The 215,008-nt window shown below is 65.7% G+C and carries 182 protein-coding genes, 8 tRNA genes, 1 other RNA gene and 6 pseudogenes (1 of these 197 running past the window's edge); 48 read left to right on the forward strand and 149 right to left on the reverse strand.

Features of this window, described 5'->3' with window-relative positions:
* The 3 genes from glnL to A9975_RS23995 all read right to left on the reverse strand — a co-directional run.
* On the reverse strand, positions 1–906 hold the 5' portion of the coding sequence (gene glnL, locus A9975_RS23985) for a nitrogen regulation protein NR(II) (RefSeq protein ID WP_006157794.1). It extends 246 nt beyond the left edge of the window; only the first 906 of its 1,152 coding nucleotides appear in the window; the start codon lies at positions 904–906; the stop codon falls past the left edge of the window.
* A 4-nt stretch (positions 907–910) separates the two neighbouring features.
* Positions 911–1,474, reverse strand: coding sequence for a DUF4124 domain-containing protein (locus tag A9975_RS23990; protein ID WP_370565373.1), 564 nt, complete (start codon positions 1,472–1,474; stop codon positions 911–913).
* Between the two features lie 133 nt (positions 1,475–1,607).
* On the reverse strand, positions 1,608–3,023 hold the full coding sequence (locus A9975_RS23995) for a 3-hydroxylaminophenol mutase (protein ID WP_043347388.1): 1,416 nt from the start codon (positions 3,021–3,023) through the stop codon (positions 1,608–1,610).
* A 602-nt stretch (positions 3,024–3,625) separates the two neighbouring features.
* On the opposite strand from A9975_RS23995, the gene A9975_RS24000 reads away from it, so the two are divergent.
* The gene (locus A9975_RS24000; protein WP_150990968.1) at positions 3,626–4,090 is read left to right on the forward strand and encodes a rhodanese-like domain-containing protein; all 465 of its coding nucleotides are present in this window, start codon (positions 3,626–3,628) and stop codon (positions 4,088–4,090) included.
* Between the two features lie 97 nt (positions 4,091–4,187).
* Here A9975_RS24000 and A9975_RS24005 read toward each other — a convergent pair whose 3' ends face one another.
* From A9975_RS24005 to hrpA, 6 genes are all read right to left on the reverse strand, one after another.
* A complete protein-coding gene (locus A9975_RS24005) occupies positions 4,188–5,021 on the reverse strand; it encodes a molybdopterin-binding protein (RefSeq protein WP_174423283.1) in 834 nt (277 codons plus the stop codon).
* Between the two features lie 12 nt (positions 5,022–5,033).
* The gene (locus A9975_RS24010) at positions 5,034–5,909 is read right to left on the reverse strand and encodes an EI24 domain-containing protein (protein ID WP_183034992.1); all 876 of its coding nucleotides are present in this window, start codon (positions 5,907–5,909) and stop codon (positions 5,034–5,036) included.
* Positions 5,910–6,076: 167 nt separating this feature from the next.
* Positions 6,077–7,051 (reverse strand): sterol desaturase family protein, encoded by a 975-nt coding sequence (locus A9975_RS24015; RefSeq protein ID WP_183034993.1) that lies wholly within the window; start codon positions 7,049–7,051, stop codon positions 6,077–6,079.
* Positions 7,051–7,932 carry a polysaccharide deacetylase family protein gene (locus A9975_RS24020; protein WP_183034994.1) on the reverse strand — a complete coding sequence of 294 codons (882 nt, stop codon included), beginning with the start codon at positions 7,930–7,932 and terminating at the stop codon, positions 7,051–7,053. Before A9975_RS24020 ends, A9975_RS24015 begins: the two co-directional genes overlap by 1 nt.
* 98 nt (positions 7,933–8,030) lie before the next feature.
* Positions 8,031–8,957, reverse strand: a complete 927-nt coding sequence (locus tag A9975_RS24025) for a cytochrome D1 domain-containing protein (RefSeq protein WP_370565440.1) — start codon at positions 8,955–8,957, stop codon at positions 8,031–8,033.
* A gap of 196 nt (positions 8,958–9,153) precedes the next feature.
* Positions 9,154–13,236 (reverse strand): ATP-dependent RNA helicase HrpA, encoded by a 4,083-nt coding sequence (gene hrpA, locus A9975_RS24030; protein ID WP_183034996.1) that lies wholly within the window; start codon positions 13,234–13,236, stop codon positions 9,154–9,156.
* Between the two features lie 23 nt (positions 13,237–13,259).
* Here hrpA and argA point away from each other — a divergent pair, with 23 nt between their 5' ends.
* Together argA and A9975_RS24040 are read left to right on the forward strand one after the other, a co-directional pair.
* Positions 13,260–14,696 carry an amino-acid N-acetyltransferase gene (gene argA / locus A9975_RS24035; RefSeq protein WP_174423289.1) on the forward strand — a complete coding sequence of 479 codons (1,437 nt, stop codon included), beginning with the start codon at positions 13,260–13,262 and terminating at the stop codon, positions 14,694–14,696.
* A gap of 110 nt (positions 14,697–14,806) precedes the next feature.
* On the forward strand, positions 14,807–15,082 hold the full coding sequence (locus tag A9975_RS24040; RefSeq protein ID WP_043347409.1) for an oxidative damage protection protein: 276 nt from the start codon (positions 14,807–14,809) through the stop codon (positions 15,080–15,082).
* Positions 15,083–15,182: 100 nt separating this feature from the next.
* On the opposite strand, the gene rpiA is transcribed toward A9975_RS24040, so the two are convergent.
* Positions 15,183–15,869 carry a ribose-5-phosphate isomerase RpiA gene (rpiA, locus tag A9975_RS24045; RefSeq protein WP_043347413.1) on the reverse strand — a complete coding sequence of 229 codons (687 nt, stop codon included), beginning with the start codon at positions 15,867–15,869 and terminating at the stop codon, positions 15,183–15,185.
* A 174-nt stretch (positions 15,870–16,043) separates the two neighbouring features.
* Between rpiA and tal the strand changes: the two genes are divergently transcribed.
* Complete coding sequence (gene tal / locus A9975_RS24050; protein WP_183034997.1) at positions 16,044–16,982, forward strand: transaldolase; 939 nt, start codon at positions 16,044–16,046, stop codon at positions 16,980–16,982.
* 61 nt (positions 16,983–17,043) lie between these two features.
* Here tal and A9975_RS24055 read toward each other — a convergent pair whose 3' ends face one another.
* From A9975_RS24055 to rnr, 3 genes are all read right to left on the reverse strand, one after another.
* Positions 17,044–17,802: an NAD-dependent deacylase gene (locus tag A9975_RS24055; protein WP_183034998.1), complete on the reverse strand. Its 759-nt coding sequence runs from the start codon at positions 17,800–17,802 to the stop codon at positions 17,044–17,046.
* Positions 17,803–17,819: 17 nt separating this feature from the next.
* Positions 17,820–18,563, reverse strand: coding sequence for a 23S rRNA (guanosine(2251)-2'-O)-methyltransferase RlmB (gene rlmB, locus A9975_RS24060; protein WP_043352050.1), 744 nt, complete (start codon positions 18,561–18,563; stop codon positions 17,820–17,822).
* 88 nt (positions 18,564–18,651) lie between these two features.
* Entirely contained in the window at positions 18,652–21,243 is a 2,592-nt protein-coding gene (rnr, locus tag A9975_RS24065) for a ribonuclease R (RefSeq protein ID WP_183034999.1), read from the reverse strand.
* A 69-nt stretch (positions 21,244–21,312) separates the two neighbouring features.
* Between rnr and A9975_RS24070 the strand changes: the two genes are divergently transcribed.
* The 3 genes from A9975_RS24070 to A9975_RS24080 all read left to right on the forward strand — a co-directional run bounded on the left by A9975_RS24070 (position 21,313) and on the right by A9975_RS24080 (position 22,982).
* A tRNA-Leu gene (locus tag A9975_RS24070) sits at positions 21,313–21,399 on the forward strand.
* Between the two features lie 466 nt (positions 21,400–21,865).
* Positions 21,866–22,300 (forward strand): Rrf2 family transcriptional regulator, encoded by a 435-nt coding sequence (locus tag A9975_RS24075; RefSeq protein ID WP_043347423.1) that lies wholly within the window; start codon positions 21,866–21,868, stop codon positions 22,298–22,300.
* A gap of 70 nt (positions 22,301–22,370) precedes the next feature.
* Positions 22,371–22,982: an NAD(P)-dependent oxidoreductase gene (locus A9975_RS24080; RefSeq protein WP_183035000.1), complete on the forward strand. Its 612-nt coding sequence runs from the start codon at positions 22,371–22,373 to the stop codon at positions 22,980–22,982.
* A gap of 66 nt (positions 22,983–23,048) precedes the next feature.
* Here A9975_RS24080 and oxlT read toward each other — a convergent pair whose 3' ends face one another.
* The 19 genes from oxlT to ndk form a co-directional block, all read right to left on the reverse strand.
* The gene (oxlT, locus tag A9975_RS24085) at positions 23,049–24,338 is read right to left on the reverse strand and encodes an oxalate/formate MFS antiporter (protein WP_370565381.1); all 1,290 of its coding nucleotides are present in this window, start codon (positions 24,336–24,338) and stop codon (positions 23,049–23,051) included.
* A gap of 158 nt (positions 24,339–24,496) precedes the next feature.
* Positions 24,497–26,062, reverse strand: coding sequence for a gamma-glutamyltransferase family protein (locus A9975_RS24090; RefSeq protein WP_183035099.1), 1,566 nt, complete (start codon positions 26,060–26,062; stop codon positions 24,497–24,499).
* A gap of 197 nt (positions 26,063–26,259) precedes the next feature.
* The gene (locus tag A9975_RS24095; protein WP_183035001.1) at positions 26,260–27,027 is read right to left on the reverse strand and encodes a GntR family transcriptional regulator; all 768 of its coding nucleotides are present in this window, start codon (positions 27,025–27,027) and stop codon (positions 26,260–26,262) included.
* Positions 27,028–27,046: 19 nt separating this feature from the next.
* Entirely contained in the window at positions 27,047–27,607 is a 561-nt protein-coding gene (locus tag A9975_RS24100) for a phosphoribosyltransferase (RefSeq protein ID WP_043347431.1), read from the reverse strand.
* A gap of 153 nt (positions 27,608–27,760) precedes the next feature.
* The gene (locus A9975_RS24105) at positions 27,761–29,101 is read right to left on the reverse strand and encodes an adenylosuccinate synthase (RefSeq protein ID WP_174423299.1); all 1,341 of its coding nucleotides are present in this window, start codon (positions 29,099–29,101) and stop codon (positions 27,761–27,763) included.
* Positions 29,102–29,215: 114 nt separating this feature from the next.
* Complete coding sequence (locus tag A9975_RS24110) at positions 29,216–30,379, reverse strand: ATP phosphoribosyltransferase regulatory subunit (RefSeq protein WP_183035002.1); 1,164 nt, start codon at positions 30,377–30,379, stop codon at positions 29,216–29,218.
* A 235-nt stretch (positions 30,380–30,614) separates the two neighbouring features.
* A complete protein-coding gene (gene hflC / locus A9975_RS24115; RefSeq protein WP_150992386.1) occupies positions 30,615–31,523 on the reverse strand; it encodes a protease modulator HflC in 909 nt (302 codons plus the stop codon).
* 11 nt (positions 31,524–31,534) lie between these two features.
* Positions 31,535–32,941 carry an FtsH protease activity modulator HflK gene (gene hflK / locus A9975_RS24120; RefSeq protein ID WP_174423301.1) on the reverse strand — a complete coding sequence of 469 codons (1,407 nt, stop codon included), beginning with the start codon at positions 32,939–32,941 and terminating at the stop codon, positions 31,535–31,537.
* A 104-nt stretch (positions 32,942–33,045) separates the two neighbouring features.
* Positions 33,046–34,293: a GTPase HflX gene (gene hflX / locus A9975_RS24125; protein ID WP_183035003.1), complete on the reverse strand. Its 1,248-nt coding sequence runs from the start codon at positions 34,291–34,293 to the stop codon at positions 33,046–33,048.
* A 295-nt stretch (positions 34,294–34,588) separates the two neighbouring features.
* The gene (hfq, locus tag A9975_RS24130) at positions 34,589–34,828 is read right to left on the reverse strand and encodes an RNA chaperone Hfq (protein WP_006157757.1); all 240 of its coding nucleotides are present in this window, start codon (positions 34,826–34,828) and stop codon (positions 34,589–34,591) included.
* Between the two features lie 207 nt (positions 34,829–35,035).
* Entirely contained in the window at positions 35,036–36,379 is a 1,344-nt protein-coding gene (gene der, locus A9975_RS24135) for a ribosome biogenesis GTPase Der (RefSeq protein WP_043347450.1), read from the reverse strand.
* A gap of 225 nt (positions 36,380–36,604) precedes the next feature.
* Complete coding sequence (gene bamB, locus A9975_RS24140) at positions 36,605–37,792, reverse strand: outer membrane protein assembly factor BamB (protein ID WP_183035004.1); 1,188 nt, start codon at positions 37,790–37,792, stop codon at positions 36,605–36,607.
* 104 nt (positions 37,793–37,896) lie between these two features.
* Positions 37,897–38,529 (reverse strand): tetratricopeptide repeat protein, encoded by a 633-nt coding sequence (locus A9975_RS24145; protein ID WP_183035005.1) that lies wholly within the window; start codon positions 38,527–38,529, stop codon positions 37,897–37,899.
* 85 nt (positions 38,530–38,614) lie between these two features.
* Positions 38,615–39,895 (reverse strand): histidine--tRNA ligase, encoded by a 1,281-nt coding sequence (hisS, locus tag A9975_RS24150; protein WP_255503424.1) that lies wholly within the window; start codon positions 39,893–39,895, stop codon positions 38,615–38,617.
* A 147-nt stretch (positions 39,896–40,042) separates the two neighbouring features.
* On the reverse strand, positions 40,043–41,335 hold the full coding sequence (ispG, locus tag A9975_RS24155) for a flavodoxin-dependent (E)-4-hydroxy-3-methylbut-2-enyl-diphosphate synthase (protein WP_183035007.1): 1,293 nt from the start codon (positions 41,333–41,335) through the stop codon (positions 40,043–40,045).
* A 50-nt stretch (positions 41,336–41,385) separates the two neighbouring features.
* Positions 41,386–42,390, reverse strand: coding sequence for a RodZ domain-containing protein (locus A9975_RS24160; protein WP_183035008.1), 1,005 nt, complete (start codon positions 42,388–42,390; stop codon positions 41,386–41,388).
* Positions 42,383–43,162 (reverse strand): type IV pilus biogenesis/stability protein PilW, encoded by a 780-nt coding sequence (gene pilW / locus A9975_RS24165; protein ID WP_183035009.1) that lies wholly within the window; start codon positions 43,160–43,162, stop codon positions 42,383–42,385. The genes A9975_RS24160 and pilW overlap by 8 nt, the downstream gene beginning before the upstream one ends.
* Complete coding sequence (gene rlmN, locus A9975_RS24170; protein ID WP_183035010.1) at positions 43,159–44,313, reverse strand: 23S rRNA (adenine(2503)-C(2))-methyltransferase RlmN; 1,155 nt, start codon at positions 44,311–44,313, stop codon at positions 43,159–43,161. Before rlmN ends, pilW begins: the two co-directional genes overlap by 4 nt.
* Positions 44,314–44,366: 53 nt before the next feature.
* Positions 44,367–44,792: a nucleoside-diphosphate kinase gene (gene ndk, locus A9975_RS24175; protein ID WP_006157747.1), complete on the reverse strand. Its 426-nt coding sequence runs from the start codon at positions 44,790–44,792 to the stop codon at positions 44,367–44,369.
* Between the two features lie 338 nt (positions 44,793–45,130).
* On the opposite strand from ndk, the gene A9975_RS24180 reads away from it, so the two are divergent.
* Positions 45,131–45,832, forward strand: a complete 702-nt coding sequence (locus tag A9975_RS24180; protein ID WP_006157746.1) for a Bax inhibitor-1/YccA family protein — start codon at positions 45,131–45,133, stop codon at positions 45,830–45,832.
* A 98-nt stretch (positions 45,833–45,930) separates the two neighbouring features.
* Here A9975_RS24180 and rlmD read toward each other — a convergent pair whose 3' ends face one another.
* The gene (rlmD, locus tag A9975_RS24185; protein ID WP_370565442.1) at positions 45,931–47,235 is read right to left on the reverse strand and encodes a 23S rRNA (uracil(1939)-C(5))-methyltransferase RlmD; all 1,305 of its coding nucleotides are present in this window, start codon (positions 47,233–47,235) and stop codon (positions 45,931–45,933) included.
* 329 nt (positions 47,236–47,564) lie between these two features.
* Between rlmD and A9975_RS24190 the strand changes: the two genes are divergently transcribed.
* A complete protein-coding gene (locus A9975_RS24190) occupies positions 47,565–48,434 on the forward strand; it encodes an endonuclease/exonuclease/phosphatase family protein (RefSeq protein ID WP_183035011.1) in 870 nt (289 codons plus the stop codon).
* Positions 48,435–48,455: 21 nt separating this feature from the next.
* Here the strand turns inward: A9975_RS24190 and A9975_RS24195 are convergent, their stop codons facing one another.
* The 5 genes from A9975_RS24195 to surE are packed head-to-tail and all read right to left on the reverse strand — an operon-like array spanning position 48,456 to position 53,026.
* Complete coding sequence (locus tag A9975_RS24195) at positions 48,456–49,304, reverse strand: 3'-5' exonuclease (RefSeq protein WP_174423309.1); 849 nt, start codon at positions 49,302–49,304, stop codon at positions 48,456–48,458.
* Positions 49,301–50,479: an RNA polymerase sigma factor RpoS gene (gene rpoS, locus A9975_RS24200; protein WP_150992413.1), complete on the reverse strand. Its 1,179-nt coding sequence runs from the start codon at positions 50,477–50,479 to the stop codon at positions 49,301–49,303. The genes A9975_RS24195 and rpoS overlap by 4 nt, the downstream gene beginning before the upstream one ends.
* Before the next feature lie 6 nt (positions 50,480–50,485).
* Positions 50,486–51,340: a peptidoglycan DD-metalloendopeptidase family protein gene (locus A9975_RS24205; protein ID WP_183035012.1), complete on the reverse strand. Its 855-nt coding sequence runs from the start codon at positions 51,338–51,340 to the stop codon at positions 50,486–50,488.
* An 8-nt stretch (positions 51,341–51,348) separates the two neighbouring features.
* On the reverse strand, positions 51,349–52,245 hold the full coding sequence (locus A9975_RS24210; RefSeq protein WP_183035013.1) for a protein-L-isoaspartate(D-aspartate) O-methyltransferase: 897 nt from the start codon (positions 52,243–52,245) through the stop codon (positions 51,349–51,351).
* Between the two features lie 28 nt (positions 52,246–52,273).
* Complete coding sequence (gene surE, locus A9975_RS24215; RefSeq protein WP_183035014.1) at positions 52,274–53,026, reverse strand: 5'/3'-nucleotidase SurE; 753 nt, start codon at positions 53,024–53,026, stop codon at positions 52,274–52,276.
* 232 nt (positions 53,027–53,258) lie between these two features.
* On the opposite strand from surE, the gene A9975_RS24220 reads away from it, so the two are divergent.
* A complete protein-coding gene (locus A9975_RS24220; protein WP_150993125.1) occupies positions 53,259–54,233 on the forward strand; it encodes an NADPH:quinone oxidoreductase family protein in 975 nt (324 codons plus the stop codon).
* Between the two features lie 109 nt (positions 54,234–54,342).
* On the opposite strand, the gene A9975_RS24225 is transcribed toward A9975_RS24220, so the two are convergent.
* Positions 54,343–55,401, reverse strand: coding sequence for a porin (locus A9975_RS24225; protein ID WP_174423312.1), 1,059 nt, complete (start codon positions 55,399–55,401; stop codon positions 54,343–54,345).
* A 263-nt stretch (positions 55,402–55,664) separates the two neighbouring features.
* Here A9975_RS24225 and A9975_RS24230 point away from each other — a divergent pair, with 263 nt between their 5' ends.
* Together A9975_RS24230 and A9975_RS24235 are read left to right on the forward strand one after the other, a co-directional pair.
* Complete coding sequence (locus A9975_RS24230; protein WP_183035015.1) at positions 55,665–56,363, forward strand: response regulator; 699 nt, start codon at positions 55,665–55,667, stop codon at positions 56,361–56,363.
* A complete protein-coding gene (locus A9975_RS24235) occupies positions 56,360–57,811 on the forward strand; it encodes a sensor histidine kinase (protein ID WP_183035016.1) in 1,452 nt (483 codons plus the stop codon). Before A9975_RS24230 ends, A9975_RS24235 begins: the two co-directional genes overlap by 4 nt.
* 7 nt (positions 57,812–57,818) lie before the next feature.
* On the opposite strand, the gene A9975_RS24240 is transcribed toward A9975_RS24235, so the two are convergent.
* The 14 genes from A9975_RS24240 to A9975_RS24305 form a co-directional block, all read right to left on the reverse strand.
* Complete coding sequence (locus A9975_RS24240) at positions 57,819–58,559, reverse strand: hypothetical protein (RefSeq protein WP_183035017.1); 741 nt, start codon at positions 58,557–58,559, stop codon at positions 57,819–57,821.
* A 9-nt stretch (positions 58,560–58,568) separates the two neighbouring features.
* On the reverse strand, positions 58,569–59,129 hold the full coding sequence (locus tag A9975_RS24245; RefSeq protein ID WP_183035018.1) for a DUF2975 domain-containing protein: 561 nt from the start codon (positions 59,127–59,129) through the stop codon (positions 58,569–58,571).
* A gap of 149 nt (positions 59,130–59,278) precedes the next feature.
* On the reverse strand, positions 59,279–60,070 hold the full coding sequence (locus tag A9975_RS24250; protein ID WP_043347500.1) for an ABC transporter permease: 792 nt from the start codon (positions 60,068–60,070) through the stop codon (positions 59,279–59,281).
* Between the two features lie 63 nt (positions 60,071–60,133).
* Positions 60,134–60,946 carry an ABC transporter ATP-binding protein gene (locus tag A9975_RS24255; RefSeq protein WP_150993113.1) on the reverse strand — a complete coding sequence of 271 codons (813 nt, stop codon included), beginning with the start codon at positions 60,944–60,946 and terminating at the stop codon, positions 60,134–60,136.
* Positions 60,947–61,144: 198 nt separating this feature from the next.
* Positions 61,145–62,191 (reverse strand): ABC transporter substrate-binding protein, encoded by a 1,047-nt coding sequence (locus tag A9975_RS24260; protein WP_150993111.1) that lies wholly within the window; start codon positions 62,189–62,191, stop codon positions 61,145–61,147.
* A gap of 231 nt (positions 62,192–62,422) precedes the next feature.
* Positions 62,423–63,460: a tripartite tricarboxylate transporter substrate binding protein gene (locus A9975_RS24265; RefSeq protein WP_183035019.1), complete on the reverse strand. Its 1,038-nt coding sequence runs from the start codon at positions 63,458–63,460 to the stop codon at positions 62,423–62,425.
* A gap of 122 nt (positions 63,461–63,582) precedes the next feature.
* A complete protein-coding gene (locus A9975_RS24270) occupies positions 63,583–64,551 on the reverse strand; it encodes a hydroxymethylglutaryl-CoA lyase (protein WP_183035020.1) in 969 nt (322 codons plus the stop codon).
* Positions 64,548–65,744, reverse strand: a complete 1,197-nt coding sequence (locus A9975_RS24275; RefSeq protein ID WP_183035021.1) for a CaiB/BaiF CoA-transferase family protein — start codon at positions 65,742–65,744, stop codon at positions 64,548–64,550. Before A9975_RS24275 ends, A9975_RS24270 begins: the two co-directional genes overlap by 4 nt.
* 206 nt (positions 65,745–65,950) lie before the next feature.
* Positions 65,951–66,856: a LysR family transcriptional regulator gene (locus tag A9975_RS24280; protein ID WP_183035022.1), complete on the reverse strand. Its 906-nt coding sequence runs from the start codon at positions 66,854–66,856 to the stop codon at positions 65,951–65,953.
* A 52-nt stretch (positions 66,857–66,908) separates the two neighbouring features.
* On the reverse strand, positions 66,909–67,523 hold the full coding sequence (gene recR / locus A9975_RS24285; protein WP_150993105.1) for a recombination mediator RecR: 615 nt from the start codon (positions 67,521–67,523) through the stop codon (positions 66,909–66,911).
* A complete protein-coding gene (locus A9975_RS24290; protein WP_150993103.1) occupies positions 67,520–67,837 on the reverse strand; it encodes an antibiotic biosynthesis monooxygenase in 318 nt (105 codons plus the stop codon). Before A9975_RS24290 ends, recR begins: the two co-directional genes overlap by 4 nt.
* 18 nt (positions 67,838–67,855) lie before the next feature.
* Positions 67,856–68,188, reverse strand: coding sequence for a YbaB/EbfC family nucleoid-associated protein (locus tag A9975_RS24295; RefSeq protein ID WP_006157727.1), 333 nt, complete (start codon positions 68,186–68,188; stop codon positions 67,856–67,858).
* Between the two features lie 82 nt (positions 68,189–68,270).
* On the reverse strand, positions 68,271–70,580 hold the full coding sequence (locus A9975_RS24300; RefSeq protein ID WP_183035023.1) for a DNA polymerase III subunit gamma/tau: 2,310 nt from the start codon (positions 70,578–70,580) through the stop codon (positions 68,271–68,273).
* Between the two features lie 93 nt (positions 70,581–70,673).
* On the reverse strand, positions 70,674–73,193 hold the full coding sequence (locus A9975_RS24305; RefSeq protein WP_183035024.1) for an adenosylcobalamin-dependent ribonucleoside-diphosphate reductase: 2,520 nt from the start codon (positions 73,191–73,193) through the stop codon (positions 70,674–70,676).
* Between the two features lie 116 nt (positions 73,194–73,309).
* Here A9975_RS24305 and ffs point away from each other — a divergent pair.
* Positions 73,310–73,408, forward strand: an RNA gene (gene ffs, locus A9975_RS24310) — signal recognition particle sRNA small type.
* 199 nt (positions 73,409–73,607) lie between these two features.
* Here the strand turns inward: ffs and A9975_RS24315 are convergent.
* The 3 genes from A9975_RS24315 to A9975_RS24325 all read right to left on the reverse strand — a co-directional run bounded on the left by A9975_RS24315 (position 73,608) and on the right by A9975_RS24325 (position 80,536).
* Positions 73,608–77,225, reverse strand: coding sequence for an exodeoxyribonuclease V subunit beta (locus A9975_RS24315; protein ID WP_183035025.1), 3,618 nt, complete (start codon positions 77,223–77,225; stop codon positions 73,608–73,610).
* Positions 77,222–80,152, reverse strand: a complete 2,931-nt coding sequence (locus A9975_RS24320) for a PD-(D/E)XK nuclease family protein (RefSeq protein WP_183035026.1) — start codon at positions 80,150–80,152, stop codon at positions 77,222–77,224. The genes A9975_RS24315 and A9975_RS24320 overlap by 4 nt, the downstream gene beginning before the upstream one ends.
* Positions 80,153–80,269: 117 nt before the next feature.
* Positions 80,270–80,536: a hypothetical protein gene (locus A9975_RS24325; protein ID WP_183035027.1), complete on the reverse strand. Its 267-nt coding sequence runs from the start codon at positions 80,534–80,536 to the stop codon at positions 80,270–80,272.
* Between the two features lie 530 nt (positions 80,537–81,066).
* Here A9975_RS24325 and trxA point away from each other — a divergent pair.
* From trxA to A9975_RS24355, 6 genes are all read left to right on the forward strand, one after another.
* Entirely contained in the window at positions 81,067–81,393 is a 327-nt protein-coding gene (gene trxA / locus A9975_RS24330; protein ID WP_010814265.1) for a thioredoxin TrxA, read from the forward strand.
* A gap of 188 nt (positions 81,394–81,581) precedes the next feature.
* Positions 81,582–82,844: a transcription termination factor Rho gene (gene rho / locus A9975_RS24335; protein ID WP_043347534.1), complete on the forward strand. Its 1,263-nt coding sequence runs from the start codon at positions 81,582–81,584 to the stop codon at positions 82,842–82,844.
* Between the two features lie 104 nt (positions 82,845–82,948).
* Complete coding sequence (locus tag A9975_RS24340) at positions 82,949–83,803, forward strand: M90 family metallopeptidase (protein WP_150983335.1); 855 nt, start codon at positions 82,949–82,951, stop codon at positions 83,801–83,803.
* A gap of 243 nt (positions 83,804–84,046) precedes the next feature.
* A complete protein-coding gene (locus tag A9975_RS24345; protein ID WP_006157720.1) occupies positions 84,047–84,310 on the forward strand; it encodes a type B 50S ribosomal protein L31 in 264 nt (87 codons plus the stop codon).
* A gap of 187 nt (positions 84,311–84,497) precedes the next feature.
* Positions 84,498–86,285, forward strand: a complete 1,788-nt coding sequence (locus A9975_RS24350; protein ID WP_183035028.1) for a glycosyltransferase family 39 protein — start codon at positions 84,498–84,500, stop codon at positions 86,283–86,285.
* Positions 86,286–86,309: 24 nt separating this feature from the next.
* Positions 86,310–87,662, forward strand: coding sequence for an MATE family efflux transporter (locus tag A9975_RS24355; RefSeq protein ID WP_183035029.1), 1,353 nt, complete (start codon positions 86,310–86,312; stop codon positions 87,660–87,662).
* Positions 87,663–87,912: 250 nt separating this feature from the next.
* Here A9975_RS24355 and A9975_RS24360 read toward each other — a convergent pair.
* The 4 genes from A9975_RS24360 to gltX all read right to left on the reverse strand — a co-directional run bounded on the left by A9975_RS24360 (position 87,913) and on the right by gltX (position 90,007).
* Positions 87,913–87,989 (reverse strand) — tRNA-Asp (locus tag A9975_RS24360).
* Positions 87,990–88,057: 68 nt separating this feature from the next.
* Positions 88,058–88,133 (reverse strand) — tRNA-Glu (locus A9975_RS24365).
* Positions 88,134–88,243: 110 nt separating this feature from the next.
* Positions 88,244–88,319, reverse strand: a tRNA-Ala gene (locus A9975_RS24370).
* A 281-nt stretch (positions 88,320–88,600) separates the two neighbouring features.
* Positions 88,601–90,007: a glutamate--tRNA ligase gene (gene gltX / locus A9975_RS24375; RefSeq protein ID WP_183035030.1), complete on the reverse strand. Its 1,407-nt coding sequence runs from the start codon at positions 90,005–90,007 to the stop codon at positions 88,601–88,603.
* 248 nt (positions 90,008–90,255) lie between these two features.
* Between gltX and A9975_RS24380 the strand changes: the two genes are divergently transcribed.
* The gene (locus A9975_RS24380) at positions 90,256–91,206 is read left to right on the forward strand and encodes a patatin-like phospholipase family protein (protein ID WP_183035031.1); all 951 of its coding nucleotides are present in this window, start codon (positions 90,256–90,258) and stop codon (positions 91,204–91,206) included.
* Between the two features lie 79 nt (positions 91,207–91,285).
* On the opposite strand, the gene A9975_RS24385 is transcribed toward A9975_RS24380, so the two are convergent.
* The 5 genes from A9975_RS24385 to A9975_RS24405 all read right to left on the reverse strand — a co-directional run bounded on the left by A9975_RS24385 (position 91,286) and on the right by A9975_RS24405 (position 98,073).
* Positions 91,286–91,972 (reverse strand): C40 family peptidase, encoded by a 687-nt coding sequence (locus A9975_RS24385; protein ID WP_150983330.1) that lies wholly within the window; start codon positions 91,970–91,972, stop codon positions 91,286–91,288.
* Positions 91,973–92,258: 286 nt separating this feature from the next.
* Positions 92,259–93,995: an ABC transporter ATP-binding protein gene (locus A9975_RS24390; protein WP_370565445.1), complete on the reverse strand. Its 1,737-nt coding sequence runs from the start codon at positions 93,993–93,995 to the stop codon at positions 92,259–92,261.
* Between the two features lie 5 nt (positions 93,996–94,000).
* Positions 94,001–95,128, reverse strand: coding sequence for an ABC transporter permease (locus A9975_RS24395; protein ID WP_150983329.1), 1,128 nt, complete (start codon positions 95,126–95,128; stop codon positions 94,001–94,003).
* Positions 95,125–96,174, reverse strand: a complete 1,050-nt coding sequence (locus A9975_RS24400) for a microcin C ABC transporter permease YejB (protein WP_174423331.1) — start codon at positions 96,172–96,174, stop codon at positions 95,125–95,127. The genes A9975_RS24395 and A9975_RS24400 overlap by 4 nt, the downstream gene beginning before the upstream one ends.
* Before the next feature lie 18 nt (positions 96,175–96,192).
* Complete coding sequence (locus A9975_RS24405; protein ID WP_150983327.1) at positions 96,193–98,073, reverse strand: extracellular solute-binding protein; 1,881 nt, start codon at positions 98,071–98,073, stop codon at positions 96,193–96,195.
* 238 nt (positions 98,074–98,311) lie between these two features.
* Here A9975_RS24405 and fabI point away from each other — a divergent pair, with 238 nt between their 5' ends.
* Positions 98,312–99,100: an enoyl-ACP reductase FabI gene (fabI, locus tag A9975_RS24410; protein WP_150983326.1), complete on the forward strand. Its 789-nt coding sequence runs from the start codon at positions 98,312–98,314 to the stop codon at positions 99,098–99,100.
* A gap of 105 nt (positions 99,101–99,205) precedes the next feature.
* Here fabI and A9975_RS24415 read toward each other — a convergent pair whose 3' ends face one another.
* The 3 genes from A9975_RS24415 to A9975_RS24425 form a co-directional block, all read right to left on the reverse strand.
* Positions 99,206–100,093 carry an alpha/beta hydrolase gene (locus tag A9975_RS24415; RefSeq protein WP_183035032.1) on the reverse strand — a complete coding sequence of 296 codons (888 nt, stop codon included), beginning with the start codon at positions 100,091–100,093 and terminating at the stop codon, positions 99,206–99,208.
* A gap of 173 nt (positions 100,094–100,266) precedes the next feature.
* Positions 100,267–100,343 (reverse strand) — tRNA-Arg (locus A9975_RS24420).
* Positions 100,344–100,471: 128 nt separating this feature from the next.
* Entirely contained in the window at positions 100,472–101,689 is a 1,218-nt protein-coding gene (locus tag A9975_RS24425; protein WP_183035033.1) for a GGDEF domain-containing protein, read from the reverse strand.
* A 397-nt stretch (positions 101,690–102,086) separates the two neighbouring features.
* Here A9975_RS24425 and A9975_RS24430 point away from each other — a divergent pair.
* The 4 genes from A9975_RS24430 (at position 102,087) to A9975_RS24445 (ending at position 105,017) form a co-directional block, all read left to right on the forward strand.
* Positions 102,087–102,163: transfer RNA gene (locus tag A9975_RS24430), tRNA-Pro, on the forward strand.
* A gap of 757 nt (positions 102,164–102,920) precedes the next feature.
* Entirely contained in the window at positions 102,921–103,142 is a 222-nt protein-coding gene (infA, locus tag A9975_RS24435) for a translation initiation factor IF-1 (RefSeq protein WP_006157708.1), read from the forward strand.
* A gap of 406 nt (positions 103,143–103,548) precedes the next feature.
* Positions 103,549–104,025 carry a histidine phosphatase family protein gene (locus A9975_RS24440; protein WP_150983323.1) on the forward strand — a complete coding sequence of 159 codons (477 nt, stop codon included), beginning with the start codon at positions 103,549–103,551 and terminating at the stop codon, positions 104,023–104,025.
* Positions 104,026–104,162: 137 nt separating this feature from the next.
* Positions 104,163–105,017, forward strand: coding sequence for a GNAT family N-acetyltransferase (locus A9975_RS24445; RefSeq protein WP_082054896.1), 855 nt, complete (start codon positions 104,163–104,165; stop codon positions 105,015–105,017).
* Positions 105,018–105,100: 83 nt separating this feature from the next.
* On the opposite strand, the gene ppx is transcribed toward A9975_RS24445, so the two are convergent.
* Positions 105,101–106,633 (reverse strand): exopolyphosphatase, encoded by a 1,533-nt coding sequence (gene ppx, locus A9975_RS24450; protein WP_150983322.1) that lies wholly within the window; start codon positions 106,631–106,633, stop codon positions 105,101–105,103.
* Between the two features lie 145 nt (positions 106,634–106,778).
* Here ppx and ppk1 point away from each other — a divergent pair, with 145 nt between their 5' ends.
* Positions 106,779–108,902, forward strand: a complete 2,124-nt coding sequence (gene ppk1 / locus A9975_RS24455) for a polyphosphate kinase 1 (RefSeq protein ID WP_183035034.1) — start codon at positions 106,779–106,781, stop codon at positions 108,900–108,902.
* A 66-nt stretch (positions 108,903–108,968) separates the two neighbouring features.
* On the opposite strand, the gene phoR is transcribed toward ppk1, so the two are convergent.
* From phoR to A9975_RS24510, 11 genes are all read right to left on the reverse strand, one after another.
* On the reverse strand, positions 108,969–110,312 hold the full coding sequence (gene phoR, locus A9975_RS24460; RefSeq protein WP_150983320.1) for a phosphate regulon sensor histidine kinase PhoR: 1,344 nt from the start codon (positions 110,310–110,312) through the stop codon (positions 108,969–108,971).
* A gap of 115 nt (positions 110,313–110,427) precedes the next feature.
* Positions 110,428–111,135 (reverse strand): phosphate regulon transcriptional regulator PhoB, encoded by a 708-nt coding sequence (gene phoB, locus A9975_RS24465; protein WP_043347578.1) that lies wholly within the window; start codon positions 111,133–111,135, stop codon positions 110,428–110,430.
* Between the two features lie 23 nt (positions 111,136–111,158).
* Complete coding sequence (phoU, locus tag A9975_RS24470) at positions 111,159–111,863, reverse strand: phosphate signaling complex protein PhoU (RefSeq protein ID WP_150983319.1); 705 nt, start codon at positions 111,861–111,863, stop codon at positions 111,159–111,161.
* Between the two features lie 55 nt (positions 111,864–111,918).
* On the reverse strand, positions 111,919–112,707 hold the full coding sequence (pstB, locus tag A9975_RS24475) for a phosphate ABC transporter ATP-binding protein PstB (RefSeq protein ID WP_043347586.1): 789 nt from the start codon (positions 112,705–112,707) through the stop codon (positions 111,919–111,921).
* Positions 112,708–112,760: 53 nt separating this feature from the next.
* Positions 112,761–113,648, reverse strand: a complete 888-nt coding sequence (gene pstA, locus A9975_RS24480; protein ID WP_370565407.1) for a phosphate ABC transporter permease PstA — start codon at positions 113,646–113,648, stop codon at positions 112,761–112,763.
* Between the two features lie 11 nt (positions 113,649–113,659).
* Positions 113,660–114,625, reverse strand: a complete 966-nt coding sequence (pstC, locus tag A9975_RS24485; protein ID WP_043347594.1) for a phosphate ABC transporter permease PstC — start codon at positions 114,623–114,625, stop codon at positions 113,660–113,662.
* 223 nt (positions 114,626–114,848) lie between these two features.
* Positions 114,849–115,883 (reverse strand): phosphate ABC transporter substrate-binding protein PstS, encoded by a 1,035-nt coding sequence (gene pstS / locus A9975_RS24490; protein ID WP_183035036.1) that lies wholly within the window; start codon positions 115,881–115,883, stop codon positions 114,849–114,851.
* 284 nt (positions 115,884–116,167) lie between these two features.
* Entirely contained in the window at positions 116,168–117,514 is a 1,347-nt protein-coding gene (gene glmM, locus A9975_RS24495) for a phosphoglucosamine mutase (RefSeq protein ID WP_183035037.1), read from the reverse strand.
* Between the two features lie 88 nt (positions 117,515–117,602).
* A complete protein-coding gene (gene folP / locus A9975_RS24500) occupies positions 117,603–118,400 on the reverse strand; it encodes a dihydropteroate synthase (RefSeq protein ID WP_255503425.1) in 798 nt (265 codons plus the stop codon).
* A 260-nt stretch (positions 118,401–118,660) separates the two neighbouring features.
* The gene (ftsH, locus tag A9975_RS24505) at positions 118,661–120,544 is read right to left on the reverse strand and encodes an ATP-dependent zinc metalloprotease FtsH (protein ID WP_150983315.1); all 1,884 of its coding nucleotides are present in this window, start codon (positions 120,542–120,544) and stop codon (positions 118,661–118,663) included.
* A gap of 104 nt (positions 120,545–120,648) precedes the next feature.
* The gene (locus A9975_RS24510) at positions 120,649–121,314 is read right to left on the reverse strand and encodes an RlmE family RNA methyltransferase (protein WP_043347605.1); all 666 of its coding nucleotides are present in this window, start codon (positions 121,312–121,314) and stop codon (positions 120,649–120,651) included.
* 195 nt (positions 121,315–121,509) lie between these two features.
* Between A9975_RS24510 and A9975_RS24515 the strand changes: the two genes are divergently transcribed.
* A complete protein-coding gene (locus tag A9975_RS24515; protein WP_043347609.1) occupies positions 121,510–122,007 on the forward strand; it encodes a YhbY family RNA-binding protein in 498 nt (165 codons plus the stop codon).
* A gap of 77 nt (positions 122,008–122,084) precedes the next feature.
* On the opposite strand, the gene A9975_RS24520 is transcribed toward A9975_RS24515, so the two are convergent.
* The 15 genes from A9975_RS24520 to gloB form a co-directional block, all read right to left on the reverse strand.
* Positions 122,085–122,588: a DUF4149 domain-containing protein gene (locus tag A9975_RS24520; protein WP_183035038.1), complete on the reverse strand. Its 504-nt coding sequence runs from the start codon at positions 122,586–122,588 to the stop codon at positions 122,085–122,087.
* A gap of 10 nt (positions 122,589–122,598) precedes the next feature.
* Complete coding sequence (gene greA / locus A9975_RS24525; protein ID WP_043352072.1) at positions 122,599–123,072, reverse strand: transcription elongation factor GreA; 474 nt, start codon at positions 123,070–123,072, stop codon at positions 122,599–122,601.
* Positions 123,073–123,296: 224 nt separating this feature from the next.
* The gene (carB, locus tag A9975_RS24530; protein ID WP_183035039.1) at positions 123,297–126,545 is read right to left on the reverse strand and encodes a carbamoyl-phosphate synthase large subunit; all 3,249 of its coding nucleotides are present in this window, start codon (positions 126,543–126,545) and stop codon (positions 123,297–123,299) included.
* 65 nt (positions 126,546–126,610) lie between these two features.
* Complete coding sequence (gene leuE / locus A9975_RS24535; RefSeq protein WP_183035040.1) at positions 126,611–127,291, reverse strand: leucine efflux protein LeuE; 681 nt, start codon at positions 127,289–127,291, stop codon at positions 126,611–126,613.
* Positions 127,292–127,347: 56 nt separating this feature from the next.
* Positions 127,348–128,484 (reverse strand): glutamine-hydrolyzing carbamoyl-phosphate synthase small subunit, encoded by a 1,137-nt coding sequence (carA, locus tag A9975_RS24540; RefSeq protein WP_043347616.1) that lies wholly within the window; start codon positions 128,482–128,484, stop codon positions 127,348–127,350.
* A 357-nt stretch (positions 128,485–128,841) separates the two neighbouring features.
* Complete coding sequence (locus tag A9975_RS24545) at positions 128,842–129,252, reverse strand: RidA family protein (RefSeq protein WP_183035041.1); 411 nt, start codon at positions 129,250–129,252, stop codon at positions 128,842–128,844.
* Positions 129,253–129,328: 76 nt separating this feature from the next.
* On the reverse strand, positions 129,329–129,787 hold the full coding sequence (locus tag A9975_RS24550) for a thioesterase family protein (RefSeq protein ID WP_183035042.1): 459 nt from the start codon (positions 129,785–129,787) through the stop codon (positions 129,329–129,331).
* Positions 129,784–131,457, reverse strand: a complete 1,674-nt coding sequence (locus tag A9975_RS24555; protein WP_183035043.1) for an AMP-binding protein — start codon at positions 131,455–131,457, stop codon at positions 129,784–129,786. Before A9975_RS24555 ends, A9975_RS24550 begins: the two co-directional genes overlap by 4 nt.
* A gap of 63 nt (positions 131,458–131,520) precedes the next feature.
* Positions 131,521–132,684, reverse strand: coding sequence for an acyl-CoA dehydrogenase family protein (locus tag A9975_RS24560; RefSeq protein WP_183035044.1), 1,164 nt, complete (start codon positions 132,682–132,684; stop codon positions 131,521–131,523).
* Between the two features lie 15 nt (positions 132,685–132,699).
* Positions 132,700–133,551, reverse strand: a complete 852-nt coding sequence (locus A9975_RS24565; RefSeq protein WP_183035045.1) for an enoyl-CoA hydratase family protein — start codon at positions 133,549–133,551, stop codon at positions 132,700–132,702.
* Between the two features lie 64 nt (positions 133,552–133,615).
* On the reverse strand, positions 133,616–134,416 hold the full coding sequence (locus tag A9975_RS24570) for an SDR family NAD(P)-dependent oxidoreductase (protein WP_183035046.1): 801 nt from the start codon (positions 134,414–134,416) through the stop codon (positions 133,616–133,618).
* A gap of 2 nt (positions 134,417–134,418) precedes the next feature.
* The gene (locus tag A9975_RS24575; protein ID WP_183035047.1) at positions 134,419–136,818 is read right to left on the reverse strand and encodes a bifunctional salicylyl-CoA 5-hydroxylase/oxidoreductase; all 2,400 of its coding nucleotides are present in this window, start codon (positions 136,816–136,818) and stop codon (positions 134,419–134,421) included.
* Between the two features lie 198 nt (positions 136,819–137,016).
* A complete protein-coding gene (locus tag A9975_RS24580) occupies positions 137,017–138,909 on the reverse strand; it encodes a propionate--CoA ligase (protein WP_183035048.1) in 1,893 nt (630 codons plus the stop codon).
* Positions 138,910–139,143: 234 nt separating this feature from the next.
* Positions 139,144–140,835 carry a transglycosylase SLT domain-containing protein gene (locus A9975_RS24585; protein ID WP_183035049.1) on the reverse strand — a complete coding sequence of 564 codons (1,692 nt, stop codon included), beginning with the start codon at positions 140,833–140,835 and terminating at the stop codon, positions 139,144–139,146.
* A 212-nt stretch (positions 140,836–141,047) separates the two neighbouring features.
* Positions 141,048–141,851, reverse strand: a complete 804-nt coding sequence (gene gloB, locus A9975_RS24590; RefSeq protein ID WP_183035050.1) for a hydroxyacylglutathione hydrolase — start codon at positions 141,849–141,851, stop codon at positions 141,048–141,050.
* A 10-nt stretch (positions 141,852–141,861) separates the two neighbouring features.
* Between gloB and A9975_RS24595 the strand changes: the two genes are divergently transcribed.
* The 4 genes from A9975_RS24595 (at position 141,862) to A9975_RS24610 (ending at position 144,194) form a co-directional block, all read left to right on the forward strand.
* Positions 141,862–142,653 carry a methyltransferase domain-containing protein gene (locus A9975_RS24595; protein ID WP_174423358.1) on the forward strand — a complete coding sequence of 264 codons (792 nt, stop codon included), beginning with the start codon at positions 141,862–141,864 and terminating at the stop codon, positions 142,651–142,653.
* Positions 142,654–142,752: 99 nt separating this feature from the next.
* A complete protein-coding gene (gene rnhA / locus A9975_RS24600; protein WP_150983353.1) occupies positions 142,753–143,190 on the forward strand; it encodes a ribonuclease HI in 438 nt (145 codons plus the stop codon).
* 74 nt (positions 143,191–143,264) lie between these two features.
* The gene (gene dnaQ / locus A9975_RS24605; protein WP_183035051.1) at positions 143,265–143,987 is read left to right on the forward strand and encodes a DNA polymerase III subunit epsilon; all 723 of its coding nucleotides are present in this window, start codon (positions 143,265–143,267) and stop codon (positions 143,985–143,987) included.
* A 132-nt stretch (positions 143,988–144,119) separates the two neighbouring features.
* Positions 144,120–144,194 (forward strand) — tRNA-Val (locus A9975_RS24610).
* Between the two features lie 130 nt (positions 144,195–144,324).
* On the opposite strand, the gene A9975_RS24615 is transcribed toward A9975_RS24610, so the two are convergent.
* The 8 genes from A9975_RS24615 to A9975_RS24650 all read right to left on the reverse strand — a co-directional run bounded on the left by A9975_RS24615 (position 144,325) and on the right by A9975_RS24650 (position 152,161).
* Positions 144,325–144,918, reverse strand: a complete 594-nt coding sequence (locus tag A9975_RS24615) for a ParB-like protein (RefSeq protein ID WP_183035052.1) — start codon at positions 144,916–144,918, stop codon at positions 144,325–144,327.
* 302 nt (positions 144,919–145,220) lie between these two features.
* Positions 145,221–145,484: a hypothetical protein gene (locus A9975_RS24620; protein ID WP_370565418.1), complete on the reverse strand. Its 264-nt coding sequence runs from the start codon at positions 145,482–145,484 to the stop codon at positions 145,221–145,223.
* Positions 145,485–145,696: 212 nt separating this feature from the next.
* The gene (locus tag A9975_RS24625) at positions 145,697–146,518 is read right to left on the reverse strand and encodes an IclR family transcriptional regulator (RefSeq protein WP_183035054.1); all 822 of its coding nucleotides are present in this window, start codon (positions 146,516–146,518) and stop codon (positions 145,697–145,699) included.
* A 184-nt stretch (positions 146,519–146,702) separates the two neighbouring features.
* Complete coding sequence (locus A9975_RS24630; RefSeq protein WP_183035055.1) at positions 146,703–147,479, reverse strand: SRPBCC family protein; 777 nt, start codon at positions 147,477–147,479, stop codon at positions 146,703–146,705.
* On the reverse strand, positions 147,469–147,945 hold the full coding sequence (locus A9975_RS24635) for a (2Fe-2S)-binding protein (RefSeq protein ID WP_174423380.1): 477 nt from the start codon (positions 147,943–147,945) through the stop codon (positions 147,469–147,471). The genes A9975_RS24630 and A9975_RS24635 overlap by 11 nt, the downstream gene beginning before the upstream one ends.
* A gap of 9 nt (positions 147,946–147,954) precedes the next feature.
* The gene (locus A9975_RS24640) at positions 147,955–148,821 is read right to left on the reverse strand and encodes a xanthine dehydrogenase family protein subunit M (protein WP_183035056.1); all 867 of its coding nucleotides are present in this window, start codon (positions 148,819–148,821) and stop codon (positions 147,955–147,957) included.
* Positions 148,814–151,108, reverse strand: coding sequence for a xanthine dehydrogenase family protein molybdopterin-binding subunit (locus tag A9975_RS24645; protein ID WP_183035057.1), 2,295 nt, complete (start codon positions 151,106–151,108; stop codon positions 148,814–148,816). The genes A9975_RS24640 and A9975_RS24645 overlap by 8 nt, the downstream gene beginning before the upstream one ends.
* A 72-nt stretch (positions 151,109–151,180) precedes the next feature.
* A complete protein-coding gene (locus A9975_RS24650; RefSeq protein WP_150983236.1) occupies positions 151,181–152,161 on the reverse strand; it encodes a tripartite tricarboxylate transporter substrate binding protein in 981 nt (326 codons plus the stop codon).
* A gap of 316 nt (positions 152,162–152,477) precedes the next feature.
* Here A9975_RS24650 and A9975_RS24655 point away from each other — a divergent pair, with 316 nt between their 5' ends.
* Positions 152,478–153,050, forward strand: a complete 573-nt coding sequence (locus A9975_RS24655) for a MarR family winged helix-turn-helix transcriptional regulator (RefSeq protein WP_183035058.1) — start codon at positions 152,478–152,480, stop codon at positions 153,048–153,050.
* 70 nt (positions 153,051–153,120) lie between these two features.
* Here the strand turns inward: A9975_RS24655 and A9975_RS24660 are convergent, their stop codons facing one another.
* The 14 genes from A9975_RS24660 to A9975_RS24725 all read right to left on the reverse strand — a co-directional run bounded on the left by A9975_RS24660 (position 153,121) and on the right by A9975_RS24725 (position 166,734).
* Positions 153,121–154,416 (reverse strand): MFS transporter, encoded by a 1,296-nt coding sequence (locus A9975_RS24660; RefSeq protein WP_255503426.1) that lies wholly within the window; start codon positions 154,414–154,416, stop codon positions 153,121–153,123.
* 288 nt (positions 154,417–154,704) lie between these two features.
* Positions 154,705–155,661, reverse strand: coding sequence for a PDR/VanB family oxidoreductase (locus A9975_RS24665; protein ID WP_183035059.1), 957 nt, complete (start codon positions 155,659–155,661; stop codon positions 154,705–154,707).
* 112 nt (positions 155,662–155,773) lie between these two features.
* Positions 155,774–156,763, reverse strand: coding sequence for a VOC family protein (locus tag A9975_RS24670; protein ID WP_183035060.1), 990 nt, complete (start codon positions 156,761–156,763; stop codon positions 155,774–155,776).
* 54 nt (positions 156,764–156,817) lie between these two features.
* On the reverse strand, positions 156,818–158,290 hold the full coding sequence (locus A9975_RS24675; protein ID WP_220810878.1) for an aldehyde dehydrogenase: 1,473 nt from the start codon (positions 158,288–158,290) through the stop codon (positions 156,818–156,820).
* 21 nt (positions 158,291–158,311) lie between these two features.
* Positions 158,312–159,118, reverse strand: a complete 807-nt coding sequence (locus A9975_RS24680) for an aspartate dehydrogenase (protein WP_006157663.1) — start codon at positions 159,116–159,118, stop codon at positions 158,312–158,314.
* 12 nt (positions 159,119–159,130) lie between these two features.
* A complete protein-coding gene (locus tag A9975_RS24685; RefSeq protein ID WP_183035061.1) occupies positions 159,131–160,852 on the reverse strand; it encodes a thiamine pyrophosphate-binding protein in 1,722 nt (573 codons plus the stop codon).
* Positions 160,845–161,648 carry an SDR family oxidoreductase gene (locus A9975_RS24690; protein WP_183035062.1) on the reverse strand — a complete coding sequence of 268 codons (804 nt, stop codon included), beginning with the start codon at positions 161,646–161,648 and terminating at the stop codon, positions 160,845–160,847. The genes A9975_RS24685 and A9975_RS24690 overlap by 8 nt, the downstream gene beginning before the upstream one ends.
* 5 nt (positions 161,649–161,653) lie before the next feature.
* The gene (locus A9975_RS24695; protein WP_183035063.1) at positions 161,654–162,484 is read right to left on the reverse strand and encodes an IclR family transcriptional regulator; all 831 of its coding nucleotides are present in this window, start codon (positions 162,482–162,484) and stop codon (positions 161,654–161,656) included.
* Between the two features lie 59 nt (positions 162,485–162,543).
* Entirely contained in the window at positions 162,544–163,080 is a 537-nt protein-coding gene (locus tag A9975_RS24700) for a cupin domain-containing protein (protein ID WP_006157660.1), read from the reverse strand.
* A gap of 16 nt (positions 163,081–163,096) precedes the next feature.
* The gene (locus tag A9975_RS24705; RefSeq protein ID WP_183035064.1) at positions 163,097–163,867 is read right to left on the reverse strand and encodes an SDR family oxidoreductase; all 771 of its coding nucleotides are present in this window, start codon (positions 163,865–163,867) and stop codon (positions 163,097–163,099) included.
* Positions 163,860–164,915 (reverse strand): aromatic ring-hydroxylating dioxygenase subunit alpha, encoded by a 1,056-nt coding sequence (locus tag A9975_RS24710; RefSeq protein ID WP_183035065.1) that lies wholly within the window; start codon positions 164,913–164,915, stop codon positions 163,860–163,862. The genes A9975_RS24705 and A9975_RS24710 overlap by 8 nt, the downstream gene beginning before the upstream one ends.
* A 110-nt stretch (positions 164,916–165,025) precedes the next feature.
* Positions 165,026–165,331 carry a recombinase-like helix-turn-helix domain-containing protein gene (locus tag A9975_RS24715; protein ID WP_183035066.1) on the reverse strand — a complete coding sequence of 102 codons (306 nt, stop codon included), beginning with the start codon at positions 165,329–165,331 and terminating at the stop codon, positions 165,026–165,028.
* Between the two features lie 246 nt (positions 165,332–165,577).
* Positions 165,578–166,465 carry an alpha/beta fold hydrolase gene (locus A9975_RS24720; protein WP_183035067.1) on the reverse strand — a complete coding sequence of 296 codons (888 nt, stop codon included), beginning with the start codon at positions 166,463–166,465 and terminating at the stop codon, positions 165,578–165,580.
* The gene (locus A9975_RS24725; protein WP_183035068.1) at positions 166,438–166,734 is read right to left on the reverse strand and encodes a hypothetical protein; all 297 of its coding nucleotides are present in this window, start codon (positions 166,732–166,734) and stop codon (positions 166,438–166,440) included. Before A9975_RS24725 ends, A9975_RS24720 begins: the two co-directional genes overlap by 28 nt.
* A gap of 230 nt (positions 166,735–166,964) precedes the next feature.
* Between A9975_RS24725 and A9975_RS24730 the strand changes: the two genes are divergently transcribed.
* Positions 166,965–168,062 (forward strand): porin, encoded by a 1,098-nt coding sequence (locus A9975_RS24730; RefSeq protein ID WP_183035069.1) that lies wholly within the window; start codon positions 166,965–166,967, stop codon positions 168,060–168,062.
* 89 nt (positions 168,063–168,151) lie between these two features.
* Complete coding sequence (locus A9975_RS24735; protein ID WP_183035070.1) at positions 168,152–169,132, forward strand: tripartite tricarboxylate transporter substrate binding protein; 981 nt, start codon at positions 168,152–168,154, stop codon at positions 169,130–169,132.
* A gap of 84 nt (positions 169,133–169,216) precedes the next feature.
* On the opposite strand, the gene A9975_RS24740 is transcribed toward A9975_RS24735, so the two are convergent.
* The 5 genes from A9975_RS24740 to A9975_RS24760 form a co-directional block, all read right to left on the reverse strand.
* The gene (locus tag A9975_RS24740; RefSeq protein ID WP_183035071.1) at positions 169,217–170,338 is read right to left on the reverse strand and encodes an NADH:flavin oxidoreductase/NADH oxidase; all 1,122 of its coding nucleotides are present in this window, start codon (positions 170,336–170,338) and stop codon (positions 169,217–169,219) included.
* 92 nt (positions 170,339–170,430) lie between these two features.
* Positions 170,431–171,657 carry a YbfB/YjiJ family MFS transporter gene (locus A9975_RS24745; protein WP_183035072.1) on the reverse strand — a complete coding sequence of 409 codons (1,227 nt, stop codon included), beginning with the start codon at positions 171,655–171,657 and terminating at the stop codon, positions 170,431–170,433.
* A 58-nt stretch (positions 171,658–171,715) separates the two neighbouring features.
* Positions 171,716–172,330: a TetR/AcrR family transcriptional regulator gene (locus tag A9975_RS24750; protein ID WP_183035073.1), complete on the reverse strand. Its 615-nt coding sequence runs from the start codon at positions 172,328–172,330 to the stop codon at positions 171,716–171,718.
* A gap of 257 nt (positions 172,331–172,587) precedes the next feature.
* Entirely contained in the window at positions 172,588–173,586 is a 999-nt protein-coding gene (gene waaC / locus A9975_RS24755) for a lipopolysaccharide heptosyltransferase I (RefSeq protein ID WP_183035074.1), read from the reverse strand.
* 200 nt (positions 173,587–173,786) lie between these two features.
* Complete coding sequence (locus tag A9975_RS24760; protein WP_183035105.1) at positions 173,787–174,392, reverse strand: cysteine hydrolase family protein; 606 nt, start codon at positions 174,390–174,392, stop codon at positions 173,787–173,789.
* Between the two features lie 139 nt (positions 174,393–174,531).
* Between A9975_RS24760 and A9975_RS24765 the strand changes: the two genes are divergently transcribed.
* Together A9975_RS24765 and A9975_RS24770 are read left to right on the forward strand one after the other, a co-directional pair.
* Complete coding sequence (locus A9975_RS24765) at positions 174,532–175,404, forward strand: LysR family transcriptional regulator (RefSeq protein ID WP_183035075.1); 873 nt, start codon at positions 174,532–174,534, stop codon at positions 175,402–175,404.
* A 128-nt stretch (positions 175,405–175,532) separates the two neighbouring features.
* Positions 175,533–176,927 carry an APC family permease gene (locus A9975_RS24770; protein WP_183035076.1) on the forward strand — a complete coding sequence of 465 codons (1,395 nt, stop codon included), beginning with the start codon at positions 175,533–175,535 and terminating at the stop codon, positions 176,925–176,927.
* A 16-nt stretch (positions 176,928–176,943) separates the two neighbouring features.
* Here the strand turns inward: A9975_RS24770 and A9975_RS24775 are convergent, their stop codons facing one another.
* The 8 genes and pseudogenes from A9975_RS24775 to A9975_RS24810 all read right to left on the reverse strand — a co-directional run bounded on the left by A9975_RS24775 (position 176,944) and on the right by A9975_RS24810 (position 184,696).
* The gene (locus A9975_RS24775) at positions 176,944–177,510 is read right to left on the reverse strand and encodes a TetR/AcrR family transcriptional regulator (RefSeq protein WP_150983217.1); all 567 of its coding nucleotides are present in this window, start codon (positions 177,508–177,510) and stop codon (positions 176,944–176,946) included.
* 136 nt (positions 177,511–177,646) lie between these two features.
* Positions 177,647–178,255 (reverse strand): annotated as a pseudogene (locus A9975_RS24780) (copper resistance protein CopQ).
* Between the two features lie 317 nt (positions 178,256–178,572).
* Entirely contained in the window at positions 178,573–180,303 is a 1,731-nt protein-coding gene (locus A9975_RS24785) for an ABC transporter substrate-binding protein (RefSeq protein ID WP_150983350.1), read from the reverse strand.
* Positions 180,304–180,450: 147 nt separating this feature from the next.
* Positions 180,451–180,759, reverse strand: coding sequence for a DUF2160 domain-containing protein (locus tag A9975_RS24790; protein WP_150983215.1), 309 nt, complete (start codon positions 180,757–180,759; stop codon positions 180,451–180,453).
* 12 nt (positions 180,760–180,771) lie between these two features.
* Positions 180,772–181,605 carry a carbohydrate ABC transporter permease gene (locus A9975_RS24795; RefSeq protein WP_150983214.1) on the reverse strand — a complete coding sequence of 278 codons (834 nt, stop codon included), beginning with the start codon at positions 181,603–181,605 and terminating at the stop codon, positions 180,772–180,774.
* Complete coding sequence (locus A9975_RS24800; RefSeq protein ID WP_043347729.1) at positions 181,598–182,491, reverse strand: carbohydrate ABC transporter permease; 894 nt, start codon at positions 182,489–182,491, stop codon at positions 181,598–181,600. The genes A9975_RS24795 and A9975_RS24800 overlap by 8 nt, the downstream gene beginning before the upstream one ends.
* A complete protein-coding gene (locus A9975_RS24805; RefSeq protein ID WP_183035077.1) occupies positions 182,488–183,594 on the reverse strand; it encodes an ABC transporter ATP-binding protein in 1,107 nt (368 codons plus the stop codon). The genes A9975_RS24800 and A9975_RS24805 overlap by 4 nt, the downstream gene beginning before the upstream one ends.
* A gap of 1 nt (position 183,595) precedes the next feature.
* A complete protein-coding gene (locus A9975_RS24810; protein WP_183035078.1) occupies positions 183,596–184,696 on the reverse strand; it encodes an ABC transporter ATP-binding protein in 1,101 nt (366 codons plus the stop codon).
* A gap of 156 nt (positions 184,697–184,852) precedes the next feature.
* Here A9975_RS24810 and A9975_RS24815 point away from each other — a divergent pair, with 156 nt between their 5' ends.
* The gene (locus A9975_RS24815) at positions 184,853–185,620 is read left to right on the forward strand and encodes a DeoR/GlpR family DNA-binding transcription regulator (protein ID WP_150983211.1); all 768 of its coding nucleotides are present in this window, start codon (positions 184,853–184,855) and stop codon (positions 185,618–185,620) included.
* Positions 185,621–185,747: 127 nt separating this feature from the next.
* Here A9975_RS24815 and purU read toward each other — a convergent pair whose 3' ends face one another.
* Together purU and A9975_RS24825 are read right to left on the reverse strand one after the other, a co-directional pair.
* Positions 185,748–186,614 carry a formyltetrahydrofolate deformylase gene (gene purU / locus A9975_RS24820; RefSeq protein ID WP_043347737.1) on the reverse strand — a complete coding sequence of 289 codons (867 nt, stop codon included), beginning with the start codon at positions 186,612–186,614 and terminating at the stop codon, positions 185,748–185,750.
* A gap of 29 nt (positions 186,615–186,643) precedes the next feature.
* Positions 186,644–187,510 (reverse strand): NUDIX hydrolase family protein, encoded by an 867-nt coding sequence (locus A9975_RS24825; protein ID WP_183035079.1) that lies wholly within the window; start codon positions 187,508–187,510, stop codon positions 186,644–186,646.
* 90 nt (positions 187,511–187,600) lie between these two features.
* Between A9975_RS24825 and glpK the strand changes: the two genes are divergently transcribed.
* The 4 genes from glpK (at position 187,601) to A9975_RS24845 (ending at position 191,856) form a co-directional block, all read left to right on the forward strand.
* The gene (glpK, locus tag A9975_RS24830; protein WP_183035080.1) at positions 187,601–189,163 is read left to right on the forward strand and encodes a glycerol kinase GlpK; all 1,563 of its coding nucleotides are present in this window, start codon (positions 187,601–187,603) and stop codon (positions 189,161–189,163) included.
* A 94-nt stretch (positions 189,164–189,257) separates the two neighbouring features.
* The gene (locus A9975_RS24835) at positions 189,258–190,862 is read left to right on the forward strand and encodes a glycerol-3-phosphate dehydrogenase/oxidase (protein WP_183035081.1); all 1,605 of its coding nucleotides are present in this window, start codon (positions 189,258–189,260) and stop codon (positions 190,860–190,862) included.
* 117 nt (positions 190,863–190,979) lie between these two features.
* Positions 190,980–191,360, forward strand: a complete 381-nt coding sequence (locus tag A9975_RS24840; RefSeq protein ID WP_183035082.1) for an MliC family protein — start codon at positions 190,980–190,982, stop codon at positions 191,358–191,360.
* Between the two features lie 109 nt (positions 191,361–191,469).
* Positions 191,470–191,856, forward strand: a complete 387-nt coding sequence (locus tag A9975_RS24845; protein WP_043347745.1) for a hypothetical protein — start codon at positions 191,470–191,472, stop codon at positions 191,854–191,856.
* 540 nt (positions 191,857–192,396) lie between these two features.
* Here A9975_RS24845 and A9975_RS24850 read toward each other — a convergent pair.
* Positions 192,397–192,681: a hypothetical protein gene (locus tag A9975_RS24850; RefSeq protein WP_043347749.1), complete on the reverse strand. Its 285-nt coding sequence runs from the start codon at positions 192,679–192,681 to the stop codon at positions 192,397–192,399.
* 127 nt (positions 192,682–192,808) lie between these two features.
* A complete protein-coding gene (locus A9975_RS24855; protein WP_150983206.1) occupies positions 192,809–193,036 on the reverse strand; it encodes a hypothetical protein in 228 nt (75 codons plus the stop codon).
* 202 nt (positions 193,037–193,238) lie between these two features.
* On the opposite strand from A9975_RS24855, the gene A9975_RS24860 reads away from it, so the two are divergent.
* Complete coding sequence (locus A9975_RS24860) at positions 193,239–194,510, forward strand: serine hydrolase (protein WP_183035083.1); 1,272 nt, start codon at positions 193,239–193,241, stop codon at positions 194,508–194,510.
* A gap of 102 nt (positions 194,511–194,612) precedes the next feature.
* On the opposite strand, the gene A9975_RS24865 is transcribed toward A9975_RS24860, so the two are convergent.
* From A9975_RS24865 to A9975_RS24890, 7 genes and pseudogenes are all read right to left on the reverse strand, one after another.
* On the reverse strand, positions 194,613–194,897 hold the full coding sequence (locus A9975_RS24865) for a hypothetical protein (RefSeq protein WP_043347757.1): 285 nt from the start codon (positions 194,895–194,897) through the stop codon (positions 194,613–194,615).
* Positions 194,898–195,015: 118 nt separating this feature from the next.
* Positions 195,016–195,237 carry a hypothetical protein gene (locus tag A9975_RS24870; RefSeq protein ID WP_253927639.1) on the reverse strand — a complete coding sequence of 74 codons (222 nt, stop codon included), beginning with the start codon at positions 195,235–195,237 and terminating at the stop codon, positions 195,016–195,018.
* Between the two features lie 89 nt (positions 195,238–195,326).
* A complete protein-coding gene (locus A9975_RS24875) occupies positions 195,327–195,530 on the reverse strand; it encodes a hypothetical protein (protein WP_043347764.1) in 204 nt (67 codons plus the stop codon).
* Positions 195,531–195,612: 82 nt separating this feature from the next.
* Positions 195,613–196,835, reverse strand: a pseudogene (locus A9975_RS24880) (CaiB/BaiF CoA transferase family protein).
* Positions 196,836–196,877: 42 nt separating this feature from the next.
* A pseudogene (locus tag A9975_RS38170) lies at positions 196,878–197,268 on the reverse strand (tripartite tricarboxylate transporter substrate-binding protein); the annotation flags it as partial.
* Positions 197,256–197,450: a hypothetical protein gene (locus A9975_RS38175; protein ID WP_255503417.1), complete on the reverse strand. Its 195-nt coding sequence runs from the start codon at positions 197,448–197,450 to the stop codon at positions 197,256–197,258. The pseudogene A9975_RS38170 and the gene A9975_RS38175, both read right to left, overlap by 13 nt.
* A gap of 81 nt (positions 197,451–197,531) precedes the next feature.
* A pseudogene (locus A9975_RS24890) lies at positions 197,532–198,278 on the reverse strand (acyl-CoA dehydrogenase family protein); the annotation flags it as partial.
* 187 nt (positions 198,279–198,465) lie between these two features.
* Between A9975_RS24890 and A9975_RS38180 the strand changes: the two are divergent.
* Together A9975_RS38180 and A9975_RS38185 are read left to right on the forward strand one after the other, a co-directional pair.
* Positions 198,466–199,218, forward strand: a pseudogene (locus A9975_RS38180) (IclR family transcriptional regulator); the annotation flags it as partial.
* Positions 199,219–199,228: 10 nt separating this feature from the next.
* Positions 199,229–199,615, forward strand: a complete 387-nt coding sequence (locus tag A9975_RS38185; RefSeq protein ID WP_370565434.1) for an IclR family transcriptional regulator C-terminal domain-containing protein — start codon at positions 199,229–199,231, stop codon at positions 199,613–199,615.
* Between the two features lie 27 nt (positions 199,616–199,642).
* Here A9975_RS38185 and A9975_RS24900 read toward each other — a convergent pair whose 3' ends face one another.
* The 4 genes from A9975_RS24900 to acs all read right to left on the reverse strand — a co-directional run bounded on the left by A9975_RS24900 (position 199,643) and on the right by acs (position 204,827).
* On the reverse strand, positions 199,643–200,023 hold the full coding sequence (locus A9975_RS24900) for a DUF5594 family protein (RefSeq protein ID WP_183035085.1): 381 nt from the start codon (positions 200,021–200,023) through the stop codon (positions 199,643–199,645).
* Positions 200,024–200,539: 516 nt separating this feature from the next.
* Positions 200,540–200,629 (reverse strand) — tRNA-Ser (locus A9975_RS24905).
* Positions 200,630–200,691: 62 nt separating this feature from the next.
* Positions 200,692–202,743, reverse strand: coding sequence for a VC_2705 family sodium/solute symporter (locus A9975_RS24910; RefSeq protein ID WP_183035086.1), 2,052 nt, complete (start codon positions 202,741–202,743; stop codon positions 200,692–200,694).
* Positions 202,744–202,844: 101 nt separating this feature from the next.
* The gene (acs, locus tag A9975_RS24915) at positions 202,845–204,827 is read right to left on the reverse strand and encodes an acetate--CoA ligase (RefSeq protein ID WP_183035087.1); all 1,983 of its coding nucleotides are present in this window, start codon (positions 204,825–204,827) and stop codon (positions 202,845–202,847) included.
* Between the two features lie 398 nt (positions 204,828–205,225).
* Between acs and A9975_RS24920 the strand changes: the two genes are divergently transcribed.
* On the forward strand, positions 205,226–206,170 hold the full coding sequence (locus tag A9975_RS24920) for a DMT family transporter (RefSeq protein ID WP_183035088.1): 945 nt from the start codon (positions 205,226–205,228) through the stop codon (positions 206,168–206,170).
* 109 nt (positions 206,171–206,279) lie between these two features.
* Here A9975_RS24920 and A9975_RS24925 read toward each other — a convergent pair whose 3' ends face one another.
* The 3 genes from A9975_RS24925 to A9975_RS24935 all read right to left on the reverse strand — a co-directional run bounded on the left by A9975_RS24925 (position 206,280) and on the right by A9975_RS24935 (position 209,186).
* A complete protein-coding gene (locus A9975_RS24925; protein WP_183035089.1) occupies positions 206,280–207,545 on the reverse strand; it encodes a HAMP domain-containing sensor histidine kinase in 1,266 nt (421 codons plus the stop codon).
* On the reverse strand, positions 207,542–208,294 hold the full coding sequence (locus A9975_RS24930; protein ID WP_183035090.1) for a response regulator: 753 nt from the start codon (positions 208,292–208,294) through the stop codon (positions 207,542–207,544). The genes A9975_RS24925 and A9975_RS24930 overlap by 4 nt, the downstream gene beginning before the upstream one ends.
* An 82-nt stretch (positions 208,295–208,376) precedes the next feature.
* The gene (locus A9975_RS24935) at positions 208,377–209,186 is read right to left on the reverse strand and encodes a hypothetical protein (protein ID WP_183035091.1); all 810 of its coding nucleotides are present in this window, start codon (positions 209,184–209,186) and stop codon (positions 208,377–208,379) included.
* A 285-nt stretch (positions 209,187–209,471) separates the two neighbouring features.
* Here A9975_RS24935 and A9975_RS24940 point away from each other — a divergent pair, with 285 nt between their 5' ends.
* Positions 209,472–210,995, forward strand: a complete 1,524-nt coding sequence (locus A9975_RS24940) for a fumarate hydratase (RefSeq protein WP_183035092.1) — start codon at positions 209,472–209,474, stop codon at positions 210,993–210,995.
* A 96-nt stretch (positions 210,996–211,091) separates the two neighbouring features.
* Complete coding sequence (gene murI / locus A9975_RS24945; RefSeq protein ID WP_183035093.1) at positions 211,092–211,904, forward strand: glutamate racemase; 813 nt, start codon at positions 211,092–211,094, stop codon at positions 211,902–211,904.
* Between the two features lie 28 nt (positions 211,905–211,932).
* On the opposite strand, the gene A9975_RS24950 is transcribed toward murI, so the two are convergent.
* Positions 211,933–214,233 carry an AAA family ATPase gene (locus A9975_RS24950; protein WP_183035094.1) on the reverse strand — a complete coding sequence of 767 codons (2,301 nt, stop codon included), beginning with the start codon at positions 214,231–214,233 and terminating at the stop codon, positions 211,933–211,935.
* A 448-nt stretch (positions 214,234–214,681) separates the two neighbouring features.
* Here A9975_RS24950 and A9975_RS38595 point away from each other — a divergent pair.
* Positions 214,682–214,841, forward strand: a pseudogene (locus A9975_RS38595) (energy transducer TonB); the annotation flags it as partial.
* Positions 214,842–215,008: the final 167 nt, after the last annotated feature.

Raw genomic sequence — 215,008 nt, forward strand, 5'->3', positions numbered from 1 at the left:
GGCCACCCGGGTCCGCAGGATGATCTGCGCATCGCCCCGCGCCACGCGCTCCGCGAGCGCCTGGGCAGCGTTGTGGACGATGTTGAGCACGGCCTGGATCAACTGCTCCATGTCGCCGCGCAGGTCGGGCAGGCTCGCGTCGTAGTCGCGCACGATATCCAGCCCGGAGGGGAATTCGGCCAGTACCACCGAGCGCACGCGCTCCAGCACCTCGTGGATGTTGAGGTCGGACACGATGTGCGGATGGCGGTGCGGCTCCAGCAGGCGGTCCACCAATGTCTGCAGGCGGTCCGACTCCTTGATGATGACCTGGGTGTACTCCCGCAGCGAACGGTCAGGCAACTCGAACTCGAGCAATTGCGCCGCGCCTCGGATGCCGCCCAGCGGGTTCTTGATCTCATGCGCCAGATTGCGGATGAGCTCCTTGTTGGCCGAGGTCAGGTCGAGGATGCGCTCCTCGCGGTCGCTGCGGACCTTTTGCTCGTTGGGAAGCACTTCCACCAGTACCGTGTCGGCCGTGGCATCCAGCGCGCCGATCACCACATGCGCGTGCATCGGCTCCTGCAGGGGCGGATGCAGTACCACATCCTGCCGGCGCGCGTCGAACTGCCGTGAAATCACGGTCTCGATCATGCTGCCGAGCTCTTCCGAAGCACCGAACAGGTCTGCCAGCGACAGCTCCACCATGGCCTTGCGCGACACCGCGAAGCTGGCCTCGGCCGCGGGATTGGCGTAGACGATGCGCAGGCCGGGCTGGCGCACCAGCAATACGGGGTTGGCGACCACGTCCAGCCCCTGGTGGTAGGACACATCGCCCAATGGCAGCACCACGGCTCCACCCTCGGCCGGCGTGCCAGCCCCGGCCGAAGCCACCTTGCGCGAGACGCTGCGAATCAGGCGACGCATAGTGCTAGTCCTTCAAATTGGAGAGTTCGCGCCGCAGCGAAGCGGCATTGGCCTCGCCACGCGCGATGTCGTCGCGCAGCATGGCGGTGCGGTCGAGGTACTTCTGGTAGTTACGTTCATTGCCCTGGCGCTCGGGCTGGCCGTTGTTGAACTCGGCGCGCAGCGCGGCCAGTTTGGCCTCCTCGCTTTGCAGTTCCTGTTCAAGCACCGCGCGGCGCTCGCCATCGCGGCTTTTCTGGGTCGCGCTGTCCACGCGCGGAAACGCGGTGGGCGCCATCGCAGGCCCGGCACCCTTGCCCGCCGAAGGGGCGCTCACGCGCCCGCCCGGCACCGTCGTGACTTCCGGCAGGCTGAGCCGCTTGCAGCCCTTGCCGCCGTTGCCGTTGCGGTATTCAGGCACGCCGTTGGGGCCAGCGCAGACATAGATATCCGACTGCGCCGGGGCCGGCCGGCTCCAGCACAACAGCACAAGCGCCAGGATGGCGCAGGCCGCCGCCGATACGTGCATGGAGGCACTGAACCGGTGCATGGGTCGAAGCGAGGAAAGCGGGAATTCGAGCGCGTCCATTGACATCAGCAGGGATGGTGGGAAAGGAGCCCCATTCTAGCGATCAAACCGGCGAGCAAAACAAAAAGGGACAGCCGAGGCCGCCCCTTCCTGGTGCAACTGTTGCCCGGTCACAACCTGGCAACGCCTCGCCTTACAGCGAGTAGTACATATCGAACTCGATCGGGTGCGTGGTCATGCGGAAGCGGGTCACTTCTTCCATCTTCAGCTCGATGTAGGCATCGATCATGGAGTTGGAGAAAACGCCGCCGCGCGTCAGGAACTCGCGGTCGTTGTCGAGGTATTCCAGGGCCTGGTCGAGGCTGGAGCACACGGTCGGGATCTTTGCATCCTCTTCCGGCGGCAGGTCGTACAGGTTCTTGTCGGCAGCTTCGCCCGGGTGGATCTTGTTCTGCACGCCGTCCAGGCCAGCCATCAGCAGCGCCGAGAAGCCCAGGTACGGGTTCATCAGCGGATCCGGGAAGCGGGTCTCGATACGACGGCCCTTCGGGTTGGCAACGTACGGAATACGGATCGATGCCGAACGGTTGCGAGCCGAGTAAGCCAGCTTGACCGGCGCTTCGAAGCCCGGCACCAGACGCTTGTACGAATTCGTGCCCGGGTTGGTCAGGGCGTTCAGCGCGCGAGCGTGCTTGATGATGCCGCCGATGTAGTACAGCGCGAATTCCGACAGGCCAGCGTAGCCGTTGCCTGCGAACAGGTTTTGGCCATCCTTCCATACGGACTGGTGCACGTGCATGCCCGAACCGTTGTCGCCAACGACCGGCTTCGGCATGAACGTAGCAGTCTTGCCGTAGGTGTGGGCAACGTTCTGGATCACGTACTTTTGCAGCTGCGTCCAGTCGGCGCGCTGCACCAGCGTGCTGAACTTGGTGCCGATTTCGTTCTGGCCCTGGCCAGCCACTTCGTGGTGGTGGACTTCCACGGGGATGCCCAGCGATTCCAGGATCAGGCACATTTCCGAACGGATGTCCTGGAAGGTGTCGATCGGGGCAACCGGGAAGTAGCCGCCCTTCTTGCCCGGACGGTGGCCGCTGTTGCCGTGTTCGAACTCCTTGCCCGACGACCACGGTGCTTCTTCCGAGTGGATCTTGACGGAGCAACCCTGCATGTCAATGTTCCAGGTCACGCCGTCGAAAATGAAGAACTCGGGTTCCGGGCCGAAGAAGGCGGTGTCGCCCAGGCCGGTGCTCTTCAGGTAAGCCTCGGCGCGCTTGGCGATGGAACGCGGGTCGCGGTCGTAGCCCTTGCCATCCGACGGCTCAACCACGTCGCAGGTCAGGATCAGGGTCGGTTCTTCGTAAAACGGATCGACGTTAGCGGTATTCGGATCCGGCATCAGCAGCATGTCCGAAGCCTCGATACCCTTCCAGCCGGCGATCGACGAGCCGTCGAAAGCGTGGCCGCTTTCAAACTTGTCTTCATCGAAGTGCGACACGGGTACCGACACGTGCTGCTCTTTGCCTTTGGTATCGGTGAAACGGAAGTCGACGAACTTGACGTCGTTTTCCTTCACAAGCTTCATCACATCTGCAACGCTGTGGGCCATGCCTATCTCCTGGAAATTCGGCTGAATCTAGAAAAGCCATTCTTGCGTCGATCTCCGCTGTGCAACGCATCAAAGACGTTTGCATCAACACAAAGATCGGCCACGAAAGGGACGAGGAATGTTAGCAGAAAGCATGCCAAGGCAACCCCCTAGTTACCCCTGCGTTCCCGAAAAAAGTGCAGCCAGACGGCGCGATATGGGGGGCCAGGCGCGTTTCGGGTGCCGCATATGGCATACGCATAAATCCGTTCGGCTTGCGCCTCATTCCGGGGACGCCAGCGGGTCTCCCCGGCTCCCGCGAAAATCACCAAAAGCGTGCATCAGCGCGCCTTATAGCCCTATTTTGGGGCAGACGCACCAAAATAGAACATTTTGGTGCAAACCGAGTGCCGTTGCCTGCTTGCGGTGCAAGATCCTAGCTACCAAGGGGTTCGCAGCGCGCAACCGCTCGCAGCGCGCAACCAAGCCGGGCGCAACTTCGGCACAACCGATGCCGCTTGCTGCCGTTCGCATCCAAAGGCCGCCGGCGAGCACGCCCGGCGCGCTAGAATATCCGGCAGCCTCTGCCAGATGCCATTTCACCCACCGATTTTGTCACCCAGATGACCACCCGAGACGATCTACTCCAAGCTGCGCGCGAGCGCCAGCAGCAAAACCAACTGCCATACTTCGGCGCCCTCTCGCCCCAGGAGGCCTTTGCACTACTGCAGGGCGACCCGACCGCCGTGATGGTGGACGTGCGCACGCAGGCTGAGCTCGACTGGATCGGCGGGCCGGACCTGCCGGAAGCCCAATTGGCGCATGTGGAATGGAGCAGTTATCCGGGCGGCACGCAGAACGCCGCCTTTATCGCGCAGCTCAGGGCCCGCGTGCCCGCCGATGTGCCCGTGCTGTTCCTGTGCCGCAGTGCGGCACGCTCCAAGCACGCTGCCCGCGTCGCCACGGAAGCCGGCTATCAGTTCGCCATGGACGTGCTGGAAGGCTTCGAAGGCGCTCGCGACGAGCAGCACCATCGCAAGACGGTCGAAGGCTGGTGCTTCCGCGGCCTGCCCTGGCACGGCGCCTGAAACTAGGGAGCGCGTACATCGCGCAAAAAAAAGCAAGACGGGACAGCGTGGCTGTCCCGTTTTCTCATTGCATCGGCCACGTCGGCGCCGTCACGGCTCAGTCCCCTGCCGGATCTCCCGGGCGCCGCGCCGCAACCTCCACCAGCTCGAAGCCCATTGCCTGCACGCCTTCGCGCAGCATGGCATAGGCCGGCTCGACCTGGTCGGCCAGCCCCTTCACACCCAGGTCGATGTGGCGGCGCGCATAGAGCTCGCCGCGCTTGGCGTCGCCCACCGACGGCAGGCTGAATACGCGGACGCCTTCGAAGGCGGCCTCGACCCGCTCCATCAGCGGCGTCAGGGTGGATTCCGGCGCCTCGAACACCAGGAACGACCGCTCCACTTGCACCGCCTGATGGAACAGGTGGGAATAGTAGGTATCCAGCACCCATTCCATCATCGGCCACGCCATGACCGGGAAGCCAGGCATGAAATGATGGTCGGCCACGGAAAAACCGGGGATGCGGTTGTAGCTGTTCGGGATGATGCGCGCCCCGGCGGGGAATTCGCCCATCTTGAAGCGATGCTGGTTCTCCGGCAGGTTCAGGTCGGCCTTGGCGGGATCGCCCGCCGCGGTCTCCGCGATCCGCAAGGCGATCTGCTCGCGGGCATCCGGATGCAGTTCCAGCGGCACGCCAAGCGCGGCCGCGGCGCACTGCCGGGTGTGGTCATCGGGTGTGGCGCCAATGCCGCCGGTGCAGAACACCACATCGTTGCCCGCGAACGTGCGGCGGAGTGTGGCGGTGATGCGCGCGCGCTCGTCGCCCACGTACTCCGCCCAGTCCAGCGCCAGCCCGCGCGCCGCCAGCAGTTCGATGGCACGGCGCATATGCTTGTCTTCGCGCCGCCCCGACAGAATCTCGTCACCAATGACGATCAGGCCGAAACCCATGATGCCCTCGCTTCAGGATTGTTCAATGCGCCGCACATCGGACGGCGCCAGGTCGATAACGTCCACCACCGGCGCAGCCGTGGCTGCCGCAGCAGCGCGCTCGGCGCGCAATTGCTCCAGCGCGCGCAGGCAGAAATGCCCAAACCACAGTGCCGAGAAAATAAAGATCAGCACATACAGCCACAGCGTGCCCGCGAGCACGAACGGGAACAGGAAAATCAGCGCCGCCGAAGCCACCCAGATCAGCGTCGGCGCCGAGCCCAGCAGGCCCACCGCCACGCCGATGGAGAGCAACGCCATGCGATGGCGCTTCATCAGCGTCTTGCGCTCCTCTGGCGTGGCATGCTGCGCGAGCGCGTCGTAGGTCATCACACGATAGGTCAGCCAGCCCCATAGCAAGGGCGGGATCAAGGCAAAGAAAGGCGGGATCAGCCACAGCGGCAGCGTCACCAGCGCCAGCAGCAGGAACACCATGGTGCTGCCCAGCGCCTGGAACACGCTGCCCACCATGCTGCCACCCTTGGCCTTGACCAGGTCCGGATAGCTGCGCTCCAGGTGCCGCACCGCGGCTGGCACCGAGAACAAGCTGATAAACACCAGCATGGAGGCAATCACCAGCGGGATCATCAGTGCGATCACAAACAGCGGCGCCACCACCGTGCGCAGGGACTGCAAGCCGAACCAGTCCAGCGCGCCGTAGATCCAGCTGGTCAGCACCGACGTCTCGAGCACGCCGCGCGCGGCCGTCATGATCGGCTCCCACCCCCACAGCAGCAGGCCACCCCACAGCCCGGTGGCGAGCAGGAAAGGAATGACGGTAAGCATCAGCATGCGCGGATGCAGCTGGCTGATCAGGGCACGGCCTAGCGCGCGAAAAATATCGTTCATGCAGTAAATTGGGGTTCCACAAAGGCGGGATTAACTAGACTAGCACACGTCATAAGTGCTGCGGGGGACGCGTGCGCCGCTAGCGCAAGACCGCAGGGCGCGGGAGGGAGCGCGCCTTGCGGGGGAATGCGCGCTCCCGGGCCTGCCGCGGCAAGCGCACCGCCGCTTCAGCCCAGCCGCAACAGGCGCTTGATCCCGTACCACTGCTGGGACAGGAAGCCAGCGCCGTAGTCGCGCCCCTTGCCTGCCGGTGGCGGCATCTGGTCGCGCACACCGGTGGGGTAGTAGGCGTCGGAGAACACGGCGGTGCGGAACAACATGTCCCACCAGGGAAAGATCACGCCGTAGTTGCATCCGCCCAGCTTGGTGGGCCGGCCGATGGCTTCGTGGCCGACGCCAACCGCGTGGTGGGTGCGGTGAAAGCGCGGCGAGACCAGCAGCCGCTCGCCCCACGTGCCAAAGTGCAGGCGCAGGTTGGCATGCTGCAAACTCTGCAGCAGTTGCGACAGCGCCACCAGCAGCACGTACTGGGAAGGCTCCACGCCCACCGCCAGCGCCGCCACCGCAAACACCACGTCGCGCAGCATGTCGTCGAGCAGGTGATTGCGGTTATCGCTCCATAGCGTCATCTGGCGCTGGCTGTGATGCAGCGAATGCAGGCTCCACCACCAGCGGTAGGTATGCGAGAGGCGGTGGTACCAGTAGTCGAGCAGGTCAAACAGCAGCAGGTAGATAAAGAAGCTGACCAGCGGGATCGACGTCACCGCTGGCCACCAGTCTTCCACATTGACCCGCTGCCAGCCAAGCAGGCGCAGATGCCCTTCCAGCCCATCCATCAGCGGACCGAGCAGGAAGAACATGGCCAGCCGGAACAGGCCGAGGCGATGCACGACGGTGTAGAGGATGTCGGTGCGAATGGCGGCGCGGTCGGTCACGGCTTCGACCGGGCGCAGCTTTTCCAGCGGCCCGAGGATCAGCACCATCACCACGATCTGCACCAGCCCGACCAGCAGCCATTCGGTGCCGGTGAAGGCGTCCTCGGCATAGCCGCCCAGCCCAAGCTGGTAGACCACCGGCAGGATCACGTCCTGGAACAGCGTGGCTTCAATCTGGCCAATCCAGCCGTTGAGCAGGTCGAGCATCAGCGGCTCCCGGCTGGTTGCCCGGCCACCGTGGCGGACTGCCCGCGCAGCCAGTCACGATAGGCGGGATGCTCGCGCAACGTGGCAAAGCAGAAACCCTTCTGCTCCAGGCCGCTGATCAGCGGCTCGAGCACGCCGGGCGCCCAGGGGTCCTTGCGCGACCAGATCCCCAGGTGCGCCATGGCGATGTCGCCATCGCGCAGGCCGCGCAATGCGCGCTCCAGCAGCACCTTGTTCGGGAAACGCTCGGACGAAAGCTCGTCACCCAGGAAGCCGGCCGGCGCCCAGGCCACGTGCTTGAACCCACACTGCTCGGCCCATTGCAGCGTCTGCGGCGCGGTATGGCCACCCGGTGCCCGCCACAGCGGCGACATGGTCGCGCCGCTGAGGTGCTTCAGCGCCTGCGCGCTGCGGTTCAGCTCGCTGCAGAAGCTTTGCTGGTCCATCACCACGTCCTGCCCCGCATGCACGCCGAACTGCGGCCGCATGGTGACCTTGCCGTCGCGTACGCCGCGCAGGTAGACGTGATCGAACGTGTGGCTGCCAAAAACATGGCCATCGGCGGCCAGCGTCTTCCAGTACGCGGCCCAGCCCGGGTCGAGCGAGCTGTCCTTGTTGATGGTGGGTTCGTTGGCGAGGAAGAACGTGGCCTTGATATGGTGCCGGCGCAGCGTATCGGCGATCAGCGCCGCCTGGCTCATGCTGCCGGTATCGAAGGTCAGGTAGAGCGTGCCGGCGCGGCAGGCCTGGGGCGCGGCGGCAGGCACCGGGCCCGCCGGACTGGCCGGCCCGGCGGCCAGCGCCAGTCCGGTGGCTGCAAGCCCGGCAGCCACCGCGCGGACCAAAGCGCGGGGCAACCGGGGCTGCGAATGCTTGCTCATGATGCCTGTCCTGATTTCCTGTGACTGCATTGGAGTGGCAGCGGCCATACTAGTTCGATGCCGCGCCCGCCATGGCGTTCCCGGACGGGCGCCCTCTCTCAATAAAGCGGTGCGCGGGTACGGAAATAAATGCCGTGCGGCGAGCGGCCCACGCGGATGGTCTTGACCAGCTTGCGGCTGGCCACGTCGATCAGGCCCACCGAACGCGCCCAGCGGAAGCTCACCCACAAGGTCTTGCCGTCGGCGGTCAGCTCCATGTCATCGGGGCCAGCCGGCAGGCCAGTGATGTCGCCAACCTTGGTCAGGGTCTGCTGGTCGATGATGCTGATGGTGCCGGAAACCCGGTTGGACAAGAACAGATGGCGCTTGTCGCCCACCGCGCGGAAATTGTGCGCGCCCTTGCCGGTCTGGATCTGCTTGACCACGGTGCGGGTATGCCAGTCGATCACGGCGACATAATCGGCACCGGTCATGCCCACCAGCAGGTATTTCTGGTCCGGCGTAACCCACACGCCCGCCGGCGCCGAACCGGCGTTCATGCGCCACATCACGGTCTGCGTGGGCAGGTCGATGGCGACCACTTCGTTGGAGTCCTGCAGCGTGACGAAGGCAACACGGCTGTCGGCGGTAAAGGCGATATGGCTCGGCGTCTTGGCCAGCGGCAGTTGCTTGGCGATCTTGAGCGCCTTGCCGTCCCAGCGATACACGTCGACGCGATCAAGGCGGTTGCCCGTGGTCAGGAACCACTTCTGGTCGGGCGAGAAGCCGATCTGGTAGGGATCGTCGATATTGGCCACGCGCTGCTGGACCTTGCCGGTGACCGGGTCGAGGAACACGAGGTCGTTGCCGACCGCATTCGCAACGATCAGCGATTTGTCGTCGGGCGTGGCGATCAGGTGGTGCGGCTCCTTCCCGATCGGGAACGTCTCCAGCACCTTCTGGGTGTCCTTGTCGATCAGGGTGACGGTAGCATCACCAGAATTGAGCACCACCACCACTTCCGCCAACGCCGGCGCCGCTACCATCCCCAGGGCCAGGGTGCCGATGGCGGCAAACCCGGAAACTACACGACGCAATGCGAGCATAAGACTGTTAGACAATGACTTAATCGATCATTCTAACGTTTTCAGACTGTGATCCGATGACCTAGCGCAACAAACTAACATTTGGTCACAATCTCCGCGCGGGGTAGCGTTCGCGCGAAAAGCTGGCAACCTGACTTCAGCGCTGCATCGCTTCCCACACCTTTTGCAGACGCTTGACCGACATCGGCACGGGCGTGCGTAACTCCTGCGCGAACAGGGCCACACGGAGTTCTTCCAGCATCCAGCGGAACTCGTCCAGGCGCGCGTCTTCCACGCCCCGCCCCTGCTGGCGCAACTGCGTCTCGGCCCGCTGCCATTGCTGCAGCAGCGGCGTGATTTCCTGCAGGCGCTGGGCGTCGCGCGCCGGGTCGCCCTTGATCTTGTCGATGCGCATGGCGATGCCCTTCAGGTAGCGCGGGAAATGCACCAGCTGCAGGTAAGGCGTGTCGGCCACAAAGTTCTTGCCCATCAGCCGCGTCAGTTGCGCCTGCATGTCGGCGTGCGCCGCGGCGAACGGCTTGGCCTGGATCAGCTTGCGCGGCAGCGTCGCGTACTCGGCCAGCACTGCCCCTACCAGCCGGGCAATCTCCTGCGCCAGCAGGCTCAGGCGCGAGCGCCCTTCTTCCTTGCGGGCGGCGAACTCAGCCTCGTTGCGCGGCAGCGGCGCCTGCAGGCAGGCCCGCTCCAGCGCCAGCATCACGATCTGGTCGCGCAGCATTTCCTGCGTGCCCAGCGTCATGTATTGCATCGCCATCTGCTGCATGCCGGGGATATTCTTCTCCAGGAACTTCACCTGCTCGCGCAACTGCAACGCAAACAGGCGGCGTAGCCCGGCTTGATGGATGCGCGCGGCTTCCTGCGGATCGTCGAACACCTCCACGTCGCAATGCGTGGCGTGGTCGACCAGCGCAGGATAGCCGTACAGCGTCTGGTTGCCCTTGCGGACCTCCAGCAGCTCGGGCAGTTCGCCAAAAGACCAACTGGTCAGGTTCTCGTATTGCCCCGCCTCGGCCGCCGGCACGTCGCGCGCGGCGATGTTCTGGAACGACTGCTGCGCCTGCCCGCCAAATTCGGCGCGCAACTGCGCCAGGTTGCGGCCCATGTCCAGTTGCCGGCCGTGCTCGTCCACCACCTTGAAGTTCATGGCGTGGTGGGCGGGCAAGGTTTCCAGCTTGAAGTCGGCGCGCTTGACCATGGTGCCGGTCTGCTCGCGGATGTCGGCAATCAGCACATCCAGCAACTCGCCCTCGCCAAAGGCATTGCGATCGACGAAGCCCGCCGCGTAATCCGGCAGCGGCACGCAATGGCGTCGCAACTTCTGCGGCAGCGACTTAAGCAGCAGGTGCACCTTCTCCTTGACCATGCCCGGCACCAGCCAGTCCGCGCGCTCCTGGCGCACCTGGTTGAGCGCGTACAGCGGCACCGTCAGCGTCACGCCATCGCGATGGCTGCCGGGCTCGAAGTGGTAAGTCAGCGACATATCCACGCCCGCCACCGGCATCAGCTTGGGGAAAAGGTCGGTGGTAATGCCAGCCGCCTCGTGCCGCATCAGCTCCTCGCGGTTCAGGTAAAGCAGCTTGCGCTCGCGCGCGCTCTCGGCCTGGTACCACTGCTCGAAGGTAGCCTGCTGGTGAATCTCGGCGGGAATCAGGCGATCGTAGAACGCGAAGATCAGCTCATCGTCGACCAGAACGTCCTGGCGGCGCGCCTTGTGCTCCAGGTTTTCGATCTCGCGCGTCAGGCGCTGGTTATGGGCGAAGAACGGCAGCTTGGTATCGAACTCGCCCTCCACCAGCCCGCGGCGGATAAACAGCTCGCGCGCCTCGGCCGGGTTCATCGGCCCGTAGTGCACGCGCCGGTGCTGGTAGACCACCAGTCCATACAGCGTGGCGCGCTCCATCGCCATCACCTGGCCGGATTTCTTCTCCCAGTGCGGATCGCTCCAACTGACGCGGAGCAAATGGCGTCCGACCTGCTCCAGCCATTCCGGCTCGATCTTGGCCAGCGTGCGCGCGAACAGCCGGCTGGTTTCGATCAGCTCGGCGCCGATGATCCAGCGGCCGACCTTGCGCGCGATCAGCGAGCCGGGCCACAAGTGGAACTTGATGCCGCGTGCGCCCAGGTACTCGCGCCCGCGCCCGTCGGCGTCTTCAATCTTGCAACCTACGTTGCCGAGCAACCCCGTGAGCAGCGACTTGTGCACCTGCTCATAGGTGGGCTCGCTCTCGTTGAGCTTCCAGCCCTGCTCGGTGACGGTGGTCAGCAGCTGCGAATGCACGTCGCGCCATTCGCGCAGGCGCACATGCGACAGGAAACTGGCGCGGCACTGGTCCTGCAGCTGGCGGTTGGTCTTCTTGTGCGCCACCGCATCCTCGAACCACTTCCACATCTTGACCCAGCCCAGGAACTCGGAGCGCTCGTCCATGAACTTGCGGTGGGCCTGGTCGGCGGCTTCCTGCGCCTCCTGCGGACGGTCGCGCGGATCCTGCACCGAGAGCGCGCTGGCGATGATCAGCACCTCGCGCAGGCAATGGTGCTCGCGCGCGGCCAGCGTCATGCGGGCCACGCGGGGGTCCAGCGGCAGGCGGGCCAGCTGGCGGCCGACCTGGGTCAGCGCGTTGGCGTCGTCGCCCACGCTTTGCACCGCGCCCAGCTCCTGCAGCAGCTGGTAGCCGTCAGCGATAGCGCGGCCCAGCGGCGGCTCGATAAAGGGGAATTCCTCGATCGCCGTCAGCTTCAGCGCCTTCATGCGCAAGATCACCGCAGCCAGCGACGAGCGCAGGATTTCCGGATCGGTAAAGCGCGCCCGGCTGACGAAATCGGCCTCCTCGTACAAGCGGATGCACACACCGTCGGCCACCCGGCCGCAACGCCCGGCTCGCTGGTTGGCGGCGGCCTGCGAGATCGCCTCGATCTGCAACTGCTCGACCTTGTTGCGGTAGGAATAGCGCTTGACCCGCGCCATCCCGGTATCCACCACGTAGCGGATGCCCGGCACGGTCAACGAGGTTTCTGCCACGTTGGTGGCCAGCACGATGCGCCGCGCGTTGGAAGGCCGGAACACCCGTTCCTGCTCCTGCACCGACAAGCGCGCGAACAGGGGCAGGATCTCGGTATGCGGTGGATGGTGCTTGCGCAGCGCCTCGGCAGCCTCGCGAATTTCGCGCTCGCCGGGCAGGAACACCAGCACATCGCCCGGGCCAAGCCGGCACAGCTCGTCCACCGCCTCGACGATGCCGTCGAACAGGTCGCGATCTTTCGATTGCGCGGACTTGGGCGCGCCCTCGGCCGCCGCCTTGTCCTTCTCGATTGGCCGGTAACGGATCTCCACGGGATACAGACGCCCGCTGACCTCGATCACCGGCGCGGGCTTGCCGCCCTGCGCGAAGTGCTCGGCAAAGCGGTTGGCGTCAATGGTGGCCGAGGTGATGACCAGCTTGAGGTCAGGCCGCTTCGGCAGGACCTCCTTCAGGTAGCCGATCAGGAAATCGATATTGAGGCTGCGTTCGTGCGCCTCGTCGATGATGATGGTGTCGTAGGCGCGCAGCAACGGATCGTTCTGCGTCTCGGCCAGCAAGATGCCGTCGGTCATCAGCTTGACCGACGCGCCCGCCGACATGGTGTCGTTGAAACGCACCTGGTAGCCCACGTGCTCGCCCAGCGGCGTGCCAATCTCTTGCGCGATGCGCTTGGCCGTGGAGGTGGCGGCAATCCGGCGTGGCTGCGTATGGCCGATCAGGCCACCGCTGCCGTCAGCGCCCGGACCGCGCCCGATCGACAGGCAGATCTTGGGCAACTGGGTGGTTTTGCCGGAGCCGGTCTCGCCGGAGACGATCACCACCTGATTGGCCAGCAGCGCCTGCGCGATCTCCTCGCGGCGGCCGGATACCGGCAACGCCTCAGGGAAGGTGATGGGGGGCAGCGGGTTGGCCCGGCGCACCGGGCGGCGTGCCTCGCGAGGCGCTCGCTCGGTGCGCTCGGTGCGCTCCGGGCGCGGCGGCCGGGGCGTGCCGTTTGCCGGCTGCGTCCTGGATTGCCGGGCCTGGCCCGGCTGCCGAGGCTGGCGTTCGGCCGGCGGGCCGTCGGCCGGCGCGCGCGCCGGCCTGGCGACAGGCTGGACAGCGGGCTGGGCTGGCGACGGGGCGGCCTTGGGCGCGGGGCGGCCGGCATCGGTTTTCCGATCCGGCGACAAAGGTTTGGCTGGGCGTTGTGCTGACATTGGCCGGGATTATAATCCGCGGCATGAATGCAAGAACCGACACGCCAGCCGACGCGCCCGCGCCGTCCGAAATGGACGAGCCCCTGCCCGTCACCGACCCTTCCACGCTGCCCGCGCCCGCTACCGGCGCCGACCCCGTCGAGCGTGGCGCCCCCGACCACCAGCAGTTCGTCGACTGGCTGCGAGCGGTTGCGCCTTATATCCACGCCTTCCGCGGCAAGACCTTCGTGATCGCCTTCGGCGGTGAGCTGGTCAAGGCCAACATCCTCAACGCCCTGGTCAATGACGTGGCCCTGCTGCACGCCATGGGCATGCAGATCGTGCTGGTGCACGGCTCGCGCCCGCAGGTGGAGGAGCAACTGGCGCTGCGCCACGTCGAATCGCAATTCGCCGACGGCGTGCGCGTGACCGACAACGCGGCGCTGGAGTGCGCCAAGGAAGCCGCCGGCGAGCTGCGCCTGGATATCGAGGCCGCTTTCAGCCAAGGCTTGCCTAACACGCCCATGGCTGGCGCCCAGCTGTCGGTGATCTCCGGCAATTTCGTCACCGCCCGCCCGCTTGGCATCGTCGACGGCGTGGATTACCAGCATACCGGGCTGGTGCGCAAGATCGACGGCGAGTCGGTTCGCATGTCGCTGTCGCACGGCAAGATCGTGCTGCTCTCGCCGCTTGGCTTTTCGCCCACCGGCCAGGCCTTCAACCTGTCGATGGAAGACGTGGCCAGCGCCACCGCCATCGCCCTGAAGGCCGACAAGCTGGTATTCATCACCGAAGTCCCCGGCGTGCAGGACCCGGTCGGCAAGCTGATGCCGGAAATGTCGCTGCGCACTGCCATCGAGCGGCTGCAGAACAACCACCTGCCGCCTGATGTCTCCTATTACCTGGAACACCTGGTCAAGGCGCTCAAGGGCGGTGTGCCGCGCGCCCACCTGATTCCCTTCCAGCTGGACGGCTCGGTGCTGCTGGAGCTGTTCCTGCACGACGGCGTCGGCACCATGATCTCCGACACCGACCTGGAAAGCCTGCGCGAAGCCACGCTGGACGACGTCGGCGGCATCCTGCAACTGATCGCCCCGCTGGAGCAGGACGGCACGCTGGTGCCACGCGGGCGCCACCTGATCGAGCGCGACATCGCCAACTTCTCGGTGATCGAGCACGATGGCGTGCTGTTTGGCTGCGCCGCGCTCTACCCCTACCCGCGCGAAGGCATGGCCGAGATGGCCTGCCTGACTGTGTCGTCCGAAGCCCAAGGCACCGGCGACGGCGAGCGCCTGCTCAAGCGCATCGAGCGCCGCGCCCGCAGCCTCGGCCTTGACCGCCTGTTCGTGCTCACCACCCGCACGGAGCACTGGTTCCTCAAGCGCGGCTTTGTCCACGCCACCGTGGACGACCTGCCGGAAGACAAGCGCAAGCTCTACAACTGGCAGCGCAAGTCGATGGTGCTGATGAAGAAGCTGTGACGGCGGTGGGGGTAGCCTGAAGGCCGGCCCCTGCTTCGTTACAATAGCGGCACCGCAACGGCCGGCCACTCGCCGCGCCGGCCACATCACACGACAACAAGGAGTTCCCCATGGCCCGCATGGTTCAATGCGTCAAGCTCAACAAAGAAGCCGAAGGGCTCGACCTGCCGCCGCTGCCAGGCGAACTCGGCAAGAAGATCTGGCAAACCGTGTCGAAGGAAGCCTGGGCTGGCTGGCTCAAGCACCAGACCATGCTGATCAACGAAAACCGCCTGAACATGGCCGACGCCCGCGCTCGCCAGTACCTGCTCAAGCAGACCGAGAAGTACTTCTTCGGCGAAGGCGCGGACCAGGCACAGGGCTACGTGCCGCCGCCGGCTGCCTGATCTGGCTGCGCGCGGCTTGGCGCCGCGCGGTGGAAGACAAAAAGGGTGCCGTTACGGCACCCTTTTTTCATGCAACGATCCTCCAACGGGACCGGCAGATTCAATAATCGCTGCGCTTCACGCCCTCCGGCGTGCCCAGCAACAGTACGTCGGCACCGCGCAGGGCAAACAGCCCAACCGTGACCACGCCCGGCATGTGATTGATGGCTTCTTCCATCGACTTCGGATTGCTGATCTTCAGGCCTGCCACATCCAGGATCACATTGCCGTTGTCGGTCTTGAAGATACCGCCTTCCTTGGTCATGCGCAGGCGCGGCTGGCCGCCAAATGCAGCCAGTTGGCGGGCGACCGCGGCGCGTGCCATCGGAATCACTTCCACCGGCAGGGGAAACGCGCCCATCACATCCACCAGCTTGCTGCCGTCGGCGATGCAGACGAAGCGCTTGGCCACCGAGGCCACGATCTTCTCGCGCGTCAGCGCGCCGCCACCGCCCTTGATCATGGCGCCGCTGGCGTCGATCTCGTCCGCGCCGTCGACGTACACGGGGATCTCGTCGACCTCATTCAGGTCCAAGACCTGGAAGCCGTGCTGCTGCAGGCGGCGCGTGGACGCCTCCGAGCTGGAGACCGCGCCGGAAAAGCGTTCCTTGAACGCCGCCACCGCATCGATAAAGAGGTTGGCCGTGGAGCCCGTGCCCACGCCCAGTACCGCACCCGCCGGCACTACCTCTTTGACATAGTCGGCCGCGGCTTGCGCCACCAGCGCCTTGAGTTCATCCTGTGTCATGACAACAGCCCATCTGCTTTGGGGGAAACCGCATAGTGTACCGGAATGCCGTGGCATCCCCGGCGTGGGCGCGAGCCGACGGTACAATGCCCCGAGGCATGCATCAGCGCGGCGCCCGGGGCCTGCCGTTTTGGTCCTGCGCCATCACCAACCCTTAAAAGCAACTCACTGACCATGAACCAGCTCGATCAGCTCAAGCAGTTCACCACCGTGGTGGCGGACACCGGCGATTTCCAGGTGATGAAGCAGTACACGCCGCAGGACGCCACCACCAATCCTTCCTTGATTCTCAAGGCCGTCCAGAAGGCCGAGTACCGTCCCCTGCTGGAAAAGGCCGTGCGCGGCAATGAAGGCACCGATGCCGTGATGGACGCTCTGCTGATCGCCTTTGGCTGCGAGATCCTGGCCATCGTGCCGGGCCGCGTGTCGACCGAGGTCGACGCCCGCCTGTCCTTCAACACCGAAGCCACACTGGCCAAGGCCCGCCACCTGATCTCGCTGTATGAGCAGCGCGGCGTGGCCCGCGAGCGCGTGCTGATCAAGATCGCCTCCACCTGGGAAGGCATCCGCGCCGCCGAAGTGCTGCAGCGAGAAGGCATCAACTGCAATATGACGCTGCTGTTCTCGCTGGCCCAGGCCGTTGCCTGCGCCGAGGCCGGCGCGCAACTGATCTCGCCCTTCGTTGGCCGCATCCTGGACTGGCACAAGAAGCAAGCCGGTGACAAATGGGACGCCGCCGCCAACGCGGGCGACAACGATCCCGGCGTGCGTTCCGTGCGCCAGATCTACGACTATTACAAGAAGTTCGGCCACCCGACCGAAGTGATGGGTGCCAGCTTCCGCAGCACCGAGCAGATCCTGGCTCTGGCCGGCTGCGATCTGCTCACCATCAGCCCGGACCTGCTGGAGCAGCTGGCCGCCAGCGAAAGCACCGTGGAGCGCAAGCTGTCGGTCGACCAGGCGCAGGCCGGCAATATCGCCCGCATCGAGTGCGGCGAGGCAGCTTTCCGCTGGCAGCTGAATGAAGACGCGATGGCGACGGAAAAGCTGGCCGAGGGGATCCGCGCATTTGCGGCGGATGCGGTCAAGCTGGAGGCGTTGATTACGGCTTGAGAGGGGGTATTTAGAGCGAGAAAACAGACGCCGCCCGGGAATCCAGGCGGCGGGCCGTGATTCAAGCTGGTGTCGCGCTCACACCGTCCCACAGCAAGGGCAAGACCACGCCGGCCGGGCCGCGCAGCACGATGTCGGCGGTCTGATCCAGCGCCGAGGGCTCGGGATTGACCACGATGACGTGCGCGCCATAGTCCTTGGCAGCGCCGGGCAAGCCGGCTGCCGGATAGACCAGCCCGGAGGTGCCCACCACGATGCAGAGATCGCACTGCTCGGCTGCGTGCTCGGCGCGATAGCGGGCCACGCGCGGCAGTTCCTCGCCGAACCACACCACGCCGGGGCGCATCATGGCATTGCAAAGGGAGCAGCGCGGCGGCACGCCCGGCACGGCGGTCGCCGGGTCGCAACGGCCGCAGCCGTCTAGCCACTTGTTGGCGAACAGGTTGCCGTGCAGCTCGATCACATCGCGGCTGCCGGCGCGCTGGTGCAAGCCATCCACGTTTTGCGTGACCAGGGTGACGGCCTTCTGCGCGGCGAGCGCCACCAGGGCCATATGCGCCGGGTTGGGATCGGTGGCCGCCACCAGCTCGCGCCGGTGCAGGTACCACTCCCAGACCAGCGCGGGCTGGCGCCGGTAGGCGTCTTCCTGTGCCAGCTCCTCGGGATTGAAGCGCGACCAAAGGCCGGTCATGGCGTCGCGGAACGTGGGCACGCCGGACTCGGCCGATACGCCCGCGCCGGTGAGCACCATGATGTTGGTGGCTTCGCCGATCAGGCGGCGCGATGCCGCGAGCGCCTGTGCGTCGATGTTCGCCGTCATGGATGCTGCCCCAGCGCTCAGCGCTTGAGGCGGCGCTGGCGCACCGCCTCATACAGGCACACGCCGCTGGCCACGGAAACGTTCAGGCTTTCCACGCCGCCGGCCATCGGGATGCTGACCAGCTCGTCACAGGTTTCGCGGGTGAGGCGGCGCATGCCCTCGCCTTCGGCGCCCATCACCAGGGCAACCGGCCCCTTGAAATCGACGTCATAGAGCGTCTTTTCCGTGCCGTCGTCCGTGCCGATCACCCAGATGCCGCGTTCCTGCAACTCGCGCAGCGTGCGCGCCAGGTTGGTGACAGTGATGTAGGGGACGGTTTCCGCCGCGCCGCTGGCCACCTTGGCCACCGTGGTGTTCAAACCCACGCTGCGGTCCTTCGGAGCGATCACGGCGTGCGCGCCGGCGCCATCGGCCACGCGCAGGCAAGCGCCCAGGTTGTGCGGATCGGTGACGCCGTCGAGCACCAGCAGCAAGGGCGTGCCTTCGATGCCGTCGAGCAGTTCGTCAAGATTGAGGGCCAGCGCCACATCTTCGGCGCGGGCGACCACGCCCTGGTGGCGGTCGGTGCCGGCCATGCCGCGCAGGCGCTCGGCATCCACCGGGTGCAGGCGGACTTTGAGGCTTTCGGCAAGGCGGATGAAGTCCTGCATGCGGCGGTCACGCCGCGCGGATTCTACGTAGACATCGGTGACGCCAGCGGCGTCCTGGCGCAGGCGCGCGGTGACGGCGTGAAAGCCGATCAGGAGTTTTTGTTTAGCCATGGCGAGATTGTACATTCCCGCCGGGGCTTGCCCCGCGTCCGCAGCCATGGCGCCGGAACCGGGCAAGCCGGCGCCGGCGCCATGGCCGTCAGGTGCGCTTGCGCGAAGCGCGGCTGCTCTTGCCGGCCGGCTTGGCGCCGCCCTTGTGCGTCGAGCCCAGATGCTGCGGCTTGGGCTTGGCGGCGCGCTTGGCCGGCTTGCCGCCGGCCTTGGCGCCCTGCCCCACGTGCGGCTTGACCGGCGTCATGACAGCTTCGAACACCGGCTGCTCTTCGATCACGCGGTCCAGCGTTTCGTCGAACGACTCTTCCGGCTTGGAGCTGCCACCCAGCAGCGCGGCCAGCTGACGACCCTTCTTGCGCGCGGGCACGGCATGCGCGGCAGGCACGCGCGGCGCGGCATCGGCGGTCGGGGCGCGGCCACGCAGGTTCTTGGCTGAGGGCTCCTGCACCAGGCGGAAGTCGATCTTGCGCGCATCGAGGTCCACGCGCGAAACCTGCACGCGAACGCGGTCGGTGAGGCGGTAGCGGATGCCGGTACGCTCGCCGCGCAGTTCATTGCGCGCTTCGTCGTACTGGAAGTAATCGCTGCCCAGCTCGGTGACATGGACCAGGCCTTCGACATAGAGCTCGTCGAGCTGCACGAAGATGCCAAACGAGGTGACCGAGCTGATGGTGCCCGAATACTCGCTGCCAAGCTTGTCGCGCATGAAGTAGCACTTGAGCCAGGCTTCCACATCACGCGAGGCTTCATCGGCGCGGCGCTCGTTGGCTGAGCAGTGCAGACCGAGCTCGTCCCAGATGGCTTCGTTGCGCTGGGCGCGCGCGGCGCTGCGCTCTGCCTTCTCGGCGGCGTCCTTGGCTTGCATGCGGCGAGCCTTGGGCGCGATCGCGGTGTTCAGCGCGGTGCCCGGCGCAAATGCCGGCCGGTACTTGGTATGGGCCAGCACGGCCTTGATGGCACGGTGCGTGAGCAAGTCCGGGTAACGGCGGATCGGGCTGGTGAAGTGGGCGTAAGCCTCATACGACAAGCCGAAGTGGCCGATGTTGTCCGGGCTGTAGACCGCCTGCTGCATCGAGCGCAGCAACATGGTCTGCAACATCGGCGCGTCGGGACGGCTCTTGATCTTGTCCATCACGTCGGCGTAGTCGCCCGCCTGCGGCTTGTCGCCACCGGCCAGCGAAAGCCCGACGGTGCGCAGGAACTCGCGCAGGTTCTTCAGCTTTTCCTCGCTCGGGCCGGCATGGATCCGGTACAGCGTGGGATGCTTGAAGCGTTCGAGAAAGTCGGCGGCGCACACGTTGGCGGCCAGCATGCATTCCTCGATCAGGCGGTGGGCGTCGTTGCGGGTACGCGGCAGGATCTGCTCGATCTTGCCCTGCGCATTGCAGACGATATAGGTCTCGGTGGTATCGAAGTCGATCGCGCCACGCTCGCGCCGCGCCTTGAGCAGGACCTGGAACAATTCGTACAGGTTCTGCAGGTGCGGCACCAGGTCGGCACGCTTGTGCGCCTCCGGGCCCTTGGTGTTGGACAACACCGACCAGACCTCGTTATAGGTCAGGCGCGCCGCCGAATGCATCACGGCGGGATAGAACTGATAGCCCTTGAGCTCGCCCTTGGCGGTGATCACCGCATCGCACACCATGCACAGGCGGTCGACTTGCGGGTTCAGCGAGCACAGTCCGTTGGAGAGCTTTTCCGGCAGCATCGGGATGACGCGGCGCGGGAAGTACACCGAGGTGGCGCGATCCAGCGCATCGGCGTCGAGCGCCGTGCCGGGGCGCACGTAGTGCGACACATCGGCAATTGCCACCACCAGGCGCCAGCCCTTCGAGCGGCCGATCTTGACGGGTTCGCAGTAGACAGCGTCGTCGAAGTCGCGCGCGTCTTCGCCGTCGATCGTCACCAGCGGCACGTCGCGCAGGTCGATGCGGTGCTCCAGGTCGGACTCGCGCACCTCGTCGGGCAGGCCGGCGGCTTCTTTGGCGCAGGCATCCGAGAATTCATGCGGCACGCCGTACTTGCGCACGGCGATTTCGATTTCCATGCCGGGGTCGTCGAAGTCGCCCAGCACTTCCACCACACGGCCCACGGGCTGCACGTAGCGATCGGGGTAGTCGATGATCTCGACGCTGACCACCTGGCCGACTTGCGCCTTGCCTTGCGATTTCGGCGGGATCAGGATGTCCTGGCTGATGCGCTTGTCTTCGGGCGCCACCACCAGCACGCCGCCTTCGCTCAGCAGGCGGCCGATCACGTAGCGGTTGGCGCGCTCGAGGATCTCGACGATCTGGCCTTCGGGCCGGCCGCGCCGGTCGTAGCCGATCACGCGCACCTGGGCGCGGTCATTGTGCATGGCCTTCTGCAGCTCGCGCTCCGGCAGGAAGATGTCGTCATCGCCATCGTCGCGGATCAGGAAGCCGAAGCCATCGCGGTGGCCCTGCACACGGCCGACCACAAAGTTAGGCTGGTTGGCCAGCTCGTAGCGGCCCTTGCGGTTAAGTTCGATCTGGCCGTCGCGCTCCATGGCGGCGAGGCGTTTCTGGAAGCCGTCGTGTTCTTTGCGCGTGACAGCGAGCGCCTTGGCGATATCGCCGCCCGACAAGGGCGACCCCGACGTCCGCAGGACGCCAAGGATTTCTTCCCGACTAGGGATCGGATAGTTATTCTGATTCAATTTTTTCTAGAATTATTTGACAAACGATTTGCGGTCGCTATAATGAGCGCTTCGGTTGTTTCGACGCCCGCCCAGGTGGCGAAATTGGTAGACGCACTAGGTTCAGGTCCTAGCGGTGGCAACACTGTGGAGGTTCGAGTCCTCTCCTGGGCACCAGATCAAACGGAAAACCCGCAGCGCTTTCGAGCCCTGCGGGTTTTTTATTTTCCGGCGTCTGATCTTGCAACTTGGCACTCCCGATTCGATATTGGCGCGACTGCGCGACTTAACACTTAACAATTGACTAAATACCAGTCGCAGCAACGACCGCTCCGGGGCGTGGAATCCGCTCTTGCCTGTAGAGGCAGAGGCATCCACACGGCCTGGCGCTCACACGAACTGCCAGGGCGCGGCCGGAGCTGCAGCCGACTGCTGCGCTGCGAGTGAGTGTATCAGTTTCAGTGGCGCTCCCGGCATTCTTCCACCATTCTCACGCCGGAATGTCGCGTTTTCCGACGTGTTCAGGCGCAAACCACCCGATTGCTGCAGGCGCATGCCACAGCGGCATGCCTGCGTGGCCCGCCAGTCGCTTGACAACGACGCTCATCTGTAACTAAGATAGTTTCACATTGCCTTACCCACCATGACCACCAGCAGCCGATTCGCCGTTGCCGTCCATATCCTCACCTTGCTGGCCAGCGCCGCGGAGCCCTTGCCGTCGTCGCTGATCGCGGGCAGCGTGGGCACGAACCCGGTCCTGATCCGCCGCCTGGTCAGCCAGTTGGCCGAGGCGGGGCTGGTGAGCACGGTGATGGGGAGCAACGGCGGCGCGTCGCTGGCGCGCGCGGCGGCATCGATCACGTTGCTCGATGTGTTCCGTGCGGTGGAGTCGGCCACGCTGATCGCGCCGCACCACAGCGTGCCCAATCCGGCGTGCATGGTGGGACGGGAAATTACCGGCGCGCTGAAGCACGCTGCGGACCGTGCCCAGGCCGCGATGGATGGTGCGCTGGCCGAGATCACGATTGCCGGCATGCTCGCCGACGTGGAGCGCGCAGCCCGGCAACGCAAGCCGTAAAAATTTTTATCTCGATATGTAACTGAAATAGTTTCATATTGATATTCAACAGCGCAACGAAGGAGTCAACATGAAGATCGCAATCATCGGTGCCACCGGCCGTGTCGGCACCCGCCTCATCGACGAAGCCCTGAGCCGCGGCCACACGGTCACCGCCATCGCACGCCAGGCCGACAAGCTGGCCGCGCGGCCGGGCCTCGCCACGATCAACGCAGATGTCGCGGACACCAAGGCCCTGGCGGCCGCCCTCGCCGGCCAGGACGTGGCAATCAGCACAGTACGTTTCCTGCAGACCACGGCGCAACAGATCACCTCCGCAGTCAAGGCCGCCGGCGTGCCCCGCCTGCTGGTGGTGGGCGGCGCGGGCAGCCTCTATGTGGCACCGGGCGCGCAACTCGTGGACACGCCGCAGTTCCCGGAAGCCTATAAGGCAGAAGCCCTGGCCGGACGCGACTTCCTCAACGCCCTGCGCAACGAGACAGCGATCGACTGGACCTTCCTGTCCCCCGCAGCCCTGTTCGAGCCGGGCGCGCGCACCGGCAAATTCCGCGTGGGCGAGGAGACGCTGCTCTCCGACGCCAGCGGCAAGAGCTGGATCTCGATGGAAGACTATGCCATCGCCATGATCGACGAAGTGGAAAAACCGGCGCACTCGCGCCAGCGCTACACGGTCGCTTACTAAGCAGGAAACGGGCAGCAACGGCGGGGGCCGCGGCAAGCCGCCCTCGCCGTCTTCTGCAGGCCCGGGTCAGCGCCCCGGCCGCGCCAGATAGCCGCGACGCCAGGGCTTGAGCACCGCAATGGCAAGCAACGCGGTCACGATATCCAGCGTGATTGCCACGCCGAACACCGGCATCCAGCTGCCCAGCTTCTCGTGCATCAGCGCCGCCAGCGGGCCGCCGAAGATCGAGCCGATGCCTTGCGAGATATACAGCCAGCCGTAGTTGGTGGTGGCGTAGCGCGTGCCGAAGGTATCGGTCAACGTGGAAGGAAATAGCGAGAAGATTTCGCCCCACCCCAGGAACACCACGCCCGACAGCAACACGAACAGCACCGCGTTCTCCCGTGTGAGCAGCCACAGCGCCATGGCCACGGCCTCCAGCGCGAAGGCGAAGCACATCGTGTTCTCGCGCCCCCAGTGGTCCGACACCCAGCCGAACAACGGCCGCGTGAGGCCGTTGGTAAAGCGGTCAATGGTCAGCGCCAGCGGCAACGCGGCCATACCAAACACCACGGCGCCGGACACACCGAAGTCCTTGGCGAACGAGGCCATCTGCGAGGTGACCATCAGCCCAGAGGTGGACATCATCGTCATCATCGCAAATAGCAGCCAGAACAGCGGCGTGCGCAGCATCTGGCGCGTCGGCACATCAACCACACCGGACGCCGCCACCGCACGCGGGTGGGTGGGCACGAGCTGCGCGCCGGCAGCCGGCGCGCGCAGGCCCTGCGAGGCGATGAAGCCGATCACAGCGAACAGCAGGCCGAACTGCCACAGCGTGGTTTCCAGCCCCTTGCCTGCCAGGGCCGACGCGATCGGGAAGGTGGTGAGGATAGCGCCCATGCCATAGCCGGCAGCCACCAGGCCCACCGCAAAGCCGCGCCGGTCCGGGAACCAGCGCACCATCTGGCCCACTACCCCCACATAGACAATGCCCGTGCCCAGGCCACCCACCACGCCGTAGCTGAGATACAGCATGCCCAGGCTATGCACTTGGGCCGCCAGCACCCAGCTCAGGCCAGACAGGACCGTGCCGAGCGCAATCAGCCGGCGCGGGCCGAAGCGCTCGATCAGCGCGCCCTGGAACGGTGAGAAGAACGTCTGCAACACGATCAGCAGGGAGAAGGTGACCTGTAGCTCGGAGAGCGGCACGCCGAGCTTGGCCGCGAGCGGCTTGGTGAACAAGGTCCACACATACTGCGGACTGGAGATCGCCATCATGCACGCGACACCCAGCGCCAGCTGGATCCAGCGCGTACGCGCCAACGGCAAGGCAGGCGACATGCCGAGTGCCGGATTATCTGCAACAGAACGCATCGAACCACTCCTTGGAAGGGACTTCGAGGAAACCGCAGGCTCTTTGGTGAAGCCTCGGGGAACCAGGCCCGGCGGCGAGCGGCGGCAAACCGGGGACGGCCAGCCCAGACCTGGAGAAAGCCAAGCGTCGCCGCGCCGGCACGCGCACGGTGGCGTGCCTACCAGCTGGCCACCGCGCCGTCGCTGCGCGGATCGAACCCGCCTTCATAGAGCCCGTGCGCATGCAGCACGATGGCGCCGGCATGCCCCATGGTCTCGTCGTAGGGCTTGAGCATTTCCACCTCGTGGCCAAGCACGCGCAGCGCGTCGCACGTGGCCGCGGGAAAGCGCGCTTCGAGCTTGAGGGTGTCGCTGGTCTGGCCCCAGGTCCGCCCCAGCAGCCAGCGCGGCGCGTCAATGGCGGCCTGCGGGTTCATGCCGAAATGCACGATGCGCGAAAACACGGCACTCTGCGATTGCGGCTGGCCGTCGCCGCCCATATTCCCGTAGACCAGCGTGCGTCCATCGGCCAGGCGCGCCAGCGCCGGGTTGAGCGTATGGAACGGCTTGCGCCCCGGCATCAACGGATTACGCGCGGCCGGATCCAGCGAGAAGCTGCAGCCGCGGTTCTGCCAGTTCACGCCCGAAGCCGGCAGCACGATGCCGCTGCCGAACTCGTGATAGATGCTCTGGATAAAACTGACCGCCACGCCATCGCCATCAACCACGCCCATCCACACGGTATCGGCCGGCCCAAGGCCGTTGCCCCACGGCAGCACGGCGTCCGGGCGGATCCGGGAAGCGGCGCCGTCGAGCCAGGGCGGCGCCAGCAGGTCTTGCGGCTCGATTTCCATGTAGGCCGGATCGGTGATATGGCGGTCGCGCACGCCGAATGCCTGCTTGGTGGCCTCCACGCAGGCGTGCACGAAGGGCGCGCCGCAGGGGTCCATGCCGCTATCCAGCAAGCGGTCCAGCTGGCCAAGGATCAGCAGCGAAACCAGGCCCTGGGTCGGCGGCGGCATGTTGTAGATCGTGCCGAACGAATGGGCCAGCGACAGCGGCGTCTTCCACACCGCACGGTGCGCGCGCAGGTCATCGAGCGTCAGCGGGCTGCCCACGTCCGCAAGATCGCGCGCCATGCTTTGCGCGAGTTCGCCCTGGTAGAAATCATCCAGCCCAGCCCACGCCAGTTGCTCCAGCGTGGCTGCCAGGCGGGGTTGCCGGAACCGGCTGCCGGGCGCCGGCACGCCGTTGGCGAGGAAGGTTTCGGCAAAGCCAGTGATATCGGCAAGTTCGCCCCTTTTGGCGGCGACGCATGCGGACTGGCTGTGCGTCACGGGCACGCCGTCGCGCGCGTAGGCAATGGCATCGGCCAGCAGCCGCGACAGCGGCAGGCGCCCGCCGAGCGCCTCGTGCGACCAGGCCCGCGCCGCTCTCCATCCGGAGATCGTGCCGGCCACGGTGTTGGCCGCCATGCCGCCACGGAAAGGAATCGTGCTCAGGCCAGCGTCACGATAGCGTGCAATGCTGGCCGCGCCCGCGGCGGCGCCGCAGGCTTCCAGCCCGCGCGGGGCCTCGCCCGGCCGGGCGATCAGCCAGAAGCTGTCGCCACCGATGCTGTTCATATGGGGATAGGCCACCGCGATGGTGGCTGCCGCGGCGATCATTGCCTCGACGGCATTGCCGCCCTCGCGCAACACGGCCAGCGCGCTCTGCGATGCCAGCGCATGAGGCGCCACGGCCATGCCTCGGCTGCCGCGGATGGGATTCAGGTAATGACTCACGGGACGTCCTGTGATTTATGTATACATAATCTTGCTCACAGGCGTCGTTGCAACATGCGTGCCACGGCGCATGGCCATCACGGGATGCGCAAAGAAAGGCACAAAAAACAATGGCCGCCCTGCGGGCGGCCATTAGCGGCAGGTCATGCAAGCCGGCGTCAGCCGAAGCGCCTGCGCCGCTGCGGTGCGTTGCGCACCGCCTGCTCGGTAGGCGGCACAAGGCTGGTGCGGGCCTGCTCGAGCCGCTCGGTGGTTAGCCTGCTCACCTCGGCACGGCCATCCTCGATATGCGCGGCCAGCAAGGAAACCGCCCGCGGCGCATCGTGCGCGGCCAGGGCATCCAGGATGGCGGCGTGTTCGTCATAGGTGAGCGCGACACGATCGCCGTAGGCGAAATCCATCCGGCGGATGATGCGGATACGGTCGGTGACCTGCTGGTGAACGGAGGCAGCCTCGGGGTTGCCAGCGGCATGCATGAGCGCCATGTGGAAGGCTTCGTCCAATGCGGCCACCGTGTTGCCATCGGTGAGACGCTCGGCGCGCGGCACGCGCCAGATCGCTTCCAGCTTGGCCAGGCCAGCAAGGTCGACTTGCCGCGCGGCAGGTTGCTGACACAGCCGCGTCACCGCGTGGGTCTCCAGTACGGTGCGCAGTTCGTAGAGCGCCTCGAAGCGGCCCAGGTCGAGCGGCACGACTTCCCAGCCATTGCGGAAGTAGCCGCGCACCAGACCGTCGCCCTGCAGGCGCTGCAGGGCCTCGCGCACTGGCGTGCGCGAGATGCCGAGCCGCTCGGCAACGTCGTTCTCGGTGAATCGGTCGCCGGGCAGCAGGCGAAAGGCAAAGATATCGTCGCGCAGGCTGTGATAGGCCGCCTGCGAACGCGATGCTCGCGCGGCAGCACCCTGCGCGCTCGTTTGCTCGCTCATTTGCCCGAGCCGCCCGGGATCAGGCCTGCGAGCTGCCGGCGGCGTGCTTGCCGCGCTTGAGCCAGGCCGCCAGGTTATGCGGACGCAGCGTGTCGTACTCTTCGAACGGCTGGTGAATCCAGGGATTCGTCGGCAGGAAGGTCACGTGGTAGTCCGGCTTGACCTTGGAGCAGGCCTTGTACCACAGCACGGACGAGCGCACTTCCGTCACGGCGGGATAGCGCTCCTGCAGATGGCGGCCCACGCGCTCCAGCGTGACGCCGGAATCCACCAGGTCATCGACCAGCAGGATCTTGCCGGAGAGGTCGCCCTTGGTCATGGTGATGTACTGCGCGATATCGAGGTCGCCCTGCTGTGTGCCCGCTGCCTCGCGGTAGCTGCTGGTGGCCAGGATGGCGAGAGGCACGTCGAAGATACGGGACATCTGGTCGCCGACGCGCAGGCCACCGCGTGCCAGGCACAGGATCTTGTCGAACTTCCAGCCCGACTCGTGGACGTTCAGCGCCAGGCGCGCGATCAGGCTGTGGTAGTCGTCCCACGAGATCCACAGGTTCTCTTCGTCGTTCGATGGCAGGGTCATGATTGTTTTAGCTCTTCGGCTTTAGGCTTGAGGTCTGTCGACCGATAAAGTTTCGGCCCGCTTGCGCGGGCCGATTTGCTCTTGTGCAGCTGCCGTCTTCTAGCGGGCGCGACTTCGTTCAGCCGCGCGGGCACCCTTACGGGCAAGACAGCATCAGGCTACGTACGGGTGACGCAGCAGGATGGTTTCGTCGCGGTCCGGGCCGGTCGAGATCATGTCGATCGGGATGCCGACCACTTCCTCGACGCGCTTCAGGTAGGTGCGAGCCTGTTCCGGCAGCGCATCCCAGGCCTTCACGCCGAAGGTGGATTCATTCCAGCCCGGGAATTCCTCGTACACCGGCACGCAGCGCGCCACGGCATCCGAGCCGCGCGGCAGGATGTCGACGGTCTTGCCGTCCAGCTCGTAGCCCACGCACAGCTTGAGGGTTTCCAGGCCATCCAGCACGTCGAGCTTGGTCATGCAAAGACCCGACACACCGTTGATCTGCACCGAACGCTTGAGCGCGGCGGCATCGAGCCAGCCGGTACGGCGCGGTCGTCCGGTCACCGAACCGAATTCCTTGCCGACGTTGGCCAGGCGCACACCCACCGGGTCCTGGCGCTTGGGATTGTCGTTGTCGTACAGCTCGCTGGGGAACGGGCCTGCGCCCACGCGGGTGCAGTAAGCCTTGGTGATGCCCAGGATGTAGTTCAGGCGGCCCGGGCCAACACCGGCACCGGCGGCGGCCGCACCGGCCACGCAGTTGCTGGAGGTGACGAACGGATAGGTGCCGTGGTCGACGTCGAGCAGCGTGCCTTGCGCGCCTTCGAACATCAGGTTGCCGCCGGCAGCGTTGACCGCGTAAAGCTCGGCCGACACATCGGCCACCATCGGGGCCAGGCGCGGCGCGTAGGCCAGCATTTCGTCCAAAGTCTGCTGGAAGTCAACCGCTTCCGCGCCCAGGTACTGGGTCAGCATGAAGTTATGCAGGTCGAGGTTCTCGCGCAGCTTCTCGGCGAAGCACTTGGGATCGAACAGGTCCTGCACGCGCAGCGCACGGCGGGCCACCTTGTCTTCGTAGGCCGGGCCGATGCCGCGGCCGGTGGTGCCGATCTTGTCGGCGCCACGGCGCACTTCACGGGCCTTGTCGATGGCCACGTGGTACGGCAGGATCAGCGTGGTCGCTTCGGAAATGCGCAGGCGGTTCTGCACCTGCAGGCCGGCGGTTTCCAGTTCCTCGATCTCACGGAACAGCGCCTCCGGCGACAGCACGACGCCGTTGCCGATGTAGCAGATCGTGCCTTCACGCATGATGCCCGAGGGGATCAGGCGCAGGATGGTCTTCTTGCCGCCGATGATGAGCGTATGGCCGGCATTGTGGCCGCCCTGGAACCGCACCACGCCCTTTGCATGATCGGTAAGCCAATCGACGATTTTTCCCTTGCCTTCGTCACCCCATTGGGTGCCGATCACGACGACATTGCGTCCCTGGCTTACTGCAGAAGCGGACATGTTGATTTTGGTCAGTGGGTTAAAAACGTATTTTACTCTCGTTGCAGGTCAACTCCCCGATTTTGGGGAGATCGGCCCGCAACGCGGGGGAAGTCCGCGGCCTGGCGCTTGCGCTCAGGCCCCGGCGCTGCGTGGAATCACCTTCCAGCCGCCATCCTGTTGGACCAGTTGGCGGTCGCAGTTGAACTCGTCGAGCTGGTGCGTATGCCCCGGCAGCGATTGGATGACGATCTCGCCGGCGGCGCGCAGCGCGGTAATCGCGGCACGCAAGGCAGGATCCGCATCCCACGGCGCGAAAATGGCAAAAGCACGCACTTCCAGCGGCGAAAGCGAGGCAACTTCGCGCAAGTCCAATGAAAAGCCGGTTGCCGGCCGCGCGCGACCAAAGGCCTCGCCGACCTTGTCATAGCGGCCACCGCGCGCCACGTAGTTGGGCAAGCCAGCCACATAGGCAGTGAACATCACGCCACTGTGATAGTGATAACCGCGCAGGTCGGACAGGTCGATATTGACGCTCGCCCCGCTCACTTCCGCGGCCAGTGCCGCCAGTTCGTCCAACGCACGGCCAATCGCCGGGCTCGCCGGCAGCGTCGCGCGGGCGCGCTCGATCACCTCCACGCCGCCGTACAGCGTCGGCAGCGCCAGCAGCGCATCGCGCTCGGCCTGCGGCATGCCTTCGGTCAGCTCGCGCAGCGCCGACACATCCTTGGTTTCCAGGGCCGCAAACAGCACATCCTCGATCTTGCGGCTGGACGGCAAGCCGTCCAGCAAGGCCTCCAGGATGCCCGCGTGGCAAAGGTCGAGGCGGATCTCGGTCAGGCCGGCAACCTGTAGCGCGGCCAGCATCAGGGCCTGGATTTCCACATCCGCTTCCAGGCCGGCATGGCCGTAGATCTCCGCGCCGACCTGGATCGGCTCGCGGGTTGCGCGAAAGCCGGCCGGGCGAGCGTGCAGCACATTGCCGGCATAGCACAGCCGGGTCACGCCGGAGCGGTTCAGCAAGTGGGCATCGATGCGGGCGACCTGCGGGGTAATGTCGGCGCGCAGGCCCATGGTGCGCCCGGAGAGCTGGTCGACCAGCTTGAGCGTGCGCAGGTCGAGGTCGTGCCCGGTCCCGGTGAGCAGCGATTCCAGGTATTCCAGCATCGGCGGCATGACCAGCTCGTAGCCGTAGGTGCGGAACAAGTCCAGCATGCGGCGGCGCAGTTCTTCGATCTTGCGGGCCTCCGACGGCAGCACGTCGGCGATGTTTTCAGGCAGGAGCCAGTGATTGGACATGGTAAATCTCTTCACTTCACACAGTTGCCGGGGGGCCTTGAGCCGCCCGTTGAAATTCGATCCCGCCGCGCGCTGTGCCGGGAGCGCCAGCCGCAAGCGGGGAGCCAGTCACCTGGCGTGGCGGATGAGACGGCAGCGACGCCCCTCGGGGGCCTCTCTTGCCGCCCCTCCAGCCGGACAAAACCCCGGCAAGCCGGGGTTTTGTCGAAGCGCCTGGCGGACGGAACCGCCTAGCTTAGCGACGGCTCGCCGGAGGCGCTGCCGCCGGCGCCGCTGCGCCGCCCGACGACCGCATATAGCGGAAGAAGTCGGAATTGGGCTCCAGCACCAGCACGTCGCGCTTGTCGCGGAACGTATTGCGGTAAGCCTCCATGCTGCGCCAGAACTGCGCGAACTGGGGATCTCGGCCAAACGATTCGGCGTAGATCTGCGACGCGCGGGCATCGCCCTCGCCCTTGATCTTCTGCGCATCGCGGTAGGCCTCCGCCAGCACGACTTCGCGCTGACGATCGGCATCGGCGCGGATCTTCTCGCCCTCGGCCGCGCCGGTGGAGCGCAGCTCGTTGGCCACGCGCTTGCGCTCGGCTTCCATGCGGCGATACACCGATTCGCTGATTGCGGGCAGCAAGTCGACACGCTTGAGGCGCACGTCGATGATCTCGACGCCAACGGACTGCGCGTAGTCAGCCATCGCGGAGCGGATATTCTGCATCACCTTCTCGCGCTCGCCGGCCACCAGCTCCGCCACCGTGCGCTTGCCGAATTCCTCGCGGGCAACGGAGTCGATACGCTGGGTCATACGGTCCTGCGCGCCGCGGATGTTGCCATTGAAGGCCACGTAGAACTTGCGCGGATCGGTGATGCGCCATTTGACGAACCAGTCCACCACCATGCTCTTCTTCTCGGCCGTGAGAAAGCGCTCCGAAGCGGCCACGTCGATCGTCAGCAGGCGGCGATCCATGAAAATCACGTTCTGCAGCGGCGGCGGCAACTTGAAGTGCAGGCCCGGCTCGTTCACCACCTGCTTGATCTGGCCAAAGGCGAACACCACGGCGTACTGACGCTGGTCCACCACGAACACCATCGAGGAGCCGATCGCCAGCGCGATGAAGAGGCCGATTACTACGGAAATCAGTCGGTTCATGTCGGGTCTCCTCAGCGCGAATCGCGGTCACGGTTGCGCAACAGCTCGCGCGACCGGTTATCGCCGCTGGCATCGGGCGCGGGAGACGTGCCGCTGCCTGCGGCAGGGGCCTGCGCGGTGCCGGAAGCCGGCGCGCGCGCATCCACCGCCGATTGCGACATCAGCTTGTCCAGCGGCAGGTAGAGGAGATTGTTGCCCTGGCGTGAATCCACCAGCACCTTGGTCGAATTGGTATAGATCTGCTGCATGGTCTCGATATAGATGCGATCACGCGTCACCTGCGGGGCCTTGGCATACTCGGCCTGGACCTGGCGGAAACGCGAGGCATCGCCTTCGGCCTGGGCGGTCACTCGCGCCTTGTAGGCTTCGGCTTCTTCATTCAGGCGCGCGGCGGTACCCTTGGCGCGCGGAATCACGTCATTGGCGTAGGCCTGGCCTTCGCTGATGGCGCGTTCGCGGTCCTGGCTGGCCTTGTTGACGTCGTCAAAGGCTGCCTGGACCTGCTCGGGCGGCTGCACGCTCTGCACGTTGACGGAGATCACGCGGATGCCGGTCTTGTACGCGGTCAGGATCGACTGGATCGACTTGGCCAGGTTCTGGGCAATCTGTTCACGGTTCTCGTAAAGCACCGCGTCCATCTTGTTGCGCCCGACGATCTCGCGCACCGAGGTCTCGGCTGCCTGGGTCACCAGTTCTTCGTCGCCACCACGGTCGGTCTTGTTGTAGAACAGGAATTCGCTCGCGTCCTGGATGTCGTACTGCACCGTGAAGCGGACGTCGATGATGTTCTCGTCCTGCGTCAGCATCGACGCGTCCTTCAGGTTGCTGTCCTTGATCGAGGTGGAACGGCCCACTTCAACCGAGCGCACGCCCGACAGGTTGACGATTTCGGCGGACTGGATCGGGTACGGCAGGCGCCAGTTGATACCCGGACCCGTCGTGTACTTGAACTTGCCGAACTGGAGGATGACGGCGGTCTGGCCTTCCTGCACCATGAAGAAACCGCTGGCCAGCCAGATGCCGACCGCGGCGATCACCACCACGCCCGCGCCAATCCCCGAGCCTTTGCCCGGCGTGCGCGCACCGCCGCCAAAGCCCTGGTTGCCGCCGCCGCCGTTGTCCTTGCGGCCAAGAAGGCCGTTCAGGCGACGGTTGAAATCGCGCCAGAGCTCGTCGAGGTCGGGCGGACCATCCTGGGGCGGACGCTGGTTTTGCTGGCGATTGTTGTCGCGGCTATCCTTGTCCTTGTCTTTGTCCTCGTCATCCGGGCCGCCCCTACCCCAACGGGGATCGTTCAAAGACAGGATCGCGCGCAAACGCTGCCAGGCCGTTCGCGACGGTGCATGGCCGCCGTTGCGGCCACCTGCGCGGCTGCCAAAGGCATGGCTCGATTCAGAATTCCGGGGAAACAGGGGCATGAAGTGCACGGGTCCGGGATAGTTGGAACAAGGGGATTCTAACAGTCATCGACGCCACTTTTACCCATTTGGGGCAATCTGGATCCGATTTCCGTCGAACTGGCTCACTGCGTGTCGGGTTCTTCCGGATCCACCCGGGTGTCATCGCCGTCAAAATCGCTGTCGAGATCGTCGTCCGGGTAAGGCTGCGCATCCGCGAGGCGCGGATCAAGCGGGGGGCGCTCCGGCGGGCGCTCGGCCAGCCAGCGCGCCACCTCCACCAGCGCCTCGCGCAAGGCATCCAGGCCAATACCGTCGCGCGCGCTGACGAACACGCGGGTCGGCACACCCTCCTCGTTGCGCTCCACGCGGGGGCCCTGCTCGAGCAATTCCGGCGACGCGTCGATCTTGTTCATCACCACGATCTGCGGGATGTCGTCGGCATTGATTTCGGCCAGCACACGGTTGACCTGCTCGACCTGCTCATGGCGCACCGGGCTGGAGGCATCGACCACATGCAGCAGCAGGTCCGCGTGCACGGTCTCCTCCAGCGTGGCGCGGAACGCGGCCACCAGCTGGGTCGGCAGGTCGCGGATGAAGCCCACGGTATCCGACAGCACCACGTTGCCCACGCCTTCCAGGTACAGCCGGCGCGAAGTGGTATCCAGCGTGGCAAACAGCTGGTCGGCAGCGTAGGCCCGAGCCTTGGTGAGGGCGTTGAACAGCGTCGACTTGCCAGCGTTGGTATAGCCGACCAGCGAGATGCTCAAGGTGTCGTTGCGCGCGCGCGCGCGCCGCTGGGTGCTGTGCTGACGCTGCAGCCGCGTCAGGTCAGCTTTCAGCCGCTTGGCGCGCTCGTCCAGCAGGCGGCGGTCGAGCTCGAGCTGGCGCTCGCCCGGGCCGCCACGCATGCCAATGCCCCCCTTCTGCCGCTCCAGGTGGCTCCAGGCGCGGACCAGCCGCGAGGCCTGGTACTGGACCTGAGCGAGCTCGACCTGAACCTTGCCGACGTGGCTCTGCGCCCGCTGGCCGAAGATATCCAGGATCAGTCCGGTACGGTCGATGACATGGCGCTGCAGGAAGCGCTCGAGGTTGCGTTGCTGGGCGGGGCTGAGCGAGTGGTTGAACACCACCACGTCGGCATCGAGCGCATCGGCGGCCTCCTTCAGTTCCTCCGCCTTGCCGGAACCGATGAACAGCGCCGGGTCGGGACGGGACCTGCGTCCGGTCAGCGTGTGCACCGGCGTGGAACCCGCGGTCGACGTCAGCAACGCCAGCTCGCTCAGGCTTTCCTGGAAATCATGCTTGCCGAAATCGACACCAACGAGGATGGCGCGGGAAGACTCGGAATTGGAAGTGGCTCTAGATTGCAAACGGGAGGATCGCGAAACGCGAGAAAGGAAAACGGGTTGGAAGCTACTGGGAGGCAGCGGCTGGCGCCGTTAGGCAGGAGCCCTGGCCTGGGGAGACGCTTGAAGCGGGAGCGCTGTCCGTGGCGGAATGCACCAGGGTGAAGCATGTCCGTGCCCGTGGCCACTTTGCAGCCAGGATGGGCTGGCGTCTTTTGGTGTCGCGCCGGAGCATCTGGCCCCTGCGCGACACCGGCACTGGCGGCCGTGTCGTGGTACGACTGGCCCGCCGGAAAACTGCGGTGCTATCCGCGGATGATCAGCCTTCAGCCGTTTCGTCCACGCGGAAATTCACGGCGCGGGCCGGCACGACGGTGGAAATCGCATGCTTGTAGACCATCTGCGTCACGGTGTTGCGCAACAGGACGACGTACTGGTCGAACGACTCGATATTGCCTTGCAGCTTGATGCCATTCACGAGGTAGATGGAAACCGGTACGTGCTCTTTGCGCAGCGCGTTCAGGAACGGGTCTTGTAGCAATTGCCCTTTGTTGCTCATGGCACACTCCAAATTTATAGATTTAGTGATAGATGATGGGGACGGTAATCCCCGATTCAAGTCAAACGGCGCAAACCGCGCCAAAAAAAGATCAAAACGGTACCAAGCTAGCATCGCCTCGCAGGGAACCCCCTGCTACCGTGAATTTAGCCTCAGTTCCAAACGAACGCAAACGAAACTTGCCCGCCTGGGCTCCCGTCGACTGACTCAATCCTTCGAGTCGGCATATGGGTTTTTGTTCGTTCTAAATTCGATGCGAAGCGGTGTGCCCTTCAGTTTGAAAGCCGAGCGGAAACGGTTTTCGAGATAGCGCCGATAAGTGTCGGCGATGCCGGAAAGCGAATTGCCGTGCACGATGATGATGGGCGGATTGGACCCGCCCTGGTGCGCGTAGCGCAGCTTGGGCCGGGTCGCGCCGACACGCCGCGGCTGCTGGAACTCGACCGCCTCCTGCAGGATCCGCGTGAGCTGCGGCGTGGGCAGCTTGACCATCGCCGCGGCATACGCGTCATCCACCGAGCGCAGCAGCGCGCTGATGCCCGTGCGCTGCTGCGCGGACACAAAGTGGAAGTTGGCGAAGTCCAGGAACTGCAGCTTGCGCTCCAGATCGTGCTTGATACGGTCGCGGCTATGGCCGTCAAGGCCGTCCCACTTGTTGACGCCAACCACCAGCGCCCGCCCGGATTCCACGATGAAGCCGGCGATGTGCGCATCCTGCTCCGACACGTCCTGCTGCGCGTCGAGCAGCAGCACCACGACGTTCGCATCGGCGATCGATTGCAGCGTCTTGACCACCGAGAACTTCTCGATGGCCTCGAACACCTTGCCGCGCTTGCGCAGGCCGGCTGTGTCGATCAGCGTATAGGGCTTGCCGCCGCGCTCGAACTCCACATAGATGGCATCCCGGGTGGTGCCGGGCATGTCGAACGCGATCACGCGTTCTTCGCCGATCAGGGTATTGACCAGCGTGGACTTGCCCACGTTCGGCCGGCCCACGATAGCGATCTTGACGCCGCGCTGGGCGCCCTCGTCTTCCTCGGCAAGTTCCGGGCGCTCTTTCACCGCCAGTTCCAGCGCCTCGTCGACCAGCTCGCGCACGCCGTCGCCGTGGGTCGACGAAATGGCATAGGGGTCGCCCATGCCAAGCTCGTAGAACTCCGACACCACGGTCGTGTACTTCATGCCTTCGGCCTTGTTCACGGCCAGCATGACGCGGCGCCCGGTCTTGCGCAGGTAATCGGCAATCACGCGGTCCTGGGGCGCCAGCCCGAGTCGGCCGTCGACGAGGAAGATCACCACGTCGGCCTCGACCACCGCCTGGCGGGTCTGCTTGGCCATTTCGGCAACGATGCCTTCCTTGGCCACCGGCTCGAAGCCGCCGGTGTCGATGGCGATGAACGGACGTTCACCGATGCGGCCTTCGCCATAGTGGCGATCGCGCGTGAGCCCAGGCAGATCGGCGACAAGCGCGTCGCGCGAACGGGTCATGCGGTTGAATAGCGTCGACTTGCCCACATTGGGACGGCCGACCAGAGCGATAACTGGTTTCATGCAATAAACGGAAATGGGGGCCGGCAGATGCCGCCCCCCAGGAACTCCGGAGTGATATGGGTCCGACGGCCAGGCGTCGCGCGCCTGGCCACTTTTCCTGTCGGGTGGTCAGGTTTGCATTGCAACCCGACCTCGTTCACCTGCACGGCCAGAAGGGCCGCGCTACCGGATTGGCGCCGCCCGTGCCGACAGGTGCACGGACAGTCGCCATGAATGTCGACCGCCTCAGTCCGGCACGAAGCCGTAGAGGTTGCCGTCGCGTGTCTGTACCACTAGCGACGGGCCCGCCACCACCGGCGCAGCGGTAATCTCGCTGCCATCGGTCTTCAGGCGTGCCACGAACTGGCCGTCGTCGCGCGACAAGAAGTGTACATAGCCTTCGTAATCGCCCGCCACCACCGAACGCCCCACCGCCAGCGGCGTGCCGAGACGGCGGTACAGCAGTTGATCGTTCTTCCAGCGTTCCGTGCCGTTCTGGCGGTCAAATGCATGGACCACGGAGCGCTCGTCCCCGGCGTACAGCGAAGTGTCATCCTGCGCGGGGCCGGTCGGCGAAGAGAAATCCTTGCCCCACTGCGGCTGGCCATTGGCCAGCTCAAGACAGGCGATCCGGCCCTGGAACGTGGTCGCGCAGACCTGGCGGCCATTGACCATGGGCTGGCCCGTCACGTCGTTGAGCCGTTCAATCTCGGACACGCCCTTCGGATAGGAAACCGTACTCTCCCAGCGCAGCACGCCGTTGCCCGGAGCCAGCACACCCAGCTTGCCGCCGGGGAAACCCATCACGATGCCGTCGCCGGCAAACGCCATGCCCATCGAGGCGCGCAGGTTGAGCGGGGTCTGCGAACGCTGGTAGATCCAGCGGCGCTCGCCGGTCTGTGCATCCAGGCCAAGCACCCGGGTATCGGTCGTGCGCACGACCACCAGGCCGTTGCCGACCAGCGGCGCGGAGAGAACCTCCCCATTGACCTGCTTCTTCCAGATCTGCTTGCCGCTGGCGTCAAAGGCAAAGACCGCGCCCTTCTCGCCCGCCACCGCCGTCACGGTGCCGTCGCTGCCGGGGCCGGTGGTCAGGTCGATGTCGGTCTTGGCTTCCCACAAGGTGCGTCCCGTGGCGCCATCGAGCGCCAGCACCTTGCCGCCATTGGAAGATGCATAGACGGTGCCGCCGGAGACAGAGGGTTGCAGCGAGTACGGGCCGCTCTTGCCGACGCTGGCCTTCCAGGCCTGGCGCACCGACAACGTCTGGGTGATCGGCTTGAGTTCGACCGGCGTGCGCTTGTCAGCCTTGCTGAACAGCGAGCAGCCGCCCAGGCTGGCGACGCTGGCCGCACAAGCGGCGGCCACCACCAGGCCGCGGACAAATTTGCCGTGTTGCTGGTTCTGGGCCGTGCCGGAAAACAATGACTTCATGAGGTTCCGATCCTGATTTAAGTTGAGGCGCAAGGGTGCGGGCAAGCGGGGCATGCGTGGCATGCAAATCCCGCGGGCCTGTCGGCGAGCCGGGCCAACCGCCTTCAGGCGGTGCCCAGCGCGTCAAGCTTGAACTGAATGATCTGGCGCATGGCAGCGTCATTGGCGCTCAGCTTGTCGAGCGCCTTCTGGTAGGCCAAGCGGGCTTCCGGGCGCTTGTCCTGGGCAGCCAGCAGATCGCCCCGGCGGTCCGCATATAGCGCCACGAACGGTGCCGGCGGCTCGTCCTTGAGCAGTGCCAGGCCCTGGTCGTAGGCCTTCTCGTCAAGCAGCACACCAGCCAGGCGCACGCGCGCCAGGTGAGCATACTCGCCATCGCCATGGTCGATCGCCCATTGCAACTGGGCCTTCGTACCAGCCAGGTCGCCAGCATCGTACAGCACCTTGGCCGATACCAGCGCGGTCATGGGGCCATAGGCGGTCTTGCCGAACTTTTCCTCGAGGTCGCCGGCGGCGCGCTTGATCCGCTCGACATCGCGGCTCTCGGCAGCCTTGGCCACCTGCTCGTACAGCAGCGCCGCTTCTCCGGCCTGCTTGCGTTGCCAGTAGTTCCAGCCACTCCAGGCAGCGAAGGCCAGCAAGCCGGCGATCAAGGCCCAGGTCACGGTATTGCCGTACTGGCGCCACCAGGCCTTGAGGCTCTCAAGCTGTTCCTGTTCTTCTAGATCGTAAGCCATGTCGAGGGATCCACCCGCGTTTGTTTGTATGAAGGACTGCGCTCTTGCAGTCCCTGGTTCCGATACTGCCTGCTGACCCGCAGGCTTACTCGCTGGCGCCAACCATGGCGTCGATGATGTGGTCGACCAGCTTTCCCGCCTCCACCGTCACCTGCGCGCCACCGCCTTCGGCCTGGGCGCCCTGGCGCAGGTCCTTGACCTGTGCCGTGCCCGCCGCCACCTCATCCTCGCCAATGATAACGGCATAGGCCGCACCGCTACCGTCGGCGCGCTTCATCTGCGACTTGAAGCTGCCGCTCCTGCCGTCGGGCGTGGCATGCAGCAGCACGTCAAGGCCGGCATCACGCAGGCGCTCGGCGATGATCATGGCCTGCTCGCCAGCCGCTGCGCCCTGGTGGACGAGGTACACATCGGCGCCTTCCGCCTGCGGCACGAGCTTTTCCTCGCGCAGCAGTTCGATGATGCGCTCGATGCCCATCGCCCAGCCACAAGCCGGTGCCGCCTTGCCGCCCATCTGCGCGATCAGCGGATCGTAGCGCCCGCCGCCGGCGATGGTACCCTGCGCGCCGAGCTTGTCGGTGATCCACTCGAACACCGTCAGGTTGTAGTAGTCCAGCCCGCGCACCAGGCGCGGATTGATCTTGAACGGGATGTTGTTGGCCTTGAGCAGGCGCTGCACGCCGTCGAAGTGGGCAAGCGACTCCTCGCCCAGGAAATCGATCAGCTTGGGCGCGTTGCTCGCCATTTCCTGCAGCGCGGGATTCTTGGTATCCAGCACGCGCAGCGGGTTGGTGTACAGGCGGCGCTTGCTGTCTTCGTCAAGAATGTCCTGGAAGCCTTCCAGGTATTTGATCAGTTCTTCGCGGTGCGCGGCGCGCTCTTCGGCCTGGCCCAGCGAATTGAGCTCGAGGCGCACGCCGACCAGGCCCAGGTCATCCCACAGGCGCTGGCACATCATGATGATCTCGGCGTCCACATCCGGGCCGGCAAAGCCGAGGGCCTCGGCGCCGAGCTGGTGGAACTGGCGATAGCGCCCGCGCTGGGGACGCTCGTGGCGGAACATCGGGCCGGTGTACCACAGGCGCTTCGGGCCGTCGTACAGCAGGTTGTGCTCGATGGTGGCCCGCACCGCGGCCGCCGTGCCTTCGGGGCGCAGCGTCAGTTGCTCGCCGTTGAGCGCATCGGTGAAGGAATACATTTCCTTCTCGACGATGTCGGTCACCTCGCCGATGCCGCGCACGAACAGCTGCGTGTGCTCAACGATGGGGGTGCGGACCTGCTGGTAGCCGTAGGCACGCAGCATCGCGCGCGAGGCGTTCTCGAAATGCTCCCACAGCGGCGCGTCGGCGGGCAGCATGTCGTTCATGCCCTTGACGCCCTGCAGTGCTTTCACTGCCTTGCTCTTGCTCTCGGCCTTGCTGTCGGCAGCCTTGGCGCCATCGCTGGCGGCCACCGGATTCACGGGTTGGTTCATTGTGTCTTGTCTTTCCCTGTAGCGCCTGGCCGCGACGGCTCAGGCTGCCACCTCATTGCCGGCGCTCCCGGCCTTGTTGCCGTAGTGGGCGCGCACATAATCGTCCACGATCGCCTGGAATTCCTCGGCGATGCGATCGCCGCGCAGCGTCTTGACCTTCACGCCGTCGACAAACACGGGCGCCGCCGGCGATTCGCCCGAGCCCGGCAGCGAGATGCCGATATTGGCATGCTTGCTTTCGCCCGGCCCGTTCACGATGCAGCCCATCACGGCCACATCCATTTCCTCTACGCCAGGGTAGGCGGTCTTCCAGGTCGGCATCTGCTCGCGCAGGTAGCTCTGGATGCTGGACGCCAGTTCCTGGAAAGTGGTGCTGGTGGTACGGCCACAGCCCGGGCAGGCAATCACCATCGGGGTGAAATTGCGCAGGCCCATGGTCTGCAGGATCTCCTGCCCCACGTAGACTTCCTTCTCGCGCGCAGCGCCGGGTTCCGGTGTCAGCGAAATGCGGATGGTGTCGCCGATGCCTTCCTGCAGCAGCACCGACAGCGCGGCGGTGGAGGCAACGATACCCTTGCTGCCCATGCCTGCCTCGGTCAGCCCGAGGTGCAATGCGTAGTCGCAGCGCTTGGTCAGCTCGCGATACACGGCGATCAGTTCCTGCACCTGCGAGACCTTGCACGACAGGATGATCTGATCACCCGAAAGCCCGATTTCCTCGGCCTTCTTCGCCGACTCGATCGCGGAGGTGATCAGCGCCTCGACCATCACATTCTGCGCCGGCCACGGCTCGGCGCGCAGGGCGTTCTCGTCCATGATGCGCGCCAGCAGCGATTGGTCCAGGCTGCCCCAGTTCACGCCGATGCGCACCGGCTTGTCGTAGCGGCAGGCCATTTCGATCATCTGCGCGAATTGCGTGTCGCGCTTGGCGCCCTGCCCCACGTTGCCGGGGTTGATGCGGTACTTCGACAACGCCTGGGCGCAGTCAGGATAATCGCGCAGCAGCGTATGGCCGTTGTAGTGGAAGTCACCCACCAGCGGCACGTTCACGCCCATGCGGTCCAGTTGCTCACGCAGGGCGGGCACCGCAGCCGCGGCTTCCGGCGTGTTGACCGTGATGCGCACGATCTCGGAACCAGCACGTGCCAGTTCCTTGACCTGGATCGCGGTGCCGATGGCGTCCACCGTGTCGGTGTTCGTCATCGACTGCACGCGCACGGGAGCGTCGCCACCGATCGTGACCACGTTGTCGCCCCACACCACGCGCGCCTGGCGCGTTTTGCGGCGGGGCAGCGGGCCGGGCAGCACCGGCATACAAGCCTGTTGATTCATAGCATTACCACCTTGCAATGCGGCGTTGCGCATGGCTGGAGAAACGATGTTCAGGGCAGCGTCAGGCGCGCCACGTTATTGCGGTTGGCCGCATGCAGGTCGACCGGCGTGCCGTTGCGCGTCAGCGATTCGACGCCCTTGACGTTGCCGATCACGATTTTGTACGGTGGCGTACCGCCACCGCTGAGATCCTGGCCCGCGCGCGCAGTACCGCCAAGCACGACCTTGCCGCTACGGTCGCGGATCTCGTACCAGGTATCCGATGCGAAACGGATGCGCAACTCGCCCGCACCATCCGCCGCTGCGGGGGCAGGCACTGCCGCTGAAGCAGCTACCACGGGGACGGCGGCCACCGCGGCCGGAGCCGGCGCTGCCGAAGGTGCGGGTGCTGCCGAAGGCGCTGGCGCCACCGCCACCGGGCCGCTGGCGGGCAGCGACTCGGACGGCGCGGGGGCATCGGACGCGGCCATCACCGACGGCAGTGCGGCCGTGACGGTACCGGGCTCGCCGCCTTGGACCGTGGCTTCCGCCGCCGGGGGTGCCGTGAGCGTTTCCTTGCGCGTCTCGATCCATTGCTTGAAATGGTCCAGCCCGAACAGCACTCCGCCACCGATCACGGCGACCACCAGGGCCAGCCAGATCCACCGGCCGCCGGAGCCGCCGGAGCCAAAGCGGTTACGGTCGTCGAAGCTCTCGTTCAGGCCGCCTTCACGGCGCATGCCGATTTCCACCACCGGCACAGCCTGCGCGTGGAAACGCGCCAGCAAAGCGTCGATGTCGATCTGCAGCATGCGCGCGTAGGCGCGCATCACGCCCTTGGCAAAGGTCACGTCGGGCAGCGCCGCGACGTCACCCTGCTCGATGGCGGCCAGTTTGTGCGAGGCGACCTTCAGCCGCGCACTGACATCTTCCAGCGAAAAACGCTGATCCTTGCGCGCTTGCGCCAGGCGCTCGCCAATCTCGCGCGCCACCACCTCGCGCCCGGCATCCGCAGGGGTACCCCCCGCATGACCCGTCGCTGCAGTCTGGCCTTCGGCGCGCTCGTGCTCACTCATCCCATGCTCCTTGTTCGTATGCGGTCAACTCACGCGAATCGGGGAAACGGCTGCGCAACTGTGCCACCAGGGCATTCTGCGCCGCTACATCACCCTGACGGCGGGCAATGCGCGCACCCAGCCAGAGGGATTGCGCGCTGACGAAATTGCTGCTGTTGATGCGGCCGACATACTGCTGGGCACGCTGGTAGTCCCCGCGCTGGTAATACAGCAGCGCCAGGTTGTTGTTGGCTACCGGGTTGTTGCGATCGTAGCGCAAGGCGCCAAACAAGCTCTTCTCGGCTGCCTCGCTGTTGCCATTGCGCAGCTGGCAGGCGCCAAGGCTGGTCAGTGCCTTGCCTGGCCCGCTTGCCGAGGGCGCGTTGACCGCGCGCTCCAGGTAAGGCACGGCCTCGGCATAGCGCCCGTTCACGCACAGGAACCAGCCGTAGTTGTTCAGCACGTCGCCGTCATCGGCGCGCATGGCCAGCGCGCTACGGAAGCTCTCTTCCGCCAGCACGCGCTCGTTCATGTTCATGTAGACCAACGCGCGGATATGGTACGCATCGACCAGCGTCGGGTCGATGGCAATGGCCTGCTTGGCCTCGTCCAGCGCGACGGTGTACTGTCCGGCTTCAAGGTAGCTGGTAGCCAACTGGAGACGGATGGTGGCACGCCGGCTCAGCTCGGTCTGGTCGGATGCGGTCTGCAACTCGGGCTTGACCGGCGGTGGCAACTGGCACGCGGACAGCAGCGCCAGCCCCATCAGGACCGCAACTATCAGACGGGTCATGCAGGCCGGGCCTCTTGCGGCTGGCCGGCCGCGGGCGCCGCCACGATCGGCGTGATCTTGCCGAACTTGCCGCGCTGGGCCAGGCGGGTACGGTCCTTGACCTCGCCGGCGAGCTGGCCGCAGGCGGCGTCGATATCGTCGCCGCGCGTCTTGCGGATGGTGGTGACGATGCCGGCGTCCATCAGGACCTGGGCGAAGCGGCGGATCTGCTCGTTGTTCGAGCGCTTGAGGCCCGACTCCGGGAACGGGTTGAACGGGATCAGGTTGAACTTGCAGGGCACGTCGGCCACAAGCTTCAGCAGTTCCCGGGCATGCTCGACACCGTCATTGACGCCATCCAGCATGCAGTATTCGAAGGTGATGAAATCGCGCGGGGCGAATTCCAGGTAGCGGCGGCAAGCCGCCATCAGCTCGGCGAGCGGGTACTTCTTGTTGAGCGGCACCAGCATGTCGCGCAACGGATCGTTGGACGCGTGCAGCGATACCGCCAGCGCCACAGGCAAATCCTTGGCCAGCCGGTCCATCATCGGCACCACGCCGGAGGTCGACAACGTCACGCGCCGGCGCGACAGCCCGTAGGCATTGTCGTCCAGCATCAGGCGCATGGCCGGCACAACCTGGTCATAGTTGAGCAGCGGCTCGCCCATGCCCATCATCACCACGTTGGAGATGACGCGATCGTCCTTGGCGCCACGGCCCAGTTGGGCACGCATGGCAAACTCGGCCATCCACAGCTGGCCGATGATCTCGCCAGTGGACAGGTTGCGCGAGAAGCCTTGCTTGCCGGTCGAGCAGAACCGGCAATTGACGGCGCACCCCGCCTGCGAAGACACGCACAGCGTGCCGCGCGTCTCCTCAGGGATGTACACCGTCTCCACCGCATCGCCGGCGCCAACGTCCAGCAACCACTTGCGCGTGCCGTCGGCCGACAGGTTGTCGGTGATGACGGCAGGCGAGCGGATCTCGGCGCGCGTGGCGAGCTTTTCGCGCAGCGACTTGGCGAGATCCGACATGGCATCGAAACGGCTGGCGCCGAACTGGTGAATCCAGCGCTGCAACTGCCGCGCACGAAACGGCTTCTCGCCGAGCTCGCCGCAATAGGCGGTAAGCGCGTCCGCATCCAGATCGAGCAGGTTGACGAGAGTGTTCATGACGGCAGTATCAACTTCTATGGCAGTCTAGTCTTGTGGAATAGACCAGACAATCAGCGGCTGTAAACGTTCATGCCGGGGAAGAAGAAAGCAATCTCGACGGCAGCGGTTTCTGCTGCGTCCGAGCCGTGAACGGCGTTGGCGTCGATGCTGTCAGCGAAATCGGCGCGGATCGTGCCGGCTTCAGCCTTCTTCGGGTCGGTTGCGCCCATCAGGTCGCGATGCTTGGCGATGGCGTTCTCGCCTTCCAGGGCCTGGATGATGACCGGGCCGGAAACCATGAAGTCCACCAGGTCCTTGAAGAACGGGCGGGCAGCGTGCACTGCGTAGAATTGCTCGGCTTCACCGCGCGACAGGTGAACCATCTTGGCAGCCACGATCTTCAGGCCTGCGGCCTCGAAACGAGCGTAAATCTGGCCGATGACATTCTTTGCCACGGCATCCGGCTTGATAATCGACAGGGTGCGTTCGATCGCCATAAAAACTCCAAAAAATGAAGGGGTTACAATTCAAGTAAACGTGCAATTCTAGCACGAGACGGTTATGGTTTCGAGAAGGCCCATGGCCGCAGGTTCCCGGGAGCCAACCAAGGCACGGCACACACCAATAAGTGCTTTAAAAATCACTTTAAATGACGCGCCACGTGCAGGGAACGCAGGAGGCCGGTTGCGATCAAATCACCACTGGCAGCGCGGATTTTGCAAGAATGTGGCTGATACGTTCCCCAACCCTTGCAATTCCGTTACTGCGATGCCACATTGGCGTTGTGCCCGCCTGGGTTACCCCGGCGCCTCACCGTTTTGAGACAGGAGTCACCATGGATAACAAGCTGAACACATACAGTTTCGGCAGCGGCACCGCGACGAGCGACGTCGTGGTGCGCAATCGGGTCATGCGCAACACCTACTGGTTGCTTGCGATTTCGATGATTCCCACCGTCATCGGTGCGTGGATCGGCGTCACCACGGGCTTCAGCCTGATGAAAGGCAGCCCCGGCCTGTCGATGATCCTGTTCCTGGGCATCGCGTTCGGCTTCTTCTATGCCATCGAGAAGACCAAGAACAGCAGCATGGGCGTGGTCCTGCTGCTGGCATTCACCTTCTTCATGGGGCTGATGCTGTCGCGCCTGATCGGGTCGGTGCTGCAGTTCTCCAATGGCCCCGCGCTGATCATGTATGCCTTTGGCGGCACAGCGGCGGTGTTCGGCGCCATGGCCACCATCGCTACCGTCAGCAAGCGCGATTTCTCCGGGCTGAGCAAATTCCTGTTCGTCGGCGTGATCCTGCTGATCCTGGCCAGCGTCGCCAATATCTGGCTGCAACTGCCGTCGCTGATGATCACGGTTTCGGTGATCGCCATCGGCATCTTCTCCGCCTACATCCTCTTTGACGTGCAGCGCGTGCTGAACGGAGGCGAGACCAACTACATCACGGCAACGCTGGCAATCTACCTGGACGTGTACAACGTCTTCGCCAACCTGCTGGCGCTGCTGGGCATTTTCGGCGGCAACCGCGACTAAGGCAGGGCGGCCCGGCCGCCCTGCCCCCGACTAAAAAGGCCAGCGCATCCGCGCTGGCCTTTTTCTTTGCCATGGCCGCAACGCCACGCCCGCCTTCTTCAGCCGCGGTCGAACACCGCGATCGATTCCACGTGCGAGGTGTGCGGGAACATGTTGACCACGCCAGCACCGGAAAGCCGGTAGCCGGCCTCGTGCACCAGCAAGCCGGCGTCGCGCGCCAGCGTGGCCGGGTTGCACGAGACGTAGACGATGCGCTTGGGCAGCACGTCGCTGCCAGCCTGGGCCAGTTCACCGAGCGCCTTGCTGACCGCCAGCGCACCTTCGCGCGGTGGGTCGATCAGCCAGCGGTCGAAACGGCCCAGCGCGGCGATGTCTTCCGCACCCACCTCGAAGAGGTTCCTGCAGGCGAATTCGGTCTTGTGGTCCAACCCGTTGATGACCGCATTGGCCAGTGCCCGGGTAGTCAGGACCTCGCTGCCTTCGATGCCCATCACCGAGCGGCCGCGCGTGGCCAGCGGCAACGTAAAATTGCCAATGCCGCAGAACAGGTCGAGCAGCCGCTCATCCGGCCGGGCGTCCAACAGGCGCAGCGCCCGGCCGATCAGCGCGCGGTTGATCTGGTGGTTGACCTGGGTAAAGTCGGTCGGCTTGAACGGCATGCGGATATTGAATTCCGGCAGCGTGTAGGCCAGTTCGCGGTCCAGCGGGTAAAACGGCACCACGGTGTCCGGGCCCTTGGGCTGAAGCCAGAACTGCACGCCGTGCTGGTCGGCGAAGGCGCGCAGCAACGCCTCGTCGGCCTCGGTCAGCGGCATCAGGATGCGCAGCACCAGCACCGTCACATCCTGCCCCACCGCCAGTTCGACCTGCGGCAGGCGGTCGCGGATCGACAAACCCGTGATCAACTCCCGCAGCGGCACCAGCAGGTCCGATACGTGCGGTGGCAAGACCTTGCAGCTCGCCATATCGGCCACATAGCTGCTCTTGCGCTCATGGAAGCCGACCAGCGCCACGCCTTTCTTTGCCACGTAGCGCACCGTCAGGCGCGCCCGGTAGCGGTAGCCCCAGTCCGGGCCGGCGATCGGGCGGAACACCACATCCGGGTGCAGCTTCGACAAGTGCCAGAGATCGTCTTCCAGCACGCGTTGCTTGATGGCCACCTGCGCGCGTGCGTCCAGGTGTTGCATCGAACAACCGCCGCAAACGCCAAAATACTCGCAGCCCGGCTTCACGCGCATCGGCGAGGCTTTCTTGATCATGCCCAGGTTGGCCTGCTCGAAGCTGGCCTTGCGCTTGAAGCTGCTGTAGCTGACAGTCTCGCCCGGCAGCGCACCTTCGACAAAAATCACCTTGCCCGGGCTGCCGTCCTCATTGACCAGCCGGCCAACGCCGCGCGCCTCCATGTCGAGGCTGTGGATCTGCACGACGGGCAGCTGCACGGGCGCAGGCTTGACCGGTACTGGTACGGCCGGGGAGGCGAAAGCGCCACCTTCCGGCGCAGAATGGGCTTGCGAAAGAGTCACGGCTTGAGACACCTGGGGAACCTGACGTATTGTTTTGTGAAAGCGCGATTGTAGTCCAGACGCACGGCCGGGCGGCCCTGCGGCAGGCCCGGCGGCATGAAGACCGGGACAAGCGCGCGAGATAGGCGCAACATGGGTGCAGCACGCGCGTGGCACTCCCGGCACAGAACACCGGCACCGCGCACCGCGGCAACCGAGCAGGGGGCGACATGGAACTGATTTCCTGGAACATCCAGTGGGGTCGTGGCGCCGACGGGCGCGTCGACCTGGCCCGCACCGTCAGGACGCTGCGCGCGATCGCCGACGCCGATGTACTCTGCCTGCAGGAGGTGACGCGCGGCTACACCGACCTCGCAGGCGAGCCTGGGCCCGACCAGGTGGCCGAGCTGACGGCGCTGTTGCCCGGCTACCGGATCCTCTACGCGCCAGCGGTGGACCGCTTCACCATAGACGGCGCGCCACGCCAGTTCGGCAATCTCATTGCCACCCGCCTGCCCTTGCGCGAAGTATTTCGCCACGCCCTGCCCTGGCCCACCGATCCAACCGTCCCGTCGATGCCACGCGTGGCGCTGGAAGCGACGGTAATGACGGGAGAGCGTCGCCTGCGCGTGATCTGCACCCACCTGGAGTATTACTCGACGCATCAGCGCGCTGCACAGACCGACGCGCTGCGTGCCTGGCACCGCGAGGCCTGCGAGCACGCCAGCCAACCCGGCCTGCGCGAGACCGGCCCCGGCCCGTTCACGCCCGAAGCACGGCCCGCCTCCGCCGTGCTGTGCGGCGATTTCAACGGCGCGCCGGACGATATTGCTTACCTGCGCATGTTGGCGCCATACGACGGTTGCCACGAAACCGGCATCATCGGCTGGCACGACGCCTGGACGCATACCCACCCCGGCATGCCCCACGCGCCAACTTGCGCCTTATATGACAGGGAGCAATGGCCGCAGGCGCCGTTTGCCTGTGACTTCGCATTCCTGACGGAGGACCTGTTGCCGCGCGTGCTGTGCTGCGAGGTGGATGGCGAAACGCGGGCATCCGACCACCAGCCGATCTACCTGTCGCTGGCGGACGAATAAGGGCCTGCAACGGAGAGACGCTTAGATTTCCGGCTCTTCGTCGTCATCGCCGCCGGCATACACCGGCTTGATGCGGAAGGACTGAAGGTACTGGATCCACTGGGAGCCCGGCAACTCGGCGAGCGACTCCTGCACGAATTCGATTTCGGTATCGAACTGCTTCGGCGTCAGGCCGCCGCGCATCAACTGGAAGCGGCAGTACACCAGGTAGGTATTGACGACGTCGGTCTCGCAGTAATCGCGGATCGCGGGCAACTGGCCGTCCTGATAAGCCTGCCAGACCTTGCTGCCATCCATGCCCATCTTGCCGGGAAAGCCGCACAGCTTGGCAAGATCGTCCAGCGGTGCACTGGCACGCGGCTGGTACATCGCCAGCAGGTCCATCAGGTCCAGGTGCCGCATGTGGTAACGACTGATGTAGTTGTTCCACTTGAATTCGCGGCTGTCGGACTCGCTGCCTTCGCCCATTTCCCAGTAGCGCGGCGCCACGATGCCATGCACCAGCCCGCGGTAATGCAGCACGGGCAGGTCGAAGCCGCCGCCGTTCCACGACACCATCTGGGGCGAGTAGCGCGCCACCAGGTCATAGAACTTCTGGATCAGCACCGCCTCGCCGTCTTCCAGCGTGCCAAGCGAGCCCACGTGGAAAACCGGTGTGCCGTCGCGCTGGTTACGGCGCAGCACGCAGGAAATGGCCGCGATGCGCTGCAGGTAGTGTGGCAGGAAATCGGTGCCGTTTTTCTCGCGGCGGGCCGCGAAAGCATGTTCGGCGACCTCGGCATCGGTCATGGAATCGGGATGGTCGTGCAGACGACGCAAACCATCGACATCGGGAATCGTCTCGATGTCGAATACCAGCACAGGTGTCATAGAACAGCGTCCTTGCGCACGCCTTGCGAAGCAAAATGGCGTTTGAGCTTGACCAGCGCCTCTTGCTGGATCTGGCGCACACGCTCGCGCGTCAGCCCCATTTCCTCGGCAAGTTCTTCCAGCGTGGCCGGCTCGATGTGATTAAGCCCGAAGCGGCGCTCGACAACGTAGCGGTGCTTTTCGGACAAACGCGCCAACCATTGTTTCATCAGGTTTTCCAGCTCGCGGTGGGCGACTTCCTGGTCGGGCGCGGCGTTGTGCTCGTCCGATAGGAAATCAAGCAGGCTGGATCCGGGATCGAGATCGAATGGCGTGTCGAGCGAGGTGGTGTGCTCGTTGAGCGCGAGCACGTCTTGTATTTCGTCAGGGGTCTTGCCCAGCAGGTGGGCAATGTCTTCCAGGCTGGCATCGCGGCCGTCGGTGCCGCCCTTCTCCAGATGGCGCTTGGCGCGCAGCACCTGGTTGAGTTCGCGGATGACGTGCACCGGCAGGCGTACGGTGCGCGCCTGGTTCATGATGGCGCGCTCGATGCTCTGGCGGATCCACCATGTGGCGTAAGTCGAGAAACGGAATCCGCGGGAGGGGTCGAATTTCTCGATGGCGTGCATCAGGCCGAGATTGCCTTCCTCGATCAGGTCCAGCAGCGGCACGCCGCGATTGAGGTAGCCCTTGGCGATGCTGACCACCAGGCGCAGGTTGCGCTCGATCATGACCTGCCGCGCCGAGAAATCGCCGCCCTTGGCCAGGGTGGAAAAATGCAGCTCCTCCGGCGCGGACAGCAGCGGCTTGATGCTGATGCGATTCAGGTAATGCTGGACGGTGTCGGCTGCCAGTTCGGTGTGCAGCACGGTGCGGAAGTCGTCGTGATCGGGCGCGGCCGGCTCGGCTGCGGCCTCGCCCTCTTCTTCGTCCTCGGACTCTTCTTCGTCCTCGTCGCGGGCCTGGCGCTCGACTTCCTCGACCATCAGGTCGGCCTCGCGCAGGCCTACTGCCGTACCCGTGGTGATGGGCTCATCGGTGAGCGGCACCAGGTCGGCGGCCGGATCCTGGCCGTAGGCCTCGGAATCTGCATCGGCATCGGCTTGCGCCACGCCAGTGGACTGCTGCAACTCCGGCTGCTTGGGACGCCGAGCGCGGCTGGTGCTTCCGGTGGAGACAGTTTTCTGGCGTGGCATGAACCCTCACTGTGGCGGCAGATACCGCATCGGATCGACTGGTTTCCCGTTCTTGCGTACCTCGAAATGCAGCTTCACACGATCGGTGTCACTGTTACCCATCTCTGCAATCTTTTGTCCCTTGCGGACCGTTGCCTGCTCCGTCACCAGCACCTTGTCGTTGTGGCCGTACGCAGTGAGATATGTATCGTTGTGTTTGATGATGACAAGATTCCCGTAGCCGCGCAAGGGGCCAACGTGAATCACGCGGCCATCGTCGGCTGCTTGCACCGGATCGCCCTTTTTGCCGGCAATATCGATGCCCTTGTTGCCTTTTTCGTCGAAACGACCGATCAACTGGCCGGTGACCGGCCAAGCCAGCTTGATCGAGCCATCGGCGGCGGGCGCGGAGGCCGCCGCCACGGGCGTGGAAGCCCCGCCAGCTGTGGCTGCCGGAGGAACCGGCGTGGGCACAGGCCGCGCCTGGTCGATCGGCTGGCCCTGCACGCCGCCCGGCGTCACCGGCATGGTGGCTACGCCGGTGCCCGCGTTGACGTCGGCGCCAGGAGGCGCCACGCGCAACAATTGACCCACTTCGATCTGGTTGGCGTTGGCCAGCGAATTCCAGGCCGCGACATCGCGATAGGACTGGCCGTTCTCGAGCGCGATTCGATAAAGCGTATCGCCTCGCTTGACGCGATAGTATCCCGGCGGCGCGGGTTCCAGCGGGACGACGCCGGCGACGCCGGCTCCGGAGGTTCGGTCCACCACGGGCGCCGGCATGGGCGAGGAGGCGCAGGCGGCCAGCAGGGCCAGCAGCAGGGAGGCGGTAGCGAGCTGCCCGGCGCGGGCGAAACGTTCCGTATTCACGATATTGTGCATAGTTCGACTCAGATAGTGCCCGATTTTAATGGCACAAAGAAAACGGCTTCAAGCGCGGTCCGGTGAAATCGATGCCGGTTACGCCGCTCGATCAACAATAATTGCTGTGTGACGGTCTGCCCGGGCCCGCCGGCGGAGGGAGGCACCGCCACGGGCGCGATCAGCCGCCCGCCAATGGCAAGCTGCTCCAGCAACGCCTGAGGCACCTCCATGCCGGCCGCCGCCAGGATAATCGACGAAAACGGCGCCGCCTGGGGTAAACCCAACATGCCATCGCCATAATGCAGGCGCAGGTTTGGCACCCGCAGCGGCCGCAAGTTCGCCTTGGCTTGTTCGTGCAGCGGACGAATCCGCTCGATGGAGAACACTTCCCGCGCCACCAGGCTCAGCACGGCCGCCTGATAGCCGCAGCCGGTACCGATTTCCAGCACACGCTCCAGCGGCTCATCCGCGCCGAGGCCATCGCGCAGCAGCTCGATCATGCGAGCCACCACCGACGGCTTGGAGATGGTCTGCTGGTGGCCGATTGGCAACGCCGCATCTTCATACGCCTGCGACGACAGGCCTGGCTCGACAAACAGGTGGCGCGGGATGGTGGCAATCGCGTCGAGCACGCGGTCGTCGCGGATGCCGGCCGCGCGCAGCCGCGCCGCCAGCGCGCCACGCGCGCGTTCCGAGGCCATGCCGCCGCCGCCCGCCGTGGCGGCACTGGCGCGCGCCTGCACGGCGCTCGCTCCCGGGGTGGGCGCAGCAGGCGCCTTGGCCGCGCGCGATTTGGCGGCCATCGCCGCGCCGCGCGCGCCGCCCACCGCAGGCATGCCAGCGGTACGCGCCGGCGCGGGCTTGCGCTCGACCACCGCGTCCAGCGACAGGGGAAATTTTGGACGACGCGGGACGGAACTCATGACGGCCGGCTACTACGCGGGCAAGAGCTTATGCCAGCCACTGGTTGATCTGCTCGAGCTGCCCGCGATGAGTCAGGTCCAGCTGCAAAGGGGTCAGCGACACGAAGCCTTCGCCGGTGGCATGGAAATCCGTGCCCTCGCTCGCATCGCGCGCATCGCCGGCGGGGCCGATCCAATAGTTGGTATCGCCGCGCGGGTTGACCTGCGTGATCACCGGCTGGGACGGATGGCGCTTGCCGAGCCGGGTGGCGCGGTAGCCTTTGATATGTTCAGACGGCAGGCTGGGAATATTGACGTTGAGCAGGAACGGCTCGGCCGAGGGCCTGGCGATATAGCGCTCGACAATGTCGCGTGCCACGCGCGCGGCGGCGTCAAGATGGGTCCAGCCCTTGTCCACCTGCGAAAAGGCGATCGAGGGAATGCCGAGCAGGAAGCCCTCGATGGCGGCGGCGACGGTGCCGGAATACAGTACGTCCTCGCCCATGTTCTGGCCCTGGTTGATGCCGGACACCACCAGGTCGGGTTTCTCGTCTAGCAGGCCGGTCAGCGCGATATGCACGCAATCGGTGGGCGTGCCGTTGACGAAGCGGAACCCTTTCTGCACGCCCTCCCGGGCTTCATAGATGGACAGTGGCCGCTGCAAGGTCAGCGAGTTGGAAGCACCGCTATGGTTTTGCTCAGGTGCAATCACCGTGATGCGCGCCAGCGGCGCCAGCGCGGCATGTAGCGCGGCTAGCCCCGGCGCCAGGTAACCGTCATCGTTTGCGAGGAGGATATGCATGGCCGGGATTGTACCTGACAAGGCTGCCGCAAGCGGCCTGTCCGCAGCGCAAATCCTGCCGCAAAACCAGTACCCGGCGGCGGCTCGCCAGCTTGTAACAGAACGATCGTGCTATTTTGCGCTACACTTGCCCGGGCCTGCCTGGCGCAACTGGCATGGACCACGCGTGCACCGCGCACGCACCCTTTTGCGCCATCTTCTGCCGGGCATCGAACATATCACCGGAGACATGATGAAAGCCGTACTTTGCAAAGCCTGGGGCCCGCCTGATTCGCTGGTGCTCGAAACCCTGCCTGACCTGGTGCCCGGCGCGGGCGAAGTCGTCATCGATGTGAAGGCGGCTGGCGTGAATTTCCCCGACGTCCTCATCATCCAGAACAAATACCAGGCCAAGCCGCAACTGCCCTTCTCGCCCGGCTCGGAACTGGCCGGCGTGGTCAACGCGGTGGGCGAAGGCGTGACGCACGTCAAACCCGGCGACAATGTGATCGCCTACCTGGGCAACGGCGCCTTCGCCTCGCAGGCCAAGGCCCCCGCCGCCGCCGTGGTGCCGATGCCGCCGGGCATCGACTTCGAGACCGCAGCGGCATTCACCCTCACCTACGGCACCTCGCACCACGCGGTGATCGACCGCGGTGAACTGAAAGCCGGCCAGACCATGCTGGTGCTCGGCGCTGCCGGCGGCGTGGGCCTGGCCGCCATCGAAATCGGCAAGGCCATCGGTGCGCGCGTGATCGCAGCCGCCTCCACCGACGAAAAGCTCGCGGTCTGCAAGGACCATGGCGCCGATGCGCTGATCAACTACAGCACCGAAGACCTGCGCGAACGCGTGAAGGCGCTGACCGATGGCCGCGGCCCCGACGTCATCTATGACCCGGTGGGCGGCATCTACGCCGAGCCGGCGTTCCGCTCGATCGGCTGGCGCGGCCGCTACCTGGTGGTGGGCTTTGCCAATGGCGAAATCCCCAAGCTCCCGCTGAACCTGGCGCTGCTCAAGGGCGCCTCGCTGGTGGGCGTGTTCTGGGGTGACTTTGCGCGGCGCGAGCCCAAGGCCAATCAAGCCAACATGGCGCAGATGCTGGGCTGGATGAAGGAAGGCAAGATCCGCCCGCACATCTCCGCGCGCTATGCGCTGGAGCAGGCGCCGCAAGCCCTGAAAGACATGGAAGCCCGCAAGGTCACCGGCAAGATCGTCATCGTGCCCTGACTTGGCGCGCCTCTGGCGCCGTGCAAGAGTAAAAAAGCGCCTGGTGCCGTAGCACCAGGCGCCTTTTTTTCTTGCGCTGCGGCGCTTCACGCAGCCATCACTGCGCGCATCAGAAGCGATGCTGCAAGCCGGCGGTCACCCCCACCTGGTTGTTTGCATAACCGATGAAGTCCCGGGACAAGCTCACGTTCTGCCCGTTGCGCGCCTTGGCATAGCCGCCCGACAGGTAAGCCGTGGTGCGCTTGGACAGCGCATACTGCGCGCGCATCGAGAACAGGATCGGATCGGCATCGCTGCCGCCCTTGATATTCTGCTTGTAGACCGCGCCATACAACGTGAACGCCGGCGTGAAGTCATACGACGCGCCGCCCCAGTACATATCGCTGCGGTGAGACGCGGCTGCCGTGGTGAAGGTCCGCTTGTAGTTGCGGTAACCCGCGTAGAGCTTCAGGTCGCCGAAGTCATAGCTGGCGCCAGCGTGGATGCCCTGAATGTAGTCCGTGACATCGGCGGGCGTGGTGCTGGTGCCTGCGCCGTTCTGGCGGTCCCAGGTGGCGGCCGCGGCGAAGCCGCCCGCACTGTAGCCCACGCCGAGATCGTACTTGGACGAGCTCTTGAAGCTGCCGGCCACTTCGCCCAGTGCCACCGTGGCGCCCAGCTTCACGCCACCAAACGTGCCGTCGTAGCGGATCGCGTTGGACGCGCGCGAGAACAAGCCATCCTTGCGGTCGCCGGTAGCGGTCGCCGAGGTCGCCCACGAATAATTCGGCGCGTAGCCCATCGGGTCGAACGGCAACATGAAATCGTAGGTAGTGGTGAAGGTGCGGCCCAGCACCACTTGGCCGTACTTGCTGGACAAGCCAACAATGGCGCGCCGATCGAACAGCGTGCCATCGGAATCCAGCCGGCCTGTATCGATGGCAATGCCGCTCTCCAGCTGGAACAGTGCCTTGAGCCCACCGCCAAGGTCCTCGCTGCCGCGCATGCCCCAGCGCGACGTGTTCTTTCCGCCCGAGGTCATCTTGACCACTGAACCATTCGGGCCGGCATGGCTGGCATATTCAATGCCGGCATCCATGATGCCGTACAGGGTCACGCTGGATTGCGCCGCAGCGCCACCGGCCAGGCTCATGCCGACTGCTGCCAGCGCGATCGATTTCAGCTTCATGCTGTCTCCTCTTGTGATTTGTGACTTGTGATTGTTGTGGTGATGTCCGGGCAGGCCCCCGGGATGGCACGCATGGTATGGCAGGCGCACTTTCAGTTCGCTTTCGAAATTCGACGGATTTCATCGCCGCGCCGGCGTTCGGGGTTGGGAGTTTCCCTAGCTTCAAAGTCGGGCGCGATACCTGTATCTCTCAGCGCGGCCCGAGTTCGCGGCCATCCCCTGCTTTTACCGATTTCAACCGGGCACCCTGCCCCGCCAAGAGAATGCGAATCCTGCTCGTTGAAGACAATGTGATGCTGGCGAATGCCCTGGTCGAGGCGCTCAGCCAGGCGGGCTTCACCGTGGACTGCATGCACGATGGCCGCGCGGCCGATCACCTGCTCTCGACCCAGGACTACGCGCTGGTCATCCTCGACCTGGGCTTGCCCAAGCTCGATGGCCTGGAGGTGCTGCGGCGCCTGCGGCAACGGCGCAATGCCATGCCCGTGCTGATCCTGACCGCGCACGGCTCGGTCGAGGACCGTGTGAAGGGGCTCAACCTGGGTGCGGACGACTACCTGTCCAAGCCGTTCGACCTGTCTGAGCTGGAGGCCCGGGCGCGTGCGCTGATACGTCGCAGCTTTGGTCACGAGAGCACGCAACTGCAATGCGGCACGCTGCGCTATGACGGCATCAGCCGCGCGTTCGTGCTCGGCGGCGAGCCCCTGGCGCTGACCCGGCGGGAGCGCGCCGTGCTCGAGGTGCTGATGCTGCGCGACGGGCGCGCTGTCAACAAGGAAGCCATGTCGGAGAAGATTTTCGGCATCGACGAATCGGTCAACCCGGACGCCATCGAAATCTACGTGCACCGCCTGCGCAAGAAGCTCGAAGGCAGCGGCGTGGCCATCGTGACCCTGCGCGGGCTGGGCTACCTGCTTGATGCCTGCGCACAAGCGAACATGGCCACGCCGGCGGCCCGATGAGAGTCCCGAGCCTGCGCCTGCAGCTGTCGCTCTGGCTGCTGCTGCCGTTGCTGGCCCTGTTGGCAATGGACGCATGGATGACCTACCACCGTGCGATGGACGCGGCCCACGTGGCGTTCGACCGCACGCTGGAAGCCTCGCTCAAATCGATGCGCGAAGGCATCCGCCTGCATGAGGGCCGCTTCGCCATCGACGTGCCTTACCTGGCGCTGGAGATCTTCGAGTCCGAGGCCGGCAGCCGGATCTACTACGTGATTCGCGACGAGCACGGCGCCACGCTGACCGGCTACGACGACCTGCCGATGCCGGCCACGCCAAAGCAGCCGCTCTACAAGACCGTCTTCTACGACGCCGTTTTCCGCGGCGAGCCGGTGCGCATGGCAGCGCAGCCGCTGCCGGTGCGCGACATGCCGTCGGGGCAGGCGCGGCTGGTCTGGGTGCTGGTCGGCGAGACCATCGAGCCGCGCCAGTCGCTGGCGCACGAAATCCTGGCCGGCTCGCTGCAACAGGAATTGGTACTGGTCACGCTGGCGCTGGGCATCGTGTGGTTCGGCGTGCGGCGCGGCCTGCGGCCGCTGCACCGGCTCAGCGCCACGGTAGCCGAACGTGGCGCCGACGACCTGGCACCGCTGGAGCAAAAAGACCTGCCCGCCGAAATGAAGCCCCTGGTCGAGGCGATCAACCAGTACGTCGCGCGCCTGCACCGCATGTTGCTGGCGCGCAAGCGCTTCTTTGCCGATGCCGCCCACCAGCTGAAGACCCCGCTGGCCATCATGCAGGCGCAGTCAGAACTGGCGCTGCGCGAGCGCGATGGCGACCGCATCCTTCGCCACCTGCGGCCACTGCACGATACCGTGCGCCACGCCGCCAAGGGCGTGCAGCAACTGCTTTCGCTGTCGCGCCTGGAACCGGACAGTGGCTACGCGCCGGCATTGCTGCCCTTGCGCCTGGATACGCTGGCCAGGGACGTGGCCCTCGAATGGGCACCGGTGGCACGGGCCGGCCAGGTCGACCTGGGCTTCGAAGCCGATGCGCCGGTGCAAGTCTTGGGGCAAGCGGAACTACTGCAGGAATTGGCCGGCAACCTCGTGGATAACGCGATCCGCTATGCCGGCCCCGGCGCGCAGGTGACGGTCCGCGTGGCGGGTCCGGAGAACCAGCCGCTGTTGCAAGTGGTGGATAGCGGCCCGGGCGTTCCCGACGACGAACGCGACAAGGTATTCCAGCGCTTCTATCGCGGCGAATCCACCCCGGCGCAGGATGGCAGCGGCCTGGGCCTGCCGATCGTGCGCCAGATCGCGCGCGCCCATGGCGCCACGGTGGCGCTTGAGGAAACCCCCGGTGGCGGCCTGACCGTCAGCGTGCACTTCGCGGTGCCTGCGGTGGCAGGCGCCGGGGCCGGGAAGTGGATCGACCAAGGCCGCGCAACGACGCCAGAATCTTCTTGAATGGCCTCTAAGGCGGGCAATTGGCCGGCAGCGCCAGCTCCTGCCGAAACGGATCGACCTTCAGGCTTGGATCCTTCATGCGCAAGCAGTAAGTCCCTGCAGCGCCGCGCACACGCACGGTGCGATTCGTGCCCACCTGCGACTCAACAAGGGCTTCGCCCTGCGCGGCCGCTGCCATGCCCGCGGCAAGCCGCTGCGCAGGCGAGGCCACCGCGTCAGAGGCGGCGCGCTCGAAAACGGCCTCGCCCCGCTGACGACTGCGGGCGATATTGTCCCGCGCAACGCCAGTGGCAGATGACGGATCTGCGGAGCGCGTCGGTGCCAGCGGCAGCATGGGCACGCTGGCCGCGCTCGAACTGCGCAAAGGTGTGCCCGCCCCGGGCGGCAAAGCCATCGCCGCGACTGGCTCGCGGCCGGGTTGTCCCGCCGGCGCGGCGCGATTCGCAACGGCGGACGCGCGCTCAGGCCGAGGCGCAGGCAACGCCTGCGGCTTGCGGGAGGATGCAGCAGGCTTGGCGGTGGCAGCGGGCGCGGGCGCGGGCGCGGGCAACCTGGCCTGCGGCAGCGCAGCCACCCACTGCATGGCCCGCTGGTCCCGCTCGCCCGGCCGGGGCAACGAGAGCGAGGCCTGCCGTGCCGGCCAGGGCACCGGAACCAGCACGAGCCCATGCGCCACCAGCACCAGCGCCACCACGATCGACCACTGCCGGCGGCGCGTGGCGTACGCGCCGCGGTCAGCTTTGCGCATCACGCTGGCTTAGACGAACTGGCGGTGTTCCTGCTCCAGGTCGCTGGCTTGGCGCAGGATATGCGCGATCACGGTAATGCAGGCAGCCAGGAACAAGGCGACCACGGTTCCCGTGCCCACGCTGAACATCACCCGGTGCCCCTGCGGCGTGCCCATGGTCACCCACACGCTAAGCAGTGGCTCGCACAGAAAATCCAGCACGACCCAGGCCAGCACGGCCCGACCGACATTGCCGAAGTGATCGGCCGCGGCCGCCGAGAAATACTCGCCGCGCGCATAGCGCTGAAACAGCGCGCGCAAGTTAAGCAACGCAAGGGCCAACGCCAGCAGCGGAACACTCGACAGCAACGCGGCGCCTAGCCGCTGCCATTCGCCAAGCGCCACCAGGTCCGGCGCAAGCCGCGACACGATCCGTGCGCTCAGGCCAAAGCGAAGGCCACCCAGGCGCGCCACCACCGGCATCAGCCAACTAGCGGCGTTGAGCAACAGCATGACCACCACCACCAGCAGGCTCAGCGCCGCCAGGCGCTGGCTGACACGGACGATGCGCAAGGAAGCAGGGAGATGCATGGCGACTCCGGTGACGATAAGCAAGTCGTGATTCTATGTGGAAATGATTGTTTCACAAATAATTATTATTGCAAAACAATAATTTCAGCCAACTTCACCACGTCCCGACTCACTCTCGCCATCGCCCGGGCGCCAGCCCAACAGCGGGCCTACAGCCGCTCGGTCTCACCGCTCTTGGGCTGCCACTTCATCAGCCGCTTCTCCACGCTGCCGACCAGCGTATCCAGCATCAGCGCCGCCGCGGTCAGCACCACGATGCCCGCAAACACGGTGTTGATGTCGAAGGTGCCCTCGGCCTGCAGGATCAGGTAGCCGACGCCGCGCGCCGAGCCCAGGTACTCGCCCACCACCGCGCCCACGAAGGCCAGGCCGACTGACGTATGCAACGAGGAAAACACCCAGCTGGTCGCGCTCGGCAGGTAGACATGGCGCAGCAGCTGCTTGCGGTTCGCGCCCAGCATGCGCACATTGGCCAGCACCACGGGGCTGACTTCCTTGACGCCCTGGTAGACGTTGAAGAACACGATGAAGAACACCAGCGTCACCGCCAGCGCCACCTTGGACCAGATGCCCAGGCCAAACCAGACGGCGAAGATCGGCGCCAGGATCACGCGCGGCATCGAGTTCATCGCCTTGATATAGGGGTCGAGGATGGCCGAGGTGAGCGGGCTAAGCGCCAGCCACAGGCCAACGCCGAGGCCCGCGGCCGTGCCGATGCCAAAGGCCAGCAGCGTCTCGATCAGGGTCACGCCGAGGTGGACGTAGATGTCGCGTTCGACCACGAACCAGTTCCAGATGCGCTGGGCCACCATCAGCGGCTCACCGAAGAAGAAGGCAACCTGCTGCGAGCGCGTGGCGGCATGCCAGGCGCCGAGGATCACAACGAGGACGAGCAGCTGCCAGAATCGCAGCATGCCCTTGGAGTCGGGACGGAAAGCCATGGGAATCGAAGCTCGAATTGAAATCAGACCGGATTGAATGGGAACGATGTGCGCCAGGCCGTCTCAGGCCACCTTGCGCTGCTGCGCGTAGCCCTTGAGGACTTCCTCGCGCAGCACGTCCCAGATGGCCGCGTGCAGCTCGATGAAGCGAGGATGGTTGCGGATCTCGGCCACGTCGCGCGGACGCGGCAGGTCGATGGCAAACTCGCCGATCGGGTGCGTGCCGGGACCTGCCGACAGCACCACCACGCGATCGCTCATGGCGATCGCCTCGTCAAGATCGTGGGTGATGAACAGCACTGCCTTGCGCTTGGCCGCCCACAACTCCAGCACCTCGTTTTCCATCAGCTGGCGGGTCTGGATGTCGAGCGCGGAGAATGGCTCGTCCATCAGGATGATGTCCGGATCCAGTATCAGCGTCTGGGCCAGGCTCACGCGCTTGCGCATGCCGCCGGAGAGCTGGTGCGGGTAGCGGTCGCCAAACCCGCCCAGGCCGACGCGGCGCAGCCAGGCCTCGCCCTCCTGCTGCGCTTCGGCACGCGCCATGCCGCGGAATTCAAGCCCGGCAATGACGTTGTCGAGCGCGCTGCGCCACGGCATCAGGGCCTCGGCCTGGAACATGTAGCCGGCGCGGGTATTGATGCCGCGCAGCGGCTCGCCGAACACCCGTACCTCGCCGATCGAAGGCTGCAGCAAGCCGGCCCCCACATTCAGCAAGGTGGACTTGCCGCAGCCGGTCGGCCCCACCACGGAGACGAACTCGCCGGGCTGGATGTCCAGGGTGGTCTCCTTGACGGCGGTATAGCGCTGGCTGCGATCGTCGCGGGAGACGAAGGTGCAGGTGACGTTGTCGAGGGATAGTGCGGGAGTGCTCATGGCAGGCTCTTGGCGGATACGGTGCTGAGTGACGCAACAGGTGCGATGGATGCAGGCACCGCGGCTCCGCGCGATAGTAATGACGTGAAAAGCGGGTTCAGGACGGCGCGCCGGATACCATGGATGGCGTCGGCAAGCGCCAATGCAAAGGCCCGCTGCACGCAGCGGGCCGCCGGCACCCAGGGCGCAGGCGATGCCTTACTTGTACTTGGCGTTCGCCTTCTGCACGAAGGTGTTGGTGAAGGTGTTTTCCAGCTTGATCGTCTTGCCCTTCAGGTCCGGGTCGAACTGTTGCAGCGTGTTGAGCGCGGTCTTGGGACCGTCGGCCGGCATGGTGCCGTCCGGCGAGATGGCTTCCTTGACCTTCTCCCAGGCGGACAGGTACAGCGCGCGGTCGCCCAGCAGGTAACTTTCCGGCACGGTCTTGACGATGTCCGACGGGCCAGCCTTCTGCAGCCACTTGAGCGCGCGCACCATGGCATTGGTCATGGCCTGCGTGGTGTTCGGGTTCTGCTGGATAAAGGCGGTGGACGCGTACAGGCAACCCGACGGCATATTGCCGCCGAAGACAGCCTGGGTGTCCTTCAGCGTGCGGGTGTCAGAGGCGATGTGCACTTCGTTCTTCTGGGTCAGCATCGACACCACCGGATCGAGGTTGGCCATCGCGTCGATCTGGCCGGAGCGCATGGCCGCCACCGCGCCAGCGCTGGCGCCGACACCGATGAAGGAGACGTCCGATGCCTTCAGGCCGGCTTTTGCCAGCACGAAGTTGGCCATCATGTTGGTGGAGGAGCCCGGCGCGGTCACGCCGATCTTCTTGCCCTTGAGGTCGGCCACGGACTTGAAGTTGGGCATGGTCTTGTTGGAGACCACCAGCACGATCTGCGGGGCGCGGCCCTGCAGTACGAATTCCTGGTACTGCTGGCCCTTGGCCTGCAGGTTGATAGTGTGCTCGTAGGCGCCGGAAACCACATCGGCACTGCCGCCCACCACGGCCTGCAGCGCCTTGGCACCGCCGGCGAAGTCGACGATCTCGACGTCGAGCCCTTCGTCCTTGAAGTAGCCGAGGCGCTCGGCAATGGTCAGCGGCAGGTAGTAGAACAGGTTCTTGCCGCCCACGGCGATGGTGACCTTGGTCTTCTCGGGCTTGCCCTGGGCCTGGGCGTAGCCGCCAAAGGTGAACCAGCCCGCAAGGAACAGCGCCAGCGCGAGCAGCGCCTGCTTCCAGAATTTCTTGTTATACATTTCTCTCTCCTACCTGATTACCCGTCAACCGCAGCTCTCGCGCTGATGCATGCCGCATGTGCCATGGTTTGCGTAGTGCCGCGTAGCGGCAAGTTGCGATGCTAGCCGACGCCGCAAAGGGCCGCATCGGGATCAACACCTATGCCACGCCGGCATCCGCGCCAGCGTGTGGGCATCGAAGATACAGGGTGAGCCTTTCGGCCGGCTTACTGCCGCCCCCGGGCGCAGGCATCATTCCGCGTGGATATCGGCCGCCTTGATGACCTTGGCCCAGCGGACCAGCTCGTTGCGCTGATAGGTCGCGAGTTGCTGCGGGCCCATGAACTTCGCCTCGGCGCCGAGCTCCTCGGCCTTCTTGCGGAAGGCCTCGGTCTGCATGATGCGCTCGATCTCGCCGGCGAGCTTGTCGATGACCGGCTTGGGCGTGCCGGCCGGCGCGTACATGGCGAACCAGGACGACACGTCCAGATCGGGGTAGCCCGCTTCCGGCGCGGAGGGCACGTCCTTCAGGCTGGGCAGGCGCTGCTTGCTGGTGACCACCAGCGCTCGCAGCTTGCCGCCCGCGATATGCCCCATCAGGGGTGGCGGCGTGGTGATGGTGAGATCCACCGAACCGCCCAACAGGTCGGTCATGGCCGGGCCGGTGCCTTTGTATGGGACATGGGTGATCTGGATGCCGGCCATCTGGTTCAGCAACTCAGTGGAAACATGCTGCAGCGAGCCATTGCCCGACGAGGCGTAGTTGAGCTTGTTGGGGTTGGCCTTGGCATAGGCCACCAGTTCCTTGAGCGTCTTCACCGGCAAGCTCGGGCGCACCACCAGTACTTGCGGCGCCGACAGGATGTTGGCGACCGGGGAGAAATCCTTCACAGGGTCCCACGCGTTCTTCATCAGCAGCGGCGAGATGACCTGGTAGCCCGAGTACTGCACCATCAGGGTGTAGCCATCCGGCTTGGCGCGCGCCACCGTCTGCGCGGCAATGCCGCCCGAGCCACCGGGGCGGTTGTCCACGACCACCGGCTGGCCGAGGGCCTTGGACAGGGGCTCGGAGATCATGCGCGCGGCCAGGTCGGTCGTGCCGCCGGCAGCGGCGGACACCACCAGCGTGACCGGGCGCGTCGGATAGGAGCCGTCCTGCGCCCATGCGGCGGTGCTGGCCAGGCCGGCGGCAGCCAGCGTCACGGCAGCGGCGAGCGTCCTGCGGCGCGCGCCGGACGCGCACAGGGAAGATTGGGGACGTGCGATGGCAGATGCCGGATTGCGAGGCATGAAGTGTCTCCTGCTTGGTGCTTGTTGATCTTGCTTTTCTGTTCAGCGCCCGCCGGCCCTCGCCGTGCGGTGCGCACCCGTCCTTCGGGATTCTTGCGGCGGGCCCGGTGTCAGCCCCGGTGTCAGCCCTGCCCGGCGAAATGCTCGGCCAGCCAGGCCGGCGGCTGGTGCGTGCGCAGGCGCGTGCCCGCGCGCAGCAACTGGCTGGCGGTGTCACGCTGGACCAGCGCGGGCAAGCCAGCCACCACGTCGAGCAGGCGCGCCAGGTCCACGCCGGTGTCCACGCCCATGGCATCGAACATATGCACCAGCTCTTCGGTGCTGACGTTGCCGCTGGCGCCGGGCGCAAAGGGGCAACCACCGAGACCGCCGGCGGCGGCGTCGAAGCGGGTCACGCCCGCCTGCCAGGCGGCCAGCGCGTTGGCCAGGCCCATGCCGCGGGTGTTATGCAGGTGAATGGTGAGGCCCGCCTGCGGCAGGCTTCGCCTGAAACGCTCGCACAGCGCAGCCACCTGCGTGGGATACGCCATGCCGGTGGTGTCGCACAGCGTGATGCCCGCCGCGCCAGCATGGGCGAAGGACTCGGCCAGCGCCATCACGGCATCCGCATCGACCTCGCCCTCGAAGGGGCAGCCGAACACGGTGGACAACGAAACATTGACCGGCACACCTGCCGCGTTAGCCGCCTCGATCATTGCCAGCAACTGCGCTTGCGACTGGGCGCGCGTCATGCGCAGGTTGGCGCGGTTATGCGTCTCGCTGGCCGACATCACCAGGTTGAGCTCATCGGGCCGGCACGACAACGCGCGCTCCAGGCCGCGCAGGTTCGGCACCAGCGCGGTGTAGCGCACGCCCGCGCCGCGCTGCATGCGGTGCATGACCGCCTCGGCATCGGCCAATGCGGGGATGGCCTTGGCCGAGGTGAATGACGTGGCTTCGATGCGTGCGAAGCCACAGGCGGACAAGGCGTCGAGGAAGGCGACCTTGGCATCAGTCGGCACCACGGCCGGCTCGATCTGCAAGCCATCACGCGGCGCGACTTCGTTGATCTCGATGCGGGCCGGGCCGCGCAGCATGGATGGCGCGCTCATGCCACGACCCCGCGTGCGCGCAGGTCAGCGATGGTGGCAGCGTCGAAGCCGGCCGCCTCCAGCACGCTGTCCGTGTGTTCGCCCAGCGTCGGCGCACGATCGTGGATGGCGCCTGGGCTGGCCGAAAGCTTGGGCATGATGCCCGGCACTTCGACGGTCAGGCCGCTGGCCGCGGTCACGCTCTCGATCACGCCGCGCGCACGGTAGTGCGGGTCTTCCGAGATGTCCTTCACGGTGTAGATGCGCCCGGATGGCACTTCGGCCTGCTTGAGCACCACCAGTGCGTCCTCCACGCTTTGAGTGCGGGTCCACGCGGTGATGGCGGCATCGATCTCGTCGACGCGTTTCACGCGGCCATCGTTGCGCGTGAGCGCCGGGTCGTCGCCCAGGTCAGCGCGGCCGATAGCGTGCATCAGGCGCTTGAAAATGGCGTCTCCGTTGGCGGCCACCAGCACGTACTCGCCACTGGCGCAGGGATAGGCGTTGGACGGCGCGATGCCGGGCAAGGCGCCGCCAGCCGGCTGGCGCACGGCACCAAACGCCGAATACTCCGGCAGCAGGCTTTCGCTCAGGTTGAACAGCGACTCGTACAGCGCCACGTCGATCACCTGCCCTTCGCCGCCGCGTGCGTCGCGCTCGTACAGCGCCAGCAGCACGCCGAGCGCGCCATGCAGCCCGGCAATGGTGTCGCCTAGCGACAGGCCGGCGCGCACCGGGGCACGGCCCGGTTCGCCCGTGAGGTAGCGCAGGCCGCCCATGGCCTCGGCCACCGCGGCAAAGCCCGGCTCATCCTTCTTCGGGCCGGTCTGGCCGTAGCCGGACACGCGCACCATGATCAGGCCGGGGTTTTCCGCGCGCAGCGCTTCATAGCCCAGGCCCCATTTTTCCATGGTGCCCGGGCGGAAGTTCTCGATCAGCACGTCGGCCTCGGCGGCCAGCTTGCGCACCACGGCCTGCCCCTCCGGATTGCGCAGGTCGATGCAGATGGATTGCTTGTTGCGCGATTGCGCTTCCCACCAGACGGAGGTGTCCTCGTAAAGCATGCGCCATTTGCGCAGCGGGTCGCCCTGTCCGGGCGGCTCCACCTTGACCACGTGGGCGCCGAAATCGGCGAGGGTCTTGGCGGCGAAGGGGCCGGCAATCAGTTGCCCGAGTTCGAGGACCCGAATGCCTTCAAGGATCTGTCGCGCCATGGTGGGGGGTGTCTCCGTGCGGTGTGGATTACAGCAGGCGCGTGCCGTTGGGAAGCTCCGCGGCCAGTGCGGCCGGTGTGGCTGGCCACACGCCTTGTTTCGACGCAGTGTGCCCCAGCCGGACGGCTGGCGGAATCGGCATTCGGAGAAGCGGGCCTTCTCGGAACGCGAAAGCCCCGAACGAGCCACGTTGAAGCCCCAGGGCGTCAGAACGGCGCGCGGTCGCCGCAGAGATGGGTGATGAGCAGCCGCGCCGACACCGTCAGCCCCGCGGGGTCACGCATGCCGATCAGCAGCGTGCGGCGGGCCCACGCATCCTGCAGCCCCACCAGCGACAAACCCATCGACTGCACGTGCGGCTCGGCCGCGATGCGCGGCAGCACGCCCACGCCCAGCCCCGCCATCACCATGCGGCACATGGCGTCGAAGCTGCGCACCTGGATGCGCAGGCGGAAAGGCCGGTCCAGCCGGCTGCTTTCCTCCAGCAGGCGGGCCGCCAGCGAGGTGACCTGCGGCAAACTGACGAAGTCGTATTCCAGCGTGTCCGCGTAGCGCACGGGCCCGCGCTCGGACAGCGGATGGCCCGGCGGCGTGACCAGCACCAGTTCGTCCTGCCGGTACTCGACCGTGACCAGGCCCGCGCTGGGCGTGCGGTCGGCAAAGATGCCCACGTCCGCGCGGTTTTCGACCAGCGCGGCCACGATCTCGCTGCTGTTCTGCTCTTCGAGCTCGATGCGGATGGTGGGATGCAGCGCCATGAAGCTCGCCAGGTCGTCGGGCAGGAACTGCGTGATGGCCGAGGTATTGGCGCACACGCGCACCTGGCCACGCACGCCGCTGGCGTAGTCCGACATCACGCCGGCCATGCGCTCCACGTCCTGCAGGATAGTCAGCGCATGGTGGAAGCAGGCCTGCCCGGCCTCCGTCAGCTGCACCCCGGCCGCGTGGCGAAAGAACAGCGGCGCGCCAACGGCGGCCTCCAGGTCGGAAATGCGCTTGCTGGCCGCCGCCACCGCCAGGTGCGACTGGCGCGCGCCGGCGGAAATGCTGCCCTGGCGGGCCACGGCCACGAACAGGCCAAGCGTGACAAGGTCGAAACGGGCGAGATTCATGCGGTTGCGGCCCCGCGCACGGACCCGGGCATGGCAATGCGATCGGGCACGGCTACACCGCGCGCCGGTCCATCACCGCGCGGGCAATGGTGCCGGCATCGACGTATTCGAGCTCGCCGCCCACCGGCACGCCGCGCGCCAGGCGCGACACCTTGAGGCCGCGCGCTTTCAGCATCTCGCCAACATAGTGCGCCGTGGCCTCGCCTTCGCTCGTGAAATTGGTGGCGACGATCACCTCCGTCACCGGGCCGCCCATGGCGGGGTCGGTGGCGCGCGCCAGCAACCGGTCCAGGTGGATCTCGCGCGGGCCGATGCCGTCGAGCGGAGAGAGCCGGCCCATCAGCACAAAATACTGGCCGCGGTAGGTCAGCGTCTGCTCGATCATGATCTGGTCGGACGGCGTCTCCACCACGCATAGCAGCGAGGCGTCGCGCCGCTCGTCCAGGCAGGTCGAGCAGATTTCCTGCTCGGTGAAGGTATTGCAGCGCGAGCAATGCTTGATGCCGTCGGCCGCACCGCGCAAGGCGTCACCCAGCTTACGGGCACCTTCGCGGTCGTGCTGCAGCAGGTGGTAAGCCATGCGCTGGGCCGACTTCGGCCCCACGCCCGGCAAGACCCGCAGCGCCTCGATCAACGCCTGCAGCGAGGTCGGGGGGGCACCCTTCATGCCGCCCCCCCGGATGCAGCCATGCTCACCACCGGCAAATGATGCAGCACGGTGGGAAACGGCTCATAGAAATGATGCAACAAGGCCTTCCACTGCTGGTACTCGGGCGAGCCACGGAAACCCTCGGTGTGGTCTTCCAGCTTGCGCCAGCGCACTGTCAGCAGGTACTCCGACGGCTGCTCGATGCCGCGATGCAACTCAAGCCCAAGAAAGCCCGGCATGCCCGCGATGATATGACGCGCCTGCCCGAAGGCCGCTTCAAAGGCGGCTTCCTGGCCGGGGCGCACCGGCAGCACTGCGGATTCGAGAATCATGCGGGCTCCGTGTCAGGCTCAGAACGGCAGCTTGAAGCCCGGGGGCAACGGCAGGCCGGAGGTCATCGAGCCCATCTTTTCCTGCGAGGTGGCCTCGGCCTTGCGCACGGCGTCGTTGAACGCAGCGGCGACCAGGTCTTCCAGCAGTTCCTTGTCTTCGCCTTCGGCGAGCAGGCTGGGGTCGATGGAGACGCGCTTGACGTCGTTCTTGCAGGTCATCACCACTTTGACCAGGCCGGCGCCGGACTGGCCCTCGACCTCGATCAGGGCGAGCTGCTCCTGCATCTTCTTCATGTTTTCCTGCATCTGCTGGGCTTGCTTCATCAGCCCGGCCAGTTGGCCCTTCATCATGGAGTGCTCCTGATTAGCGTTTGGATAGAAGTTACGGGCCGCCGCGCGTCATGGGCGCCGGCGGCCTGGCAAAAATAAGAGGTCAGGCGGCGCGCGGCTGGATCGATCCCTCCAGGATCGTGCCACCGAACTCGCGCAGCAGGCCCTGCACGAAGGGATCCCCTTCGATGGTGGCCTCGGCTTCGCGCTGGCGCTCGGCGCGAGCCTGCGCATCCGCGGCGGCGGCGGTATCGGCCACCGCGCCAATCTCGCACTGCACCCGCACGTCGGTGCCGAGGTGCTCGGCCAGCGTCTGCTGCAGGCGTTCGACGACGCCGGCCTCGGTAATGGGCGCCACCGGCGCGCGCAGGTGGAAGGTGCGGCCCACGACCTGGACAAGCTCGCTCTGGTAGGCCAGTTGCTGCGCAAGGCCCTTGAGCGGCAGGCTGGCGGCCAGTGCCGGCCACGCGCCGGTGAACACCGGCGGCGTGCCATCTTCGCCGGCCACCGGCGGCTTAGGCGGCGTGAGCCGCACCGGGGCCACCGGCTCGGCCGGGGCGGCTTGCACGGCAGCGGGAGCAGGCGGCGCGGCGCGCGGGGCGGGCTCGCGCCGGGGCGCAGCCTGGCGCGAGGGCATCGGCTCGGGATCGCTGTCGTACGGCCCGATCACGGGCAGGTCGGGCGGGAGGTCTTCCCAGGGCGGCACGTCGCTGCTGCCTGCGTGTTCCCACGGCGGGACGTCGTCGCTCGGGCCGCTATCGCGGACATGGCGCCCATCCGCAGCGGCCTGCCGCACGGGCGCAGGCTCCCTGTGCGATGAGGCTGCGGCCTGGGCGGCAGGCATCGGGGCCGCCGGCCTGGCCACCGCAACGGGTGGGCCGGGCGGACGCAAAGGCTGGGCCGAGGGCGCACGCGCAGCCGGCGCAGCAGCAGCTACGGCTGCAGGCGGCGGCATGCGCGGGCTGCCCCCTGCGCGCGCGGCGGAGGCCAGGCGCGCCGCGGCCAGCGCGGCACGGGCCGGCGACATCGGCGCCCCGGCGGCGGGAGCGGCTGCCGGCGCGACGGCTGCCGGAGCCGGGCTCAGCGTCCTAGCGGGTGCTGCCGGCGTCGGAGCCGGCACAGGTTGTTGTGCCTGGACTGGCGAGGGATCGGCGGCCGGCATCGGCGCGGCCGCACGCAAGCTCGGAGCAACCGGCGCCACGGCGGCGCTGGCTGCTGCCGCATCTGCCGCAACCCGGGCCGCCGGCGCGGCGGCACCGCGTGCGCGCGGCACCTGTTGGCCGCCACCCTGCGCCACCGCAGGTGTGGGGCTGGCCGACGGGCGGAACGCCAGCATGCGCAGCAGCGTCATGGTGAAGCCCGCGTACTCGTCGGGCGCCAGCGCCAGTTCACTGCGGCCAAGGTTGGCGATCTGGTAGAACAACTGCACTTCCTGCGCATCGAAGGCGGCGGCAAAGCGGCGCACTTCCGCGGCTTCCGGCCACTCTTCCTGGACCGAGGCGGGCACCGCCTGCGCCAACGCGATCTTGTGCAGCAGCGAGGCCAGGTCCTGCAAGGCGCCGGCAAACGACAGGCTGCGATCCGCCATGCCGTCCGCCACCGCCAGCATGGCGGCGCCGTCTTCGGCGGCCAGCGCATCCAGCAGCTGCACCAGGTAGCTCTGATCGATCGCGCCCAGCATGCCGCGCACGGCGGCCTCGGACACCTGGCCGGCGCTGTAGGCGATGGCCTGGTCGGTCAGCGACAGCGCGTCGCGCATCGAGCCGTGGGCGGCCTGGGCCAGCAGGCGCAGCGCATTGGGTTCGCGCACGATGCCCTCCTCGCCCAGCACGTGGTCGAGGTGGCTGACGATATGGCCCGGTGGCATCTGCTTGAGGTTGAACTGCAGGCAGCGCGACAGCACCGTGACCGGGATCTTCTGCGGATCGGTGGTGGCCAGGATGAACTTGACGTGCGCGGGCGGCTCTTCCAGCGTCTTCAGCATGGCGTTGAAGGCGTGGTTGGTCAGCATGTGCACTTCGTCGATCATGTAGACCTTGAAGCGCCCCGCCGTGGGTGCGTACACCGCCTTGTCCAGCAGCGACGCCATTTCGTCGACGCCGCGGTTGGAGGCCGCGTCCATCTCGATATAGTCGACGAAACGCCCGCTATCGATCTCGGTGCAGGCCTTGCACACCCCGCAAGGCTGCGCGGTGATGTCGCCCGTGCCATCCGGCCCGATGCAGTTCAGCGCCTTGGCGAGAATCCGGGACAACGTGGTCTTGCCGACGCCCCGCGTGCCGGTAAACAGGTAGGCATGGTGCAGCCGCTGTTGTTCCAGCGCGTGCGTGAGCGCGCGGACCACGTGCTCCTGGCCGACCAGCGTGGTGAAATCCCGGGGGCGCCATTTGCGCGCTAGCACTTGATAACTCATGGCGGCGATTGTAGCAAAAGGCGGCCGTCCTTCAGGCGGGATTCACGCCTGCTTCACAGCGTGGCCAGGTGCGTTGCCCTGCGCCCCAGGCCCCTAGCCACATTCCCCGACATACCCGCAGTTGGCGCACTTGGCGCAGCCATCGACCTTGTGCAGGGCATGGGCGCCGCACTCCGGGCATGGCTTGCCCGAGCGCAGCCCCATCCCGGCGGCCGGCATGCCAGCGCCACCCGCTCCCGGGGCCGCGCCACCACTGTCAACGGCACGCCCGCCAGCCCCCTCCAGCCCCTCCAGCCCGGCCAGGCGGGCTGCAAGCGCCGCCACCGGCACTTGGACGCCCTCGGCATCGAGGAACCCCCGCTTGATCAGGATGCGCTGCAGGGCATAACCGATCGCCGCCACCTCGGAATCGTGGAAGCGCGGCACCTCGGTGCCGTCCTGGCGCACCAGCGTGCCATAGCGCACCGTGCCCTTATCCCATACAACACTGCGCATGTCGGCTAGTGCCTTGGCGATCGAGCCCCCGGAGCGCGCCACCATCGACAGCAGCCGCATGGTGGACGTGATCCACTGCTGGCCGTCGTTGCGTTGCCCGGCCGGCATGAAAAACTCCACCGGGCGCTCCACGGCCACCGGCTTGCCGTCGAGCTGGCCGGGCACACGCATGAAATTGACCGTCAGGTAGACCGTCTTGTGCCCCTCATAGGTCATGTACTCGACCTTGGACGTCACCCCTTCGAGGTCGCCCACGGGCCGGCTCGCGAATGGCTTGCGCAGCGGGTCGTCCGTCACGGCGGCCGTGGCGGGCGCAGCCGGGGCGCCGGCCGGCGGCGGCGTCACCGACAGCACCGCGCCCAGCACGCTGTTGGGGCGATAAGTGGCAAGCCCCTTCAGCCCCGCGCGCCAGGCTTCCAGGTAAAGGTTGCGGAAGGCCTCGTATGGATAGTCCTCCGGCACGTTCACCGTCTTGCTGATGCTGGTGTCGATATAGGGCTGGACCGCCTCGAGCATCTTCATATGATCGAGCGCCGACATCTGCAGCGCCGTGACAAAACTGTCAGGCAACTGCGCCATATCGCCGCCGAGGTGGCGATAAAGGCGCCAGGCATGGTCCGCCACCTCAAACACCTTGTAGCTATCGTCCGCCATGCGCTTCTTGCGGTTGTAGGTCCACGAGAAAGCGGGCTCGATGCCGTTCGACGCGTTGTCCGCGAACGCCAGCGTGATGGTGCCGGTCGGGGCGATCGACAGCAGGTGCGAGTTGCGGATGCCGTCGCGGCCGATGGCTTCGCGCACCGCCGGCGGCAGGCGCCGTGCGAAGCCGCTGGCCAGGTAGGCCTCGGCATTGAAGAGCGCAAAGGCGCCCTTCTCCCGCGCCAGCCCGGCCGATGCCAGGTAGGCTGTGTCGCGCAGGGTCTGCGCGATGCGCGCAGCCAGCGCGCGCCCCGCCTCGGCGTCATAGCGGATGCCCAGCATCACCAGCGCGCTGCCCAGCCCGAGGAAGCCCAGGCCAATACGCCGCTTGGCATGCGCCTCGGCCTGCTGCTCCGGCAACGGCCAGTAGGTGACGTCGAGCACGTTGTCGAGCATGCGCACCGCCAGCCGCACCACCTCGGCGAAGGCCTCGAAATCAAAGCGGCTGTCCGCGCCGAAGGGCTGACGCACGAAACGGGTCAGGTCGATCGAGCCGAGGTCGCAGCAGCCATAGGACGGCAGCGGCTGCTCCGCGCAGGGATTGGTGGCCTCGATGCGCTCGCAGTAATAGAGATTGTTGTCGTCGTTGATGTGCGACAAAAACAAGATGCCGGGCTCCGCATGGTCGTAGGTAGCCTGCATCACCTGGTCCCACAACTGGCGCGCCGGCACGCGGCGATAGGCCCACTGACCGTCGTCGCGCCGGTAAGCGCCCGCGGCGATGGTTTCCGCCGCGGGCTCGGCCTCGTGCACCAACTCGACCTCGCCATCGGCCTCGACTGCACGCATGAAGTCATCACTGACGCCGATCGAGATATTGAAGTTGGTCAGGTCGCCGCGGTCCTTGGCGTGGATGAAGGCCTCGATATCCGGGTGGTCGCAGCGCAGCACGCCCATCTGCGCGCCACGGCGCGAACCGGCAGATTCCACCGTGGCGCAGGAGGCATCGAACACCTTCATGAACGACACCGGCCCCGAAGCGCGCGAGTGCGTGCCTCTCACCAGCGCGCCGGCTGGGCGGATCGCGGAGAAGTCGTAGCCCACGCCGCCGCCGCGGCGCATGGTCTCCGCCGCCTGCGCCACCGCGGTGTAGATGCTCGGCTTGCCGCCACGCGCCTCGGACACTGAGTCGCCCACCGGCTGCACGAAGCAGTTGATCAGCGTGGCCTCGATGCGCGTGCCAGCCGCCGAATTGATGCGCCCCGCCGGCACGAAGCCCTGCTCCTGCGCCCACAGGAAGCGCTCAGCCCATTGCGCGCGCTGCGCCTCGGGCTCCGCCTCGGCCAGCGCGCGCGCCACCCGCTGGCGCACGTCGGCGGCGGTCGCCTCCTCACCCTTGGCGTACTTCTCCAGCAGGACTTCCGTGGAGATGTCCTGGGGCGGCAGCGTGGCGCGGAGCATCTGGTCTTTGGCATTCATCGTGGATCTCGCAGGTGTCTGGGTTGCATGGCTCAATCAAGCGACTCAATCAATTTACGCAATCAATTTCGCGGAAAACTGCCGGACCCGCCCGCTCTGGGTTACAATGCCGACCGGACGGGCCTCCTCGCATGGTGGCGCGGTCAACCTGGTCAGGTCGGGAACGAAGCAGCCACAGCCGTTTTCCGCCAGTGCCGAGGGTCAGGCTCGTCCCCCCAACATCCCCCCTAGCTGTATTCCGCAGCGATCCAGCCGCGGTTATCCGGCCGCAGTTATCCAGCAGTAACATCCCCTCGCATCATCGCGCTTTCTTCAAGTCTGCGCATCAGGCCGCCGATAGCATCGTGCTTGGCAGGGCCTCGCTGAATCCGCATCCACGCAATGCCCTCCCGTTTTCCATGATCCAGGACTCGCTTAGAACAGCGTGCCCTGGGGCGACGTTTGCAGCGCATCTGCCGCAATCCACTCCCCGTCGGCCGTGGCCACGCCAGCCTCGACCCGCCGCCCGGGGAACATGGGCCTGACCGCTGCCACATAGCCCGCGAGCTGCTGCGCGTAGGCAGCGTGCTCCTGCGGCAGCAGCCGCAGCTTGTAATCGATGATCACCACCCGATCGGCAAACTCCACCAGGCGGTCGATCCGCAGCAGGCGGCCGCGCGCATCGTAAAGCTCGACCTCGTTGCGGGCGCTGAGCGCGCCCTGCGGGAACAGCAACGGCCGCAATGCCGGGGCTTCCAGCATCAGTCGTGCGCCCTCGACCGCGGCATGCGCCTGGTCCCGCCACAGCGTGCGCGCCTGCGCCGTGCCGGCGCCCGCCAGCGGGAACCAGCGCATCACCACCTCGGGCGTGGGCAAGCCCTCGAACGCCTCCGGGTAGCGCGTCACTCGTTCCAGCAGCGCGTGCAGCAGTTCGCCATGGCGCGCCGCGTCGGCATCGAACACGATAGTGTGGCCGCCGTCCTCGCCCGCGGCAGTGCCCTGCTCCGCTTCCTCGTCCTCCCACGCCAGCACCGGCGCCAGGCTCTCGGCCGCTTCACGGTAGCGCTGGCGAAAATCGGTAAAGCGCACGCGTGCATCACTGCCGGCGGCGGCATCCGCCACGTCCTGCGCCGTCGCCGCCGGGAACGGCTCGACTTCCACGCCGACGCCGGCCGCCAGCAACCGCGCATACCAGCTGCCGGCGATCTCGCGGTTGCCCTCGGCGCTATCGGCGCTGCGCGACGCGCGCCCCTTGACGCCGCTCACCAGCAAGCCCTGGCGCGCGCGCGTCATCGCCACATAGAGCAGGTTCCAGTTCTCGCGCTCGGCCAACGCGGCCTCAGCCTCGAACAACGGCGCGCGAGCGAGCCCGCGCGTGCTGCGCTTGCCATAGGCGGAAAAATGCACCGGCACGTCCGAGGACGGCGGCCAGTCGATCAGGATGCCACCCCGGTCCGCGGCGGCGTCGCTGTGGTTGGCGTCCAGCAGCACGACGAATGGAGCCTCCAGCCCCTTGGCCGCATGTACGGTGAGGATGTGGACCGCGTCCAGCGCATTGTCGGTGGCGTCGTCGGCATCGGCCTCGCCTTCCGCGTCTTCGGCGCTATCGGCCATGCCGCCTTCATCCGGGCTTTCGCCTTCTTCGCCGCGCCGGATTTCCTGTAACTCGTCGATGAACTTGGGCAGGCTCGGGTAGCGCCCGCCATCGAGGTCGAGCGAGAGCTTGAGGAAGGCATCGAGGTTGGCCAGCACCTGGTCGCGGATCTCCGCCGGCGCGGCCTCGGCGTAGCGCCGGCGCACTTCGCCGCCATGGTAGATGTGGTCGATCAGGTCATGCACCGGGCGATGCGGCGCCACCTCCAGCCAGTGGCGCAGGCGCGCGACGCCATCGCGCAGTGCCGGGCTGCCGAACTCGGGCAGCCCCTGCTCCCGCAGGCAGGCCCACCAGCCTGGCCGCGGCTCGCGCGCCTGGGCCATCTGCGCGATGGCGATCAGGTCCTCGTCGGTCGCGCCCACCAGCGGGCTCTTGAGCACATGAGCCAGGTCCAGGTCAGACTCCGGCGTCATCAGGAACGCCAGCAGCGCGGACAGGTCGAGCGCTTCCAGCGTGGCCAGCAAACCGCCGCGGCGCGGGCTCAGGCAGGGAATGCCGGCCTCGCGGAAGGCGCGCTCGTACTCCGCCAGATGCGTCTTGCGGCGCACCAGCAAGTGCACGTCGCTCCAGCGCGCGGGCCGCGGGCCATGGCTGTCGGCAACCGGCACCGTGGCGCGGACATGCTTTAGCCAGGCCGCCACGCGCCGGCCCTCTTCGAGCCGCAGCGAATCGCCTTCGTGCTGGCGCGGCTGCGTCAGCGTATCGCGGTGGGTGGCGGGGTCCCGCTCGGCCTCATCGTCATCGCTAGCCGCATCGTCTTGCGGTGCCGGCTCCGCCTCGGGCTCGACCAGTGGCAACAGCCACACCGGGCCGCCGGGCTCGTCCAGCGCGGTCGTCTGCGTCTCGAACAGCGGATAGCGCCCGTCGGCGCGCGCGGTGTCGAACACCGCGTTGACCCAATCGAGCACTTCCGGGCAGTTACGGCGGGTGCGGTTGGTCCGCAGCACGGTGGCGCCGAAACCCGACTGCAGCATCTCGCCGGCGGTCTGGAACAAGCGCGCATCGGCTCGGCGGAAGCGATAGATCGATTGCTTGGGGTCGCCCACCAGGAATACCGTGGGCCGCTCACCCAGGCCTGCGTAGCCGGCCAGCCAGCCCTGCAGGATGCGCCATTGCAGCGGGTTGGTATCCTGGAACTCGTCGAGCAACAGGTGGCGGTAGCGCGCATCAAGCCGTACCTGCAGGTAGGTCGCGGTCTCTTCGTCGCGCATCAGCCGCGCGGCCAGCCATTCGAGGTCGGCGAAGTCCATCGCGCGCTGCTCGGACTTATGGTGCTGGTAGCGCGTCAGCAGCGCATCGCCCAGCTCGTACAGCGCCAGGTTGACCGCCAGCACCGCGGCCTCGCAGCGGCGTTGCGCGACCTGCTCCAGCGCGGCGCACATGTCGCCGTGCTCGGCGAGGAACGCATCGACCATCGCCTCACCGCCGAGCGCCTTGGTCAGCGCCGTGGTGGCGCGTAGCGAACGCGGCTTGCCGGCGGCGGTGAAAAACGCGTCGCGCAATATCGCGAAGGTGCGCTCGGCGGGCTCGCCCCCTTCGGAGCCTGCCTCGCGCCAGGCGCGGATCGCCAGGATCGCATCGGCCAGGCGCGTAGCGTGGGCCTGCTCGGTCTTGCCGCCCCGGCCCAGTTGCGACGCCATGCCCTGGCAAGCGTCAAGCCAGCCATCATCGGCCAGCACTTCCAGCAGCACGTCGACCTGGGCATCCTCGCCCAGGTCCGCGGCGAGCGCCTCGGCGGGATCGGCGTTTTCGCGGAACGCAAACCACTCGCTGCGCGCATGGAACATGGCGTCGAGCAAGGCCCGCGCCTGGAACTCGCCGATGGCATCCACCAGCCGCTCGAAGGCGGCGCGCAGGTTGGCATACGGCGGCGTGGCCAGGGCCTGCCAGAACGGCGCCCAGGCCTCGCGCTTCATGCGCAGTGCGTCTTCGCGCAGCGTGGCGCCCGGCACGATGCCCGACGCCAGCGGCGCGCCGCGCAGCAGCGTGCCAAACCAGCCATGGAAGGTATCGATGGCCATGCGCCCGGGCGCGGCCAGCACCTGTGCATGCAGGCCGCGCGCGCGCGGCAGCGCGGCGCGTGCGGCATCGGGCGACAGCCCGCGCTGCGTGAGCGCGGCGATCACCGCCTCGTCATCGTCGCGCGCGAGCTGCGCGAGCACTTCCAGCAAGCGCTCGCGCATTTCCTCCGCGGCCTTGCGCGTGAAGGTGATGGCGAGGATCTCGTGCGGCGCCGCGCCGGCCAGCAGCAGGCGCAGCAGGCGCGCCACCAGCAGCCAGGTCTTGCCGCTGCCCGCGCAAGCCTCGACCACCACGGAGCTGGCGGGGTCGCAAGCCGCGCGCGTGAACTCGGCCTCGGCCACCGGCTGGCCATCGCGCAGATAGGCGTGGATGCTCATGCGCGGCCTCCGATCCCCGGCGGCAACGCCGTGCTTTCCCAGAAGCCCTTGCGGCACAGGCCGCGGGCGGTGCAGTAGGTGCATGCGCTGGCGTCCCCGAAGGCCGGCAGCGGCGCGTCCTGGCGCAGGCGCATCACGTCGCTGCGCAGTTGTTGTTCGAGCCACGCCACTGCGGCATCGAAGTCCGGCAGGCTCACTTCGCGCTGGGGCGCCGGCGGCCCGTCCTTCGCGCCTTCGAGCGCCACCCAGCTGCCAGCAGCAACGTCGGCGCGCAGCAATCCATAAAACGGCAACTGGCAATCCTCTTCCACGTCCCCGACCTTGCGCTTCAAGCGCAGCACGGTCTGGGTCTTGTAATCGAGCACCGCGCGGCTGCCGTCGCGTGCGCGATCGAGCCGGTCGATGCGGCCATTGACGCGCAGCGGCTGGCCGTCGGGCATGGGCAGGTCGACAGTGGCATCGAGCTCGCCATCGTCCCAGAACCAGCCCTGCGCCTCGCGTTCTGCCTGCCACGCCACGTAGGACGGCAGCACTTCGCACCAGCGGCGGTAGTAGCCGATGGCGTTGCCGTCTTCCTTCATCAGCGCGCCGAACTCGTGATCGGAAATCTCGCGCAGGCGCGCCAGGCGAGCATCTTCACGGCGCAAGCCGTCCTGCGAGGCTTCGCGGTGGTAACGCAGCAGCACGCGGTGCAGCAGCTCGCCGATGTCGCGTTTTTCCAGGTCGTCGCTGACGACTTCCAGCCCCGCCAGCCCGAGCATGCGGCCGGCAAAAAACTGGTAGGGACAGCGGCGCAGCATGTTGTACGCCTGCGCGCTCCAGCGTGCAGGCACCAGCTCCGATGCCGCCGGCGCGGGCATGCCGGCCACCTCGGCGAAGGTCTCGTGCAGCACCGGCTGCGCGCTCGCCTCGATCGGCGCGCCCGCGCGCGAGCACAGCGCGCTGAGCCGCTCGATCCAGCCTGACACATGCTTGGGCTCGCCACGCGCGCCAAGGCGCTGCCAGGTGAGCACCACGTCGTCGTTGTTCAGCAGGACCTCGGCCAGGTCGCGCGCCTGCTGGGCGAAGCGCACCTCGCGGTCTTCCAGTGCGAGCTCGCGACGCATCTGGTTGGAGAAGAACATCAGCTCGGCCGCGCTGGAGGGAAGCTGCGTGTCGTCGCACCCCACCACCACGACCCCATCGAAGCGGCGCATGCGTGCGCCGTTAAGCGGCAGGATGGTGATGCGCGCGGCGCCGCTGGCCGAGGGCTCCTTGTAGGCAACCGACTCAAGCAAGGCTGACAGCATGGAGCGGAATTCGCCGAGATTGAGCGTGGCGCCCGCACCCGTCTCGTCCTGCGGCAGGTCGGCAAGACGCGCCAGCGCGTCGAGCAATTGCGTGCCCGCATCGTCGGCCGACAATGCCTCGCGCATGCCGAGCACGTCCAGCGTGGCATCGAGGCGCTCCAGCCAGGTCGAGACCGGGTGCTGCGCGTTGCCGCGCGGCCAGGCACCCGCTTCCGCCGCAAGGTGCTGCACCAACTCGCAAGCGGCCTGCCGGGCAGCGCGGCGCGCGGCGTCTTGTGCGGCTTCGTCTTGTGCGGCGTCACCGGCATTGCTATCACCGCTGGCCTGGTCAGCCGTATCAGGACGAAAGCGCTGCTGCAAGCGGCGCCAGCCACCCGTGATGCCGTCGCGCCGGATCTGCCGCTCCAGCGCGGCAATGGCCTCCCCGCGCAGCGCAAAGCCTGGCAGGCAAAACGGGCTCTTTAGCAGGTCGAGCAGGGCCGAGGTATCGCCGTCCTGGTTGAGCAGGTCGAACCATCGCATCAGCGCAGCCGCGGCTCGCGTGGTCGAGAGCTTCCAGCCGGTTTCGTCACGCACCGGCGCGCCGGCCCGCGCCAGCAACGCGCGCGCGCGCCGCGCTACCACGCGATCGTGCGCCACCAGCGCCACGTGGCGGCGGCCTTCGTTGAGCCACTGCACCAGTTGCTCGGCGGCAGCGCCGGCCTCGTCCTCGAAGCGCGCGCTGCCGATCACGCGCACGCGCGGGCGCTCGGCCGGCAGGCTACGTGGCGCGCGGCGCGCGGCGGCTTCATTCGTGCCAGGTAGCCGCGCCTCGGGCCACAGTGCCAGCAAGGTGTCGTACCAGTCGAGCTCCCCGTCCTGGTCGCCCAGATCGGCATCGAGCGCGCTGCTCGGCGCCTGCGCGGACTGCGCGGTCCAGTCGTAGCCGATGCGGATCACCGGCACGAGCTCGCCGGCCTGCCGCAGGAACGCTTCCTCGATCGGCTGGGGCGGCGTTGGCCCGAGCCAGATGACCGGGCCGTCCAGGTGCTGGGCCAGCCGGTGCAGCGCGCGCCGGCGCGCGGGGAGCGGATCATCCGGGCCGGACAAGGCTTGCCAGAAGGCCATCACGATGCGCGCCTCCTCACCGAGGAAGCGGGAGGACAGATGCGCGTACGTCCGCTCCAGCGCGCCCTGCAGCAGGGCCGCGCGATCGTCCCCGTCGACGTCTTCATCGCGGATGGCGTCATCGTCGAGCCAGCGTGCGCTCAGTTCGTCGCTGATGGTGAGCAGCGTCTGCGCCAGCCCCCACGCCGCGGCCTCGGTCTGCGCGCCAAATGCCCGCCGCAGCCAGTCCTGCGCGCGGATGGCTTGCTGCACGGCCAGCAGCCGCGCCGCATGGCTGCGCACCGGGATCGGGTCGGGCGGCAGGTCGAGCAGCCAGTGGCCAATGGTGACGACCCGCGGCAGCAGCCGCGGCTTGCCGCCCGCGCGCGCGGCAGCATCCAGCGCCTGGCGCACGCCCGGGATCTGCGCAGCGGTGGGCACCACCACATGTGCGGCGGCTTGCTGCTCCCCGCAATGGTCGAGGAAAAACCAGGCCGCGGCGGCGGCCTGCGGCAGGAAGTCGGGGCCGGGGCGAAATTGCAGCGAGGTCATGAAGCGAGAGTAACGGCCGGATCGGATGCCATGGCGACCAGGCTCGCGGCGGTCAGCGCGCGCAGCCAGGCATCGCGCACGGGATGCGCAAAAAACGCGGGAATGACCGGAGAGCCCTCAGTGGCCGCCGGCCTCCAGGCGCGAGCGGATTTCGCGCGCGGTCTCCAGCAGGCCCTGATAGCCGGAGCGTGCGTGCTCTGGCAGGTCGGGGTCGCCCACCAGCGTGCCCAGGGTCTCGATGACGCTATAAAGGAGGCCCTTGGCCGCGCCGCCGGCGATGCTCTCTTGCTCGACCGCGGCATTGATGTGATCCAGCGCGTCGCTCAAGTGTTCCACTTCGGGGGGTTGCTGCGGATCCGGCTTGGAAGGGGTGTCTGGCGTCATGGTCTGTAGCCTTGTCTGTTGCGCGGGAAGGCGCCGGGCCGAGGCCGGGCGCGTGATTCTATTCTACGCGCCCGGGGGCGCCGCGCGACCTTTGCATCGCATTGGATTGCGTTTGCGCAAAGCCCTCGCGCCGCGTGCCGCAGCAGAAGTGGCGTTAGCCATAAGTCACACGCCGGGCGCCTCCCGGCGAATTCCGGCGCGGCTCCCGATTGATAAAAGCTCTTGCGCCGATTAATACAATGATCCCACCAGGCTTGGCTTCGCGGGCAGAATGGCGTTACACGCAGCCGCATCGGCGGGTTTCATCGCCGCGTACGGCAGCGCACCGTGAGGTTGATGAGCAGGGTATTGAATTCCCATCAACTGGTAATATATGAGCAACATCCCGCCAATCGTGGCTGTCCCGTCGCTCGGGACCAGTCCGCACCGGGTAAGGCGCGTGCCTACAGGTATGCGCAAACTCGTGTAAGGTAGCGGTTCGGCAAATCCCGCCTTCAAATTAAACAGAGCGAAACCAGAGGTTTTCCGCCATGAGTGAACAAATCAAGTATGTGAGCGACGCCTCCTTCGACGCAGACGTGCTCCAGTCCGACAAGCCTGTCCTGCTCGACTTCTGGGCAGAATGGTGCGGTCCTTGCAAGATGATCGCCCCGATCCTGGACGAAGTGGCCAAGGACTATGGCGACAAGCTGCAGATCGCAAAGATCAACGTCGATGAGAACCAGCAAGTGCCGGCCAAGTTCGGCATTCGTGGCATCCCCACGCTGATCCTGTTCAAGAATGGCGCGGTTGCCGCGCAAAAGGTCGGCGCGCTGTCCAAGTCGCAGCTGACCGCATTCCTCGACGGCAATCTGTAATACGCCGACCCGGGGCGCGGCGCCATCAGGCGCCCCCCCGGTGTAGCCACAATCCGACGTGCGTGCGCCTTCCCTGGCGCACCGTCCGGATTGTGCTAAGATGGCATCAACAACTTCCCCGAGCGTTCGCTCATTTCCTCCCCCTCCTTTAGGTCCAGCCCGTCCGGGCGCCTCTGTACCCCTCGTCTATGCACCTGACAGAACTCAAATCGCTTCACGTGTCTGCGCTTCTCGAAATGGCCGCGACCCTCGAGATCGACAACGCACAACGGATGCGCAAACAGGAGCTGATGTTTGCGATCCTGAAGAAGCGCGCCAAGCTGGGCGAAATCATCTTTGGTGACGGCACCCTGGAAGTCCTGCCGGACGGCTTCGGCTTCCTGCGCTCGCCCGAGACCTCCTACCTGGCAAGCACGGACGACATCTATATCAGCCCTTCGCAGATCCGCCGCTTCAACCTGCATACCGGCGACACGATCGAGGGCGAAGTACGGACCCCCAAGGACGGCGAGCGCTATTTCGCGCTGGTGAAGGTGGACAAGGTCAATGGTCAAGCGCCTGAAGCGGTCAAGAACCGCATCATGTTCGAGAACCTGACGCCGTTGCACCCGAACCGGCCGCTGACGCTGGAGCGCGAAATCCGCGCCGAGGAAAACATCACCGGCCGAATCATCGACATGATCGCGCCGATCGGCCGTGGCCAGCGCGCCCTGCTGGTGTCCTCGCCCAAGTCCGGCAAGACCGTGATGCTGCAGCACATCGCCCACGCGATTGCGAACAACCATCCGGAAGCGGACCTGTTCGTGCTGCTGATCGACGAACGCCCGGAAGAAGTGACCGAAATGATGCGCTCGGTGCGCGGTGAAGTGGTGGCGTCGACCTTCGACGAACCTGCCATCCGCCACGTGCAGGTCGCTGAAATGGTGATCGAAAAGGCCAAGCGCCTGGTCGAACTCAAGCGCGATGTGGTGATCCTGCTGGACTCGATCACCCGCCTGGCACGTGCCTATAACACGGTAGTGCCGGCCTCGGGCAAGGTGCTGACCGGTGGTGTGGACGCCAACGCGCTGCAACGCCCCAAGCGCTTCTTCGGCGCTGCGCGTAACCTGGAAGAAGGCGGCTCGCTGACCATCATCGCCACCGCGCTGATCGAAACCGGCAGCCGCATGGACGACGTGATCTACGAAGAGTTCAAGGGCACCGGCAACATGGAAGTGCACCTGGAACGCCGCCTGGCGGAAAAGCGGGTCTATCCGTCGATCAACCTGAACAAGTCCGGCACGCGCCGCGAAGAACTGCTGATCAAGCCAGAGATCCTGCAAAAGGTCTGGGTGCTGCGCAAGTTCATCTCGGACATGGACGAAGTGCAGGCCATGGAGTTCATTCTCGACAAGATGAAGGCGACCAAGAACAACGCCGAGTTTTTCGATATGATGCGCAGAGGCGGCTGATCGTTCGCTATGCCGCGCGCTGCGGTTCGCGCGCTGGCAATGCACTGGAAGGGCGCGCCTCGGCGTGCCCTTTTGCATTTCCGCCCTGTGCCTGCAGGAGTCCCATGTTCGGCCGACTGAGCCACTTCCTGCGTGCGCGCTCGCGCGTGCGCAAGCTCGAACACTACGCCATTCCCGACGCGCTGTGGGCGCACACGGTGGCCACGCTGCCGTTTGTGCAGCGCTATGGCGCCGCCGATCTCGCCGCCTTGCGCGAACTCGCCACGCTGTTCATCGCCGACAAGGAATACTCAACCGCGCACGACCTGCCGCTCACCGACGAGATGGTGACAAGCGTCGCGCTGCAAGCCTGCGTGCCCATTCTCAAGCTGGGCATCGAGTGGTATCGCGGGTGGCGCGGCATCGTGCTCTACCCCGGCGAATTCGTCATCCGCCGTACCGTCGAGGATGAAATCGGGCTGGTGCATGGCGTGGTAGAGGAAGCCAGTGGTGAAGCCTGGGAACACGGGCCAGTCATCCTCTCCTGGCCTGACGTGCAGACGCCCGGCGCCGGACTGAATGCACGGCATGCCCATCACCCCGATGACACCTACAACGTAGTCATCCACGAGTTCGCCCACAAGCTCGACATGCTCGACGGCGAGCCGGACGGCGTGCCGCCCTTCTCACGCGTGCTCCATCCGGGCATCGACCGCGAGCAATGGGCCGAGTCCTTCCTCACCGAGTACGACCGCTTCGCGGACGCCTGCGAGCAGCAGTCTGACCATGCCTGGGACCATCCGGAACGACTGCCGCCGGCGCTGCGGGTGATCGACCCATATGGCTGCGAGGCGCCGAGCGAGTTCTTCGCCGTGGCCTCCGAGACCTTCTTTGTCGAGCCGGCCGGCCTGCGCAGGCACTGGCCGGTCCTCTATGATTCGCTCGCGGCGTTCTATCGCCAGGATCCGGCCTCGATGTGATCGAAAACCAACCTTTCGGCACCCTCGGCCGCCGTGCGCATCGCGCACTCAAAACTTGCCCAGCTTTTTGTTTTTCTGCGATAATCCCGGATTGTCCGTTATCGGCAAGTGGTTCGTTCGCCGCAACGCTGCCAGTGCAATCAACGCATCCTGCTTCTGGCGCTTTTTTTAGCGCTTTTGGCAATGGCAGCAGCAGCAGCACGGCAAACAACGGACTGGCTACCCAACCTGAAAGGAAACACCATGAAAGAAGGCATTCACCCGAATTATCGCGAAGTCGTATTCCTCGACGTGTCGAACGACTTCAGCTTTGTGACCCGCTCGACCATCCAGACGCGCGACACGATCACCCGCGACGGCAAGGAATACCCCCTGGCCAAGATCGAAGTGTCGTCGGAATCGCACCCGTTCTACACCGGCACCCAGAAGATCATGGACACGGCCGGCCGCGTCGAGAAGTTCCGCCAGAAGTTCGGCAGCAAGCTGAACAAGCTCACCGCGAAGTAATTCGCCGCGAGCCCGCTCGCTGCATGGCCTCGGACAAAATGCTCCGGCGCCGCGCACCCAAGCAAAGAGGCAGCATCGGCTGCCTCTTTGCTTTTGCAGCCTCCACGCGATCGGCACCGGCCGATGCCCTGCGGACGCAGCTAACCGGGAGCGCCCCGCCCCGGCGGCCCCCAAGACCCACCAATCAATGAGCGCAGCCAAGACTTCCCGTGTCCACCTGACCGCAGCCGCCACCGGTACGCTTCCGCGCGCACTGTTGCTGGCCATCTGCATCATCTACGGCCTGGCTGGCCTGTTCGGCCGCGACCCGTGGAAAAACGAGGATGCGGCCGGCTTCGGCGTGATGTGGCAACTGGCCACCGGCGGCTCCCAGGACTGGCTGATGCCCAATATCGTGGGCCGCCCTTACGGCGAAGACGGCCCGCTGGTGTTCTGGGTTGGCGCCCTGATGATCCGCCTGTTTGGCGGCTGGCTCGGCGCGCCGGACGCGTCGCGCATCGCCACGGCACTCTTTTACTTCGGCACCTGCTCACTGATCTGGTACGCGACCTACCTGCTCGGCCGGCGCGCCGAGGTGCAGCCTTTCGCCTATGTCTTCGGCGGCCAGCCCAACGCGCGCGACTACGGCCGCACGCTGGCCGACGGCGCCCTGCTGATCTTCCTGGCCTGCGTAGGCCTGGCCATGCGCGGCCACGAAACCACGCCACAGGTTGGGCAGGTTTGCTTTGTCGCCATGAGCCTGTATGGCATGGTGCGCAGCCTGGACAAGCCAATCCAGGGTGGCATCTGGCTGGGCGTCGGGCTGGGCGCGCTGACCCTGTCCAGCGGGCCGGTCATCCCGCTGGTCTTGCTCGCGTCCGTCATCATCTGTGGCCTGGCCTGCAAGCCCCTGCCCCTGCCGAGGGTGCTGCTGGCAAGCGTGCCGCTGGCGCTGGCGCTGGTGGCAGCCTGGATGGCCGCCGCCTACTTCGGCGCGACCGACCACAACGACGCCGTGACCTTTATCCGCGAGTGGTCACGCTACGATCGCCGTACCTACGGCGCGCCGAACGCCGCTGCGCTCAACTTCATCGCACGCAACCTGCTGCTGTTTACCTGGCCGGTGTGGCCAATTGCCTGCTGGGCCTGGCTGAGCTGGTCGGGCATGCGCCGTGCGCCGCATGTGGCGCTGCCCCTGGCGATGTTGCTGCCGCCGCTGCTGCTGCTGTTTCTGCTGCGTGCGCCGGGCGACGTACAGTTCATCCTGCTGCTGCCGCCGATGGCCGTGCTTGCCGCGTTCGGGTTGCCGACGCTCACGCGCGCCGCCATCAACGCGATCGACTGGTTCGCCCTGCTGTTCTTCACCATCTTCGGCGGCTTCGTCTGGTTCATGTGGATCGCCAGGACGACGGGCCAGCCGCCGCGCATCGCCGCCAATATCTACCGTCTGCTGCCGGGCTTCCAGCAAGACTTCACCGTCAGCGCGATCATCTATGCGCTGCTGGTGACGGCCGCCTGGATCCTGATCGTGCGCTGGCGCCTGTCGCGCGCGCCTAAGCAGATCTGGCGCCCGGTGGTGATCTCGGCAGCTGGCACCACGCTGATGTGGGTGCTGGCCATGACGCTGTGGATGCCTTCGATCAACTACGGCAAGACCTATCGCGACGTAGCCCAGGCCGCCTCGATGGCGCTGCCCACGGCGTATAACTGCGTGCAGCCGATTCGCATGGGCGACGCGCAGCTGGCGTCGTTTGCCTATTTCGGCCATATCCGCTTTGGCGGCCCGGATGACGGCTGCGACGTCCTGCTGCGCCACGACCCCGTCGACTACGGCGAGCCTACCAGCATCTCGCACTTTGAATGGCGCCTGATCTGGGAAGGCCGGCGCCCCTCCGATCGCGACGAGCGCTTTCGCATGTATCGCCTGGTCGATATGTCCCGGGTCGCACCGCCCCGGCCCAGCCTGCCCGGACGCCGGCTGCCAAGCCACCCCTGAGGTGGCGGCGCCACGCCTGCCCGCATGAACATGTTCCACGATATCCGCCGCATTGCCGTGCTGGCCGCGCCGGTCCTGGTCGGCCAGCTTGCGGTGATCGCCTTTGGCGTGATCGACACCATCATGGCCGGGCGAGCCTCTGCCATCGACCTGGCCGCCGTGGGGCTGGGCGGGTCCATCTACATCACGGTCTACATCAGTTTGATGGGCGTGCTGCAGGCGCTTGCCCCGATTGCCGGTCAGCTCCATGGCGCCGGGCGCGCGGCGGAAATTGGCGGCGAGGTCAGGCAGGCCGCCTGGCTCGGACTGGCGCTGGCCATCCCGGGCATGTTACTGCTGCTGTTCCCCGGCCCGCTGCTGGAGTTTGCCCAGGCACCGCCGGAGCTGGTCGAGAAGGCAGCGCACTACCTGCATATCCAGGCGTTTGGCTTGCCGGCCGCACTGGGCTTTCGCATCTACTCCGCGCTCAACAACGCCTTGTCGCGCCCGGTCATGGTGACCATGCTGCAACTCGTCGGGCTGGTGGTAAAGATTCCGCTCAATGCCTGGTTCATCGACGGTGGCTTCGGCCTGGCGCCAATGGGCGGGCCGGGCTGCGCGCTGGCCTCGGCGCTGATCAGCTGGATCTGGTGCATCTCCGGCATCCTGATCCTGCGGCGCAACGTGGCCTACCGCCCTTTGCAGATCTTTTCCAGCTGGGCGTGGCCGCAAGCGCGGCCGATCCGCGCACTGCTGCGCCTGGGCGTGCCGATGGGGCTGACCTACCTGATCGAGATCACCTCGTTCACGTTGATGTCGATCTTCATCACGCGCATGGGCACCGTGGTGCTTGCTGGCCACCAGATCATTGCCAACCTCGGGGCGGTGGCCTATATGTTGCCGCTGTCGCTGGCGATCGCCACCTCCACGCTGGTGGCACAGTCCATCGGCGCGCGCGACCAGGACGGCGCACGCCGCATTGCGCGGCGCGGTATCAGCCTGGCGGCTGCCTTGGCACTCATGGTCGGCGGCCTGCTGTGGATACTGAGAGAACCGCTGCTGCATGCCTACGCCAAGGATCCGGCTGTAGTACGCGCCGCCCTTCCGCTCATGTTGTTCATTGCCTTCTACCAGGCATTCGACGCGGTCCAGGTCATGACGGCATTCATCCTGCGCGCCTACAAGATTGCACTGGTGCCGACCTTGATCTACGCGGTGTCTCTCTGGGGAGTCGGGCTGGGGGGCGGCTACGTGCTGGGCTTTGGCCTGATCGATGCCCTGCCCGCCTTCACGCGGGGAGCCGCGGGATTCTGGCTGGCCAACAGCATCAGCCTGGCCATCGCCGGCTCGCTGCTGGTGCGCTACTTCGTCACAGTCAGCCGGCGCCGTACAAGCTGAGCAAGCCCGGAACGCGCAGCAGATGGATTATCTCCCCTGCGACAAGGGCATATGGCCGGACAAGCGCAGACCACAGCCAGCCAGAACGCCATAATGCCTGCCCGGCGAGCAGACGAAGCCCGACATAATGTCGCCGCACCGCCACCGTGTGCGAGCCGAATCAAATAGCGGGGATTATCGGAAACTGCCCGAGCAAATGCCGGACGGCAAAAGAAAAAACCCGCATGGCATAACCATGCGGGTTTAGTTTTGGCGGAGTGGACGGGACTCGAACCCGCGACCCCCGGCGTGACAGGCCGGTATTCTAACCAACTGAACTACCACTCCATACTCTTACTTGTCATCGACAGCGATGCTTTCGACGACAAACCGAACGTTTGGTTACGTTCGTTGTTTGGCGTCCCCAAGGGGATTCGAACCCCTGTACTCACCGTGAAAGGGTGATGTCCTAGGCCTCTAGACGATGGGGACAGAAACTTGTCTTTCGACTTATTCCGTCTGGCACTGCGAATATCTCAACAACCAGACATTCGCAGCACCCTGGAAGCCCCGATTTACCACACTCGAAACTTCCGGCATTTTGGTGGAGCTAAGCGGGATCGAACCGCTGACCTCTTGCATGCCATGCAAGCGCTCTCCCAGCTGAGCTATAGCCCCATGGTACTACGTTACCGCCCTACTTCTTTTTACTACCGCCGCTTTCGCTGCGTTTCGCGTTTGTTTCTTCGTTTCAGCGAAGACAAGATTATATAAACAACCTTGCTTTTTTGCAACCCTTTTTTTAACTTTTTTCTGCGATCCGCATTACTGCGGGATTACTTCTTATCGCTTCCATCCGTTATGCCCGCTTGGTTTTTGTCCGCGCTGCAGGGAGAACAAGATTATGCTGAATTCCTGGCAGGAGCGCAAGCCCCTGTCAGGAATTTCTGCAAATTATTTCAGGCGAGCCCGGCCTGGATGCGGCGCAGCACCGTATCGCGCCCAAACAACTCCAGCACGGCATCGATGGCAGGCGTCTGCAACTGCCCCGCCACCAGCAGGCGGACCGGCATAGCCAGCTTGGGCATCTTCAGGCCGAACTCGGCCAACACCGCCTTGAAGGCCGCGCCGATCTCCTCGCGCTTCCACTCGGTGAGTGCCGCCAGCCGCGTGGCCAGGGCCTGCAGTGCCGGCAGGATGTCGGCGTTGAGGTGCTCTGCCGTGAGCGCCGGATCCGGCTGCGGCTCGCCGCGGTAGAACAGCAGCGCGGCCTGAGCCACGTCCTTCAGGGTATTGGCACGGTCCTTCACCAGCCCGATGACACCCTCCAGGCTTGCGCCCTCCACCTTGCCGCCCAGCGCCTCGATAAACGGCTGGGTCAACCCGGCCAGGCGCGCGTTGTCGCCTACCTTGATGTAGTGGTTGTTCAGCCAGGCCAGCTTTTCCGGGTTGTACTGCGCCGGCGACTTGCCCAAGTGCTCCAGGTCGAACCATTCCACGAACTGCTCGCGCGAGAAGATCTCTGCGTCGCCATGTGCCCAGCCCAGGCGGGCCAGATAGTTGAGGACGGCCTCGGGCAGATAACCTTCGTCGCGGTAGCCGGTCACGGGCATGGCGCCATGGCGCTTGCTCATCTTCTCGCCCTGCTCGTTGAGCACGGTCGGCAAGTGAGCGTACACGGGGGCAACGCCGCCCAGCGCACGGATAATGTTGATCTGGCGCGGGGTGTTGTTGACGTGGTCGTCGCCGCGGATCACGTGGGTGATGCGCATGTCGAGATCGTCGATCACCACGCAGAAGTTATAGGTCGGCGTGCCGTCCGGGCGCGCGATCACCAGGTCGTCCAGCTCGTCGTTGGAGATTTCGATCCGGCCCTTGACCGCGTCGTCCCAGACCACGCTGCCGCCAATCGGGTTCTTGAAGCGGATCACCGGCTGCACGCCGGCCGGCGGCGCCGGCAGGACCTTGCCCGGCTCGGGACGCCAGAACCCGTTGTAACGCGGCTTCTCGCCGCGCTCGCGCTGCGCGTCGCGCAGAGCGTCCAGCTCTTCGGTACTCATGTAGCAGGGATAGGCCAGCTCGCTGTCCAGCATCTGCTTGACCACCTCGCGATAGCGGTCCATGCGCTCCATCTGGTAGAACGGGCCTTCGTCGATATCGAGATCGAGCCAGGCCATGCCTTCCAGGATCACGTCCACCGATTCCTGCGAAGAGCGCTCGACGTCCGTGTCCTCGATGCGCAGGATGAAATCGCCCTTCATGCGGCGCGCGAAGGCCCAGGGGTAGAGCGCGGAGCGGATATTGCCGAGGTGAATGAAGCCGGTCGGGCTCGGCGCGAAGCGGGTGCGGACGCGTTGTTGTGTCATAGAGGAATGAAACAAAAAAGCCCGCGCACGAATGCGCGCAGGCCTGGGTGTAGGATCGCCGCATTATAGCAAGCAGGGCGCGGCATCCCGCCCCATCCGGCGCCGGGATGCCCGGCCGCGCGGAATCATTTATGCTCTGCCCGGTCTGAATGCTGTCGCGCGGGACGCGTGGCCAGCGCGGACGGCACATTCTTGCCGTCGCGCCGCTAGCCGTGCCGAATGCGCCACTTCCTTTCCCTCGGTTATCCATGCAACGACGCAATTTCCTTGGCGCCGGCGCGGCAGCACTGCTGGCCGCCTGCTCCTTTGGCCCCAAGCCGGGCACCCTCACCGCCGCACCGGAAACACCGGCCCTGCCGTCCGTGGTGCCCGTGGTGCCACCTCGCCCCATCAGGATCGGCCTCGCGCTTGGCGGCGGCGCCGCGCGCGGCTTCGCCCATATCGGCGTGATCAAGGCGCTGGAGGCACAAGGCATCCACCCGGACCTTGTCACCGGCACCAGCGCGGGCGCGGTGGTCGCAGCGCTCTACGCCTCGGGCATGAGCGGCTTCCAGCTTAACAAGCTGGCGCTAACGATGGACGAAGCCGCCATCGCCGACTGGGCCCTGCCCTTCGGCACCCGTTTCGGCGGCTGGCTCAAGGGCGAGGCGCTGCAGAACTATGTGAACAAGCTGATCGCCAATCGCCCCATCGAGTCCATGAAACTGCCGCTGGGCATCGTCGCCACCGATCTCAAGACCGGCCAGGGCATCCTGTTCCGCCGCGGCAACACGGGCCAGGCGGTGCGCGCGTCGAGTAGCGTACCGGGGGTGTTCCAGCCGGTCTCGATCCAGGGACACGACTATGTGGACGGCGGCCTGGTCGAGCCCGTGCCGGTGGACTCTGCGCGCACCATGGGCGCGGACTTCGTGATTGCCGTGAATATCTCCGCCGAGCCTTCCAGCCAGAAAAGCAATGGCCAGAGCGGGGTATTGCTGCAGACCACCGCCATCATGGGGCAGTCGATCAGCAAGATGGCGCTGGCGCGAGCCGACATTGTGATCCGCCCCGACCTGCCGGACATGGGCGGCAGCGACTTCAACTCGCGCAACCGCGCCATCCTGGCCGGCGAGCAAGCCGCCGCCGCCATGATGGCGAGCCTGCGCGACAAGCTCGCCCAGGCACGGCTGCGGCCCGCCGGAACGGTAGCCGCGCAGTAAGGGGGGAGCACAAACGAAAAAAGGACTGCGTGGCAGTCCTTTTTTTCTTGACTGGCGCGGACCCGCGTCCGCGAGCCGATCAGCCGCCGTAGAGCGGGCGATTGACCGCATTCGGATCGAAACGCTTCAGGGTCTCGACCATATTGCCAAGGTTGTTGGCGCTGCCGCTGTCCTGCGGCGCGTCGTCGATACGGCGCGCACCGTTATAGCGCGTCACCCAATACGAGGCACGCATGTCGTCAACGCGGATCTTGCTGCCGGTGGACGGTGCGTGCACGAACTTGTTGTCGCCAATATAGATGCCAACATGCGAGAAGGTGTGGCGCATGGTGTTGAAGAACACCAGGTCGCCGGGGCGCAGGTCGTTGGATGCCACGGTAGTGCCGACCTGGCTCATCTCGACCGAGCGGCGCGGCAGCACGAAGCCAAAGGTGTCATTGAACACGTAGCGAACGAAGCCGCTGCAGTCCAGGCCCGATTCGGGGCTGTTGCCACCGAAGCGGTAGCGCACGCCAATCAGCCCGAGGGCATTCATGACCAGGTCGCCAGCCTTGCTGGCCACATGGCTGGTGGAATTCATGACCGAAGAGAGCAAGCCACGCTTGCCCTCCGGATGTGGGTCCGCACTCAACTCGGTACGTGCATCGATGCGGGCGTCGGGATCCTTGAACACCGTATCAGCCAGCACTCCATTCGATAGAGTGGCACCGCAGGCAATGGCAATTCCTACGGCGCCGCGCGCCAGGGAATGAAGCATTCGCTGCATTGGTTCTCCTGATGAATCGTTCTTGACCGGCCCCGGGAAAACGCACCGGGCGGGCTTGAAATCAATGGGATGACTCGCACGCAAAAAGCAGACCAAGTGATGCAAACCACTCGCCACATGCATAAGCGACGCGCGAACCACCCCCGAAAATAGTTCTCGCCGGATGGTATAAGGTTGTCATCCACATGTCAAAGTTCGTTACAAAATTCAAATAAAACGCTTTGCAATCAAGGCCATACGACGGAAGTCGCAGATGCTTTCTCGGTTTGATTATGTCAACCGCAGGTCAATCGGGTGACACCCTGAGCTCGACTGCACCAATTTGTGGCGGCGTCGGATCGCTTGCACCAATTTCGGCCGCGATCATGAGTTTGCGGGTGTATGCGTGCTGCGGAGCACCCAGGACGGTCTCGGTATCGCCCGCCTCGACCACCTCGCCGGACTTCATCACGATGACGCGGTGCGCCATGGCGCGAATCACCGCCAGGTCGTGGCTGATGAAGAGATAGCTCAGGTTGTACTTGCGCTGCAATTGCGTCAGGAGCGCCAGCACCTGCTGCTGGATGGACACGTCGAGCGCAGAGGTAGGTTCGTCGAGCACCAGCACCTGCGGCTTGAGGATCAGCACGCGCGCGATGGCAACGCGCTGGCGCTGGCCGCCGGAGAACTCATGCGGATACCGCCCCAGGGCTGTGCGGTCCATGCCTACCTCTCGCAGCGCCTCGGTGACGCGCTGGCGCATGGCATCGCGCGACAAGCCAGGCTGGTGCAGGGCCAGGCCCTCCCCCACGATCTGCTCGATGGTCATGCGCGGCGACAACGAGCCGAACGGATCCTGAAACACCACCTGCAGGCGCGAGCGCAAGGTGCTGCGCTCGCGCCTGGAGACCTCGTCCAGGCTCTTGCCCAGGAACTGGATATCCCCGGCGCTGCGGCGCTGCAAGTTCAGCACGGCATGGGCCAACGTGGTCTTGCCGGAGCCCGACTCGCCCACAATGCCGATAGTCTCGCCCTCGCGCAGCGCGAAGTTCACGTCCTTGACGGCGGCAAACTGGTCGCGGCCAAACCATCCGGCCAGGCCGCGACGCTTGCGCGCATAGTTCACGCACAAGCCGCGCGCCTCCAGCAACACGGGGGCTAGCGGCACCAGCGGCAGCACCTCACGCCGCGGCCGGCTGTCGATCAGCTTGCGGGTATAGGGATGCTGGGGCGCCGCGAATACCGCGGCGGTCTCGCCCACCTCGACCAGCACGCCCTTCTCCATCACCCCCACCCGCTGTGCAAAGGCCCGGACCAGGTTGAGGTCGTGCGTGATCAGCATCACGGCCATGCCGAACTCCGCCTGCAGGTCGCGCAACAACTCCAGGATCTGGACCCGGATGGTGACGTCCAGCGCCGTGGTGGGCTCGTCGGCCAGCAGCAGCTTGGGCCGGCAGGCAAGCGCCATGGCGATCATGGCGCGCTGGCGCTGGCCACCCGAGAGCTGGTGTGGAAAGCTGTCGAAACGGTGTGCCGCGTCGCTGATGCCCGTGCGCTCGAGCAGCGCGATGGCGCGCTCGCGCGCCGCGCGCCGGTCCAGGCCCTCATGCAGCGCCAGCGTCTCCACGATCTGGTTGCCGATCGTGTAGAGCGGGTTGAGCGCGGTCATCGGCTCCTGGAAGATCATGGCGATGTCGGCGCCGCGGATGCCACGCATCTCGCGCTCCGACACCTTGAGCAGGTCGCGCCCCTCGAAACGCACCGAGCCCTGGTAGCGCGCGTCGTCAACCAGGCGCAGCATGGCCAGCGCCGTCACGGTCTTGCCCGAGCCCGACTCGCCCACCAGCGCGAAGCGCTCGCCGGCGCGCAGGTCGAAGCTGACATCGCGCACCGCCCGGGTGGCATCCTCGCCATGACCAAAGGTGACTGACAAGCGTTCGATGCACATCAGCGGGCCGCCGGCATCCCCCTTGGCTTGCGCGGGTTGCGTTGGGTCATTGGCGCTGGCTTGCGTGGCCCGTGTGGCCTGCGTGGCTTGTTGCATCGCGCTCATGACACCGCCTCGGCCGCGGGAGAGCCCTCTGGCGCCTTCGGCTCAACACGGCCGCGCAGCTGGGCCAGGCCCAGGCGCGTATCAAAGGCATCGCGCAGCGCGTCGCCCATGAACGTCAGCAGCAGCAGCGTCACCACCAGTACGGCAAAGGTCGACAAGGAAATCCACCAGGCATCGAGGTTGGCCTTGCCTTGCGCCAGCAGCTCGCCCAGGCTCGGCGTGGTGGGTGGCACGCCAAGCCCGAGGAAGTCGAGGCTGGTCAGGGCCAGGATGGCCGCACTCATGCGAAATGGCAGGAAGGTGATGACCGGTGTCAGGCTGTTGGGCAGGATATGGCGCCACATGATCTGTACATTGGAGAGCCCCAGCGCCCGCGCCGCCTTGACGTAATCGAGCGAGCGGTTGCGATAGAACTCGGCGCGCACGTAGTCGGACAAACCCATCCAGCCGAACAGCGAAAGCAGGATAATCAGCAGCGCCAGGCTCGGCGTGAAGATGGATGCGAAGATGATCAGCAGGTAGAGCTCGGGCATCGAGCTCCAGATCTCGATGGCGCGCTGCGAGATCAGGTCGAAGCGCCCGCCGAAGAAACCCATCAGCGCGCCCGTCAAGGTGCCGATCACCACGCCGATCAACGTCAGCGCCAGGCTGAACAGCACCGAGACGCGGAACCCATAGAGCAGCCGTGCCAGCACATCGCGCCCGCGGTCATCGGTGCCCAGCCAGTTCTCCGCGGAAGGCGGCGCCGGGTTTGGCTCCTTGGAGAAATAGTTGATCGAGTCGTACGAGTACCGGTTGGGCGGAAAGATGGCGAAATTGCCGTTGCTGGTGATGCGGTCTCGGATAAACGGATCGAGATAGTCAGCCTTGGTGGGAAAGTCCCCGTCGAAGGTGCTCTCGGCGTACGTCTTGACGATGGGGAAATACCACTCGCCCTTGTACTTCACCACCAGCGGCCGGTCGCTGGACAAGGTCTCGGCGACCATGCTCAGCAGGAAAATGGCGACGAAGAGGATCAGGCTCCAGTAGCCCAGGCGATTGCGGCGAAAGCGCTGCCAGGCGCGCTGGCGCGGCGACAGGGAATGCGGCAGCCCGTTGGGAAGCGTGCGCGAGCTGAATTTCATCGGTGCACCGCCTCGAAGTGGATGCGCGGGTCGACCATCACATAGCAAACGTCAGAGATCAGCCGCGTCACCAGGCCGATCAAGGTGAACAGGTAGAGCGTGCCCAGCACAACAGGATAGTCCCGCCGCAGCACCGCCTCGTAGGACAGCAGGCCAAGCCCGTCGAGCGAAAACAGGGTTTCGATCAGCAGGGAGCCGGTGAAGAAAGCGCCGATGAAGGCCGCCGGGAAACCGGTCACGAGCGGAATCAGCGCGTTACGGAAGACGTGTTTCCAAAGCACGCGCCGCTCCGCCAGCCCCTTGGCGCGGGCGGTCAGGACGTACTGCTTGCGGATCTCTTCCAGGAACGCGTTCTTGGTCAGCATGGTGACGACCGCGAAGCTGCCCACCACCGAGGCGGTGATGGGCAGCACGAGGTGCCACAGGTAATCCATCACCTTGCCCATCAGCGTGAGCTGGTCCCAGTTATCCGATGTGAGGCCGCGCAAGGGGAACCACTGCACGAAGGTGCCACCTCCAAACAGCACCAGCAGCAACACGCCCAGCACGAAGCCTGGAATGGCATAGCCCACCAGCACCACCATGCTGGTCACGACATCGAAGCGGCTGCCCGCCCGGATCGCCTTGGATATGCCGAGCGGCACCGATATCAGGTAGGTCAGGAAAAAGGTCCATAGCCCCAGGCTGACCGAGACCGGCATCTTCGACTTCACCAGCTCCCACACGCTGCGGTGCTGGAAATAGCTCTGCCCCAGGTCAAACTGGGCGAAGCGCTTGAGCATGATGAAATAGCGCTCCAGCGGCGGCTTGTCGAATCCGTACAGGGCCTGGATTTCCTTGATCTTGTCGGGGTCCACGCCGCGCCGGCCGCGATACTCCGCGCCGCCGCCGCTGGCCTCCCCCCCGCCGCCCCGCCCCTTGAGCTCCAGCATCATTTGTTCGACCGGGCCTCCCGGCACGAACTGGATCACCGCGAACGTCAGCGTGATGACGCCGAGCAGGGTCGGGATCATCAACAGTACGCGCTTGAGCAGATAGGCGAGCATCTTGTTTCCTTGTCGCGCTTATTGAGCGGCCGGCCGGGCATCGGCACGCCACCAGTTGCTCAGGATCCAGCCTTCCGCCGTGTAGTAGTACGGCAGGCGCTGCGGATAGACCAGCTCTTTTCGGTATGCCACCCGATGCGACGCGCTATACCAGTTGGGCACAATGTAGTAGCCGTGCATCAGCACGCGGTCCAGCGCGCGCCCGGCATTGACCAGCTCTTCGCGAGTATGGGCGTGCAGGACATTGTCCACCAAGCGGTCGATCGCCGGCGATTTCAGGCCAAACAGATTGTCGGAGCCGGGCGTGCCCGCCGCCTCGCTGTTGAAGCGGTCGCGCAGCTCGTTGCCCGGGCTCTGCGAATCCGGGAAACGGATCGACACCATGTCAAAGTCGAAGTCTTCCAGCCGCTTCTGGTACAGCGCGAAATCGGTGGTGCGCTGGTTCACCTCGATCCCCAGCTTCTCCAGGTTGCGCACGTAGGTGGTGATGACGCGGCTCATGGCCCCGCCGTCGTCCAGGAACTCGAAGACAAAGGGCTCGCCCTTTGCATTGCGCAGCGCACCATCCGCGTAGGTCCAGCCGGCCTGGGCCAGCAGCCGGCGCGCATCGCGCAGGTTGTCGCGCAGCGAACGCGGCGGATTGGTGGTGGGCATCGCCACGATGGGGCCAAATACCTCGGGCGCCAGCTGCGCGCGCAGCGGCTCCAGCAGTTCCAGCTCGCCGGGGCCGGGACGGCCGTCGAACGTGGCGCTGGCGGCCAGCTCACTGTTGGAGAACCAGCTATCGAGGCGGCGATACGCGCCATAGAACAGCTGGCGATTGAGCCACTCGAAATCCAGCGCCAGGATCAGGGCCTGCCGCACCCGCACGTCCTGGAACATCGGCTTGCGCATGTTCATGACGAAGCCTTGCATGCCGGCTCCGTTGCGGTGCGGAAAATCGGTCTTGAGCAGCTCGCCATTGGAAAAGCGCTTGCCCTCGTAGCTCTTGGCCCAGCTCTTGGCCTTGTACTCGACGATGGCATCGAACTCGCCAGCCTTGAAGGCTTCGAGCTTGGCGGTTTCGTCCTTGTACAGGCGATAGACCACCCGGTCGAAGTTGAAGGTGCCGCGGCGCACCGCCAGGTCCTTGCCCCAGTACGACGGATCGCGCTTGAAGGTGATGCCGCGTCCGGCATCGTAGCGCTCGATCAGGTAGGGCCCGCTGGCCACCGGATCCTCGAAGGTCAGCTTGTCAAACGGCACCGTGGCTGTCCATTTCTTGGAGAACACCGGCAAGGAGCCAACGATCAGCGGCAGCTCGATGTTGCGCTGCCTGAAATCGAACCGTACCGTGCGCGAATCCACCACCGTGACGGCTTTCACGTCAGTGCACATGCTGCGGTAGCCAGGGCTGGATGCCTTGCTCATCAGCATGTCGTAGGAGTACTTGACGTCGCCTGCCAGCACCGGATCGCCGTTGCTGAAACGCGCCTGCGGCCGGATGTGGAAGGTGACGGACAGTTCGTCCGGCGCCACGGTCACGTCATCCGCCAGCAAGCCATAGGCGCTGGCGGTTTCATCGCTGCTGGCAATCAGCAGCGACTCGAACATCAGCGTGTTCACGCCCGGGGCGGAGGTACCCTTGAGCGTGAACGGGTTGAATTTGTCGAAGCTGGTGCGGCGGTCCGGGTTTGCGAGCGTCAGCGTGCCGCCGCGTGGCGCGTCCGGGTTGGCATAGTCGAAATGGGTGAAATCGGCGGGATACTTGAGGCCGCCATACTGTGCGAAGCCATGGGCGGCTTCGACCGACAAGGGAAAACCCGCGGTACACAGGGCTACTAATCCACAGCCCAGCGCCGCAAATGTGCGGAAGCGCTGCCATGCCGCCTGAAGCGGTCTACGTGCGCGAATATACATCCGGTTTGGGTCCTCCACCTGAATCGGATCGTCCGCAGCCTTCGGCGGCGCGGTCAAGTTATGAGACAATTTTACATGGGTTCGGCTGGCATCCAGCCATCCGGACATTCCAGTACGCGGCACCGTTGTTTTGCCGGTCGTCAGCCTGCTGCAAAGCAGCCGCCGCGCGGTGCGCGCCGCAACCCGGACGCCGTCGCACGAACCGTGCCCGTCCACCTCGAACATCATTGGAGAAGTTATGGGATTTCTCGCAGGTAAGCGAATCCTGATCACCGGCTTGCTGTCCAATCGCTCGATCGCCTACGGCATCGCAACAGCCTGCAAGCGCGAAGGCGCCGAGCTCGCCTTCACCTATGTCGGCGAACGGTTCAAGGACCGCATCAACGACTTTGCCAAGGAATTCGACAGCAGCCTGGTATTCGAATGCGACGTTGGCAACGACGAACAGATTGCCGCCACCTTCGCCGGGCTCGGCCAGAGCTGGGACAAGCTCGATGGCCTGGTGCACTCGATCGGCTTCGCGCCGCGCGAGGCCATCGCCGGCGACTTCCTGGAAGGCCTCTCGCGCGAGTCCTTCCGCGTGGCGCACGACATCTCCGCCTACAGCTTCCCCGCCCTGGCCAAGGCCGCGTTGCCCATGCTGTCCGACAAGGCCTCGCTGCTGACGCTGACCTACCTCGGCGCGGAGCGCGTGGTCCCGAACTACAACACTATGGGCCTGGCCAAGGCATCGCTGGAAGCCAGCGTGCGCTACCTGGCCGCGTCGGTGGGCCCGCGCGGCATTCGTGCCAACGGCATTTCCGCGGGCCCGATCAAGACCCTGGCCGCATCCGGCATCAAGGGCTTCGGCAAGCTGCTAGGCCACATCGAGGAGGCAGCGCCGCTGCGCCGCAATGTGACCATCGACGAGGTCGGCAACGTGGCCGCTTTCCTGCTGTCGGACCTGTCCAGCGGCGTGACCGGGGAGATCACCTACGTGGACGCCGGCTTCAATACGGTCGGCGCGAGCCTGCCCGAAGAAGCGTAATACCGGCGCGGCCGCCTCTCACGGCCACCATCGCTAAAAAGGGGCGTGCGGCTTTGGCCGACGCCCCTTTTTCGTGCCTGCGCGGCGGCACAGCGTGCGCGCGGCCTATTCGGCGCCCTCCCCGGCCAGGCGGCCCGAGCGCAGATAGGCGACGATGGGCGCCCAGAACGCGTCCTGCCGCTCCGGCTGGATCGCCGCATCGTGCGGCAGCGCCGACAGCGCCACCAGCCGGCTGGGGCCACCGGCAGCACGCTCCAGCCGCTCGGCATGCGCGAAGGGAATCACCTCGTCCGCGCGGCTGTGCACAAGCAGCAGCGGCAGCATCGATTTTCGCAATTGATCCTCGTTGTCCCACGGCTCCGGAAGCAGCCTGGCTATCCACGCCGGCACCCGCCCGGTCACCACCGCCGCCTCGCGTGCGGACGTGAAGCCGGCGGCAATCACCAGGCCTGCGGGTGCCGGGCGCAAAGCGGAGATCACATCCAGCAGCACCCCGGAACCCAGCGAAAAGCCCATCACATAGCGCCGGCTGGCTCGCGGCGTCATGGCGAGGAACTGCCCATACGCGGCCAGGCCATCCTCATGCAGGTTGACCACGCCGGGCTTGCCGCCGCTAGCGCCATAGCCGCTGTAATCGAACACGCAGGACGAGATTCCGTCGCGGTAGAGCAGCGCCTGCGCGCTGGCCCAGTCCGACAAGTCTTCCTCGTCGCCGTGGTAGATCAGCACGGCGGGCGCGTCACCACCCTGCGCCAGGACACAAGAGGCGCGCAGCATGCGCGCGCCGCTGGCAAACGCGAACTGGCGCGATGCGACGCCCAGGCGATCCGGCGTCATCGCGTCGGCCGCACCGGCCGGCTTGGGCTCGAACGCGTCCTCCTCGACCGCCAAGAACAAGGCATGGCGGGCAATGGCGGCCAACATCAGCAGGCACGCGCCACCGGCCAGCCAGTAGCGGAGCCTCCTGCCAGCATCTGTGTTTAACTTTGCCATGGGAATCGCCTCGGGCAAGGCGCCGCGCCAGAAAACGCCACGGCAGCCCCGAAATCTTAGACCGGACTGGCGGCCATCGGCAGCGCCTTGCCTGAGTTTGCGATGCGATGGCGCCTCTAGGCGATGGAGAATGCCGGGGAATGCCGGGGAACGCTGGGGAATGCGAGAGAAAATGGTCCGCCCTACACGATTCGAACGTGTGACCGCTCGCTTAGAAGGCGAGTGCTCTATCCAACTGAGCTAAGGGCGGACAGGAGGAACTACTGAAATGCGGAGGACTTGGCATGCTGCTGAGCGCTTGGCATGCGAAGCCCGGTATTCTACCTCAGCCCTGCAGCCGAACCTACCGTGTTGTCATGCGCTCTGGCACAGCCCGGCTCAGGATGCCTGCGAAACCCGCATCCGCGGCGTCGTCGCCATGCCGGCAAGCCGCTCAATGGGCTGCGTGGACACACAGTTGCGCCCCATGGTCTTGGCATCGTAGAGGGCATTGTCGGCGCGGCGCATGAGCGTATCCGCCCCCTCCCCCGGCAGCCGCTCTGCCATGCCGATGCTTACCGTGTAGGAAATCGCATCCGGCTCCGACGGGCACGGCGTGGTGCGCACCAGCGCACTCAAGCGCAGGCTGATCGCCCGGCCCTGGTCCAGCGCGGTGCCGGGCATCACGATGCCAAACTCTTCCCCACCCAGCCGGCCGACGAAATCGTCCGCGCGCACCGACTTGCGCAGCAAGCCGCTGAAGTGGCGCAGCACGCTGTCGCCGGCCAGATGGCCGTAGAGATCGTTGATGGCCTTGAAATGATCCAGGTCGATGAACGCCACGGTCAGCGGGCGTTGCTGGCGGTCAGCTTGCTTGCAGGCCTCTTCCAGCGCCTCCCAGTAAGGCCCTCGCGACAGGACGTCGGTCAGGTCGTCATAGCTGGCGCGGCGCTCCAGGCGTCGGCGCAGGCTATCGTGGGCAAGCAGCGCGAAGCTCACGGCCAGACTGACAATGCCAAAGGCGAGCAGGACCGCAAAGGTTTCCCGGGGCGGGCGCTTTGCCAGCCAGGCAAGGCCGGCGGGCAGCAGCTTGGGGTCAATGGCTTGATAGAGGCCCATGGCCGCGCAAGCGAGCGCGATCAGCCCGAGCGATAGCGCCGCCAGGCGGCCGGTGCCGCGCTTGGCGCGCACTTGCGGCGCCACCACGCGCAACAACGACAGCGGAAGATAGGTATTGGCCAGGATAAAGACGAGCGCCGGCTCTGCCGGCGACACGCCCGCCCAATCGAAGTAGGCGGCGTTGGCCAGCACGGCAAGGTTCAGCAAAGTGAGCGCAACCGCACCCCCGCGCTTGCCGAAAAAGCGGCGTGTGCCATAGACCATCAAGGACAATGCCGCCGTCATGGCCAGATCCACCAGATTGAGCGTAAGCCATTCCGGCAGATAGTCCTGCGCAGCGAGCAAGACGGTGGCTGCGGTGACCAGCAACGCGCCGGCCACCCAAGAATTCAAACCGGCGCGGCCCATGCCGGGTGTGCGCTGCAAGACTGCGAACACCACCGCCATCTGCAACCCGAATAGGCCCGCGACCAGCACACTAACCTGCGACTGAAACATGATTTCCCCGTCCAACTTGGCAGGCAGCGTTCCGTCACGCCACCATGCGCCCCGGGACCCGCGCGGACCCGAGGTTTTCGCCATTCATTCTTTTTAAGCTTCTGACCGTCTTCATGCGCCCCGGCGGACAGGGGCTGGGCCTCGCGATCGTGGCGAGGGCACTCTTATTCTCATGTTCGGCGCCAGTCCCGCTAGCGGCACGGATTGCCTGTGCGCCTGACCGGGCGCGGGGCCTGGCCGCTGCGGTGTGCGGATTATGTCAGCGCTTGCGACCAAGTCAAGCGAACCTTCTATCCTTCAAATCCTGAGGCGCCCCCACATCGGCCGGCGCCTCGCTTGGCCGATGCAAAAGTAAAATTTGACCCAGGCACCGCCGCCGGGCTACAATCCACGGCTTCGGGGCGTAGCGCAGCCTGGTAGCGCATCTGATTTGGGATCAGAGGGTCGCATGTTCGAATCATGTCGCCCCGACCAGTATTTAGCAATAAGATCAAAGGCTTAGACCGTAAGGTCTAAGCCTTTTTTTGTCTCCTGATCTTGTCCTGGCCAGTACCAGCCACTGCGCCGGCCACTGCGGCCACCCACTTCACTGCATCGCAGCACCCAATGGCAATGCCATGAATATGGGATCCCCTGCGCGCTTGAAACACAGACACTGGCAGCGGGCGGGTCCGCGAACCGCCGCACCACTTTTAAGCCCGCAACCCACCCGGCGGCGGGCTTTTTCTCTTTTTTTCGCGGCCATATGCGGGTAAGGCGACCACGCGCACGCCACGCCTGAACTGCACACCCATGATATAATCGCGCGTTAGCCCGGGGTTTATGCAGCATGCCCTGTAACCGGGCGCCCTTGCCGAGAAATGCAGCCATCGCACTGCAGCGCAGTATCCAGCGCAGTTCGGCAAGCCACCGGGAACATCTTGCCCGCTTCATTGCCCCCGCGCCTATCACGGTAGCACGGCCGCATTAGCTTGCGGCCGCAACCGGCAAGGCAATCTGCCGGGCACTGACGCGCCCCCCCGGCGATTCCCTAACGTGGACTTTTTTGCACGCGCTTTTTTGCCGTGCCGGTCCGGGTCAGCTTGCCTCCCGCAACTTCAAGGCGCAACCAAGCAAGCCGGCGCTTGTCACTGCTGGCACCCGGACCTCGCGAGCATGCAGGCATGCCGGCGCTCGCCTCACCGGATTTACCTAAATTCATGCAGCTCAAGGCTGCCGTAAAGGAAGAAGATTGGCTAAGGAAGAACTTATCGAATTTGGCGGTGTTGTCTCGGAAGCCCTGCCGGACAATCGTTACCGCGTGACGCTGGAAAACGGCGTGGAAATCTGGGCCTATGCCTCGGGCAAGATGCAGAAGCACCGCATCCGCATTCTGGCTGGTGACCGCGTGACGCTGGAAATGTCGCCCTACGATCTGACCAAGGGCCGCATCAACTTCCGCCACAAAGTCTGATCTTCTTCCACACTCGCCCCCCCGGCGAGCGTTGCGCTAGACCGCATTCCAGGGCACCGCATCGCGGCGGTCCCGCCCTGGGAAACATCTGGCCATTGCTACCTGCACGCATCGTGCGTTGGTGGCTCCGCTGAAACAATCATGGTGGCTATTTCATCCTGATGCCTCAGGCCTGGAGCGCTGGTCGATGCCGGTGGCTTGTCGGCCATTGCCCCCCCTATCGCTTCATCCCAGGCTGCGGCAGCTTCCGCCATGTATGGCTCGCCACGTGCGTGTCATTTGGCAGAGCCATGCTGCGTTCCCGCCCGGTGTTTGCCCGTCTTGCACGCACCCGCGCGCGTGGCCATACTCGCAGTATCCATTTCCCGATTTCCCATTTCCCCTTTAGTTTGAGCACACCGCTCTCATGAACCTGATCCTGTGGCGTCATGCCGAAGCCGAAGAGTTGTCTGGCGCGCTTGGCTTTTCCCGCAATGCCGACCTGCAACGACCCCTGACCAAACGCGGACATAAGCAGGCGGATGCCTCCGCCGCATGGCTGCGCAGCCATCTGCCTCCCGGTACGCGGGTGGTCTGCAGCCCGGCCCTGCGTACGCGCGAAACCGCCGCCGCCCTGCGCGAGAATGCAGAGGTGTTGCCCGAGCTTGCCCCGGGTGCCGATGTCAGCGCGGTGCTGGCCGCGATCGACTGGCCCCAAGGCGCCGAGCACACCGTGCTGGTCGGGCACCAGCCTTGGCTTGGCCAACTCGCCAGTCTGCTGCTGGCGGGTTCGGAAATGAACTGGAGCGTGCGCAAGAGCGGCATCTGGTGGCTGTCGGGGCGCACGCGCGAAAGTGAATCGCAGGTCGTGTTGCGCGCTGTCATCAATCCGGAATTTCTCTAGCATTTTTTGGCACCCCGCAACGGTGCGGCCCGGCCTTTCGGGCCGCCGTCACTGAACCGTCACGACCGCTTCACGGCACTGTCACCTGCCCTCTCTACATTCGACCGCAACAGTTTCGTCACCGAAAGGACATACTGATGCGAGAGCTCCCGACGCCCACCCAGCCGTTGTTCGATTCCCTGCCCAGTGGCCTGTCAGGCCATTCGGCGCGGAGGCGTCTTCATCGCCAGCAACCTGCACAAGCACATGAACAAGCGCATGACCAGCCTGCTTTCAGCGTGGCGTGGGCGCGCCACCAGGATGAAGTAGAAGAAGCGCAGCGCCTGCGCTACAAGGTCTTCGCCGAAGAAATGGGCGCAAGGCTGAACCCGTCGAGGCCTGAACTCGACGTCGATATGTTCGACGCCTATTGCGACCACCTGATCGTTCGCGATACGGCCACGCTCAAGGTGGTTGGCACCTACCGCGTTATGGCGCCCCACCAGGCCAAGCGCATCGGCTGCCTCTATGCCGAGTCGGAATTCGACTTGGTGCGCCTGGCTCACCTGAAGCCCAAGATGGTGGAACTGGGCCGCTCGTGCGTGCACCGCGACTACCGCTCGGGCAGCGTGATCATGGCGCTGTGGGGTGGCCTGGGCGAGTACCTGCAGCGCTGGGGCATCGAGTCGATGCTGGGATGCGCGAGCGTGCCGATGAGCGATGGCGGCCACTATGCAGCCAGCCTGTACCGGGTCTTCGCCGAGCGCGCCCTGGCGCCGATCGAATATCACGCGTTCCCACGCCTGCCTCTGCCGATCGACGAGCTCAATCAGACGCTGGACGTAGAGCCGCCGGCGCTCATCAAGGGTTACCTGCGGCTAGGCGCGCGAATTTGCGGCATGCCGGCGTGGGATCCCGACTTCAACGTGGCGGACTTCCTCACGCTGCTGCGCGTAAACGACATGAACCCCCGCTATGCGCGCCACTTCCTTGGCCTGAACCGCGACGCCTGAGCCTGTGCGGGCGCTTGCCGCCCGCATTGGCCTGGCCTGCTGATCGAAACGGGGGCCGCTATCTGGCCGCCCCCGCGCTTTGCTCAGGCGTACACCACCTTGTAGCGCTTGCCGATGCGTTCCCACTCGTCGGCTTCTTGCGCCAGGCTGTATTCGACCAGCGGGTTGGCCTCGATCCAGGCCTTGGGCAAGCGAACCTCGAAACCTTCGTCCAGCCCATCCGAACGCTGGCCCACGGTGATCTCGGGCAGCGGCTCGTCGGCACGGCGCCGGCACAGCACGAACGCCAGGCGCAGGCTGAAGAGCATCCGCCAGTCGAGGAACTTGCCGCTGCCGGAAAGCTTGCCCAGCTTGCCGGCATGCCCGAGCAGCAGCGTTGCCAGCCGCGCCTGGTCGGTCTTCGAGAAGCCCGGCATGTCGGCGTGCGTAGCAATGTACGCCGAGTGCTTGTGGTAGCCGCTGTGCGAGATGGTCATGCCGATCTCATGCAGCCCGCCAGCCCAGCCCAGCAGTGCCAGGTTGTCGTCGCGGCGCTCATTGCGCGGCTCGGGAAACTGCGCCAGCAAACCCAGTGCCGCCTGGCGCACGCGCTGAGCTTGCGCGCGGTCGACGCCATAGCGGCGCATGAACTGATCCACGGTGATGGTACGCATGTCCTCGTGGTGCGTGCGGCCCAGCAGGTCGTAAAGCACACCCAGGCGCAGCGCACCGTCGGTGACGTCCATGCGATCGATGTCGAGCTCGGCGAACACGCCGAGCATGATCGACAGGCCACCTGGCAGCACGGGAATGCGGTCCGCCTTCAGGCCCACCAGCTTGACCCGGTTGGCATTCTCCGCCTTGACCAGCGCGCGCTTGAGGCGCTCCAGCCCTTCGCGGGTGATGCCGTGCTCGGCCGGGTTGTCGTTCATGCCATTGAGCTCGATCAGTTCGGCCAGCGCGCGCGCCGTACCGGACGAACCCACCGCCTGCTGCCAGCCGGCCGCCCGGTACTGGCGCACGAGCACCTGGATCTCCCTGCGCGCGGCCAGTTCCGCCTGCTTCATCGCGTAGTCATCGACGTTCCCGCTGGGGAAGAACTGGCGGCTATGCGAGACGCAGCCGATGTAGAGGCTCTCCATCAGCTTTGACGTGTAGCCGCTGCCGATGATGAACTCGGTCGAGCCGCCACCGATATCGACCACCAGCCGGTTGCCCGCACAGGCCGGCGCATCGTGCGAGGCGCCCAAGTAGATCAACCGCGCTTCTTCGCGCCCGGCAATCACTTCAATCGGGAATCCAAGCGCGTGCTCGGCCTCGATCAGGAATTCCGACGCGTTCTTGGCTACCCGCAGCGTATTGGTTGCCACCGCCCGCACCTGATCAGGGGAGAAATCGCGCAGTCGGTCGCCGAAACGCCGCAAGGCGTCGATGCCGCGCCGGCGGGCAGGCTGGTCCAGATACTTGTCCGGCGTCAGGCCCGCGGCAAGGCGCACCGGCTCGCGCAGCGCATCGACCTGGAATAGCTGGCTGGCCGGCCCGGATGCGGTCAGGCTCTCATCCACCCGCCCGATCATCAGGCGGAAGCTGTTTGAGCCCATGTCGACGGCGGCCAGCAAGCGAGGGGTTTGGTTCATCGCGGTAGGGGAATGTGGGTAAAAGCCGCAAGCCGCGGCGTAAATAACGGTGTCGGGCAGTCAGGTTCGCCCAACCGTAGAAAATATGTCTTTATCATGTCTACATCGTGACAAAATCACATTGTCATCAATTTGACATGATTCTATGAAAAAGTCGCCGCATTACCAAAAGAAGGTCATGCCTATGTCGACAAGCCCACCCGGCACGCTGCTCAACCGCGAAATGGGCATTCTGGAATTCAATACGAGAGTCATGGCACAGGCAGCTGACGCCAACGTGCCGCTGCTCGAACGTCTGAAATTCATCTGTATTGTTTCAAGTAATCTGGACGAGTTCTTCGAGATCCGCATGGCCGGCTTGAAGGAGCAGATGCGCGACAATCCTTCCGGCATCACGCCCGACGGCCTTTCCTTGCAGCAGGCATACCAGATTGTCACGGAGCGCGTGCAAAAGCTGGTGGCCATGCAGTATGACATGCTGCAAAACGTGATTTTCCCCCTGTTGGAGAAAGAAGGGGTGTTCTTTCACCTCGCCTCCACCTGGAACGAGGCGCAGCGCGAATGGGCGCGCGGCTTCTTCACGCGCGAACTCGGCCCGGTCCTGACGCCGATCGCGCTGGACCCGGCCCACCCCTTCCCGCGGGTGCTCAACAAGAGCCTGAATTTCGTCATTGAATTGTCGGGCAAGGATGCCTTCGGCCGCGAGGCCGACCTGGCCATCGTGCAGGCGCCCCGCGCACTGCCGCGCGTAGTCAGGATGCCCGAGGAACTCTCGGGCTATCCCTACGGATTTGTGCTGCTGTCGTCCTTCATGCAAGCCTTCGTGCATGAGCTGTTCCCCGCTATCAAGGTCAACGGCTGCTATCAGTTCCGCGTCACCCGCAACTCTGACCTGTTCGTGTCGGAGGACGATATCACGGACCTGCGCGAGGCACTGCAAGGCGAGCTGCCGACCCGCCACTTCGGCGACACCGTGCGCCTGGAAATCTCGTCCGACACCCCGCCGGCCATGGCACGCCGCCTGCTGCTCGAATCCGGCCTGGGCGAGCAGGACGTGTACCGCGTGAGCGGCCCGGTCAACCTGGTGCGGCTGATGCAGATCCCCGACCTGGTCGACCGCCCTGCCCTCAAGTACCCGCCGCACGTGCCGGCGCCGGTCAAGGTGTTTGCGCCCGGCGCTTCGATGTTCGACGCGATCCGCCAGCAGGACGTGCTGCTGCACCATCCCTACGAGAGCTTCAGCTCCGTGCTTGACCTGCTGCAGCAGGCCGCCGTCGACCCTGCCGTGGTAGCCATCAAGCAGACCGTCTACCGCACCGGCAACGAGTCGCCGGTGATGGAGGCGCTGATGACCGCGGCGCGCAATGGCAAGGAAGTCACGGTGGTGGTGGAACTGCTGGCGCGCTTTGACGAGGAAACCAACATCAACTGGGCCGAGCGGCTCGAATCGGCCGGCGCGCACGTGGTCTACGGTGTGGTTGGCCACAAGTGCCATGCCAAGATGCTGCTGATGGTGCGCCGCGAACTGGAAGGTGCCAAGAGCAAGCAGTTCAAGCTGCGCCGCTACGCGCACCTGGGCACCGGGAACTATCATCCGCGCACCGCGCGCCTGTACACCGATTTCGGCCTGCTCACCGCCAACGAGAAGATCTGCGAGGACGTCCAGCACGTGTTCCAGCTGCTAACGGGCACTGCGGGCACCATCCGCCTGAATCACCTGTGGCAGTCGCCGTTCACCATGCAGAGCAATCTGGTGGAGCATATCCGCGCGGAGGCCCGCAACGCCCGCGCCGGCAAGCCCGCGCGCATCATGGCCAAGATGAATGCGCTGCTGGAACCATCCATCATCGACGAGCTGTACAAGGCATCACGCGCCGGCGTGAAGATCGACCTGATCATCCGTGGGGTGTGCGCGCTGCGCCCAGGAGTGCCCGGCCTGTCGGAGCACATCACGGTGCGCTCCATCGTCGGGCGCTTCCTCGAGCATCATCGGGTCTATTACTTCCTGGCCGGTGGCACGGAGGTGGTCTACCTATCCAGCGCGGACTGGATGGACCGCAACCTGTTCCGTCGCGTCGAGGTGGCATTCCCGGTGCTGGACAAGGTACTGAAGGCGCGGGTCATCAAGGAGAGCCTGCGGGTGCATCTGCAAGACAATGCCTCCGCATGGCTCATGCAGCCCGACGGCAGCTACATCCGCAAGCACACCAAGTCCAAGCAGCCGCACGTCAGCCAGAACGACCTGCTGGCCCTGTTCGGCAGCGCCTGAGGGCGAGGTTGGCACGGCGCGCCTCGCGTGCGCCATGCCATGCACGACGCGGCGAGCAGGCGCTGCTCAGGCCGCCTTCTGCGGCGACTGTCCCGGTCGCGGCAAGGCGCTAGGCATATAGCCGCTGCGATCGACCGGGAAGACCACGCGGAACACGCTGCCGCGCCCCACTTCGCTGGTGATGCGCAGGTCGGCATGGTGGCGCGACAGCACATGCTTGACAATGGCGAGCCCGAGGCCGGTCCCACCGGTGTCGCGCGAACGGCTGCGGTCGACCCGGTAGAAACGCTCGGTGAGGCGCGGGATATGGTCGGCGGCAATGCCCAGCCCCGTATCGGTGACCGAGAAGATGGCGTGCTCGTTCTCGTAGTTCAGCGCGATGCTGATGCGCCCGCCCTCCGGCGTATAGCGCACCGCATTGGAAACCAGATTCCCAAAGGCCGAAAGCAGTTCACGCTCCGCACCGCGGATCGTGACGGCCGGATCGATCTGCGCAGAGATCTGGTGCTCGCCCTGGGACAGCGCCTCGGCATCGTGCACGAGATGCGCAACCAGCTCGGCCAGATCGATCCGGTCCTGGCTCGGCGGCTGCTCGTCGCTTTCCAGCTTGGCCAGCACCAGCAAGTCCTCGACCAGGTGCTGCATGCGCATGGACTGCACCAGCATCATGTCGAGGTAGCGGTTGCGATCCTGCTCAGACACAGGCAGGTCGCGCACCGTTTCCAGGAAGCCGGTCAGCACCGTCAGTGGTGTCTTCAGTTCGTGAGAGACGTTGGCGACGAAATCCCTGCGCATCGCCTCGGTGTTCTCCACCTTGGTGATGTCGTGTGTCAGCACCAGCTTGCGGCTTTCGCCATAAGGCAGGATCTGCACAGCGATCACACTGCGCTTGTGCTCGCCCATGTCGCGCATCACGAGCGGCTCATCGAAACGCTGCAAGTGCAGGTACTGGACGAATTCCGGCCGGCGGATCAGGTGGGTGATGCGCTGGCGCACGTCGCGCCGCGCATTGAGGCCAAAATGCTGCTCAGCCACATCGTTGCACCATTCGATCTGGTCGGCATCATCCAGCATCAGAACGCCATTGGGCGACGCCTGGATAGCCTGGATAAAGCGGGTATGTTGCTGCTCGACCTGCAACACCTGGGTGCGCCAGCGCTTGACCAGGCGATGCAGGCGGTAATACACCTCGCCCCATAGCCCCAGCGCGCTGGGAATCTCGCCATAGGCTGGCGCATCCAGCACTTTCCAGAGCCGGTTGATCTGGTAGATGTAATAGAGCAGATGCCCCAGCAACCCAACGCACAGCACGGCCAGCGCGGGCACGGGGCCAAGCAAGAAGTACAGCCCCGCCGAAGCCAGGGCCAGGAAAATCAGGATGGCCGCCGAACGGGCCCAGATGACGTTCATGAAGAAGTGAGAAGGTCAGGCAGGCGGCAAGACCGCATGGAATGCGGTGGAGTGTGCCACGAAACGGGCAAACTGTAACAGGCGCCACGCCGGAAGCGACGTGGCAAGCCTGCGATCAGTGGCTGGGCGCGCGAGCCAGGCGGTAGCCGCTGCCGCGCACCGTCTCGATCATGTTGCTGTAGCCGCCGGGGGTCAGCGCGGCGCGCAGGCGCTTGATGTGCACGTCGACGGTCCGCTCTTCCACGAACACGTGATCACCCCAGACCTGGTCCAGCAGCTGCGAACGGCTGTGAACGCGCTCCGGATGCGTCATCAAGAAGTGCAGCAGACGGAACTCGGTAGGACCCAGGTCCAGCTTGATCAGGCCAGATTCATCCTGGCCGGTGACCCGATGCGTGGCCGGGTCAAGGCGCAGGCCATTGATGGCAACGACGTCGTCGGTCAGTTGCGGGGCGCGGCGGCGCAGCACGGCCTTGATGCGGGCCAGCAGTTCCTTGGGCGAGAACGGCTTGGTGACGTAGTCGTCCGCGCCGGCCTCGAGTCCCAGCACCTTGTCCTGCTCCTCGCTGCGCGCGGTAAGCATGATGATCGGAATCTGCTTGGTGCGGTCGTTATTGCGCAGTTCCTTGGCGAAGGTCGCTCCCGACTTGCCCGGGAGCATCCAGTCGAGCAGCACCAGGTCGGGCAGCACATCGCTCATCAGCGACAGCGCCTGCTCGGCGTTATAGGCCCGGATCGGATAATGTCCCGCGTGTTGCAGGTTGACCGCGATCAGTTCGGCAATCGCGGGTTCGTCTTCGACAACAAGAATGCTGCTTGGCATGTAATTTTCTCCGCGGTGGCGCCTTAACTCAGCGCTTCGCGCTCCATGTCCTCACGCGAGGCGTGGCGGACGTCGGTTCCCTTGACGATGTAGATGATGAATTCAGCGATGTTCTTGGCGTGGTCGCCAATGCGCTCGATCGCCTTGGCGATAAAGAGGAAATCCAGCGCGACCGAGATCGTGCGCGGGTCTTCCATCATGTAGGTGATGAGCTTGCGCACGAACCCACGGAATTCGTCGTCGATGGCCTTGTCGTCCTTGACGATCCGGGCGGCAGCCACGGTGTCCAGGCGCGCAAAGGCGTCGAGTGCCTGGCGCAGCAGCGCGATGGCCAGATCGCCCGAGAGCTTCACCTCGGAGTAATTGATCTGGTGGGCGCCCGCGTCTTCCATGATGTGCTTGGTGCGCTTGGCGATTTTCTCCGCCTCGTCGCCGGCGCGCTCCAGGTTGGTGATGGTCTTGGAAATCGCCATCACCAGGCGCAGGTCGCGCGCAGTCGGCTGCCGGCGCGCGATGATGTTGCCGCAATCGGCATCGATCTCGAGTTCCAGGGCATTGAGGTGCTGCTCGCGCGCGATGACCTGGTCGGCCAGGCCCGCGTCGAACTCAGAAAGCGCCCGCATGGCGTTTTCGATCTGCGACTCGACCAGACCGCCCATCTGCAGCAATTTCGTGCTGATGGCGTTGAGGTCGGCGTCGAATTGGGTCGACAGATGCTTGTCAGACATGTTGTTCTCCTAGCCGCTCTATTCGTATGCTATGCGTTATGTGCGCAACGCTCAATCAGCCGAAACGGCCGGTGATGTAGTCTTCGGTTTCCTTGCGATGCGGCTTGATGAAGATCTTCTCGGTCTCGCCGAACTCGATCAGTTCCCCCAGGTACATATACGCGGTGTAGTCCGAGCAGCGCGCGGCTTGCTGCATGTTGTGGGTCACGATCACCACCGTGTACTCGTCCTTCAGTTCCGCGATCAGTTCTTCGATGCGGCCGGTCGAGATCGGGTCAAGTGCGGAGCACGGTTCATCCAGCAACAGCACTTCGGGGCGGATGGCGATGCCGCGCGCGATGCACAAGCGCTGCTGCTGGCCGCCGGACAGGCCGTAGCCCGACTGGTTGAGCTTGTCCTTGGCTTCGTTCCACAGTGCCGCCTTGGACAGCGCCCATTCCACGCGGTCGTCCATCTCGGAGCGAGACAGCTTCTCGAACAGGCGCACCCCAAAGGCGATATTGTCATAGATCGACATGGGGAACGGCGTGGGTTTCTGGAACACCATGCCAACCTTGGCACGCAGCAGAGCGATGTCCTTCTTGGCGGTCAGCAGGTTCTCGCCATCCATGTTGATCTCGCCCTCGGCACGCTGCTCCGGATAGAGCGCGTACATCTTGTTGAAGGTGCGCAACAGCGTCGACTTGCCGCAGCCGGACGGACCAATGAAGGCCGTTACCTTGCGCTCGGGAATCGACATGTTGACGTTCTTCAGCGCATGGAACTGGCCGTAGTAGAAGTTCAGGTTGCGCACGTCGATCTTGGCGCGGGTCGTGTCGGGAATGTCGATGACGGTCGAGGTCATGCTCGTCTCTCGCAAAGAATTTGGGGTAGGCCGTGCGGCTATCGCGCTGCCGGTCATTTCTTGAACAGCATGCGTGCCAGGATATTGAGCGCCAGCACACCAACGGTAATCAGGAACACGCCGGCCCAGGCCAGTTGCTGCCACTCGACGAACGGGCTCATGGCGAAGCGGAAGATGGTCACCGGCAGGTTCGCCATCGGCTTGTTCAGGTCGCTGGTCCAGAACTGGTTGGACAAGGCCGTGAACAGCAGCGGCGCGGTCTCGCCGGCGATACGCGCAACCGCCAGCAGCACGCCGGTGACGATGCCTGCATACGACGACTTCACCGTGATCGACAGCACCATCTTCCACTTGGGCGTGCCGAGCGCGAAGGCAGCTTCGCGCAGCGCATTGGGGACCAGGTTCAGCATGTTCTCGGTCGTGCGCACCACGATCGGAATCTGCAGCAACGCCAGCGCGCAGATGCCGGCCCAGGCGGAGAAATGGCCCATGCGGGTCACCACCAGCGCGTAGACGAACAGGCCGATCACGATCGACGGCGCCGACAGCAGGATGTCATTGATAAAGCGGATGAAACTGGCCAGCGGCGACGTCTTGCCGTATTCGGCCAGGTAGATGCCAGCCAGGATGCCCAAGGGCGTTCCGCACAGCGTGGCGAGGCCCACCATCACGAAGCTGCCGTAGATCGCATTGGCCAGGCCACCGCCGGCGGTATTCGGCGCCGGCGTCATCTGCGTGAACAGATCCATCGACAGGCCGCCCACTCCCAGCGAAATGGTGGTCCACAGGATCCAGGCCAGCCAGAACAGACCGAACCCCATGGCGCCCAGCGACGCGGTCAGGGCATAGAAATTGGTGCGGCGGCGCCGTGCCTGCAGGCGCGTGCGCGTGGCATCCGCATCCGGACTGACTGCCGGAATCGACGTGGAGGAGGAAGACATGGCGGCTTGGCTCATTTTGCACCCTCGCTCTTGGCCAGGCGGAGCAACAGGATCTTGGACAGCGCCAGGACCACGAACGTGATGAAGAACAGGATCAGGCCAAGCTCCATCAGTGCGGCGGTATGCAGGCCAGCGCCGGCTTCGGCGAACTCATTGGCCAGCGCCGAGGTAATGCTGTTGCCCGGCGAGAACAGCGAGGCGTTGTCCAGCAGGTTGGTATTGCCGATCACGAAGGTGACCGCCATGGTCTCGCCCAGCGCGCGGCCCAGGCCCAGCATCACGCCGCCGATCACGCCGGCACGGGTGAAGGGCAGCACCACGCGCCACATCACTTCCCACGTGGTGCAGCCGATGCCATAGGCCGATTCCTTGAGCAACACCGGGGTCACTTCGAACACATCGCGCATCACGGACGCGATGTAGGGAATGATCATGATGGCCAGGATCACGCCGGCGCACAGCAGGCCGATACCCAGGGGCGCACCCTGGAACAGCTTGCCGATCAGCGGCACCTGGCCCACGGTGGCGGCCAGCGGCTTCTGGAAGTACTCGCCGAAGATCGGCGAGAAGACCAGCAGGCCCCACATGCCGTAGACGATCGAGGGTACGGCGGCCAGCAATTCGATGGCGGTGCCGAGCGGGCGGCGCAGCCAGGCCGGCGACAGCTCGGTCAGGAACAGCGCGATGCCAAAGCTGATGGGCACCGCGATGATCAGGGCGATCAGGGAGGTGACGATGGTGCCGTAGATCGGCACCAGCGCGCCATAGACGTCCGCGGGTGGATCCCACTCGGCGGTCCACAGGAAGCGCAGGCCGAAGGCCTCGATGGAAGGCCAGGCGCTGATCGCGAGCGAAACGATGATGCCGCCAAGCAGCAGCAAGGTCACGATGGCAGCGCCGCGCGTCAGGCCACCAAACAGGATGTCACCGGTACGGCTAGGCGGCCGTACTGCGGATAGATCGGATGTAGTCGCCATGATGTGGTATTGGAGTTCGTTTAGTAGGCTGCTGGCTAGCCGCGCCGACCGCTCGGGCCGATCGGCCCCTTGCATTGCGTCGTGCTTGCTCGCGCGGGTTGCCGCGTTTGCTGCGCTTCTTCTACTGCTTCTGCTTCTACTGCTTTGCTGTCTTCAATGCCGCCGGTCCGGCGCCCCTGGGACGCCGGACCGGCATGGCGCGGCTGCCATGGCAGCCCGCCGATCAGTTGTACAACGCCTTGCCCGAACCGTCCTTGACCGAGTTCTTCCAGGTCGCGCGGATCTGGTTCACCACGGCGTCCGGCAGCGGTACATAGTCAAGTTCGCTGGCCATGTTGCCGCCGCTCTTGTACGCCCAGTCGAAGAACTTCAGCACTTCGGCGCCCTGCGCTGCCTTTTCCTGGTTCTTGTGCACCAGGATGAAGGTCGCGCCGGCGATCGGCCATGCCGTCTTGCCCGGTTCGTTGGTCAGGATCTGGTAGTAGGTCTTGCTCCAGTCGGCGCCTGCTGCTGCTGCCTTGAAGCCGTCGTCACCAGGCTGAACCACTGCGCCGGCAGCGTTCTTCATGTTCAGGTGGGTCATCTTGTTCTGCTTGGCGTAGGCGTACTCGACGTAGCCGATGGCGCCATTCAGGCGTTGTACGAAAGCGGCCACGCCTTCGTTACCCTTGCCGCCGGTGCCGCCGCCCGGCCAGTTGACCGTGGTGCCCTCGCCCACCGAGCTCTTCCAGTCCGGGCTGACCTTGGACAGATAGTTGGTGAAGATGAAGGTGGTGCCCGAACCATCGGCGCGGCGCACCGGCAGGATGTCCTGGCTCGGCAGCTTGGCGTGCGGGTTCAGTGCCTTGATGGCGGGATCGTCCCACTTCTTGATCTTGCCCAGGTAGATGTTCGCCAGCACTTCGCCGGTGATGGTCAGCTCACCCGGCTTGATGCCTTGCAGGTTGATCACCGGCACCACGCCGCCGATCACCGTGGGAAACTGCACCAAGCCTTGCTTGGCCAGCTCTTCGTCCTTCAGGGGCGCGTCGGAGGCACCGAAATCGACAGTCTTGGCGCCGATCTGCTTGATGCCGCCAGACGAGCCGATGGATTGATAGTTGACCTTGTTACCCGTTGCTTTCTGGTATGCGTCGGCCCACTTGGAATACACGGGCGCCGGGAAAGAAGCGCCAGCACCGGTAATTTCCGCCGCGAACGCAGTGCCCGCCACCACCAACGACACGATGCCTGCTACGGCAGTCTTGACCAGCTTCATATGTCCTCCAGAGACATGGTTGGGGAATGACAATTTTTTGACAACTCGAACTTTAAGCCCCGACTATGACAATTCCATGACATCACGAAATCTTCTCTAAAGTTCGCGAGGCCAGCCTCTCTCAGCACATCGATCGGCGCGCCAGCCATGTCCGTCTCGACCCGTCTCCGGCCTTCCGCAAGCCCAAAAATTTGCGGTTAAATGCTTTTCTAAAGAAAAAAACGCCGGGCAGCAGCCCGGCGTCTCAGCAACAGCTAGTGACGATGAAGCAGAAGCGGTTGCGCTCAGGCCCGCAAAGCGTCCGCCAGCGTCTGGGCTGCCTGCTCCGCGGTCTCGACCTTCTCGGCTTCGACCATCACCCGCACCACCGGCTCGGTCCCCGATGCTCGGATCAATACCCGGCCCCGGCCCTCGAGTTGCGGCTCGATCACGGCGCGCGCCGCGCTCAGGCCCGCGTGGGACTGCCAGTCAAAGCCCTTTTCCACGCGCACATTGATCAGCGTTTGCGGGAACAGCGAAACGCCTTCCAGCAATTGCGACAGGGTCTTGCCGCTACGGCGCAACGCGGCCAGCACCTGCAACGCGGAGACGATGCCGTCGCCGGTAGTGTGGCGGTCCAGGCAGAGCAGATGGCCCGAGCCCTCGCCGCCCAGCGTCCACTTGCGCTTGTTCAGCTCTTCCAGCACATAGCGGTCGCCCACCTTGGCGCGCACGAACTCCACGCCCTGGCGCTTGAGCGCGAGCTCCACCGCCATATTGGTCATCAGCGTGCCCACCGCGCCCTCCACGGCCTGGCCCGCCTGCAGGCGGTCCTGGACGATCAGGTACAGCAGTTCATCCCCGTTAAACAGGCGTCCGTCGCGGTCCACCACCTGCAGGCGGTCCGCGTCGCCGTCGAAGGCCAGGCCGAGATCGGCGCCATTGGCCTTGACCGCTTCGATCAGTTTTTCCGGGGCCGTCGCACCGTAGCCGGCGTTGATGTTGCGGCCATCCGGCTGGTTGCCGATCGAGATCACGTCGGCGCCAAGCTCATGGAAGACGTGCGGAGCAATGTGATAGGCGGCGCCATGCGCGCAGTCCACCACCAGCTTGAGCTTGTGCAGGTCTTGCTCGTAGGGGAACGTGCTCTTGCAGAATTCGATGTAGCGGCCAGCGGCATCCTCGATGCGGCGCGCGCGGCCGAGATCGTCCGAGCGCACGCAGACCATCGGCTCTTCCAGCGCTTGCTCGATTGCCATTTCCACGGCGTCCGGCAGCTTGTCGCCATCGGCAGAGAAGAACTTGATGCCGTTGTCATAGTACGGGTTGTGGCTGGCGGAGATCACCACGCCTGCCGACAAGCGTAGCGCACGCGTGAGATAGGCCACGCCCGGTGTCGGCAGCGGCCCCGTCAGCAGCACGTTGACGCCAGCCGAGGTAAAGCCGGCCTCTAGCGCGGCCTCCAGCATATAGCCGGAAATGCGCGTGTCCTTGCCGATCAGTACGGTCGGACGCGCCTGATCTTGCTGCTTCGCGCCATGGGCGAGCACCATGCCCGCCGCATAGCCCAGGCGCATCACGAAGTCGGGCGTGATCGGCGCCTCGCCAACCCTGCCACGAATCCCGTCCGTGCCGAAATACTTGCGTGTCATATGGTCAATCTCCCGTTGTTCGGTGTTGCGGATGCCGAATGCTAAAGGCTAAGCGCGCAATGCTGGATGCCCGTAGTCAAAACAAATGTTAACAGGCAATAGTTTCATGACGGATGGCCCACCAGATCTTGAGCGCATCCACAGTTTGTTCCACGTCGTGCACACGCACGATATACGCCCCGCGTTCCGCGGCGCACACTGCCGCTGCCAGGCTGGCGGCGATCCGCTGCTGCGGCGGCCGCCCGCCCAGGATCGCGCCGAGCGTCGACTTGCGCGACAGGCCAACCAGCAAGGGCAGGCCATCCACCGCCAGTTGCGGCAACTGGCCCAGCAGCTGCAGATTATGATCCGGCGCCTTGCCAAAGCCAAAGCCCGGATCGAGCGTGATGCGGCTTTCAGCCACGCCGGCGGCGCGCAATGCATCCACCCGCTCGCGCAGGAAACCAGCCACCTCTTGCACCACATCCTCGTACTGGGGTTGCTCCTGCATGGTCTGTGGATCGCGCTGCATATGCATCACGCAAAGTCCGGCCTGCCCCGCCTGTGCCTCACTCACCGCCTCGACGGCACCAGGCATGCGAAAGCCCCAGATGTCATTGATCAGGTCCGCCCCGGCAGCCAGCGCCGCGCGCATGACTTCCGGCTTGTAGGTATCGATGGAGAGCGGCCGGCCACAGTCGCGCAGCGCCTCGACCATCGGCAGCACGCGCGCCAGCTCCTCGTCCAGCGGCAATGCCGCCGACCCCGGCCGGCTGGACTCGCCGCCAATATCAATGATGTCCACGCCTTCGGCAATCATGCGCTCGGCGTGGCGCAAGGCGGCATCGCGGCCTGCATGCTGGCCACCATCGGAAAAGGAATCGGGGGTGACGTTCAGGATGCCCATCACCAGCGGACGACGGTCGCGCGCGAAGCGGTAGCGGCCGCACTGGAAACTCGAATCGGTTGAGATCGGTGACAAGATGCGAAAGGACAAAAGCCAGGAAAGTGGAAAACCGTTGCGCGACGTACGCGCCTGCAAAGAAAAAAGCCGGCGCACAAGGCGCCGGCTTCAGGCTTGGTGAACGACCGCTACAACCACGACAACCGCGCCAGCGCGCTACGGATTACCGGAGCGCCAGTGACAACATCGTGCCGGCCATCCGCTCAGGCCGTGGCCGGAGCGTTGGTCGGGGCCACCGGCGAGCCACCCGACGGGGTGTTGCCACCACCGTTCTGGCTGGACGCGCCACGCGGCGGCCGCGGCGGCTTGCCCGCCATGATGTCGTTGACCTGGTCCGCATCGATGGTTTCCCATTCCATGAGGGCTGCGGTCATGGCTTCGACCTTGTCGCGGTTTTCTTCGAGCAGGCGCTTGGCCAGACCATATTGCTCGTCGACGATGCGGCGGATTTCCGCATCGACCTTGACCTGGGTAGCTTCCGACACCGTCTTGGAGGACATCTTGCCGAACATGCCATCCTGCTCGGTATCCACGTAGACCATGGTGCCCAGGGTGTCGCTCATGCCGAAGCGGGTGACCATGTCGCGAGCCGTTTTGGTGGCGCGCTCGAAGTCATTGGAAGCACCGGTGCTCATGGCGTTGAGGAAGACCTCTTCCGCCGCGCGGCCGCCAAACAGGATGGCGATCTCGTCAAGCATGTTGTCCTTGTACTTCGAGTACTTGTCGTGCTCCGGCAGCTGCCAGGTCACGCCCAGTGCCCAGCCGCGCGGCATGATGGTGACCTTGTGCACCGGATCCGCCTTGGGCAGCAGCTTCGCCACCACCGCATGGCCGGACTCGTGGTACGCGGTTGCGCGGCGTTCTTCCTCGCGCATGACCGTGGACTTGCGCTCCGGGCCCATGTAGATCTTGTCCTTGGCGTCCTCGAAGTCCTGCATGTCGACCACGCGCTTGCTGCGGCGGGCGGCGAACAGCGCGGCTTCGTTGACCAGGTTGGCCAGGTCGGCGCCGGAGAAGCCCGGGGTACCACGTGCGATCACCGAGGCATCGACGTCGTTGCCGATCGGCACCTTGCGCATGTGAACCTTGAGGATCTGCTCGCGGCCGCGGATGTCGGGCAGGCCGACATACACCTGACGGTCGAAACGGCCCGGGCGCAGCAGCGCCTTGTCGAGGACGTCCGAACGGTTGGTCGCGGCGATCACGATCACGCCCGAGTTGGCCTCGAAACCGTCCATCTCCACCAGCATCTGGTTGAGGGTCTGCTCGCGCTCGTCGTTGCCGCCGCCCATGCCGGCGCCGCGGTGACGGCCGACCGCATCGATTTCGTCGATGAAGACGATGCAGGGCGCCTGCTTCTTGGCATTCTCGAACATGTCGCGGACACGGGCCGCGCCCACGCCGACGAACATTTCAACGAAATCCGAGCCCGAGATGCTGAAGAACGGCACCTTGGCTTCGCCGGCGATGGCACGCGCCAGCAGCGTCTTGCCGGTGCCTGGAGGGCCAACCAGCAGCACACCGCGCGGGATACGACCGCCCAGCTTCTGGAATTTCTGCGGATCCTTGAGGAAGTCCACCAGTTCGATCACTTCTTCCTTGGATTCGTCGCAACCAGCGACATCCTGGAAAGTGACTGCATTCTGGTTTTCATCGATCAGGCGCGCGCGCGACTTGCCGAAGGAGAAGGCACCGCCTTTCCCGCCGCCCTGCATCTGCCGCATCATGTAGAACCAGAACACGATGATCAGCAGGGTGGGCCCGAGGTAATACAGGGCCTGCACCAGCATGTTGGGCTCGTCGTCTGCCTTGCCGGTAACCTGGACGCCGAACTTCATCAGGTCGCCAACCATCCAGATGTCGCCCGGCGAAATGATGGTGTACTTCTGCCCTTCCTTGGGCGTCACCACCAGATTGCGGCCTTGCACGTCAACCCGGCCCACCTTGCCGGCCTTGGCATCATCCATGAACTGCGAATAGGTGACGCCTTCCTGCGTGCGGGGCTTGTCGAACTGCTTGAAGACGGTAAACAACACCAGCGCGATCACGAGCCAGATTGCCGCCTTTTGAAACAGGTTGTTATTCAAGGCCAAACTCCTTTACGAACGCCTTGCCAACGGGATAGCTGCATTGTAATGCAGCGCCCGGCGTCGGGGTAAAAAGCAAATTCATCGAAGCGATAGGCACCGCCTCACCCCGCCGACTTGAGGAAACGCCCAAGAATGAAGGTCTCGGAAGACTTATCGCGTGACGCCTTGGGCTTGCGTTTGGCGACCACCTTGAACTGGCGTTTGAACTTCTCCACGATCTGGCTGTAGCCGCTGCCATGGAAACACTTTACCAGCAATGAGCCCTCCGGCTTCAGATGGGCCTGGGCAAATTCCAGCGCCAGGTCACATAAGTAATCGATACGAGCCGCATCGGCAAAGGCTACACCGGACAAATTGGGGGCCATGTCCGACAAAACAAGATCAATCTTCGCGCCGCCGGACGCTTGCAGCACGATTTCCTCCAACTGGCGGAAAACATCCTCCTCGCGGAAGTCACCCTGGATAAATGTGACGTCGGCGACAGCTTCCATGGGCAACAGATCGATGGCAATCACCGCGCCGTCGATGCCGCCGTCCTTGGCGCGCGAAGATGCCGCCAGCTTGTTGCGGGCGTACTGGCTCCAGCTGCCGGGGGCCGCGCCGAGGTCGACAATGACCTGGCCGGGGCGGATCAGCTTGTCCTGCTCGTCGATCTCCTTCAGCTTATACGCTGCGCGGGCGCGGTAGCCCTCGCGCTGCGCCAATTTGACGTAGGGATCGTTGATATGGTCGTGCAACCACGCCTGATTGAATTTGTTCTTGGCCATTCCGGATACATCTGTATGGAGAAAAACGCCGCCGGCCCGCGGCCGCCCGTGCGTTTTTCACTCGTTTTGCTGTTTTTGCAGCCTGACCGCGCCAGTTTGACGGATAATACGCGCCGATTCGCTTTTTCGGCACTTCGGTGCCTTGGTTTGCGCACCACTTGCGCGCCCATTTGCGCCCTCGCCTGCGCTTTACTTATGCCCGCTCTTCAACTTATTCCCGCCCAGCGTTCAGAACTCCGCTCCCGTGCCCATGGCCTTAATCCGGTCGTGATGATCGGCGGCGAAGGTCTGACGCGTCCCGTCCTGGCCGAAATCGACCGTAGCCTGGCATCTCATGACCTGATCAAGATCCGCGTATTCGGCGACGACCGCGAAAGCCGCATCGCCATGTACGAAACCATCTGCGAAGATCTGGACGCCGCTCCGATCCAGCATATCGGCAAGCTGCTGGTGGTATGGCGCCCGGGTCCGGCCGTCCTGAAGGAAAATCGTCCGCAGGAACTGGGCCGCTTGGCCCCGCGGGGCGGCGCCGCCCCGCGCACTGTCACGGTCAAGAAGCCTAGCGCCGCGCCCAATCGGCGCCCCAAGCGCTCGCAAGTGACGGTGCTGGGCAATGAACGCGTCACCGCCGGCGGCAACGTCAAGCGCGCGCGCGTCCGCCCGACCAGCCAGAAGAAGAAAGCGCTCGACTAATGTCGAAGCCATGCCAGCGCGCCCGCCCGGGCCGCCGGCATGGCAAGGGACAGCGCCCTGGGCTCGCCCCTTGCGCCTCACTCGCCAGCCGAGCGCGGCGCCGCTGCGCGCCACACGGTGACCAGCGCCAGCAAGCTGTGCACCAGGTAGAACACGCTGGACACTCCATGCAGCATGCCGAATTGCCCTTTATAGGGCGACTCGGACACGCCCACGCCAAGCGCCGTCGCCTTCTCCTTCAGGCTTTCCATGAAGGGCTGGATACCGAAATACCCCGCCAGCACGCACAGCAGCATGCCCAGCACAAGCCAGCGCAGGCCGCGATAGCGTCCCGCGCCACGGCGGATCATCAGGTTGCACAGCGCCAGCTGCAGCACGCCGACCACCACGCCCAGGATGGCCTCGGTCCGGAACAGTTGCCCGGCGATCAAGCCTGCCGTCTCGCGGCTGGGCAGCACGGAAAACAACGTCGGGGCCACCATGTAGCCCACTGTCCACAGACTGCCGGCCCAGACCACGGTCAGCAGGAGGAAGATCCGATGCGGCAGCGGCGGCAGGCTCGAATAGGAGGAAGAGAACACGCAGCCTCGTTCAGACGTAGCGAACCGTGATGACTTCGTATTCGCGCTCGCCGCCAGGGGCCAGCACGATCGCCACATCGCCCTCGAACTTGCCGATCAGCGCACGCGCGATCGGCGAGCTGACGGAAATCTTGCCGCTATCCAGGTCGGCCTCGTCGTCGCCGACGATCTGGTAGCTCACGGGCTTGCCCGATTCCAGGTCTTCGAGGTCGACGGTCGCGCCAAACACGATGCGGCCATCAGTATCGAGCTGGGTCGGGTCGATGACCTGCGCCGCCGACAGCTTGGACTCCACCTCGATGATCCGGCCTTCGATAAAGGCCTGCTTTTCCTTGGCGGCATCGTATTCGGCGTTCTCGGAGAGGTCGCCTTGCGCACGTGCTTCGGAAATGGCGTTGATCACGGCGGGACGTTCGACGGCCTTCAGGCGCTGCAGTTCCTCTTTCAGCAGCTCGGCACCGCGCTTGGTAATCGGAATGCTCATGTCTTCGTTCAGCAAAAAAATGAGCCGCAGCGGAGCAGGAACCATGCGCCGGCATCACTGCCCGGGGCACTTCCGCTCAACCGCGGCTTTGAGGTTGTCAGGTTGTATCGACGGTTAGATCGACGAAATTGCTGTTAGTTTAGGCCAAGACGGCCGCCCGCAGCAACTGCGGGCGGCCCGGAGGCCTTCAGCCGTCCACTCTACCGTCTTTCGGTCTTCGCGCCTCAGGGCAGCGAGGCGTGCAGGCTTTGCAGGTCATAGACCTCCAGGCTCTGCATGTGCTTGAGGCCCTCCACCGCGGCGCGCGCGCCGGCGATCGTGGTGTAGTAAGGCACCCGGCTGGCCAGCGCCGAGATGCGGATCGAGCGCGAGTCGGCGATGGCGGTACGGGTTTCGTCCACGGTGGTGAACACCAGCGCCAGCTCGCCGTTCTTGAGCATGTCGACGATGTGCGGACGGCCGTCCTTCACCTTGTTGACCACGCGCACCGGGATGCCAGCGGCTTCGATGGCCGACGCGGTGCCGCGGGTGGCGACAATCGGGTAGCCCATGTCGTGCAGCATGCGCGCCACGCCAACCGCGTGCGGCTTGTCGCTGTCCTTGACGGTCAGCAACACAGTGCCCTTCTCCGGCAGGCGCGAGCCCGCGGCGAGCTGGCTCTTGAAGAGGGCTTCGCCGAAGGTCTTGCCCACGCCCATCACCTCACCGGTGGAGCGCATCTCTGGTCCAAGCACCGGGTCGACACCGGGGAACTTGTTGAAGGGGAACACCGCTTCCTTGACGCTGAAGTACGGGGGCACCACTTCGTCGAACACGCCTTGCGAGTCGAGCGTCTGGCCTGCCATGCAGCGCGCGGCGATCTTGGCCAGCGACAGGCCGGTGGCCTTGGACACATAAGGCACGGTACGCGAGGCGCGCGGGTTCACTTCCAGCACGTAGACGATATCCTCGCCATTGACTTGCTGGATGGCGAACTGCACGTTCATCAGGCCGATCACATTGAGGGCCTTGGCCATCGCCGCGGTCTGGCGCTTGAGTTCGTCCACGGTGGCTTGTGCCAGCGAGTAAGGGGGCAGCGAGCAGGCGGAGTCGCCCGAGTGCACGCCGGCTTGCTCGATATGCTCCATCACGCCGCCGATAAACACGCGCTGGCCGTCGCACAGGGCATCGACGTCGCACTCGATGGCGTCGTTCAGGAAGCGGTCCAGCAGCACCGGGGAGTCGTGCGACACCTTGACGGCTTCACGCATGTAGCGCTCGAGGTCGCGCGGCTCATGCACGATTTCCATCGCGCGGCCACCCAGCACGTACGACGGGCGCACCACCAGCGGATAACCGATCTCGGTGGCCAGGCGCAGTGCTTCGTCCTCGGCACGGGCGGTGCGGTTGGGCGGCTGGCGCAGGCCCAATTCATGCAGCAGCTTCTGGAAACGCTCGCGGTCTTCCGCGGCATCGATCATGTCGGGGCTGGTGCCGATGATGGGCACGCCGTTGGCTTCCAGGTCCAGCGCCAGCTTCAGCGGGGTCTGGCCGCCGTACTGCACGATCACGCCGACGGGCTTTTCGCGGTCGACGATTTCCAGCACGTCTTCGAGCGTCAGCGGCTCGAAGTAGAGGCGGTCCGAGGTGTCGTAGTCGGTCGACACGGTTTCCGGGTTGCAGTTGACCATGATGGTCTCGTACCCGTCTTCGCGCAGTGCCAGCGCGGCGTGCACGCAGCAGTAGTCGAACTCGATGCCCTGGCCGATCCGGTTCGGGCCGCCGCCCAGCACCATGATCTTGCGATTGGTGGTGGGGTCGGCTTCGCACTCGCCATGCTCGGCTTCATACGTGCCGTACATGTAGGCGGTATTGGTGGCGAACTCGGCAGCGCAGGTGTCCACGCGCTTGTACACCGGGCGCACGCCGGCGGCATGGCGCGCAACGCGCACGGCCGCGGGCTCGGCGCCCATCAGCTTGGCCAGGCGGCGGTCCGAGAAACCCTTCTGCTTCAGGTGACGCAGCTCGGCGGCCGACAGGCTGTCCAGCTTGCGTGCCTTGACCAGGGTCTCGGTCTTGACGATGTCTTCGATCTGGGCCAGGAACCACGGGTCGATGGCGGTCTCGGCGTGCACTTCTTCCAGCGACATGCCGATGCGGAAGGCGTCGCCCACGTACCAGATGCGGTCCGGGCCGGCTTCGCCGATTTCCTCGACGATCTCGTCGCGGTCGGTGGACTTGTCGTCCAGGCCGTCCACGCCCACTTCCAGGCCGCGCAGGGCCTTCTGGAACGATTCCTGGAAGGTACGGCCCATGGCCATCACTTCACCCACGGACTTCATCTGGGTGGTCAGGTGGCTGTCGGCCTGCGGGAATTTCTCGAAGGCGAAACGCGGCACCTTGGTGACCACGTAGTCGATCGACGGCTCGAACGAGGCCGGGGTCGCGCCGCCGGTGATCTCGTTCTTCAGCTCGTCCAGCGTGTAGCCCACTGCCAGCTTGGCGGCGACCTTGGCGATCGGGAAGCCGGTAGCCTTGGAGGCCAGCGCCGACGAACGCGACACGCGCGGGTTCATTTCAATCACGATCATGCGGCCATCGGCCGGGTTGATCGAGAACTGCACGTTGGAGCCGCCGGTATCGACGCCGATCTCGCGCAGCACCGCCAACGAGGCGTTACGCAGGATCTGGTATTCCTTGTCGGTCAGGGTCTGGGCGGGTGCCACCGTGATGGAGTCGCCGGTGTGGATGCCCATCGGGTCCAGGTTCTCGATCGAGCAGATGATGATGCAGTTGTCCTTTTTGTCGCGGACCACTTCCATCTCATACTCTTTCCAGCCCAGCAGCGACTCTTCGATCAGCAGTTCGCGGGTCGGCGAGAGATCCAGGCCGCGCTTGCAGATTTCCTCGAATTCTTCGCGGTTGTAGGCAATGCCGCCGCCGGAGCCGCCCAGCGTGAAAGACGGGCGGATCACGATCGGGTAGCCGCCGGTGGCGGTTTCCTTGGCAATCTGCGTCTGCACGGCCAGCGCTTCTTCCATCGAGTGGGCGATGCCGGACTTGGCCGAGCCCAGGCCGATCTTGGTCATCGCTTCCTTGAACTTCTGGCGATCCTCGGCCTTGTCGATGGCCTCCGGCGACGCGCCGATCAACTCGACGTTGTACTTTGCCAGCACGCCATGGCGATGCAGATCCAGCGCGCAGTTCAGCGCGGTCTGGCCGCCCATGGTCGGCAGGATGGCGTCGGGACGCTCTTTTTCAATGATGCGCTCGACCACTTCCCAGGTGATCGGCTCAATGTAGGTCACATCGGCCGTGTTGGGATCGGTCATGATCGTGGCCGGGTTCGAATTCACCAGCACGACCTTGAAACCTTCCTCGCGCAGCGCCTTGCAGGCCTGGGCGCCGGAATAGTCGAACTCGCACGCCTGCCCGATGATGATGGGGCCGGCGCCGATGATCAGGATGCTCTTTATGTCTGTGCGCTTTGGCATTGCACGCTCTCATTATTGGCCGGTCCGCACAATCGCGCGGACCGCACCGGATATCAGGATTCGATTCAGTTCAGGGTGGCCGTCGCCAGCTTGGCGCCGAAGCCGATGAACATGGCGCCTACCCCGCTCGCCATGCCCGCAGACAGGCGTCGTCGGCGGCGAAATGCTTCGGCCAGCCTGGCGCCCACGAAGATGATCGCGGTCAGGTAGGCGAAGCTGCACAACTGGCACACCAGCCCCAGCGCGACAAACGACAGCGCCGGGTAGCCGAACTGCGGATCGACGAACTGGATGAAGAAGGAGATGAAGAACAGGATGGCCTTGGGGTTGAGCAGGCTCACCACCAGCGCCTTGCGAAACGGGCTGACCGCGCGGTCCACAGGCGTTTCGGCCTGCGCCGCCGTCCCGCCATCGCCGCCACGGCTCAACCATGCGCGCACGGCACCGCGCAGCATCTGGAAACCGATCCAGCCCAGATAAGCGGCACCGATGTACTTCACCACGTAGAACAAGGCGGGGCTGGCTTTGAGCAGCGAGGCCACGCCCGCCGCCGACAGCACCATCAGGATGGCGTCCCCCAGGAACACCCCGCAGGCACCCTTGTAGCCTTCGCGCACGCCGCGTTGCGCCGCAACGGATAGCACATACATCGAGTTCGGCCCCGGCAGCAGCACGATAAAAATCGTGCCGAGCACAAAGGTCCAGAAATCGGTAATGCCCAGCGCGGTATGCATGAAGGCGTTCATCGGGTCGTCCTGCGGTCTGCTTGTCTACGTAACTTCTCGTATTGGCTTGAACGTGCTTACTGGCGTGCGTCCGCCATCATCTTGGTGAAGCGGTCGAACAGGTAAGCCACGTCGTGCGGGCCCGGCGAGGCTTCCGGGTGGCCCTGGAAGCAGAATGCCGGCTTGTCGGTCAGCGCGAAGCCCTGCAGCGAGCCATCGAACAGCGACACGTGGGTGGCGCGCACGTTGGCAGGCAGGGTGTCGGCGTCCACCGCAAAACCGTGGTTCTGCGAGGTGATCACCACGCGGCCGTCGTCGAGGTCCTTCACCGGATGGTTCGCACCATGGTGGCCGAACTTCATCTTCAGCGTCTTGGCGCCGGCGGCCAGGGCCATGATCTGGTGGCCCAGGCAGATGCCGAACGTGGGGATGCCGCGGGCGATGAACTCACGGGTGGCACGGATCGCGTAGTCGCAGGGCTCGGGATCGCCAGGGCCGTTCGACAGGAACACGCCGTCCGGGTTGAGCGCCAGGGCATCTTCCGCGCTGGCTTGCGCCGGCAGCACCGTCACCTTGCAGCCGCGTGCTGCCAGCATGCGCAGGATGTTGAACTTCACGCCGTAGTCAAAGGCCACCACGTGGAAACGCGGCGACTCCAGCTTGCCGTAACCTTGGCCCAGCACCCATTCGGTCTGGTTCCACTCGTACGGTTCCTTGACCGACACCACCTTGGCCAGGTCCATGCCGGCCAGGCCGGGGAAGGAACGCGCCAGGTCGATGGCCTTCTGCACATTGTCCTCGCCAGCCAGGATGCAGCCGTTCTGCGCACCCTTCTCGCGCAGGATACGGGTCAGCTTGCGGGTGTCGATGCCGGCAATCGCCACTACCTTTTCCTGCTTCAGGTAATGGCCGAGGGAATGTTCCTTGCGGAAATTGGAGGCCAGGAGCGGCAGATCCTTGATGATCAGGCCGGCGGCATGGACTTTCGTGGCTTCGACATCCTCAGTATTGACCCCGACATTGCCGATATGCGGATACGTCAAGGTGACGATCTGCCGGGAATAGCTGGGGTCGGTGAGGATTTCCTGGTAACCGGTCAGAGCGGTGTTGAACACCACTTCGCCGATGGTATGGCCGGAAGCGCCAATGGAATAGCCACGAAAGACCGTGCCGTCTGCAAGCGCGAGAATGGCGGACGGAAAAGACGGTAACACGGGTAGGCTCCTGCTGGATTCACCCCGTGACCGACCTGCTCAACGCCTCTTGCCCCGTTTGTCCTGCGGGGCGACAGGCAGCGCGCGGATTGTCGATTTCGTCGACTGGGCACGATGCTTGTCGCCGGGGCCGTTCGCTCGGTGCTCGATACGCCACATAAAGCAATGCGGCGGAGCCAGGGCGAAATGGGGGCGGCGGAAGGTGGAATTCGGTAGGCGCTAGGGTGAGGGGTTCTGAAAGCGAAACTTTTGGATTATACCCCGCGCCACCCATTTTCTCAAGTTATCAAGGACTTGCGGACGCCTCCACCCTCTTCAGCGGGCCCGGCAGCCCGCCGGCATGCCGGGCCGATGTCGTCATTCGCCTGCCGGCACCACGGCGGTCACCTCGATCTCCACCTTGGCGCGCGCCTCCACCAGATCGGCCACTTCCACCGCCGTCATGGCCGGAAAATGACGCCCGATGGTGGCGCGATAGTGCTCGCCGATGGCGCGGTAGGCCGCCACATATTCCACCTTGTCCTTCACATACCAGGTCATGCGCACGATGTGGTCCGGACGCGCGCCGCCCGCCGCCAGCACCGCCACGATATTGCGCAGCGCCTGGCCAACCTGCTCGGAGAAGTCATCGGTCTCGAACTCGCACTGGCCGTTCCAGCCAATCTGGCCGCCGACGAAGAGCAGGCGGCTGCCCACCTGCATTTCTGTCATGGTGCCGTTCGAGTAGCCGCGCGGCGCGGCCCAGTCTGGTGGCTGGAGAATCTTCATGGTCGGTTTTCCGTAACGTAAGAAGTGATCAGGATCCAGGATTGGGATCTTGTTTTTTTGTTTGGCCAGCTTCGCCCTACACGCCGGACGGGCGCATCGGTGCCGCCGCCTGGGCGTCGGGCGCCACGAAGCGCTCCATGGCCGAGCGGACTTCCGGCGGCAGTGCGCGCGACGTCATCTGCCCGGTATCCACGCATACCAGCCGCTGGGCGATCTCCACCCGCACGTCCCCTGCCGGCCCGACAAAGCGCACCTGCAACGAAAAGCTGCTGCGGCCTAGCTGTGTCACGCGCAGCTCCCGCGTCAACAATTCGCCCAGGCGACTGGGCGCGACAAAGCGGGTCGACAATTCCGCCGTCGGCACGCCGGCCTGCCCTGCGCCATGCATTTCGGCGAAGGACCAGCCGAGCGCATCGCGGAACCAGTCCTCGACCAGGTCATTGAGCATCTCGAAGTAGCGCGGGAAGAACACGATGCCGGCAGCATCGCAATCCTTGAAGCGCACCCGCGCGCTGTTGCTGAAGAACTCGTTCACGGCTGCCTCGCACCCTCTGGTGCCCCGCTCTGCTCGGCCATCTGCCGCAGGCGGAAACGCTGCAGCTTGCCGGTCTCGGTGCGCGGCAGCGCATCGACAAAAATCACCTTGCGCGGGTATTTGTACGGTGCGATCTCGGCCTTGACGTAGGACTGCAGTGCCGCGCAAGTCTCGTCGCTTGCCGCCACGCCGGGGCGCAGCACCACATACGCAGCAACAATCTGGCCGCGCTCGGGGTCGGGCATGCCGACCACGCCGCACTCGGCCACCGCCTCGTGGCGCATCAGCGCGCTCTCCACTTCCGGCCCGGCGATGTTGTACCCAGCCGAGACGATCATGTCGTCGGAGCGTGCCTGGTAGTAGTAATAGCCGTCAGCATCCGCCTTGAAGGTATCGCCCGGCAGGTTCCAGCCGTCCTTTACGTAGTTGGCCTGGCGCGGGTCGTCCAGGTAGCGGCATCCGGTGGGGCCGCGCACCGCCAGCTTGCCAACCGTGCCATGCGGCACGGGTTGCATCTGCTCGTCGACGATCTGCGCGATATAGCCGGGCACCACCTTGCCGATGGCACCGGGCCGCACGTCGGCGCCCGCGCTGGAAATAAAGATATGCATCATTTCGGTACCGCCGATACCGTCGGTCATCTCGATGCCCGTGGCCGCCTTCCAGCTCTGGCGCGTGGCGTCCGGCAGCGCCTCGCCTGCCGACACGCTCTTGTGCAGGCTGGACAGATCGTAGCCCGGCGCCAGCGCTGCCATCTGCCGGTAGAAGGTCGGCGCGGTGAACACGATGGTGGCGCGCCAGGACTGAATCAGCGCCAGCAGGCTTTCGGGGGTGAGCCGTTCCGCCAGCACGGTGGAAGCCCCGACCCGCAGCGGGAAGCACAGGATGCCGCCAAGGCCAAACGTAAAGGCCAGCGGCGGCGTGCCGCAGAAGATATCGTCCGGGCCGGGCTTGAGGACGTGGCGGGGAAACAGGTCGCACATCGCGATCACGTCGCGATGGAAATGCACCGTGCCCTTGGGCTGCCCCGTAGTGCCGCTGGTGAAGGCAATCAGGCAGATATCGTCGGCCGCGGTATCGCAGGCTTCGAAGCTGTCGGGCTTGTTCGCCATCGCGTCCTCCACCGAACCGGCGCCGCTGCCGTTGAAGTACAGCGCCTGGGTCAGGCTCGGGCAATGGTGCTCGCCGCCCGGCTTGAGGTTGGCCTCCAGTTCCTCGCGCAGGCGTTCGTCGCACAGCGCGGCGCTGACTGCCGCGCGGTCGATCACCTGCTTGAGTTCCTTCGCGCGCAGCAGCGGCATGGTCGGCACAGCGATCAGGCCCGCCTTGACCACGGCCAGCCAACACGCCGCCATCATCAGGTTGTTTGGGCCGCGCAGCAGCACCCGATTGCCCGGCACCAGCTTCATGTCGCCGGTCAGCACATGGGCAATGCGATTCGATAGCGCAGCAAGTTCGGCATAGCTGACGGTACGGTGCGCGCCGTCTTGCTCGTAGCGGATTGCCACGCGCTCGCCGCGCCCCTCGCGCACGTGGCGCTCGACCAGTTCGAGCGCGCAGTTCATGCGCTCCGGATACCGGGTATCGGCGTTGAACAGGAACGCCGGCCACTGCTGCGGGGGCGGCAGGCGGTCCAGTGCATAGGTATCGAGGTGGGCTGTGCTCGCCATGGTTGTCTCCGCTTCCTTCATTCTGGTGATGCTGGTAAGGGCTATCCGCTCGCGCCGGTCGCGTCAGGCGCGGTGCTGCGCCAGCGTTTCGCGCGCGATGATCAGCTTCTGCACTTCGGTGGCGCCCTCGTAGATCCGCAAGGAACGGATCTCGCGATACAGGCTTTCCACGCGGGTGCCGACCTTGACGCCGAGGCCGCCGAACATCTGCACCGCGCGGTCGATCACCTGCTGCGCGTTCTCGGTAGCCACCATCTTGGCCATGGCGGCTTCGCGTGTGGTGCGCACGCCGGCCACATCGCGCAGCCATGCGGCGCGGTAGGTCAGCAGCGCCGCCGAGTCGATGGCGGTGGCCATGTCGCCGATAGCGGCCTGCGTCAGTTGCAGGTCCGCCAGCACGCCGCCGAACATCGGCCGCGCGGTGGCACGGGCCAGCGCTTCGTCGAGCGCGGCGCGGCCAAAGCCCAGAGAGGCGGCAGCCACCGACGCGCGGAAGATGTCCAGCGTCATCATGGCCACCTTGAAGCCCTGCCCTGCCTCGCCAAGCCTTGCGCTGGCGGGCACCCGGCACTTCTCGAAACGCAGCGTGGCAAGCGGGTGCGGCGCCATCACGTCGATGCGCTCGGCGATGGTCAGGCCCGGCGTGTCCGCATCGACGACAAACGCGGAGATGCCGCGCGCGCCTGGCGCTTCGCCGGTGCGGGCAAAGACACAATAGAAGTCGGCGATGCCGCCGTTGGAGATCCAGGTCTTGACGCCATCGAGCACGTAGTGATCGCCATCCAGCACGGCACGGCACTGCATGGCGGCGACATCGGAACCGGCATCGGGTTCGGACAGCGCGAACGCGGCAATCGCCTCGCCGCGCGCCACGCGCGGCAGGTAACGTTCGCGCATGGCGTCGCTGCCGGCCAGCGTGATCGCGCCGCTGCCCAGGCCTTGCATGGCGAAGGCGAAGTCGGCCAGGCCATCATGGCGAGCCAGCGTTTCGCGCAGCAGGCACAGCGAGCGCGAATCGAGCGTGTCGAGCGCGCCGCCGTAGGCGGCTGGCACGCAGTAGCGCAGCCACCCGGCCGCGCCGAGCTGGCGCACCAGCGCTCGGCAGGCGGCATCGGTGTCGCTGTGGTCGACCTTGAGCGAGGCCGTGGCCCACGCGTCGAGCCGTTGCTCTAGTTCACGGTGCGCGTCGTCGAAGAACGGCAGGCAGAGATAACCTTTGTCGGACATGGCTTGCTATTCCTTTCAGTCGCCTTCGAACACCGGGCGCGTCTTGGCCACGAACGCGTCGTAGGCGCGGCGGAAATCCCGGGTCTGCATGCAGATGGCCTGCGCCTCGGCCTCGGCCTCAATGGCTTCGTCCAGGCCCATATTCCATTCCTGGTGCAGCAGCTTCTTGGTCACGCCGTGGGCGAACGTCGGGCCAGCCGCAATCTGCGCGGCCAGTGCCTGCGCCTCGGCGAGCACAACCTCCGGCGCATGCAGCGCGTTGAAGAAGCCCCACTGCAGCCCTTCTGCCGCGGTCATCGCGCGGCCGGTGTAAAGCAGCTCGCTCGCACGGCCCTGCCCGATCACGCGCGGCAGCAGCGAGCAGGCGCCCATGTCGGCACCAGCCAGCCCGACCCGCACGAACAGGAAGGCGGTCTTGGCCTGCGCCGTGCCCAGGCGCATATCCGAGGCCAGCGCCATCATCGCGCCGGCGCCGGCGCAGATGCCATCGACGGCGCTGACGATGGGCTGCGGGCAAGCCCGCATGGCCTTGATCAGGTCGCCTGTCATGCGCGTGAATTCCAGCAGCTCCGGCATGGTCATGCGCGTAAGCGGGCCGATGATTTCGTGCACGTCGCCGCCCGAGCAGAAATTGCCACCCGCGCCGGTGATGACCACCGTCTTGATGTCGGTGGCGTAGCACAGGCCGCGGAACAGGTCGCGCAGCTCGGCGTAGGAATCGAACGTGAGCGGGTTCTTGCGCTCGGGCCGGTTCAGCGTCACGGTGCCGACCTTGCCGTCGGCCGAGACCGACCACAGGAAGTGCCGCGGCTGGTAGCCGGCGAAGCTGCGCTTGTGGTGGCGCATGTCCAGTGCTATTTCGCTCATCTCGTTTCTCGCTTGTTCGTTCTGATGTTCGTTCTGATTCTGGTTGGCTTGCATGCGTTGGCGATCAACCCGCCATGACTTCGCCGCCGGCCACGGCGATCGACTGTCCGGTAATGGCGCTGGCCGATGGCTGGCACAGCCACGCCACGGCATCCGCGACTTCGTCGGGTTGCACCAGCCGCCCCTGTGGATTGCCTTTGGCCAGTTCGGCGCGGGCCTGCGCCTCGGTACGGCCGGTCTTGCGCACGATGTTGGCGACCGCGTCGCGCACGATGTCGGTTTCCGTATAGCCAGGGCAGACCGCATTGACGGTGACACCACTGCTCGCCGTTTCCAGCGCCAGCGCGCGGGTCAGGCCGATCACGCCGTGCTTGGCCGCGCAATAGGCGCTCACATAGCCATAGCCAACCAGTCCGGCCGTGCTGGCCACATTGATGATGCGGCCCCAGCCATTGGCTAGCATGTGCGGCAGCGCGGCCTGCGTGCAGACAAAGGTGCCGGTAAGGTTGACCTCGAGCATGGATTGCCATAGCGCAAGATCGGTCTTGCCGAACGGCGCACTGCGTGCCTGGCCGGCATTGTTGATCAGCAGGTCGATGGGCCCTGCCTTGCCGACGGCGTCGGCAAAGGCAGCTGCCACACTGTCGGCCTGCGAGATATCCGCCGCCACAGTGCAAAGCATGGCGGGCGACGCGACCGCCTCGGCCAGCGTATCGGCGGTGGCCGCCAGCGTAGCCGCGTCGCGGCCCAGCAAAGTGACGCTAGCGCCGTGCGAGAGCAGGCGGCGCGCAATGGCAGCACCGATGCCGCGCCCGCCGCCCGTGACCAGCGCGTGGCGGCCTTGCAGGGAAAGATGCGCGTTCATGCTCAGTGATCCTCCGGCTGGCGGGCTTGTTTGGCTTGTTGCGCCGCGCGTTCCAGATTGGTCTCGAGCTGGCGCTTGCCGGCCTGGTATTGCTTGGGCCAGGCCAGGTCGCGATGGCCCAGCCGCGCCGCCTCGTGAATGGTCCACGCGGGATCGGCCAGGTGTGGACGGGCAATCGCGCACAGGTCCGCACGGCCCGCGGCGATGATGCTGTCGACGTGATCCGCCTCGAAGATCGCGCCAACAGCGATGGTGGCGATGCCGGCTTCGTTGCGGATGCGATCGGCAAACGGCGTCTGGTACATGCGGCCGTACACCGGTGCCTGGTCGGGGCTCACCTGCCCGGACGAGCAGTCGATCATGTCGGCGCCCGCGGCCTTGAAGGCGCGCGCAATCTCGATCGCGTCGTCGGGCGTGATGCCGCCTTCGACCCAGTCGTGGGCCGAGATCCGCACGGACATCGGGCGCTCCTGCGGCCATACGGCACGCACGGCGGCAAAGACTTCCAGCGGGTAGCGCAGCCGCGCTTGCAGCGAGCCGCCGTATTCGTCGCTGCGCTGGTTGGTCAGCGGCGAAATGAAGCTGGAGAGCAGGTAGCCGTGGGCGCAGTGCAACTCCAGCCAGTCGAACCCGGCTTGGGCAGCGCGCCGCGCGCTGGCCACGAAATCGTCGCGCACTGTATCCATATCGGCGCGGCTCATCTCGCGCGGCACTTGCGAGATGCCCGGCATATACGGCAGCGGCGAGGCCGACATCACCGGCCAGTTGCCTTCGGCGAGCGGATAGTCCATCTGCTCCCAGCCGAGTTGCGTGGAGCCCTTGCGCCCGGCGTGGCCAATCTGCATGGCGATATGCGCGTCGCTGTTGGCGTGCACGAAATCGACAATGCGGCGCCAGGCATCGCGCTGCTCATCGTTCCACAAACCCGGGCAGCCCGGGGTGATGCGCGCATCCGGCGAGGTGCAGGTCATCTCCGCCACCACCATCCCCGCGCCGCCGAGCGCGCGCGCGCCCAGGTGCGTCAGGTGGAAGTCGCCCGGCACGCCGTCCTCGCAGGAGTACATGGCCATCGGCGACACCACCACGCGGTTCTTCAAGGTGACATTGCGCACGCGCAACGGCGTGAACATCGGCGGCACGGCGCGGGCCTCGGCCGCCTGTCCGGTGCTGGTGGCATTGGTGGCATTGGCGACGTTGGCAGCCGCCTGCCCCGCCAGCCAGCGCTCGAAGCCCTCGACGTAGCCGGGGTCTCGCACGCGGAGGTTCTCATGCGAGATGCGCTGCGAGCGCGTCAGCAGCGAATAGGCGAACTGCTCCGGCGCCAAGCCCGCGTAACGCTCGACATTTTCGAACCACTCGGTGGAATTGCGCGCGGCATTCTGGATCTTGAGCACTTCTACGCTGCGGGTGGCCTGGTAGCGCTCCAGCGCCTGCGGCAGCACGTCGGCGCCGCCCGCGCCGGCGTCGCGGATATTGTTGGCCAGGTCGATGGCGTCTTCCAGCGCCAGCTTGGTGCCGGAGCCGATCGAGAAATGCGCGGTATGCGCAGCGTCACCCATCAGCACCACCGGCACGCGGCGGCCATCGGCCAGCGTGTTCCAGCGCACCCAGGTGCCGCAGATCACGCGGGGGAAACGAATCCAGTTGGCGGAGCCGCGCAGGTGCGTGGCATTGCTGATCAGCGCATTGCCATCGAGGTAGCGGGCGAACAGCCGTTCGCAATAGGCCACCCCCTCCTCCTGGCTCATCTGCTCGATGCCGGCGGCACGCCACACGTCTTCGGGCGCCTCGACAATAAACGTCGACGTGTTGTCGTCGAAGCGGTAGGCATGGGCCTGGAACCAGCCGTGCTCGGTTTTCTCGAAGGCGAAGGTGAAGGCGTCGAACAGCTTGCGCGTGCCGAGCCAGACAAAGCGGCACAGGCGGGTATCGATATCGGGCTGAAAGGTCTCGGCATAGCGCCCGCGCACGCGGCTGTTGATGCCATCGGCGGCAATCACGATGTCGGCCTGGTATTGCTGCGCCAGTTCCTGGTCGTCCGTCACGTCGGTCTCGAACACCAGGTGCACGCCGAGCGCTTCGCAACGCGCCTGCAGGATGTTGAGCAAGCGCTTGCGACCGATGCCGATAAAACCATGCCCGCCGGAGCGCAGGGTGCGCCCGCCGATATGGATATCGATATCGTCCCAGTGGTTGAACGCCGCGTTGATCTGCTCCGCGCTGACCGGGTCGGCCTGCTTGAGGTTGTCCATGGTGGCATCGGAGAACACCACGCCCCAGCCAAAGGTGTCATAGGGCCGGTTGCGCTCCACCACGTAGACCTCGTTGGATGGGTCCCGCAGCTTCATCAGCAAGCCGAAGTACAGGCCCGAGGGGCCACCGCCGATACAGAGCACTCGCATTTTTTCGTCTCCTGCGTGCCGGCCGAGCCCCTGGGATTCTGAGTTCCAGGAGCGCCGTGCGGCACATGCGATGCGCGGGAGCGCATCTAGATCATGCCTAAATATTTGACACTTAAAATATTAGTCGGCATGCGTCCCCCTGGCAAGGACAATCTTTTGCGCAGTGCAGCGCCCGCCGGAAGGCAGGCGCCTCAGCCATCAGCCTTGCATCGCCGCCTGCAACTGCGCGAGTGCGGTGGGATCCTCAATCGTGGTCAGGTCGCCCGGGTCACGTCCTTCCGCCACCGCTTGCATGGCGCGGCGCAGCAGCTTGCCGGAACGCGTCTTGGGCAGCGCATTGACAAAGAACACGCGTGCCGGGCGCGCCACCGCCCCCAGTTGCTGGTCCACCGTCTTCATCACGTCGCCTTCCAGCACCAGCCGGTCAGCCTGAGTGGCGATACGACCCGCGTCGCGCACGATCACAAAGGCCATCGCCACCTGGCCCTTGAGCGCATCGTGCACGCCCACCACCGCTACCTCGGCCACTGCCGGGTGCGACGAAATGCTCTCCTCGATCTCGCGCGTGCCAAGACGGTGGCCCGCCACATTGATCACATCGTCGGTACGGCCGAGGATAAAGATATAACCATCCTCGTCCTGCACGCCCCAGTCGAACGTGGAATAGCAACGCCGTCCCGGCACGCCGGACCAATACGTCTTGACGAAGCGTTCGTCGTCGCCCCACACGGTGGTCATGCAGCCCGGCGGCAGCGGCCCGTCGATGGCGACCACGCCCTTTTGCCCCGGCGGGCATTCGGCGCCAGTGGCCTCGTCGACGATCTTCAGGTCGTAGCCGTACACCGGCACGCCCGGCGAGCCGAGCTTGGCCGGCAGCGGGTCAAGGCCGCGCTGGATGGCGATGATCGGCCAGCCCGTCTCGGTTTGCCAGTAGTTGTCCACCACCGGTTTGCCGATGCCCTGCTGGATCCAGCTCGCGGTGGGCTCATCCAACGGCTCGCCGGCCAGGAACAGCAGGCGCAGGCTGGACAGGTCATAGCGCGTGAGCCAGGCCGGGTCCTGCTTCTTCAGCACGCGAATGGCGGTGGGCGCACTGAACATGATGTTCACGCGGTACTGCTCCACCAACTGCCACAGGATGCCGCCGTCCGGGCGGATCGGCGTGCCTTCGTACATGACCGTGGCCATGCCCGCCAGCAGCGGGCCGTAGACGATATAGCTGTGCCCCACCACCCAGCCGATATCGGAGCTGGAGAACATGGTGTCGCCCGCCTTGCCGCAGAAGATGTACTCCATCGAGGCCGCCAGCGCGACCGCGTAGCCGCCGGTATCGCGCTGCACGCCCTTGGGCTTGCCGGTGGTGCCGGACGTGTAAAGCACGTAGGACGGCTCGCTCGATTCGAGCCACACGCACGGCACGCGCGCCGCGCCAACGCGCTCGCGCCAGGCGCCATAGTCTTCATCGCGGCCAGGCGTGAGCGTCATCGGGGAAAGCTGGCGATCCACCAGCAGCACGCGCTCCGCCTTGTGCGTGGCCAGCTTCACCGCCTCGTCCAGCAATGGCTTGTAGGGAACCACCTTGCCGGCGCGCGAGCCGGCATCCGCGCTGACGATCACGCGCGGGCGCGCATCGTCGATGCGCGCGGCCAGGCTCACCGAGGCAAAGCCGCCGAACACGACGGAATGAATGGCGCCAATGCGTACGCAGGCCAGCATGGCAAACGTGGCCTCGGGAATCATCGGCATGTAGATCAGCACGCGGTCGCCCTTTGCCACACCCAGCTGCTGCAGGATCGCGGCCATGCGGTTGACCTCGTCGTGCAATTCGGCGTAGCTGTAGGTGCGGTGCTGGCCGGTTTCAGTCGACACGTAGATCAGCGCGGCCTGGTCCGCGCGCTCGGCCAGATGACGATCGACGGCGTTATGGCAAAGATTGGTGCGGCCGCCGACGAACCACCGGGTGAATGGCGGGCGGCTGTCGTCCAGCACGGTGTCGAAGGGGGTTTCCCAGTCGATGCGGCGAGCCTGTTCAGCCCAGAAACCTTCAGGGTCGCTCAGCGAGCGGGCATGCAAGGCACGGGTAGCCGTCATGGCTTGTCTCCTCCGCTTGGATGCGGGTTGTTGGTTTGTTGGTTTTTTGATTTGCTGCCGCTAGTTTGCCACCACCGGGGCGGCATGGCGCCTGGCATGCCGTGGCCGATCCGGGCCACGGCTTCCCGCAGTCTGGGCATGCCGCCTTACGCAAGGCTTACCCACGATACGCCGCACCAGGCAAAAGGGCGTGCCATTGGCACGCCCTTGATCTGGCTCAAACCCGCTACCGCTTCAGCGAGCGTGCGCCTTGGTCTTCGCCGGCCCTGCCGCCGATTTGCTGGCCGGCTTGGCACTGGCCGGCTTGGCGCTGGCCTTGGCTGCCGAAACGGTCGGCACGGGCTTGGCCGATGACCTTGCCGTGGCCGCGGCGCCCTTGCGCGGGGCGGCTTCGACCGTCACGCGCTGGCGCGGCGCAGCATGCCCCTTGGCCGATCCCCGCACCGGCTCGGGCCGAACGGGGACCAGCGCGGAAGCGGTGGGCGCCGGGTCGGGCGCGCTGGCAAAACGAGCCGCCGAGCGCGCCGGCACCATCAGCACCAGGCTCTGCCCCGCCACCAGCTTGGTGCCGGAGAGCTTGTTCCAGGACTGCACCTGGCCAGCCGACACACCATAGCGATGCGCAAGCGTTGCCACCGTATCGCGCCGCCCGGCCCGCACCACCACGCGGCGTGCGTCGGGCACATCTGGCTCCATGGCCATCGTGGCGCTTTCGGCCAGCGTGGCGCTGATGTCCTGGTTGTGATCCTCGGAGCGCGGCACCACCACCGTGGAGCCGGCCTTCAGCCGCATGCCCTTGGGAATGCGGTTGATCTCGCGAATCGTGTCCGCGTCGATATTCAGCCGCGCCGCCAGCGCCTCGATGCGTTCACGGTTATCCACCGTCACGGCCGTCCAGCTCGACAGGCCGCCACGGTAGGTGTTCAGGTTGTACTGGAAGCGCTCGGCGTTATCGAAGGGCAGCAGGATCTGCGGATTTGCCGCGCCCAGGATCACCGGCCGGTTGAAGGACGGATTGAGCGCCTTGAACTCATCGAGCGGCAGGTTGGCGAGCTTGGCCGCCAGCTTGACGTCGATGTCGCGCGAGGTGGTCACCGTGACAAAGTACGGGTGATCCGGAATATCGGGCAGCTTCACCCCGTACATCTGGGGATTGGCAATGATGTTCTTGACCGCCTGCAGCTTCGGCACGTAATAGCGCGTCTCGTTGGGCATGTTCAGGCTGGCGTAGTCGGTCGGCAGCCCGCGCGCCTGGTTGCGCGCGATGGCGCGCGACACCGCGCCCTCGCCCCAGTTGTACGCCGCCAGCGCCAGTTGCCAGTCGCCGAACATGTCATACAGCCGCTGCAGGTAGTCCAGCGCCGCGTCGGTCGAGGCCAGCACATCCCGCCGCTCGTCGCGGAACATGTTTTGCTTCAGGTTGTAGCTCTTGCCGGTGCTGGGAATGAACTGCCACATGCCGGCCGCCTTGGCGGTGGACTCGGCCTGCGGGTTGAACGCGCTCTCCACGAACGGCAGCAGCGCCAGCTCCGTGGGCATTTTGCGGCGCTCCAGCTCCTCGACAATGTGGTAAAGGTAGCGGCTCGAGCGCCCCACCATCCGTTCCATGTATTCCGGCCGCTGCGCGTACCACTGCGTGCGATCGTCAACCAGCGTGCCTTCCAGGTCCGGCATGCCGAAGCCGCGGCGGATGCGGTCCCAGATGTCGCTCGACGGCCCGCGCAGCCAGTCCAGGCTGTCGCGGTCCACGTTGATGACACCTGCGCTGTTGATCGAATTGAGCGGATCGGGCTTGGAAATCGCAGGCCTGGAAGCGGAGGCGGTCGCTGTGGCGCCATCGGCGCCCTCGGGCGGAGTGGGCGTGCTGGCACACGCTGCAAGCAGCGCGGCACACGCAACTACCGCCAGTAATCGACCAATTTTCATTAAGTTCTCAAATCGTGACGCTAAAAATTTGCCTGATGCTAAGAAAAAGCGGCTTTCGCGTCAATGAAATTCTCCCTGCCGCGGCACCGGGCCGAGGCCAGCAGGGACGTATCGGGTAGGTGAAAAACGCCGTCCCGGCCAAGCGCGCCCAAGGCTTGCGGCCACACGGACGGACGTAACGGCAAGCGGGAATCAGCGCAAATTAGCGCAAATTAGCGGAAATTATCTTTCCAGCCGCGCAGCGCGCCAAAGGCCGCCGCGTCATTGCCGGCCACCCCGCCAGCGTGGGCCGCCACCGCCTCGCGCACCGCGGGCACGCGCGAGCGCAGGAAGGGATTGACCTCGCGCTCCTGCGCGATGGTGGTCGGCACGGTCGGTGTGCCGGCCGCGCGCAATGCATCCACGCGTGCCTCCCAGGCTGCCAGCTCGGCATTATGCGGCTCCACCGCGCGGGCGAACCGCACATTGCTGCGGGTGTACTCGTGGGCGCAGTACACCCGGGTGGCGCCGGGCAGCGCCGCCAGCTTGTCCAGCGACGACAACATCTGCGCCGGCGATCCCTCGAACAGGCGGCCGCAGCCGCTGGCAAACAGCGTATCGCCGCAGAAAACCGACGGCCCCGCGCCCGGCAGGTCCGCCACGTACGCGACATGACCGGCGGTATGGCCCGGCACGTCGAGCACCTTGAGCTGCAGCGACGGGTGCGCCACCTCCACGGTGTCGCCCTCGCGCACCGCCACGGTACGGGCGCCGATGCGCTCGCCGGCCGGGCCGATGACCGGCAACGGGGCACCATCCGGCGCGGTGGGATGCGCCGCCAGCAGCCCGGCCACCCCGCCCTGGTGATCGCCGTGGTGATGGGTGATTACAATAGCGCCCAGCGTCAGCCCCTCGCGTGCCAGGAAGGCTTCGACCGGCGCGGCTTCGCCCGGGTCGACCACGGCGGCGCAGTGACCGTCGTGGATTGCCCAGATATAGTTATCCTGGAATGCGGGAATCGGCTCCACCTTCAACATGCGTGCTCCTATGTCCAAGCGTCCGATTATAAATTGGGAAGACTGGCTTGCCTCGCCACCCGGGCAATACATGCTCCAGTGGGAGCAGGCGCAGTACGACCGGACCGTCGTGGATATCTTCGGCTACCACGCGGTGCAGCTCGGCCTGCCGCACATCGACACCCTGCGCGAGAACCGCATGCCGTTCTCCGCACTAGCGCTCGCCCCCGGCAACGGACCCCACGGCCCACGGGCTCAGGCCGATTCGCGCCAGTTGCTGTGCCGCTTCGACGAACTGCCGTTCGAGACGCAAAGTATCGATCTGATCACCCTGCCCCACATCCTGGAGTTCTCGGAAGACCCGCACGAGGTGCTGCGCGAGGTGTCCCGCGTGCTGATGCCGGAAGGCCGGGTGGTGGTGACCTGCTTCAACCCCATGAGCCTGTGGGGCGCCCGCCAAGGCCTCAAGCGGCTCGGCGCCGATCCATTCCTGCCCAATGACAGTCAGTCCATCGGCTTCGTGCGCATCAAGGACTGGCTCAAACTCCTGGGTTTCGATATTATCCGCGGCCGGTTCGGCTGCTATTGCCCGCCATACCACACGGAGCGCTGGCTGCAGCGCGCCGCCTTCATGGAGAAGGCCGGCGACCGCTGGTGGCCGATCTTCGGTTCAGTCTATATGATCTCGGCGGTCAAGCGCGTGCGCAATATCCGCCTGGTCGGTCCCGCCTGGAAGAGCCCCAAGGCTGCCCTGTCGCCAGTCGCCGCGCCGGTGGCAACCCCCACGGGCACCCACGGCAAGTCACCCGGCGACGAGCATTAAGCGCCATCCAAGCGCTGCCGCCCCCCAATCACCCCGGTTGGCCCCGCCTCATCGCGGTGCCAACCTTAGCTTAGCCAATACCCAATGGAACCCAGCGAAATCGAAGACGTCATTATCTATTCGGACGGCGCCTGCAAAGGCAACCCCGGGCGCGGCGGCTGGGGCGCCGTGCTGGTGTCCGGCACCAACGAGAAAGAGCTGTTCGGCGGCGAAGCCCTCACCACCAACAACCGCATGGAAATGACGGCCGTGATCGAGGCCCTGCGCGCGCTCAAGCGCCGCTGCCGGATCAAGGTCTACACCGACTCCCAATACGTGCAGAAGGGCATCGGCGAATGGCTGCCGGGCTGGAAGGCCCGCGGCTGGAAGACCGCCGACAAGAAGCCGGTAAAGAATGCCGACCTCTGGCAGGAAATGGACAAGCTCGCGCAGCAGCACGACATCACCTGGCACTGGGTCCGCGGCCACAACGGCCACCCCGGCAACGAACGCGCCGATGCCCTTGCCAACCGTGGCGTCGACTCGCTCAAGGGATAAAGCCGGCCCCGTACCGCCTCATAGCGCCCCACACCGGCCCGACTCCCCCCGCCCCACCGGTTAGAATGCCCGCCATGCGACAGATCGTTCTCGACACAGAAACCACCGGCCTGAGCGCCGCCACCGGCGACCGCCTGATTGAAATCGGTTGCGTGGAGCTGCTCAACCGCCGCCTCACGGGCAGGCATCTGCACTTCTACGTCAACCCGGAACGCGATATCGACGAAGGCGCGATCGCGGTGCACGGCATCACCGTGGACTTCCTGGCCGACAAGCCCAAGTTCGCGGAAGTGGTCAACGAGATCCGGGACTTCGTCCAGGACGCCGAGCTGATCATCCACAACGCGCCCTTCGACCTTGGCTTCCTCGATATGGAGTTCAAGCTTGTCGGGCTGCCGCCGTTTCGCGAGCACGCTGGCAATGTGATCGACACCCTGCGCGAAGCCCGCCAGATGTTCCCCGGCAAGCGCAACTCGCTGGACGCCCTGTGCGACCGCCTCGGCGTCAGCAACGCCCACCGTACCCTGCACGGCGCATTGCTCGATGCCGAGCTGCTGGCCGAGGTCTACCTCGCCATGACGCGCGGCCAGAATTCGCTGGTGATCGACATGCTCGACGGCGGCGGCTCCGAGAGCGACGCCGTGGCCGCCACCGACCTCTCCCGCCTCGACCTGCCCGTGCTGATGGCCAACGAAGATGAGGCCACCGCCCACCTGGCGGTGCTCAAACAGCTGGAAAAGGCGAGCGGCGGCAAGGTCGTATGGAAGGAAGCACCGCCGGCGACCGAAGCGGCATAGACGGGGCAAGATTGCCGCCCGAAAGTAGCCAACGGATTTTTTGCAGAAATTTCCAGGAAGGGCTTTACAAGATACAACGGCGCTGACATAATCTTGTTTCTCTGCAGCACGGCAGTAACAGCGCAGCAGCAGGGGTGGTTAGCTCAGCGGTAGAGCACTGCCTTCACACGGCAGGGGTCACAGGTTCAATCCCTGTACCACCCACCAAATTAGTGGCTAGCAACTGCCTACGTTGCCGAAAACCCAGACAGCGAAAGCTCTCTGGGTTTTTTGTTGCCCGGCAGCCCAGGCCGGGAGAGCCAGCTCAGCCAATCATTTGCCGAACTCCTGGTGCTGATTACGCGGCGTATCCTGGCAGGCCGACAGCCAGCTTGCCCTTTGCCAGCGTGATGCCTCGCTGGACCGCCGCGTGGAAGTCGGCGCTCAGGTCCTCGACAGCGATGGCGCGGCGAAAGAAGTCCGCCCACACGAACTCCGCAAAGGCGGTAGGCGTCTTGGTGTAGCCACCAGCGTCTCGCACATACCCGGCCAGCGACCGATATGGATCGTCGACCAGTTTCTGCAGGTGATTGGGAACCGCAGCGTAGTAGTGCCGCACGCCATGTTCGTCCAGGGGATGAACCCATAGCCTCTTGTCCATCTCCGCCCAGAAATCGTCCTGCGCACAAGCAGACAGATCCGCCTCCACGGTGAAAAAGCCCGTGGTGACGCCAGCTTCCAGGGCCGCCCGCCCGAGATGATGGTGATCGGTGATGTAAAGCTTGCCGCCCGGCCCGTTCACCGCCGGGATCGGATGGGCCTGCAGGAACTCGCGCTGCTCCGCAGGTTTTAGCGAGGCCAGGTGCTTCTTCTTGTCCTGCACTTCGATCATGCCCACCGTCAGCTGCGTCGGGTGGAGCTCGTGAATCAAGGATTCGCGGACCGATGACATGTTGCCCTCCTCTTCATATGTCTGCACAGGTTCTGCACAAGGCAAGATTAGCAGGCATATTGCCCACAATCGGAAAAATAAGGGATGCGTGTCCGGAAGGCAGCCAAGCCGGATGCGGGTTTCGCTCGCCGTCAGGCGCGCCGGTCATGCCGTCGGCAACGCCGGACGGGTCTTCCCCGCGCCTTGGGTTCGCGATGAAAGATGGCCCGGATCGCGAACGCATACACCCCGACGATCAGCACGGCGACGACAAGGAGAGAGAGAACCGGCATGACGGACTCCGATCGGGCCTGCTCCAACGCTCATCGACCATGGCCGCCGCCATGGCCACCACCGTTATGACCGCCGCCATGGCCCTCCCCATGCCCCTCGCCGTGGCCGCCATGACCATGGTGACCATCGCCGCCGTGGCCACCGCCATGGAAGAACACGGCACCACCCCCATAAAACCCGGGCCACCAGCCGTAGTCATAGTAGGGGCCATAGGGGTAAGCGGGATAGTAAGCGCCGTAAGGATAGGTGCCTTCGGCCGGATAGCCATAACCGTAGGCGTCATATGCAGGCACTGCGGCGCACCCGGCCAACGTCATGGCCGCACCGATTGTGAGGATTCTGATACATGTGCCCATCGCCAATTCCTGACGCGTTCGTGTAGTTAGACACGAATTTCCAGCGCACATTCCAGGTACCGGCCTGGCCCAACGCCGGATTTGCACGGCAAGGGGAAGTAGCGGTGCCGGCCCGTCACTGCCAGGCGCAAAGCCTGACGCCGGCCTCCCTACAAATTAACTACCGCTCCACCTTCCGACGGTCGATAGTCCAGTAACCGGGATAGCTCCACCGCCGCACTTCTCACCTGCTCCACCATGCCATCGAGCCGCTCCGGATCGATCCGCGAAGCCGGGATGGTGGCGCCAAGCGCCGCCACTACCTTGCCGCTGCGGTCCCGCACCGGCGCGGCGATAGTCGAGATGCTGGTTTCGAAGAAGCCTTCCTGCAGCACGTAGCCGCGCTGGCGGTCACGCTGGACCATGTCGAACAGTGCTTCGACGGTCTTGGGTGTGCTCTCCGAGAAGACTTCCAGCTGCGGCTCGGGATAGAGTTCACGCAGTTCCGCCAGCGTCAGGTCTTCAAGCAGCACGCGGCCAAGCACGGTGGCGTGCGCCGGCAGGCGGGTGCCCACGTTGACCGAGCTGGCGAACGGCGTAGGCGCTACGGACTTGGCCACGTAGACGATGGAGCGGCCGTCACGCACCACCAGGTTGCATGGGTAGTTGATCTCGTCACGCAGGCGGTCCAGCAGCGGCCGGCCGAGTTCTGTCAGCTCCAGCGAAGCGAGGTAGTCAAAGCCAAGGCGCAGTACGGCCATGCCGAGCCGGAATTCACGGCCGCCATCGGTACGCTCGACAAAGCCCATCATCTCCAGCGTGGTCAGCAGGCGGAACACCGTAGAGCGCGGGACCTGCAGCCGGCGCGCCAGTTCGGCGGCAGACAGGGTCCGCTCGTTGCGGCTGAACTCGCCCAGCAGGCGCAGGCCGCGTTCCAGCCCTGGCACGATGTACTTGTCCTGGAGATCGGTAGGCTCGAGGGCATCTGTCATGGTGATATCTCTGCGAATGAGTACTTTGGCGTGCTATATGGTAACGGCTTTGGCATCAGCCCTGCCCTGCGGCCCAGCCGGTGCGGATCACGCACCTTGCATCCCGATGCGCCGCCCGCGACTGTCCGATATAACACGCCCTGCATCTATCCTCCAGCACTTCCATCACCAAAGCCGCGCACGCTCACTTCAGATAGTCCCGCAGCCAGGCGCCGCACTCGCCCGCGTGCTGTGCCGGCCAGCGCACGGTAATGGTCGCATTGGGCTGGCGCACTTCGATGCAGATATCCGTGAGCGGGCCCCTGTCCACGACAGGCGCTGGCGAGAACAAGCGCGACCACCAGCCTGTGCCGCGACTGGGGCTGGCTTGTACGGTGTGTGCCGGGACGGCGGCCGGGAGAGCGGGGATCCTCTCGATGGCGGAGGCGGGCGAGGCGCTCGAAGCGGCCTGTGCCTTCGCAACCGTTTGCGCCGCGGCCGGCGCTGCGGGCACTACAGCCGGCGCCGCCTCGGCAGGCGCCACCAACCGCGCCGACAAATTCGTGCCGAACTCCTCCCACATCCGGTCCGCCTTCGTCTTCATCACGCTCAAGCCGAACGTGCCGAGGCGGCCCAGCACGTCCACGTTGATCTTCATGCGCAGCTCGGTCTTGCCGCCGGGCTGCCCGGTCAGGAAGATCTCGCTGGACTGCTTGAGCGAGCTGGCCACGGAGGCATCCTCGCCCGTGCCCTCGCTACGCAGATAGCTGGGCGCGCGCATCTCCACGATGGTGGTCTTGATCTTGAAGCGCGCGCTGACAAAGGCAATCTTGACCTGGATGTGCGAGATGTACTCCACATCGCTGACCACCTCGATCGACTGCATGCCCGGCACGCAGCCGCCCATCACATTGGGATCGAGCAGCAGTGCCCACACTTGCGCCGGCGCTGCGCCGACGATCAGGCTTTTTTCAATTTCCACGCATTTTCTCCGCGGCGGACAGAATGGATTCGACGATGCCGACGTAACCGGTGCAGCGGCACAGGTTGCCGTTCAGGCCGGCGCGGACCTCCTCTTCTGTCGGGTTGGGGTTATGCGCCAGCATGGCGCAGGAGGTCATCAGGAAACCAGGGGTGCAGTAGCCGCACTGCAGACCGCCGCACTCCATGAAACTTTGCTGCAGCGGGTGCAGTTCGCCACCGGCGCTGAGGCCTTCGACGGTGGTCACGTCGCGCCCGCGTGCCTGCACGGCAAGCATCAGGCAGGACTTCATGACTTCGCCGTCCACCAGCACGGAGCAGGCGCCGCAGATGCCGGTCTCGCAGCCGCGCTTGGTGCCGGTCAGGTTGAGGTCGTCGCGCAGCAGGTCCGACAGCAGGCGCCGCGCGGGCACTTCCACGCTGTGGTCTTCGCCGTTGACGGTGAGTTCGATATGGATCTTTTGCATGGGGAATCCTTAGTCCGCCGCCAGCCCGAACAACGTGGCGATGCTTCGCCGCGCCACGGTCCGTACCATCTCGCGGCGATAGTCCGCGTTGCCGCGCATATCGGAAACGGGGTCGATGTCCGCGGCGACGATGTCCGCCGCCTCGGCGGCCACTTCGGGCGTGACGGCCTTGCCAGCCAGGAACGCCTCGGCACGCCGCAGCCGCGCCGGAATCGGCGTGGATGCGCCGACCGCAAGGCGCGCCTCGATGCACGTGGCGCCAGTCCGGCGAGCCAGCAGCGCGACGCTGGCCAGCGGCCGGTGCTCGGCAGCCGTGCGCAGGAATCGCGCGTAGTGGCCGAGCGCATCCGGCGCCGGCGCGGGAATGCGGATCTCGGTCACAATCTCATCGGACTCGAGCGCCGTGGTGTAGTAGTCGACCAGGAACGCCTCCATCTCCAGCACGCGCTCGCCGCTCCTGCCGGCAATCACCACCTGCGCCCCCAGCGCCATCAGGCAACCCGGCGGATCGGTGGCGGGATCGGCATAGCAAAGGTTGCCGCCAATCGTGCCCTGGTTGCGCACCTGTGGATTGGCCACGCGCCCTGCCATGCTGGCCAGCATGGGGTAATGCGCCAGCACCAGCTTTGAGCGCGCCACCTGCGCATGCAAGGCCAGCGCGCCGATGCGCAAGCCGATGCGCGGATCGAACTCGATCAAGCGCAGCGCATCAAGTTGGCCAAGCGATACCAGGTGGGTGGGCGTGAGCATGCGCTGGCGCATGCCGAGCATCAGCGCGGTGCCGCCGGCGATCACCCTGCACTCGTCGCCCAGGTCGGCCAGCATGCGGCTGGCTTCCTGCACCGAGCCGGGCTCCAGAAATTCGAAATTACGCATGGCGCGCCTCCTTTTCCTTGCGCTCGCGCAGTGCGGCCAGCACCTTCTCCGGCGTGATGGGCAGCGAAGCAATGCGCACGCCGATGGCGTCATAGACCGCATTGGCGATGGCGGCCGCGCCCGGCAGGATCGCGGTTTCGCTGGCGCCCTTGGCGCCGTAGGGCCCGTTGGGCTCAACCGACTCGACCACATCCGTGCGCAGCGCGGGCACGGCGTCAGCGGTCGGCATGGTGTAGTCGGCGAAGTTGCCGTTCAGGATGCGGCCATCCTCGACCTGCACGTGTTCATACAGCGTCCAGCCGATCGCCTGCACGGTGGCGCCGTGCGTCTGGCCGTGCACGGCTAGCGGGTTGATGGCCCTGCCGCAGTCGTCCGACACGAAGCTGTCGATCAAGGTGACCTGCCCGGTGGCCATGTCCACTTCCACTTCGACGGCCTGCGCCGCGAACGAGTAGGCCGGCGCAATGTTGCCGTAGTAGTTGGCGTCGTGCATCACGGTGGGCGCATCGTAGGTGGCGCGCACCATCAGCCCTTCACCGCCGTGGCGGAAGATATGCAAGCGCGCGATCTCGGCAAGCGTGGCGCGCTTGGTGTCGTCATTGCGGGCGCGGATCACGCCGTCGATCAGGTCCAGTTCGTCCTGCGGCACGCCAAGCTTGTCGGCAGCAACGCCCAGCAGCTTGTGCTTCGCCTCGCGCGCGGCCCGCATCACTGCGTTGCCGGAAATGATGGTGACGCGCGATGCCAGCGAGCCGAGGCAGAACGGCGCCACATCGGTATCCGGCGCGCTCACGGTGACATGCGACAGCGCAATGCCCAACTCGTGGGCGCAGATCTGGCTGAGCATGGTGTTGGCGCCCTGCCCCATGTCGCACTCGCTGGTGAGCAGCATGACGCGCCCGTCCTCGTTGACCTTGAGCACGATGGTGGAGCCATCCCAGTTGCCCAGCGTGCGGTTGCCGCTGACGTGCATGGCGGCCGCAACGCCGAGCCCGCGCCGGCGCATGCCGGTTCGCCGTGAGGCATCGGCGCGGCGCGCATCCCACTGGATCGCTTCACGCGTTTGCTCGAGGCACTCCACCAGGCCGCTGCTGCCGATCTTCCAGCCATGCACGCTGATGTCGCCGGAGCGGATGGCATTGCGCTTATGGACGTCAATGGGATCCATGCCGAGCATTTCGGCCAGCATGGTGAGGTGGCTGTTCAGCGGGAACTGCATCTGCTGGCCACCAAAGCCGCGGAATGCGCCGCGCGGCGGATTGTTGGTATAGGCGAGCACGGCGTTGGAGCGCACGTTCTCCAGGCGATGCATGTTGTCGCTGCGCATGGCGCTCACGTGCATCACGTCGCCAGCCAGGCCCGCATAGGCGCCGCACTCGGCCACGATATTGACGTCCTTGGCGACGATCATCCCTTGCGCATCCAGGCCCATCTTCAGCCAGACCCGCGCCGGCACGCTGGAGCGCGCGCCGAGAAAATCCTCGAGCCGATTGTTGACGAAGCGCACCGGGCGGTCGAGCCGCGTTGCCAGCAAGGCGGCGATCAGGCTATTGCTCTCCTCCACGATCTTGGCGCCAAAGCCGCCGCCGGTGACCGCCTGGATCACGCGGATGGTGGACACCGGCCGGTCCAGCGCTTCAGCCAGGCGCGCGCGCGCCAGGAACACGGACTGCGTCGAGGCCCAGACCGTGAGCCGGCCATTGCCATCCTGGGCGGCCACGGTGGCCATCGGCTCCAGATAGCCGGGATACTGCGAGTGCATGTCGTACGTGGCCTCGTAGACCACCGCGGCGCGAGCGAAGCTGGCTTCGACGTCGCCGCGCTCGATATGCATCTCATGGGCGATATTGCGCGTGCCCGGGTGCAGCTCCGCCGCGCCATCGGCAAGCGCTGCATCGGGGCTGAAGATGGCGGGCAATTCTTCGTACTCCACGCGGATCAGGTCCAGTGCATCGCGCGCGGTTTCCTCATCCACCGCGACCACCGCGGCAACCTCCTCACCGACGTGGCGGACCACGCCAGCGGCAAGAATGCGCTGCTCCTTGCGATGCGTGCCCCACAGCCGCGACGGCGTATCCTCGCCGGTCAGGACCAGCTTGACGCCCCGCAGCGCACGCGCCGCCGCGGTGTCGATGCGAACGATGCGGGCATGCGGATACGGGCTGCGCAGCACCTTGGCATGCAGCATGCCGGCCTGCTTGATGTCGCCGGCATACACGGCCCTGCCCATCACCTTCTCCCGCGCCGTCACCTGCGGCGTGGAGCTTCCCACTGTCGACGTGCTCATGCCGACCTCCTGCTAGTCAGAAAACCACTGAAATCCATGAAGACGCCGGCGAGCGTTGCCGCCGGCGTCGCGTCACTCGGCGGTAATGCCGAAATCCTTGATGACCTTGCCTAGCCGCTCGTAGTCGGAAGCATTGATCTTTTCCAGCACGGCAGGCGCGCCGCCCACCGGCACCGCGCCGAAGGTGGCCATCTTCTCGGCGATGTCCGGCATCTTGACGATCTCGTTGAGCTGCTCGTTGAGCAGCTTCACCACCTCGGCCGGCGTGCCCTTGGGCGCCATGACGCCGTGCCATGCGCCTACGATGACGTCCTTGTAGCCAAGCTCGGACAGCGTCGGCACATTGGGCAGCAGCGCAGAGCGCTTCGGATCGGTCACGGCCAGCGCGAGCAGCTTGCCCGTGTTGATGTACTGGGCCACCGGCCCCAGCGTCACGTAGGCGAAGTTGACGTGGCCCGCGACGACATCATTGACGGCGGGCGCAACGCCCCGGTACGGCACATGCTGGATCTTCACGCCAGCGGCGCGGTTCAGCCACTCGCCGGCGATATGCATGGGCGAGCCCGCGCCGGGGGTGGCATACGTCAGCGGCTTGCCGGCCTTCGCCGCGGCCACCATTTCCTGCACGGTCTTGATGCCGGCGCCCGGATACGCCACCAGCAGCACGGTCTGCGTGCCGGTCTGGATGACCGGGGTGAAGCCATGCAGCGCGTCGTAGCTGGAGCTGGCGGGGAGCTTCAGCACCATCGGCGCCGTCGTGAACGGATTGGGCGTAAACAGCAGCGTGTAGCCGTCGGCCGGCGCGCGGCCGACCATGGCGTTGCCGACCACGCCGCCAGCGCCCGGCTTGTTCTCCACGATCACCGGCTGCTTGAGGCGCATCGAGAGCTTCTCCGCGTACATGCGCGCCATGGAGTCCGTGTCGCCGCCCGGCGGATAGGCGACCACGATCGTGACCGGTTTGGCGGGATAGCCGAGCGCAAAGGCGCTGCCGCCTCCCAGGGCAATCGCGGCGAGCGCTGTGGCAAGGACGTGTCGGCGGGCAAGGTTCATCTACGGCTCCTGTGGGGGCGCTCCACTTCCGCTGGGAATGCATGGTGGGGCGGGGTTAGGCACGGCTAAGGGACGGGGACGCATTCGATGTGCGTTTTATTAGCGAAACATTAGTTCAGGAGAGGAACGTGCCATTCATACTAGAGCGTCATTGTTGACTGCTCAACTTACTGTAATCACTAATTGACATATTTATTATTTTAAAAATTAAAAAGAGGGGATCGTGACGAGAAGGAGGCAGCACATCGGAGTCCCTATGAGACAATCGGCTCCGCCCCCCTGATCAGCCGCCGTCCGGCGGCATTTCCTGAAAGACATGGATCCGATGAAGCGCGCAGCCGGAACGACAACCGACACCGGCGACAAGGCAGTGCCCCCGAAGACCGACTGCCCCTGGGCGCAACTGGACGAGCAAGGCAACGGGCTCGATGTCGACGACTTCCTGACGACGATGCTCAGCCAGTTGGTCAACGCCTTGCGCCGCACCGTGACGCTGCCCTACGCCGAGCAGTTCGCGCTAACGGTGCCCGAGTGGCGCCTGCTGGCCCTGCTGGCGCACGCGCGGCAGTTGCCTTTTGCAGAATTGGTGCTGCAATCCACATCGGACAAGGCGCTGGTGAGCCGAACGCTGCGGCTGCTCGAAGGCCGCGGGCTGGTGAAGCTGGATGCCGAGGGCAACACCCCGCGCAAGAAGCTGATCTGCAGCATCACGCCGGAAGGCCTGGCGCTGCATGAGCAAGTGATGCCGCTGGCCAGGAAGGGCCAGGCGGAGGTGATCCGGCTGCTTGAGCCGGAAGAGCGCCGAGCGATGTACCAGGCGCTGAGGAAGCTGCACGGCCTGTGCGTGACGCCCGGGCGCGGCGAAGCCGGCGGCGGCGGGGGCGAGTAAGCGCGCACGAGAACGAACAAAGCCCGTGGCAGTTGGCGGCTGCCACGGGCTTTGTCTCGTGCTTCGCGGATCAGGCCTCGAGTTGCTCGAGCACCTTGCCCTTGGTCTCGATGCCAAGGAAGTGGATGGTCAGCGCCGCCACGAACGGCACCGTCGCCAGCGCGTAGAAAGCGGTGCTGAGATTGCCCGAGCCGATCGTGCTGGCCACCAGCGTCGGCGCGAAGATCGCCGCCAGCTTCAGCCACGCGCCCCCAAAGCCGCAGCCCATGGCGCGGATGCTGGTGGGATACAGCTCCGGCGTGTACACGTAGGCCGTGATAAAGCCACTGGCCAGGAAACCGAGCGAGAGCGCGCAGAGCCCGGCCACGACGTACACCGACTCCGCGTGAAACACGCCAGCCAGCGCCAGCGATATCGCGCACAGGATGAACGAGACGTTGATCACCGGCTTGCGGCCCACCTTGTCGACGATCATCGCGCACACCAGCGAGCCGATCACCCCGAGCACCGATGCGCCCGCGGCCAGGTTCAGCGCCAGCTGCAGCGGTGCGTGATACACCGTCTTGTAGATCGTCGGCAACCAGGTCGACAGCCCGTACTGGATAAAGCCGCAGGTCGCCCACAGCATCCACACCGCCAGCGTGCGGCCGATATAGGCCTTGCTCAGCAGATCCCGGACACGCCGGCGCGGGTGCTTTCCGGTCATCGCGTCGTACGCGGATACGTCGCCCAGCGGCGCCAGCGGCCCCTTGGCGCGCGACTCGAAGGCCGCGAGCGCGCGGTCGGCCTCGGCCAGGCGGCCCTTCTCCGCCAGCCAGCGCGGCGATTCGGGAATGGCCCGGCGCAGGATGAAGAACAGGATGACCGGGGCACCACCGATGAAGTACATCACGGTCCAGCCGAACCGCGGCACCAGCCACGCGCCGACTGCATTGGAGATCAGCAGGCCGATCGGGAACACCACCTCGTACAGCAGCACGAAGCGCCCGCGCCCGTGGGCACGCGTCACTTCGTTGATATAAGTGGCGGCCACCGGCAGCTCACCGCCCAGGCCCAAGCCCTGCACGATGCGCAGCAAGGCAAAGATCTCGAACGAGGGCGCGAAGCCGCAGGCGATGCTCATCAGCCCGATGATCCCCGCGCTCCAGCCAATCGAGCTAAGGCGGCCAAAGCGCTCGGCCAGCGCGGGAAACAGCAGCGCGCCGATCAGTTGCCCGACCGACGGCGCCGCGATCAGGAAGCCGATCTGACCCGGCGTGAGCGACCACATCGAGATCAGCAGCGGCAGCGTGGCGGCGATGGCGATCACGTCGAAGCCATCGAAGAACGTGGCCAGGCCGATCAGCAGCCGCGCCCTGACATGCATGCCATTGCTGGGCAGGCGCTCGATGCGGGCGATGATCTCGCCCCGGGTGGTTGCCACGGGGGCGTCAGTGGCGCGCTCGCCACTGCCTGCCGTGCTGGTGCTGGATGGGCTCGCCACACCCTCGGCGTTCGCGTTGGCGAACGGGGCCTCTTGTCTCTGGATCAACACGGTGTTTCTCTTCTAAAGTATCCGAGGCAGGCAGCCGCCCCGCGCTGGCGCGTTGCCGGACTTGCCCGGCAATGGCCACCCCCGTTGGCGCCGCGATGGATGCGGCGCGCGGTGGCGCGCTTAGAGGTCCAGGACCAGGCGCTTGCCTTTGCAGCCTGACACGCAAACCATCATGGTCTGGTTCGACTCGCGCTCGCTCTTGCTGAGCACGCCGTCACGGTGTTCGGGAATGCCTTCGAGCACGCGCGTTTCGCACGAGCCGCATACACCTTCCTTGCAGCTGTGCTCCACCGCAATGCCCGCTTCGAGCAAGGCATCCAGCAGGGACTTGCCTGCGGGCACTTTCAGCTCGCTACCCGTGCTTGCCAGCGCCACGGTGTACTCGCCGTCCTGCACCGCCGCCACCGACGGGTCGGCGGCGAAGCGTTCGATATGAACTTCGGGATAGCCATGGCCGGCGCAGGCGGCTTCGAAGGCATTGAGCATCGGGCCCGGGCCGCAGCAATAGAAGTGCGTGCTGGCGGCTTGCCCGGCCAGCAGCGCGGACAGGTCCGGCGGGCTGCCCGCCTCGTCGTCGAAGTGCATGCGCACCGCGTCGCCGTAGGCGGCCAGCTCGTCCGCGAAGGCAGCTTCCTCGCGCGAGCGTGCGCAGTAAAGCAACGTGAAGGAACGCCCGAGTTCATGCAGCCGGCGCGCCATGCACACGATCGGCGTCACGCCGATGCCGCCGGCCACCAGCACCGTGTGTGCCGCCCCCTCGTCCAGCGCGAAGTGGTTGCGCGGCGCGGCCACGGTGAGCGTGCTGCCCACCCGCAATTGCTCATGCACATAGCGCGAGCCGCCACGGCTGCCGCGGTCGAGCAGCACGCCCACCACGTAGCGGTCGCGCATTTCCGGCGCGCCGCACAGCGAGTAGCTGCGCACCAGGCCATTGCCCAGATGCAGGTCGATATGCGCGCCGGGCGCGTACGCCGGCAACTCGCGCCCTTCCGGGTCGCGCAACTCCACGCTGACAATGCCGCGCGCTTCGAAACGCATGGCCTGTACGCGCAGGGTCAGGGATTGGCTGGTACTCATGGCACGTCCTCGTGTTGCTTTGTCTTGCCTGTGTTGCTCGTGTTGCTCGTGTTGCTCGTGTTGCTTTGTCTTGCGCGGCTTGTTTTCCTGGTTTCGCCCTGCCGTCCGGCGCTCAGCGCTTCTCGGTCAGGAACTTGCCCTGGGGGCCGCCTGCGTTCTTCTGCCGGCGCGTGTTGCCGTCCAGGCCGCCCTCCACCGCCCACTCGGCGAACATGGTCGGGCCCGGTTCGAAATCGCGCGGCTCCCATTCGGCGTCCAGTTGGTCCTCGTCCGCGTAGTACTCGATCAGGCCGCCGGCCGGGTTCTTGAAGTACCAGAAGTAGGCCGAGGAAATCGGATGCCGGCCCGGGCCGAGCTGCGTGTCCCAGCCGCTGCGCGACACATGCAGGCCGCCGCCGAACACCTCGTGGATGTCGCGCACGGTAAAGGCCACATGGTTCAGCCCGCTCTTGGCCTGCGGCAGCTGCAGCAGGAACAGGTCGTGGTGGCCGCCGTCCGGCGCGCAGCGCAGGAAGGCGCCACGGCCCGGATAGTGGTCCGACGGCACGAAGCCCAGCTTCTCGGTGTAGAAACGCTCGGTCGCCGCCACATCCTTGACGAAGAACACCACGTGCCCCACCTCGATCGGCGTGGCGCGTTCGTAGATCGGGCTGCGCTGGTTCATGCGCGGCTTGTCGTTCCACGTGTTCATCGCGGCGCATTCCACCTCGACCTCGCGCTTGCGGGTCAGCTGGAAGCGCACGGCCAGGCCGTTCGGGTCCGTGCAGCCAACGCGTTCGCCTTGCTCGCCCTGCACACCGTGCTCTCCCGAGCTGACAAAGCCCGGCTCGGCGCGAATGGCATCCGCGATCTTGTCCAGCGCGGCTTGCGTGTCCACGCCCCACACCACCTCGCGCAGCGTCGGGCCGTCTTCCATTGCCGCCGGCAGTGCCGGGTCGTCGGTGCGGCGCACCAGCACGCGGCAGCCGTTCAGCGTCTCGAAATCCAGCCCGGCCGCATCCTCGCGCACCAGCGTGAGGCCCCAGTCGGCGAAGAAGCGCCGGCAGGCGTCCAGGTCGTCGGCACCGTAGACGATTTCGTCGATGCCCAGAATCGTGTTCATTGTTCCCATCTCCTGCTGTGTCGCTTGTGTCGTTGCCAACGTCGTCGGGGTCACTCAGTTAGCCCACGGCAGCGGTTGTTCATGCATGCCCCAGTACACGCTCTTCTGCTCCATGTACTGCAGGATGCCCAGCCTCCCCTTCTCGCGGCCCAGGCCACTGTCGCGCCAGCCGCCGAACGGCGTCGAGATGGAGAACTGCTTGTACGTATTGATCCACACGTTGCCCGCCTGCACCGCACGCGCAAAGCGCCACGCGCGCTTGTAGTCGCGCGTCCATACGCCCGCCGCCAGCGCGTACACGCTGTCGTTGGCTTGCGCGATCAGGTCGTCCTCGTCGTCGAAGGCCATTGCCACCAGCACCGGCCCGAAGATTTCCTCCTGGCATACGCGGGCGCTGTTATCCAGCCCCTCGATGATGGTCGGCGTGTAGAAGTAGCCGTTCTCGCAGCCCGCCACCGTGGGGCGGATGCCCCCCGTGCGCAGCTGGCCGCCTTCGGATACGCCAAGCGCCACATACGATTCGATCGAGTCACGATGGCGGTCGCTGATCAGCGGCCCCATCTGGGTGCGCTCGTCGGCCGGATCGCCCACGCGCAGGCGCGCCGCGCCCTCGGCCAGGCGGTCCAGGAAAGGCTCATACAAGGAACGTGCCACGAACAGGCGCGAACCCGCGATGCACGATTCGCCCGAGGAACTGAAGATGCCGTACAGCACGCCGTTGACCGCGTGGTCCAGGTCCGCATCTTCGAACACCATGGTGGGCGACTTGCCGCCCAGCTCCAGCGACACCGGCATCATCTTGTCGGCAGCGATGTGGGCGATATGGCGTCCCGTGGTGGTGCCACCGGTGAAAGACACACGGCGCACCAGCGGGTGCTTGGTAATGGCATCACCGATCACCGAGCCCTTGCCCGGCAGCACGCTGATGAGGCCCTTGGGCACGCCGGCTTCCTCGCAGATGGCGGCGAGTTCCAGCGCCATCAGCGGCGTGATCTCGGCGGGCTTGATCACCACCGCGTTGCCGGCGGCCAGCGCGGGCGCCAGCTTCTGCGCCTCGCTGGCGATGGGCGAATTCCACGGCGTGATCGCCGCCACCACGCCCATGGCTTCGTGCACGCTCATGGTGAGGAAATCACCACGCGCGGGCGTGAGCGTCTCCTCCAGGGTTTCGCAGGCCGCAGCGAAGAACTGGAACGTACCGGCGGCGCTGGCCACCAGCGCGCGCGTCTCGCTGATGGGCTTGCCATTGTCCAGGCGCTGGCGCTGGGCGAGGGGCTCGGCGCGCGCGCGGATCAGGTCGGCCACGCGATGCAGCACGGCTGCGCGCTCGTGCGGCTTGCGTTGCGCCCAGCCGCTGGTGAGGAACGCGCGATGCGCGCCCTGCACGGCCTCTTCCACGTCGTCCCGGCTGGCCGCGTTCAGCTCCGCGACGACCTCGCCGGTGGCCGGGTAGCGCGTGGCGTAGCGCTCGCCGCCGCCCAGGCGCCACTGGCCCGCGATACAGATGGGGAGAATCTCTTGCTTCATGATGATTGCCTTGCTGCCTGCTTAAATCGACATGGCGTGGGCACGGTTGCCCAGCGCACGCACCACGCTGAACACCGTCAGCGCCGAAGTCTTGGGGTTCGCCGCCAGCGGCTTGCCGCGCATGGTCAGCTCGAAACCACCGAAGGCGCCGCGCGCTTCCACGTGGTGCACGTTCTCATCCACGCCCGGATCCGCCAGCAGCTTGACCTGCGTGTGGTCCAGCCCGAGGCCGGCCATCGACAGCGTGGCCGCCACGTTGGCGTTCTTGGGGTAGAGCCGCGCGGCTTCGCGGGCGGTGCCCTCGAAGATCACCGTGGCTTCGGTCAGCGCATCGAGGTCAAACAGCGCCTCGGCCGGCGTGTCCTTCCACGCGCCAGGCGGCTTGCGCCCGGTGTAGACCACCGAGTCCAGCCCGCCCACGCGCGCTGCCGCCAGTGCGTCGATGGCACCGATGGCGCCGGAGAGCAGCTGCACCTGCGTGCCGCCGCGCCGTGCCGCGGCTTCCAGCCGCTCGGCCAGCCCCGGCTCGGAAAGCGCGCCCACCGACACCACCATGCAGGCGATGCCGCGCTCCAGCGCCGGCACGATGTGCTCTTCCAGCGCATGGTGGCCGGCGCACTCCACCAGCAGGTCGGGCCGTCCGTCGGCCTGGCTCAGGCAGGTGGCAACCCGTGCGTGCGGCGCCAGCGCGGAAACGTCATGGCGGGCCTGGTCCATCTGCGCCTCGGGCACCACCACCACGTCGAACACCACGTCCGGATCGCTCTTGAGCAGCTCGAGCACACCGCGCCCGATCGCTCCGCATCCCACCATCGACACGTGCAGCATGTTGCGTCTCCCTCAGGCGGTCACAGTGCTGCGTTCGGCCGCGCGTGCGGTCTTCTCGGCGTCGACATCGGCCTCCTTGTTGACCGGCGGCCCTGCGAACGCGGTCTTGAAAGTGCCGATGGACAGCATGTCGATCTCCAGCAGGAACGGGCCGGATTCGATGGTGGCTTCTTCCAGTGCGGCACCCACGTCGGCCAGGTTGCTGACTCGGCGATGGCGCAGGGCCAGCGATTGCGACAGTTGCGCGTAATCCGGCGTGTGCAGGTCCACGTAGTGGCGCCGTCCGCCGTATTGCGCGTCCTGGATGTTCTTGATCACGCCATAGCCCTTGTCATTCATCAGCACGAAGACCACGTCGGCGCGTTCCTGCACGGCGGTAGCCAGTTCACCCAGGTTCAGGATGAAGCCGCCATCGCCGGCCAGGCAGAACGTCTTCTTGCCGGAAGCCGTCACTGCCGCGCCCACGGCCGCGCCGATGCCCATTGCCAGGCCTTGTCCGATGCCGCCGCCCAGCGCATGCACGCCGGCACGGGAGTCGAAAATGCGCAGCTGGCGATTGCCCCAGGTGCTGTTGGAGACGGTCACGTCGCGCACCCAGTTGAAGTTGCGGCCGACCGCGCCTTGCAGCGCTTCCACCAGCGCCGAGTACGGGCCCAGGCCATCGATCAGGCCACTCATGGCGACTTCGTGCGCGCTGCGCAGGTCGGCGGCAAAGTTCGGGTCCACCTTGAGCTTGCCTTCCAGGCGGTCGGCCAGGCCATCGAGCGCCAGCGCTGCATCGCCGCTGGCGAAGTAGTCGCTCTGGTAGCAGCGGCCTTCGGCGGATGCGTCGGCATCCACACGGAACAGCGGGCGCGGCAGCTTCAGTTCGTACTTCAGCGTTTCATTGCCACGCAGGCGCGACCCCACCACCAGCATGGCGTCGCAGGTTTGATAGAACTGCTCAACCGGCTTGTGCAGGTTGAAGGCACCCAGCGAGCGGGGATCGTCTTCGGCCACGATGCCGCGGCCTTGCGTGCTGGTGACAACACCAAAGCCCAGCGCCATCAGGCGCTTGACCTGCGCGCCGGCGTGGCGCGCGCCGCCGCCCAGCCACAGCAGCGGGCGCTTTGCCTTGGACAGGCGCTCGGCCAGTTCGTCCAGCGCGTGGGCAGACGGAACATGGGTGGGCACCGCCAGCGGGCGCAGGTCGGTCGGCATCGGGATCAGCGCGGCCTGGATGTCGATGGGGATTTCCACGCTGACGGGGCCGGTCGGCGCGGTCAGCGCGGTTTGCACGGCGAGCTTGATCGTGCTCAGCGCGGTATCGGCGCTGCGGATGCGGAACGCAGCCTTGGAGATGGCCTTCAGCATGGTCAGCTGGTCCGGCGCCTCGTGGATATAGGCCAGGCTCTGGTCCAGGTACGGCGTTTCGATCTGGCCGGTCAGGTGCAGCAGCGGCGTGCCGGCGGTCAGTGCTTCGACCATGGCGCCGGCAGCGTTGCCCGCTGCGGTACCGGTGCTGGTCAGGCACACGCCCAGGCCACCGGTGGTGCGAGCGCAGGCGTCGGCCATATTGGTGCCGCCAGCTTCGCCGCGCGCGGGCACGAAACGGATCTTGCCGCGCTCGCCCATCGCGTCGAGGATGGGCATGTTGTGGATCGAGATCACGCCGAACGCTGCCTTGACGCCGCATTGTTCGAGGAAGGCGGCGATGGCGTAGCCCACCGTGACTTGTTGCTGTTCGTTACGCATGACGGGAAAGTCCTCCGGAAATATCGATGTGGCTGCCCGTGGTGTACGAAGACAACGGCGAGGCAAGGAACAGGATCGCGCGTGCGGCTTCCTGCGGCAGGCCAAGACGGCCAAGTTGAATATGCTTTTGCTGCGCCAGGCGCGCGGTCCACGCAGCCCAGTCGAGGTCGCGCTCGGTGTCCGGGCGCGCTTCGAAACGCCGGCGCCACTGGCCCGACTCGACCAGGCCGAGCAGGATGCCGTTGACGCGGATGCCCTTGGGGGCGAATTCGGTGGCCAGCGAGCGCACCAGGTTATGCACGCCGGCGCGTGCCGCGGACGTCGCCACCATATGCGGCTCGGGTTGCACGGCCAGCAGCGAGTTCACGCAGACGATGGCACCGCTGTGCGAGCGCTCCAGTTGCGCAAGAAACGCACGCGTGGCATGGATCACCGAGAAGAACTTGAGCTGCAGCTCTTCAAGCCAAGCCGCATCCTCGGTGCTCGAGAACGTGGAGACACGGCCCTGCCCTGCGTTGTTGACCAGCATGTCGGCGGGGCCGAGCGCGGCCTCGCTGGCGGCGGCAAAGGCAGCTACCTGCGCGGGGTCCAGCACGTCGCAGGCAGCCGCGTACAGGCGGGCATCGGGGAAGCGTGCGCGCAGATGGCCTTCCGCTTCGCGCAGCCGCGCTTCGTTGCGGCCGCACAGCGCCACGGCGGCGCGCGATTCCAGCAGTTGTTCGACGGTGGCCAGGCCGATGCCCGAGGATCCACCGGTGACGACGGCAACCTTGCCGTCGAGTTCAATCATGGACATCGTCCTCACTCCCGATACAGGTTGACCACCTTGCCGTGCTCGCGCGGGCGGTAGTCCAGCAGGCGTGACAGCTCGCCCGCGGTGTCTCTGACTTTCTCTTCCATCATGTCCAGTTGCTCCGGATCGATGCGCGAGGCCGGGATGGTCACGCCCAGCGCCGCCACCACCTTGCAGGTACGATCCCGCACCGGTGCCGCGATGGTCGAGATGCTGGCCTCAAAGAACGCTTCCTGCAGCACCACGCCGCGCTCGCGGTCGCGCTGCACCATCTCGAACAGTGCTTCGACCGTACGCGGCGTGCTGGGCGTGAACACTTCCAGTTGCGGCTCCGGAAAGAGCTGGCGCAACTCGGCCAGCGTCAAGTCTTCGAGCAGCACGCGTCCGAGCACGGTGGCGTGCGCCGGCAGGCGGGTCCCCACGGTGACGGAACTGCTGAATGGCGTGGGCGCCACCGACTTGGCCACATAGACAATCGAGCGGCCGTCGCGCACTACCAGGTTGCACGGGTAACGAATGTCGTCACGCAGGCGATCCAGCAGCGGGCGCCCCAGCTCGGTGAGTTCCAGCGAAGCCAGGTACTCGAAGCCCAGGCGCAGCACCGCCATGCCAAGGCGATAGTCGCGGCCGCCGTCGGTGCGTTCGACAAAGCCCATCATCTCCAGCGTGGCCAGCAGCCGGAACACCGTGGAGCGGGGCACCTTGAGCCGGCGCGCCAGGTCGGCCGCCGACAAGGTGCGGTCGCGGCGGCTGAACTCGGCCAGCAGGCGCAGGCCGCGTTCCAGCCCGGGCACGATGTACTTGTCCTGGATGTCTTCCGACAGGCGTTCTTGAGTCATGAGATGGCTTGTGTTTCAACTGGGCCGGCACCCGGATTGGCGCGCCGGCCGCGCGCTTTTCAGCGCTTGACCTTGGTGAGCGGATGCTCGGGCGGGTACGTCGGCGTGATCGGCTTCTTGGCGCCGAGCATCACGCACATCAGCGCGTCTTCCTCGCCGATGTTGATTTCCTCGCGGTACACGCCGGGGGGCACCGAGACCAGGTCGCGGTCGGTCAGGATGGTTTCGAAGCGCTCGCCGTCCTTTTCCAGGATCAGCTTGATCTTGCCGCGCATGACGAAGAAGACTTCTTCCACGTCCGTGTGCAGGTGCGACGGGCCTTCGTGGCCGGCCGGGATGATCATGGTCGAGAAGGTGAAGTTCTCGGACGGCACGGTATTGGTGTCGGTGGCCACGCCAGTGCCGCCGGTGCCGAGGTAACGCATCTGCGCACGGCGGTACTTGGGATCGTAGTCAGCCTGGAACTTCAGCGCGTCCCAGTCGTAGCGGCGGGTGGAGAAGCGCGCGACGCGGCTCTCCATCCACTGGTCGAAGGAAGCGCCGGACGGCTGCTCCCAGGAACGCTTGATGTTGTCTTGTTGGGAAAGATCGCTCATTTGGATTCCTTCTAGCTCAGTGCATGACGAAGCCGCCGTTGACGGCCAGCGTCTGGCCCGTCACGAAGCGGGACAGGTCGGAGAGGGCGAACAGCACGGCCCCGGATACATCCTCGGGTAGCTGCTCGCGGGAAATCGCGCGTTGCTCGCGATAGAGGTCGCGCCGCTTCTGGGGCACGTATTCGGTCGCCTCCACCAGGGTCAGCCCCGGTGCGATGGCATTGACGGTGATCTGGTCGTCGCCCAACTCGCGCGCCAGCGAGCGGGTCATGCCGATGATCGCGCTCTTGCTGGCCACGTATGCCAGCAGGTTCGGCGCGCCCCACAGCGGCGTGTCGGATGCCAGGTTGATGATGGCGCCGCGGCCGGAAGCGCGCAGTGCCGGCAGGCAGGCGGTGGTCATCAGCCAGGTGCCGCGCACGTTGATGTTCATCACGCGGTCCCAGGTGGCGATGTCGATGGCGCTGGCGTCGCGCCCGCCGGAGTCGGTCACCGCGGCGTTGTTGACCAGGCCGTCCAGGCCGCCGAGCCCGGCCACCGCAGCGGTGGCGCAAGCGCTCACCGATTCGGGGTTGCCTAGATCAAGCACGAACGGCAGCACCTTCAGTCCGCGGGCCTGCAGCGCAGTGGCTTGCTCAACCAGACGGTCCGCGAGAATGTCGGCCATGGCGACTGCGCCGCCGGCTTCGGCAATCGCGGTGGCAAAGGCCAGGCCAAGCCCGCGCGCGGCGCCGGTTACCAGCACGCGCCGGCCAGCCAGCAGGTTATGGCGATCGATCTCAGGCATGGCTGGCCACCCCGCCAACCGGCTTCAACATGGCAACGGGCTCGTCGGCGACTTCCTGGTCGGCACGGCGGCGCAGCAGGCGGCGCACGCGGGTGATGCCGACATCGTGCTGGTACAGCGTTTCATGCTCGCGCGCGTTCGGCGCCATCATTTCCAGCACCACGCGGTCTTGCTCCAGCACGTCCCAGTGCAGGCCCTCCAGGCGGTTGCGGTACAGGAAGCGCCAGACATCGCGCTCCCAACCCTGCACGTGACGGGTGCGCCAGAAGAACACCATGCAGTGCTCCTCATCCACCGGCGTGGCGATGCCGACGATGCCGAACGGGCCGCCGGGGCCCACCTTGGCGCGGTAGGGAATCGCGAGGCGCAGCCAGAGGGTGCCGGTTTCGCCGAACTCTACCCAGTCAAAGTTCACGCCGCGCTGCCCGGTTTTCTCGAACACCAGGCCGGTGTCAGTTTCGCGCACGGCCATCACAGCCTGCTTTTCGCCGCTGGCCATCGAGTGCGACACCGCGTGCAGGTAGGCGCCGTGCATCGGGTCCATGACGTTGTCGATGGCGTAGCGGTAGTTGCAGTCCCAGTGCGCCACGCACAGGAAATTGGTGTGCTCGTCGCTTTCCAGTTCTTCCGGCAGGCGCAGCGCATCGGCTTGCGCTGGAGCGCGTTCACCAAACCACAGGAAGATAGCGCCGGCCTTTTCCTGCACGGGGTAGCTGCGCACGCAGGTCTTGCCTTCTAGCGGGCAGCTGTCCACGGCCGGCACGCTCTTGACCTGGCCATCGCCACCCACTTCCACGCCGTGGTACCAGCAAGCCACGCGGTCGCCAAGGTTCCAGCCCATCGACAGGCGCGCGCCGCGGTGCGGGCAGCGATCTTCCAGCGCGTGCACCTGGCCTTCGCCATCGCGCCACAGGACGATGTTCTGGCCCAGGCGCGTAATGCCGACCGGTGCATGCGTGACCGCCCATGCGGCCGATACCGGATACCAATAGTTGTGCAGGCCGGTGTTCAGGCGCGCCTCAGCACGCGCTTGCTTGTTCGATTCCATTGTTTGCTCTCTTGCGGGTACCGGGTCGGATCGCTCTTTCGAGGGGCGCCTGATTGCACTGCCCTTCGCGACGCAATCGCTTTGATGTTTTGAACTGCGTGGTGCCTCGTTCAGGCGCCCAGGCGACGCATTTCGGCGAGGAAACGCTCTTCGGTCCAGGCCTGGCCATCCGCGCCCAGCAAGCCCGCCTGGTTGAACGAACGCACGATGTCTTCCGGGCTTTTCGCACCGGCTTCGAAGGCGGCCTCCAGCGCATCGCCCAGCGCGTCTTCGTAGGCGGTGGGCATGGCGGCGCGGGTCTGCCACACGATGTTGGCGACCTTGCCGGGCTGCTCGATGTGGCCTTTGCCGGCGACATTGTTCGGAGCCGGACGCTCCCAGGGCGCCAGATTCGGGTTGTATGCGAGGTTTTCCATTGCGCTACTCCTTTCCCTTATTGCCAACCGGCTAACCGAGCGTTTTGTTTCACCTATAAAACGCTGATTTAAATATTGAACACAGACACCACTATAGACAACGAAACTTCAAAAATTGACTGGGGTTTACCCTTTTGATTTACCAATGCCACGAGAACGTGGCATCGGCATCGGCGCGGCGGCCTGGGGCGGGTGGGTACGAAGGAACAGGACGAGGAAGGGGAAGGGGGAAGAGGAAGAGGAAGGCTAAGCCGCGGCAAGCCCGTGGCGAATCCAGCGCGCGACCCGGCTGGCCTGCTCCACGTAGCAGGCATGCCCGGCATCCGGGATCAGCTCGAACGGCAAGGCAAAGCGCTCCGCCAGCGCCGCGCACCCGGGCGGCGGCGTCACGACATCCAGCGCGCCGCAGCCGACCCGTACCCTGACGCCCTGCCCCCCGCGCCCGAGGTAATCGTCAATGGCATCGCCGCACAGCATCGCCACCGCCTGCCGGTAACCGTCCGGATCCAGCCGGCGCATATTCCAGCGCACCCAGGCTTGCACATCGGCGCCGGCCGCGGCGCTCAGCAGGCGGCCGGGCCCCCGCTCGGCCAGGCCTTCCACGCCCACCGCTGCGAGCGCTTCGAGCCGCTGGCGCGCCACGTCCCTTGCCTTGTCCTCCTTGCCAGGGCCGCCGTATCCCTGCGCCGGGCTAAGCAGCAGCAACTGCGCGGGCAGCAGCGCCGGGCTAGCCTCGGCCACATAGGCGGCCGCCATCAGCGCACCGAGCGAGTGCCCCACGATCACATCGGGCCGTACGTCCAGGGCGCGCATCAGGTCCTGCAGGCGCAGCGCGTAATCGGCAGCCTTGGGCGCCGCGACGGGCAGGGCCTGCGAATTGCCATAGCCGGGCGCGTCCCACGCAATCACGCGCGCGTGCGCCGCCAGCAGGCTAGCGCACGACAGCCAGGAGGCCGCGCCGGAACTGATGCCATGCAGCAGCACCACCACAGGCCCGTGGCTGCCGCCGCACCGGTAAGCGAGCGGCGCGCCGTCGTGGCCTGCGGCTATGCGCCGCTCGCTGAAGCCGCTATCGAGTGCGCGGAGCAACGCTTCATCCGGCTGGGCTAGCGGCGCTGGGTTAATTTGTTCCATATATGAAACCATAGTTTGCAAATAAAACCTAAGAAATATAGACCGCCTGAATCTGGAAATAGATCCGGGTTAACCCCCTGCAAAAAAAATTTCGCCGGGCCCGGCGCTCCGCCGGTGTTGAGGCGCCCGTAAATCCCCTTTTTGGCGCAACGGCCTTGCACAGCCTTGCATACCAATTCGGGCGCGGCTCCCCGGCCTGGCGGCAGCGCGCCGCCCTCCTCCCCGTTGCGCAGCATGGTGCGCAACAGCGCCGTGCTGGTGCAGGCCACTCGTCGCTTCTCCGCATCACTAGGGATTACCCACCCATGCGTTTCCCGAAATGACCAGCTATATTTTGCTCGTTGTTTCTTATGTAATCTGATGTTTTACCTATAAAACGAAAGAAGTTGGAAAGTGCTCATTACGGTATGCACAGACCCAGCTCGACGATGGCCCGACGAAGCGCTGCAACGCCAACCAACCGACATGGCGGAAAAGGAAAAGGAAGAGGAAACGAACGATGAAACTTGGACGGATTGCACTGGCTGCCCTTGCAGCCGCAGTACCCATGCTGGCCTCGGCCCAATCGACGGTGACGCTGTATGGCGTCGTCGATACCGGTATTGAGTATGTGAACAATGTTGGCGCGGCGAAGGACAGCGTGGCCCGCGTGAACACCCTGACGGGTACGGTGCCGTCGCGCTGGGGCATCCGCGGCACGGAGGATCTTGGTGGCGGGCTCAAGAGCCTGTTTGTGCTCGAATCCGGATTCGCCCCCGATTCCGGCACCTCCAACCAGGGCGCGCGCCTGTTCGGCCGGCAGGCATTGGTGGGACTCTCCGGCCCCTGGGGCCAGGTCGCCCTGGGCCGCCAGTACACCATGCTGTTCTGGGCCACGCTGGACCCGGACATCCTCGGCCCCAACGTGTACGGCTCGGGCTCGCTCGACAGCTATCTGCCGAACGCGCGCGCCGACAATGCCGTTTCCTACAAGGGCACGTTTGGCGGCTTCACGGTGGGTGCCACCTATAGCTTCGGCCGCGACACGGTGAACGCGGGCCCGAGCCCGGCCGGCACCAACTGCGCGGGCGAGAACGCGGCCGACAGCAAGCAATGCCGCGAATGGTCGGCCCTGCTCCAGTACGACAACAAATGGTGGGGCGTGGCCGCGGCCTATGACTCGCTGCGCGGCGGGCCTGGCGCGTTTGGCGGCCTGACCAAGAGCAACCTGACGGACGACCGGCTCTCGCTCAACGGCTACGTGCTGCTGTCCAAGACCAAGATGGGCCTGGGCGTGATCCGCCGCGACAATGACGGCAGCCCCACGCCGCGTAGCGACCTCTGGTATGCGGGCCTGGCATATGACATCACGCCAGCCTTCACGCTGGCCGGCCAGGTCTATTACCTCAAGTACCACAACAGCGACAACAAGGCGATGCTGTACGCGTTGCGTGGTACCTACGCCTTCTCCAAGCGCACCTCCGTGTACGCCACGGCTGGCTTCATCGACAACGGCGGCCAACTCGCCCTGTCGGTCAGCGGTGCCCAGACGGGTTCCAACCCGAAGCCCGGTGGCAACCAGCTGGGCACGATGATCGGCATCAAGCACACGTTCTAAGCGCCGGCGCATCGCTGCGCGGCACTGGCGGGCGTGCGGCGCGCAACGCGCTGCATGCCCGCACGAACTCAATCTAGAGGCGTTTCCCCATGAAGCTCGTAACTCGCATTCTGTTTGCTGCCATCGCGGCCACGACTGCCATGATGGCAGGCAGCGCCGGGGCGCAGGCCTACCCCACCAAACCCATCACGCTGGTCGTTGCCTACCCGGCCGGCGGCGACACCGACGTACTGGCCCGCCTGCTGGCCGAAAAACTCTCGGGGCGCCTGCGCCAGTCCGTGGTGGTCGAGAACCGCACCGGCGCGGCCGGCACGATCGGCAGCGCATACGTCGCCAAATCCGCCGCCGATGGCTACACCTTGCTGGTCGCGCCCAACACCGTTGCCATCGCGCCGCTGGTGCTCAAGAACGGCACGGGCGCCAGCTACGACGTGCGTGGCGATTTCACGCCGGTCGCCCAGCTTGGCGTGCAGTCGCTGTTCGTGGTGGTCAACAAAGGCACGGGCATCACCAAGCTGCCCGAACTGGTCGCGCGCGCCAAGGCGGGTACGGTGCAGACCTACGCCACGCCCGGCAACGGATCGCCCATGCACATCCTTGGCGAGCTGTTCAACAAGGCCGCGGGCGTGAACATCTCACAGGTGCCGTATCGCGGCACCGCGCCGGCGGTGGTCGACGTGCTCGGCGGGCAAGTGCCGATGACGTACTCCACGCTGGGCGCGGTGGCGCAGTACATCGGGACGGGCGCCATCGTGCCGCTGGCCGTCGCGGACATGAAGCGCTCGCCGTTCGCGCCGAATGTGCCGACGCTCGCGGAGCTGGGCTACAAGGATGTGGAGGTGGGCGCGTGGCAAGCGCTGCTGGCACCCAAGGGACTGCCGCCGGAGTTGGTGAAAACGCTGAATACGCACGTCAACGACATCCTGAAAATGCCTGACGTGGTGGCACGCATGGCAACCATCGCCATCACGCCGGTCGGCGGCGAGCCCGCTACGCTAAGCAAGCTGATCGCATCGGACTCGGCACGCTACGCCAGGATCGTCAAGGAGTTCGGCATCCAGGCCGATTGATGGATCGACTGGCTGAGCCTGTGCAAGGCGACGGCGTCCGGCTTGCCCCGCGCAAACCGGACGCCGTTTGCTTTCCGGCGCAGCCTAGCGCTGCCCGAAACTGGCATCAATGAACAGGTCCTTGTACTCGCGCGGCTGCGAGCGCCAGTATTGCTTCGGCGCATGCACCTGCGCGCCAAGCTTGGCCGCCGCATGCCATGCCCAGCGCGGATCGTAGAGCATGGCGCGCGCCAGCGACACCGCGTCGGCTTCGCCGTTGGCGATGATGGCTTCCGCCTGCTCGGGCTCGGTGATGAGCCCAACCGCGATGGTCGGCAAGCCCACCTCCGCCTTGACCCGCTGCGCGTAAGGCACCTGGTAGCCCGGCCCCAGCTTGATCGCCTGCAACGGCGAAACGCCGCCGGTGGTCACATGGATGGCCGCGCAGCCACGTGCCTTGAGTGCATTCGACAGCGCGATCGTGCCTTCGATATCCCACCCGCCTGGCACCCAGTCGGTGGCCGAGATGCGAGCCCACACCGGCTTGTCCGCGGGAAAAGCCGCGCGCACGGCGTCGAACACCTCGATCGGGAACCGCATGCGGTTCTCCAGGCTGCCGCCGTATTCGTCATCGCGCTTGTTCGCCAGCGGCGACAGGAACTGATGCAGCAGGTAGCCATGCGCCATGTGGAGCTCGATGCCATCGAGCCCCAGGCGGGCCGCGCGCTGGGCCGCGGCCACGAAATCGTCCCGCACCTTGTCCATGCCCGCGCGATCGAGCGCCAACGGCGCGTCCTCGCCCTCGGCGTGCGGCACGGCGGATGGCGCCAGGGTCTTCCAGCCCAGCGGCTGGTCCGGGCGGATCTGGCTGCCGCCCTCCCAGGGTGCGTGGCTCGATGCCTTGCGCCCGGCATGCGCCAGCTGTATCGCCAGCGCGATCGGCGAATGCGCCCTGATGGCCTTGATCACCTTGCCGAGCGCCGCCTCGTTCGCATCCGAGTACAAGCCGAGATCCCCCGGCGTAATGCGCCCCTCCGGCGACACGGCCGACGCCTCGATGATCAGCATCGCGGCGCCCGACAGCGCGAGCTGGCCGAGGTGGATCATGTGCCAGTCGGCGGCCGAGCCTTCCTCGGCCGAGTACTGGCACATGGGCGCGATCACGATGCGGTTTTCCAGCCGTAGATTGCCAATCGAAAAAGGTTGGAACAACTGACTATCACTCATGGGGGAGACTCCTTGCTGTCTGTGGCACCGGCTTGCGGCAGGCATGGCATGTCATTCTAGAGCGCCTGGGGTTTTTGCGTCGTCGCGCCATTTCAGTGCGCAGCCACCGCGAGCGGCGCGCGCCGGGTGGCGAGATCGGCGACCAACGCCACGCCCAGCGCCGTGGCGCCGCACAGGAAGATCAGCGCGTAATTGTTGTGGGACACCGTGAACAGGTACGAGTAGCCGTAGCCGCCCAGCGCCTGGAACAGCGCGAAAGCGGTGGTGGCGCGGCTCCACGCGGCGCGCTGCTCGGCATGGTCATGCGGCACCATCTCGTGGATGCGCCCAAGCACGAGCGGCACGATGCCGGGCGTGAACAGACCCAGGACCACAGTGGCAACGCCGACCAGCACCGGGCTGCCCGACAACGCGAGCGTACCCACGGCAATCGCCTGCAACAGCAACGCAAGGCGATAGGCAGGGCCAAAGCCGATGCGGTCGGCCACGTTGCCGCACACCAGGGGACCGGCGATGGCAGCAACACCGTACAAGACCCAGTAGCCTGCGCCAATCTCCGCGCCTCGGCCGAGGCCGCGCGCCACGTAGTCGACCAGCAGCACCATGGCAGGCACGAGACCCAGCGCGTTCGCGGCGTACTGGCCGTACAGCACGCGCATGGCGGTGCTCGCGCGCCGAGCCGGACTTGCGTTCACGCTGGACGCCGCTACCGCCGGTGCAGCGCCCGGCCAACCGAACCAGCTCACGGCGGTGAGGATCGCCGCGAACACGCCCAGGCCGATCCAGGTGTCCTTCAAACCCAGGCGCAGCAATTCCGGAATGATGGTGCCCGAGGCGGCGATGCCCAGCCCGAGCCCCAGGAAGATCATGCCGCTGGCAAAGCCGCGCCGCGCGGCTGGGATATGCGGCAGGATCGTGGTGGCGACCAGCACCATGATGGCGCCGCCGGACACGCCGGAAGCAAAGCGCCAGACAAAGAACCAGCTTACCGACAACGGATACGCGCAGGCAAAGAACGCGGCGGTGGCAATCACCATCAGCAGTCGCAGCGCATTACGGTTCGACAGCGCCGTGGCAATCGGACGGCCCAGCAGCGCGCCGGCCAGGTAGCCCGCGAAGTTTGCCGCGCCCAGCGTCACCGCCTGCGACGACGTGAACCAGTGCGCCTGGATCAGCGGCGGAATCAGCGGCGTGTAGGCGAAGCGCGCCAGGCCGATGGCCACCAGGCTGGCGCACAACCCTGCCAGGGTGGCGAACAGCGCGCGGGCATCGAGTGTCGATGCCGTGGGACCGGGGATGGTGGCAATGTGCTCGGACATGATGCATTCCTACGGGTATGGTGCGGTGTTTGTTGCGCTCATGCTGGCTTATGCAGGCTCATGCCGTGCGCAGTCCGGCGGGCAGCGGCGGCAGGCCTAGCAGGCTAAGTGCCGGGGCAACGGCCCCTGTCAGCAACGCCCGATCCGGCCTGACCCGGGCCAGCACGCGCACGCCGAGCAGCACCGCCAGCAGATGCGCAGCCGCATCCGCCGCCGGCATGGCCGCGGGAATCTCGCCGCTCGCCTGCCCCGCTACCATGCAGCGCTGGAAGAAATCCTGGATCTTGGCGAGTTCGTCGGCGATGCCTTTGCGGCAGGCTTCGTCGCCGGGCGTGGACTCCACCGCGGCATTGACCAGCATGCAGCCGCGGTGCTGCACGTCCGCGACCGAGCGCTCGACTATCTCGCCAAAGAACGCGGCAATGGCATGCGCGGGCGATTGCGAAGACTCCAGCCGGCCGATGCGCTCGCGCAGGGTACGGTCGAGGTAGTGCTCCAGCGCGCGCAGGAACAACCCGCGCTTGTCGCCGAAGGCGTTGTACAGGCTGGGCTGCGTCAAGCCCGTGCACTTCACGAGATCGCGCGTGGAGGTGGCCTCGAAGCCATTCGCCCAGAATGCGTCTCCCGCTGCCTCCAGCACCTGCTGCTCATCGAATTCGCGTGGTCGCGCCATGGTGGCTCCGGCTTGCCTGACTTGGGTCGGCTGGGGTGGATATATTCTGTATCACACGATACAGAACGCATTGTATATCGGTCGATATAGAACGCAAGGCAAAAATGCAGGCAAGCGTGGGCAACGCAGGCGGCCGCCCGGATGGACGGCCTGCATTACGTGATGAACAAGACAAGGGGAGCGGCGCGGGCGCCGGGAACTGCCGGTGCCGCGCAAGTGGACAGGACGCCCCGCCGTTGCAGCGGCGCGGGCGACGATCAGCCCTGGCTGGCGGCCACCAGTTGCGGCCTGGACTGGCCGCCCGTGACCTGGCCGATCGCGTCGAGCACATCCGCAATCTCCGGCACCACGCCACGCGCGCCAACGGAGACGGACTGCCCGGGCGTGTTGATGCCGAAGTGCTGGCTGTCGGTGACCGTGAACAGCATCACCGACGGCTTGCCCAGCGCATCCGCCAGATGCACGAAGCCGGTATCGGTGCCAACCACGAGCGCGGCGGCATCCACCCGTTGCGCGCATTCGGTAATGGTCATGCGCGGCAGGACCTCGGCACCAGGGATCTCCGCTGCCAGGGCTTCGGATTGCTCGCGCTCCGCGGGCGAGCCCCAGGGCAACTGGATCCGGTAGCCGCGCTCGGTGAGCGTCCTGCCGACCGAGACCCAGCGCTGCGCGGGCCATTTCTTGGCCTCGACGGAAGTCGCATGGAACAGCATCGCGCGCGGCACGCCATCGGCATTGAGCGGTGCCGCGGGCGCGGGCACGCGCAGCGCGTAATGCTCAACGGGATCCAGCGGATAGCCAAGCGCATTGGCCACCACCATGCGCATCTTGTGGCGCGCGGTAGCGTCGCCATGCGGCCCGAAGATCTGCGTGTAGGCAAACACGGCGCGCGCCTCGCCAAGGTACTCGGCGGCGTAGCCCAGGCGCCGGCTGGAGCGCGCCAGCCAGGCCACGATGGCGCTCTTGTACACGCCGTGCACATCCACCACCACATCGTACTTCTCGCGGCGCAGGGCCCACAGCGCGCCGATGATGGCACGCAGGTCGGCCCAGCTGCGGGATTTCTTGAAGCCGCGCAGCGGCGGCGCGATCACGCGATCCACGCCCACGGCCCAGCGCGGAATATCGGCACACGACGCATCGGCCACCCAGTCGATCTTGGCCTCGGGATAGGCGCGCCGCAGGTCGGACACCAACGGCAGCGTGTGCACCATATCGCCCAAAGAGGTGATCTTGATGAGGAGAATGCGTTTCATGGAAATGGAAAATCGGGTTGCGGACGGATCTCGCTGGCTGGCAGCGAGGCCGTAGTATGCACCAGCCCCATGGGCGGCGCACCAATTTGCAAGCCCTGCGACGGCCCCGCATGGGGTTCGCGCGGCACCCGGCGCCCGCCAGCGGCATGCCGCGCTCGCCTTTGACTCAGCTGGCCCTGCGCGCCCCTTTTCCGGCCAGCTCAGGCCCAGGCGCCAGGGCCAGCCACCACCGTGGCAAAGCGATCATGCAGCGCCGCCAGCGAGTGACGGTGAATTTCCGCCGCCGAGAGCGGCGCCCCGCCCAGCGGGTCAGGCAGGTCGCGCGTGGCGCAGGCCGATGCCACCACCGTGCTGCGATAGCCATGATCGAGCGCTGAGCGCACCGTGGCGCTGATGCACATATGCGTCTGGAAGCCCGCCACGATCAATTCCTTGCGCCCTAGCTTGTCCAGCATGGCGGCCAGTGTGGTGCCGGCAAAGCTGTTGGGCAGGCCCTTGACCACGGTATGCTCGCCGCCAAGCGGCTCCAGCCCTTGGATGACGCCCGCATATGGGCCCTCGGGATCGAAGGCGCCGCCGCTGCCGGCCCGCCCGTGATGCACCACGTGCACCACCGGGCTGCCATGGCGGCGCGCCAGCGCCAGGAGCTCGCCGCAGGCCGCGATGGCAGCGGGCATGCCCACCAGCGGCAGCTTGCCGTCGACATACTCGCGCTGGTGGTCGATCAGCACCAGCGTGGCAGCCTCCCACGCCGAAGGCAGACGGCTGGCGCCGGCGAGGTCGAGCAGGGTAAAGGGTGTGGTCATCATGGCTCCTTTTGCTTGTGCGTCAGTTGTTGGAAACAGCGTGGGGATACACGGGCAGGCACTACAAGGGCGACTGCCATGCAAGCGATGATAAGCCGCGTTATTCTGTTCGCCAATTCTCAACGGGCTCACATCCATTGTGCAAAAACGTTCACTCCACTGGGATGACCTGCTCACCCTGTCCACGCTGATCCGCACCGGCAACTACTCGGCCTGCGCCCGCGAGCTTGAGGTCACGCACGCAACAGCGATCCGCCGCATCCGGCGGCTGGAGACGGCGCTCGGCAAGCCCGTGGCAACACGCACCGATGGCGCGTTCGCGCTCTCGGCGGCCGGCCGTTCGGCGCTGGCCGCGGCGCAGCAGATGGAGAGTTCGGCGCAGCGCCTGCTGCGCGAAGTGGAGGACGCCGGCAGTGGCGTCTCCGGCGTGGTCAGCATCGCCTGCACCGCCGCGCTCGGCAGCCACTTCCTGACACCACGCATGTTCGGGCTCTATCGCGCGCACCCGCAACTCGAGGTCAGGCTGGAAACGGACAACCGCATCGCCAGCCTGGCGCGGCGCCGCGCCCACATCGCGGTGCGGCTGGCGCGGCCGCAGGAAAGCGATGCCATCGCGCAGCGCGCGGGCAGCATGGGCTTTGGCCTGTATGCGCCGGTACGGCCCGACAACGCCGGCCCATGGCGCGAGCAGGATCTCGCCGGCGCGCCATTGTGTGGCCTGCTGGACGAAGGCCTGGCGTTGCCGGAATCCGAATGGACGCGCACGCTGGCGGCACGCACGGGATTCCAGTCGAACAACCTGCTGGCGGTGCGCGAGGCCATTCGCAACGGCTTGGGCATCGGCCTGCTGCCGCACTACCTGGCGCGGGACGATGCCCGGCTGGCGCTGGTGCGCGAGGTGCCGGAGGTGGTACGGGAAATCTGGCTGGCCTATCCGCAGGAGTTTCGCGGCGCTTCCCGGTTCCGGCCCGTGATCGACTGGCTGGCCGGGGAACTGCGGCAATGCCCGTGAGCCACGGAAGCGGTTGAAAACGCGGGGGCAGGCAGTATAGTTGCCTGAAGCATGCCCGCCCCCACGGGCTCGCGCAGGGTGCTGTCGGCAGGCCGCCACCGGCCACCAATGGCACGGGGAGCTTCGCCATGGATCGGAATTCACCGGCAACGCTGGACGCAGGCGCACTCGGGCTGGGCGAATCCGTCGTCATGGGCGTGGCGGGCACGGCGCCCGCCTTCAGCCTGGCAGCCACCACCGCCACCCTGGTCGCGACGGTGGGAGGCCTGGCGCCGGCCAGCCTGCTGTATTGCGGCCTGATCATGTTCGGCGTGACGCTGTCCTACCAGCAACTCAACCGGCTGCAGCCCAGCGCGGGCGCCTGCTACACCTGGGTCTGCGAGATATTTCATCCGGTGCTCGGCTTTTTCGCGGGCTGGACGCTGTTGGTGGCCTCGGCGGTATTCATGGTGTCCGGCACCATTCCAGCCGCCACCGCCACCCTGCTCCTGTTCGACCCGGCGCTGGCGGAGCGCCCGCCCGTGGTGACCCTGGTCGCCGCAGGCTGGCTGCTGGTGGTAAGCGTGGTCGTGGTCAAGGGCGTCAAGCTGACCAGCTACACCCAGGTGGCGATGACGCTGGTCGAGGTCGGGGTGCTGGCGGCGATCGTGCTCGCTGCCCTGCTGCGCGCGCCGCTGCCGCTTGCCCACCCGCCCTCGCTGGCCATGCTGTCGCCATTTGGCTTTACCCCGCAGCTGTTTGCCAATGGGGCGCTGGTGGCGTTGTTCTTCTTCTGGGGCTGGGACGTGACGGCGAACCTGACCGAGGAAACGCGCGATCCGGCGCATGCGCCCGGGCGCGGTGCATTGATGGCGATGGTCATCGTGCTGGCACTGTTCATGGCCTTCGTCATCGCCAGCCAGGCCCTGCTGAGTGACCAGGAGATCCGTCGAGCCGGCACCAACGTGGTGTTTGCGCTCGCCGCGCGGCTGTTCCCGCGCCCGTGGGACTACCTGGCCGTGCTGGCCGTCATGCTCAGCACCGTGGGCACGCTGGAAACCTCGATCCTGCAGTTCACCCGCACACTCTACGCCAAAGGCCGCGATGGCCTGCTGCACCCGCGCTATGCCGAGCTGCACCGCACCTGGCGCACGCCGTGGGTGGCCACCGCGGTGATCGCCTCGTTCGGCTTGCTGCTGCTGGCGCTGTCCGCGTGTTTCAACAGCGTGGGCCAGATCATCCAGGACTCGGTCAATGCCATCGGCTTCCAGGTGGCGTTCTACTACGGGCTAGCCGGCTTCGCCTGTGCCTGGCACTGTCGGCGCGGTGCCGTCCGCGCGCCCGTCAGGCTGTTGCTGCTAGTGCTTTGGCCCGCTTGCAGCGCGGCGTTCCTGTGGTTCATCGGGCTGTACAGCATCCCCAGCTTCGACCTGGCCACGCGCGTGGTGGCCCTGGGCGGCATCGCGGTTGGCGCGGTGCCGCTCTGGCTCAACCGGCGCCGGCGGCTCGCCGCGCGCGGAGCGCTCGGGGCCCCGGGCCCGTGACACGCTCCCGGGCCGCCTAGGCGGATACCGATGCCGTCAACAGGTCCGCCGCCGCCTCGATACGCTGCGGCGCGCCGAACAGCCGCGCAACCACCAGCCCGCTTTGCAGCGCGCCAAACACGGCTTGCGCCAGCGCCTGCGGCGGGATCGGCAAGGCCTTGTGCTGCACAGCCTGCGCGGTTTCCAGCAGGCGCGTGAGCCAGGCCTCGTGCAGGCGGTAGAAATCCTTGAGGATGCGATGCACCGCTTCCGGCAGGAACACGGCATCCGTGGACAGCATGCCCACCAGGCAGATGACGTCGCCGCCCGCGGTGGCTAGCCAGGGCGCGAGGTAAGCGCGAGCCTGCTCGTCTACCGGCAGGCTGGTGTCGATGCCGCGCACGCGCTCCGAGTTGCGGGCGCTGTACTCCGTCACCGCCGCCTGCACCAGGTCCTCCTTGGAGGGGAAGTGGTAATGGATGCTGGAGGTCTTGACGCCTACCCGCTCGGCAAGGTCCCGATAACTGAATCCATTGAACCCCCGCTGCCGCACCAGCACCAGGGTGTGCTCCAGCAGTTGATCACGTACGGACGGAGTCGTCATGGCATGCATCCACCTTTCGGCAGACCCTCGAGGCGCCGGCAATGGCAAAGAGCCGGGGTTACCGGCTCTTTGCATGTATCACCGCATTCATTGGATTACCGATTGATTCACAACATGCTCAGGCATCGCGCGTGGCTCAGGCGTTGGCGCCTTCCGTGAACACATCGAACTTGCCGGTACGGGCACCGTCGGTATAGGCGTCCACGCTACGGGCCGGGGTAGCCGACACGCCGGTGCGATCCAGGCCGGCGACGATACGCGCGCCATCGGTGTACGGGTCGAACTTGCCTACGCGGGCACCATCGGTGAAGGCATCCACGCTGCGAGCCGGGCTGGCCTACACGCCACTACGATCCAGGCCGGCAACGATACGTGCGCCATCGGTGTACGGGTCGAACTTGCCAGCACGGGCGCCGTCGGTGAACTGGTCAACGGTACGCGACGGCGAGGCCGAGACGCCGCTGCGATCCAGGCCGGCCACGATGCGGGCACCGTCCGTGTACGGGTCAGCCTTGCCGACGCGTGCGCCTTCGGTGAACGGGTCGAACTTGCCGCTGCGCGCGCCGTCGGTGAAGGCGTCGGGCGTGGTGGTGCGGAACACGTAGCCGTACTTGTCACCCGAGAACGTGCTGTCCTTCGGGCCCGAAGCCTGGGCGGTGCCGGCAACGAACGCGGCAGCCAGGGCGGCGGCGGTGATCAGGCTCTTGGCGAAGAGGTTCGAGGTCATGATGTTCTCCATTTGCATTTGAGGACCCGCGCTTGGGCGGAATCGAATCGGTACGCTTTGGAACCCTTCGCTTCTCTTGCCTGTTATCTACTAGTAGATAGATAAGCCGGCCAAAAAAAACGGGGATTCCCCGGGTGATGCGCTGGATCCTCTTTCCTGCTTCAGCTTTCTTGCTGGGGCGGAGCAGCGGCTTCCATGTCGTGAATATTATCTACTGGTAGATAGATAGTCAAGGGGATTTTGGGGAGGTTGCCTTTGTCGATAACGCATCACAAACCCCGAAAAGAAAAACGGTGGCGCGAGGCCACCGTCCGTTACACCATCAAGGATGACGCTTACCGCACCTTCCCTTCCTTCCACGCCTGCAACAACTTGTCATAGGCGATGGTCTCCCCCTTCGGCTTCTCGTTGGCCAGCTTCTTCCAGGGCGCGTGGTCGTCGGACAGCCACTTGGCGGGATCGCTCTTGGGGTTGAGCTTGGGCGCGCAGTTTGTCATGCCGGCGCGTTGCAGCCGCCCCATCACCTGGTCCATTTCCTCGGCCAGATTGTCCATCGCGGCCTGCGGCGTCTTCTCGCCGGTCACAGCGGTCGCCACGTTCTTCCACCACAACTGGGCCAGCTTGGGGTAGTCGGGCACGTTGGTGCCGGTGGGCGTCCACGCCACCCGCGCCGGGCTGCGATAGAACTCGATCAGGCCGCCGTACTGGGCCGCGTTCTTGGTAAGGTACTCATGATGAATGTCGCTGTCGCGGATAAAGGTCAGGCCGGTGAGCGACTTCTTCAGCGATACCGTCTTGGACGTCACGAACTGCGCATAGAGCCAGGCCGCCGCGAGGCGATTGGGATCGGTGTTCTTGAAGAAGGTCCAGGAGCCCACGTCCTGGTAGCCGTTCTGCATGCCCTGCTTCCAGTACGGGCCATAAGGCGACGGCGCCATGCGCCACTTGGGACTGCCGTCGGCATTGACCACCGGCAAGCCCTTCTTGGTCATGTCAGCGGTGAAGGCGGTGTACCAGAACACCTGCTGCGCGATCTGCCCTTGCGCCGGGACCGGACCGGCTTCCGAGAAGGTCATGCCCATGGCCTGCGGCGGCGCGTATTTCTTCATCCAGTCGATGTACTTGGTGAGCGCATAGACCGCGGCCGGGCTGTTGGCAGCACCGCCGCGCGCCACCGACGCGCCCTCCGGCGTGCACTTGTCGGCGCCAACGCGGATGCCCCATTCGTCGACCGGCATGCCGTTGGGCAGGCCCTTGTCGGCGGCGCCGGCCATCGACAGCCAGGCATCGGTAAAGCGCCAGCCAAGCGACGGGTCCTTCTTGCCGTAGTCCATATGGCCGTAGACCTTCTTGCCGTCGAGTTCCTTGACGTCGTTGGAGAAGAAGTTGGCGATGTCTTCGTAGGCCGACCAGTTGGTGGGCACGCCCAGGTCATAGCCGTACTTGGCCTTGAACTTGTCCTGCAGGTCCTTGCGCGCGAACCAGTCGGCGCGGAACCAGTACAGGTTGGCGAACTGCTGATCGGGCAGCTGGTAGAGCTTGCCGTCCGGCGCGGTGGTGAACTTGGTGCCGATGAAGTCCTTCACGTCCAGCCCCGGATTGGTCCATTCCTTGCCGGCGCCGCTCATGTAGTCGGACAGCGGCAGGATGGCGCCATAGCGGTAGTGCGTGCCGATCAGGTCGGAGTCGGAGATCCAGCCGTCATAGATCGACTTGCCCGACTGCATCGAGGTCTGCAGTTTCTCCACCACATCGCCTTCCTGGATGATGTCGTGGTTGACCTTGATGCCGGTAATTTCCTCGAACGCCTTGGCCAGCGTCTTGGATTCGTATTCGTGGGTGGTGAGCGTCTCGGACACCACGCTGATCTGCGTCACGCCCTTGGCCTTGAGCTTGGCGGCAGCGTCCATGAACCACTTCATTTCAGCGAGCTGCTTGTCCTTGGCGAGCGACGACGGCTGGAACTCGCTGTCGACCCACTTCTTGGCCTCGGCCTCGCCTGCCCAAGCGGCGTGGCCGCAAGCGAGCGCCGCTGCGCAGGCCAACGCCGTCATGCCCAATTTCACGTGCACCTTCATGAACGTCTCCTCGAGAATCCCCCTCCCTGCTCTTTGTCTGGGTCGCGGTCCGGGGAAGGTGCAGGCCGCTATGCCCATTGACGAAAAATCCGTCGCTTTATTCTTGTCGGCTCGGGTGCGCGATCCGCATGCCGCTCAGCCTTTGCGCATCACCAGGCCCAGCGCAAGCATGGACAGCACCAGGCTGATCCAGATCGAAGGTTCCTCCGCCAGCGAGAACCACGCCATCATCTTCTCGCCCAGGCCCACCCACGCGAGGTTGATCCAGGCCGCGCACATCAGGCCGATGAACAGGCGGTCGCCGCGGGTGGTGGCGATGGGCAGGAAGCCCTTGCGTTCCATGGTGGGGGCGCGCGTTTCCCACATCGTCATGCCAACCAGCATCACCGCGATGCTGATGAAGAACACGGCCACCGGGGTGGTCCATACCATCCAGCTGAACATGGCATCCTCTCCTTACACGCGGCCCATCGCGAAGCCTTTCGCGATGTAGTGCCGCACAAACCAGATCACGATGCCGCCGGGCACGATGGTGAGCACGCCGGCCGCGGCCAGCACGCCCCAGTCCATGCCGGAGGCCGACACCGTGCGCGTCATGGTGGCAACGATCGGCTTGGCGTTGACCGAGGTCAGCGTGCGCGCCAGCAGCAGCTCCACCCAGCTGAACATGAAGCAGAAGAAAGCGGCCACGCCCACGCCGGCCTTGATCAGCGGCAGGAAGATGGTGATGAAGAAGCGCGGAAAGGAGTAGCCATCCACATACGCCGTCTCGTCGATTTCGCGCGGCACGCCGGACATGAAGCCCTCCAGGATCCACACCGCCAGCGGCACGTTGAACACCAGGTGCGCCAGCGCCACGCCCAGGTGCGTGTCCATCAGGCCGATGGTCGTGTAGAGCTGGAAGAATGGCAGCAGGAACACTGCCGGCGGCGTCATGCGATTGGTCAGCAGCCAGAAAAAGACGTGCTTGTCGCCGATAAACCGGTAGCGCGAGAAAGCATAGGCCGCGGGCAGCGCCACTGTGATCGAGATCACCGTGTTCATCGCCACGTAGATCATCGAGTTGATGTAGCCCGAGTACCAGGACGGATCGGTGAAAATGGTCTTGTAGTGCTCCAGCGTGAAATCGTTTGGCCACAGCGACAGCGTGGAAACGATCTCCTCGTTGGACTTGAACGACATGTTCAGCATCCAGTAGATCGGCAGGATGGCGAAGACCAGGTACACCACCAGGAAGACGGCACGCCAGTAGGTGGCGCTTTGCTTGGCATCACGTTTGGCTTCACGCATTGGGCATGTCCTCGCTGCCGGCGGTGCCCGCGCGCTGCATCCAGTTGTAGAGAATGAAACACATGAGCAGGATGATCAGGAAGTAGACGATCGAGAATGCCGCGGCCGGGCCCAGGTCGAACTGGCCCACGGCCTTCTGCGTGAGGTATTGCGACAGGAACGTGGTCGCGTTGCCAGGCCCGCCGCCAGTCAGCACGAAGGGCTCGGTGTAGATCATGAAGCTGTCCATGAAGCGCAGCAGCACCGCGATCATCAGCACGCCGCGCAGCTTGGGCAGCTGGATGTAGCGGAACACCGCCAGGCGCGAGGCGCCGTCGATCTGCGCGGCCTGGTAGTACGCGTCGGGAATCGCGCGCAAGCCGGCGTAGCACAGCAGCGCCACCAGCGGCGTCCAGTGCCACACGTCCATCACCAGCACCGTGAACCAGGCGTCCACCGCGCTGCCGGTGTAGTTGTAGGCAAAGCCCATGCCGGCAAGCGCCGCGCCCAGCAAGCCGATATCGGTGCGCCCGAAGATCTGCCAGATCGTGCCCACGACGTTCCATGGAATCAGCAGCGACAGCGCGATCACCACCAGCACCGCCGACGCCTTTACCCCCTTGGCCGGCATCGACAGCGCCAGCAGGATGCCCAGCGGGATCTCCACCGCCAGCACCGCCAGCGAAAAACCAAGCTGACGCAGCAGCGCGTCGTGCAGCTCGCCGTCGCGCAGCACGGTGCGGAACCATTCGGTGCCGACGAACACGCGCCGCTCGGGCGAGATGATGTCCTGCACGGAGTAATTGACGATGGTCATCAGCGGCAGGATGGCGGAAAACGCCACGCACAGGACCACCGGGATGACCAGCAGCCAGGCCTTCTGGTTGACGGGCTTCAGCGTGCTCATGCCACCAGCTCCTCGTTGACGTAGTAACAGGTATGACGGTTGAAGACGGATAGCCACACGGTCTCGCCCGCCCGCAGCGCCGCGCCCTCGTTGCCGAGCCGGCCGCGCACGGTAGCAGCGTTGCCGCTGGCATCCTGCACGGTGGCGGTGACGAGCCAGTAGGTGCCGATGTCCTGCGCGCGCTCCACGCGTGCGGGCACGGCCTGCGGATCGGTGCTTGCGGCCAGGCGCAGGTACTCGGGGCGCACGCCGACCTTGAAGCTGCCGGCCGCCTGCAAAGCCGTGGCGACGGTGGGCGCGAATTCCGGCATATAGCGCCGCCCGGCAATTTCGATGGCGCCATCGCGCCATGCCCCTGCCAGGAAGTTCATGCCCGGCGAGCCGATAAAGTTGCCAACGAAGGTATGTGCCGGGCGCTCGAACAGCGCATCGGCCGGCCCCACCTGCACCGCCCTGCCGCGCGACATCACCACCACCTGGTCGGCAAAGGTGAGCGCCTCGGTCTGGTCATGCGTGACGTAGATCAGCGTCAGCCGGAACTCGTGGTGAATCTCCTTGAGCTTGCGGCGCAACTGCCATTTCAGGTGCGGATCGATCACGGTCAGCGGCTCGTCGAACAGGATGGCCGACACGTCCTGGCGCACCAGGCCACGCCCGAGCGAGATCTTCTGCTTGGCGTCGGCCGCCAGCCCGCTGGCGCGCCGGTCCAGCGACGCGGACAGGTCCAGCATCTCGGCCACCCGGCCCACGCGCTCCTTCACCTGGGCCGCGGGCACGCCGCGGTTGCGCAGCGGGAAGGCCAGGTTTTCGCCCACCGTCATGGTGTCGTAGATCACCGGGAACTGGAACACCTGGGCGATGTTGCGCGCCTGCGGCGTGGCTGCGGTCACGTCGCGGCCATCGAAGGAGACGGTGCCGTGCGATGGCCGCTGCAAGCCGGAAATGCAATTGAGCAAGGTGGTCTTGCCGCAGCCCGAGGGCCCGAGCAAGGCGTAGGCGCCGCCGTCATTGAACGTGAACTTCAGCGGCAGCAGCGCGTAGTCCTCATCCGCTTGCGGATCGGGACGGTATGAATGGGACAGGTCGAGGTCGATGCGTGTCATCTCAGGCTCCCAGCTCGGCAGTGGCGGGAGCGACCTTCAACGGCCGGCTGGGCGCGTGAATGCGCATGCCGTCGGCGTCGAACAGGTAGAGCTGCGCGGGATCCAGGTGCAGCGTGAGCGGCGCGCCCAGTTCCAGGTCGACCACCCCCGGAAACTGCGCCACCAGGTTGCCGACCGGGGAATCCATGTGCACGAAGGTGTCCGACCCGGACAGCTCGGCCAGCGCCACCCGGCCCGCCACCGGCACCGAGCCGGGCACGGCGTCCAGGCGCAGCGCACCGGCCCGCACCCCGACCGTTACCGTGCCGCCTTGTTCCACTGCCCCGGGCAGCGGGACCACGACGCCGCCGGGCAACGTGACCGCGCCGGCCAGCAGGTTACCGGCCATCAGGTTCATGGGGGGATCGCTGAAAGCACGCGCCACGCGCAGCGAGGCGGGATAGTGGAAGACCTCTGGCGTGGGCCCGTACTGCAACAGCTCGCCGGCATCCAGCACCGCGGTATAGCCGCCCAGCAACAGCGCTTCGGCCGGCTCCGTGGTGGCATAGATCACGGTGGCATTGCCATGCGCGAAAAGCTGGGTCAGTTCCTCGCGCAGCTCTTCGCGCAGCTTGTAGTCGAGGTTGACCAGGGGCTCGTCGAGCAACATCAGCGGCGCGCCCTTGGCCAGCGCGCGTGCCAGCGCCACGCGCTGCTGCTGCCCGCCGGAGAGCTCGGCGGGAAAGCGCTCGAGCAGGTGCTCGATATGCAGGCGGGTGGCCAGCGCCCTCACCTGTCCATCGATATCCTTGGAGCGCCGCAGTTTGAGCGGCGAAGCAATATTGTCGAAGACGGTCATCGACGGGTAGTTGATGAACTGCTGGTAGACCATCGAGACGTTGCGCTCGCGCACCGGCATGCCGGTCACGTCGATGCCGTCCACCTCGACACGGCCGGCACTAGGCCGGTCCAACCCCGCCATGACCCGCATCAGCGAAGTCTTGCCGGCCTGGGTGGCACCTAGCAGGATGGTCACCGCGCCCGGCACGGGCGTCAGCGACATGGGATATAGATACGCCTGCGAGCCTGCTTGCTGGGCGATGCCTTCCAATCTGAGCTGCATCGAGTCTCCGATTCCGAATGCCACATACATCACATATAACGCAATGATGCAAACGCACAAATCCTTGCTTCCCGCTCGTTTTAGATCAAAAACGAAAATAAAACAATCATGCACTGCATCATTTGTTTTCGTTTGTGTTTGAACTAGAATGCCGGCATGACGCTAAATCCACGCCAGACCGCCCTGCTGGAAGAAGTTCGCAGCCAGGGCTTCGCTTCCATCGACGAACTTGCCCGCAAGTTCGGGGTGACCCTGCAGACCGTGCGCCGGGACGTCAACCTGCTGGCTGAAGGCGGCATGCTGGCGCGCTTTCACGGCGGCGTGCGGGTGGAGGGCTCCACGGTGGAGAACATCGCCTATCGGCAGCGCCAGGGGCTCAATGCCGAGGGCAAGGCCCGCATTGCGCGCGCAGTGGCCAGCGCCGTGCCCGAGGGTTGCTCGCTGATCCTGAATATCGGCACCACGGTCGAGGAAATCGCGCGCGAGCTCATGCATCACCGCGGCCTGCGCGTGATCACCAACAACCTGAACGTGGCGAGCATCCTGGCCGACAACCCCGATTGCGAAGTGATCGTCGCCGGCGGCGTGCTGCGCTCGCGCGACCGCGGCATCGTGGGCGAGGCCACGGTGGAGTTCATCAGCCAGTTCAAGGTGGATATCGGCCTGATCGGCATCTCGGGCATCGAGGCCGACGGCACGCTGCGCGATTACGATTTTCGCGAAGTGAAGGTAGCGCGGACCATCATCGAGCATTCGCGCGAAGTCTGGCTGGCGGCGGACGCCAGCAAGTTCAACCGGCAGGCCATGGTGGAACTGGCGCACGTCTCGGAGATCGACCGGCTCTTCACCGATGAGCCGTTGAAGCCGCCATTCGAGAGCATGCTGGAAGAAAGCGGAGTGCGCTGTGTGGTCGCGCAGGCCTGAGTGTGGCCAGCCACGGCGCCGGCTCCCCTGCGGGCGAGGCGGTGCCGGCGCGGCTGGCGCCGGGCACCTGGTGAAGGGCTTGCCCGGTGGCTTGCTTAGTGGCTTGCTTAGGGACTTGCCGGAGGTCTTACTTGAAGACGACGGTCTTGTGTCCGTTGAGCAGGATGCGGTGCTCGGCATGCCATTTGACGGCACGCGCCAGCGCCACGCATTCCACGTCACGCCCCACCGCGGTGAGCTGCTCGGGATCCATGCTGTGGTCCACGCGCTCGATTTCCTGCTCGATGATCGGGCCTTCGTCCAGCGCCGCGGTCACGTAGTGGGCGGTCGCGCCGATCAGCTTCACGCCACGGTCGTGCGCCTGATAGTAAGGCTTGGCGCCCTTGAAGCTGGGCAGGAACGAGTGATGGATATTGATGGCGCGGCCGGCCAGCTTGCGGCACAGGTCGTCGGACAGCACCTGCATGTAGCGCGCCAGCACCACCAGGTCGATGTTCTGCTCGCGCACGATCTCGAACACCTTGTTCTCCTGCGCGGCCTTCTGCTCAGCCGAGGCGTTCATCATCGGCAGGTGAAAGAAGGGGATATCGTACGACGCGGCAAGCTGGTAGAAATCGCGGTGGTTCGACACGATGGCGGCAATCTCCACCGGCAGGCCGCTGGCCTTGGCGCGGAACAGCAGATCGTTCAGGCAATGGCCGATCTTCGACACCATGATCATCACGCGCGGCTTGACGCTGGCATCGAACAGGTCCCACTGCATGGCGAACTGATCGCCGATCGGCGCGAACGCAGTTTTCAGCGTGGCCAGGTCAGGGCCGCCGGCGGCCGGCGTGAAATGCACACGCATGAAGAAGCGGCCGGTGAACTCGTCACCGTACTGGTCGGAGTCGACGATATTGCAGCCGTGCTGGAACAGCAGGCCCGATACGGCGTGGACGATGCCCGGCTGATCCGGGCAGGAAATGGTGAGAATGAATCCGGTATTGCTCATCGTGTGTGGTTTTGTCTAGTGCGCGCCGATCAAGGGCGGGGGATGCCGGGGGCGCTCCAGCCACGGCGATTGAGCGCATCCAGCGTCACCAGGGTCGCGTCGACCGTCATGGCGCCATCCGCCATGATAGCAAGCAATGCCTCCGGCTCGATACGGCGGTGCTCGGCCACCTCCCCGTCGCGGTTATGCGGCACGAAATCCGGCGGCAGCAACAGGTCGTACACGTACACGGCCTCCCACTGCACGCCCTCGGGGATTTCACGCAGCACTTCGATCACGCCATGCGCCTCGGCGCGCTGCGCCAGCACGGGCGCAATGCCTGACTCCTCGTCGCACTCGCGCACCAGCGTGGCAAGCGGATCACTGCCGTGCGGCATGCCGCCAGCCACCAGGTTGTCCCACATGCCGGGGTCGACCGCCTTGGTGGCGCTGCGCCGTGAAATCCACAGCGCGCGCTCGCCGGCAATGACGCCGTTCATGTGCGAGGCAAAGGTCAGCAGCCCGAGAAAGCGCGCGGCCGCGCGCTCGATCACCGCGAAGGCCGGCGCCGCGAGTTCCGGCGTGACGGCGAACAGCTCGTCGCGCCAGCCGCGCACATGGCCGGCATCCGCCAGCCAGTGCGCCAGCACCTTCAGCGCCGCGCTGCGCGTGCAGGCATCGTCGCAGTCCGGCAGCAGCGCCACGCTGCCATCGCGCGGCTCGCCCAGCACGCCCGGCACCGTATCCTGCGCGCGCAGGATCTGCGCATGCGCGCGCGGCAGCCAGCCCACCTGGCGCCCTGCCACGGTCAGCCGCAAATGCGCGCCGGCATCGAAACGGCTGCGCGCCGCCAGCGACGCGGCAACGCGGGACACGACGGGGTTCTGGCTGGTGCTAGCGGGCAAGGTATCGGACATGAAGGATCCCGGCGGCCGGCAAGGCGCGCCTGCAATGGTTAAAGCAATGGTTAATGTAGTGGTAACAGCAGCCAATCCAGGACAAGACGCATGAAGCAAACCCAGCCTTCGGGCCTGCCGCAATTCGTGCTGGCGCTCGACCAGGGCACCAGCAGCTCGCGCGCGATCCTGTTCGATCACGCCGGCAACGTGGCGCGGGTCGCGCAGCGCGAATTCCGCCAATATTACCCGCACCCCGGCCACGTCGAGCACGATCCCTACGAGATCTGGCAGTCGCAGCTGGCGGTGGCGCACGAGGTGCTGAACGACGCCGGCGTCGCGGCCAGCCAGGTGAGCGCCATCGGCATCACCAACCAGCGCGAGACCACCGTGCTGTGGGACCGCCAGACCGGCGAGCCCATCGGCCGCGCGCTGGTCTGGCAGGACCGCCGCACCGCGCCGATGTGCGAGGCGCTTCAGGCCGACGGCCACGGCGAGCTGTTCCGCGACAAGACCGGCCTGATCATCGACGCCTACTTCTCCGGCACCAAGCTGCGCTGGATGCTCGACAACACCGAGGGCGCGCGCGAACGCGCGGCGCGCGGCGAGCTGGCGTTCGGCACGGTCGACAGCTGGCTGATCTGGCAGCTGACGGACGGCAAGCGCCATGTCACCGATGTCTCCAACGCGTCGCGCACGATGCTGTTCAACATCCACACCTTCCAGTGGGATGATGAACTGCTCGACCTGCTGGACATCCCGCGCAGCTTGTTGCCCGAGGTGGTGCCCTCCAGCGGCGAGGTGGCGCGCACGGCGTTGCGGCTATTTGGCGCGGAAATCCCCATTGCCGGCATCGCCGGGGACCAGCAGGCCGCCACCTACGGCCAAGCCTGCCTGTCCCCGGGCATGGCCAAGAATACCTACGGCACGGGCTGCTTCCTGCTGATGAACACGGGAACGCAGCCGGTCACTTCGCACAATCGCCTGCTCACCACCATTGGCTGGCAACTGGGCGGCACCACGCCGCCCGCCAGCCGCACGCAGTATTGCCTGGAAGGCGGCGTGTTCATGGGCGGCGCCACCATCCAGTGGCTGCGCGACGGGCTGCAGATCATCAACAGCGCGCCCGAGGTGGAGCCGCTGGCGCGCCAGTGCGACGACACCGAAGGCGTGGTGCTGGTGCCGGCCTTTGCCGGCCTGGGCGCGCCGCACTGGGATCCGTTCGCGCGCGGCACGCTGGTTGGCCTGACCCGCGGCACCGGACGAGCGCACATTGCCCGCGCCGCGCTGGAGTCGATCGCGCTGCAAAGCGTGGACGTGCTGGACGCCATGCAGAAGGATGCCGGCATCTCGCTGGCCGAGCTGCGCGTGGACGGCGGCGCGTCACGCAGCGACCTGCTGATGCAGATGCAGGCCGACCTGCTTGGCACGGCCGTGGTTCGCCCGCGCGTGACCGAGACCACCGCGCTTGGCGCCGCCTACCTGGCGGGACTGGCCACCGGCTACTGGAGCGGCGAGGACGAGATCGCCAGCCAGTGGCAGGTGGAGCATCGCTTCGAGCCCAACCTTAGCGCCGACGCGCGCGCGTACCGGCTCTGGCGCTGGCATCGCGCGGTAGAGCGCGCACGCGACTGGGCGCGGGAAGATGGCGCGCCACCGCACTCGACAAACTGAGCGCGGGCCGAGCGCAGCGCACGAGCCACACAAGGCCAGTACAAAAGCACAGACAAGCAACACCGCGACACGCATTCGCACCAAACAAGGAATCATGCAGACACTGCACACCCCCATCCTGCCGCCCGACCGCGCCACCCTGCTCGCCACCCTCGAGCGCGAGCCGAAGTGGGATGTCATCGTCATCGGCGGCGGCGCCACCGGCCTGGGCACGGCGGTGGATGCCGCCTCGCGCGGCTACCGCACGCTGCTGGTGGAGGCCGCGGACTTCGCCAAGGGCACCTCAAGCAAGGCCACCAAGCTGGTTCACGGCGGCGTGCGCTACCTCGCGCAGGGCAATATCAGCCTGGTGCGCGAGGCGCTGCATGAGCGTGGCCTGCTGGCCCGCAACGCGCCGCACCTGGTATGGCCGCTCGGCTTCGTGGTGCCGGCCTACCAGTTGTTCGACCAGCCCTTCTACGGCATCGGCCTGAAGCTATACGACATGCTGGCCGGCGGCCTCAACCTGTCCGGCAGCCGCTGGCTCAACCACCGCGAAACCCTGGCGGCGGCGCCGACCCTGGCCGAGCATGTGGGCGGGCGGCCCCTGCGTGGCGGCAACCTGTATTTCGACGGGCAGTTCGACGACGCCCGCCTGGCCATCGCCCTGATGCGCACGCTCTTCGACGTGGGCGGCACGGCCATCAACTACCTGCGCGTGAGCGGGCTGTCGCAGCGCAACGGGGTGATTGACGGCGTGACAGTGAAGGACGTGCTGGGCGACGCCAGCTTCGACCTGAAGGCGTCCTGCGTGATCAACGCCACCGGCGTGTGGGTCGATGCCGTGCGCCAGATGGAAGACGGCCAGGCCCGCAGCATGGTGGCCCCCAGCCAGGGCGTGCACCTGACCTTGCCGCGCAGCTTCCTGCCCGGCGACCGTGCCATCCTGATCCCCAAGACCGATGACGGCCGTGTGCTCTTCGTCGTGCCCTGGAACGGCCACACCATCATCGGCACCACCGATACGCCGCGCAAGGACCTGCCGCTGGAGCCGCGCGCCGGCGCCGACGATGTCGATTTCATCCTGGAGACCGCCACGCGCTACCTGTCGCGCGCGCCAACCCGTGCCGACGTGACCAGCGTCTGGGCCGGCTTGCGCCCGCTGGTCAAGGCCACCGGCGAAGCCTCCACCGCCTCGCTCTCGCGCGAGCACACCATCCTGGTGTCCAAGGCCGGCCTGATCACCGTCACCGGCGGCAAGTGGACCACCTACCGCAAGATGGCCGAGGACGTGGTGGGCACGGCCATCCAGCGCCAGATGCTGCCGGCCGCGCCCTGCGTGACAGCGGATCTGCCGCTGCACGGCGCGCAAGGCTTGCCCGCTAACCTGCCCGCGCCGGGCAGCGGCTCGCCGGACCGTTACTACGGCAACGAGGTCGGCATTCTGCACACGCTGCCCGGCAACGACGAAATGCTGGTGCCCGGCGCCGGGTTGACCGCCGCCCATGTGCGCTTTGCCGCGCGTTTCGAACTGGCTCGGCGAGTCGAGGACGTGTTGGCGCGCCGCAATCGCGCCCTGTTCCTGGAAGCCAGCGCCGCGAGCGCGGCAGCGCCACGGGTGGCCGAGATCCTGGCCGAGGAACACGGCCACGACGCCGCCTGGCAAGCGGCCGAGGTAGCCAGCTTCCGGGAGCTCGCAAGCGGCTATATGCTGGCCTGACACCCCGCCCCGCGGCAGGGATGCCACCCGGCCGCGCATCCCGCGGGGAATGCGCCAGCCACGACCTGGGCCGCCTCATCGGCGTCTTGCTACCGCGCTAGCTAACAAGGAAACCAGATGCCTCTTCGTTCGCCCGTGCCTCGCTTCACGACCTGCGCCATCGCCATCGCCGCCGCCATCGGCCTGGCCGTTGCCCCCGCCATGGCCAAGCCCGGCATCGACGGCGTGCGCTTCGACCCGCCCCGTACCGTGCGCTACCAGTGCGACGACGGCAAGCAGGTCACGGCGCGCTATTTCAACAGCACCGACAACCAGATCGCCATCCTGCGGCTGGATGGCAAGCCGCTGCTCTTTGTCAGCGTGCTGGCCGGCTCGGGCGCCCGCTATGCGCATGGCGCCTATCTGTGGATCACCAAGGGCGACGAAGGCTTGCTGCAGGACCTGACCAAGGGCGAGAGCGCGCCACCGGCCTACGCCAACTGCCACGCGGCGAAATAGGGCTCCGGAGCGGCGCCCAGGCGGCGCCCGAGCAGGTCATCGCCAGAACATTTTGGTGCTTGTGCCCTGGCCGAGCGATAATGCGGGTTATCGAATCAGGGAGAACACCATGGACGAGATTGATGATCTGTCCGATCTGCCGATGCCCCGCTTTATCTGGGGCTTCGCGATCTTTACGCCCAAGGGCGGCGAGGTCATGCATGACGAATTTGAATATCTGACCCACACCCGCGCGCCCCGCTTCACCTGCCGGGTGGTCGAACTGGAAGACATGCCGGTCGACAGCGAGGAAAGCGGCATCGACGGGCGCATCGTGCATTACGACGAGCCCGGCCGCCTGTTCTACATCTCCGACGCCGGCATCGCGCTGGTGAACTTTGAGCTGTTCGACAAAGTGCCGGAGAAGCAAAAGCTCAAGAAAATCTGCGATGAAGCCATCGAAAACTGGATGCTTCGCCGCGATTTCCTCGACTCGGAAGAGGGCGAAGAGGACTGAGCGCCCTTTGCTCCACCCCGTGGGGATGACGACCAGAAGGTTGTGATCCCCTGGAGCGGTCCCGGCGGCCGCTCCGTTCCCTCCGCCCTGGCATGCCTCGCCGCGGGCAACCACACTGCCCCGAGTCTTTCCCCCCTCCCCCCGTCAGCCCAGTCCTACACCGCAAGCGGAAACCGCCGGACACCGTGCCAAAACGGCCGTGCCTATAGTGGAACCGTGGAAAACAGATAGGAAAGGAAGGAAATCATGCCCTACATTCTCGCCTGGCTGCTCGGTGTCCCTGCCTTTGTATTGCTGCTGATCTGGCTGTTCGTGCATTGAGGTTTTGCCCTCGCTCACACAGGAACGGCATCCGGCAAACCACCCCTGAATCCCCCCCTTCAAAAGCAAAGACAAAAGCAAAACGCCCGCTGAAACCCAGCGGGCGTTTTGCTTGCTTCTGTTTGCTTCTATCTGCTACGGTCTTGCCTACCACACCGTTCGCGTGGACAAAAAGGCACAAACCAGTGCTTCATGCCCACTCGGCCCGGCGCGCCGCAATCAGGCTGCCGCGTCTTCCTGCGGCAGGCCGCGTTCCAGCGCTTCTTTCAGCAGGCCGCTCATGCCACCAGCATGTGCCGGTGCCAGTGCCTGCAGGCGCTTCACCAGCTCGGCATCCAGCTTGCACGCAAACGGCACCAGGCCTTGCTCCTGGTCGAGCCGGCGCTGTTCGCGGCGATCGACCTTGGCCGGGCCGGTATCACGGCCGGCACGGACTGCGGCGGACAGCTTCAGGCTGTTTGCGAGCTTCAACGCTTTGTTCTTTTCGAGGTCGGTCTTTTTCACGGCTTGTTCCGCTAGAGTCTGTCTGGGGCGGTATTGTACGCAGGTCGGCGGGAGCGCCGGCCTTTCCGTCGTGCACATGACGCGATGCATGCCTGGCCGGCACTGCATCGCGCCACCACGCCAGCCCCTACCGCGCCTGCCTCACCTCGATCAAATCCGCCGCCACCCGCTCGATCTCCGCATAGACGGGAAGCGCCTCGTCGGGTCCGGTGCACCCGACACCGGTCGCGCTGGCTTCGTCCGCGCCCAGCGGATGAAAGACAAAGGCCATGCCTGGCTTCCACCTCGGGTCGTTCTTCAGGCTTTCATTGAGGATGGCCAGGTACTGGCTGCGAGTGAACACGTGTTTTGACATCTTCACCTCCAATAATTTGTCGGGATCCTAGCATGGCACGCGGCCCGATTCGGGTGAGCCTCGATTCACGCGCGCCAACCCGCATGCCATGATCGTCTTGCTTTTGCCGCAATCGAGCCCTTCCCGATGCCACATCGGTGCCACACCGAGGCTGCATCGATAAGACATTGCCAAGACAACGATAAGACAAAGGATGAGACAAATGATACGTAGCACTTTGCCAGCGCTGGCGGTCGCACTGCTGGCCGCCTGCGCGGCCCCGGCCAACACGCAAAATACCGCACCGCTCACGACCGGCTTCTCCGCCACGCAACTAGACAGCATGAGCGCACGCGTGCGTGCCGATGTCGCGCAGGGGCGCATTCCCGGAGCCGTCTACCTGGTGGCCCGCAACGGCAGCATCGTCAACACGCAGACCATTGGCTGGCAGGACGCGGCAGCCAAGGTGCCGATGCGCCCGGACTCGATTTTCCGCATCTACTCGATGAGCAAGCCGATCGTTTCGGTGGCAGTCATGATGATGGTCGAGGACGGCCGCATCCAGCTGGCCGACCCGGTGTCGAAGTACCTGCCCGAGCTCAAGGACCTGCGCGTTGGCGTGGAGAAGACCGACGCTGCCGGCAAGCCCGTGCTGGAACTGGTACCCGCCCAGCGCGAAATGACCGTGCAGGACCTGCTGCGCCACACGTCTGGCCTGACCTACGGCGTGTTCGGCAAGTCGCTTGTCAAGGAGGAATACAAGCGGCTGGACGTGGATGCCACCGAGCAAAGCAATACCGAGTTCATCGCGCGTCTCGCCAAGGTGCCGCTGCAGTTCCAGCCCGGCACCACTTGGGAATACAGCCGCTCCACCGATGTCTTGGGCGCCCTGCTCGAACGCGTGTCGGGCCAGACGCTGGCCACGCATCTGCAGCAGCGGATCTTTACGCCATTGCAGATGAAAGACACCGGTTTCTGGGTTCCGCCGGCACAGCAAGGCCGCATTGCTGAGCCCTTTGCGGTCGATCCCGACAGCAAGGTGCCGGTCGGGCTGATCGACGTACGCCGCGCCCCGAAGCTTGAATCGGGCGGCGGTGGCCTGGTGTCGACCGCGGCCGACTACTTCCGCTTTGCCCAGATGCTGCTCAATGGCGGCGAGATCGACGGGGTGCGCCTGCTATCGCCCAAGACGGTCGCCTACATGACGGCCGACCACCTTGGCGTCGTGGGTGCCCGTTCCCTGGCGCGCGGCGCGGCCTACCTGCCGGGGCCGGGCTATGGCTTTGGCCTGGGTTTCGGCACGCGCACGGGCATCGGCGAATCGGCCACGCCGGGATCGGTCGGGGACTACTACTGGGGCGGGGTCGGGGGCACCTACTTCTGGGTCGACCCGAAGGAGAAGACCGTGGCGATCTGGATGATGCAGGCGCCGGGGCAGCGCGAGTATTACCGCGCGTGGTTCAGGAACACGGTGTACAGCGCCATGACGCCATAACGTCATAGCGCCGTGATGAAGCGCCGCGGTGGCCGCCCGCTGCCACCGCGGCTGGCGTGCCTGCCGTGCCTGACCGCCCCCCCAAAGGCGCCTTACAGCACCCTACAGCGCAGCAACGGACTCGCCCGGCACCAGGCCGTTGATGATGTCCTCGCCGAACTTCACGGCGCCGCGGCGCGCGGTGCCGATATTGTCCCAGGGCGCGGCGCTGAGGCGAAACACGCGCGAGCGCTCGGTCCCCGGCTCATGCCCTTCGCGGCAGATCACCACCGACGCGTTGAAGCTGCGATCCGGCCGGCGCTCGGGCCAGGTACGTTCCGCCTGGTGACGATAGATCAGCGGGTAGAGATCGAAGCCTTTGTAGCGGGTGAAAGGTCCAGTGTCCAACTTGCGCTCCCCTGTCGATGATGGATGGGTGGATGCGGCCGGCGCCGCGCCTCCACGGATTCGCCCCGCCCTGTTGCCAGGCGGTGGCGGGAATGCTTTTCGGGCAAATCGGGCCGCGTCAGTCTGCGGGCTGTATCGACCAACCCGGCCCCTTGCCGTTCTTGTCGCTCTCATGGCGCCAGCGGCAGCCGCAATCGGCACAGGTGTAGGTGGCAAAGGTGATCGCGGGCTGGCCACGCGGCTTGATGCGCTGCGTATCCGTCAGAAGCAGCCGGGGATGCCCCGTGCCACCGGTCGAGCCGGGCCGTATCTGCGCACAGGCCTCGCACATGCTCATCATCGCTCCCGCGCCTTGCGCATGCAGTCAGCGAGCGGGCCGCTGCGCGCCGGCAGTGTCAATGCTGCGCTTTCCCATGGCGCGCGACGCGGCTACTTATCCGCCGCCATCGCCTTGAGCTGCGCGTCGCCAGCCACGCGCGCCGCGTCCGAGGTGGTGAAGGTATCGTCCGAAACAATGGTGCGCTTGACCATCTGCGCAGCGAAGTCGACCAGCGTGATCACCCACACATAGCGCCCGGCCTGCGGCGCTGTCTGGACAATTGCCTGAAGATGCGGCGTGGAATCCTTAGCCATGATGCTCCTCCGGAGAATCGGATCAGGCCACTGTAGCACGAGTTGCGCATGAGGCTGCCGCAGCGCCGGCACGCCGCGCCTTTCAGACTACATGCAGTTCGCGCAGCGTTTCCAGATCGGCCGGCGTCAGGCCAAGCTCGGCGTAAAACGCCGCGTTATGCTCGCCCACCGCGGGGCCGCTGCGGGGTGCCGGTGGCGCATAGCCGGAAAGCCTCGGCACCATGCAGGGTGCGGGAATCGAGCCGAGATCGGGGTCGGGGTCGGGCAGGCGGACGACCGCGCCGCGTGCCTGGAAATGCGGGTTCTCCAGGATATCGACAATGGTGAAGATCTTGCTGAACGGGATCTCGTGCGCGCCCAGCGCCCGCGCCACGGCTTCGTAAGCATGCGCGGCAAACCAGGCCTTGACGATGGCGTCGAGCGCATCGAGATGGCGCACGCGCGCCGGGTTGCTGGCATAGCGCGGATCGTCGGCCAAGGCTGGTTCGCCGATGGCATGGCAGAGCCGGCGGAAGATCGGGTCCGATGACGCCGCGAGCGACACCCAGTGCCCATCCGCGGTCGCGTACATATTCGACGGCGCGGTGTAGGTGGCGCGATTGCCCGCGCGCTGGCGCACCTGCCCCAGTTGCTCGTACTCCACAGCCAGCGGCTCCAGCAAGCGGAACAGTGCCTCGGTGGCCGACAGGTCGATCTCGCGGCCGCGCGCCGGCTGTCGGCCACGGCGCCCGCGATCGAGAACGCGCCGAACAGGCCGGCCACCATGTCGCCCATCGGATAGTTCATGTGCATCGGCGAGCCCGACGGATCGCCCGCCAGGTTGGTGAACCCGCTCATCGCCTCGAACACGCGCGCAAAGCCGGCTCGCCCCGCATACGGCCCGGTCTGGCCAAAGCCGGTCAGGCGCAGGATCGTCAGGCGCGGATTGGCCGCGCGCAAGGTCTCGGCGTCGAGCCCCCATCGGTCCAGCGTGCCGGTGCGGAAATTCTCTACCAGCACATCGAACCGCGGCAGCATCTTGAGGAACAGCGCGCGTCCTTCGGGCTTGCGCACATCCAGCGCGATGCCGCGCTTGCCGCGATTGGTGACCTTCCAGTACAGCGGCAGCTTGCCCTTCACCGGCGCAAGCCCGCGCAGCGGATCGGTGCCATCGGGCAACTCGAGCTTGACGACTTCCGCGCCCATGTCCGCGCACAGCGTGCTGGCAAATGGCGCGGCGACTACCGTGGCCATGTCGAGGATGCGCACGCCGGCAAGCGGTCCGTTCTGCTGCGCGGCGCACGCGTCTTGATCTATGTGGTTCATGCGGGTCCCGGGGCAATATGCTGGTGTGATGGAAATGGCCTCTTAGTCGAGCGTGGTGCCGGTCGACTTCACCAGCGCGGCCCACCACGCCGTATCACTGCGGATCAATGCGGATCAATGCGGCGAACTGCTCGGGCGAGTTGCCTACCGGCTCCGCGCCCAGGTCCACCAGGTGTTTGCGAATCTGCGGCTTGGCCAGTATCTTCACGGTCGCATCATGCAGCTTGGCAATGATCGGGCGCGGCGTGCCCGCCGGCGCCATCAGCCCCTTCCACGCGGTCACCACATAGCCCTTGAGCCCCGCCTCCTCGACCGTCGGCACATCGGGCAAGGCGCTGGCGCGCTTGTCGCTGGCCACCGCCAGGGCACGCAGGCGGCCCGATTGCACAAACGGCAGCAACGCCGGCATGTTGTCGATCATCAACGTGATATGCCGAGTTCTTCCTTCAATTGCTCGGCCAGCAAGCGCGCCAGCGTGCCGGTGGACCCACCCGGCGGGAACGGCACGACCAGGCGGATCACTTTGACGGGATAGCTTGCCTCGGCCAGCGCCGGTTGCGCAAGCCCAAGCAGGGTCAGCAGGACGGAGCCCGCGGCAAGCAAGGTTTTCAACATGGGGTCTCCTCGACGCAATGACGCAATGACGCAACGACGCCGCCTGGCAAATCGGCCGGCGGCTGTTCTGCACTTTCTTGATCAGCTCGCCGCGGCCTGCGCCAGCGTGCGCTTGGCGATATTGAGCTGGTGGATCTGGCTGGTGCCTTCGTACAGGCGGAACAAGCGTACGTCGCGATAGAAGCGCTCGATGCCGAAGTCCGCGATATATCCATAGCCGCCAAACATCTGTACGCAGCGATCCGCCACGCGCCCGCACATCTCGGAGGCGAAGTACTTGCACATCGAGGCCTGCATGGTCACGTCCTCGCCGCGATCGCGCTGGCGCGCCGTTTCCATGATCAGCGCGCGCGCTGCAAAGATCTCGGTCTGGCAATCGGCGATCATCGCCTGCACCAGCTGAAATTCCGACAGCGGCTGGCCGAACTGCTGGCGCCCGGTGACAAAGCGGATCGTTTCGTCCAGCATGCGGATGGCCGGCCCGGTGCACAGCGCCGCCAGATGGATGCGCTGTTTGTTGAGCACCTTCATCGCCGTGCGAAATCCCTGCCCTTCCTCGCCCCCGATCAGGTTGGCGCCGGGCACGCGGCAATCGTTGAAGTGCACCTCCGAGACCGGCGAGCCCTCTTGCCCCATCTTGCGATACGGCTGCCCCGTGGTCAGGCCCGGCGTGCCGCGCTCAACAATAAACGCCGAGATGCCGGCGGCCCCGCTACGCGCGGGATCGGTACGCGCCATCACGGTGAACAAGCCCGCAATGGGCGCATTGGTGATGAAGCACTTGGTGCCGTTGAGCACATAGTGGTCGCCGTCGCGCCGCGCGCAAGTCGTCGTGCGGCCGGGATCGGCTGCGTGGAAATCAGCGTAGCAACCCGTGCCTGAAAAGCGGATCGAAGTTTCGCTATCTTGAACGCGAGGCGTGCCCGGAATACCCGGCAATAGCTATGATGGATGCGTACTCCGCCCCTGCGATGCAGCCATGCGCCGCCTTTGAACCGCTTTTCTCTCACGCCAGATGCCGCCCCGCCCCCATCATCCGGACCCCGCCTTCGCCAACACGCTGGCGCACGGCCTGGCACTGCTGCAGTGCTTTCGCGTGGGAGAACCGGTCATGAGCAACAAGCAACTGGCAGAGCGCACCGGGCTGTCCAAGGCCACCATCAGCCGCCTGACATACACGCTGGCGGCACGCGGCCTGTTGCTCTACGACACCGATCTGCGCCGCTACCGGCTGGGCTCCACTGCGCTCTCGCTTGGCTACCCGCTGCTAGCCAGCCTCAAGGTCAGGCAGCTTGCGCGCCCGCTGATGAAGCAGCTCGCCGACAAAGTGGGCGGCTCGGTCTCGCTCGGCCTGCGCGACCGGCTGCAAATGGTCTACGTGGAAACCAGCCGCGGGCACGACGCCATCGCCTTCCGGCCCGATATCGGCGCATCGCTGCCCATGCTCCCCACCGCCATTGGACGCGCCTGGCTGTGCCAGGCATCCCCCGACGAGCGCGAGCCGGTGCTGGCGGCGCTACGCGCCAGCGACGCCGCGCAATGGCAGGCGCACGCCGCCGCGCTGGAAGCCGCGGCGCACGATTTCGCTACGCTCGGCTTTTGCCTGTCGCGCGGGGAATGGCAGCGCGACGTGCATGCCGTGGCCGTGCCGATGCGTGCCGCGATCGACGGCGAGGTGCTGGTCTTCAATTGCGGGGCGCCAGGCGGCAGGATGACGCCACGAAAGCTCGAACGCGAAATGGGGCCGCGCCTGCTGCGGATGGACCGACAGCCTTGTCGTGACGCCGGACATCGGCGCCGCGCTGCCCATGCTCACCACCGCCATCGGCAAGGCCTGGCTATGCAAGGCGCCTGCCGAAGAGCGCGAAAGCATGCTCAATCGCCTGCGCCTCCAAGACCCCGATGCCTTCCTGCGCTTCCAGCCACTGCTCTTGCGCCTGCGGCAGGATTTCGAGGCCAAGGGCTACTGCGTGAACCGTGGCGAATGGCGCAGCGATGTCCATGCCGTTGCCGTGCCGCTGTTCCGGCCGGTGGATTCGCAATGGCTGATCTTCAACTGCGGGGTATCGGCGCAAGCCAGGCCATTCGCCGCGCGCGAGCGGGAAGTCGCGCCGGGGCTGATGGACCTGGTGCGAAACGTGGAGAGGCTGCTGGGGATGCGGTGAGAACGCCCGAACAACTCAAGCTCAGCCTCAATGCTCGAAATCCAGCCCGCCAAGCAGCACGGTAGGGTCCGCCTGCGAGCGCGTCCCGAAATCGATCTGCCGGGGCGTTTGCCACGCGCGCATCTTGCCCGGCAGGGCCGCGAGATAGTGCTCGAATTTTTCCGCGCCACCTGCGGCGAACAGCGCTTCCACCTCGAGGCCGTCCCACGACAGGTAGACGTTCAATGGCTGCGTGAACCGCTGCGGCGCATCGAATGGCTCGCCGCAGAGGCGGACGCGCGCTGCGCGGCCAGGCCTCTCGTCCGGCACCACCTCGACGTGAATGCGGCGCTTGAACAAATCCGCGATCGTCTGCGCAATCCGCGGGGCGAACTCCGCATTGAAACGCGCTGCAATGTCTTGGCTCACTGTGTGTCTCATCCCGGTTTTTTATCGATCGTAGCACGGCGCGTTTGCCGCGACGGCATTGGGAATACCCATGGATCGCCACGTGCAGCAGAACTCACAAGCACGATGAACCACCGGCAAAAACCGTCCATGAGAGCCACCAGCAACCCGCCAGTAAACTCAGGTTGACCTCGACTTCTGCTGACCTATACTGGAGTCCTGCCGACTGAGACACGCAGTAGCAAAGCGAAGGTAAGTGGCAGATGATCCTCTGGCCAACATGGCAGTGAGATCGAGCAAGCCGATTAGGCTTGCAAGTCCGAACCGGATCCCAATGAGTTTGCCGACCCGGTTCGGTCCCCTCCCTCTTCCCCTTCCCCCATTCAACCGCGGGAAATAAAAAAGCACCTGCTACAGGTGCTTTTTTTTATGTGTGGAGAGTTCGCGCATGCCAGCGCGCAAGACACGCGCACCGCTCCTGAATCTTCCCCGGAAATAGAAAAAGCCCTTGAATATCAAGGGCTTTTTCCGTTGTTCTGGCGGAGAGACGGGGATTCGAACCCCGGATAGGTATTAACCTATACACGCTTTCCAGGCGTGCGACTTAAACCACTCATCCATCTCTCCAGCAAGTCCGCGAGTATATCAGAGTGTTGTTTCGCAAATCTAGTGTTTCGTGATCGAAGGCACTATCCGCGTCGCAAGTACGTCACGAGACGGTCGATCACCGGGGCGTTGCGCGGCGTCAGCAGGCTGACCAGGATGGCCACGGCAAAGCCGGCGGGCACGCCGAATGCGCCGGAAGCGATCGGGTCCACGCCGAACCAGCGATTGCCGAAAATGCCGGTCATGCGGGTAAAGAACGGGTAGTTGACGAAGATATAGTAGACCGCCACACCGAGTCCGGCCACCATGCCTGCCACCGCGCCCGCGGCCGTGGTGCGACGCCAGAAGATCGCCAGCACCAGCACCGGGAAGAAACTGGACGCGGCCAGCGAGAAGGCCGCGCCAACCAGAAAGAGAATATTGCCGGGGCGCAGCGAGGTGACGTAAGAGGCAAACAGGGCCACGCCCAGCAGCACGATCTTGGCCGTGGTGACGCGCCGCTGGTGACTCGCGGTGCGATCGACCATGTGATAGAAAACGTCGTGCGACAGCGCGTTGGCAATGGTGAGCAGCAAGCCGTCGGCGGTGGATAGCGCGGCCGCCAGCGCGCCCGCGGCAACCAGACCCGAGATCACGTAAGGCAAGCCCGCGATTTCCGGTGCGGCCAGCACGATCATGTCGGGCTGGATGAGGATCTCCGCCCACTGCACGATGCCGTCGCCGTTCACATCGCGAATGCCGAACACCGGCGGATCGACCTTGCGCCATTGCACCACCCACTGCGGCAGTTCCGCGTATGGCGTGCCGACCAGGTGCTGGAAGAACTCGTACTTGACCAGCGCCGCCAGCGCGGGGGCGGAGACGTAGAGCAGCGCGATGAAGAACACCGCCCACGCCACCGAGTTGCGCGACTCCTTCACCGAGGGCGTGGTGTAGAGCCGCGTCAGGATGTGTGGCAGGCTGGCGGTGCCCAGCATCAGGCAGAACACCAGCAACACGAAGTTCAGCCGTTTGGTCTTGCGCTCCGCCTCCGAGGGCGACGGATAGGGCTCGGTCGACGGCGTGGAAGGCTGGCTGCGCGCCAGGGCTTCTTCGCGCTGCTGGTTCCATTGCTGCTGGGCCGCCGCAATGTCACGCGGAAACTCGACCCGCTCGCGCTCCACCGTCTTGATCTCGCGCAGCGGTGCATTACGCAAGCGCAGCTCCTGCAAGCGCGCGGACAGCGCATTGCGCTCCTCATCGAACGATTGCGGCAGCCGCGAGATGCGGTCCTGCATCTGTACGGCCTGCTGGCGGTAGTACTCGCGCACGGCCTGCTCGGCCGGGTCGCGCTCGATGCTGCGCTCGCGCGTGTCAAGCTGCTGCAGCAGCGTGCCGTAGCTCAGTTGCGGCAGCGCCTGGTGATGGTGCTTCCACGCGATCATCGAGACCGTGACCAGGAAGGCCGCAATCAGCATGATGTATTGCGCGACCTGGGTCCAGGTCACCGCGCGCATGCCGCCAAGGAAGGAGCACACCAGGATGCCGGCCAGGCCGAAGAACACGCCGACGGCGAACTCCACGCCGATAAAGCGCGTGACGATCAGCCCGACCCCCTGGATCTGCGCCACCAGATAGACGAAGGAACATAGCGAAGCCGCCAGCACGGCGATCGCGCGCACCGGCATGTTGCCGCCGGGCTTGCCATTGCCATAGCGCGCCGCGAGGAAGTCGGGAATGGTGTAGCCGCCGTACTTGCGCAGGTAGGGCGCGAGCAGGAACGCGACCAGGCAATAGCCGCCGGTCCAGCCCATCACGTAGGCCAGGCCTTCGTAGCCCGACGCGAACAGGATGCCGGCCAGGCCGATGAAGGATGCCGCGCTCATCCAGTCGGCCGCGATCGCCATGCCGTTGAACAGCGCGGGCACGCGCCGGCCAGCTACATAGTATTCATTGAGGTCGGAGGTGCGGCAGATCAGCCCGATGCACGCATAGATGGCGATGGTGACGAACAGGAAGACGTAACCGAGCCAGAGGGCATCGCCGCTGGAATGCTCCAGCAGGCCCATCATGCCGATAAAGACAAATAGGCCTATCGTGAACAAGCCGTAGTACAGCAGCAGCCGTCGGCGAAAGCGCGACTGTTCATCAGGCATGGGAGCAGTGGTTGGGCAGCCGGGGTGGGCAAGCAAGCAACCTGCCGGCACGCGCAAGGCGTGCCGGCAGGGGCGGATGACCGCGCTATCGCGCTATCACGTTATTGTGCCTGCTTCAACTGCTCCAGGATGGCGGGGTTTTCCAGGGTGGACGTGTCCTGGGTGATTTCTTCGTTCTTGGCCAGCGAGCGCAACAGGCGCCGCATGATCTTGCCGGAACGCGTCTTGGGCAGGTTGTCGCCAAAGCGGATGTCGCGGGGCTTGGCGATCGGGCCAATCTCCTTGCCCACCCAGTTGCGCAGTTCGGCGGCGATCTGTTTGGCTTCTTCCTCGTTCGGGCGGGAGCGCTTGAGCACCACGAAGGCGCAGATGGCCTCGCCAGTCATGTCGTCCGGGCGGCCCACCACGGCGGCTTCCGCCACCATCGGGTTGGAGACCAGCGCGGACTCGATTTCCATCGTGCCCATGCGGTGGCCCGAGACGTTGAGCACGTCGTCGATACGGCCCATGATGGTGAAGTAGCCGGTCTCCTTGTCGCGGATCGAGCCGTCGCCGGCAAGGTACAGCTTGCCGCCGAGTTCTTCCGGGAAGTAGCTCTTCTTGAAGCGCTCCGGGTCACCCCAGATGGTGCGGATCATCGAGGGCCAGGGCCGCTTGACCACCAGGATGCCACCGCTGCCATTCGGCACGTCCTGCCCTGTCTCGTCGACGATGGCCGCGATGATGCCCGGCAGCGGCAAGGTGCACGAGCCCGGCACCAGCGGCGTGGCGCCCGGCAGCGGGGTGATCATGTGCCCGCCGGTCTCGGTCTGCCAGAAGGTGTCGACCACCGGGCAGCGCTCGCCGCCGATATTCTGGTAGTACCACATCCACGCTTCGGGGTTGATGGGCTCGCCCACCGTGCCCAGCAGGCGCAGGCTGGACAGGTCGTATTGCCTGGGATGGATCTTCTCGTCGGCCTCGGCCGCCTTGATCAGCGAGCGGATCGCGGTCGGCGCGGTGTAGAAGATGCTGACCTTGTGGCGCGCGATCATGTCCCAGAAACGGCCGGCGTTGGGATAGGTAGGCACCCCTTCGAACACCACCTGCGTGGCGCCGGCGGCCAGCGGGCCGTAGGCGATGTAGGTGTGCCCGGTGACCCAGCCGATATCGGCGGTACACCAGAACATGTCGTCGGGCTTGATGTCGAAGCTCCATTTCATCGTCATCAGCGCCCACAGCAGGTAGCCGCCGGTGCTGTGCTGCACGCCCTTGGGCTTGCCGGTTGAGCCCGAGGTGTAGAGCACGAACAGCGGATGCTCGGCGCTGACGGGCTCGGCTTCGCAGGTCTGCGGCTGGCCGGCGGCGACATCGTCCATCCAGCGGTCGCGGCCCTCGGCCCAGTTGACCTTGCCGCCGGTGCGGCGGTACACGATCACGCTCTTCACGGCTTCGCAGCCGCCCAGCGCCAGCGCTTCATCGGCGATGGCCTTGAGTGGCAGCGCCTTGCCGCCGCGCATCTGCTCGTCGGCGGTGATCAGCGCCACCGCGCCCACGTCGACCAGCCGCTCTTGCAGCGACTTGGCGGAGAAGCCGCCGAACACCACCGAGTGCGTGGCGCCAAGGCGCGCGCAGGCTTGCATGGCGACGACACCCTCGACGGACATGGGCATGTAGATGACGACGCGGTCGCCCTTCCTGATGCCCAGCGCCTTGAGGCCGTTGGCAAACTGGCACACCTTGGCATGCAACTGGCGATAGGTGACCTTGGTAACGGTGCCCTCGTCGGCCTCGAAGACAATGGCTACCTTCTCGGCATTGCCGTTGTCCAGGTTGCGGTCCAGGCAGTTAAAGGAGGCATTGAGCTCGCCGTCCTCGAACCACTTGTAAAACGGCGCATTGCTCTCGTCCAGCACCTTGGTGAAGGGCTTGGTCCAGTGCAGTTGCTCGCGGGCGTGGCGCGCCCAGAAACCCTCGTAGTCGCGCTCGGCTTCGTCGCACAAGGCACGGTAAGCCTCCATGCTTGGGATCGCGGCTTGCTTGGCGAACGACTCCGGGGGATTGAAAATACGATGCTCCTGCATCACGGACTCGATGGCGGACATTTGTTTGTCTCCTGATATAGCGTGGCTGCCTGGCTGCGAACTTACGCTCGACGGCTTACTTAAACCTGACGCTGCCAAACCCGACCCGCTCGCATGCCGGTACCCGTGCGCCGGCTGCTGCGGCGCACCATGGATAACGGCAGGACACGGGTACGGATGTGCAGCCTTCTCCATTAGGCTAGCACAGCTATAATGCCGCGAGCCCTATCCCGAACACGGCGCTGCGGCATTGCGGACCTTCGCCGGCAGACATGCTCAGCGCAACGCGCCACCGCGAGCCGCCTGCCATCGCTCGCCAAATCCGCGCCAAACCGTCGCCAAAGCGCGGCCAGTATCGTGCCAGAACCAGGCCAGAAGCCGGCCGGAACCCGACCAAACAGCGCCGCCACCCAGACCCCGTGCCCATCTACGCCCTCTTCCTGATTGCCTCAATGGCCCTGGTCGGCAGCAATGTCGGGCTGGGCAAGGCAATCGTCGCCTACGTACCCATCCTGCTGTTCGCGCTGCTGCGCTTCGCCATCGCCATTGTGTGCCTGGCACCCTGGTACCGCCCCGCGCGCATGCGCGCCGTCTCGCGGGGCGAATGGTTCAACCTCTTCCTGCAAGCCTTTTTCGGCACGTTCCTGTTCACGCTGCTGATGCTGGGCGGCGTGCGGCTGACCAGCGCCATGGCCGCAGGCGTGATCACCAGCACCATCCCGGCGACCGTGGCCCTGCTCTCGTGGCTGATCCTGCGCGAGCGGCTATCACGGCGCACCGTGTTCTCGGTCTTGCTGGCGGTGGCGGGCATCGCGGTGCTGAATGTGGCGCGGGGCACGGACCGCGGCGGCGGCGGCGCTGCCGACATCGGCGGCGAGCATGCGCTGCTCGGCAACCTGATGATCATGGGCGCGGTGATCTGCGAATCGATCTACGTGATCCTCTCGCGGCGCCTGGCACAAACCCTGGCGGCCATCGAGATCTGCGCCTATACGCACTTGATCGGCGGGCTGCTGATGCTGCCACTGGGCCTGATGCCACTGCTGCATTTCGACATGGCATCGGTTCCGGCGAGCATATGGTGGATGGTGCTCTGGTATGCGCTGTCGGCCAGCATCTTCTCGTTCTGGCTGTGGATGAAAGGCGTGCGCCATGTGCCGGCACAGATGGCGGGCGTGTTCACTGCGGTGCTGCCGATCGCGGCCGCCACCTACGGCATCGTGTTCCTCGGGGAGACGCCGGGCTGGCCGCACGGCGTGGCGCTCGCCTGTGTGCTGGCCGGCATCGCGCTGGCGAGCTGGCCCGGACCGCTGGCCCGCCGCGCGTGGCGCGCCAGCAGGACAGAGGCGCGCAACGCCGACTAGCCGCACGCGGGCAAGGCGCCAGGGCCTGCCCATTGAGAGGCTTCGGCCCGATGCCGGCATTACGAAACCGCAGCCAGGGCTGCGGTTTTTTTCGCCGGAAGCCAGCGCTTCATGCCACCGGATGCTCTAGTGGTTTCGGAGCGGGCAGCACGAGGCAGACCTGGAAACCGCCCCCCGGCGCATTGCGAGCGAGGCATTTCCCCCCCATGCGTTCCACCAGGCGGCTTACAATTGCCAGCCCAAGGCCACAATGGCCGTCGCCGCCGCGCGAGGTGTCTAGCCGCACGAATGGACGCATCGCCACCTCGACCTGCGCATCCGGCATGCCCTCGCCATGGTCGCGTATCACGATATGCCAGTGCTCGCCGTCCAGCCGGGTTTCGATCTGGATCGGCGGCATGCCATACTCCAGCGCGTTGTCCACCAGGTTGGTGACCATCCGGTCCACCAGCGTGCGCGGCAACACGAACCGCGGCCCGGCGTCCAGGCGCAACTGGAACAACGCGCCGGAAAACTGCTGGCGCAGGAAGGCATCGACTTCGATGGCCGGACCGGGATCGGGACTCTCGTTCGCGTACTCCAGGAACTGGTTGACGATATGCGTGATCGAATCGATGTCCTGCACAAAGCCACCGCGCTCAGCGGTGTCCGCGAGCACGTCGGCGCGCAGGCGCAGCCGGGTCAGCGGCGACTTCAGGTCGTGCGCCACGCCGGCGAGCATGACCGCCTGGTTCTCGCGGCTCTCCGCCTGCCTGCGCATCATGTCGTTGAAGGACTCGGCCAGATAGCGCAACTCGGACGGGCCCGTCACCGGAATCAGCGCCGCGCTCCCGCTATTGCCAAGCTCGCGCGCGGCACCGGCCACACGGGCGATCGGGCGCTGCATCTGCCATGCGACGAACAGGGACAGCAGGATCGCCGCGACCAGCATGCCCGTGGTTTCAAAGACGAACGGCGGCAGTGGCGGCGGCCGCATGTCCAGTGCCATGACCGCCCAGCGGGACTGCCCGGGAAGGCGCGCCCACAGGTGCGGCGGCCACGCCTGGTCCACGCGCAGCTCCGACCCCGCTGGGAGCCCTTGCCGAAGGTCGCGCAGCAGATGGCGCAAGGGCCCATGCTCTGGCAACGGGCCGGCGGCGGGCTCGGTACCAAGGGCGGCAAGCCGGATGGCGGCGCCTGGCTTGCGCTCCGCGCCGGCACCCGGCCTCGCGTCGAGCGTGCCCAGCGCCAGCACGATGCCCCGTGCCATGCCGTCCGCCTGGCCATGCGGGCGCAGGTGAAACATCAGCGCGGTCCAGCCCAGATGGACAATGACGAGCACGGAGACCGATAGCACCGCCATGCGCCCAAACAGCGTATTGAACGGATTTTTCATGTGTCCGGCGCTTCGTCGAGGTCGTCGGCTTCGTCGGCGCAGAACGCGTCGAGCCCGGGGACAAAGACGTAGCCGCGGCCCCGCACGGTCTGGATGTAACGAGGCACGGATGGATCCTCCTCGATCACGCGGCGCAAGCGCCAGACCGGCACATCCAGGCTGCGGTCGCGGAAATGCATGTCGGAGCCATAGAGACGGTCGTGCAGCCGGGCGCGCGAAAGCACCTTCATCGGGTGGCCGGTGAAGACCTTGAGCATGGCGAATTCGGTATCGCGCAAAGGCAGGCGCTCGCCGTCGCGCGTCAGGATGCGGGCGGAAAAGTCGACGTCGAACGGACCAAAACTGTAAGAGAGACGCTGCTCCGGCGCGCTCCCCGGGGCCTGCGGGCGGCGGCGCAGGACCGCGTGGATCCGCGCCAGCAATTCGCGCGAGCAAAATGGCTTGGGCAGGTAATCGTCGGCGCCAAGCTCCAGGCCCGCGGCACGGTCGGCGGCCTCGCCGCGCGCCGACAGGAAAATCATGGGCACATCGTCACCGGCAGCGCGCACTTCCTGCAACGCGCTCAGCCCATCCTTGCGCGGCATCATGATATCGAGCAGCACCACCGATGGCCGCTCTTGCGTGAGGCGGCGCGACAAATCGTAGCCGTCATGCAGCACCGACACCGTCATGCCGCTGGATAGCAGGATGCGTGACAGCAGGTCACAGGCGACGGGGTCGTCGTCGACGAGAAGCACGTGAGGAGTCATGAATGTAAAGGCGCGCGCACGCTGCCGGGGCAGCGTGCGCAGGGCGTGCCGGGAACAGCAGCACGCCCTTGCGGGTGGTTCTTTATGCCTGCGTGGTAACGAAGTTACCAACGGTGCTCATCGTACCTTTGCCGCTGCTCAGGTTGGCCGAGAGCGTCTGCAGGAACGACTGCAAGGATACCGTCGATCCCGAGCTACCGGATTGCTGAAGCGCGGAAAAATCCGTCTCGAGGGTCGCGAGCGTTGCTGAGGCCGGGTTGCTGGCGCTATCCGAACCGGCACCACTCGATGAAGTGCTGCTGGCGCCAGCTTCTTGCGCCAGGCTGGACAGATCCGCGCTGACGCTCTGGTAGTGGTGATGGTGGTGGTGATGGCCGGTGGCGGCAGCCGGCGATTGGGTCGTCTGCGTCGCATCGGTGCCGGTCGCGCTGGCTACGGTGCTGTCGGTCGAGCTGGCGGCGGTGGTAGCGGTGGTAGCAGCGCTCGTGCCCTGGCTCGCGGTGGTGCCGGCAGCCTGGGCGGCAAGTGCCTGGAACAGCGCGCCGACGAACGCCTGCACCGCGTTGCCGGACGCATCGGCGCTGTCCGTTGCGCTGGACGCGGTGCTGCTGCTGGCGGCGGCGCCCGAAGCGCTGCTGGCAGAGGTGGCGGAAGTGGCAGACGAGGCGGACGCCGCGGTCGTCGAACTGTCCGTGCTGGACGACGAGGTCGTGATGCCCAACTGCGCCAGCGTTTGCTGAAGTGCCTGCATCAGCGCATCGGCCGGATTGCTGGCCGAGTTGCTGGTGTCGCTGCCACCGGACGCATCCTGGCCACCGCAGCTTTTGCCGGTGGGCTGCGTCTGAAAGAGGCTGGACAGCGACGTGTTGCTGCCAATTGCGCTCAAGGTCATGGTCACATCTCCGTTATTGAGGAGATGCCAAGATAACCGCCGGCCCACCGTGAACATGCGCCAAGGAGAAAACGGAATCGGGGCCTTTTCACCCGCCCGTAAGGCCCTGTAAGGCATGCGTCGCAGGCAGGCGACGAACTTCGCGGCAGGAAGCGCGCATCGGCCGGCCGTGCGCAGCGAAGCGCACCTGCGGCCCTGTCGACAGGCGCATGCAGTCAGGCACCTACCCCTCGCTAGGTGTATGATTTCGGGCTGAATTTCCCCTCGACTGTCCTCCCCACAAAAATGACTGTCATCAAACAAGAAGACCTCATCCAGAGCGTCGCCGACTCCCTGCAATACATCAGCTATTACCACCCGATGGACTACATCACCAGCCTGGGCCGTGCCTATGAGCTGGAGCAGAGTCCCGCGGCCAAGGATGCGATCGCGCAGATCCTGACCAATAGCCGCATGTGCGCTGAAGGCAAGCGCCCGATCTGCCAGGACACCGGCATCGTGACCATCTTCGTCAAGGTCGGCATGGATGTGCGCTGGGATGGCGCCACCATGGGCCTGTCGGACATGATCAACGAAGGCGTGCGCCGCGGCTACACCAACCCGGACAACGTGCTGCGCGCGTCCATCGTGAGCCCGCCCGAAGGCGGCCGCAAGAACACCAAGGACAACACCCCTGCCGTGATCCACTACGAAGTGGTGCCGGGCAATACCGTGGACATCCAGGTGGCGGCCAAGGGCGGCGGCTCGGAGAACAAGTCGAAGTTCGTCATGCTCAACCCGTCCGACTCCATCGTCGACTGGGTGCTCAAGACCGTGCCGACCATGGGCGCTGGCTGGTGCCCGCCGGGCATGCTGGGCATCGGCATCGGCGGCACCGCCGAGAAGGCCATGGTCATGGCCAAGGAATCGCTGATGGACCCGATCGACATCCAGGACGTGATCGCTCGCGGCCCGCAGGACTGGATCGAGGAAATGCGCGTCGAGCTGTACGAGAAGGTCAATGCGCTGGGCATCGGCGCGCAAGGCCTGGGCGGCCTGGCCACCGTGCTGGACGTCAAGATCATGGGCTACCCCACCCACGCTGCCTCCAAGCCGGTCGCGATGATCCCGAACTGTGCGGCCACCCGCCACGTGCACTTCACGCTGGACGGCAGCGGCCCGGCCAAGCTCGAAGCGCCTGACCTGTCGGCCTGGCCGAAGGTCGAGTGGGCACCGAACACCGAGACCTCCAAGCGCGTCGACCTGAACACGCTGACGCCGGCAGAAGTCGCCTCGTGGAAGCCGGGCCAGACCCTGCTGCTCAACGGCAAGATGCTGACCGGCCGCGACGCCGCGCACAAGCGCATCGCCGACATGCTGGCCAAGGGCGAGAAGCTGCCGGTGGACTTCACCAACCGCGTGATCTACTACGTGGGCCCGGTCGATCCGGTGCGCGACGAGGCCGTCGGCCCGGCAGGTCCCACCACCGCTACCCGCATGGACAAGTTCACCGAGATGATGCTGGCCGAAACCGGCCTGATCTCGATGATCGGCAAGGCCGAGCGCGGCCCTGTGGCGATCGAGGCCATCAAGAAGCACAAGTCTGCCTACCTGATGGCAGTCGGCGGCGCGGCCTACCTGGTGGCCAAGGCTATCCGGCACGCCAAGGTGGTCGGCTTCGAAGACCTGGGCATGGAAGCCATCTACGAGTTCGACGTCAAGGACATGCCCGTGACGGTGGCCGTGGACAGCGAAGGCACCTCGGTGCACAAGACCGGCCCCGCCGAATGGCAAGCCAAGATCGGCAAGATCCCGGTCGCTGCGCTGTAACACGCGCCACGCCGTGACAGCGATGCTGTGCGCAGAAGCCGGGTCATCCGACCCGGCTTTTTGCTACCTAAACTCTTGATTGCCTCGATCCTTCCTGTGAACAACGCACCCATCGGCATCTTTGATTCCGGCCTCGGCGGCCTGTCCGTATTGCGCGAAATCCGTGCCCTGCTCCCGCAGGAATCGCTGATTTACGTAGCCGATTCGAAGTACGCGCCCTATGGCGAGAAGCCCGAGCAATTTGTCGAGGCGCGCACGCTGCAGGTTTGCGAATGGCTGGTGGCACAAGGCTGCAAGGCCCTGGTGATCGCCTGCAACACGGCGACCATGCATGCGGTGCAAACGCTGCGCGAAAAGCTCGCGTTGCCGATCATCGGCGTTGAGCCTGGCCTGAAACCCGCCGCCGCCGCCAGCCGCAGCAAAGTGGTTGGCGTGCTGGCCACGGGCAACACATTGAAGAGCGCAAAGTTCGGCCGGCTGCTTGCCTCCCTGGAAGGCGAGAGCCGCTTCCTCTGCGAGGCTGGCGTCGGGCTGGTGCCGCTGATCGAGCAAGGCGATGTGGATGGCCCGGCCGTGCGCGAGAAACTCACCACCTACCTGTCGCCCATGCTCGAGGCCGGCGCCGATACGCTGGTACTTGGCTGCACCCACTACCCCTTCCTGTCGGACACCGTGCGTGAACTGGTGGGCGATCGCTTGAAGCTGGTCGATACCGGTGACGCGATCGCGCGGCAACTTCAGCGCAAGCTGGCCGAGCACGACATGGCTGCAAACGCCGACGCGGTGCCCAAGGACCGCTACACCTCAACCAAGGATGCCGCCCATCTGCGCGCCATGGCCGCGGCGCTTCTGCATGTGGACGCGCCCGCGGAAACCCTGGTGATCGAGCCCGCGCCGGCATTCGACTGAGGCATCGGCTCCCGCTTCCCGCTTCAGGTCACTGCAGGAACCCCAGCGGCCGGCGCTGCCGCACGTCCGGCTTGACGGCATGTTCCTGGCGCAACTGCGCCAGGAACTCGTCTGGCGTCAGCGTCTCGCCGAGCAGCACGCACTGACGCTTGACCGTGGCAAAGTCGCCCGGCGTCAGGCAATCCATCTTCGCCAGTTCCTCGCGCATGGTGGCGTCCATGCGCTGCGGATCGGCATCCAGCGCTTCCTCGACGAACATCGCCGTGCGTTGCTCGGGCTTGAGCGGCAGGAAACGGATCTTGAACGAGAAGCGGCGCAGCGCCGCCTCGTCGATCCGCTCGAACAGGTTGGTGGTGCAAACGAAGATGCCGTTGAAGCGCTCCATGCCCTGAAGCATCTCGTTGACCTCGGACACCTCGTAATTGCGCACGGCGTTCTGCCGGCTTTGCATGAAGCTGTCGGCTTCGTCGAGCAACAGGATGGCGCCGTCTTCCTCCGCGCGCGCGAACATCGCCGCGATCTGCTGCTCGGTTTCCCCCACATACTTGCTCATCAGGTCGGAGGCACGCCGGATCATCAGCGGCTGCTCGAGCGCGGCCGCGATGTGCTCGGCCAGCGCGGTCTTGCCGGTGCCCGGGGGGCCATAGAAACACAAGGTGCCGCGCTGCCTTGCCTTGAGTGCCTGCACGATCTTGCCGACCTCGTAGCGCGTCTCCAGGTTCAGGTAATCCAGGCGGTAGTGCGTCACCACCGGGCGCCCTTCCACTTCCGGGCGCAAGCCCATGGCGCGGTCGGCATGGTCAAGCTGGCGCAAGATCAGCGCCTCCACCGGCTCGGCCACGCCCGAGCCCGCCAGTTGCACGAAGCGCGCGGCCGATTGCACCTGCGCCGGCGTCAAGGTCTTGCGCGCGGCCAGCGATGCGATAAAGGCGTCGCTCACGTCCAGCGTGCCCAGGTGCTTGCGAATGATGTTCTCGCGCACCAGCGGGGGCGGGATCTTCAGCTCAAGGTGAAACTGGAAACGGCGCAGATAGGCCGGGTCGATCTGGCGAATCGAGTTGGAGATCCAGATCACCGGGACCGGGTTCTGCTCCAGCGTCTGGTTGACCCAGGCCTTGCCGTTCACCGAGCCGCGCGGGTCCTCCTGGCCGAACAGGCTGGTGAGCTCGCGCGCGCTGCCCGGGAACACATCCTCGACTTCATCGAACAGCAGGGCCGTGCGCGGGCGGCCACGCAGGAACGCCTGCGACACCTGCAGCGAGCGATAGCGATCCTTGCCTGACAAGCTGTTGCCGTCGCGGTCCAGGCAGTCCACTTCGTACAACTCGCAGCCAGCCTCGCGCGCCAGCAGCCGCGCGAACTCGGTCTTGCCGGTGCCGGGTGGGCCGTAGATCAACACGTTGACGCCGCAGGCATGCTGCTGCGTGGCGTTGGCCAGCAGCGCCGACAGGTAGCGCGCATCGGTCTCGACGTGCGGATAGTCGCCGGTGCCAAGCGTGGGGGCTGCCGCCGGGCGCGTGAACACCGCCATCATCTCGGCTTCGTTCGCGTAGTTGCCAAGCAGGACATGCAGCAGCCGGTCCGACAGGCGCATCAGGTCGCCCAGGTCGGTCACGCTGTTCTCGGGCAGGGGCTGCTCGATCAGGTTGAGCGTCTCCAGGCGCGAACCGGGCCGCAGCGAAGCCGCCACCGCGGCCGGACTTGCGCCGGTCAAGCCGGCGAGGATCTGGAAGGCTTCCTGGCTGTGCGCCACCTTGCAGTCCACCATCACCGCGCGCAGGTCCCGCTTGTACTTTGCGAGCGCCGCGTACAGCAACAGCTTGCGCTCGTGCTCGGGCAAATCCAGCACATGGCTGAGCATGTCGATGTTACGCACCAGCAGCACGCGCTCGCCATCCAGCCGCGCTGCCAGCGCGGCCGCCGACGCATCGAACACGGCGAACATATCCTTGGCGTGATGCTTGACGTACTCATCCAGGTAGTAAAACAGCGCGCTCTCGTCGAACGCGCTGTTCCATTGCCCGTGACGCTCCAGGAATTCTTCGGGCGTGAGGCGCGCGGCGCCTTTCCAGGCAGGCATATCGGCGCAGCGCGCGGCAAGGAAACGCTGGACGCGCAACACCACGCCGTACGGCCACACCATCTCCTGGGCGCTGACTGTCAGGATGTCGTTGATATTGCTGCGCAGGTTGAATCTGGGCCCCAGCGAGCACACGACCCGCAGGGCGAACTGGGCGCACATCCAGTCGAGCGCGGAGGTGCATGGCGAGCCGGTCGCGGCACGCAGGAGGGTCGAGCGGTCGTCTTCGGCGAAACGGGTGAAATCCATGGCCTGGTCCTCTCGCACGGGGGGCGCCGCGGCCGGCGCGGCGAAATGCTCGAATGGCTCGAATGACTCGTCTATTTCCTATGCTAGCGCGCTTTGTGGCAGATCGGGCATTGCCGGCAACCCTGTGCCGTGTGAGAGCGCGCATTTTGTCGCAGCCCCGGGAAGGTATCGCCAAATCGGCGTATAAAGACGGCTGCGCGGCAGCGATTCAACGCATCGCACAAAATGCCACCAAATAAGAATCATTATCGTTTATACTGTCAGCCTGACACGCTGCCTCGAGAGCGGCGCTCCCACCGGCATCACTGTTGAAGGAGCGTTTATCATGGAATTGCTGCTTAGCTTGCTGGTCGGTTGTGGCATCTCGCTGATCCTGTTCTATCGCAAATAGGCCCTATCGCTAATAAAGCCGGCGCCGCGCCAATTCGCCGACATCTGCTGTTTTCTCATGTTCGATCAACGTTTTTTCAAGATCACGCTTGCCGTCCTGCTGTTCCACGTCGGCCTGCTTTACCTGATCCAGAGCGGGCTGGGGCGCAAGATCACGGAGGCCGTGATCTCGCCAGAAGTCGTCGCCCGCATCATCCCGCTCGAGCCACCCCAAAAGCCCGCCGTCGAGACGCCACAGCCCAACGTGGAACAGCAGGACGGCAAGCGTGATCTTGAAAAAACGTTGATCGAACATGAGAAAACAGCAGATGTCGGCGAATTGGCGCGGCGCCGGCTTTATTAGCGATAGGGCCTATTTGCGATAGAACAGGATCAGCGAGATGCC

Source organism: Cupriavidus sp. UME77 (assembly GCF_014170355.1).
Lineage (GTDB): Bacteria > Pseudomonadota > Gammaproteobacteria > Burkholderiales > Burkholderiaceae > Cupriavidus > Cupriavidus basilensis.

Excerpts from the sequence above, each read along its gene's own strand:
- A9975_RS23990 (WP_370565373.1), bottom strand. The coding sequence starts at position 1,474 with ATGGACGCGCTCGAATTCCCGCTTTCCTCGCTTCGACCCATGCACCGG.
- A9975_RS23995 (WP_043347388.1), bottom strand. The coding sequence starts at position 3,023 with ATGGCCCACAGCGTTGCAGATGTGATGAAGCTTGTGAAGGAAAACGAC.
- A9975_RS24000 (WP_150990968.1), top strand. The coding sequence starts at position 3,626 with ATGACCACCCGAGACGATCTACTCCAAGCTGCGCGCGAGCGCCAGCAG.
- A9975_RS24005 (WP_174423283.1), bottom strand. The coding sequence starts at position 5,021 with ATGGGTTTCGGCCTGATCGTCATTGGTGACGAGATTCTGTCGGGGCGG.
- A9975_RS24010 (WP_183034992.1), bottom strand. The coding sequence starts at position 5,909 with ATGAACGATATTTTTCGCGCGCTAGGCCGTGCCCTGATCAGCCAGCTG.
- A9975_RS24015 (WP_183034993.1), bottom strand. The coding sequence starts at position 7,051 with ATGCTCGACCTGCTCAACGGCTGGATTGGCCAGATTGAAGCCACGCTG.
- A9975_RS24020 (WP_183034994.1), bottom strand. The coding sequence starts at position 7,932 with ATGAGCAAGCATTCGCAGCCCCGGTTGCCCCGCGCTTTGGTCCGCGCG.
- A9975_RS24025 (WP_370565440.1), bottom strand. The coding sequence starts at position 8,957 with ATGGTAGCGGCGCCGGCGTTGGCGGAAGTGGTGGTGGTGCTCAATTCT.
- hrpA (WP_183034996.1), bottom strand. The coding sequence starts at position 13,236 with ATGTCAGCACAACGCCCAGCCAAACCTTTGTCGCCGGATCGGAAAACC.
- argA (WP_174423289.1), top strand. The coding sequence starts at position 13,260 with ATGAATGCAAGAACCGACACGCCAGCCGACGCGCCCGCGCCGTCCGAA.
- A9975_RS24040 (WP_043347409.1), top strand. The coding sequence starts at position 14,807 with ATGGCCCGCATGGTTCAATGCGTCAAGCTCAACAAAGAAGCCGAAGGG.
- rpiA (WP_043347413.1), bottom strand. The coding sequence starts at position 15,869 with ATGACACAGGATGAACTCAAGGCGCTGGTGGCGCAAGCCGCGGCCGAC.
- tal (WP_183034997.1), top strand. The coding sequence starts at position 16,044 with ATGAACCAGCTCGATCAGCTCAAGCAGTTCACCACCGTGGTGGCGGAC.
- A9975_RS24055 (WP_183034998.1), bottom strand. The coding sequence starts at position 17,802 with ATGACGGCGAACATCGACGCACAGGCGCTCGCGGCATCGCGCCGCCTG.
- rlmB (WP_043352050.1), bottom strand. The coding sequence starts at position 18,563 with ATGGCTAAACAAAAACTCCTGATCGGCTTTCACGCCGTCACCGCGCGC.
- A9975_RS24075 (WP_043347423.1), top strand. The coding sequence starts at position 21,866 with ATGACCACCAGCAGCCGATTCGCCGTTGCCGTCCATATCCTCACCTTG.
- A9975_RS24080 (WP_183035000.1), top strand. The coding sequence starts at position 22,371 with ATGAAGATCGCAATCATCGGTGCCACCGGCCGTGTCGGCACCCGCCTC.
- oxlT (WP_370565381.1), bottom strand. The coding sequence starts at position 24,338 with ATGCGTTCTGTTGCAGATAATCCGGCACTCGGCATGTCGCCTGCCTTG.
- A9975_RS24090 (WP_183035099.1), bottom strand. The coding sequence starts at position 26,062 with ATGGCCGTGGCGCCTCATGCGCTGGCATCGCAGAGCGCGCTGGCCGTG.
- A9975_RS24095 (WP_183035001.1), bottom strand. The coding sequence starts at position 27,027 with ATGAGCGAGCAAACGAGCGCGCAGGGTGCTGCCGCGCGAGCATCGCGT.
- A9975_RS24100 (WP_043347431.1), bottom strand. The coding sequence starts at position 27,607 with ATGACCCTGCCATCGAACGACGAAGAGAACCTGTGGATCTCGTGGGAC.
- A9975_RS24105 (WP_174423299.1), bottom strand. The coding sequence starts at position 29,101 with ATGTCCGCTTCTGCAGTAAGCCAGGGACGCAATGTCGTCGTGATCGGC.
- A9975_RS24110 (WP_183035002.1), bottom strand. The coding sequence starts at position 30,379 with ATGTCCAATCACTGGCTCCTGCCTGAAAACATCGCCGACGTGCTGCCG.
- hflC (WP_150992386.1), bottom strand. The coding sequence starts at position 31,523 with ATGAACCGACTGATTTCCGTAGTAATCGGCCTCTTCATCGCGCTGGCG.
- hflK (WP_174423301.1), bottom strand. The coding sequence starts at position 32,941 with ATGCCCCTGTTTCCCCGGAATTCTGAATCGAGCCATGCCTTTGGCAGC.
- hfq (WP_006157757.1), bottom strand. The coding sequence starts at position 34,828 with ATGAGCAACAAAGGGCAATTGCTACAAGACCCGTTCCTGAACGCGCTG.
- der (WP_043347450.1), bottom strand. The coding sequence starts at position 36,379 with ATGAAACCAGTTATCGCTCTGGTCGGCCGTCCCAATGTGGGCAAGTCG.
- bamB (WP_183035004.1), bottom strand. The coding sequence starts at position 37,792 with ATGAAGTCATTGTTTTCCGGCACGGCCCAGAACCAGCAACACGGCAAA.
- A9975_RS24145 (WP_183035005.1), bottom strand. The coding sequence starts at position 38,529 with ATGGCTTACGATCTAGAAGAACAGGAACAGCTTGAGAGCCTCAAGGCC.
- hisS (WP_255503424.1), bottom strand. The coding sequence starts at position 39,895 with ATGAACGACATGCTGCCCGCCGACGCGCCGCTGTGGGAGCATTTCGAG.
- ispG (WP_183035007.1), bottom strand. The coding sequence starts at position 41,335 with ATGAATCAACAGGCTTGTATGCCGGTGCTGCCCGGCCCGCTGCCCCGC.
- A9975_RS24160 (WP_183035008.1), bottom strand. The coding sequence starts at position 42,390 with ATGAGTGAGCACGAGCGCGCCGAAGGCCAGACTGCAGCGACGGGTCAT.
- pilW (WP_183035009.1), bottom strand. The coding sequence starts at position 43,162 with ATGACCCGTCTGATAGTTGCGGTCCTGATGGGGCTGGCGCTGCTGTCC.
- rlmN (WP_183035010.1), bottom strand. The coding sequence starts at position 44,313 with ATGAACACTCTCGTCAACCTGCTCGATCTGGATGCGGACGCGCTTACC.
- ndk (WP_006157747.1), bottom strand. The coding sequence starts at position 44,792 with ATGGCGATCGAACGCACCCTGTCGATTATCAAGCCGGATGCCGTGGCA.
- A9975_RS24180 (WP_006157746.1), top strand. The coding sequence starts at position 45,131 with ATGGATAACAAGCTGAACACATACAGTTTCGGCAGCGGCACCGCGACG.
- rlmD (WP_370565442.1), bottom strand. The coding sequence starts at position 47,235 with ATGGAGGCGCGCGGCGTTGGCCGGCTGGTCAATGAGGACGGCAGCCCG.
- A9975_RS24190 (WP_183035011.1), top strand. The coding sequence starts at position 47,565 with ATGGAACTGATTTCCTGGAACATCCAGTGGGGTCGTGGCGCCGACGGG.
- A9975_RS24195 (WP_174423309.1), bottom strand. The coding sequence starts at position 49,304 with ATGACACCTGTGCTGGTATTCGACATCGAGACGATTCCCGATGTCGAT.
- rpoS (WP_150992413.1), bottom strand. The coding sequence starts at position 50,479 with ATGCCACGCCAGAAAACTGTCTCCACCGGAAGCACCAGCCGCGCTCGG.
- A9975_RS24205 (WP_183035012.1), bottom strand. The coding sequence starts at position 51,340 with ATGCACAATATCGTGAATACGGAACGTTTCGCCCGCGCCGGGCAGCTC.
- A9975_RS24210 (WP_183035013.1), bottom strand. The coding sequence starts at position 52,245 with ATGAGTTCCGTCCCGCGTCGTCCAAAATTTCCCCTGTCGCTGGACGCG.
- surE (WP_183035014.1), bottom strand. The coding sequence starts at position 53,026 with ATGCATATCCTCCTCGCAAACGATGACGGTTACCTGGCGCCGGGGCTA.
- A9975_RS24220 (WP_150993125.1), top strand. The coding sequence starts at position 53,259 with ATGAAAGCCGTACTTTGCAAAGCCTGGGGCCCGCCTGATTCGCTGGTG.
- A9975_RS24225 (WP_174423312.1), bottom strand. The coding sequence starts at position 55,401 with ATGAAGCTGAAATCGATCGCGCTGGCAGCAGTCGGCATGAGCCTGGCC.
- A9975_RS24230 (WP_183035015.1), top strand. The coding sequence starts at position 55,665 with ATGCGAATCCTGCTCGTTGAAGACAATGTGATGCTGGCGAATGCCCTG.
- A9975_RS24235 (WP_183035016.1), top strand. The coding sequence starts at position 56,360 with ATGAGAGTCCCGAGCCTGCGCCTGCAGCTGTCGCTCTGGCTGCTGCTG.
- A9975_RS24240 (WP_183035017.1), bottom strand. The coding sequence starts at position 58,559 with ATGCGCAAAGCTGACCGCGGCGCGTACGCCACGCGCCGCCGGCAGTGG.
- A9975_RS24245 (WP_183035018.1), bottom strand. The coding sequence starts at position 59,129 with ATGCATCTCCCTGCTTCCTTGCGCATCGTCCGTGTCAGCCAGCGCCTG.
- A9975_RS24250 (WP_043347500.1), bottom strand. The coding sequence starts at position 60,070 with ATGGCTTTCCGTCCCGACTCCAAGGGCATGCTGCGATTCTGGCAGCTG.
- A9975_RS24255 (WP_150993113.1), bottom strand. The coding sequence starts at position 60,946 with ATGAGCACTCCCGCACTATCCCTCGACAACGTCACCTGCACCTTCGTC.
- A9975_RS24260 (WP_150993111.1), bottom strand. The coding sequence starts at position 62,191 with ATGTATAACAAGAAATTCTGGAAGCAGGCGCTGCTCGCGCTGGCGCTG.
- A9975_RS24265 (WP_183035019.1), bottom strand. The coding sequence starts at position 63,460 with ATGCCTCGCAATCCGGCATCTGCCATCGCACGTCCCCAATCTTCCCTG.
- A9975_RS24270 (WP_183035020.1), bottom strand. The coding sequence starts at position 64,551 with ATGAGCGCGCCATCCATGCTGCGCGGCCCGGCCCGCATCGAGATCAAC.
- A9975_RS24275 (WP_183035021.1), bottom strand. The coding sequence starts at position 65,744 with ATGGCGCGACAGATCCTTGAAGGCATTCGGGTCCTCGAACTCGGGCAA.
- A9975_RS24280 (WP_183035022.1), bottom strand. The coding sequence starts at position 66,856 with ATGAATCTCGCCCGTTTCGACCTTGTCACGCTTGGCCTGTTCGTGGCC.
- recR (WP_150993105.1), bottom strand. The coding sequence starts at position 67,523 with ATGAAGGGTGCCCCCCCGACCTCGCTGCAGGCGTTGATCGAGGCGCTG.
- A9975_RS24290 (WP_150993103.1), bottom strand. The coding sequence starts at position 67,837 with ATGATTCTCGAATCCGCAGTGCTGCCGGTGCGCCCCGGCCAGGAAGCC.
- A9975_RS24295 (WP_006157727.1), bottom strand. The coding sequence starts at position 68,188 with ATGATGAAGGGCCAACTGGCCGGGCTGATGAAGCAAGCCCAGCAGATG.
- A9975_RS24300 (WP_183035023.1), bottom strand. The coding sequence starts at position 70,580 with ATGAGTTATCAAGTGCTAGCGCGCAAATGGCGCCCCCGGGATTTCACC.
- A9975_RS24305 (WP_183035024.1), bottom strand. The coding sequence starts at position 73,193 with ATGAATGCCAAAGACCAGATGCTCCGCGCCACGCTGCCGCCCCAGGAC.
- A9975_RS24315 (WP_183035025.1), bottom strand. The coding sequence starts at position 77,225 with ATGAGCATCCACGCCTATCTGCGCGATGGCCAGCCGGTGGCCGAGGCC.
- A9975_RS24320 (WP_183035026.1), bottom strand. The coding sequence starts at position 80,152 with ATGACCTCGCTGCAATTTCGCCCCGGCCCCGACTTCCTGCCGCAGGCC.
- A9975_RS24325 (WP_183035027.1), bottom strand. The coding sequence starts at position 80,536 with ATGACGCCAGACACCCCTTCCAAGCCGGATCCGCAGCAACCCCCCGAA.
- trxA (WP_010814265.1), top strand. The coding sequence starts at position 81,067 with ATGAGTGAACAAATCAAGTATGTGAGCGACGCCTCCTTCGACGCAGAC.
- rho (WP_043347534.1), top strand. The coding sequence starts at position 81,582 with ATGCACCTGACAGAACTCAAATCGCTTCACGTGTCTGCGCTTCTCGAA.
- A9975_RS24340 (WP_150983335.1), top strand. The coding sequence starts at position 82,949 with ATGTTCGGCCGACTGAGCCACTTCCTGCGTGCGCGCTCGCGCGTGCGC.
- A9975_RS24345 (WP_006157720.1), top strand. The coding sequence starts at position 84,047 with ATGAAAGAAGGCATTCACCCGAATTATCGCGAAGTCGTATTCCTCGAC.
- A9975_RS24350 (WP_183035028.1), top strand. The coding sequence starts at position 84,498 with ATGAGCGCAGCCAAGACTTCCCGTGTCCACCTGACCGCAGCCGCCACC.
- A9975_RS24355 (WP_183035029.1), top strand. The coding sequence starts at position 86,310 with ATGAACATGTTCCACGATATCCGCCGCATTGCCGTGCTGGCCGCGCCG.
- gltX (WP_183035030.1), bottom strand. The coding sequence starts at position 90,007 with ATGACACAACAACGCGTCCGCACCCGCTTCGCGCCGAGCCCGACCGGC.
- A9975_RS24380 (WP_183035031.1), top strand. The coding sequence starts at position 90,256 with ATGCAACGACGCAATTTCCTTGGCGCCGGCGCGGCAGCACTGCTGGCC.
- A9975_RS24385 (WP_150983330.1), bottom strand. The coding sequence starts at position 91,972 with ATGCAGCGAATGCTTCATTCCCTGGCGCGCGGCGCCGTAGGAATTGCC.
- A9975_RS24390 (WP_370565445.1), bottom strand. The coding sequence starts at position 93,995 with ATGCAACAAGCCACGCAGGCCACACGGGCCACGCAAGCCAGCGCCAAT.
- A9975_RS24395 (WP_150983329.1), bottom strand. The coding sequence starts at position 95,128 with ATGAAATTCAGCTCGCGCACGCTTCCCAACGGGCTGCCGCATTCCCTG.
- A9975_RS24400 (WP_174423331.1), bottom strand. The coding sequence starts at position 96,174 with ATGCTCGCCTATCTGCTCAAGCGCGTACTGTTGATGATCCCGACCCTG.
- A9975_RS24405 (WP_150983327.1), bottom strand. The coding sequence starts at position 98,073 with ATGTATATTCGCGCACGTAGACCGCTTCAGGCGGCATGGCAGCGCTTC.
- fabI (WP_150983326.1), top strand. The coding sequence starts at position 98,312 with ATGGGATTTCTCGCAGGTAAGCGAATCCTGATCACCGGCTTGCTGTCC.
- A9975_RS24415 (WP_183035032.1), bottom strand. The coding sequence starts at position 100,093 with ATGGCAAAGTTAAACACAGATGCTGGCAGGAGGCTCCGCTACTGGCTG.
- A9975_RS24425 (WP_183035033.1), bottom strand. The coding sequence starts at position 101,689 with ATGTTTCAGTCGCAGGTTAGTGTGCTGGTCGCGGGCCTATTCGGGTTG.
- A9975_RS24440 (WP_150983323.1), top strand. The coding sequence starts at position 103,549 with ATGAACCTGATCCTGTGGCGTCATGCCGAAGCCGAAGAGTTGTCTGGC.
- A9975_RS24445 (WP_082054896.1), top strand. The coding sequence starts at position 104,163 with ATGCGAGAGCTCCCGACGCCCACCCAGCCGTTGTTCGATTCCCTGCCC.
- ppx (WP_150983322.1), bottom strand. The coding sequence starts at position 106,633 with ATGAACCAAACCCCTCGCTTGCTGGCCGCCGTCGACATGGGCTCAAAC.
- ppk1 (WP_183035034.1), top strand. The coding sequence starts at position 106,779 with ATGAAAAAGTCGCCGCATTACCAAAAGAAGGTCATGCCTATGTCGACA.
- phoR (WP_150983320.1), bottom strand. The coding sequence starts at position 110,312 with ATGAACGTCATCTGGGCCCGTTCGGCGGCCATCCTGATTTTCCTGGCC.
- phoB (WP_043347578.1), bottom strand. The coding sequence starts at position 111,135 with ATGCCAAGCAGCATTCTTGTTGTCGAAGACGAACCCGCGATTGCCGAA.
- phoU (WP_150983319.1), bottom strand. The coding sequence starts at position 111,863 with ATGTCTGACAAGCATCTGTCGACCCAATTCGACGCCGACCTCAACGCC.
- pstB (WP_043347586.1), bottom strand. The coding sequence starts at position 112,707 with ATGACCTCGACCGTCATCGACATTCCCGACACGACCCGCGCCAAGATC.
- pstA (WP_370565407.1), bottom strand. The coding sequence starts at position 113,648 with ATGTCTTCCTCCTCCACGTCGATTCCGGCAGTCAGTCCGGATGCGGAT.
- pstC (WP_043347594.1), bottom strand. The coding sequence starts at position 114,625 with ATGGCGACTACATCCGATCTATCCGCAGTACGGCCGCCTAGCCGTACC.
- pstS (WP_183035036.1), bottom strand. The coding sequence starts at position 115,883 with ATGAAGCTGGTCAAGACTGCCGTAGCAGGCATCGTGTCGTTGGTGGTG.
- glmM (WP_183035037.1), bottom strand. The coding sequence starts at position 117,514 with ATGACACGCAAGTATTTCGGCACGGACGGGATTCGTGGCAGGGTTGGC.
- folP (WP_255503425.1), bottom strand. The coding sequence starts at position 118,400 with ATGGGCATCCTGAACGTCACCCCCGATTCCTTTTCCGATGGTGGCCAG.
- A9975_RS24510 (WP_043347605.1), bottom strand. The coding sequence starts at position 121,314 with ATGGCCAAGAACAAATTCAATCAGGCGTGGTTGCACGACCATATCAAC.
- A9975_RS24515 (WP_043347609.1), top strand. The coding sequence starts at position 121,510 with ATGCCCGCTCTTCAACTTATTCCCGCCCAGCGTTCAGAACTCCGCTCC.
- greA (WP_043352072.1), bottom strand. The coding sequence starts at position 123,072 with ATGAGCATTCCGATTACCAAGCGCGGTGCCGAGCTGCTGAAAGAGGAA.
- carB (WP_183035039.1), bottom strand. The coding sequence starts at position 126,545 with ATGCCAAAGCGCACAGACATAAAGAGCATCCTGATCATCGGCGCCGGC.
- leuE (WP_183035040.1), bottom strand. The coding sequence starts at position 127,291 with ATGAACGCCTTCATGCATACCGCGCTGGGCATTACCGATTTCTGGACC.
- A9975_RS24545 (WP_183035041.1), bottom strand. The coding sequence starts at position 129,252 with ATGAAGATTCTCCAGCCACCAGACTGGGCCGCGCCGCGCGGCTACTCG.
- A9975_RS24555 (WP_183035043.1), bottom strand. The coding sequence starts at position 131,457 with ATGGCGAGCACAGCCCACCTCGATACCTATGCACTGGACCGCCTGCCG.
- A9975_RS24560 (WP_183035044.1), bottom strand. The coding sequence starts at position 132,684 with ATGTCCGACAAAGGTTATCTCTGCCTGCCGTTCTTCGACGACGCGCAC.
- A9975_RS24565 (WP_183035045.1), bottom strand. The coding sequence starts at position 133,551 with ATGAGCGAAATAGCACTGGACATGCGCCACCACAAGCGCAGCTTCGCC.
- A9975_RS24570 (WP_183035046.1), bottom strand. The coding sequence starts at position 134,416 with ATGAACGCGCATCTTTCCCTGCAAGGCCGCCACGCGCTGGTCACGGGC.
- A9975_RS24575 (WP_183035047.1), bottom strand. The coding sequence starts at position 136,818 with ATGCGAGTGCTCTGTATCGGCGGTGGCCCCTCGGGCCTGTACTTCGGC.
- A9975_RS24580 (WP_183035048.1), bottom strand. The coding sequence starts at position 138,909 with ATGACGGCTACCCGTGCCTTGCATGCCCGCTCGCTGAGCGACCCTGAA.
- A9975_RS24585 (WP_183035049.1), bottom strand. The coding sequence starts at position 140,835 with ATGAAAATTGGTCGATTACTGGCGGTAGTTGCGTGTGCCGCGCTGCTT.
- gloB (WP_183035050.1), bottom strand. The coding sequence starts at position 141,851 with ATGTTGAAGGTGGAGCCGATTCCCGCATTCCAGGATAACTATATCTGG.
- A9975_RS24595 (WP_174423358.1), top strand. The coding sequence starts at position 141,862 with ATGTCCAAGCGTCCGATTATAAATTGGGAAGACTGGCTTGCCTCGCCA.
- dnaQ (WP_183035051.1), top strand. The coding sequence starts at position 143,265 with ATGCGACAGATCGTTCTCGACACAGAAACCACCGGCCTGAGCGCCGCC.
- A9975_RS24615 (WP_183035052.1), bottom strand. The coding sequence starts at position 144,918 with ATGTCATCGGTCCGCGAATCCTTGATTCACGAGCTCCACCCGACGCAG.
- A9975_RS24625 (WP_183035054.1), bottom strand. The coding sequence starts at position 146,518 with ATGACAGATGCCCTCGAGCCTACCGATCTCCAGGACAAGTACATCGTG.
- A9975_RS24635 (WP_174423380.1), bottom strand. The coding sequence starts at position 147,945 with ATGCAAAAGATCCATATCGAACTCACCGTCAACGGCGAAGACCACAGC.
- A9975_RS24640 (WP_183035056.1), bottom strand. The coding sequence starts at position 148,821 with ATGCGTAATTTCGAATTTCTGGAGCCCGGCTCGGTGCAGGAAGCCAGC.
- A9975_RS24645 (WP_183035057.1), bottom strand. The coding sequence starts at position 151,108 with ATGAGCACGTCGACAGTGGGAAGCTCCACGCCGCAGGTGACGGCGCGG.
- A9975_RS24650 (WP_150983236.1), bottom strand. The coding sequence starts at position 152,161 with ATGAACCTTGCCCGCCGACACGTCCTTGCCACAGCGCTCGCCGCGATT.
- A9975_RS24655 (WP_183035058.1), top strand. The coding sequence starts at position 152,478 with ATGGATCCGATGAAGCGCGCAGCCGGAACGACAACCGACACCGGCGAC.
- A9975_RS24660 (WP_255503426.1), bottom strand. The coding sequence starts at position 154,416 with ATGCATGTCAGGGCGCGGCTGCTGATCGGCCTGGCCACGTTCTTCGAT.
- A9975_RS24665 (WP_183035059.1), bottom strand. The coding sequence starts at position 155,661 with ATGAGTACCAGCCAATCCCTGACCCTGCGCGTACAGGCCATGCGTTTC.
- A9975_RS24670 (WP_183035060.1), bottom strand. The coding sequence starts at position 156,763 with ATGAACACGATTCTGGGCATCGACGAAATCGTCTACGGTGCCGACGAC.
- A9975_RS24675 (WP_220810878.1), bottom strand. The coding sequence starts at position 158,290 with ATGAAGCAAGAGATTCTCCCCATCTGTATCGCGGGCCAGTGGCGCCTG.
- A9975_RS24680 (WP_006157663.1), bottom strand. The coding sequence starts at position 159,118 with ATGCTGCACGTGTCGATGGTGGGATGCGGAGCGATCGGGCGCGGTGTG.
- A9975_RS24685 (WP_183035061.1), bottom strand. The coding sequence starts at position 160,852 with ATGCGTAACGAACAGCAACAAGTCACGGTGGGCTACGCCATCGCCGCC.
- A9975_RS24690 (WP_183035062.1), bottom strand. The coding sequence starts at position 161,648 with ATGTCCATGATTGAACTCGACGGCAAGGTTGCCGTCGTCACCGGTGGA.
- A9975_RS24695 (WP_183035063.1), bottom strand. The coding sequence starts at position 162,484 with ATGACTCAAGAACGCCTGTCGGAAGACATCCAGGACAAGTACATCGTG.
- A9975_RS24700 (WP_006157660.1), bottom strand. The coding sequence starts at position 163,080 with ATGAGCGATCTTTCCCAACAAGACAACATCAAGCGTTCCTGGGAGCAG.
- A9975_RS24705 (WP_183035064.1), bottom strand. The coding sequence starts at position 163,867 with ATGCCTGAGATCGATCGCCATAACCTGCTGGCTGGCCGGCGCGTGCTG.
- A9975_RS24710 (WP_183035065.1), bottom strand. The coding sequence starts at position 164,915 with ATGGAATCGAACAAGCAAGCGCGTGCTGAGGCGCGCCTGAACACCGGC.
- A9975_RS24715 (WP_183035066.1), bottom strand. The coding sequence starts at position 165,331 with ATGGAAAACCTCGCATACAACCCGAATCTGGCGCCCTGGGAGCGTCCG.
- A9975_RS24720 (WP_183035067.1), bottom strand. The coding sequence starts at position 166,465 with ATGGAACAAATTAACCCAGCGCCGCTAGCCCAGCCGGATGAAGCGTTG.
- A9975_RS24730 (WP_183035069.1), top strand. The coding sequence starts at position 166,965 with ATGAAACTTGGACGGATTGCACTGGCTGCCCTTGCAGCCGCAGTACCC.
- A9975_RS24735 (WP_183035070.1), top strand. The coding sequence starts at position 168,152 with ATGAAGCTCGTAACTCGCATTCTGTTTGCTGCCATCGCGGCCACGACT.
- A9975_RS24740 (WP_183035071.1), bottom strand. The coding sequence starts at position 170,338 with ATGAGTGATAGTCAGTTGTTCCAACCTTTTTCGATTGGCAATCTACGG.
- A9975_RS24745 (WP_183035072.1), bottom strand. The coding sequence starts at position 171,657 with ATGTCCGAGCACATTGCCACCATCCCCGGTCCCACGGCATCGACACTC.
- A9975_RS24750 (WP_183035073.1), bottom strand. The coding sequence starts at position 172,330 with ATGGCGCGACCACGCGAATTCGATGAGCAGCAGGTGCTGGAGGCAGCG.
- waaC (WP_183035074.1), bottom strand. The coding sequence starts at position 173,586 with ATGAAACGCATTCTCCTCATCAAGATCACCTCTTTGGGCGATATGGTG.
- A9975_RS24760 (WP_183035105.1), bottom strand. The coding sequence starts at position 174,392 with ATGACCACACCCTTTACCCTGCTCGACCTCGCCGGCGCCAGCCGTCTG.
- A9975_RS24770 (WP_183035076.1), top strand. The coding sequence starts at position 175,533 with ATGGATCGGAATTCACCGGCAACGCTGGACGCAGGCGCACTCGGGCTG.
- A9975_RS24775 (WP_150983217.1), bottom strand. The coding sequence starts at position 177,510 with ATGACGACTCCGTCCGTACGTGATCAACTGCTGGAGCACACCCTGGTG.
- A9975_RS24790 (WP_150983215.1), bottom strand. The coding sequence starts at position 180,759 with ATGTTCAGCTGGATGGTATGGACCACCCCGGTGGCCGTGTTCTTCATC.
- A9975_RS24795 (WP_150983214.1), bottom strand. The coding sequence starts at position 181,605 with ATGCGTGAAGCCAAACGTGATGCCAAGCAAAGCGCCACCTACTGGCGT.
- A9975_RS24800 (WP_043347729.1), bottom strand. The coding sequence starts at position 182,491 with ATGAGCACGCTGAAGCCCGTCAACCAGAAGGCCTGGCTGCTGGTCATC.
- A9975_RS24805 (WP_183035077.1), bottom strand. The coding sequence starts at position 183,594 with ATGACACGCATCGACCTCGACCTGTCCCATTCATACCGTCCCGATCCG.
- A9975_RS24810 (WP_183035078.1), bottom strand. The coding sequence starts at position 184,696 with ATGCAGCTCAGATTGGAAGGCATCGCCCAGCAAGCAGGCTCGCAGGCG.
- A9975_RS24815 (WP_150983211.1), top strand. The coding sequence starts at position 184,853 with ATGACGCTAAATCCACGCCAGACCGCCCTGCTGGAAGAAGTTCGCAGC.
- purU (WP_043347737.1), bottom strand. The coding sequence starts at position 186,614 with ATGAGCAATACCGGATTCATTCTCACCATTTCCTGCCCGGATCAGCCG.
- A9975_RS24825 (WP_183035079.1), bottom strand. The coding sequence starts at position 187,510 with ATGTCCGATACCTTGCCCGCTAGCACCAGCCAGAACCCCGTCGTGTCC.
- glpK (WP_183035080.1), top strand. The coding sequence starts at position 187,601 with ATGAAGCAAACCCAGCCTTCGGGCCTGCCGCAATTCGTGCTGGCGCTC.
- A9975_RS24835 (WP_183035081.1), top strand. The coding sequence starts at position 189,258 with ATGCAGACACTGCACACCCCCATCCTGCCGCCCGACCGCGCCACCCTG.
- A9975_RS24840 (WP_183035082.1), top strand. The coding sequence starts at position 190,980 with ATGCCTCTTCGTTCGCCCGTGCCTCGCTTCACGACCTGCGCCATCGCC.
- A9975_RS24845 (WP_043347745.1), top strand. The coding sequence starts at position 191,470 with ATGGACGAGATTGATGATCTGTCCGATCTGCCGATGCCCCGCTTTATC.
- A9975_RS24855 (WP_150983206.1), bottom strand. The coding sequence starts at position 193,036 with ATGTCAAAACACGTGTTCACTCGCAGCCAGTACCTGGCCATCCTCAAT.
- A9975_RS24860 (WP_183035083.1), top strand. The coding sequence starts at position 193,239 with ATGATACGTAGCACTTTGCCAGCGCTGGCGGTCGCACTGCTGGCCGCC.
- A9975_RS24870 (WP_253927639.1), bottom strand. The coding sequence starts at position 195,237 with ATGATGAGCATGTGCGAGGCCTGTGCGCAGATACGGCCCGGCTCGACC.
- A9975_RS24875 (WP_043347764.1), bottom strand. The coding sequence starts at position 195,530 with ATGGCTAAGGATTCCACGCCGCATCTTCAGGCAATTGTCCAGACAGCG.
- A9975_RS38175 (WP_255503417.1), bottom strand. The coding sequence starts at position 197,450 with ATGTTGAAAACCTTGCTTGCCGCGGGCTCCGTCCTGCTGACCCTGCTT.
- A9975_RS24910 (WP_183035086.1), bottom strand. The coding sequence starts at position 202,743 with ATGCCTGATGAACAGTCGCGCTTTCGCCGACGGCTGCTGCTGTACTAC.
- acs (WP_183035087.1), bottom strand. The coding sequence starts at position 204,827 with ATGTCCGCCATCGAGTCCGTGATGCAGGAGCATCGTATTTTCAATCCC.
- A9975_RS24925 (WP_183035089.1), bottom strand. The coding sequence starts at position 207,545 with ATGAAAAATCCGTTCAATACGCTGTTTGGGCGCATGGCGGTGCTATCG.
- A9975_RS24930 (WP_183035090.1), bottom strand. The coding sequence starts at position 208,294 with ATGACTCCTCACGTGCTTCTCGTCGACGACGACCCCGTCGCCTGTGAC.
- A9975_RS24935 (WP_183035091.1), bottom strand. The coding sequence starts at position 209,186 with ATGACCTTGAGCGCAATTGGCAGCAACACGTCGCTGTCCAGCCTCTTT.
- A9975_RS24940 (WP_183035092.1), top strand. The coding sequence starts at position 209,472 with ATGACTGTCATCAAACAAGAAGACCTCATCCAGAGCGTCGCCGACTCC.
- A9975_RS24950 (WP_183035094.1), bottom strand. The coding sequence starts at position 214,233 with ATGGATTTCACCCGTTTCGCCGAAGACGACCGCTCGACCCTCCTGCGT.